The 230,686-nt window shown below is 64.7% G+C and carries 195 protein-coding genes and 4 pseudogenes (1 of these 199 running past the window's edge); 100 read left to right on the top strand and 99 right to left on the bottom strand.

The features are described 5' to 3' along the window. Nucleotides 1-131: 131 nt before the first annotated feature. Nucleotides 132-1,361 (bottom strand): CaiB/BaiF CoA transferase family protein, encoded by a 1,230-nt coding sequence (locus AC1Q5S_RS01290; protein WP_060983757.1) that lies wholly within the window; start codon nt 1,359-1,361, stop codon nt 132-134. A gap of 94 nt (nt 1,362-1,455) precedes the next feature. Here AC1Q5S_RS01290 and AC1Q5S_RS01285 point away from each other — a divergent pair, with 94 nt between their 5' ends. Genes AC1Q5S_RS01285 through AC1Q5S_RS01275 form a run of 3 tightly spaced genes read left to right on the top strand, consistent with a single transcriptional unit; the run spans nt 1,456 to nt 4,599 of the window. Next, nucleotides 1,456-2,382 carry an IclR family transcriptional regulator gene (locus AC1Q5S_RS01285; RefSeq protein ID WP_492238230.1) on the top strand — a complete coding sequence of 309 codons (927 nt, stop codon included), beginning with the start codon at nt 1,456-1,458 and terminating at the stop codon, nt 2,380-2,382. A gap of 47 nt (nt 2,383-2,429) precedes the next feature. Beyond that, nucleotides 2,430-3,191, top strand: a complete 762-nt coding sequence (locus AC1Q5S_RS01280) for an enoyl-CoA hydratase-related protein (RefSeq protein ID WP_060983756.1) — start codon at nt 2,430-2,432, stop codon at nt 3,189-3,191. Between the two features lies 1 nt (nt 3,192). Beyond that, nucleotides 3,193-4,599, top strand: coding sequence for an MmgE/PrpD family protein (locus AC1Q5S_RS01275; protein ID WP_060983755.1), 1,407 nt, complete (start codon nt 3,193-3,195; stop codon nt 4,597-4,599). A 105-nt stretch (nt 4,600-4,704) separates the two neighbouring features. Here AC1Q5S_RS01275 and AC1Q5S_RS01270 read toward each other — a convergent pair whose 3' ends face one another. From AC1Q5S_RS01270 to AC1Q5S_RS01165, 22 genes are all read right to left on the bottom strand, one after another. Continuing rightward, on the bottom strand, nt 4,705-5,502 hold the full coding sequence (locus AC1Q5S_RS01270) for an alpha/beta fold hydrolase (RefSeq protein WP_066697328.1): 798 nt from the start codon (nt 5,500-5,502) through the stop codon (nt 4,705-4,707). Between the two features lie 170 nt (nt 5,503-5,672). Further along, the gene (locus tag AC1Q5S_RS01265) at nt 5,673-6,905 is read right to left on the bottom strand and encodes an acyl-CoA dehydrogenase family protein (protein WP_066697331.1); all 1,233 of its coding nucleotides are present in this window, start codon (nt 6,903-6,905) and stop codon (nt 5,673-5,675) included. Between the two features lie 16 nt (nt 6,906-6,921). Beyond that, nucleotides 6,922-7,323 carry a Zn-ribbon domain-containing OB-fold protein gene (locus AC1Q5S_RS01260; protein WP_060983768.1) on the bottom strand — a complete coding sequence of 134 codons (402 nt, stop codon included), beginning with the start codon at nt 7,321-7,323 and terminating at the stop codon, nt 6,922-6,924. Between the two features lie 5 nt (nt 7,324-7,328). Beyond that, nucleotides 7,329-8,498, bottom strand: a complete 1,170-nt coding sequence (locus AC1Q5S_RS01255) for an acetyl-CoA acetyltransferase (protein ID WP_060983752.1) — start codon at nt 8,496-8,498, stop codon at nt 7,329-7,331. Between the two features lie 60 nt (nt 8,499-8,558). Further along, nucleotides 8,559-9,044, bottom strand: a complete 486-nt coding sequence (locus tag AC1Q5S_RS01250; protein ID WP_060983751.1) for a MaoC family dehydratase — start codon at nt 9,042-9,044, stop codon at nt 8,559-8,561. A gap of 138 nt (nt 9,045-9,182) precedes the next feature. Further along, on the bottom strand, nt 9,183-10,697 hold the full coding sequence (locus AC1Q5S_RS01245; RefSeq protein ID WP_060983750.1) for an AMP-binding protein: 1,515 nt from the start codon (nt 10,695-10,697) through the stop codon (nt 9,183-9,185). Between the two features lie 14 nt (nt 10,698-10,711). Further along, entirely contained in the window at nt 10,712-11,584 is an 873-nt protein-coding gene (locus AC1Q5S_RS01240; RefSeq protein ID WP_060983767.1) for an alpha/beta fold hydrolase, read from the bottom strand. Between the two features lie 188 nt (nt 11,585-11,772). After that, nucleotides 11,773-12,495: a methanethiol S-methyltransferase gene (mddA, locus tag AC1Q5S_RS01235; RefSeq protein ID WP_060983749.1), complete on the bottom strand. Its 723-nt coding sequence runs from the start codon at nt 12,493-12,495 to the stop codon at nt 11,773-11,775. Nucleotides 12,496-12,570: 75 nt separating this feature from the next. Continuing rightward, entirely contained in the window at nt 12,571-13,272 is a 702-nt protein-coding gene (locus tag AC1Q5S_RS01230; protein ID WP_060983748.1) for a transglutaminase-like domain-containing protein, read from the bottom strand. A gap of 7 nt (nt 13,273-13,279) precedes the next feature. Then, nucleotides 13,280-14,164 (bottom strand): SDR family oxidoreductase, encoded by an 885-nt coding sequence (locus AC1Q5S_RS01225; RefSeq protein ID WP_060983747.1) that lies wholly within the window; start codon nt 14,162-14,164, stop codon nt 13,280-13,282. A gap of 21 nt (nt 14,165-14,185) precedes the next feature. Then, entirely contained in the window at nt 14,186-14,620 is a 435-nt protein-coding gene (locus tag AC1Q5S_RS01220; protein WP_060983746.1) for a PaaI family thioesterase, read from the bottom strand. Next, nucleotides 14,617-15,090 carry a PaaI family thioesterase gene (locus AC1Q5S_RS01215; RefSeq protein ID WP_060983745.1) on the bottom strand — a complete coding sequence of 158 codons (474 nt, stop codon included), beginning with the start codon at nt 15,088-15,090 and terminating at the stop codon, nt 14,617-14,619. Before AC1Q5S_RS01215 ends, AC1Q5S_RS01220 begins: the two co-directional genes overlap by 4 nt. A gap of 17 nt (nt 15,091-15,107) precedes the next feature. After that, on the bottom strand, nt 15,108-16,145 hold the full coding sequence (locus AC1Q5S_RS01210) for an MBL fold metallo-hydrolase (RefSeq protein WP_060983766.1): 1,038 nt from the start codon (nt 16,143-16,145) through the stop codon (nt 15,108-15,110). Between the two features lie 2 nt (nt 16,146-16,147). Next, a complete protein-coding gene (locus AC1Q5S_RS01205; RefSeq protein WP_060983744.1) occupies nt 16,148-17,293 on the bottom strand; it encodes an acyl-CoA dehydrogenase family protein in 1,146 nt (381 codons plus the stop codon). An 11-nt stretch (nt 17,294-17,304) separates the two neighbouring features. Beyond that, complete coding sequence (locus AC1Q5S_RS01200) at nt 17,305-19,314, bottom strand: ATP-binding protein (RefSeq protein WP_067512340.1); 2,010 nt, start codon at nt 19,312-19,314, stop codon at nt 17,305-17,307. Nucleotides 19,315-19,327: 13 nt separating this feature from the next. Next, the gene (locus AC1Q5S_RS01195; RefSeq protein ID WP_060987575.1) at nt 19,328-20,125 is read right to left on the bottom strand and encodes a crotonase/enoyl-CoA hydratase family protein; all 798 of its coding nucleotides are present in this window, start codon (nt 20,123-20,125) and stop codon (nt 19,328-19,330) included. Between the two features lie 25 nt (nt 20,126-20,150). After that, the gene (locus AC1Q5S_RS01190; protein ID WP_060987577.1) at nt 20,151-21,746 is read right to left on the bottom strand and encodes an acyl-CoA carboxylase subunit beta; all 1,596 of its coding nucleotides are present in this window, start codon (nt 21,744-21,746) and stop codon (nt 20,151-20,153) included. Between the two features lie 5 nt (nt 21,747-21,751). Next, the gene (locus tag AC1Q5S_RS01185) at nt 21,752-22,705 is read right to left on the bottom strand and encodes a hydroxymethylglutaryl-CoA lyase (RefSeq protein ID WP_060987574.1); all 954 of its coding nucleotides are present in this window, start codon (nt 22,703-22,705) and stop codon (nt 21,752-21,754) included. Between the two features lie 18 nt (nt 22,706-22,723). Next, nucleotides 22,724-24,721, bottom strand: coding sequence for an acetyl/propionyl/methylcrotonyl-CoA carboxylase subunit alpha (locus tag AC1Q5S_RS01180; protein ID WP_066784170.1), 1,998 nt, complete (start codon nt 24,719-24,721; stop codon nt 22,724-22,726). Nucleotides 24,722-24,796: 75 nt separating this feature from the next. Beyond that, a complete protein-coding gene (locus AC1Q5S_RS01175) occupies nt 24,797-26,404 on the bottom strand; it encodes a carboxyl transferase domain-containing protein (RefSeq protein WP_060986544.1) in 1,608 nt (535 codons plus the stop codon). 34 nt (nt 26,405-26,438) lie between these two features. Then, nucleotides 26,439-27,236 (bottom strand): enoyl-CoA hydratase/isomerase family protein, encoded by a 798-nt coding sequence (locus AC1Q5S_RS01170; RefSeq protein ID WP_060986545.1) that lies wholly within the window; start codon nt 27,234-27,236, stop codon nt 26,439-26,441. Beyond that, nucleotides 27,236-28,405, bottom strand: coding sequence for an acyl-CoA dehydrogenase family protein (locus tag AC1Q5S_RS01165; protein WP_060986546.1), 1,170 nt, complete (start codon nt 28,403-28,405; stop codon nt 27,236-27,238). The genes AC1Q5S_RS01170 and AC1Q5S_RS01165 overlap by 1 nt, the downstream gene beginning before the upstream one ends. Before the next feature lie 154 nt (nt 28,406-28,559). On the opposite strand from AC1Q5S_RS01165, the gene AC1Q5S_RS01160 reads away from it, so the two are divergent. The 36 genes from AC1Q5S_RS01160 (at nt 28,560) to AC1Q5S_RS00985 (ending at nt 66,640) form a co-directional block, all read left to right on the top strand. Further along, nucleotides 28,560-30,611 carry an NADPH-dependent 2,4-dienoyl-CoA reductase gene (locus AC1Q5S_RS01160; protein WP_060986570.1) on the top strand — a complete coding sequence of 684 codons (2,052 nt, stop codon included), beginning with the start codon at nt 28,560-28,562 and terminating at the stop codon, nt 30,609-30,611. 19 nt (nt 30,612-30,630) lie between these two features. Further along, nucleotides 30,631-31,797 (top strand): acyl-CoA dehydrogenase family protein, encoded by a 1,167-nt coding sequence (locus tag AC1Q5S_RS01155; RefSeq protein ID WP_060986547.1) that lies wholly within the window; start codon nt 30,631-30,633, stop codon nt 31,795-31,797. Nucleotides 31,798-31,893: 96 nt separating this feature from the next. Next, nucleotides 31,894-33,060 carry an acyl-CoA dehydrogenase family protein gene (locus AC1Q5S_RS01150; RefSeq protein WP_060986548.1) on the top strand — a complete coding sequence of 389 codons (1,167 nt, stop codon included), beginning with the start codon at nt 31,894-31,896 and terminating at the stop codon, nt 33,058-33,060. Further along, entirely contained in the window at nt 33,057-34,229 is a 1,173-nt protein-coding gene (locus AC1Q5S_RS01145; protein ID WP_060986549.1) for an acyl-CoA dehydrogenase family protein, read from the top strand. Before AC1Q5S_RS01150 ends, AC1Q5S_RS01145 begins: the two co-directional genes overlap by 4 nt. Further along, complete coding sequence (locus AC1Q5S_RS01140) at nt 34,229-34,639, top strand: OB-fold domain-containing protein (protein WP_060986571.1); 411 nt, start codon at nt 34,229-34,231, stop codon at nt 34,637-34,639. Before AC1Q5S_RS01145 ends, AC1Q5S_RS01140 begins: the two co-directional genes overlap by 1 nt. Nucleotides 34,640-34,642: 3 nt before the next feature. Further along, complete coding sequence (locus AC1Q5S_RS01135) at nt 34,643-35,800, top strand: thiolase family protein (protein ID WP_060986550.1); 1,158 nt, start codon at nt 34,643-34,645, stop codon at nt 35,798-35,800. 46 nt (nt 35,801-35,846) lie between these two features. Then, the gene (locus AC1Q5S_RS01130; protein ID WP_066697103.1) at nt 35,847-36,752 is read left to right on the top strand and encodes an SDR family oxidoreductase; all 906 of its coding nucleotides are present in this window, start codon (nt 35,847-35,849) and stop codon (nt 36,750-36,752) included. Between the two features lie 13 nt (nt 36,753-36,765). After that, nucleotides 36,766-37,623: a MaoC/PaaZ C-terminal domain-containing protein gene (locus AC1Q5S_RS01125; RefSeq protein WP_060986551.1), complete on the top strand. Its 858-nt coding sequence runs from the start codon at nt 36,766-36,768 to the stop codon at nt 37,621-37,623. Nucleotides 37,624-37,668: 45 nt separating this feature from the next. Then, nucleotides 37,669-38,472 carry an enoyl-CoA hydratase/isomerase family protein gene (locus AC1Q5S_RS01120; RefSeq protein WP_060986552.1) on the top strand — a complete coding sequence of 268 codons (804 nt, stop codon included), beginning with the start codon at nt 37,669-37,671 and terminating at the stop codon, nt 38,470-38,472. Between the two features lie 125 nt (nt 38,473-38,597). After that, nucleotides 38,598-39,764 carry an acyl-CoA dehydrogenase family protein gene (locus AC1Q5S_RS01115; RefSeq protein WP_060986553.1) on the top strand — a complete coding sequence of 389 codons (1,167 nt, stop codon included), beginning with the start codon at nt 38,598-38,600 and terminating at the stop codon, nt 39,762-39,764. A 21-nt stretch (nt 39,765-39,785) separates the two neighbouring features. After that, nucleotides 39,786-41,003 carry a CaiB/BaiF CoA transferase family protein gene (locus AC1Q5S_RS01110; protein WP_060986554.1) on the top strand — a complete coding sequence of 406 codons (1,218 nt, stop codon included), beginning with the start codon at nt 39,786-39,788 and terminating at the stop codon, nt 41,001-41,003. Between the two features lie 220 nt (nt 41,004-41,223). Continuing rightward, nucleotides 41,224-41,991, top strand: coding sequence for an ABC transporter ATP-binding protein (locus AC1Q5S_RS01105; RefSeq protein WP_066788337.1), 768 nt, complete (start codon nt 41,224-41,226; stop codon nt 41,989-41,991). Further along, nucleotides 41,978-43,906, top strand: coding sequence for an AMP-dependent synthetase/ligase (locus AC1Q5S_RS01100; RefSeq protein WP_060986797.1), 1,929 nt, complete (start codon nt 41,978-41,980; stop codon nt 43,904-43,906). The genes AC1Q5S_RS01105 and AC1Q5S_RS01100 overlap by 14 nt, the downstream gene beginning before the upstream one ends. 3 nt (nt 43,907-43,909) lie before the next feature. After that, nucleotides 43,910-44,797, top strand: a complete 888-nt coding sequence (locus AC1Q5S_RS01095) for a branched-chain amino acid ABC transporter permease (protein WP_060986796.1) — start codon at nt 43,910-43,912, stop codon at nt 44,795-44,797. A gap of 3 nt (nt 44,798-44,800) precedes the next feature. Beyond that, nucleotides 44,801-45,874, top strand: a complete 1,074-nt coding sequence (locus AC1Q5S_RS01090; protein ID WP_060986795.1) for a branched-chain amino acid ABC transporter permease — start codon at nt 44,801-44,803, stop codon at nt 45,872-45,874. Nucleotides 45,875-45,884: 10 nt separating this feature from the next. Continuing rightward, a complete protein-coding gene (locus AC1Q5S_RS01085; protein WP_060986794.1) occupies nt 45,885-46,691 on the top strand; it encodes an ABC transporter ATP-binding protein in 807 nt (268 codons plus the stop codon). A 76-nt stretch (nt 46,692-46,767) separates the two neighbouring features. Continuing rightward, nucleotides 46,768-48,012: an ABC transporter substrate-binding protein gene (locus tag AC1Q5S_RS01080; RefSeq protein ID WP_060986793.1), complete on the top strand. Its 1,245-nt coding sequence runs from the start codon at nt 46,768-46,770 to the stop codon at nt 48,010-48,012. 367 nt (nt 48,013-48,379) lie between these two features. After that, nucleotides 48,380-49,177 carry an SDR family NAD(P)-dependent oxidoreductase gene (locus AC1Q5S_RS01075; RefSeq protein ID WP_060986792.1) on the top strand — a complete coding sequence of 266 codons (798 nt, stop codon included), beginning with the start codon at nt 48,380-48,382 and terminating at the stop codon, nt 49,175-49,177. Nucleotides 49,178-49,225: 48 nt separating this feature from the next. Continuing rightward, nucleotides 49,226-50,017, top strand: coding sequence for a 2-ketocyclohexanecarboxyl-CoA hydrolase (gene badI / locus AC1Q5S_RS01070; protein WP_060986791.1), 792 nt, complete (start codon nt 49,226-49,228; stop codon nt 50,015-50,017). Nucleotides 50,018-50,122: 105 nt separating this feature from the next. After that, nucleotides 50,123-50,755, top strand: a complete 633-nt coding sequence (locus AC1Q5S_RS01065; protein ID WP_060986790.1) for a TetR/AcrR family transcriptional regulator — start codon at nt 50,123-50,125, stop codon at nt 50,753-50,755. Between the two features lie 168 nt (nt 50,756-50,923). After that, nucleotides 50,924-51,433, top strand: coding sequence for a MaoC family dehydratase (locus tag AC1Q5S_RS01060; RefSeq protein ID WP_060986789.1), 510 nt, complete (start codon nt 50,924-50,926; stop codon nt 51,431-51,433). Between the two features lie 59 nt (nt 51,434-51,492). Beyond that, on the top strand, nt 51,493-53,178 hold the full coding sequence (locus AC1Q5S_RS01055; RefSeq protein WP_060986788.1) for an electron transfer flavoprotein-ubiquinone oxidoreductase: 1,686 nt from the start codon (nt 51,493-51,495) through the stop codon (nt 53,176-53,178). Between the two features lie 350 nt (nt 53,179-53,528). After that, the gene (locus AC1Q5S_RS01050; RefSeq protein WP_060986787.1) at nt 53,529-54,320 is read left to right on the top strand and encodes an ABC transporter ATP-binding protein; all 792 of its coding nucleotides are present in this window, start codon (nt 53,529-53,531) and stop codon (nt 54,318-54,320) included. Between the two features lie 8 nt (nt 54,321-54,328). Further along, nucleotides 54,329-55,111, top strand: a complete 783-nt coding sequence (locus AC1Q5S_RS01045; RefSeq protein WP_060986786.1) for an ABC transporter ATP-binding protein — start codon at nt 54,329-54,331, stop codon at nt 55,109-55,111. Next, nucleotides 55,108-56,976 (top strand): AMP-dependent synthetase/ligase, encoded by a 1,869-nt coding sequence (locus AC1Q5S_RS01040; protein WP_060986785.1) that lies wholly within the window; start codon nt 55,108-55,110, stop codon nt 56,974-56,976. Before AC1Q5S_RS01045 ends, AC1Q5S_RS01040 begins: the two co-directional genes overlap by 4 nt. Then, a complete protein-coding gene (locus tag AC1Q5S_RS01035; RefSeq protein WP_060986784.1) occupies nt 56,976-57,848 on the top strand; it encodes a branched-chain amino acid ABC transporter permease in 873 nt (290 codons plus the stop codon). Before AC1Q5S_RS01040 ends, AC1Q5S_RS01035 begins: the two co-directional genes overlap by 1 nt. Further along, entirely contained in the window at nt 57,848-58,894 is a 1,047-nt protein-coding gene (locus AC1Q5S_RS01030; RefSeq protein ID WP_060986783.1) for a branched-chain amino acid ABC transporter permease, read from the top strand. Before AC1Q5S_RS01035 ends, AC1Q5S_RS01030 begins: the two co-directional genes overlap by 1 nt. A 52-nt stretch (nt 58,895-58,946) precedes the next feature. After that, complete coding sequence (locus tag AC1Q5S_RS01025) at nt 58,947-59,141, top strand: hypothetical protein (RefSeq protein WP_133156843.1); 195 nt, start codon at nt 58,947-58,949, stop codon at nt 59,139-59,141. After that, a complete protein-coding gene (locus AC1Q5S_RS01020) occupies nt 59,138-59,572 on the top strand; it encodes a hypothetical protein (RefSeq protein WP_066786160.1) in 435 nt (144 codons plus the stop codon). The genes AC1Q5S_RS01025 and AC1Q5S_RS01020 overlap by 4 nt, the downstream gene beginning before the upstream one ends. Before the next feature lie 41 nt (nt 59,573-59,613). After that, complete coding sequence (locus tag AC1Q5S_RS01015; protein ID WP_060986781.1) at nt 59,614-60,819, top strand: ABC transporter substrate-binding protein; 1,206 nt, start codon at nt 59,614-59,616, stop codon at nt 60,817-60,819. A 29-nt stretch (nt 60,820-60,848) separates the two neighbouring features. After that, nucleotides 60,849-62,327, top strand: a complete 1,479-nt coding sequence (locus tag AC1Q5S_RS01010) for an acetyl-CoA carboxylase biotin carboxylase subunit (RefSeq protein WP_060986780.1) — start codon at nt 60,849-60,851, stop codon at nt 62,325-62,327. 2 nt (nt 62,328-62,329) lie between these two features. After that, nucleotides 62,330-62,827 carry an acyl-CoA carboxylase biotin carboxyl carrier protein subunit gene (locus AC1Q5S_RS01005; RefSeq protein WP_060986779.1) on the top strand — a complete coding sequence of 166 codons (498 nt, stop codon included), beginning with the start codon at nt 62,330-62,332 and terminating at the stop codon, nt 62,825-62,827. A 24-nt stretch (nt 62,828-62,851) separates the two neighbouring features. Further along, the gene (locus AC1Q5S_RS01000) at nt 62,852-64,450 is read left to right on the top strand and encodes an acyl-CoA carboxylase subunit beta (RefSeq protein WP_060986778.1); all 1,599 of its coding nucleotides are present in this window, start codon (nt 62,852-62,854) and stop codon (nt 64,448-64,450) included. Nucleotides 64,451-64,461: 11 nt separating this feature from the next. Further along, nucleotides 64,462-65,325 carry an SDR family oxidoreductase gene (locus AC1Q5S_RS00995; protein ID WP_060986777.1) on the top strand — a complete coding sequence of 288 codons (864 nt, stop codon included), beginning with the start codon at nt 64,462-64,464 and terminating at the stop codon, nt 65,323-65,325. Next, entirely contained in the window at nt 65,322-66,200 is an 879-nt protein-coding gene (locus AC1Q5S_RS00990) for an SDR family oxidoreductase (RefSeq protein WP_060986776.1), read from the top strand. The genes AC1Q5S_RS00995 and AC1Q5S_RS00990 overlap by 4 nt, the downstream gene beginning before the upstream one ends. After that, nucleotides 66,197-66,640: a PaaI family thioesterase gene (locus tag AC1Q5S_RS00985; RefSeq protein WP_060986775.1), complete on the top strand. Its 444-nt coding sequence runs from the start codon at nt 66,197-66,199 to the stop codon at nt 66,638-66,640. Before AC1Q5S_RS00990 ends, AC1Q5S_RS00985 begins: the two co-directional genes overlap by 4 nt. A gap of 290 nt (nt 66,641-66,930) precedes the next feature. Here the strand turns inward: AC1Q5S_RS00985 and AC1Q5S_RS00980 are convergent, their stop codons facing one another. The 11 genes from AC1Q5S_RS00980 to AC1Q5S_RS00930 form a co-directional block, all read right to left on the bottom strand. After that, nucleotides 66,931-67,683, bottom strand: a complete 753-nt coding sequence (locus AC1Q5S_RS00980; protein WP_060986774.1) for a glucose 1-dehydrogenase — start codon at nt 67,681-67,683, stop codon at nt 66,931-66,933. Between the two features lie 32 nt (nt 67,684-67,715). Continuing rightward, a complete protein-coding gene (locus AC1Q5S_RS00975) occupies nt 67,716-67,889 on the bottom strand; it encodes a hypothetical protein (RefSeq protein ID WP_156445181.1) in 174 nt (57 codons plus the stop codon). Nucleotides 67,890-68,013: 124 nt separating this feature from the next. Beyond that, nucleotides 68,014-70,194, bottom strand: a complete 2,181-nt coding sequence (locus tag AC1Q5S_RS00970; protein ID WP_066786158.1) for a c-type cytochrome — start codon at nt 70,192-70,194, stop codon at nt 68,014-68,016. Further along, on the bottom strand, nt 70,195-70,581 hold the full coding sequence (locus tag AC1Q5S_RS00965; RefSeq protein ID WP_210436170.1) for a copper resistance CopC family protein: 387 nt from the start codon (nt 70,579-70,581) through the stop codon (nt 70,195-70,197). Further along, the gene (locus AC1Q5S_RS00960) at nt 70,578-71,048 is read right to left on the bottom strand and encodes a DUF2147 domain-containing protein (RefSeq protein ID WP_060984655.1); all 471 of its coding nucleotides are present in this window, start codon (nt 71,046-71,048) and stop codon (nt 70,578-70,580) included. Before AC1Q5S_RS00960 ends, AC1Q5S_RS00965 begins: the two co-directional genes overlap by 4 nt. Nucleotides 71,049-71,149: 101 nt before the next feature. Next, nucleotides 71,150-71,644 carry a hypothetical protein gene (locus tag AC1Q5S_RS00955; RefSeq protein ID WP_060984654.1) on the bottom strand — a complete coding sequence of 165 codons (495 nt, stop codon included), beginning with the start codon at nt 71,642-71,644 and terminating at the stop codon, nt 71,150-71,152. A gap of 186 nt (nt 71,645-71,830) precedes the next feature. After that, on the bottom strand, nt 71,831-73,879 hold the full coding sequence (locus AC1Q5S_RS00950) for a PQQ-dependent dehydrogenase, methanol/ethanol family (RefSeq protein WP_243721779.1): 2,049 nt from the start codon (nt 73,877-73,879) through the stop codon (nt 71,831-71,833). A 178-nt stretch (nt 73,880-74,057) separates the two neighbouring features. Beyond that, complete coding sequence (locus AC1Q5S_RS00945) at nt 74,058-74,570, bottom strand: hypothetical protein (protein ID WP_133156845.1); 513 nt, start codon at nt 74,568-74,570, stop codon at nt 74,058-74,060. 80 nt (nt 74,571-74,650) lie between these two features. Then, nucleotides 74,651-75,898 carry a bacterial ammonia monooxygenase, subunit AmoB gene (gene amoB, locus AC1Q5S_RS00940; protein ID WP_492238229.1) on the bottom strand — a complete coding sequence of 416 codons (1,248 nt, stop codon included), beginning with the start codon at nt 75,896-75,898 and terminating at the stop codon, nt 74,651-74,653. Between the two features lie 14 nt (nt 75,899-75,912). Beyond that, nucleotides 75,913-76,659, bottom strand: coding sequence for a methane monooxygenase/ammonia monooxygenase subunit A (locus AC1Q5S_RS00935; protein WP_060984650.1), 747 nt, complete (start codon nt 76,657-76,659; stop codon nt 75,913-75,915). Between the two features lie 143 nt (nt 76,660-76,802). Then, nucleotides 76,803-77,732: a methane monooxygenase/ammonia monooxygenase subunit C gene (locus tag AC1Q5S_RS00930; protein ID WP_165961701.1), complete on the bottom strand. Its 930-nt coding sequence runs from the start codon at nt 77,730-77,732 to the stop codon at nt 76,803-76,805. 54 nt (nt 77,733-77,786) lie between these two features. On the opposite strand from AC1Q5S_RS00930, the gene AC1Q5S_RS00925 reads away from it, so the two are divergent. The 5 genes from AC1Q5S_RS00925 (at nt 77,787) to AC1Q5S_RS00905 (ending at nt 85,746) form a co-directional block, all read left to right on the top strand. Further along, nucleotides 77,787-79,238 carry an aldehyde dehydrogenase family protein gene (locus tag AC1Q5S_RS00925; RefSeq protein WP_082753188.1) on the top strand — a complete coding sequence of 484 codons (1,452 nt, stop codon included), beginning with the start codon at nt 77,787-77,789 and terminating at the stop codon, nt 79,236-79,238. 63 nt (nt 79,239-79,301) lie between these two features. Next, nucleotides 79,302-80,885: a GMC family oxidoreductase gene (locus AC1Q5S_RS00920; RefSeq protein ID WP_060984647.1), complete on the top strand. Its 1,584-nt coding sequence runs from the start codon at nt 79,302-79,304 to the stop codon at nt 80,883-80,885. Nucleotides 80,886-81,039: 154 nt separating this feature from the next. Further along, nucleotides 81,040-82,680: a 3-(methylthio)propionyl-CoA ligase gene (locus AC1Q5S_RS00915; protein WP_060984646.1), complete on the top strand. Its 1,641-nt coding sequence runs from the start codon at nt 81,040-81,042 to the stop codon at nt 82,678-82,680. Between the two features lie 82 nt (nt 82,681-82,762). Further along, on the top strand, nt 82,763-83,419 hold the full coding sequence (locus AC1Q5S_RS00910; RefSeq protein WP_082753187.1) for an OmpW/AlkL family protein: 657 nt from the start codon (nt 82,763-82,765) through the stop codon (nt 83,417-83,419). Between the two features lie 275 nt (nt 83,420-83,694). Further along, a complete protein-coding gene (locus tag AC1Q5S_RS00905) occupies nt 83,695-85,746 on the top strand; it encodes a TonB-dependent receptor family protein (RefSeq protein ID WP_066786152.1) in 2,052 nt (683 codons plus the stop codon). Nucleotides 85,747-85,999: 253 nt separating this feature from the next. On the opposite strand, the pseudogene AC1Q5S_RS00900 reads toward AC1Q5S_RS00905, so the two are convergent. The 7 genes and pseudogenes from AC1Q5S_RS00900 to AC1Q5S_RS00870 form a co-directional block, all read right to left on the bottom strand. Continuing rightward, a pseudogene (locus AC1Q5S_RS00900) lies at nt 86,000-86,326 on the bottom strand (transposase); the annotation flags it as partial. A 71-nt stretch (nt 86,327-86,397) separates the two neighbouring features. Continuing rightward, on the bottom strand, nt 86,398-87,891 hold the full coding sequence (locus tag AC1Q5S_RS00895; RefSeq protein ID WP_082753186.1) for a methyl-accepting chemotaxis protein: 1,494 nt from the start codon (nt 87,889-87,891) through the stop codon (nt 86,398-86,400). A gap of 94 nt (nt 87,892-87,985) precedes the next feature. Then, nucleotides 87,986-90,532 (bottom strand): LuxR C-terminal-related transcriptional regulator, encoded by a 2,547-nt coding sequence (locus AC1Q5S_RS00890; RefSeq protein ID WP_066786146.1) that lies wholly within the window; start codon nt 90,530-90,532, stop codon nt 87,986-87,988. Nucleotides 90,533-90,713: 181 nt separating this feature from the next. Then, nucleotides 90,714-91,133, bottom strand: a complete 420-nt coding sequence (locus AC1Q5S_RS00885) for a Zn-ribbon domain-containing OB-fold protein (protein ID WP_082753185.1) — start codon at nt 91,131-91,133, stop codon at nt 90,714-90,716. Further along, a complete protein-coding gene (locus tag AC1Q5S_RS00880) occupies nt 91,130-92,341 on the bottom strand; it encodes a thiolase C-terminal domain-containing protein (RefSeq protein ID WP_060984642.1) in 1,212 nt (403 codons plus the stop codon). The genes AC1Q5S_RS00885 and AC1Q5S_RS00880 overlap by 4 nt, the downstream gene beginning before the upstream one ends. Next, complete coding sequence (locus AC1Q5S_RS00875) at nt 92,338-93,891, bottom strand: class I adenylate-forming enzyme family protein (RefSeq protein ID WP_492238228.1); 1,554 nt, start codon at nt 93,889-93,891, stop codon at nt 92,338-92,340. Before AC1Q5S_RS00875 ends, AC1Q5S_RS00880 begins: the two co-directional genes overlap by 4 nt. A 174-nt stretch (nt 93,892-94,065) precedes the next feature. Beyond that, nucleotides 94,066-94,737: a nitroreductase gene (locus tag AC1Q5S_RS00870; protein WP_060984640.1), complete on the bottom strand. Its 672-nt coding sequence runs from the start codon at nt 94,735-94,737 to the stop codon at nt 94,066-94,068. A 95-nt stretch (nt 94,738-94,832) separates the two neighbouring features. Here AC1Q5S_RS00870 and AC1Q5S_RS00865 point away from each other — a divergent pair, with 95 nt between their 5' ends. Continuing rightward, complete coding sequence (locus AC1Q5S_RS00865; RefSeq protein WP_060984639.1) at nt 94,833-96,800, top strand: AMP-binding protein; 1,968 nt, start codon at nt 94,833-94,835, stop codon at nt 96,798-96,800. Between the two features lie 27 nt (nt 96,801-96,827). Here AC1Q5S_RS00865 and AC1Q5S_RS00860 read toward each other — a convergent pair whose 3' ends face one another. The 12 genes from AC1Q5S_RS00860 to AC1Q5S_RS00805 all read right to left on the bottom strand — a co-directional run bounded on the left by AC1Q5S_RS00860 (nt 96,828) and on the right by AC1Q5S_RS00805 (nt 106,812). Then, nucleotides 96,828-97,997 (bottom strand): acyl-CoA dehydrogenase family protein, encoded by a 1,170-nt coding sequence (locus AC1Q5S_RS00860; protein WP_207959149.1) that lies wholly within the window; start codon nt 97,995-97,997, stop codon nt 96,828-96,830. Beyond that, complete coding sequence (locus AC1Q5S_RS00855; RefSeq protein ID WP_060984637.1) at nt 97,997-99,418, bottom strand: MmgE/PrpD family protein; 1,422 nt, start codon at nt 99,416-99,418, stop codon at nt 97,997-97,999. The genes AC1Q5S_RS00860 and AC1Q5S_RS00855 overlap by 1 nt, the downstream gene beginning before the upstream one ends. A gap of 28 nt (nt 99,419-99,446) precedes the next feature. Continuing rightward, on the bottom strand, nt 99,447-100,097 hold the full coding sequence (gene can / locus AC1Q5S_RS00850; protein WP_060984656.1) for a carbonate dehydratase: 651 nt from the start codon (nt 100,095-100,097) through the stop codon (nt 99,447-99,449). Between the two features lie 20 nt (nt 100,098-100,117). Then, nucleotides 100,118-100,906, bottom strand: coding sequence for an enoyl-CoA hydratase/isomerase family protein (locus AC1Q5S_RS00845; protein WP_060984636.1), 789 nt, complete (start codon nt 100,904-100,906; stop codon nt 100,118-100,120). Nucleotides 100,907-101,001: 95 nt separating this feature from the next. After that, a complete protein-coding gene (locus AC1Q5S_RS00840; RefSeq protein WP_171455896.1) occupies nt 101,002-101,139 on the bottom strand; it encodes a biotin/lipoyl-containing protein in 138 nt (45 codons plus the stop codon). Beyond that, a complete protein-coding gene (locus tag AC1Q5S_RS00835) occupies nt 101,126-102,268 on the bottom strand; it encodes an acyl-CoA dehydrogenase family protein (protein ID WP_060984635.1) in 1,143 nt (380 codons plus the stop codon). Before AC1Q5S_RS00835 ends, AC1Q5S_RS00840 begins: the two co-directional genes overlap by 14 nt. A 10-nt stretch (nt 102,269-102,278) precedes the next feature. Then, a complete protein-coding gene (locus tag AC1Q5S_RS00830; protein ID WP_060984634.1) occupies nt 102,279-103,460 on the bottom strand; it encodes an acyl-CoA dehydrogenase family protein in 1,182 nt (393 codons plus the stop codon). Nucleotides 103,461-103,491: 31 nt separating this feature from the next. Next, a complete protein-coding gene (locus tag AC1Q5S_RS00825; protein ID WP_066786140.1) occupies nt 103,492-104,319 on the bottom strand; it encodes an SDR family NAD(P)-dependent oxidoreductase in 828 nt (275 codons plus the stop codon). A gap of 62 nt (nt 104,320-104,381) precedes the next feature. Then, nucleotides 104,382-104,798 (bottom strand): MaoC family dehydratase, encoded by a 417-nt coding sequence (locus tag AC1Q5S_RS00820; protein WP_060985456.1) that lies wholly within the window; start codon nt 104,796-104,798, stop codon nt 104,382-104,384. Nucleotides 104,799-104,808: 10 nt separating this feature from the next. Then, complete coding sequence (locus tag AC1Q5S_RS00815) at nt 104,809-105,252, bottom strand: MaoC family dehydratase N-terminal domain-containing protein (protein ID WP_060985455.1); 444 nt, start codon at nt 105,250-105,252, stop codon at nt 104,809-104,811. A gap of 34 nt (nt 105,253-105,286) precedes the next feature. Further along, the gene (locus tag AC1Q5S_RS00810) at nt 105,287-106,471 is read right to left on the bottom strand and encodes a lipid-transfer protein (protein ID WP_060985454.1); all 1,185 of its coding nucleotides are present in this window, start codon (nt 106,469-106,471) and stop codon (nt 105,287-105,289) included. Nucleotides 106,472-106,578: 107 nt separating this feature from the next. Continuing rightward, nucleotides 106,579-106,812, bottom strand: coding sequence for an AMP-binding enzyme (locus AC1Q5S_RS00805; RefSeq protein WP_060985453.1), 234 nt, complete (start codon nt 106,810-106,812; stop codon nt 106,579-106,581). A 371-nt stretch (nt 106,813-107,183) separates the two neighbouring features. On the opposite strand from AC1Q5S_RS00805, the gene AC1Q5S_RS00800 reads away from it, so the two are divergent. The 11 genes from AC1Q5S_RS00800 (at nt 107,184) to AC1Q5S_RS00750 (ending at nt 119,772) form a co-directional block, all read left to right on the top strand. Then, nucleotides 107,184-108,362 (top strand): acyl-CoA dehydrogenase family protein, encoded by a 1,179-nt coding sequence (locus AC1Q5S_RS00800; RefSeq protein WP_060985452.1) that lies wholly within the window; start codon nt 107,184-107,186, stop codon nt 108,360-108,362. Between the two features lie 61 nt (nt 108,363-108,423). Further along, entirely contained in the window at nt 108,424-109,224 is an 801-nt protein-coding gene (locus AC1Q5S_RS00795) for an enoyl-CoA hydratase/isomerase family protein (RefSeq protein ID WP_060985451.1), read from the top strand. A 27-nt stretch (nt 109,225-109,251) separates the two neighbouring features. After that, complete coding sequence (locus AC1Q5S_RS00790) at nt 109,252-110,499, top strand: thiolase family protein (RefSeq protein ID WP_060985450.1); 1,248 nt, start codon at nt 109,252-109,254, stop codon at nt 110,497-110,499. 46 nt (nt 110,500-110,545) lie between these two features. Continuing rightward, entirely contained in the window at nt 110,546-111,706 is a 1,161-nt protein-coding gene (locus AC1Q5S_RS00785; protein WP_082753266.1) for an acyl-CoA dehydrogenase family protein, read from the top strand. A 3-nt stretch (nt 111,707-111,709) separates the two neighbouring features. After that, the gene (locus AC1Q5S_RS00780; RefSeq protein WP_060985448.1) at nt 111,710-112,519 is read left to right on the top strand and encodes an ABC transporter ATP-binding protein; all 810 of its coding nucleotides are present in this window, start codon (nt 111,710-111,712) and stop codon (nt 112,517-112,519) included. Then, nucleotides 112,516-114,528: an AMP-dependent synthetase/ligase gene (locus AC1Q5S_RS00775; protein ID WP_296335096.1), complete on the top strand. Its 2,013-nt coding sequence runs from the start codon at nt 112,516-112,518 to the stop codon at nt 114,526-114,528. Before AC1Q5S_RS00780 ends, AC1Q5S_RS00775 begins: the two co-directional genes overlap by 4 nt. Further along, entirely contained in the window at nt 114,525-115,412 is an 888-nt protein-coding gene (locus AC1Q5S_RS00770) for a branched-chain amino acid ABC transporter permease (protein WP_207959151.1), read from the top strand. The genes AC1Q5S_RS00775 and AC1Q5S_RS00770 overlap by 4 nt, the downstream gene beginning before the upstream one ends. 3 nt (nt 115,413-115,415) lie before the next feature. Further along, complete coding sequence (locus AC1Q5S_RS00765) at nt 115,416-116,468, top strand: branched-chain amino acid ABC transporter permease (protein WP_060985447.1); 1,053 nt, start codon at nt 115,416-115,418, stop codon at nt 116,466-116,468. 66 nt (nt 116,469-116,534) lie between these two features. After that, nucleotides 116,535-117,764 (top strand): ABC transporter substrate-binding protein, encoded by a 1,230-nt coding sequence (locus tag AC1Q5S_RS00760; protein WP_060985446.1) that lies wholly within the window; start codon nt 116,535-116,537, stop codon nt 117,762-117,764. Further along, nucleotides 117,758-118,612, top strand: coding sequence for an ABC transporter ATP-binding protein (locus AC1Q5S_RS00755; protein WP_133156855.1), 855 nt, complete (start codon nt 117,758-117,760; stop codon nt 118,610-118,612). Before AC1Q5S_RS00760 ends, AC1Q5S_RS00755 begins: the two co-directional genes overlap by 7 nt. A 47-nt stretch (nt 118,613-118,659) precedes the next feature. After that, complete coding sequence (locus AC1Q5S_RS00750; protein ID WP_060985444.1) at nt 118,660-119,772, top strand: CaiB/BaiF CoA transferase family protein; 1,113 nt, start codon at nt 118,660-118,662, stop codon at nt 119,770-119,772. A 39-nt stretch (nt 119,773-119,811) separates the two neighbouring features. On the opposite strand, the gene AC1Q5S_RS00745 is transcribed toward AC1Q5S_RS00750, so the two are convergent. After that, nucleotides 119,812-121,212 carry an IS701 family transposase gene (locus AC1Q5S_RS00745; RefSeq protein WP_060985443.1) on the bottom strand — a complete coding sequence of 467 codons (1,401 nt, stop codon included), beginning with the start codon at nt 121,210-121,212 and terminating at the stop codon, nt 119,812-119,814. 331 nt (nt 121,213-121,543) lie between these two features. Here AC1Q5S_RS00745 and AC1Q5S_RS00740 point away from each other — a divergent pair. Beyond that, nucleotides 121,544-121,906: pseudogene (locus AC1Q5S_RS00740) on the top strand (IS110 family transposase); the annotation flags it as partial. 152 nt (nt 121,907-122,058) lie between these two features. Here the strand turns inward: AC1Q5S_RS00740 and istB are convergent. Then, nucleotides 122,059-122,796 carry an IS21-like element helper ATPase IstB gene (gene istB, locus AC1Q5S_RS00735; RefSeq protein ID WP_060985442.1) on the bottom strand — a complete coding sequence of 246 codons (738 nt, stop codon included), beginning with the start codon at nt 122,794-122,796 and terminating at the stop codon, nt 122,059-122,061. A 26-nt stretch (nt 122,797-122,822) separates the two neighbouring features. Further along, nucleotides 122,823-123,356, bottom strand: a pseudogene (locus AC1Q5S_RS00730) (Mu transposase domain-containing protein); the annotation flags it as partial. Between the two features lie 162 nt (nt 123,357-123,518). Between AC1Q5S_RS00730 and AC1Q5S_RS00725 the strand changes: the two are divergent. Genes AC1Q5S_RS00725 through AC1Q5S_RS00715 form a run of 3 tightly spaced genes read left to right on the top strand, consistent with a single transcriptional unit; the run spans nt 123,519 to nt 126,699 of the window. Further along, nucleotides 123,519-124,763, top strand: a complete 1,245-nt coding sequence (locus AC1Q5S_RS00725; RefSeq protein WP_060985441.1) for a tyrosine-type recombinase/integrase — start codon at nt 123,519-123,521, stop codon at nt 124,761-124,763. Then, nucleotides 124,760-125,698 carry a tyrosine-type recombinase/integrase gene (locus AC1Q5S_RS00720; RefSeq protein ID WP_060985440.1) on the top strand — a complete coding sequence of 313 codons (939 nt, stop codon included), beginning with the start codon at nt 124,760-124,762 and terminating at the stop codon, nt 125,696-125,698. The genes AC1Q5S_RS00725 and AC1Q5S_RS00720 overlap by 4 nt, the downstream gene beginning before the upstream one ends. Continuing rightward, nucleotides 125,695-126,699, top strand: a complete 1,005-nt coding sequence (locus tag AC1Q5S_RS00715; protein ID WP_060985439.1) for a tyrosine-type recombinase/integrase — start codon at nt 125,695-125,697, stop codon at nt 126,697-126,699. Before AC1Q5S_RS00720 ends, AC1Q5S_RS00715 begins: the two co-directional genes overlap by 4 nt. A gap of 38 nt (nt 126,700-126,737) precedes the next feature. On the opposite strand, the gene istA is transcribed toward AC1Q5S_RS00715, so the two are convergent. Next, on the bottom strand, nt 126,738-127,784 hold the full coding sequence (gene istA / locus AC1Q5S_RS00710; protein WP_424955174.1) for an IS21 family transposase: 1,047 nt from the start codon (nt 127,782-127,784) through the stop codon (nt 126,738-126,740). Nucleotides 127,785-127,916: 132 nt separating this feature from the next. Between istA and AC1Q5S_RS00705 the strand changes: the two genes are divergently transcribed. Then, a complete protein-coding gene (locus AC1Q5S_RS00705; protein WP_431512700.1) occupies nt 127,917-128,975 on the top strand; it encodes an IS110 family RNA-guided transposase in 1,059 nt (352 codons plus the stop codon). Between the two features lie 107 nt (nt 128,976-129,082). On the opposite strand, the gene AC1Q5S_RS00700 is transcribed toward AC1Q5S_RS00705, so the two are convergent. The 8 genes from AC1Q5S_RS00700 to AC1Q5S_RS00665 form a co-directional block, all read right to left on the bottom strand. After that, entirely contained in the window at nt 129,083-130,375 is a 1,293-nt protein-coding gene (locus AC1Q5S_RS00700; protein WP_492238227.1) for a tyrosine-type recombinase/integrase, read from the bottom strand. A 129-nt stretch (nt 130,376-130,504) separates the two neighbouring features. Continuing rightward, the gene (gene rng, locus AC1Q5S_RS00695) at nt 130,505-131,992 is read right to left on the bottom strand and encodes a ribonuclease G (protein ID WP_492238226.1); all 1,488 of its coding nucleotides are present in this window, start codon (nt 131,990-131,992) and stop codon (nt 130,505-130,507) included. 7 nt (nt 131,993-131,999) lie between these two features. After that, nucleotides 132,000-132,614, bottom strand: coding sequence for a Maf family protein (locus AC1Q5S_RS00690; RefSeq protein ID WP_422202666.1), 615 nt, complete (start codon nt 132,612-132,614; stop codon nt 132,000-132,002). A gap of 95 nt (nt 132,615-132,709) precedes the next feature. After that, complete coding sequence (rlmH, locus tag AC1Q5S_RS00685; RefSeq protein ID WP_422202667.1) at nt 132,710-133,177, bottom strand: 23S rRNA (pseudouridine(1915)-N(3))-methyltransferase RlmH; 468 nt, start codon at nt 133,175-133,177, stop codon at nt 132,710-132,712. A 53-nt stretch (nt 133,178-133,230) separates the two neighbouring features. Next, entirely contained in the window at nt 133,231-134,061 is an 831-nt protein-coding gene (rsfS, locus tag AC1Q5S_RS00680; protein WP_492238225.1) for a ribosome silencing factor, read from the bottom strand. Between the two features lie 193 nt (nt 134,062-134,254). Then, nucleotides 134,255-135,226: an oxygen-dependent coproporphyrinogen oxidase gene (gene hemF, locus AC1Q5S_RS00675; protein WP_492238224.1), complete on the bottom strand. Its 972-nt coding sequence runs from the start codon at nt 135,224-135,226 to the stop codon at nt 134,255-134,257. Next, nucleotides 135,226-136,506 (bottom strand): phosphoribosylamine--glycine ligase, encoded by a 1,281-nt coding sequence (purD, locus tag AC1Q5S_RS00670; protein WP_492238223.1) that lies wholly within the window; start codon nt 136,504-136,506, stop codon nt 135,226-135,228. The genes hemF and purD overlap by 1 nt, the downstream gene beginning before the upstream one ends. A 114-nt stretch (nt 136,507-136,620) precedes the next feature. Then, the gene (locus AC1Q5S_RS00665) at nt 136,621-137,340 is read right to left on the bottom strand and encodes a YebC/PmpR family DNA-binding transcriptional regulator (protein WP_422202671.1); all 720 of its coding nucleotides are present in this window, start codon (nt 137,338-137,340) and stop codon (nt 136,621-136,623) included. A 79-nt stretch (nt 137,341-137,419) separates the two neighbouring features. Here AC1Q5S_RS00665 and AC1Q5S_RS00660 point away from each other — a divergent pair, with 79 nt between their 5' ends. The 4 genes from AC1Q5S_RS00660 to upp all read left to right on the top strand — a co-directional run bounded on the left by AC1Q5S_RS00660 (nt 137,420) and on the right by upp (nt 141,755). Continuing rightward, nucleotides 137,420-138,943, top strand: a complete 1,524-nt coding sequence (locus AC1Q5S_RS00660) for a helicase HerA-like domain-containing protein (RefSeq protein WP_422202672.1) — start codon at nt 137,420-137,422, stop codon at nt 138,941-138,943. 157 nt (nt 138,944-139,100) lie between these two features. Further along, nucleotides 139,101-139,943 carry an enoyl-CoA hydratase-related protein gene (locus AC1Q5S_RS00655; protein ID WP_422202673.1) on the top strand — a complete coding sequence of 281 codons (843 nt, stop codon included), beginning with the start codon at nt 139,101-139,103 and terminating at the stop codon, nt 139,941-139,943. A 145-nt stretch (nt 139,944-140,088) separates the two neighbouring features. Next, nucleotides 140,089-141,075, top strand: a complete 987-nt coding sequence (locus AC1Q5S_RS00650; RefSeq protein ID WP_492238222.1) for a threo-3-hydroxy-L-aspartate ammonia-lyase — start codon at nt 140,089-140,091, stop codon at nt 141,073-141,075. 50 nt (nt 141,076-141,125) lie between these two features. Then, the gene (upp, locus tag AC1Q5S_RS00645) at nt 141,126-141,755 is read left to right on the top strand and encodes a uracil phosphoribosyltransferase (RefSeq protein WP_422202675.1); all 630 of its coding nucleotides are present in this window, start codon (nt 141,126-141,128) and stop codon (nt 141,753-141,755) included. A 105-nt stretch (nt 141,756-141,860) separates the two neighbouring features. Here the strand turns inward: upp and AC1Q5S_RS00640 are convergent, their stop codons facing one another. Then, nucleotides 141,861-143,579, bottom strand: coding sequence for a cytochrome D1 domain-containing protein (locus AC1Q5S_RS00640; protein WP_422202676.1), 1,719 nt, complete (start codon nt 143,577-143,579; stop codon nt 141,861-141,863). A gap of 264 nt (nt 143,580-143,843) precedes the next feature. Between AC1Q5S_RS00640 and AC1Q5S_RS00635 the strand changes: the two genes are divergently transcribed. Further along, on the top strand, nt 143,844-146,096 hold the full coding sequence (locus AC1Q5S_RS00635; protein ID WP_492238221.1) for a TonB-dependent hemoglobin/transferrin/lactoferrin family receptor: 2,253 nt from the start codon (nt 143,844-143,846) through the stop codon (nt 146,094-146,096). A gap of 99 nt (nt 146,097-146,195) precedes the next feature. Here AC1Q5S_RS00635 and AC1Q5S_RS00630 read toward each other — a convergent pair whose 3' ends face one another. The 6 genes from AC1Q5S_RS00630 to AC1Q5S_RS00605 all read right to left on the bottom strand — a co-directional run bounded on the left by AC1Q5S_RS00630 (nt 146,196) and on the right by AC1Q5S_RS00605 (nt 151,501). Continuing rightward, nucleotides 146,196-147,362, bottom strand: coding sequence for a GGDEF domain-containing protein (locus AC1Q5S_RS00630; protein ID WP_492238220.1), 1,167 nt, complete (start codon nt 147,360-147,362; stop codon nt 146,196-146,198). 287 nt (nt 147,363-147,649) lie between these two features. Beyond that, nucleotides 147,650-148,936 carry a hypothetical protein gene (locus tag AC1Q5S_RS00625; protein WP_492238219.1) on the bottom strand — a complete coding sequence of 429 codons (1,287 nt, stop codon included), beginning with the start codon at nt 148,934-148,936 and terminating at the stop codon, nt 147,650-147,652. A 166-nt stretch (nt 148,937-149,102) separates the two neighbouring features. Beyond that, entirely contained in the window at nt 149,103-149,852 is a 750-nt protein-coding gene (locus AC1Q5S_RS00620; RefSeq protein WP_492238218.1) for a hypothetical protein, read from the bottom strand. Nucleotides 149,853-149,873: 21 nt separating this feature from the next. Then, a complete protein-coding gene (locus AC1Q5S_RS00615) occupies nt 149,874-150,443 on the bottom strand; it encodes a hypothetical protein (RefSeq protein WP_492238217.1) in 570 nt (189 codons plus the stop codon). Continuing rightward, nucleotides 150,440-150,724, bottom strand: a complete 285-nt coding sequence (locus AC1Q5S_RS00610) for a DnaJ domain-containing protein (RefSeq protein ID WP_492238216.1) — start codon at nt 150,722-150,724, stop codon at nt 150,440-150,442. The genes AC1Q5S_RS00615 and AC1Q5S_RS00610 overlap by 4 nt, the downstream gene beginning before the upstream one ends. A 63-nt stretch (nt 150,725-150,787) precedes the next feature. After that, nucleotides 150,788-151,501: a YebC/PmpR family DNA-binding transcriptional regulator gene (locus tag AC1Q5S_RS00605; RefSeq protein ID WP_092696699.1), complete on the bottom strand. Its 714-nt coding sequence runs from the start codon at nt 151,499-151,501 to the stop codon at nt 150,788-150,790. A gap of 289 nt (nt 151,502-151,790) precedes the next feature. Between AC1Q5S_RS00605 and AC1Q5S_RS00600 the strand changes: the two genes are divergently transcribed. Then, the gene (locus tag AC1Q5S_RS00600; protein ID WP_492238215.1) at nt 151,791-153,020 is read left to right on the top strand and encodes a nucleoside recognition domain-containing protein; all 1,230 of its coding nucleotides are present in this window, start codon (nt 151,791-151,793) and stop codon (nt 153,018-153,020) included. 77 nt (nt 153,021-153,097) lie between these two features. Here AC1Q5S_RS00600 and AC1Q5S_RS00595 read toward each other — a convergent pair whose 3' ends face one another. Both AC1Q5S_RS00595 and sbcB read right to left on the bottom strand, forming a co-directional pair. Further along, a complete protein-coding gene (locus tag AC1Q5S_RS00595; protein WP_492238214.1) occupies nt 153,098-154,339 on the bottom strand; it encodes a cystathionine gamma-synthase family protein in 1,242 nt (413 codons plus the stop codon). A gap of 150 nt (nt 154,340-154,489) precedes the next feature. Beyond that, nucleotides 154,490-155,935 carry an exodeoxyribonuclease I gene (sbcB, locus tag AC1Q5S_RS00590; protein ID WP_492238213.1) on the bottom strand — a complete coding sequence of 482 codons (1,446 nt, stop codon included), beginning with the start codon at nt 155,933-155,935 and terminating at the stop codon, nt 154,490-154,492. Nucleotides 155,936-156,148: 213 nt separating this feature from the next. Between sbcB and AC1Q5S_RS00585 the strand changes: the two genes are divergently transcribed. Beyond that, nucleotides 156,149-157,468, top strand: a complete 1,320-nt coding sequence (locus AC1Q5S_RS00585) for a lytic murein transglycosylase (RefSeq protein WP_303834966.1) — start codon at nt 156,149-156,151, stop codon at nt 157,466-157,468. Nucleotides 157,469-157,596: 128 nt separating this feature from the next. On the opposite strand, the gene clpA is transcribed toward AC1Q5S_RS00585, so the two are convergent. The 3 genes from clpA to dnaE all read right to left on the bottom strand — a co-directional run bounded on the left by clpA (nt 157,597) and on the right by dnaE (nt 164,015). Continuing rightward, complete coding sequence (clpA, locus tag AC1Q5S_RS00580) at nt 157,597-159,945, bottom strand: ATP-dependent Clp protease ATP-binding subunit ClpA (protein ID WP_303834964.1); 2,349 nt, start codon at nt 159,943-159,945, stop codon at nt 157,597-157,599. A gap of 57 nt (nt 159,946-160,002) precedes the next feature. Further along, nucleotides 160,003-160,371 (bottom strand): ATP-dependent Clp protease adapter ClpS, encoded by a 369-nt coding sequence (clpS, locus tag AC1Q5S_RS00575; protein ID WP_092696693.1) that lies wholly within the window; start codon nt 160,369-160,371, stop codon nt 160,003-160,005. Between the two features lie 95 nt (nt 160,372-160,466). Beyond that, on the bottom strand, nt 160,467-164,015 hold the full coding sequence (gene dnaE / locus AC1Q5S_RS00570; RefSeq protein WP_303834963.1) for a DNA polymerase III subunit alpha: 3,549 nt from the start codon (nt 164,013-164,015) through the stop codon (nt 160,467-160,469). A gap of 198 nt (nt 164,016-164,213) precedes the next feature. Between dnaE and AC1Q5S_RS00565 the strand changes: the two genes are divergently transcribed. Further along, complete coding sequence (locus AC1Q5S_RS00565) at nt 164,214-165,011, top strand: outer membrane protein assembly factor BamD (protein ID WP_303834961.1); 798 nt, start codon at nt 164,214-164,216, stop codon at nt 165,009-165,011. On the opposite strand, the gene yoaA is transcribed toward AC1Q5S_RS00565, so the two are convergent. Beyond that, a complete protein-coding gene (gene yoaA / locus AC1Q5S_RS00560) occupies nt 164,974-167,031 on the bottom strand; it encodes a DNA repair helicase YoaA (protein WP_492238212.1) in 2,058 nt (685 codons plus the stop codon). The two genes, AC1Q5S_RS00565 and yoaA, sit on opposite strands and share 38 nt — an antisense overlap. Next, nucleotides 167,031-167,234 (bottom strand): YdcH family protein, encoded by a 204-nt coding sequence (locus tag AC1Q5S_RS00555; protein ID WP_303834957.1) that lies wholly within the window; start codon nt 167,232-167,234, stop codon nt 167,031-167,033. The genes yoaA and AC1Q5S_RS00555 overlap by 1 nt, the downstream gene beginning before the upstream one ends. Nucleotides 167,235-167,354: 120 nt before the next feature. On the opposite strand from AC1Q5S_RS00555, the gene AC1Q5S_RS00550 reads away from it, so the two are divergent. Further along, on the top strand, nt 167,355-168,161 hold the full coding sequence (locus AC1Q5S_RS00550) for a PP2C family protein-serine/threonine phosphatase (RefSeq protein ID WP_303834955.1): 807 nt from the start codon (nt 167,355-167,357) through the stop codon (nt 168,159-168,161). Nucleotides 168,162-168,221: 60 nt separating this feature from the next. On the opposite strand, the gene AC1Q5S_RS00545 is transcribed toward AC1Q5S_RS00550, so the two are convergent. From AC1Q5S_RS00545 to AC1Q5S_RS00525, 5 genes are all read right to left on the bottom strand, one after another. Then, nucleotides 168,222-168,908, bottom strand: coding sequence for a hypothetical protein (locus AC1Q5S_RS00545; protein WP_492238211.1), 687 nt, complete (start codon nt 168,906-168,908; stop codon nt 168,222-168,224). Beyond that, on the bottom strand, nt 168,908-170,005 hold the full coding sequence (gene zapE / locus AC1Q5S_RS00540; RefSeq protein ID WP_303834952.1) for a cell division protein ZapE: 1,098 nt from the start codon (nt 170,003-170,005) through the stop codon (nt 168,908-168,910). Before zapE ends, AC1Q5S_RS00545 begins: the two co-directional genes overlap by 1 nt. 91 nt (nt 170,006-170,096) lie before the next feature. Beyond that, complete coding sequence (gene lpdA / locus AC1Q5S_RS00535; protein ID WP_492238210.1) at nt 170,097-171,527, bottom strand: dihydrolipoyl dehydrogenase; 1,431 nt, start codon at nt 171,525-171,527, stop codon at nt 170,097-170,099. Between the two features lie 90 nt (nt 171,528-171,617). Beyond that, nucleotides 171,618-172,880: a 2-oxoglutarate dehydrogenase complex dihydrolipoyllysine-residue succinyltransferase gene (gene odhB / locus AC1Q5S_RS00530; protein ID WP_492238209.1), complete on the bottom strand. Its 1,263-nt coding sequence runs from the start codon at nt 172,878-172,880 to the stop codon at nt 171,618-171,620. A gap of 47 nt (nt 172,881-172,927) precedes the next feature. Next, nucleotides 172,928-175,804 (bottom strand): 2-oxoglutarate dehydrogenase E1 component, encoded by a 2,877-nt coding sequence (locus AC1Q5S_RS00525; protein ID WP_422202693.1) that lies wholly within the window; start codon nt 175,802-175,804, stop codon nt 172,928-172,930. A gap of 249 nt (nt 175,805-176,053) precedes the next feature. On the opposite strand from AC1Q5S_RS00525, the gene AC1Q5S_RS00520 reads away from it, so the two are divergent. From AC1Q5S_RS00520 to AC1Q5S_RS00465, 12 genes are all read left to right on the top strand, one after another. Next, nucleotides 176,054-177,127, top strand: coding sequence for an AI-2E family transporter (locus tag AC1Q5S_RS00520; RefSeq protein WP_303834946.1), 1,074 nt, complete (start codon nt 176,054-176,056; stop codon nt 177,125-177,127). 386 nt (nt 177,128-177,513) lie between these two features. Then, nucleotides 177,514-177,786, top strand: coding sequence for an oxidative damage protection protein (locus tag AC1Q5S_RS00515; RefSeq protein WP_005799545.1), 273 nt, complete (start codon nt 177,514-177,516; stop codon nt 177,784-177,786). A gap of 113 nt (nt 177,787-177,899) precedes the next feature. Then, a complete protein-coding gene (gene mnmC, locus AC1Q5S_RS00510; RefSeq protein ID WP_492238208.1) occupies nt 177,900-179,822 on the top strand; it encodes a bifunctional tRNA (5-methylaminomethyl-2-thiouridine)(34)-methyltransferase MnmC2/FAD-dependent 5-carboxymethylaminomethyl-2-thiouridine(34) oxidoreductase MnmC1 in 1,923 nt (640 codons plus the stop codon). A 257-nt stretch (nt 179,823-180,079) separates the two neighbouring features. Then, complete coding sequence (locus AC1Q5S_RS00505; protein ID WP_303834938.1) at nt 180,080-180,883, top strand: sulfite exporter TauE/SafE family protein; 804 nt, start codon at nt 180,080-180,082, stop codon at nt 180,881-180,883. Nucleotides 180,884-180,898: 15 nt separating this feature from the next. Next, nucleotides 180,899-182,695 carry a nitrite/sulfite reductase gene (locus AC1Q5S_RS00500; RefSeq protein ID WP_492238207.1) on the top strand — a complete coding sequence of 599 codons (1,797 nt, stop codon included), beginning with the start codon at nt 180,899-180,901 and terminating at the stop codon, nt 182,693-182,695. A 14-nt stretch (nt 182,696-182,709) separates the two neighbouring features. Then, nucleotides 182,710-183,105, top strand: a complete 396-nt coding sequence (locus tag AC1Q5S_RS00495; protein ID WP_303834974.1) for a DUF934 domain-containing protein — start codon at nt 182,710-182,712, stop codon at nt 183,103-183,105. Beyond that, nucleotides 183,102-183,740 carry a phosphoadenosine phosphosulfate reductase domain-containing protein gene (locus AC1Q5S_RS00490; protein WP_303834935.1) on the top strand — a complete coding sequence of 213 codons (639 nt, stop codon included), beginning with the start codon at nt 183,102-183,104 and terminating at the stop codon, nt 183,738-183,740. Before AC1Q5S_RS00495 ends, AC1Q5S_RS00490 begins: the two co-directional genes overlap by 4 nt. Before the next feature lie 18 nt (nt 183,741-183,758). Beyond that, nucleotides 183,759-184,718 (top strand): sulfate adenylyltransferase subunit CysD, encoded by a 960-nt coding sequence (cysD, locus tag AC1Q5S_RS00485; RefSeq protein ID WP_303834934.1) that lies wholly within the window; start codon nt 183,759-183,761, stop codon nt 184,716-184,718. Beyond that, nucleotides 184,718-186,085: a sulfate adenylyltransferase subunit 1 gene (locus AC1Q5S_RS00480; RefSeq protein ID WP_303834932.1), complete on the top strand. Its 1,368-nt coding sequence runs from the start codon at nt 184,718-184,720 to the stop codon at nt 186,083-186,085. The genes cysD and AC1Q5S_RS00480 overlap by 1 nt, the downstream gene beginning before the upstream one ends. 104 nt (nt 186,086-186,189) lie before the next feature. Further along, nucleotides 186,190-186,519: a ferredoxin FdxA gene (gene fdxA, locus AC1Q5S_RS00475; protein WP_026436096.1), complete on the top strand. Its 330-nt coding sequence runs from the start codon at nt 186,190-186,192 to the stop codon at nt 186,517-186,519. Nucleotides 186,520-186,673: 154 nt separating this feature from the next. Beyond that, a complete protein-coding gene (locus AC1Q5S_RS00470; RefSeq protein WP_492238206.1) occupies nt 186,674-187,717 on the top strand; it encodes an NAD(P)/FAD-dependent oxidoreductase in 1,044 nt (347 codons plus the stop codon). Between the two features lie 382 nt (nt 187,718-188,099). Beyond that, entirely contained in the window at nt 188,100-189,386 is a 1,287-nt protein-coding gene (locus AC1Q5S_RS00465; RefSeq protein WP_492238205.1) for a purine-cytosine permease family protein, read from the top strand. 161 nt (nt 189,387-189,547) lie between these two features. Here AC1Q5S_RS00465 and thiD read toward each other — a convergent pair whose 3' ends face one another. Beyond that, nucleotides 189,548-190,402: a bifunctional hydroxymethylpyrimidine kinase/phosphomethylpyrimidine kinase gene (thiD, locus tag AC1Q5S_RS00460; RefSeq protein ID WP_303837709.1), complete on the bottom strand. Its 855-nt coding sequence runs from the start codon at nt 190,400-190,402 to the stop codon at nt 189,548-189,550. 241 nt (nt 190,403-190,643) lie between these two features. Here thiD and AC1Q5S_RS00455 point away from each other — a divergent pair, with 241 nt between their 5' ends. From AC1Q5S_RS00455 to AC1Q5S_RS00440, 4 genes are read left to right on the top strand one after another with little or no spacing between them, the layout of a single operon-like run. Next, nucleotides 190,644-191,753 carry an FAD-dependent oxidoreductase gene (locus AC1Q5S_RS00455; protein ID WP_303837707.1) on the top strand — a complete coding sequence of 370 codons (1,110 nt, stop codon included), beginning with the start codon at nt 190,644-190,646 and terminating at the stop codon, nt 191,751-191,753. Continuing rightward, the gene (thiS, locus tag AC1Q5S_RS00450; RefSeq protein ID WP_422202697.1) at nt 191,750-191,947 is read left to right on the top strand and encodes a sulfur carrier protein ThiS; all 198 of its coding nucleotides are present in this window, start codon (nt 191,750-191,752) and stop codon (nt 191,945-191,947) included. Before AC1Q5S_RS00455 ends, thiS begins: the two co-directional genes overlap by 4 nt. Before the next feature lie 13 nt (nt 191,948-191,960). Further along, nucleotides 191,961-192,770: a thiazole synthase gene (locus AC1Q5S_RS00445; protein WP_422202698.1), complete on the top strand. Its 810-nt coding sequence runs from the start codon at nt 191,961-191,963 to the stop codon at nt 192,768-192,770. Continuing rightward, entirely contained in the window at nt 192,763-193,692 is a 930-nt protein-coding gene (locus tag AC1Q5S_RS00440) for a thiamine phosphate synthase (protein ID WP_422202699.1), read from the top strand. The genes AC1Q5S_RS00445 and AC1Q5S_RS00440 overlap by 8 nt, the downstream gene beginning before the upstream one ends. Nucleotides 193,693-193,787: 95 nt before the next feature. Here the strand turns inward: AC1Q5S_RS00440 and AC1Q5S_RS00435 are convergent, their stop codons facing one another. Then, nucleotides 193,788-195,836 carry a hypothetical protein gene (locus AC1Q5S_RS00435; RefSeq protein WP_492238204.1) on the bottom strand — a complete coding sequence of 683 codons (2,049 nt, stop codon included), beginning with the start codon at nt 195,834-195,836 and terminating at the stop codon, nt 193,788-193,790. Between the two features lie 179 nt (nt 195,837-196,015). On the opposite strand from AC1Q5S_RS00435, the gene AC1Q5S_RS00430 reads away from it, so the two are divergent. The 6 genes from AC1Q5S_RS00430 to AC1Q5S_RS00405 all read left to right on the top strand — a co-directional run bounded on the left by AC1Q5S_RS00430 (nt 196,016) and on the right by AC1Q5S_RS00405 (nt 202,394). Beyond that, nucleotides 196,016-197,539, top strand: a complete 1,524-nt coding sequence (locus AC1Q5S_RS00430; RefSeq protein WP_303837698.1) for a 3-hydroxyacyl-CoA dehydrogenase — start codon at nt 196,016-196,018, stop codon at nt 197,537-197,539. Between the two features lie 19 nt (nt 197,540-197,558). Next, entirely contained in the window at nt 197,559-198,338 is a 780-nt protein-coding gene (locus tag AC1Q5S_RS00425; RefSeq protein ID WP_422202702.1) for an oxepin-CoA hydrolase, alternative type, read from the top strand. 161 nt (nt 198,339-198,499) lie between these two features. Continuing rightward, on the top strand, nt 198,500-199,219 hold the full coding sequence (locus AC1Q5S_RS00420; RefSeq protein ID WP_422202703.1) for a Crp/Fnr family transcriptional regulator: 720 nt from the start codon (nt 198,500-198,502) through the stop codon (nt 199,217-199,219). 24 nt (nt 199,220-199,243) lie between these two features. Further along, on the top strand, nt 199,244-200,329 hold the full coding sequence (locus AC1Q5S_RS00415) for a phosphotransferase (RefSeq protein ID WP_303836791.1): 1,086 nt from the start codon (nt 199,244-199,246) through the stop codon (nt 200,327-200,329). Nucleotides 200,330-200,383: 54 nt separating this feature from the next. Beyond that, complete coding sequence (locus tag AC1Q5S_RS00410) at nt 200,384-201,658, top strand: acyl-CoA dehydrogenase family protein (RefSeq protein ID WP_303836789.1); 1,275 nt, start codon at nt 200,384-200,386, stop codon at nt 201,656-201,658. A 37-nt stretch (nt 201,659-201,695) separates the two neighbouring features. After that, on the top strand, nt 201,696-202,394 hold the full coding sequence (locus AC1Q5S_RS00405) for a hypothetical protein (RefSeq protein WP_492238203.1): 699 nt from the start codon (nt 201,696-201,698) through the stop codon (nt 202,392-202,394). Nucleotides 202,395-202,489: 95 nt separating this feature from the next. Here AC1Q5S_RS00405 and AC1Q5S_RS00400 read toward each other — a convergent pair whose 3' ends face one another. Both AC1Q5S_RS00400 and AC1Q5S_RS00395 read right to left on the bottom strand, forming a co-directional pair. Further along, on the bottom strand, nt 202,490-205,033 hold the full coding sequence (locus tag AC1Q5S_RS00400; protein WP_492238234.1) for a penicillin acylase family protein: 2,544 nt from the start codon (nt 205,031-205,033) through the stop codon (nt 202,490-202,492). A gap of 93 nt (nt 205,034-205,126) precedes the next feature. Continuing rightward, on the bottom strand, nt 205,127-206,056 hold the full coding sequence (locus AC1Q5S_RS00395) for an FHA domain-containing protein (protein WP_492238202.1): 930 nt from the start codon (nt 206,054-206,056) through the stop codon (nt 205,127-205,129). A 263-nt stretch (nt 206,057-206,319) separates the two neighbouring features. On the opposite strand from AC1Q5S_RS00395, the gene AC1Q5S_RS00390 reads away from it, so the two are divergent. Continuing rightward, nucleotides 206,320-206,667, top strand: coding sequence for a hypothetical protein (locus AC1Q5S_RS00390; RefSeq protein WP_303836785.1), 348 nt, complete (start codon nt 206,320-206,322; stop codon nt 206,665-206,667). Between the two features lie 7 nt (nt 206,668-206,674). Here the strand turns inward: AC1Q5S_RS00390 and AC1Q5S_RS00385 are convergent, their stop codons facing one another. From AC1Q5S_RS00385 to AC1Q5S_RS00365, 5 genes are all read right to left on the bottom strand, one after another. After that, nucleotides 206,675-207,652: an LD-carboxypeptidase gene (locus AC1Q5S_RS00385; RefSeq protein ID WP_492238201.1), complete on the bottom strand. Its 978-nt coding sequence runs from the start codon at nt 207,650-207,652 to the stop codon at nt 206,675-206,677. Nucleotides 207,653-207,718: 66 nt separating this feature from the next. Further along, complete coding sequence (gene tadA, locus AC1Q5S_RS00380; RefSeq protein WP_492238200.1) at nt 207,719-209,110, bottom strand: tRNA adenosine(34) deaminase TadA; 1,392 nt, start codon at nt 209,108-209,110, stop codon at nt 207,719-207,721. Between the two features lie 65 nt (nt 209,111-209,175). Continuing rightward, entirely contained in the window at nt 209,176-209,427 is a 252-nt protein-coding gene (locus tag AC1Q5S_RS00375; protein WP_422202706.1) for a hypothetical protein, read from the bottom strand. 1 nt (nt 209,428) lies between these two features. Further along, the gene (locus AC1Q5S_RS00370) at nt 209,429-210,070 is read right to left on the bottom strand and encodes an FMN-binding negative transcriptional regulator (protein ID WP_422202707.1); all 642 of its coding nucleotides are present in this window, start codon (nt 210,068-210,070) and stop codon (nt 209,429-209,431) included. A gap of 76 nt (nt 210,071-210,146) precedes the next feature. Beyond that, entirely contained in the window at nt 210,147-211,298 is a 1,152-nt protein-coding gene (locus tag AC1Q5S_RS00365; RefSeq protein ID WP_303836778.1) for a branched-chain amino acid ABC transporter substrate-binding protein, read from the bottom strand. A 225-nt stretch (nt 211,299-211,523) separates the two neighbouring features. Here AC1Q5S_RS00365 and AC1Q5S_RS00360 point away from each other — a divergent pair, with 225 nt between their 5' ends. The 4 genes from AC1Q5S_RS00360 to AC1Q5S_RS00345 all read left to right on the top strand — a co-directional run bounded on the left by AC1Q5S_RS00360 (nt 211,524) and on the right by AC1Q5S_RS00345 (nt 218,753). Then, on the top strand, nt 211,524-213,527 hold the full coding sequence (locus tag AC1Q5S_RS00360) for a peptidase U32 family protein (RefSeq protein WP_492238199.1): 2,004 nt from the start codon (nt 211,524-211,526) through the stop codon (nt 213,525-213,527). 97 nt (nt 213,528-213,624) lie between these two features. Further along, nucleotides 213,625-214,659, top strand: coding sequence for a sodium:calcium antiporter (locus AC1Q5S_RS00355; protein ID WP_303836774.1), 1,035 nt, complete (start codon nt 213,625-213,627; stop codon nt 214,657-214,659). Then, complete coding sequence (locus AC1Q5S_RS00350) at nt 214,649-217,351, top strand: cation-translocating P-type ATPase (protein WP_303836772.1); 2,703 nt, start codon at nt 214,649-214,651, stop codon at nt 217,349-217,351. Before AC1Q5S_RS00355 ends, AC1Q5S_RS00350 begins: the two co-directional genes overlap by 11 nt. A gap of 118 nt (nt 217,352-217,469) precedes the next feature. Beyond that, on the top strand, nt 217,470-218,753 hold the full coding sequence (locus AC1Q5S_RS00345; RefSeq protein WP_303836770.1) for an O-acetylhomoserine aminocarboxypropyltransferase/cysteine synthase family protein: 1,284 nt from the start codon (nt 217,470-217,472) through the stop codon (nt 218,751-218,753). A gap of 108 nt (nt 218,754-218,861) precedes the next feature. Here AC1Q5S_RS00345 and AC1Q5S_RS00340 read toward each other — a convergent pair whose 3' ends face one another. Then, on the bottom strand, nt 218,862-219,395 hold the full coding sequence (locus AC1Q5S_RS00340) for an anti-sigma factor domain-containing protein (RefSeq protein WP_303836768.1): 534 nt from the start codon (nt 219,393-219,395) through the stop codon (nt 218,862-218,864). 200 nt (nt 219,396-219,595) lie between these two features. On the opposite strand from AC1Q5S_RS00340, the pseudogene AC1Q5S_RS00335 reads away from it, so the two are divergent. Next, a pseudogene (locus AC1Q5S_RS00335) lies at nt 219,596-220,462 on the top strand (NYN domain-containing protein); the annotation flags it as partial. A gap of 352 nt (nt 220,463-220,814) precedes the next feature. Here AC1Q5S_RS00335 and egtB read toward each other — a convergent pair. The 5 genes from egtB to purL form a co-directional block, all read right to left on the bottom strand. After that, nucleotides 220,815-222,062 (bottom strand): ergothioneine biosynthesis protein EgtB, encoded by a 1,248-nt coding sequence (gene egtB, locus AC1Q5S_RS00330; RefSeq protein WP_303833534.1) that lies wholly within the window; start codon nt 222,060-222,062, stop codon nt 220,815-220,817. 26 nt (nt 222,063-222,088) lie between these two features. Beyond that, a complete protein-coding gene (gene egtD / locus AC1Q5S_RS00325; protein ID WP_303833533.1) occupies nt 222,089-223,006 on the bottom strand; it encodes an L-histidine N(alpha)-methyltransferase in 918 nt (305 codons plus the stop codon). Nucleotides 223,007-223,369: 363 nt separating this feature from the next. Continuing rightward, entirely contained in the window at nt 223,370-223,960 is a 591-nt protein-coding gene (locus AC1Q5S_RS00320; protein WP_303833532.1) for an OmpW/AlkL family protein, read from the bottom strand. Between the two features lie 132 nt (nt 223,961-224,092). Beyond that, a complete protein-coding gene (locus tag AC1Q5S_RS00315) occupies nt 224,093-225,085 on the bottom strand; it encodes a DUF808 domain-containing protein (protein ID WP_303833531.1) in 993 nt (330 codons plus the stop codon). A 245-nt stretch (nt 225,086-225,330) separates the two neighbouring features. Further along, nucleotides 225,331-229,338 carry a phosphoribosylformylglycinamidine synthase gene (gene purL / locus AC1Q5S_RS00310; protein ID WP_303833530.1) on the bottom strand — a complete coding sequence of 1,336 codons (4,008 nt, stop codon included), beginning with the start codon at nt 229,336-229,338 and terminating at the stop codon, nt 225,331-225,333. Between the two features lie 202 nt (nt 229,339-229,540). Here purL and map point away from each other — a divergent pair, with 202 nt between their 5' ends. Beyond that, nucleotides 229,541-230,356: a type I methionyl aminopeptidase gene (map, locus tag AC1Q5S_RS00305; protein WP_303833529.1), complete on the top strand. Its 816-nt coding sequence runs from the start codon at nt 229,541-229,543 to the stop codon at nt 230,354-230,356. 72 nt (nt 230,357-230,428) lie between these two features. Next, nucleotides 230,429-230,686, top strand: partial view of a [protein-PII] uridylyltransferase gene (locus AC1Q5S_RS00300; RefSeq protein WP_492238198.1) — the 5' end (the start) only. Its footprint extends 2,334 nt past the window's final position; only the first 258 of its 2,592 coding nucleotides appear in the window; it begins with the start codon at nt 230,429-230,431; the stop codon falls past the right edge of the window.

Genomic DNA, 230,686 nt, shown 5'->3' with positions numbered 1-230,686 from the left:
GGATTCTATCGTTGAAAAAGGAGGGCACAAGAAATTTGCCCCAGGGCTAACCCTTGGGTGATTCGATGCATGGCCCAGCGAAACCCGTAGCAGTCGTTCAAGGCCTGACATCGGCCTTGGCCGCAACGAAGTCAGGGCCCGGTGACGACAGCCGCACCGCTTGCCACCAGCGCCTCGATGTCGCTGGCCGAACAGCCGCTCTCGCGCAGCACGGCGGCGGTGTGCTCGCCCAGACGCGGCGCCGGCACCAGTTCGCCCACGTCGTGACCAACCCAGCGCGCGGGCACGCCGAAGGTGCGCAGGGGGCCTTCGCTCGGATGCTCTACATGGTGGAAGAAGCCGACGGCAGACAGGTGCGGGTCATCGAGCAGGGACTCCATGGTGTTCAGTGGCATGGCGGGCACGTCAATGCGTTCGAACAGCGCCAGCCAGTGCGCCGAGCTGCATTCGCGCAGCGTCTCGCCGAGAAAGCCATACACCTCGTCGATGTGCCGGGTGCGGCTCGCCAGATCGGCGAACCGCGGATCGGCCAGCAGGTCGTCGCGCTCGACGCTGCGCAGAAAACGCTGCCAGTGTCCGTCGTTGTAGACCAGCGCACAGATGTAGCCATCGCTGGTGGCGTACGGCCGCCGCCCCTGCGACAACAGCCTCACATAGCCGCAGCCGCCGCTGGGCGGCTCGAAGGTGTGCCCGTAAAGATGGTCGGAGAGCACGACGCTGGCCATGGTTTCGAACATCGGCACGTCGATGCGGCAGCCCCGCCCGGTTCGCTCGCGCGCGTACAGCGCCATCGCAACGCTGTGCGCGGCGTGCAGCCCCACCATCCGGTCGGCGATGGTCAGCGGCACGTAGCGCGGTTCGGGCAGTCCGGCACGGCGTTGCAGATCGGCGATCCCGACAGCTCCCTGGATCAGGTCGTCGTAGGCCGGCCGGCCCGCGTAGGGGCCGTCCTCGCCATAGCCGTACATGCCGCACCAGACGATGCGCGGGTTCAGCGCCGAGACGCTCTCGAAGTCCAGTCCGAGCCGCTCGATCGATGCCGGTCGCAGGTTGTGGATGAACACATCGGCATCCGCAATCAAACGCCGCATGGCCGCCAGGCCGCCCGGCTGCTTGAGATCGAGCACGACGCTGCGCTTGTTGCGGTTCAGGTGGAGGAACATCGGACCCATGCCAGCGTTGCGGCCGGGGCCGATGTGGCGCGTCGAATCGCCCTCGGGGGATTCGATCTTGATCACGTCCGCACCATGGTCACCGAAAATTTGTGTCGCATACGGCCCCATCAACACTGCGCTAAGGTCGATCACACGCACGCCAGCCAGTGGCCCTGCGGGCGCAGCCTTGTCTTGTTCGTTCGTCATCAGCTCCTCCGATCGATTTGAGGCTTCCTCAGCGTCATGTTGTGAGGAAAACCCGGTTGACGGCTGTGCATCCTACCGATATTCTCATACTTGAATGGGTATTCCGATATCAGAACAAGCAGGGGGCATCAATCCAATGAGCATGTCAATAGCCTCCCAGCGGGAACAAACGGGCGTTGCGCACCGCGACCGCGTGGATCAGACGCCGATGTCGGTGACACGCGTTCTGCAACTGCTGCGGCTGCTGGCCGACCAGCCCGGCGGCCTGGCGCTTGCGCCTTTGTGCGTTTCAATGAATGCGCCGAAGACCAGCGTGCTCTCGCTGTTACGGGGCCTCACGGCCCATGGCTACCTGCAACGCAGCGACGCGGTGTATCGATTGGGCCCCGAATCGTTCTCTCTCGGGGCTTCGCTGTTGTTGGCACGCTCGCTCGACATCGTGGCCATGCCGTTCCTGCGCGAAGCGGCAACGCGATCCGGCGAGACGGCCCTGATCGCCACGATCGACCGCACCGCTGGCCAACTCATCTACAGCCCGATCATCGAGAGCACGAGAACGATTCGATACGCCGTGCCGGCCGGAACGACGCGACCGCTGTTTGCCTCATCCGCCGGTCGCGTACTGCTCGCGTTCCAGGACGAGGCATGGCGCCGCGAATACCTGCAAAACGCCGACCTGCGTGCAATGACCGAGCACTCTGTCACCGACCGAAAGCAACTTGCGCGCATCATCGAACAGGTCCGGGTGGACGGCGTGGCCGTCACGATCGGCGAGGTGGCTCCCGACGTTGCGGGCTTTTCAGCCCCGATCTTCGAACCCGATGGGCGCGTGAACGCGGCGCTGATCGTCGCCGCGCCGCTTGAGCGCGGTCGCGCCGCGGCCGGTGACCTGCAGCGCCTGGTGGTGGAGTTGGCAGCCAATATCTCTCATGCGCTCGGATATCCGCGCGGGACAGGCATTATGAGAGATGGCAGCTCGTCACGTCCGAAAAACGAATCGAATCCGCCGCTTGCGGCATGACGAGGCGGTACAGAAGCGCGCAACGACTTGAAAAGGAGACTGAGCCCATGAACAACGAACTTCTCTACGAGGTGAGCGACGGCATCGCCGTCATCACCATCAACCGCCCAGAGCGCCGCAATGCACTGAGCCGGTCCGTGCGCGAAGGCTTTTTCGAGGTCTGGCGCCGCTTCGAAGCCGACGCCGATGCCCAGGTGGCCATCCTCACCGGAGCCGGCGACAACTTCTGCGCCGGCATGGATCTGGTCGAAGCGGCCGATACCCAACTGCGCATCCCACCGCCGGGCTTCATGGCCGTACTCGGCGACACCGTCGAAGTCACCAAGCCCGTCATCGCCGCGGTGCAGGGCTATGCCTATGCTGGCGGCTGGCTGCTGGCGCAGATGTGCGACCTGTGCGTAGCCGACGAGACCGCCAGGTTCGCCATCACCGAAGCCAAGGTCGGGCGGGGAATGCCGTGGGCTGCGCCGGTCATCCACATGCTTCCGCAGCGCATCCTGATGGAAGTAGCAATGACCGGCGACCCGCTGACGGCGCAGCGCGCCTACGAACTCGGTTACATCAACCGCCTGATGCCCAAGGGACAGGCGCTGCAAGGTGCCAAAGAGCTGGCCGCCAGACTCATGGCCAACGCGCCGCTGACGGTGCGCGCGGCCAAGGAAATGGTCCGCATGTCCACCGAAATGGGGCGGACCGCCGCGCTACGGGCCTCCAATCGCGCGTTCGACGCCGTCTATCTCAGCGAAGACGCGCTTGAGGGTCCGCGTTCGTTCCGCGAAAAGCGCAAGCCCCAGTGGAAGGGCCGTTGAAATGAGCGCTCTCACGGCTACACGCATTCCATCGTCGGCCACAGGCCTCCCCCCCCGCATCACGCAGGAACTGGCCGCGCGCAGCGCCGCCCTGTGTTATACCGATCTGCCCGAGGATGTGCGTCTGCGGGTCTGTCAGTGTCTGCTCGACTGGATCGGGGTGACGCTGGCTGGCGCGTGCGAGCCGCTGGTGCACATGCTTGCCGAAGAGGCGCGCGAGCAAGGCGGCCACGCCCAGGCCACGGTAGTTGGGCATGCCATGGCGACCTCGACCCGGCAGGCGGCATTGATCAACGGCGCTGCCTCGCACGCGCTCGATTACGACGACGTCAACATGGCCTGCACCGGCCATCCCTCGGTAGTCCTGATCCCGGCCTTGCTGGCCTTGGCCGAGTCGCGCGGCGTCAGCGGACGCGACTTCATGACCGCCTTCGCCGCAGGCTACGAAACGATGTGTCTGTTGGGGCTGGCTACCGGCGAGGCACAGTACGCCAAGGGTTTCCACACCACGGCCACGCTCGGTACGATCGGCGCGGCCGCAGCCTGCGCGCGCTTGCTGCAACTCGACGCCGACGACACCGCCACCGCGTTCGGCATCGCCAGCACGATGGCCGCCGGGCTGAAATCCATGTTTGGCACCATGTGCAAGCCCTTGCACGCCGGACGCGCCAGCGCAGACGGTCTGCAAGCGGCTCAGTTAGCCGCACGTGGTTTCACCAGCTGTGCCGATGCGATTGAATGTCCGCAAGGCTTCATGGCAACGCACGGCGGCAACGCATCACTGGAAACGGCCGTGCCCAACGGCGGTTGGCACCTGCGCCACAACCTGTTCAAGTTCCACGCTGCATGCTACGGAACCCATGCCGCCATCGAAGCTGCACGCCGCTTGCGCCTGCAACACGCACTGCGGCCTGAAGATGTCCGCTTCGTGACGGTGCGCGTCGGGGCCGCCAGTGAAGGCGTGTGCAACATCGCAGAGCCGCTCACCGGGCTCGAGGCCAAGTTCAGCCTGCGTCACACGGTGGCAATGGCGCTGGCCGGGGTCGACACCGCTGGCCTGGACAGCTTCAGTGACGACGCAGTGCACGCGCCCGATGTGGTGGCACTGCGCGAGCGCGTGACAGTCGAACTCGCGCCACAATGCCCGGGGCTGACGCTCGGCGAGGTGGTGATCGAGACCCATACCGGCACCATGCTGCGCCAGCGCCACGATAGCGGACGCCCGGCCAAGGACCTGCACGAACAGCAGCAGCGGCTGGAGGACAAGTTCCGTCGTCTGGTCGAGCCGGTGCTCGACGCGTCCGAGCGCGACGCGTTGATCGACATGGTGGCCCGGCTCGACACCCTGACCGATCTCTCGCCGCTTGCAGGCATGCTGGCCCGCCGGGCGTGCGCCCGCCTGCTCTGAAGATACCGCCCGCCAGCGCCCGCATGTCCACAATGGCTTTCAGAAGATAGCTCGGCCAGTCCTGTCCGACGAGCAGGTGCTTTTCCCGTGTCGATCATCGACCCGTCATTGGTTTTTGCTTGGATTGCGCTCGATGCGCCCCAGCAGCCGCTGCAGCATGGCAATCGTCTCGCCGCGCTCGCGCTGCTGAGGGTGGTGGCCCACTGCCGGTAGCGCGGTCACCTCAAGCGGCATCCGTCCGTTCTGGAACAAAGAAACCGCGCTGGGGCGCCAGCCGTATTCATCGTCACTGCCGAACAGCGCCGCCACCGGGCAGCGCACCGCGGCAATCTCGGCACTCATGTCCCATTGCAAGGCGCTTGGGCTGGCCCAGGGCTCGTACCAGCCCCAGAACATGGTATCGGTGTTGTCGCCATGGTGGCGTTTGAGCTTGTCGCGCAGCCCTTCGTGTTCGAAGGCGCGGCGCGCGCCGGACATGGCGTTGACCATGAACTGATCGAGCGCGATGGTCGGTGAGCAGGCGAGCACGCCGCACACCAGTTCGGGATGTGCCGCCGCCGCAAGCACCGACATGGCTCCGCCGTCGCTATGGCCGAACATCAGCGTCTGGCGGATGCCGAAGTGGCACAGCACCTCGCCCAACACGGGGCCGGCTTCCTCGCGCCGGTAACTCGGCTCACGTCCGCCGACCAGACGCTCGGAGCGCCCGTAACCAAAACGGTCGTAGGCCAGCACAGGCCAGCCGCTGGCCTCGGCCAGTGCCTGCGGCAGGTCTTTCCAGGTGGTGATGCAGTCCAGCCCGCCGTGCATCATGACGATGGTCGGGCGTCCGGCACCGATCTCGCCCCAGGTGGCTGCGGCGAGCCGATGGCCGCCCGCGAACAGTTCGTGTTTTTTCATCATGTCAATCGGTCCCTTTGTTGCGCACTGCAGAGGCCCGGCATGCGTTATTGATCCGGCCCTTTGATGTATCAACTTCCGTTCAGGCTGAGCTTGTCGAAGCCCTTCGACAAGCTCAGGGCGAGCGGTTCAAGCTTCACCTGGCCGGATCAATAGTCTGGGCCGGCCACAGCCTACAGGTCAGCCTGTCCGGTCAGCAGTTGGCGCGCGATGGTGCGGCGTTGGATCTCGCCGGTGCCGTCGGGGATGCGCATCACGCGCGCGAAGCGGTAGCCGTCTTCCAGCCGCAGTTCGTTGGTCAGGCCCATGCCGCCGTGGATCTGGATGCTGCGGTCCATGACGCGCCCGAGCATCTCGGTCGAGAACGCCTTGACCATGCTGACCTGCGCGGTCGAGGCCTGGCCGCTGTCGAGGCGCCAGGCGCAGTTCTGGATCATGGCCTTGGCAGCGTAGATGTCCATGGCGCTGTCGGCCAGCATGAACTGGATCGCCTGGTGCTCGGCGATCGGTACGCCGAAGGTCTTGCGCACCTTGGCGTATTCAAGTGCCTGGTCCAGCGCCCATCGCGCCAGCCCCAGGCACGAGGCGGCCATGCCCATGCGCCCGGCATTGACGCCGTCCATCGCCACCGCCAGACCGCGCCCGACTTCGCCGAGCCGGTACTCGTCGCGCACACGCACGCCGTCAAGCACGATCACCCCAGTGTCACCGCCCAAGTGGCCCATGGTGTTGATGACGCGTGGCACGGAAAAGCCGGGCGCGCGCGTGTCAACGAAGAAGCCGGTGACGCCGCCCTTGTGGCGCGCCGCAGCCTCGGGGTCGGTCAGCGCAAACACCATCGCGTAATCGGCGTAAGGCGAGTTGGTGATCCACTGCTTGGTGCCGGTGAGCACCCATTCGTCGCCATCACGCACGGCGCGGGTCTTCATGCCGAACGCGTCCGAACCGGCGTCGGGCTCGCTCAGGCCGAAGCACAGGGTCTTGTCGCCGCTGGCGATGCCGTCGCGGTAGCGGGCAAGCACCTCGGGGTTCAGGTGCCGCAGCACCGGCGATAGGCCATTGGTAAAGGGCGATGGCAGCACGACCGTCTGGGCCAGCGGCTGAGCGGGACCGACGCGGTGGTTGAGGGCCTCCTGCACATGGACCATGGCCTGCGCGCCCAGCCCACCGCCGCCCAGTTTCTCGTCGCCGAACAGGGTGTAAAAGCCGAGTTCGGCCGAGCGCTTGCGCACCTGCTGGCGCAGCGCCAGCACCTCCGGGACGTAGCGGCCGCTGGCGTCGAACAGGGTGCGTTCGCTGCCCAGCAGGTCGTGATGGCGCTCCTGCAGCGGCAGCACTTCACGCTCGACGAAGCGCAACACGGCCTCGGCAATCGCCACGGTGTCGGGATCGAGGGTGAAGTCCATGCGGGCTACCTCGACACTACAACAACCGGAACTTCGGCAGCGTGACCTCGTCGGTTACATCGTCATAGTGAACCGTCACGCGCTGGCCGATGCGCACCGCCTCCACATCGTCGGTGACGATATTGCTCATCATGCGCGCGCCTTCGTCGAGGTCGATCACCGCCACCACATAGGGCGCGTCGGCCTTGAAGGCCGGGCCGGCCGGCCGGCGCGCGATGGTGTAGCTGTAAATGGTGCCCGTGCCGCGAGCATCGACCCAATCGACGGCGTCCGAGTGGCAGTGCGGGCACAAGGCGCGCGGATAGAAATGGTGCTTGCCGCAGTCATGGCATCGCTTGAGGGTAAGACGGTGTTGTTTCAGGGCGTCCCAATAGGGGCGGCTCTCGCCATCGATGACGGGCAGGGGTTTGTCGTACATGGTGTTCACTGCGTAGAGAGGATGCAAGTGGCACCGCTGGAGAGCGTGCCGCCGGTGCCGTGGACCAGCGCGGTCACGGCGTCCTGAATCTGGCGCGGGCCGCATTCGCCACGCAGCTGGCGCACCGCTTCGATCAGCAGGAAGATGCCATACATGCCGGGGTGCGCGTAGGACAGTCCGCCGCCGTTGGTGTTGAGAGGAAACGCCCCGCCCGGCGCGGTGCGCTGGTTGGACACAAAGGCGCCCCCCTCGCCACGCTGGCAAAAGCCCAGGGCTTCGAGCGTCAGCAGCACGGTGATGGTGAACGAGTCGTAGACCTCGACCACGTCGATGGCATCGTGCCCGATGCCGGCCATGGCGAAGGCGTCGCGGCCGGCCACCTCGGCGGCCGTCAGGCGCGCCAGATCCGGCATGGCGGCAATGGTCCAGTGCGTGTGCGATTCGCCGTAGCCGCGCACGTACACCGGTTTGCGCCCGAGCGCCTTGGCGTGCTCTGCCGTGGTCATGACGACCGCGCCACCGCCATCGGTCACCAGGCAGGCGTCGAGCAGGTGCAGTGGGTCGGAGATCATCGGGCTTTTCAGCACGTCGTCGATCGACATCGGATCGCGCATCGTCGCGGCCGGGTTGAGCTGGGCCCATTTGCGCGTGGCCACGGCAATCTCGGCCAGTTGCTCCGACGTGGTGCCGTACTCGTGCATGTGGCGCATCGCCGCCATCGCGTAGCCGCCCACGGGTGTCGGCATGCCCCAGGGCGTTTCGTACTGCATGGTCAGCACCGAAGGCCGACCGGCCAGGTTGCGACTCATCTCGCTGCGCTGCAGGCTGCCGTAGGTGATCAGCGCCACCTCACAGCGGCCGGCCTCGATGGCGGTGGCGGCGTGCGCCACATGGGCCTCGAAAGCCGAGCCGCCGATGTTGGTGCCATCGACGAAGCGCGGGGTGATGCCCAGATACTCCGACAGCGTCACGGTAGGCAACTGGCCCGGACCGGGAACGCCCCACAGGCCGGCGGTCAGCAAACCATCGACCTCGCGCATGGGAATGCCGGCATCCTTGAGCGCATCGCGCGCGACCAGCGCCTGAACCTGCAAGACCGACATCGGCGTGAGGGCCTTGCCGTCCTTCAGCGGCAAGTCGGCGACGCCGACGATCACTGCTTCTCGTTTTTTCATTGTGCTATTACTCCTTGGCTGGACTGTGGGTTGCCTTGCATGTGTAGCGCGCTGACTTGTTCAGGTCAGCGACTTTGGGTTGGCCTGAGGCAGAAAGGTAATGGTTTCGGTGAAGTCAGCGATGGTCTCGCCACGCTGATTGATCACCAGGTGCTGCAACTCCATCAGGGTATAGCCGCGCGAGGTCTTGGGGAGCAGTCGGGCCTCCCCTTCGACATGAATGGTGTCGCCTGGAAACAGCGCACCACGCAGGCGCGCCTGCACACCGGTCATGCCACCGAAAGGGCCCACCTCGCGACCTTCCAGCACCTGCATGATGATGCCTGGCACATAGGTAGCCAGCAGCCCCATGCCGAGCGAGATGACCATGGGGCCAGGCGCGAAACGGCTGCGATGTGATCCGGTCATGTTCTCCCGGATGTATTCCATGTCGATAAAAAATGGTTCATGCAATCCCACCACATTGACGAAGGTGACGATGTCCGTTTCGGTGATGGTTCGGCAGTGGGTCTTGAACCGAAGTTCTTCGGCGCGCTCAGTGTTCATGCAATGATCCTGGAAACGGCCGTTGAACGCGCTTGGCCAGTGCCGCGGCGTTCTTTGCTGGCCCCGAATTCAATGCCATCACCGGGGCCAGACGCTGAGCGTCAACGGCGGCTTGATCACACCAGGCTGACATGACCGTCAAGCCCCGCCGTGCGCGGACTTGACGGCCGCGCGGTCGATGCTATCGGCACTTGCCTTGGGCAGTTCCGATACAAACACCACATGCTTGGGTTTTTTGTAGCGCGCGATGCGACCGCCCACAAACTCGATCAATTCTTCAGCACTCAAAGTGTGCCCCGCTTTCAGCACACAGACGGCCTTGACCGCCTCGCCCCACTGAACGTCGGGCACACCGAACACCACCGCCTGCGCCAGCGCCGGGTGTTCAAGAATGGCCCGCTCGACTTCAGCTGGATAGACGTTCTCGCCGCCCGGCTTGATCAACTCCTTGGCCGGTGAGCGCCCGCTGTACCAGAGGTAGCCATCGGCATCGATGCGCCCCATGTCGCCGGTATGGTGCCAGCCCTTGCGCAACGTGAAGGCGTTGTCTTCGTTGCGGCCCCAGTAGCCCAGAAACACCATCGGGCCGCGCACCACGATCTCGCCGGTGGCGCCGATTGGCAGCGGGCGGTCCAGATCATCCAGCACCGCGACCGTGTTCAACAGGGTGGGACGACCGGCACTGCCGGGGCGCTCGTCAAAGGGCGCCTGGGTGACCGAGCCCGAGGTCTCGGTCTGGCCGTAGGCACTCCAGAAAGTCGCGCGGGGACAGCTCGTGCGCAGGCGCGCGATGGTTTCGGGCGCATCGATCCCCGACACCACGCGCAGGTTTGCGAGTTGCGAGCCCTGGGCCGCGGCAGCGTCCAGCAGTGCGCCGAGCATGGGCGGAAAGGTGCCGATCAGGCTGCCACCGTCCTCGTCGATATGTTTGACCAGGCTGGGCGGATCAAAACGTGTCAGCAGCAGCGTCGCCCCGCCCGCCTGCTGCGTGGCCAGCATGAAGCCGATGGCGGCGACGTGAAACAGCGGCAAGACCCCCAAATTGATATCCTGCGGCATCAGGTGCCAGGCCAGTTGCGTCTGCATGCCAGCAGCGAGCAGGCCGCCATGCGAGAGCAGTGCGCCGCGCGGCCTCCCACCCACGGCAGCGGTGTGGATGATGACGAACCCGCTGTCGTCGGCCACGTCTGGCAGCTCCGCCGCTGGCGCATGGGGCTCCAGATACAGCGTGCCGATGGATTGCCACGGGGCCTGTGCCGCGCCCAGCGTGTAGCGCAGCGTGTCGTCCAGGCCCTGTTGCGGCAGCAGTGCCTTGAATTCGTCGGCCACGATCAGTACACGGGGTGACACATCCTCGATGACATGGGCCACTTCTTCGGCCGACAGCCGCCAGTTGATCGGCACCACCATCGCGCCCAGATGCGCGCTGGCACCGAACAAATCGGCGTATTCCAGGCAGTTGGGGGCCAGTATCGCCAGCCGGTCACCCGCACGCACGCCAGCCGCGGCCAAACCGGCCGCCAGCCGCGCCGTGCGCTCGGCGTACTGGGCGTGCGTTACCCGCTGATCGCCAAACAAAAAAGCCGTTTTCGATGCGTGCAAGCGCGCGTTGCGCGCGATCAGATCGTGCAGCGTAAAAGATCGCAAACTCATGGCATGCTCCTGGTTCAGTTTCCACCCGCCGGGGCGTGCGTCGGCGGCATCACTTCGTGCAGAAAATCCACCACACTGGCGGCGAAGGCGTCATTGGCATCTCCGGCGATCATGTGGCCAGCACCCTTCAGGTCGACAAAGCGCGCCCGCGGCAGGGTTTGCACCAGGGCACGCGCATCTTCTTCGGATATGACGTCGCTGCGCTGACCACGCAGCAGCAGCGTGGGCGCCTGCAGCCCGCGCAAGGCCCGCTCATAGCCGTCCGGGTCGCGGCGGTGATTGTGGTTGGCTTCGCTCATCAGGCGTGGGTCCCAATGCCACACCCAGCGGCCTTGCGCATTGAGGCGCAGGTTTTTCTTCAGCCCCTCGATGGGGCCTTCCATGGGGCGGCCACGGTAGGCTGCAATATGCAGCGCGGCCTCTTCGAGTGTTGCGAATCCATCGGGCTGCGCCCGCATGAAACGCACGATGCGCTCGACACCGGCTTCTTCCATGCGCGGCGCAATGTCCACCAGCACCAGCGCGTTGATCGGTGGCGCGTCGGCGCGACCGACCGCGGCCATGCTGATGAGGCCGCCGAGGGATGCCCCCACCACGGCCAGCGGCGTCCCCAGTTCGCGCCAGATGCGGCACATGCGCTCGGCCAGGACCTCAATCCGGTAATCGCCATCGGTCGCCCAGGCACTGTCACCATGCCCCGGCAGATCCAGGGCGACCGTACGCCAGCCAGCATCGCCAAGGGTCTGCGCGGCGCGGCCCCAGGCATGGCGCGTTTGCCCCCCGCCGTGCAGCAGCAACACCGTCGGCGCACCCACCGGCCCATAAACGTCGGCGACAAGAACGCCACCGTCCAAGCCGGAGAACTCTCGTCGCTCGAAAATATTCATGCAAGAACCTTCCGTGGCCGAACGCTGCCAACCTGCAGCGAAGTCTTCCATGGATGAAATCTCATCGGGGAAGGCATGAAAGATCGCAGATTCATGTTTTTAAGGCTCCGGGGTTACGGACCAAGGCGTCTTGCTTCCTGGTCCCGATACGCAGACGACATCACCTACTGGTCATTTGCTGGTCATCGTTAATAGACGCCTGGAACGATCTTCCTGGTGCGCTTTTGGTAGTCAACATAGTCCCTCCCCAAGGCTTTCTGGAGTCCTTTTTCCTCGAAGTGGATGCCGACCAGAACGTACAAGGACATTCCGATCGAAAACACCAGGTGGCTCACGCTCATGACAGGCGCGGCCCAGAAGGCAATCAGGATTCCCAGCATCATCGGATGGCGAATTGACCGGTAGAAAAGTCGCTCGGTAAACCTCAGGTCGGTGTAAGTCCGCCGGACGTAGTGCAGCCAGACCTGGCGCAGACCGAAGAGATCAAAATGGTCGGTCAGGAAGGTGGAGATGAAAATCAATAGCCATCCCAGCGCAAAGAGCGCCCATACGGCTGCGCGCGCCGCCGGATTTTCCACGGACCACACCGTGCCTTCGATAGGTCGCCACCAGAACATCAGCAACGCCAGCACGATGGCGGAGGTCAGCACGTAAGTCGCGCGTTCAATGGTGTGCGGAATCACGCGCGCCATGAAAGACTTGAAGCCGGCTCGCGCCATCACGCTGTGCTGAATGCCGAACAACAGCATCACCCCGATGTCGATCAGCAGGGCCTTGCTGAAACCGGCCGACGCCGGATGGCTGACGGATTGGGGCACGAACACATCACCGACAAAGCCCATGAAATAGACAAACACAAGGAGGAAAGCCAGATAACTGGCCGCCCCATAAATCAGGAATAAAACTCTCATGTGCCTGGCTCTATTCACAGCAAGGTTATTAAAAATTCGTTGCCGTTCAGCGGACTTCATCCTCGGGGTCCGATGTCAGGCACCCGGCCGGACATCGGATTCGAAATCGGCGCGGACGCCCAGCTTCCGCCCCCAGTCGGGAAACGAGGGATAGGCCTCGCGCCACGCGGCGATCAGATCGCCGCGCGGCAGATCGACATAGGCGCCACGGTCATGCACATACTCCATGTGACGCCGGCCGCTGGCGTCGAATTCATGAAAAACCGAATCGGCGCTGCCGTCGAACTCCAGCGGCCGAATGCCGGCTTTCTCGCACAGGGAGCGGTTGAAGGCGGGCGTGGCCTTGATCCATTGGCCATCGAGCCACAGCTCGGTGTAGCCGTGAAAGACGAACAGATCGGTGCCCATCATGTCGTACAGCCTCTGGCTGGTCAGATGGTTGCGCACGTCGGCAAAGCCGAGCCGCGATGGCACGCCCAACACGCGTGCAGCGGCGGCAAGCAGCGCCGCCTTGGGCACGCAGAAACCGCGGCCCGCCGCTATCACATGGCTGGCCTTGAGGCCGTCGATGCTGGTGTCGAAGTGGTAGGGGTCATAGAGAAACTCGTCGCGCACGGCATAGTAGAGCTTGAGCGCGATGTCATGCGGCGTCGTCGCGGCGCCGGCAACCCGGCGCGCGAACGATATCACCGCGGGATGGTCGCTGTCGACATAACGGCCAGGCGCGAGACAGTTCGACAGGTCGTTCGCATTCGTGGTTTGTGCCGGCGTGTTCATGTCCCGATCATCCCTGCGCATCTTCGCCCAGACACTTGGGTGCCTGCGACAGCGTAAAACCGTTGAATGCCTTTGAGCGCTCGTGCGCTATCAGCTTCCAGGTCGGTCTGGCATTGGGCACGCCGCCATCGACCCGAATGCATGAGCCGGTGATGAAGGCCGCCGCCTCGCTCAGCAGGAACACGATCGCCGCCGACACCTCGGACTCGGTGCCATAGCGCTGCAGCGGCACCTTGGTCTTCAGGCTGCGCAGCTCGGCCTGCATCTCGGCGCTGTAAGTGTCAAAGCCGCTGCTGGCCACCCAGCCCGGCGCCACGGCATTGACGCGCACACCCGACTGCGACCATTCGCAGGCTGCCGTCTCGGTGAAAGACAGCATGCCCGCGCGCGCCGCGCCGCTGTGCGCCATGGTCGGCATGCCCCCCCAGATGTCGGCGATGATGTTGACGATGGCGCCGCCGTTGGCCTCCATGCTTTGCACATAGACTTCACGCGCGACCAGGAAGCCGCCGGTCAGGTTGTTGCGCACCACCGCGTCCCAGCCCTTGAGCGTGATGTCGCGCACCGGCTGCGGGTACTGGCCGCCGGCGTTGTTGACCAGTCCGTTGATGACGCCATGGCGTGCGATCACCTCGGCGACCATGGCTTTCACGCCGGCTTCGTCGCGAATATCGCAGGGATGGATGCTGGCCTGGCCGCCCGCGGCGGTGATCTCGGCCTGCACCTGCTCGAGCTTCTCGACGCGGCGCCCGACCAGCGCGACGGCCGCGCCCAGATTCGCCAGCTCATGGGCGGTGCAGCGGCCAATGCCGCTGCCGCCGCCGGTGACGATCACCGTCTGGCCAGCGAAGAGTCCCGGACGGAATACGGATTGATAGACCGATTGATTCATGGGTGCATTTCCTTGATGGTTTCATGCGTCAAGCATGAAGTTGCAATGGCCGAGTGCGATCGGCTTGTCGGGACTCGACTGCCAGGCCTCGATGCGCAGGTTGGCCACGCGCCGTCCCAGCTTGACCATCACGACATTGGCAAAGGTGTCGCGCGGCTGACCGGTACGCAGGTAGTCAATGTTGAAGTCGATCGTCTTCGGCAGGGTCTTCGTATCCATTTTCCAAAGCAGATAGAACAAGCCAGCACATTCCAGAAAACCACCGGTTGCGCCGCCGTGCAAGGCGGGCAGAACAGGGTTGCCAATCAGCTTTTTCTCGAAAGGCAGGATGCAGGTGAACTCGTCACCCTTGATGTCGATGCGCAGATCCAGGAAGTTGGCGTACGGAATGGATTGCACCATCGGGCCCAAATCACCGGACGCCCTGCAGCTTGTCAAGAGGTCGGCAAACTTCATCGGGGACGCTCCTCGTTTTGAATCACAGTGGATCCGCTGGTGAACATGTAGATACCTACCGCGGTGGCGATCGGATCGTCCGGTGACTCGTGGTAGGCGCAGCCGCGGACGAAGGCCAGATCCGGCGTCAGCTTGTAGCAGACCGCGCCGCCCAGCACCGCTTTATCGGGGGTGGCTGGCCTGAGGTAGTCAATACGCAGATCCAGCGTAGCCATCGGCCGAAACTGAGGCATCTTCACAAAGATCGAGAACCCGAAGGCAGCATCCAGCAAGGCGGTGATGACGCCACCGTGCAGCACCCGCGTGTTCGGGTCGCCAACCAGGCCGTCCTTGTAGTCCACCTTCAGCACACACCAGTCCGGCCGCACGGAGTGTGGCAACAGCCCGAGCTCCCGGTTGTACGGGGACACGTCCGCAAACTTCCGCCAGCGCTGGGCGAATTCCTCTTCAGGACTCATCGTTTCTGCCATCAAAAAATTCCTCTCATTCAAATTTGAACCGTCGGCTGATCTGACCGCTGGATGGGTGCCCAGCGCAGCACGCCAGCGTCTTCGCTGGACCTGACATGACCGTCACTTTCGAGCCACAGCAGATGCGCCAGCGTCTCTCCCATCGCCAGGAACCTGTGCAGTGCCTCGGACTGTTTTCCGTAACTCGCTTCGCCAAGCTCCACGGCACTCATGCCTTCACGCAAGCCTTCCTTGAAGCGCCGCAGCGCCCGCTGGTGGTGCGCCACCAGCCCGTGCGCGCGCGCTTCACCTGCGTGGTAAGCATGGTGATGCGCCGGCAACACATGTTCGATGGGCAAGCCCGCGATCGCCCGCAAGCTGTCGATGTAGCGTGGCAGCGGATGGGTCTCGCCGTACGGCCAGACCCCGACATTGGGCGTGATGCGCTCAAGCAGCTGGTCCCCGGTGAGCAGCAGTTTCAAGGCTGGCTCGTACAAGCAGATTTGCGCGATGCTGTGGCCGCCCAGCACCAGCACGTCAAAACCGAAGTCGCCAATTTGCAGCCGCTGCCCGTTTTCCAGACTGCTGCCGGGCGGGGGTTCGTCGCAACCCAGGTTTTCATGCAACACGCCACTGACGATCTCCTCGGCCTCGCCCAGTGACAAGCCGTGACGCAGCATGAAGTCGATGCCCTGGCGGCGTGAGGTTTCATCCAGCATGCGGGTTGCACGCGCCACCTCGCGTTCCTCGGGACGCATCAGGATCTTCGCTCCGGTGCTCTGCTCCAGCCACGCGGCCAGCCCGAGGTGGTCGGGGTGGTGGTGCGAGACGATGATGCGCGTCAGGCCACCCACCAGCGGCCCCGCCAGGGCACGCAGCCACAAGGCCCGCGCCGCTTCGCAGTCGGCGCCGGTATCGAACAGGCACCAGCCTTCACCGTCGCGAATCAGGTAGATGTTGACGTGGTCGATGCCGTAGTCCACCGGCAGGGTGAACATCAGGATGCCGGGCAGGATTTCCTTGAGCGGCAGCTCGACCGGCAAGTCCATGGCTGGGGTGGGGGACGAGGTGCTCATGATCACAGGCGTTTGGCCACTTCTTCGAGCATCACTTCGGTGGCGCCGCCGCCGATGGCCTGGACACGGGCGTCGCGCACCATGCGCTCGATTGCGGCCTCGCGCATATAGCCGAAGCCGCCATGGAACTGCTGGCAGTCATAGACCACGTCGTTGAGCAGCTCGCCGCACAGCGCCTTGACCATCGACACTTCCTTGACGCATTCGCGCCCCTGTGCGTCCAGCCAGGCGGCGTGGTAGACCAATTGGCGCGCGGCCTCGACCTGCGCCGCACGCATGGCCAGGCGCTGGCGGATCGCCTGCTTGTCCCACAGTGTGGCGCCGAAGGCTTTGCGCTCGCGCACGTAGGCCAGCGTCAGCTCGATCGCGCGCGCGGCCTCGCCCATCATCTGCGCGCCCAGCACCATGCGCTCGTTCTGGAAGTTGCGCATGATCTGGTAGAAGCCCTTGTTCTCCTCGCCCAGCAGGTTGGCCGCCGGCACGCGGCAGTTCTCGAACACCAGCTCGGCGGTGTCGCTGCACAGCCAGCCGCTCTTGTTGAGTGCGCGGCCGACGCGAAAACCCGGCGTGCCCTTCTCGACGATGAAGATCGAGATGCCGCGCGAGCCCTTGGCCGTCGGGTCGGTCTTGGCGGCGACGAAATACACGTCGCCATGCACGCCGTTGGTGATGAACATCTTGCTGCCGTTGATGACCCAGTGGTCGCCGTCGCGCAGCGCGCGGGTGCGTATGCCGGCCACGTCGGAGCCGGCATCGGGCTCGGTCACCGCCACGGCGCAGATCTTCTCGCCGCGGATGATGGGCGGCAGGTAGCGCTGCAACTGCTCGGGCGTGCCGAAGTTGGCCAGGTGCGGCGAGGCCATGTCGGTATGCACCATCACCGTCACCGCGAAACCGCCGAAACTCGAACGCCCCAGTTCTTCAGCCAGGATCGCGCTGTACACCGTGTCGAGGTTCGAACCCCCGTAGGTCTCGGCGTAGCGCACGCCCAGGTAGCCAAGCTCCCCCATTTGGCGCAGCACCGCGCGCGGCACCATGCCGCTGTCTTCCCAGGATGCCGCCTGTGGCACCACCTCCTGCTCGACGAAGCGGCGCAGGTTGTCGCGGAACTGCCGGTGTTGCTCATCAAAGTAGATCGGTTCGTTCATTTCGTTTTTCCTCAGTTGTCCTCAATGTCCATGACCACCAGCACATCGCCACCGCGCACCGCATCGCCGCTGCGGCAGCGCAGCTCGCTGACCCGGCCCGCGGCGGGCGCGCTGATCGTGTGCACCATCTTCATGGCTTCCATTTGCACCAGCGTATCGCCCGCATTCACCGTCATGCCCACGCTGGCTTGCACTTGCGTCACCAGGCCGGGCATGGGCGCGAGCAGGCGGCTGCCACCCCGCTCGTCCGCGGCCGCCGCGCCGGTGAGCGCGCGCTGCCAGCGGTCGAGCCGGCGCCAGGTGCGCGTGCGGCCGGCGCCGGCCAGCCACAGACGTTCGCCCTCGCTGGCGTGCCGTTCCAGCGCCACCGTGAAGCGGGTCGTCACGCCCTTGTGCCGCAATTCCAGGGTGTCTGCGACCAGCGTCGCCGCAACCACCCGTTCCAGCTCGCCGACGCGTACGCGCCAGCCTTCGCCCTGCGGCGACACGCTGGCCTCGTGCACGCAGCGCTGCCCGTCTTCGAGCAGCACCCGCGTGCCGCCAGCGCCGCTGCCGGGCACGCGCCAGGTCCCGAGCGATTGCCAGGCCGAGCGCCCGGCCGCAGCTGCCTGCGTGGCCAGCACGCCGTGCAGCGCGGCAGCGGCGATGGCCAGCCCGTCGTCTTCGCGCGGCTGCCAGCCTGCGGGGAAAGCACGCGCGATGTAGTGCGTACTGAGCCTTTGCGCAAAGTGCTCGTGGCGCAGCAGATCGGCCAGGAAACCGAGGTTGCTGTGCACGCCGAGCAGCACCGTGTCGTCCAGTGCGGTGGCGAGCCGTCGCGCGGCGGTCGGCCGGTCATCGGCATGGGCAATCACCTTGAGCAGCATCGAGTCGTAATACGGGGTGACCCGGCTGCCGGTGCGCACACCGCTGTCAACCCGCACGCCCTCGCCGCGCGGCTCGCGGTAGCCGACCACGGTGCCGATCTCGGGCGCGAAATCGGCCGCTGGATTTTCCGCGCATACGCGCACCTCGATCGCGCAGCCGCGCTGCGACAGCGCTGACTGACTGAAGCCGAGCGCTTCACCGGCGGCCACCCGCAACTGCCATTCGACCAGATCGATGCCGCAGGTCAGCTCGGTCACCGGGTGCTCGACCTGCAGCCGGGTGTTCATTTCCAGAAAGAATGTGTCGCCGCTGCGGCTGTCATGAATGAATTCGATGGTGCCGGTGCTGTCGTAGCCGATGGCACGCCCCATCGTCAGCGCGTGGGCAAACAGGGCCTCGCGCACCGCCGGCGACAGGTGCGGCGCCGGCGCTTCCTCGATCACTTTCTGGTGCTTGCGCTGGATCGAGCATTCGCGCTCGAACAGGTGCACCAAATGCCCGTGCTGGTCGCCCAGCAACTGCACTTCGAGGTGGCGCGGCTCGTCCAGGTAGCGCTCCAGCAGCACACGGTCATCACCGAACGACGCCTGGGCCTCGCGCCGCACGGTGTCCAGCGCGGCCGTGAATTCACCCGCGCTGCGCACCACCCGCATGCCCTTGCCGCCGCCCCCGGCCGAGGCCTTGATCAGCACCGGATAGCCCACATCAGCCGCCGCCGCCTGCAAGACCGCGCTGTCCTGATCGTCAGCGTGGTAGCCCGGCACCACCGGCACGCCGTGTTCCATCGCAATGCGTTTGGATTCGATCTTCGACCCCATGCGCCGGATCGCCTCGCGCGAGGGGCCGACGAAAATGAGCCCGGCCGCTTCGCAGGCATCGATCAGGGCCAGGCTTTCCGACAGGAAGCCGTAGCCTGGATGGATGGCTTGCGCACCGGCGGCACGCGCCGCGGCCACGATCGCCGCGGCATCCAGGTAGCTGCGCGCGGCCTCAGGCGGGCCAATGCGCACGGCGGTATCACACTGGGCCACGTGCAGCGCTTCGCGGTCAGCGTCGGCGTACACCGCCACGGTTCGCAAGCCCATGCGGCGCGCGGTGCGTGCGATGCGGCAGGCAATCTCGCCGCGGTTGGCAATCAGCAGCGTGTCAAACATAGTCATTTTGACCTCAGACCTGCCGCCACGCAGGCAGGCGCTTGCCGAAGAAGGCGGCGATGCCTTCGCGCCCTTCTTCGGTTTCCCAGGCATCGGCCAGCTTGTCGGCGGCGTAGATCATGTTGGTGTCCAGGTCATGCGAATGCACGTAGGCGATCAGCTTCTTGGTGGCCGCCACCGCGCCGGGCGCGCACTGCAGCAGGTCGGCGAGTTCGCGCTCGATGGCGGCGTCGAGCTGGTCCGCCGCCACCACCTCGGACAGCAGGCCCAGGCGCTGCGCCTCGGCCGCCCCCATGCGGCGCGCCGTCAGGAAGGTGCGCCGTGCGTTGGCCTCGCCCATGCGCGCCACCACATAGGGCGCGATGTTGGCCGGCAGCAGGCCCAGGCGGACCTCGGTCAGCGAATAGACGCCGGTATCGACCGCGATGGCCATGTCGCACACCGAGATCATGCCGACGCCGCCGCCATAGGCGGGGCCGTTGATGCGGCCGATGACTGGCATCGGCAGGTCATTCAGTGCCCGCAGCATCAGCGCCAGATCGCCGCTTTCGCTGACGCGCTCGGCCCGGCTCTTCGTCATGTTGTCCTGCATCCAGCCGAGGTCGCCGCCCGCGCAAAAGGTCTTGCCGGCGCCGGTGAGCACCAGCGCGCGCACGCCCTCGGCGGCGCCCAGCCATTCGACCGCACGGCGCAGCTCGCCGATCAGGGTGGCGTTCAGCGCGTTGTGGGTGTCGGGGCGGTTCAGCGTGAGGCGGGCCACGCCGCGCGCATCGACGGCAAGTTGCAGGGTTTCGTAGACGGGTGTGTTCATGGGACAGGTCTCTGGATGGACAGGGTTACATGCGATAGACAGGGGTGGCGGTGTCCGGCAGCGCACGGCGCGCCGCCAGCGCCAGCGCCAGGCCGAGCACATCGCGCGAGGCCGAAGGCTCGATCAGGCCGTCGTCCCACAGCCGGGATGTGGCGTAATAGGGGTCGCTCTGGCGCGCGTATTGCTCACGCACCTGGCGTTCGGTCTCGGCCAATCGGGCCTCGTCGGCCGGGCCGCGCAGATTGGAGCGCGCCAGCTCGACCATCACATTGCTGGCGATGTCGGCGCTCATGGTCGCCACCCGGGCGCTGGGCCAGGCGAACAGGAATTCGGGCTCGAAACCGCGGCCGCACATGCCGTAGTTGCCCGCGCCATAAGAGCCGCCGACGACCAGCGTCAGCTTGGGCACGCGGGCGCAGGCCATGGCATAGACCATCTTGGCGCTGTGCTTGGCGATGCCGCCGCGCTCGGCCTCGGTGCCCACCATGAAGCCGGGAATGTTTTGCAAAAACAGCAGCGGCACGCCACGCTGGTTGGCCAGCTCGATGAAGTGCGCGCCCTTCAGGGCCGACTCGGCCAGCAGCGCGCCGTTGTTGGCCAGAACGGCCACGGGCTGGCCGTGGATCGCGCCGAAGCCGGTCACCAGCGTCTCGCCCCACAGCGGCTTGAACTCATGGAAGGCACTGCCATCGAGCAGCCGCGCAATGATCTCGCGCGCGTCGTAGGGCTGCTTGGGATCAGCCGGCACGATGCCGTCGAGTTCGCCCGGATCGTAGCGTGGCGGGCTGGGCAACAGCGGCGGCGCCAGCGCGGGCTCGGGCGGCAGGCTGGCCACGATCTGGCGCAGCATCGCCAGCGCCTGGTGCTCGTCCTCGGCCAGATGGTCGCTGACGCCGGAGACGCGGCTATGCATCTCGGCGCCACCGAGGGTTTCGCCATCGGCCACTTCGTTGATCGCAATCTTGACGATGGACGGGCCGCCGAGGTGGATGCGCGCATTGCCACGCACCATCACCACCTCGTCGGACAGCGCCGGAATGTAGGCCCCGCCCGCGGTGCAGCCGCCAAACACGGCCGAAATCTGCGGCAGACCGGCCTGCGACATGCGGCACTGGCGGTGAAAACTGTTGCCGAAGTGGTCCTTGTCAGGGAACACGCGGTCCTGCTCCGGCAGGAAGGCGCCGCCGCAGTCCACGAGGTACAGGCAGGGTAGCCGCAGGCGCTCGGCGATGTCCTGCGCCCGGATATGTTTTTTGACGGTTTCATGGAAGAACGAGCCGCCTTTGACCGTGGCATCATTGGCGATGAGCATGCAGGGCCGACCGGCCACCATGCCGACGCCGGTGACGATGCCCGCGCCCGGCACCTCGTTGCCATACTGGCCCCAGGCCGCCAGCGGCGAGAGCTCCAGGAAGGCGCTGCCATCATCAACGAGAAAGTCGATGCGCTCGCGCACCAGCAGCTTGCCGCGCTCGCGGTGGCGCCGGATGTGCGCGTCGCGCCCGCCGCTCGCCACCGCGGCCAGACGCGCACGCAGCGTCTCGGCCTGTGATCGGCCCTGCCCCAGCGCCTGGGCGTAGGCATCGCCGCGGGTATCGATACGGCTTTCGATCTGAGTCATCTGCGTCATCCCTTCATTGCAGCGAGCGAGCCACTGTGCATCACATGGCCCGACAATGCCCGGCCAATGATGCGCTCGGCCAGCCGAGCCGCCTCAATCAGCACCTCCAGGTCGATGCCGGTCTCAATACCGAGTTCCTGGCACATGAACACCATGTCCTCGGTGCAAATATTGCCCGCCGCGCCGCCATGCTTGTGGCCGGCGAACGGGCAACCGCCCAGACCGGCGACCGAACTGTCGAACAGCCGGACACCCATCTGCAAGGCCGCATAGACGTTGGCGCCGCCGACGCCGCGCGTGTCGTGCAGGTGCAGCCCGATGCGTGCATCGGGCACGATCTCGCGTACCGCCCCGATGCGACGCTTGATCTCCTCGGGATGGGCCCATCCCATGGTATCGGCCAGGTAAACCGCTGGCAGCGGCACGCTCCGGTCGGCGCAGGCATCAAGCAGCCAGCGTATCTGGTCGGTGACGGACGACAGCGGCACGGCACCCCCGAGATTGCAGCCAAAAGCCGTGATCACGTAGGCCTTTTCCACCGGAATGCCCAGGGCGATGTAGCGATCCAGCCAGCCGAGCTGGCGTTCGCGCATCTCGGCCACGCTGCAGTTGTTGTTGCGCTGCGAAAACGGCTCCGTGGTGTAGAACATCAGCCTGCCGTCCAGGTCCACCTGCTCGCAGGCACGCGCACGCTCGAAGCCGTTGTCGTTGAGCCAGAGCGCCGTGTAGCGGGTGCCTGGGCGCTTGACGATGGCGGCGAACAGCTCGGCGGCATCGGCCATCTGCGGCACCGCGCGCGGGCTGACAAAGGAAGCCACCTGGATGTGCTTCAAGCCCGAGGCCGCCAAAGCATCAATCAACGCGGCGCGATCGCCCAGCGGATAGGTCCGCGGCTCCATCTGGAAGCCCTCGCGCGGCCCCTCCTCATGGAACTCGACCGAGGCGGGCAAGTCACTCATCGCCGCCATCTCCTTCGATCAGACCGGACGGACTTCGGCCAGCACCTGGTGGCGCTCGACCATGTCGCCAACCCGGCAGCGCAGGCTGCTCAGGCTGCCTTCGAACGGCGCCGTGACGTGCAGCTCCATCTTCATCGATTCGAGCACGATCACGGTCTGGCCGATGGCGACCGAATCGCCAACCGCCGCCTTGACCGCGACCACCTTGCCCATCATCGGTGCGCCCAATTGCCCGCTGGAGGCGGCGTCACCGGCGGCGCCTCCCAGATAGGGTTCCGCGGTGAACACGCTGCTGCCCAGCGCGCTGGAGAGCTCGACCTGCTGCGCATCGCCCTGGATGGTCAGCTCCAGCGCCCGCCCGCCGCACTGCAACAGGCGGCGCCCACCCGGGATCGGCGACAGCGCGGCCTGCGTCACCTCGTCGCCGATGGCCAGGGTGCAGGCGCCATCGGCGGCGCGAGCGGAAAACCGGACCGGCCACTCTGCCGCGCCCGCCTTCAACACCAGGGCCGCCTGGGGCGCGGCCTGAATCGGCCCACTGCTCAGGCGCCAGCCGGTGAAACCGTCCCACAGGGTCCAGCAGCCCAGCGCGGGCGACTCCGCGCGCCGCTGCGCCAGCCAGTACAGCGCGGCCGCCGCCAGGTGCTCCACCGGCACGGCCGCGGGCGCGACCACGCCCCGCTGCGCATGACGCTCGTCAATCAGGCGGGTATGGAAACTGGCGTCGCGGGTTTCCGGCCATTCGAGCAGTTCATGCAGAAACCGCAGGTTGGTCACCAGCCCGATGACCGTGCTCTCGCGCAATCCAGCCACCAATGCCCGACGGGCCGACTCGCGGTCGGGGCCATGGGCGATGAGCTTGGCGATCATCGAGTCGTAGTGCGGCGAGATCTCGTCTCCGCTGTCCACCCCCGACTCGATGCGCACGCCCGAGCGCGAAAAATCGACGACATCGAGCCGACCCATGGCCGGCAGGAAACCGGCGTCGGCATCTTCCGCGCACAGCCGCGCCTCGAAGGCGTGCCCCCGGCACACCACATCGGCTTGCGCCAGCGGCAAGCACCCGGTGTCGGCAATGCGCAGCTGCAGCGCCACCAGGTCAAGCCCGGTGACTTCTTCGGTCACCGGGTGCTCGACCTGCAAGCGCGGGTTGACTTCCAGGAAGTAGTGCGCGTCACCGGCAACAACGAACTCCACGGTACCCAGGCCGCGGTAGTTCACGCCGGCGGCCAGCTTCACCGCATCGGCCAGTATGGCCTCGCGCAGACGCGGGCCGAGGCCGGCCGAGGGCGCTTCCTCGATCACTTTTTGATGGCGGCGCTGCAAAGTGCACTCGCGCTCGAACAGGTGGATGGCATGGCCCTGGCCGTCACCGGCGACCTGCACTTCAAGATGGCGCACCTGCGGCAGGTAGCGTTCGACGATCAGTTCGCCATTGCCGAAGGCTTTTTCGGCCTCGCGCATGGCGCTCTCGATGCGTGCCTCCAGCCCCTCCAGCGTCTCGACCACCGCCATGCCGCGGCCGCCTCCGCCGGCCACCGCCTTGAGCAGCACCGGCAGCGTCATGCCGCGCACCAGGCGCGACACCTCGGCCGGGTCGCTCATGCCGCCTTCACTGCCGGGGATGACCGGCACGCCGAGCCGGGCCGCCTCGCGCTTGGCGCTGGCCTTGCCGCCCACGCGCTCCATGGTGTCGGCCCGGGGGCCGATGAAGGTCAGGCCAGCCGCTTCGAGCGCGCGCACGAAGTCCGCGTTCTCGGAGACGAAGCCGTAGCCCGGATGCACGGCGTCGGCGCCGACGCGCCTGGCCGCCGCGATGATGGCGTCGATGTTGAGGTAACTCTCGCTGGGCGCGGCGCCCCCGATCTCGACCGATTCCCCGATCTCGCGCACATGGCGGGCAAACCGGTCAGCGCTGGAATGCACCGTGGCCACGGACAGGCCGAGCTTGCGGCAAGTACGGGCAATGCGGCAGGCGATCTCGCCTCGGTTCGCAATGAGGATTTTCTTAAGCATGCCCAAGGCCTCCAGAGCGGCGAAGGAAGTTGGCCAACAAGACGGTGTGGATGCGTTGCATGGTTGGCGTCCTGGTTAGAAGCGAAAAACGCCGAACGGCGTCGGTTTGGCGGCGGTGCGCGAAGCGAGGTCGAGCAACAGCCCCATGGCATCGCGCGTTTCCACCGGATCAAGAATGCCATCGACCCACAGGTTGGAAGAGAAGTTGGTGGCGGGCTGGAAGTCTTCGTAAATCTTGCGCACCGGCACCTTGAAGGCTTCTTCCTCCTCGGGCGTCCATTCGCGGCCCTCGGTCTTGTTGATCTGCTTGCGCACCAGCGCCAGCACGGTGGCGGCCTGATCCGGGCCCATGATGGCCGCGCGGCCGGTCGGCCAGGCGAACATCGCGGTCGGATTGAACGGGCGGCCACACATGGCCAGGTAGCCAGCGCCGTAAGAGGCACCCATGATGATGGTGTACTTGGGCACGTTGGCCGAGGCCATGGCCGTGATCATCTTGGCTCCGGCCTTGGCGATGCCGGCCTGCTCGGCGGCGCGCCCGACCATGAAACCGGTCACGTCGGCCATGAACAGCAGCGGGATGTCGCGCTGGCAGCACAAATCAATAAAGTGCGCCGCCTTCATCGCGCTCTCCGGGAACAGCACGCCCTGGTTGGCGAGGATGCCAATCTCGTGGCCGTGGATACGGGCAAAACCGGTCAACAGGGTGTCGCCGTACATCGGCTTGAATTCCTGGAACCGGCTGTCATCGACGAAGCGCGCCAGAATCTCGCGCGTGTCGGTCGGAATCTTGGTGTCGCGGCTGATGATGCCGTAAATCTCACGCGGATCGAACCGCGGCGGCACCGAGGGCTGACGCGTCCAACGCGGTTGGGCTTGCTCGCCCAGATCGCGCACGATCTCACGCGTGATGGCCAGCGCGTGGCGGTCATCTTCGGCGATATGGTCGGTGACGCCGCTGACGCTGCAATGCATCCTGGCCCCCCCCAGCGACTCGGCATCCACCGTCTCGCCGGTGGCGGCAAACGTCAACTCGGGGCCACCGAGGTACATATAGCCCTGCTCCTTGACAATCACCACCTCGTCGCACAACGCCGGAATATAGGCGCCACCCGCCGTGCAGGGCCCCATCACGACGGCAATCTGCTGGATACCCTCGGCCGACATGCGGACCTGGTTGTTGAAGATGCTGCCGAACTGTCCGACATCGGGAAAGATGTTGGCCATCTCCGGCAGAAACGCCCCGCCGCTGTCAACCAGCGTGATGCAGGGCAGGCGGTGCTGCCAGGCAATCTGCTGCGCCCGCACGTGCTTCTTGCAGGTCATGCCGTAGTAGGTGCCGCCCTTCACGGTGGCGTCGTTGGCGATGATCATGCACGCACGGCCCTGCACCAGGCCAATGCCGGTGATGATGCTGGCGCCGGGCGGCACGCCGTCGTACAGGCCTTCACCGGCCAGCATGCCGACTTCCAGGAAGGGTGAACCCGGATCGAGCAGCACTTCGACCCGATGGCGCGGCAGGATCTTGTTGCGCGCCAGATGTTTTTCCCGCGCTTTCAGAGGCCCCCCGGCAAGCGCCAGTTGGCGACGGCTCTGCAGATTCGCAATCACGGCCTCGTAGGCTTCGCGATTGAGTCGAAATTCGTCGTCCGAAGTCGACACACGTGAGGAGAGGATGGTCATTTGCGTTCTCGCACCAATTCGAAAGGGAAAGTCATCAGGACTTGAACACCGGCGTGCGGCGCGCCTCGAACGCCGCCAGACCTTCACTCACATCGTCATCGAGCAAGGCGGCGCTGGCCAGATCCTCCTCGAGCTGGAGACCGGCCTCCGATGAACCCTCCATGCCCTGACGGGCGAGGCGCTTCATGGTGGCGATGCCGATCCGGCTGCGCGTGGCGAGTTGGGTGCAGTAGGCGAGCGCCGCTTCACCCAGTTGTTCGGGTTCGACCACATAGTTGACCAGCCCCCATTGCTCGGCCGTGCCGGCATCGATCCAGCGCGCCGAAAAAAACAGGTCCAGGCCGCGCCGCAGGCCGACGATGCGCGGCATGCGCTGACTACCGCCCCAGCCCGGAATCAGGCCGAACTGGGCATGCTGGTCGCCAAAGCGCGCGTCCTTGGCTGCAAAAATGATGTCGCAGGCCAGCATCAGTTCGCTGCCGCCCGCCAGGGTCAGGCCCTGACAGGCCGCCACCACCGGCAGATCGCTGCGCTCCAGGCGCTTGAGCACGCCATGGCCATAAGCGATGAAATGCTTGAGCCTGGCGGGATCGCCGCGCAAGGACTTCACCTCGTCCAGGTCGGCACCGGTGCAGAAATGCTTGCCCTGCGCCCGGATCAGGATGGCGCGCACGCCGGAGCCGGGCCGCTCGAATTCATCAAGAGCAGCCTCGATGCCCTCATGCACGGACATCGACAGGCAATTGAATTTTTCGGGACGGGCCAGCTCGATGATGCCGACCGCGCCGCTGCGGCTGACCACCACGGGAGATGCCTGATTCTCGGTTTGCATTATTTGCTCTCCTTGGCGTATTGCACGGCAGCGCGGCCCACACGCTCGCGGGCGATGATCAGCTTCATGATTTGCGCCGTGCCGTCGCCGATTTCCAGACCCATCACATCACGCATGCGCTGCTGGTGCGGCAGATCCATCGACCAGCCATAGTGGCCAAAGGTCAGGAGGCACTGATGGATGGCGTCAAACGAGGTCTTGGGGGCCATCCACTTGACCATGGCGGCTTCCGCGGTGTGCGCTTGACCCGCGTCGCGCAAGGCCAGGCCGTGGTAACAGAGCTGGCGGCAAGCGGAAATCAGTGTCTCGAATTCGACAATCGGAAAGCTCACGCCCTGGTACTGCGCCAACGGTGCGCCGAAGGTCTGGCGTTCCTTCACGTATTCCCAGGTTTCGTCGATCGAGGCCTGCGCCGCCGCCAAGCACTGCAGGGCGATCAGGATGCGACTGAAGTCAAAGCCCTGCATCACCTGCGTGAAGCCCTTGCCTTCCGCCCCCAGCCGGTTCTCGACCGGCACCCGCACGTCGTCGAAGAACACCGAGCCGCGGCCGATGATTTTGCTGCCGACGTCGTTGAAGCGGGTGCGCTGCACGCCTTTCTGGTTCAAATCCACCAGCAAGGCCGTGATACCGCGCGCGCCATCCTCTGGCTTGCCGGTGCGCGCGAACAGCACCATGGCATCGGCCTGGTCGGCAAAGGTGATGGAGGTCTTCTCACCCGAGAGGATGTACTCGTCGCCAACGCGGCGCGCCTTGAGCTGCAGGTTGGCGGCATCCGAGCCGCCCCGCGGCTCGGTCAGACCCAGGGCGACGATGGCCTCGCCCGCCACGATCCGGCTGTTCCAGGTGCGCGCCAGCTCGGGGGACGCATTGGCATGGATGATGGCGCCCATCAGCGAGCTCAGCAACTGCATATAGCTCACGTTGAAGTCGCCATAGGCGATTTCCTCGGTAATGATGCCCGCCGTGACGCCACTCAGGCCCAGGCCACCATACTCCTCGGACAAATCGACACCGATCAGGCCGAGGGACCCCATTTCCCTGAACAGCGCCCGGTCAATCCCCGGCTGCGACTCGCGCTTTTGGTAATCGGGCCTGAGCTTCTCGCGTGCAAAGCGGCGCGCCACGTCACGCAACGCAATTTGATCGTCATCAAAAATCATGGTCATATCTCCTGTTTGACTGCCGCTGAAACGACTGCCGCCTGCGCCCAACAGCAGCCAGAAACAAAAAAATGAAGAGAACCCCGATTGCAAAACGCGGTGCTTCCTTGTTACTATAGCACCGAACAGGCGTTAGTTAGATGTGCAGGAGTTCTTTTACATGACCCACCGTCCCGCAGTCCCCTTTTCAAGACTGCTGTCTCCACTGAAGGTCGGTGCGCATGTTCTTCGGAACCGGGCGCTGATGGGCTCCATGCACACGCGACTGGAGTCGCTGGATCGGCCGATAGAGCGCCTGTCCCTGTTCTATGCGGAGCGGGCGCGCGGTGGCGTCGGCCTGATCGTCACCGGCGGCTATGCGCCCTGCCAGGATGGCCTGCTGGATGAAACCGGCCCCCTGCTCGTCACGCCGGAGCAGGCCGATGCGCTCAAACCCATTCCCCAGGCGGTGCATGCCGAAGGCGGCAAGATCATTCTGCAAATCCTGCATACCGGCCGCTACGCCAAGGTCGCACGGCCGGTCGGCGCCTCCGGCATTCCGTCCCCGATCAATCCGCGCGGGCCCCGAGCCTTGAGCACGGCCGAAGTCTGGCAAACGATCGCCGACTTCGTGCGCTGCGCCGAACTCGCCCAGCGCGCCGGCTTTGACGGCGTCGAGATCATGGGCTCGGAAGGCTACCTGCTCAACCAGTTCACCGTCACGCGCACCAACGACCGCAGCGACGAATTCGGCGGCAGCATGGAAAATCGCCACCGCCTGCCGGTGGAGATCGTGCGTCGCGTGCGCGAACAGGTGGGACCGCAGTTTTTGCTGATGTACCGTGTGTCGGCACTGGATCTGGTCGAAGGCGGCGCCCCGGCGGACGAAATCGCCCAACTCGCCCAGGCCGTACAGGGCGCCGGCGCCGACATCCTCAACACCGGCATCGGCTGGCACGAAGCGCGCATACCCACCATTGCCTACGTGGTGCCACGCGCCGCCTGGCGCTTCGCGGCGGCCCGGGTCAAAAAGGCCGTATCGATTCCGGTCATCACCTCCAACCGCATCAACACGCCCGCGCTGGCCGAAGAGATTCTTGCCAGCGGCGATGCCGACATGGTCTCGATGGCGCGCCCCTTCCTGGCCGACGCCGACTTCATCGCCAAGGCGGCGCAGGGTCGCGCCGATGAGATCAACACCTGCATCGCCTGCAACCAGGCCTGTCTCGACTACATCTTCACCGACCGGCCCGCCACCTGCCTGGTCAACCCCCGCGCTGGCCGCGAACTCGAATTCTCGCGGCTGCCGCCACGGGCGGCGCAACGCAAGGTGGCGGTGGTCGGCGCCGGCGCGGCCGGGCTGGCCTGCGCGCTGAGCACCGCCGCTCGCGGACACGCGGTCACCCTGTTCGAGGCCGCGCCAGAGATCGGCGGCCAGTTGAACCTGGCTCGGGCCGTGCCGGGCAAGCAGGAGTTCAATGAACTGTTGCGCTACTTTCAACAGGGTGTGGCACGGCATGGCGTCAGGCTCAAACTTGGCAGCCGGGTTGAGGCCCAAGCGCTCGCCAAGGCCCCGTACGACCGCATCGTGATCGCCACCGGCGTGCGCCCGCGCCTGCCGCAGATCCCGGGTATCGAGCATCCGAAAGTCGTGGCTTATGCCGACCTGCTGTCGGGCCGGGTGCAGGCGGGCCGCCGGGTCGCGGTGATTGGCGCCGGGGGGATCGGTTTCGACGTGGCGGCATTCCTGCTGCACGAAGAACAGGCCGGGGACGCCAGCGCGCCGCAGGCGGTCGACCGGTTTCACGCTGAATGGGGTGTCGATACCTCACCCTCAGCTGCGGGTGGCCTCAAACCGATGCTGCCCGTGACATCGCCACGCGAGGTCACCCTGTTGCAGCGCAAACCGGAAAAACCCGGGCGCAGCCTGGGCATGACCACGGGCTGGGCGCTCAAGGCCGAACTGGCACGACGCGGCCTGCGCATGCTGTCGGGCTGCAGCTATGAGCGCATCGACGACGCCGGACTGCACCTGAGCATCCAGGGGCAGCCGCAAACGCTCGATGTGGACACCATCGTCATTTGCGCCGGCCAGGACAGCGAGAACACGCTGGCCACCGAATTGCGCGCGCTCGGCCTGGCGCCCGAGATCATCGGCGGTGCGGCGGTTGCCGCCGAACTGGACGCCTTGCGTGCCATTGACCAGGGCACACGCCTCGGCCTGGCCATCTGAACTCACCAAAAACACCCCCATGGATTTCGCACCCCACCCAGAACATGAATCGATTCGCGATGCGATCGTCAAAATCTGCGCCCGCTTCGACGACGCTTACTGGCTCGAACGCGACCGGCTGGGCGGTTTTCCGCATGAGCTGCACCGCGCCCTGGCCGAGGGGGGCTGGCTCGGCATTTGCCTGCCGCAGGAATACGGCGGCGGCGGACTGGGCATCACTGAAGCCACCGTGATGATGCAGGCCATTTCACAGTCGGGTGCCGGGCTGTCCGGCGCATCGGCGGTGCACATGAATATTTTCGGCCTGCAGCCGGTGGCCGTGTTCGGCAACGAGGAACAGAAACGCCGCATGCTGCCGCCGCTGATCGCGGGCCGGGAAAAGGCCTGCTTCGCCGTCACCGAGCCTGACACCGGCCTGAACACCACCCGATTGAAAACCCGCGCTGATCGGGTGGGCGACCACTATGTGTTGTCCGGCCAGAAGGTCTGGATTTCAACCGCCCAGGTGGCCGAGAAGATGCTGATCCTCGCACGCACCACTGCGGCCGAAGACTGCAAGAAGCCGAGCTTCGGCCTGAGCCTGTTCTACACCGACCTCGACCGCCGTTTTGTAGAGGTGCGGGAGATCGAGAAGATGGGGCGCAAGGCGGTCGATTCGAACCAGGTCTTCATCGACGGCCTGCGGGTGCCGGTGGAGGACCGCATCGGGGAAGAGGGCCGCGGCTTCGAATACATCCTGCACGGCATGAACCCCGAGCGGGTGCTGATCGCGGGCGAGGCGATCGGCCTGGGCCGCGCGGCGCTGCAGGTGGCCGTCAAGTACGCCGGCGAACGCGTGGTCTTTGATCGGCCGATCGGGCAAAACCAGTCGATCCAGCATCCGCTGGCGCAATCGTGGATGGAACTGGAAGCAGCCGAGATGATGACGATGCGCGCGGCATGGAAATACGACAACAACCTGCCCTGCGGCGCCGACGCCAATGCGGCCAAGTACATGGCAGCCGAGGCCGGCTTCAATGCCTGCCAGCGCGCCATGGCCACACTCGGCGGTTTCGGTTACGCCAAGGAGTACCACGTCGAGCGCTACCTGCGCGAGATGATGATTCCGCGCATCGCGCCGATCAGCCCGCAGCTCATCCTGTGCTTCATCGCCGAGAAGGTGCTGGGCCTGCCCAAATCCTATTGACGCTCACGCTTTGACACTCACTGCGGAACTCGCCGCCGACATTCCTGCGGCATCCAGCGTCACCCTCTTTTCACCCATGACATCCCCCACCCCATCATGACCACCCCTCCCGACAGCGAACGCGCCGACCAACTCAACATGCTGCGCGAGAGTGCGCTCGGTTTCGCCACCAAAGAGTCGCCTCTGCACCGCGCACGCGCCCTGCGCCACCAGGCACCCGGCTACGACCGCCGTTTCTGGAACGCACTGGCCGAGCAGGGCTGGACCGGGCTGCTGGTGCCCGAATCACTGGGCGGCTACGAACAGGGCTTCGCCGAGATGGCCGAGGTGGCCGCCGCCCTGGCCGCTCAGGTCGCGCCCGAACCGGTGGTGCCGGTGCTGGTCTTCGCCGGCCGGCTGCTGGCGCATGCGGGCGCCACCGAACTGGCGACACGCCTGCTGACCGAACTCGCCGAGGGGCGCACCCTGCCTGCCGTGGCCTGGCAGGAGCAGGTCACCGGCGCGCAAGACCCTCTCGACCAGGCGGCCACCCGGCTGGAGCGCGCGGGCGATGGCCTGATGCTGAGCGGTGGCAAACGCCATGTGCGCCCTGGCGCCGGCGCCGACGGCTACATCGTCAGTGCCAGCGGAGCGAACGGTCTGGCCCTGGTCTGGGTGCCGGCCAATGCCTCCGGCCTCACCCTGTCGAGCCAGCCGCTGGCCGACGGCAGCTATGCGGCGCAGCTCGACTTCAACAGCGTTCGCCTGCCTGCCGGACACCTGCTGGCCGAAGGACCGGCCGCCGTGGCCGCCCTCGCCCGCGCCTATGACGAAACCCTGGTGCTGAGCAGTGTCGAACTGCTGGCCCTGGTGCGCGGCATGCTGGCCATGACGCTGGACTACCTGCGCACGCGCGTCCAGTTCGGCAAGCCGATCGGCAGCTTCCAGTCGCTGCAGCACCGCGCCGTCGACCTTCTGATCCAGCAGGAACTGACCGCCAGCGTGGTATCGCAGGCCGTCGCCCTGCTTGACGACCCGCAGGCCGACGCCACGGCACGCTCGGCCATGGCCAGCCGCGTCAAGGCGCGCGCGTCGGACGCCGGGCTGCAAGTGGCACGCGAAGCGGTGCAACTGCACGGCGCCATCGGCGTCACCGACGAATACGACCTGGGACTGTATCTGCAACGCGCCCTGGTGCTTGCCGCCTGGCTGGGCAACGGCACGCTCCAGCGCCGCCGCTACGCCGACCTCACCCGCAACGCCACCGAGCAGGAACACGCATGAACAAGCCCTCGACCACCACCGGCACCGACTGGAACGCGCTCGACAACAGCAGCTTTCGCGTCACCGTGCGCGAATTCTTTGAAACCCGCTACCCCAAGGACTTGCGCTATCCCAAACGGCGGCTGCGCTGGGCCGAAATCAGGGACTGGTATCTGACGCTCTCCCAAAAGGGCTGGGTCGCCCCGAGCTGGCCCAGCTCCTATGGCGGCATGGGGCTGAGCCCCGAAAAGCTCATCATCTTCATCGAGGAGCAGGAGCGCTGGGGCGTTGGGCGCGCGCCCGACATGGGCATCACCATGGTCGGCCCGCTGCTGATCCACCACGGCAACGACACGCAACGCGCCTACTATCTGCCCAAGATCCTGGCCGGCGAGCACATCTGGTGCCAGGGTTATTCGGAGCCGAATTCTGGCTCCGACCTGGCCAGCCTGCGCACCGAGGCGGTGGCCGACGGCGAGCACTTCATCGTCAACGGGCAAAAGACCTGGACCACGCTGGCACAGGACGCCACCCACATCTTCCTGCTGGTGCGCACCGACAAGCAGGCCAAGAAGCAGCAAGGCATCAGCTTCCTGCTGGCCGACATGAAAACGCCTGGCATCAGCGTGCGCCCGATCCGCAACATCGCGGGCAGCGAGGACTTCTGCGAGATCTTCCTGGAAAACGTGCGCGTGCCGCGCGCCAACATCGTCGGCGAGCTGAACAAGGGCTGGACCATCGCCAAGGCGCTGCTCGGCTTCGAGCGCATCTTCCTGGGCAGCCCCAAGCAAAGCCAGTACGCGCTGGCGCGGGTGCAGGAAGCCGCTCAGCGCCTAGGCCTGTTTCAAGACACCGGCTTTGTGGACCGTTACACCAAGCTGGCCCTTGATGTGGCCGACCTGGGCGCGCTCTACGGCCGCTTCATCGAGCAGGTCAAACGCGGTGAAACGCTGGGACCCGATGTCTCGATGCTCAAGCTGTTCGCCACCGAAACCTACTCGCGGCTGGCCGATCTGCTGGTTGACATCGCCGGCTCGAGCGGTGGCATGCCTGGCGACATCGCCCTGCCCGGCGGCAAGACCGACGTGCTGACCACCTTCTACAACGCCAGGCCCGCCACCATCTATGGCGGCAGCAACGAGGTGCAGCGCAACATCCTGGCCGCCAGCGTGCTGCAGCTGCCGTCATGATGACGCACAGCGCCAGCCAGCCCTTCGCCGGCCCCGGCCCGGACGCGCAATTCGCGGCCGCGCTGGCGCAGGGCCGCTTTCAGATCCAGCACTGCGCCGCCTGCGGCCAGCATGTCTTTTATCCGCGCGCGCTGTGCCCGCATTGCGGCTCGGCGCGGCTTGGCTGGGTCAACGCCAGCGGGGCCGCTCAGGTCTATTCCAGCACCACGGTGCGGCGCAAGGCCGAGGCCGGCGGCGACTACAACGTCGCGCTGGTGGACCTGGCCGAGGGGCCGCGGCTGATGTCGCGCGTCGATGGCGTGCCACCCGAGCAGGTGCGCATCGGCATGGCCGTGCAGGCGCGCGTGATCGATGATCCGGCCCAAGGCAAACTGCTGGTCTTCGTGGCGGCGGCGCGGGGCGAAGGTTAACCAATGAACGCCATTTCACCCCTGCGCGGCTGCGCCGCCATCGTCGGCGCCAGCCTGGGCGGCGTACCCATGGCGCCCGGCCGCAGCGCGCTCGAAATCCTGGGCGAGGCGGTACACGGCGCGCTGGCCGACGCCGGCTTGAAACTATCCGATGTCGATGGCCTGTTCACAGGCTCGTCCTACCACTTCCTGGCCGGCCTGTCGGTGGCGGAATATCTCGGCGTCAAGCCCAAATTCTGCGAAGCCACCATGGTCGGCGGCTCGTCTTACGTCGGCCACCTGCTCACCGCCGCGATGGCCTTGCACACCGGCCAGTGCGAGGTGGCGCTGATCTGCTATGGGAGCAACCAGGGCTCGGGTTTCGGCAAGCTCAAGTCGATGGCCGAGACGCCTTTGTACGAGGCGCCCTACGCGCCACGCTACCCGATCTCCAGCTACGCCCTGGCCGCCGCGCGCCACATGCACCAGTACGGCACCACACGCGAAGACCTGGCCCACATCGCGGTCGCGGCGCGACGATGGGCGCAACTCAATCCGCTGGCCCATGCGCGCGATCCGCTCAGCATCGAACAGGTGCTGGCCGCGCGCATGGTCAGCGATCCGCTGTCGGTGCTCGATTGCTGCCTGGTCACCGACGGTGGCGGCGCCCTGGTGCTTGTGAAGCGCGAGCGGGCGCGCGACTTTCCCAAGCCGCCGGTCTATGTGCTGGGCGCGGCCGCGGCGACCTGGCACCGCCAGATCGCCTCCATGCCCGACCTGACCGTCACCGCCGCCGCCGAGTCGGGGCCGCGCGCCTTCGCCCTGGCCGGCCTGTCGCCCAAGGATGTGGACGTGCTGGAGCTGTACGACGCGTTCACCATCAACACGCTGCTGTTTCTCGAAGACCTGGGCTTTTGCGCCAAGGGCGAAGGCGGCGCTTTTGTGCGCGACGGACGCATCGCGCCGGGCGGCGTGTTGCCGGTCAACACCAATGGCGGCGGTCTGTCGTGCTGCCACCCTGGCATGTACGGCATGTTCCTGCTGATCGAGGCGGTGCAGCAACTGCGCGGCGAGGCCGGAGCGCGGCAGGTGCGCGGCGCCGAGGTGGCGCTGTGCCATGGCAACGGGGGCGTTCTTTCTAGCCAGGTGACGGCCCTGCTGGGCACGGCCGCCACCGTCTGATTTCTTTACATCTACAACCAGGAGTCATTTCATGAACAAAGGCATCATGCTGCAAGACAAGGTGGCGGTCGTCACCGGCGCGGGGCGGGGCATCGGCCGCGACATCGCGCTGCTGATGGCGGCGCAAGGCGCCAGGGTGGTGGTCAACGACATCGGCGCCTCGGTCGGGGGCGTGGGCAATGACGCCAGCCCGGGCCAGCAGGTGGTCGACGAGATCAAGGCCGCCGGCGGCCAGGCGGTGCTCAGCACCGACAGCGTCTCGGATTGGGCTGCGGCCAACCGCATCATCGAGTGCGCGGCCGACACCTTCGGCCGCATCGATGTCGTCGTCAATAACGCCGGCATCCTGCGCGACCGGCTGTTCTTCAACATGTCGATCGAGGAATGGCACGCCGTGATCGACGTGCACCTGCACGGCAGCTTCTACGTCTCGCGCGCCGCGGCGCCGCACTTCAAGACCCAGCAGTCCGGCGCCTATGTGCACATGACCTCGACCTCCGGTCTGCTGGGCAACCTCGGCCAGGCCAACTACGCCGCCGCCAAACTCGGTGTCGCGGCGCTGTCGCGCTCGATCGCCTTCGACATGCAGCGCTACAACGTGCGCTCCAACTGCATCTCGCCCTTCGCATGGAGCCGCATGATCGGCTCCATGCCGACCGAGACGCCCGAGCAGCAGGCACGGGTCGAGAAGCTGAAGAAAATGGATACGGCGAAGATCGCGCCGATGGTGGCCTTCCTGGCCAGCGACGCCGCGCACGAGGTCACCGGCCAGATCTTCGCGGTGCGCGGCAACGAAATCTTCCTGATGAGCCAGCCCCGCCCGGCACGCGGCATGCACACCGCCGAGGGCTGGACGCCCGAGACCATCGCCGAGCGCGTGCTGCCGTCGATGAAGCCCAGCTTCACGCCGCTGGAGAACTCGTCCGTCGTGTTCTCGTGGGATCCGGTCTGAGCGAGCCAACAGCATGGCGATCAACTACGACAAACTCATGGCGTGGCCGTTCGAGGACGTGCGCCACCGCTACACCCAGCGCGACACCATGCTCTACGCCTTGGGCATCGGCCTGGGCGCCGATCCGACCGACGAAGCCGAATTGCGCTTCGTCTACGAGAAGAACCTGGTCGCGCTGCCGACCCTGCCGGTGGTGCTGGGCTATCCCGGCATGTGGCTCAAGGACCCCGCCACCGGCATCGACTGGGTGCGCCTGGTGCATGGCGAACAGGGCCTGCGCCTGCACCGGCCCGTGCCCCCCGAAGGCGAGGTGATCGGGCGCACGCGCGTCACGGGCATCGTCGACAAGGGCCCCGGCAAAGGCGCGCTGATCTACACCGAGCGCACGGTACTTGACGCCAACAGCGGCGAACTGCTGGCGACACTGACATCAACCACCTTCTGCCGCGCCGATGGCGGTTTCGGCGGCCCGGCCGGACCGGTGAAGGCGGTGCACGAACTGCCGGAACGCGCAAGCGACCATGGCGTCGATTTCGCCACCCAGCCGCGCGCCGCACTGGTTTATCGCCTCTCGGGCGACTACAACCCCCTGCATGCCGAACCCGCGGTGGCGCGCGCGGCCGGCTTCGAGCGGCCCATTTTGCACGGTCTGGCCACCTACGGCATCGCTGGCTGGGCCATCACCCAAAGCGTGTGCGATGGTGACCCGGCCGCCGTGCAATCGATCGATGTGCGTTTTTCAGCGCCGGTTTATCCCGGTGAGACGATCCGCACCGAGATCTGGATCGAGGGCAAGGTCGTGTCGTTTCGCGCCCGGGCCGTCGAACGCGACATTGTCGTGCTCAACAACGGGCGCGCCGAGTTGCGCTGAGCGTCCATTGCCTTTCCTTTTATTCTTCTTTTTCAAGGACCCAAGATGAACTACGCTGACTTCCAATTTCTGAAATTCGACCACAAGCCCAACGGCGTGCTGCTGATCACCATCAACCGCCCCGAGGTCATGAACGCCACCAATGGCCGCCTGCACTGGGAGCTGACCAAGATCTGGGGCGTCGTCAACGACGACGCCAAGACCAAGGTGGCGGTGATCACCGGCGCGGGCGACCAGGCCTTCTCGGCCGGCGGCGACCTGGAATGGGTGGCCAACATGGTCGGCAACCCCAAGGAGATCGCCAACACCATGACCGAGGCCTCGGACGTGGTCTACAACATGATGGCCTGCGACAAGCCCATCATCTCGGCCATCAACGGCGTGGCCGTCGGCGCCGGCCTGGCGGTGGCCTTCCTGGCCGACATCAGCATCATGGCCGAGGAGGCCAAGATCACTGACGGCCACGTCAAGATCGGTGTCGCCGCCGGCGACCACGCCGCGATCCTGTGGCCGCTGCTGTGCGGCATGGCCAAGGCCAAGTACTACCTGATGACGGCCGAGTTCGTCGGCGGCAAGGAAGCCGAGCGCATCGGCCTGGTGAGCCTGTGCGTGCCGCGCGCCGAACTGATGGACAAGGCCATGGCCGTGGCCAACAAGCTGGCCGCGGGCAGCCAGCAGGCGATCCGCCTGACCAAGCGCTCGCTGAACGGCTGGATGAACGTCGCGCGCCCGATCTTCGAGAGCTCGCTGGCGATGGAGATGCTGTGCTTCCTGGGCGAGGACGCCAAGGAAGGCGTGGCCTCGGTGCGCGAGAAGCGCGCGCCCAAGTTCCCCTCCGCCAACAGCTGAGCACGAACCCTATCCAGATCATCAACCTCGCACCCGCACGGGTGGGGCGAGGTTGCAACCAGCGCGCCTGAACTCATCCGCGGCGCATGGCGCTTGCCGCGATCAACACATCGAGAGGAATGAATATGGACTTCACACTGACCCAGGAACAGCGAATGATTTACGAGTACGGCGACCGTATCTCGAAGCAGTTCGACCACAACTACTGGCGCGGCTACGCCGAAAAGAATGAGAGGCCGACCGAGCTGTACCAGCAGATCACCAGCGACGGCTTTCTCGGCATCATGGTGCCCGAGGCTTATGGCGGCGCCGGCCAGGGCATGACCGAGATGCTGCTGTTCATGGAAGGGCTGGCGAACAACGGCATCCCGCTGCTCAACCTGGTGGTCGGCCCGACCATGACCATGGGTTTGCTGGCCAAGCACGCCAGCGAGGACATGAAGCGCCGGTTTCTGCCTGGCGGCTGTACCGGCGAAATCAAGTTCTGCTTCGCCATCACCGAGCCCAACGCCGGCTCCAACTCGATCGAAATCACCAGCATCGCCAAGTCCGACGGCAAGGGCGGCTTCAAGCTCAACGGCCAGAAGGTCTTCATCACCGATGCGAACTGCGCCGACTACGTGATGGTCGTCACCCGCACCACGGCGCGCGCCGAGGTGAAGAAAAAGACCGACGGCTTCACCATCTTCATGGTCGACATGAAGAAAAAAGGCATCAGCAAAACGCTGATTCCGGTCGCCTTCCCGGTGCCGGAGACGCAGTGGCAACTGTTCTTCGACAACGTTGAACTGACCGAGGCCGATGTGCTGGGCGAAGTCGGCAAGGGCTTCAACATCCTGTTCGACACGCTGAACCCGGAACGCATCATCCTGTCGGGCCTGTGTACCGGCGTCGGACGTTTCGCCTTGAAAAAGGCCGTGGCCTATGCCAACGACCGCAAGGTCTTCAACAACACCCCCATCGGCGCCCACCAGGGCGTGCAGCACCCGCTGGCGATCGCCCGCAGCGAGATCGAAATGGCCTCGCTGATGGCGCTCAAGGCGGCCTGGGCCTTCGACCAGAACCTGCCCGCCGGCGAGTACGCCAACATCGCCAAGTACGCCGGTGCCGAAGCCGGCATTCACGCCGTGGACGCCGCGATCCAGACCCACGGCGGCAACGGTTTCACCAAGGAATACGGCATCTACGACCTGTACGGCCTGGTGCGCTTGCTGCGCACGGCGCCGCTGAACCGCGAGATGGTGCTGAACTACATCGGCGAGCACGTGATGGGCCTGCCGCGCTCGTACTGATCCGCATCCATATCCATGAACATGAGCACGAGTTCTCCCCTCCCCGTCTTCGGCGCGCTGGCCGGCCTGAAGGTCATCGACCTGTCACGCGTGCTCGGCGGGCCGTACTGCGGCCAGATCCTCGCCGACCACGGGGCAAACGTCATCAAGGTGGAGCCGCCCGCCGGCGACGAGACCCGCGCCTGGGGCCCCCCCTTCACCGACGATGGCACGGCCGCCTACTACCTCGGTGTCAACCGGAACAAGCGCGACATCGTGATCGACCTGTCGCGCGCCGAGGGACGCGAGATCGTTCTGAAAATGCTCGCGGACGCGGACGTGCTGATCGAGAATTTCAAGATCGGAACCCTCGAGCGCTGGGGCATCGGCTATGAGCAGGCGCTGCGCGAGCGCTTCCCGCGCCTGATCCATTGCCGCGTCAGCGGTTTTGGCGCCGATGGGCCGCTGGGTGGCGCCCCGGGCTACGACGCCGTGGCCCAGGCCCTGGGCGGCCTGATGAGCGTCAACGGCTCCCCGGATACCGGCCCGATGCGGGTCGGGGTGCCGGTGGTGGACCTCACCACCGGTCTGTCCGCCGTCATCGGCGTGCTGCTGGCGGTGGTCGAGCGCCAGCGCTCCGGGCGTGGGCAATTCGTCGAAGCCACGCTGTACGACACGGCCGTGTCGCTGCTGCACCCGCAAAGTGCAAACTGGTTGCTGTCGGGCAAGGCGCCGCAGCTCAGCGGCAACGCGCACTCCAACATCGTGCCCTACGACAAATTCCGGACCCGCACCTGCGAGGTGTTCCTGGGCATCGGCAACAACGGCCAGTGGAAAAAGCTGTGCGACTTCCTCGGACGCCCGGAGATGGCCAGCGAGCCGCGTTTCGCCACCAACGCCGACCGCTTTGGCAACCGCGACGCGCTGCGCGCCCTGCTGGAGGAGCACCTGCTCCAGGTCGATGGCGAGTTGCTGTGCCATCAATTGCTGGCAGCCGGCGTTCCGGCCGGCGCGGTGCACGCCATCCCCCAGGTATTGTCCGACCCGCACACCCTGCACCGGGACATGGTGGTGCAAGTCGAGGGGGTGCGGGGCATTGGCATTCCGGTCAAACTGTCTCGCACCCCGGGGCGGACCCACAGCGCACCGCCCCACTTCGGCCAGCACACGCGTGAGCTGCTCGCCGAGCATGGCTACGGCGACGCCACCATCGAAGCCCTGATCGCGCGGGGAACAGTGACGCAACACGTTCCCGCTTGAGTCAATCCTGCCGATGCAAGGGTAAGCCCTACATGTCTAACTAATGTTAGACATTACAGTTGCAAATCTTTTATGCAACACAGAAAGTCGGCGATCTGCGCACAGGCAGACGGTCACCCGTGAAATGTCATAGGCACCTACAGTGATCAACACCATCAGTACCAGTAACACGGCGAAAGAGCATGGGCCGACGCCAGCCAGCCAACGGGCAGGGGTACCCGTGCTCGAATGCCTCGATGTGGAGCGGCGCTTCGGCGGCCTGGTGGCCGTGACCGGCGTCGACATGCACATCCGGCGCGGCGAGATCTTCGGCCTCGTGGGCCCGAACGGCAGCGGCAAGACCACCATGACCAACGCCATCACCGGCTTCTTCCCGCCTCAAAAAGGGCAGATTCTGCTCAATGGCGAGGACATCACCGGCCTGGCGCCGCACAAGGTGGCGCGCCGGGGCGTGGCCCGCACCTTCCAGAACCTGGCCCTGTTCAACGGCATGACGGTGCTGGACAACATCTTGCTGGGCCGCCACGTGCACATGAAGCCCAGCGTGCTGCGCACCGCCCTCTACCCCTGGCTGAGCCGGCCCGAGGAGATCGCCCACCGCGAGGTGGTGGAGGAAGTGATCGACTTCATGCAACTGGAGAACGTGCGCGACGAGCCGGTGGACGCCATCCCGCTGGGTCTGAAAAAACGGGTGGAGCTGGCGCGCGCCCTGGTGGCCGAACCCAGCTTCCTGGTGCTGGACGAACCCATGGCCGGCATGAACCAGGAAGAAAAAGAGTACATGGCGCGCTTCATCCTCGATGCGCGCGAAGAGCGCGGCGTGACTGTGATGCTGATCGAGCACCACATGGACATCATCACCGGCATCTGCGACCGCATGATGGTGCTGAGCTACGGCGAGGTGATCGACACCGGGATTCCGAAAGACGTGATCGCCGATCCGCGTGTGATCAAGGCCTATCTGGGAGGTGCTCATGCCGTCCAGTGAACGCAACAGCAGCACCTGGGACCTGAACCCGCGCACCACCCTGCCCCGCCTGCTGGCGGCCAACGCCCAGGCCCTGCCCACGGGGGTGGCCTTGCGCGAAAAGGACCGGGGCATCTGGCAAGAGACGACCTGGCAGCAGGCCCATGAGAGAACCCTGCGCTGCGCCGCCGGCCTGCAGGCCCTGGGTCTGGTCAAGGGCCAAGCGGTGCTGATCCTGGGCGACAACCGGCCTCACCTCTACCTGGGCATGCTGGCCGTGGGCATGCTGGGTGGCTACGCCACGCCGGTCTACCCCGACGCCACGCCCGAGGAAATCATGCACGTGGTCAACAGCGTGCAGGTGCACTACGTGCTGGCCGAGGACCAGGAGCAGGTGGACAAGGCACTGGACCTGCGCGAGCGGGGCGCGCCGCTGGAGCACATCGTCTACGACAACCCGCGCGGCCTCTCGAAATACACGGCACCTGGCCTGGTGTCGTGGCAGGCGTTGCTGGAACAAGGCGCCGCACGGCTGCAGGCCGACGCGACGCTGGCCGGCACCCTGAGCGCCCTGGCCCAGCCCGACGACCCGGCCGTGCTCATCCACTCCTCCGGCACCACCGGCAAGCCCAAGGGTGTGGCACTGTCGCACTTCAATGTGCTCTCGGGCGTGGCCAACGCCTTCCAGGCCCAGTCCTTCGATTTCGGCGAGAGCATCCTGGCCTACCTGCCCATGGCCTGGGTGGGCGACTTCGCCATCACCCTGGGCGCCGGTGTCGGCCTGCACTTCACCATCAACATCCCGGAGCGGCCCGAGACGGTGCTGCACAACTTGCGAGAGATCGCGCCCACCTTTTACCTGGCCGCACCCCGCAGCTGGGACAACATGCTGACCCAGGTGCAGGTGCGCATGGAGGACACGACGTGGCTGAAAAAGAAGCTCTACGACTTCTTCATGGCCCATGCCATCTCGTCGGAAAAACGCAAGCTGGCGGGCGAAACTCCGACCACACTGCAGCGCTTGCTGCGCCCACTGGGCGAGTGGCTGGTGACCGGCCCCATCAAGGACCAGCTCGGCATGAGCCGCCTGCGCAACGCCTTCACAGGTGGCGAGGCGATTGGCGAGGACACCTTTGTGTTCTACCGTGCGCTGGGCGTGCGCCTGCGCCAGCTCTACGGCCAGACGGAAAGCAGCGCCTTCAACGCCATGCAGGCCCCCAACGAGGTGCGGCTGCACACCGTGGGCCGGCCATTGCCCGGCGTGGAAGTGAAGATCAGCGACAGCGGCGAGATCCTGATCCGCTCGGGCAGCGTGTTCAGCGGCTACCACCAGAATGAAAAGGCAACCGCCGAAACCCTGGCCGATGGCTGGCTGCACACGGGCGATGCCGGCTACCTGGAGCCCGATGGTCAACTGGTGGTGCTGGGTCGGCTGTCCGAGGTGGTCTATACCGCCAAGAACGAACGCTACATCCCCAACTACATCGAGAACCGACTCAAATTCAGCCCCTTCGTCAAGGACGTGGCGGTGCTGGGCAAGGGGCGCGACACATTGGCTGCCATCGTCTGCATCGACAAGGAGCCTGTGGGCCACTGGGCTGAGGTGCGGGGCATCTCCTACATCTCCTACGCCGACCTGTCGCAAAAGCCCGAGGTCATCGACTTGCTCACCCAAGCCGTGCGCCACGTCAACGAAACCCTGCCCGATGGTCTCAAGCTGCGCCACTTCGTGAGCCTGCACAAGGAATTCGATGCCGACGACGGCGAGATCACCCGCACCCGCAAGCTGCGCCGCAACGTGGTGGAGGAACGCTACGCGCCCATCATCGAAGCCATCTACGGTGGCCAGAAGCAGGTGACGATGCGTGCCCAAATCACCTACGAGACAGGCGAGATCGGGGTGACCGAACGCCTGCTGACCGTGAAGGAAATCTGAGCCATGGATCTGATGTATCTCCTCGAACTCGCGGTCAACGGCGGCCTGGCCGGCCTGATGTACGCGTTGGTGGCCATGGGCATCGTGCTCATCTACAAGTCGTCCTCGGTGCCCAACCTGGCACAAGGCGGTCTGACCATGCTGGGCGCCTACATGGTGCTCGCTTTTGCCAACGGCGCTGGCCTGCCCATGTGGCTGGCCATCCCGGCGGCCATGGCCACCATGTTCCTCGCGGGCATGGGCATCGAGCGCGTGGCGCTGCGCCGCCTGGCCGGTCGGCCCATCGTCATGATTCTCATGATGACGCTGGGCATCGACATCTTCATCCGCGCAACCACCATGACCATCTGGGGTGGCAGCGGCCGGCCGTTGCAGATCGGCATCAGCGATGCGCCGCTGTTCCTGGGCCCGCTGCTGCTCAACCGCGCCTACGTGGTGGGTGCGGTGGTCTCGCTGGTGTTGTTCGTGGCCTTCATGCTGTTCTTCCGCACGCGCCGCGGCGTGGTGCTGCGCGCCATCGCTGACGACTACACCGCCTCCTGGTCGGTGGGCATCTCGGTGGAGCGCGGCGTGGCACTGTCCTGGGCGCTGTCCTCGGTGGTGGCGACCACGGCTGGCGTGCTGTGGGGGTCGGTGCAGACGGTGGACCAAACCCTGGCCATGCTGCTGCTCAAGGGCATCACGGTGGCCGTGCTGGGCGGCTTGGACAGCCTGGGCGGCGCCATCCTGGCCGGGCTGCTGCTGGGCATCCTGGAAAGTGTGGCCTCGGGCGTGCTCGACCCCCTGCTGGGAGGCGGCACCCGCGAACTGGTGGTGGCGGCCGTGCTGATTCTCACCATCATGATCCGTCCCCACGGTCTGTTCGGCCGCCACGACATCGAAAGGATTTGAACGATGCTGTACCGTCAAGCAGGCATTTTTCACACCCACTACGCCAGCGACCGGGGGCTGTTCCCCATCCCCTTCGAGCGCAAGGCCATCATCGCGATTTTGCTGATCGCCCTGGCCGCACCCTGGCTGTTCAGCTCCCTGGTGCTGACCAGCTACCTCAAGCCCTGGCTGATCTGGACCGCCGCGGTGCTGGGGCTCAACCTCATCCTGGGCTGGGCCGGGCAGTTCCACTTCGGCTACGCGGCCATCATGGGCATTGGTGCCTATGCCTCGGTGCACGCAACCCGCAACGGCGTGCCCTGGGAGTTCGCTGTCATCCTGGGCGGCATCACAGCGGCCGTGGTGGGCGTGGTGTTTGCCTTTGCGGCGCTGCGCGTCAAGGGCCTGTACCTGGCGCTGTCCACGCTGGCCATGCAGTTCGTGATGGACTGGGTGATCTCGCACGTGCCAGCCATCAGCGGCGGCGTGTCGGCCACGCTGCAATCGCCGCCCATGAAGCTGCTGGGCCAGGCCGTCACGTCCGAGGCGGGCATCTACTACGTGGTGCTGGCCTGGGTGATCTTTGTCACGGTGTTCATGCTCAACCTTCGCCGCACCGCGCTGGGCCGCGCCCTGGTGGCTGTGCGCGAGAAAGACTTTGCCGCAGCGGTGATTGGGGTGCAGAGCTTCTACTTCAAGCTGGTGGCCTTCGCCACTTCGGCCTTCATCGGCGGCGTCAGCGGCGCGATGCTGATCTTCGGCTTCTACAAAGCGGTCACCCCGGAGCAGTTCGCGGTCAACGTTTCCATCGAGCTGCTGGCCATGGTCATCGTCGGCGGCCTGGGCAGCATCATCGGCAGCTTCTTCGGCACCGCCTTCATCCTGTTGCTGCCGGGGCAGATGAACAGCTTCATCGCCTGGGGCGCCAAGCTCTTTGGCTTGGACATCGGTGTCGAGACCCTGGCGCACATCCCGCACATGGTCTACGGTGCCACCATCATCGCGGTGCTGCTCATCGAGCCCATGGGACTGGGCAAGATGTACGGCAACGTGCGCAACTACCTGCTGGTCTGGCCCTTTGGCTACGCACGCAAGTGAGGCGAGTACCATGAACAACGACTACCCCATCCTCTCGCTCAACAACATCGAGGTCATCTACGACAAGGTGGCCCTGGCCATCAAGGGCGTGTCGGTCGAGGTGCCGCAAGGCGGCATGGTGGCCCTGCTGGGCGCCAACGGCGCCGGCAAGAGCACCACGCTCAAGTCCATCAGCGGCTTGTTGCAGCCCGAGCGCGGCGAGGTCACGCGCGGCGACATCCGCTTCATGGGGCAGGACATCGCCGGCTTGGCGCCACAGGCTCGGGTCAAACTGGGCATCGTGCAGGTGCTCGAAGGTCGGCGCGTGTTCGAACACCTCACCCCCGACGAGAACCTCGTGGCCGCCTCTGCGGTGGTAGGCGGTTCGCGCACCGAGATGCATCGCAACCGGGACATGGTGTATGCCTACTTCCCGCGCCTGCACCAGCGCCGCACCGCGCAGTCGGGCTTTCTGTCGGGCGGCGAGCAGCAGATGCTGGCCATCGGCCGTGCGCTGATGACCCGGCCCAAACTGCTGATGCTGGACGAGCCCAGCCTGGGCCTGGCGCCTTTCCTCGTGGCCGAAATCTTCGACATCGTCAAACGCATCAACCAGCAGGAAGGCCTGTCCGTGCTGCTGGTGGAGCAGAACGCCATCGCCGCGCTGGAGGTGGTCTCGCACGGCTACCTGCTGGAGAACGGCCGCATCGTGATGCATGACAGCGCCGAGGCCATGAAGAAAAACCCTGACATCCAGGAGTTCTACCTGGGTGGCGCCGAGGGCAAGAATTTCCACGACATCAAGCACTACAGCCGGCGCAAGCGCTGGCTGAGCTGAAGCCAACCATGGTCCCGGGCATGCGCGTACTTGGTGCCTTACGGACGATCACTCCACCGTACGCAGGAGACATTCGATGAAACGAGCTTTGCTATCCACACTCTCTGGTGTTGCCCTGCTGCTGGGTGCGTCTGCCGCATCGGCGCAGCAGGCGCCGGTCAAGTTCGGCCTGTGCTACGACCTGAGCAAGGCCTATACATTCGTAACGCCGCAGATCGTGCAGGCCGCCAAGGACTACGCCGATATCCTGAACGCCAAGGGAGGCCTGGAAGGCAGCCCCATCGAGATCATCGTCCAGGACCACGGCAACGAGCCACAGCGCGGCATCGAGTGCTACGAGAAACTCAAGCGCGAAGGCGTGATGGTCTTCGACACACTGTCCACCCCGGTCTCGCGCGCCGTGCTGCCGCGCGCCATGGCCGACGGCAACATCATGCTGCAGTCCTTCGTCGGTCGGGGTGACGCCATCGACGGTGACGTGTTCAAGTGGATCTTCCCCATCGGCCCGACCTACTGGGGCCAGATGGCCAACAACATCCAGTTCATCAAGAACCAGCACAAGGGCAACCTCAAGGGCGTGAAGATCGGCTTCATCTACCCTGACTACGCCTTTGGCCAGGAGCCCATCCCCATCCTCAAAACCCTGGCCGAGAAGGAGGGCTTCGAGCTCAACCTCTTCCCCAACCCCATGCCCGGACGCGACCAGGCCGCCGTGTGGACACAGATCCGCCGCTTCAACCCCGACTGGGTCATCACCTGGAACCTGTCGGCCATGCACGTGGTGGCCGCACGCGAGATGAAGCGCAACGGCATCCCCATGGACAAGCTGATCAGCGTGAACTGGATCAACGAAGTGGACATCGCCAACATCGGCGCGGCCGAAGCCAAAGGCATGAAACGCGGCACCAATGTCGTCGGCGGTCAAGACCACGCGCTGATCAAGCAGATCGTGGCCGACCTGTACGACAAGGGCAAGGGCAATGGCGACCGCAAGAACCTGCAGGACGTGTACTACAACACCGGCCTGGCCATATTCTCGGTGGCGTTTGAAGGCGTACGCAATGGCCTGAAGTCGGGTCGCCCGCTGACCCCGGCCAAGATCAAGACCGGCCTGGAGAATCTGCGCAACTTCGACGCCAACGACCTGATCGCGCCAGTCACCGTGACCGCAAAGGATCACGGCGGCGGCGGCAAGACCCGCATCGATATGTGGGACGGTGCCAAGTGGGTGCCGCAGTCCGACTGGATCTCGGCCTACAACGATGTGGTGTGGGAAGTGATCAAGAAGGAATCGGCTGAGTTCGCCAAGACGAACAAGTGATCTAGATCGCTGGCTGTCCCGGCACGGGGCAGCCCGTGGTCATTCGGCGAGCTCTCGCCGTCGCCCTCAGCAACCCCGGGCAGCCCACGTTGTACTCACCTCCATCGGGCCGTTCAAGCCGCCGCAGGGGTTGCTGGGGACGGATTACTGCCGGATCGAGGTTGAACAACCCATTGAGACTTCGAAGCTGGAAGCCAATCCAGACCCTTCAACTTGCAGCCGATCGCCCACAAGGCGGCGGGTTGCCGTGTCCAGCACACAGGAATCACCTGAAACACTAAAAAATCAAACACCAGTTTGTCTAACTATCGTTAGACAGCTACACTATGGCCAAATCAATGTTGCGCCGAACGCGCGAGGAGTAAATATGGATCTCGATCTCAAGGGCAAATCAATCATCGTCACCGGGGGTGGCTCCAACATCGGACGGGGCATCGTGCTGGCGTTCGCCGTTGAGGGCGCGAATATCACCATCGGCGACATCGACACCGAACAAGCGCAAAAAACGGCCGACTTCGCCATGCAGATGGGCGCGGCTTCCACCCAGGTAGTGAAGACCGACGTCACGCAACTTGACCAAGTGCAGGCCATGTTCAAGACCGCTGTGGACAAGTTCGGCGGCGTTGATGTGCTGGTGAACAACGTGGGCTGGGACCAGCTGATGTTCTTTACGCAAACGACGCCCGAGTTCTGGCAAAAGGTGATCCAGATCAACTATGTGGGGGTACTGAACTGCACCAAGACAGCGCTGGAAGTGATGATTCCGCGCAACGCCGGCGCCATCGTCTCGATCAGCTCCGATGCCAGCCGTCAGGGCGAGCCGCGCGAAGCGGTCTATGGCGGCGTCAAGGCGGCGATCAACAGCTTCATGAAAACAGTGGCCAAGGAAAACGGTCGTTACGGCATCCGCTGCAATGTGGTCTGTCCCGGCGTGACGATCCCAAGCACCTCGGACGAAGTGGGCGGGAGCAGCATGTGGGTCGACGCCGGCAGCATGTTCACGCCCGAGCAACTCGAAAAAGTCACCAAGTCACTGCCGCTGCGCAAGGTAGGCCGTCCGCAGGATATCGCCAATGCCGTTGCCTTCCTTTCGTCGAGCAAGGTCGCCGGACACGTGACCGGGCAAGTCCTCTCCGTCTCCGGTGGCTACAGCATGATCGGCTGAACGGCTTGCGGAATTTGCCAACCGACAACTTAACCCAGAAAACTCAAGATGATTTTCGAAGACATCCTGTACGAAGAGCGTGACTCGACCGCCTACATCTCCATCAACCGGCCGCAGGTGATGAATGCATTTCGGGGCCGTACCATGGATGAACTGCTCCATGCCATCCTGAAGGCTGGCTGGGACAAAAAAATTGCCTCAATCGTCCTTTCAGGTACGGGGGACCGCGCATTCTGTACTGGCGGCGACCAGTCGGCGCACGCAGGCCAATACGACGGACGCGGCACGATCGGCTTGCCGGTCGAAGAAGTACACAGCGCCATCCGCGACGTGCCCAAGCCGGTGATCGCCCGCGTACAGGGCTACGCGATCGGGGGCGGCAACGTGCTGGCCACCCTGTGCGACATGACCATCGCATCCGAGAAAGCCGTGTTCGGCCAGGTTGGCCCGAAGGTCGGCTCGGTCGATCCCGGTTGGGGAACAGCGTATCTTGCACATGTCGTCGGCGAGAAAAAGGCGCGCGAAATCTGGTATCTGTGCCGACGCTACACAGCACAGGAAGCGTTGGCGATGGGCCTGTGCAACACCGTCGTACCGCACGAGCAGCTCGATGCCGAAGTCGCACGCTGGTGCAAGGAGATCGTTGACAAGAGCCCGACCGCCCTGGCCATCGCCAAACGCTCATTCAACGCTTCCACCGAGCACATTCGGGGCATTGGCAGTCTCGGCCTCCAGGCGCTGAGCCTGTACTATGACACTGCGGAGTCCAAAGAAGGCGTACGCGCCTTCCTGGAGAAACGCCAGCCAGACTTCCGGCAATGGACTGGTGACAGCAAATGAGCCAGAACAGACACCTCAGGCAGGCAGCACGCAAGGCAGGCAGCGTGTAAGTGCGCGGGAACACGCCTGCTAAACTCGGTCTGTTCAGCCTAACTAACAACCGAAATGACCATCAAACCACGTTCTGATGTCGCCTCCAGCAGCGCCGAAGCCGCCGACACCCGCGAGCGCATACTACTCGAAGCAGCGCGACTGCTCCGGCACCATGGGTATGCCGCCACCACCCTGCGAGAGATTGCCGATGCTGCCGGCGTCAAAGCCGGCAGCATCTATTACCACTTCGAATCGAAGGAGGAGATCCTCGGCGAAGTCTTGGACAAGGGTATTACGATCGTCGCTGATGCGGTTCGCACCCGTATCGAGGCGCTGCCGGCGAACGCAAGCTGGCGTGACCGCATCGCGGCAGGCATCGAAGGCCACCTGTGGGGAATGCTCCACTATGGCGACTTCACGTCGGCCAACATTCGCGTCTATGGGCAAATACCTACCAGCGCAAAGAATCACCACAAGATAGTCCGCCGGGCTTATGCGGACTACTGGGACCGTCTGTTCGAATCGGCACTGGCCAGCGGCGAGTTGCGTCAAGACACCGGCCTGGCCATGATTCGACTTTTCGTGATCGGCGCGTTGAACTGGACCGTGGAGTGGTACAACCCCCAGCGCGGTTCATTCCAGGACTTCGCGCGCCAAATCACAGCGATCGTGTTCGATGGAATCCTCACCCATGACAAGGTATGACATGACAAGCCATTTCGGGCGGGCATTGCCGTCCGCTTCGGTAGATCGAGCGGCACACCCGAGCCTGACAGCAACCGTCAGCGTGCCGCCCGCGGTGGTGCCGCGTGGCTTGTTGCTCCGTTGCGTCAAGGGACTCTCGGTCCGTGCAGCCTGCAACAGGAGTGGGGCATGACGGTGAAGGAAGGCTGGCGCGGCCGGTTCTATGAAGACTTCGAAGTGGACGACGAGTATCGACATGCCCTCGGGCGCACCCTCACCCAGCAGGACAACATCTGGTTCACGCTGCTGACGCAAAACACGGCAGCTCTGCACTTCGATGCCCACTACGCGGCCCAGACGGAGTTCGGTCGACCCCTCGTCAACTCCTGTCTCACGCTGGCCCTCGTGACCGGCCAGACGGTGAGCGATGTCTCGCAGAACGTCATGGCCAACCTCGGGTGGGATGAAGTCCGTCTGCCTCATCCGGTGTTCGAAGGCGACACGATCTACTCGCGCTCCACAGTGCTTGACAAGCGCGAGTCGCGGTCGCGCACCAACGTCGGCGTGGTGACGGTGCGTACCGAGGGCTACAACCAGGACGGCACCATTGTCTGCACGTTCAAGCGCACGGTATTGGTTTACAAGCGAAACAGCGCACCACGCACCGCTCCGCCATTGCCGGTCGGCAGCGGCCCCTGAACCGCCGTTTTCAACAACTTGGGCCCCACAAGGCCCCAAACTTTTCAGATTCTTTCCGTATGACGCCATCCTCCCTGATCGAGCAATACGGCCCCCGTGAAACGATGGAATACGACGTGGTCGTGGTCGGCGGCGGCCCAGGCGGGCTGGCTACCGCCATCCGGCTGAAACAGCTCGCCGCCGACAAGGGCACGGAACTCTCGGTGGTGGTGCTCGAAAAAGGCTCCGAGCCCGGCGCGCACATTTTGAGCGGCGCGCTGATGGACCCCCGTGCGATCACCGAGCTGTTTCCCACCTGGAAAAAGCTGGGCGCGCCCTTGACGCAGCCGGTCACCGGCGACGAGATGCTGTTTCTCAGCCAAACCGGCAAGCTCGGCACACCGCAATTCTTGATTCCCAAAAGCCTGCACAACGAGGGCAACTACGTCATCAGCCTGGGCAATGTGGTGCGCTGGCTGGGTCAGCAGGCCGAAGCGCTGGGGGTCGAAATCTTCCCGGGCTTTTCCGCTGCAGAAGTGCTTTACAACGAGGACGGCTCGGTCAAAGGTGTGGCCACCGGCAACTTGGGTATTGGCAAGGACGGCCAGCCCAGCGACAGTTTTCAGCTTGGCATGGAACTGCACGGCAAGTACACAATTTTTGCCGAAGGCTCACGCGGCCACCTGGGCCGACAACTGATTGAAAAATTCAAACTCGATGCCGGCAAGGACCCGCAGACTTACGCACTCGGCATCAAGGAACTCTGGGAGATTGACCCGACCAAGGCAAAACCGGGCCACGTTGTGCATTCTCTGGGCTGGCCCATGGACAACCAGACTTACGGCGGTGGCTTTCTGTATCACCTCGAAGGCAACAAGGTCACGCTGGGCTTCATCACCGGCCTGGAGTACAGCAATCCGTGGTTGAGCCCGTTTGATGAGATGCAGCGCTGGAAAACGCATCCCGCGATTCGCCAGTACCTCGAAGGCGGCAAACGTATCAGCTATGGCGCCCGCGCCATCACCTGCGGTGGCCTGATGAGCCTGCCCAAAACCGTGTTCCCCGGCGGTGCACTGGTGGGCTGCGAAGCGGGCTTTCTCAACTTTGCGCGCATCAAGGGCAGCCACGCCGCCATGAAAACCGGCATGCTTGCGGCGGAAGCGGCGTATGCAGCGGTGACGGGTGGCCGCCAACACGATGAACTCACTGCCTACCCCGAAGCTTTTAAAAAGAGCTGGCTGTTTGAAGAACTGGATGCTTCGCGCAACACCAAGCAGTGGATGAAGAAAGGCCTGTACCTGTCATCCATCATGAACGGCATCGAGTTGTGGCTGCTGCCCAAACTCGGTTTCAAAGCGCCGCCCTGGACTGTTCACAACCGCGTGCCCGACCATGCCAAGCTCAAACCCGCGGCCCAGTGCCGGCAAATCGTCTATCCCAAGCCCGACAACAAAATCAGCTTTGACCGCCTGAGTTCGGTGTTTGTCTCCAATACCAACCACGAAGAGCAGCAACCCGCACACCTGACCCTCAAGGACGCCAGTGTGCCGGTTAGCGTCAACCTGGCCACCTATGCCGGGCCGGAGTCGCGCTACTGCCCTGCCGGCGTCTATGAGTTTGTCAAAAACCCGGACGATACCGATCGCCTGCAGATCAATGCGCAGAACTGCGTACATTGCAAGACCTGCGACATCAAGGACCCGAAGCAAAACATCGTCTGGGTCACGCCAGAAGGCGGCGGCGGGCCGAATTACAGCGCCATGTAGCCGATCAATAACGAACCGCCGGCAGGGGCCCTGGGAAAGAGTCTTTGATCACAACCGGTGGCTCGTTACCAGTTCAGGGATTTCCCTAGTTGAGCAGATACCTAACTACCGTTAGATTTAAGGCATCGACAGGGGGCAATGCGTGTCTTACCTGACAAGGAAATACAAGACAGGCATCCACCCTGCCCCGACGCAGCCCACACAGGAAAAACCTTGCAAAGACTCACTGCGCCTTCGACCTATGCCCTAGACGCCAAAGGCAATGACCGCGACCGTTGCCCCGGCCCGGAGGGGTGGAGGGGCGGCTCGATGCCCACTCCCCCGCAGCGTGGCGCACGGAGCAAACTGCCATGCTGAATCTCACGAATGTTCAGATCGTTTACGACAACACCATCGAAGCGGTAAGAGAAGCGTCGTTGTCGGTCGGCAAGGGCAGCATCGTCGCGCTGTTGGGTTCCAACGGGGCAGGCAAATCGACCACGCTCAAAGGCATTTGCGGCGTGCTTTACCCGGAAGATGGCGAAATCAAGGGCGGCCAGATCATCTTCGAAGGTCGTCCACTTGCCGGGTTGCCGCCGGACGAGATTGTGCGCACGGGTGCGGTGATGGTGCCCGAGGGGCGCCGCCTTTTCGACCAGTTGACGGTCGAGGAAAACCTCGTGATGGGTGGCTACACGCGAAGCCGGGCCGACGCCAAACGCCAGATCGACATGGTGTACAGCCTGTTCCCGCGACTGGTGAACAAACGCACCACGGTGTCGGGCTATCTTTCGGGCGGCGAGCAGCAGATGGTAGCCATCGGTCGCGCCCTTATGTCGGCCCCGAAGCTACTGATGCTCGACGAGCCGACGCTCGGCCTTGCACCTCAAATCACAGAAGAGATATTCGAGATCGTCGCCCGCCTCTGCCGTCAGGACGGCATGGGCATTCTCCTGGTAGAGCAGAACGCGCAGATGGCACTGGCCATCGCCGACTACGGTTACATCATGGAAAATGGCCGCGTAGTGCTTGATGGCCCGGCAGACAAGATGCTGCGCAATGAAGACGTGCGCGAGTTCTACCTGGGCTTCGGCGAGGGCGGATCGCGCAAGAACATGCGCGACGTCAAACACTACAAGCGGCGCAAACGCTGGCTGTCCTGAGAAGCATCATGAACGACGATTTGCTGAGGGTCGAAACCCTGTCCAAGCGCTTCGGCGGCGTCGAGGCCGTGGCCGGCGTCAGCTTTCACGTCAAGCGCGGCGAGATCTATTCGCTGATCGGCCCCAACGGGGCCGGCAAGACGACAACGTTCAACATGATCAGCAGTGTGGTCAAGCCCAGCAGCGGCACGGTGCATTTCGACGGCCACGACATCACGGGTGTGCCCGCGCATCGTCTGGCCGCCATCGGCATCGGCCGAACTTTCCAGAACCTGGCAGTATTCAAGCATGCCAGCGTGGTGGACAACCTTCTGGTAGGTCGCCATTGCCACATGGCCACGAATGTGCTGGATGCCTCTTGGTTCTTCGGGCGGGCGCGGCGCGAGGAAATGGAGCACCGCCGCAAGGTCGAGGAGATCATCGATTTTCTGGAAATCGAGGAGGTCCGCAACATGCCGGTGGGCACCTTGTCCTACGGGCTTCAAAAGCGGGTCGAACTCGGGCGCGCACTGGCCACGCAACCCAAGCTGCTGCTGCTGGACGAAATGGTGTCGGGAATGAACAGCGAAGAAACCGAAGACATTGCCCGCTTCGTGCTCGACATCCGCGACGAGCTCGGGATCTCGGTGCTGATGGTCGAGCATGACATGGGCATCGTGATGGACATCTCCGACCGTATCTGTGTGCTCAACTTCGGGCGCAAGATCGGCGAAGGCACGCCCGCCGAGATATCGGCCAACCCGGCGGTGATCGACGCCTACCTGGGCAGCAAAACAAAGGAGGCTGCGTGATCTACGCCCTGGACGCCAAGCTGCGCGACGGCAACGCCACCCTCCCCCAACTCTTGCAGCATTGGGCGCAGAGCACTCCGGATTCGCTGGCCTTTCGAGAAAAGGACTACGGCATCTGGAACCGGATGACCTGGCAGCACTATTTCGAAACGGCGCGCCGCTTCGCCCTGGGACTGAAGTCCCTGGGCTTCGACAAGGGCGACCGGCTGGCCATCGCCAGCGAGGACAGCCCGGAGTGGATGTTCGCCGACCTGGCCACGCAGGCCATCGGCGGCGTGGTGGTGGGGATCTATCCCACCAATCCGTGGCCGGAACTACAGTACATCGTGCATCACTCGAACAGCAAGTTCGTGGTCTGCGGCGACCAGGAGCAGGTGGACAAGGTGCTCGATGCGATGGACAAGCACGCGACCGGTTTGCCCGATGTGGTAAAGATCATCTGCGCCGACATGAAAGGCATGCGCGGCTACAAGCTCGACAAGCTGATGTCGTTCGAGGATGTACTCGAACTCGGCGACCAGTACTTTGCATCGTCGCCCGAGAACGCGAGAGCATTTGATCGTGCCATTGAGCAAACCCAGCCCGACGACACATGCATGCTCGTCTACACCTCGGGAACCACCGGACCCCCAAAGGGCGCAATGCTCTCACACCGCAACCTGATCGTCACGGTGGACAAGCTCAAGACCCATTTCAGGCTGGACCGTCACAACTACGAGGTGGTGTGCTACCTGCCGCTGTGCCACGTGGCGGAACGCGCCTTCTCGACCGTTTTGCACCTGCTCACTGGCGGCGTGGTCAACTACGCCGAATCGATCGACACCGTCGCCGTCAATTTGCGCGAGATTGCGCCCACGGTGTTTCTGGGCGTGCCGCGCATCTGGGAGAAATTGCAGCAAGGCATTCTGATCCGCATGCAGGACGCCTCGCGCTTTCAACGCTGGGCCTTCTCGCGCTGCATGGCGGCCGGACAGCGGCTGTTCGAGCGCGTCGAGGCACGAGGAGGACGGCGCTCACTCTCCGACCGGCTGCAGTTCTTCCTGCTCTGGCTGGTGATGTTTCGCAACCTGCAAAAGTTCATCGGTCTGGACCGCATGCGCTGCGGGTTCTGCGGCGGCGCCAGCGTCTCGCCCGAAGTGCTGAAGTTTTTCCGCGTCCTCGGTCTTCCGGTGTTCCAGGTGTACGGCATGACCGAGTCCGGGGGGGTGGTCTTCTTCCAGCATGAAAAAGCGGCCAGGCTGGGCGCCACCGGACTGCCGATCGACAGCCTGAACTGGAAGATCGCCGACGACGGCGAGCTGATCGTCAAGCACCCCGCCGTGTTCAAGGGCTATCTCCACGACGATGGCGCCACCGCCAAGACCGTGGTCGATGGCTGGCTGCACACCGGCGACATCGTGGCACTCGCCGACAACGGCGAACTGATGATCCTCGACCGCAAGAAGGCCATCATCATCACCAGCGGGGGAAAGAACATCGCCCCGTCCGAAATCGAGAACGCACTCAAGGACAGCCTGTACGTGCGCGAAGCCATCATTCTGGGCGACGGCCGCCATTTTCTGTCCGCGCTGATCCAGATCGACTACGAAACGGTGGGCAAGTGGGCACAGGAGCGCAAGCTGGCCTACACCACCTACAAGAGCCTGGCCTTGCTGCCCGAGGTGCGCGAGCTGATCGACGAAGACGTCAAGCGCGTCAACAAACTGTTTGCGCGAGTCGAAAATATCCGCAAGTTCCTGATCCTGGAAAAGGAACTCGACCACGATGACGGTGAACTCACCGCCACCCAGAAAGTGCGCCGCAACGTGATCGAAAAGACTTTTTCTCGCGAGATCGCGATCATTTACGGCGGGGGAACTGCCTGATGGACTATTTTCTTCAGCTGCTCATTTCCGGTATGGCCGTCGGTCTGATCTATGGCTTCATCGGCATGGGCTTTGCGATGATCTACCGCGCCACCGGCGTGGTGAACTTCGCCCAGGGCGAGATGATGATGCTGGTGTCCTACATCGCATTCACCCTGGCGGGCACCTTGCACTTTGGCTTCTGGCCGATGCTCGCGGCAACGGTGGCGATCTCGGTACTGATCGGTCTGGTGGTCGAGGTTTTGCTGATCCGGCCCATGCTCGGCCAGCCGGTCTTTTCGACGGTGATGGTGACCATCGGGCTGGCCGTGATTCTGCGCTCGGTAGTCGTGCTCATCTGGGGCGCCGACCCGATGCCGCTGAATACAGGCCTGTCCACCGAAGTCATCAGGATCGGGCCGGCCGGTCTGTACCCGGCACAACTCTACGCCTTGGGACTCATGGCCGCGGTGCTGGTCGGTCTTTGGGCCTTCTTCCGCTATTCACGGGTCGGCATCGCGATGCGCGCGACCGCCAACCTGCAGACCGCGGCGCTGCTGATGGGGATCAATGTCAAGCGCATTTTCGCGCTGTCGTGGGCCCTGTCGGCCGGTCTCGCCGCCATTGCCGGTGTGCTGATCGGCGTCATCTACGACGTCAATCCCGGCATGTGGACAACGGGTCTGCGCAGCTTTCCGGCGGTGATTCTCGGCGGACTGGACTCGGTGTTCGGTGCCGCGCTGGGTGGCGTTCTGATCGGCGTCGTCGAAAACCTGTCCGAAGGTTACATTGGCCGCGGCATGAAAGAAATCGCCGGTTTTGTCCTTATTCTCGTCGTCCTCATGGTCAGACCCTACGGCCTGTTCGGCAAACCTGATATCGAGCGTGTCTGATGCGTAGCGGAAATTTCAAGCAAAACTATCGGGAACTGCTGGCACTGACCGACTCGGTCGCTGTCGTCTTCTGGTCATGTGTGCTGGTGGCGTTCCTGCTCGCGGCGCCGCTGGTGTTGCCCACGTACTACGTATCTGTGCTGCTGCTGCTCCTGATCACGGCGGTGGGGGTGCTGGGCCTCAATCTGCTGACCGGCACCACCGGGCTGATCTCGCTCGGGCACTCCGGGTTTCTGGCGGTCGGCGCCTACACGGCCGGCATCGTGGCCAGCAAGCTGGGTTGGTCAATGCCGCCGGCCATATTGGCCGGCGGCGTGAGCGCAGCCATCGCGGGCGTCATCGTGGGCATACCGTCGCTGCGGCTCAAGGGCCTGTACCTGGCCATTACGACAATGGCCTTCGCCGTGATCATCAACCATCTGATTCTCAATGGCGGCACCCTCACGGGTGGGTCGGAAGGCCTGACGGTCCCGCAGCCCTCCTTGTTCGGCCACCCACTTGGCGCCGAGCGCGGTTACTACTACGTGGTTCTCGCATTCCTGGTGGTGTTCACCTTCATTACCCTGAACATCCTGCGCAGTCGCATCGGCCGGGCTTTCCTGGCCATTCGAGAGCATGACATCGCCGCCAAGGCGATGGGCGTCAACCTGATCCGCTACAAGTTGCTGGCGTTCATGATCAGCGCCTTCTACACGGGAATCGCCGGCGGACTGCTGGCGTTTTACACACGCTACCTGAATGTCGACAGCTTCAGCCTGCTGATATCGATCGAGGCACTCTCGATGCTCATCGTCGGTGGACTCGGCACGGTGGCCGGAGCCTTGCTCGGCACTGCTTTTATCGTCTTGCTGAATGAAGGACTGGGTTTTGTGTTCGGCATGATCGGCGCCAGCTTCGGCGGGTCGGGCTCCACTGCCGCCTACGAAATCAAAGGCGTGATATACGGGCTCGCGATCGTGCTGTTCCTGCGCTTTGAACCCGACGGGTTGGTGGGACGCTGGCGCGACATCAAGCACTACTGGACCAACTGGCCCTTCCGCTTCTAAGCACCGCGGCGGGGGACGACCGCCGCTGCTGATGCTCAAAAGGAAACCTGAGATGCGAAAAATCCACACGTTGGCCATCCGCTATTCCCTTGGTAGCGCTCATGCAGCCGATCCAGTTGTGACCAGCGAAAAAGTGCTTGGTGTGGTGATTCCGCTCAGAGGACCGCAGAGCATCATCGGCAATCCGCCGCTCCAGACGCTGTTCAATATCGGTGTGACCTATTCCACGAGGTCGCTGCGAGCATGAAACATCTGGTGATTTCTCAAGAACTGCAGAGCACCAAGTTTGGACTGGTCTGCCAGAAGGATAGTCTCGGCACTGAGCTCCAATGTGAACACGCCCAAGCCGTGAAGGAACAGTGCATCGGCAGGCGAGCCGCACAGCCCCACAAGCACTTGAGCGCGGACGAATTAAAGCCATTGATTCGATACCCGCAGACCCAACATGTCGGCGCGCAACTCGTGGAAGCGACCCTGGTCGCCTGTGGCAACAACCCGTCGCGGGCCTGCGTGGTCGAGAAGTTGCGGCAAACGAAAAATTTCAACCGCGACGGGATCATGGCGCCGCTCACGTTTGGACCCAATATCCACCAGTCCGGCACGCGCCCCATCCTGCTGAAGGCTAACGTGACCACTGGCAAGTTCGAACGTGCATTCGATTTTCTCGTCGAGCAATGAGCTCCATCCACGTCTCACCCATTGATAGAGGAGTACCTTTCATGATTCAAAAACTCAACAGACTCGCGGTCGCCAGCCTGATCGGCATTGCGGTCGGCCTTGCCGCAACACCGGTAGCAGCGGAGCCTGGCGTGACCGACACCAAGATCGTTCTCGGCTCGGTGACGCCCGTCAGCGGCCCGCCAAGCCTGCTGGGCAAGGCCCATATGCTCGCCTTGAGGGTGTGGGAACAAGACGTTAACGCTCGCGGAGGCATCAACGGCCGCAAGGTGGATATCCGCCAGGACGACGACGGCTACGTGCCACAGCGCGCCTTGCAAGGCGTCAAGAAACTGGTCGAGGTCGAGAACATCTTCGGGCTCGTCGGCACCTCGGGGTCGGCGATGTTGCAGGCGATGCTTCCCTACATCAACGAGCAGCAGATCCCGACGATCAACGCCATGGCGGTGGCGGCAGCGCATTTCACGCCACCCAACAAGACCGTGTTCGTGGTCGGGCCCACCTATTGCCAGGAGGTCAGCACCGCGATGAAGTCCATGGTGACGAGCAGGAAGCTGCAGAAGGAGAAGTTCGCGATCGTCTACCAGGACGACGAGTTCGGCAGCGACGTGCGTTGTGGCTACCAGAAGGCCGTCAAGGAACTCGGACTCAACAGCGTGTCCGATATCTCCTTCAAACGCGGCACCAAGGATTTCTCGGCCGAGATGCTCAGCCTGAAGCAGGCCGGAGCGACCTTCCTCTTGTCGGGTGGCGTGGTGGCCGAGCACTCCATGCTGATGAAGGAAGCTGCCAAAAACCAGATGCCGCTGACCATTCTGGCGGTGCACTCGGCCCATCTGACCCCGGTGCAGGCGCTCGCCGGCGCCGCGGGAGATGGCTACTTCGTCGCCGACTACGTGCCGCCTCTGACAGACCTGTCTGTCCCGGGGATGGCCAAGTTCATGGGACTGGCCCAGAAGTACCTTTCATCAGACGAGCTGAAATCGCTCAACCGCTACTCGATCACGGCCTACGTTGGCGCGCTGTTGATGGAAGATGCCATCAAACGCTGTGGCAAGGCATTGACGCGCGCCTGCGTGGTCGACAAGCTCGAAGCGACAAAAAACTTCAGCACCGATGGCCTGGCATCACCGATCAGCTTCGCGCCCGGAGTTCGCCACTCGCCAAGCAGTATTCTGGTATTGCGCTCAGATGCCAAGAACGCCCGATTCGAGCGTGCATCCGAGCCCCTGCCGGTGCTTGACTGATACCTGCGTCGCCATTGACCTGTCCTCATATGCCGGTATTCCAAAAAGTTCTGATCGCCAACCGGGGGGAAATCGCGCTGCGGATTCACCGCAGTCTGAAGGCCATGGGGCTTTCCACCGTGGTTGCTCACCATGCGGTGGATGCCGGTAGTCCGGCTGTACTCGAAGCCGACCAGGCCGTCGAGCTGCACGGTGCGACGCCGGTGGCAGCCTACCTCGACATCGCCCAAATCGTCGAAGCTTGCCGCAGCACGGGGGCGCAGGCGGTACACCCCGGCTACGGCTTCTTGTCCGAGAACGCGGATTTTGCCCGTGCTCTGATGCAGGCAGGCATCGTGTTCATCGGGCCGCGTGCCGACACCATTGAGCTGATGGGTGACAAGGTGCGTGCCCGCAACTTTGTGGCCGAACGCGGATTTCCCGTCGCGCCTGGCGCGATCGAGGACGAGGACCCGGCGACTTTTCTCGAACGCGCCCGCCAAGTGGGCTCTCCGCTGCTGATCAAGCCTTCGGCAGGTGGTGGCGGCAAGGGCATGCGCATCGTGCGCGACCTGGCCCAGCTCGAGGCCGAGGTTGCCACCGCGCGCCGCGAGGGCGAGCGCTACTTTGGCGACGGCCGCCTGTTCGTCGAACGCTACGTCGAGCGCCCGCGCCACATCGAGGTGCAGGTGCTGGGCGATGAATCCGGCCAGGTTGTCCACCTGTGGGAGCGCGAATGTTCGGTGCAGCGGCGCTTCCAGAAGATCATCGAGGAAACCCCCTCGCCCGCGCTGACCGGCAAGCAGCGGCTCGATATCTGCGAGGCTGCGGCGGGCATTGCCCGCGCATGCGGCTACCGCGGCGCCGGCACGGTTGAATTCATCTATGGCGCCGGTGGCGAGTTCTATTTTCTGGAGATGAACACGCGGTTGCAGGTCGAGCACCCGGTGACCGAGATGGTCACGGGCATCGACCTGGTGCGCGAGCAGGTGCGGGTGGCGCGCGGCGAGCCACTGGCCTTCGCCCAGTCCGATATCGCGCAGCAAGGCCATGCCATTGAGTGCCGGCTCTATGCCGAGGACGCGGCGCATGACTTCCGCCCGGCCATCGGCAAAATCCTGCGCTGGCAAGCGCCTGCGGGGCCTGGCGTGCGCGTCGACTCAGGCGTGCGCGAAGGCCAGGCCGTGACCGCCGCCTTTGACCCGATGATCGCCAAAATCATCTGCCACGGCGCCACGCGCGACGAGGCCATCGCGCGTTCAGTGCACGCGCTGCAGGACACCGTGCTGTTGGGCCTGACCACCAATGCGCGCTACCTGACCCGTGTTCTGCTGCACCCCGAATTCATGGAAGGCCGAGCCGACACCGGCATGCTGACGCGCTGCGCCGACGAGCTGCGCGCCCCACCTCAGAGCGAGGCCGACACCGACATGGCCATCGTCGCGGCCGTGCTGTCTGATCGCGAGTTGCTGCGCTCGGTGCGCAGCGTGCCCTCGATGCATGCCGCAATGGGTGCCTGGAGGAATTGACGATGCGCCGACGCTACCTGATAGACGGACAAACCCATGACGTTGTGGTAACCCGCAGCATCCATGGAGGATTTTCCATTGTGCGAGACGGTCGTCGCATTGACGCGCGCGCCGAAGGACTGCCCGACGGCCGCCAGCGCTTCCACATCGACGGACAGGAACACGCTGTCTGGGTCGCTTGCAGTGAAAAGTCGGCTTTCTTGCACAGCAACCTCAGCGGCGCCATCGAGATCGAGACGGTGGACGCCGCGGGTGGTGCCGGACAAGCCCGCACCGGCGCGTCCGACACACTGGTCGCACCGATGCCCGGGACCGTCATCGCCGTCCAGGTGTGCGAGGGCGACATGGTGAACGCCGGCCAGCCGCTGATGGTGATCGAGAGCATGAAGCTCGAAACCACGCTGTTCGCGCCCCGCGAGGCGCGCATACAGGCCGTGCATTTTGGCGTTGGCGCCACCTTCGGCCTCAAGGCAATTTTGTTGACGCTGGCCGACGCCTGAGCCCCAACACGTTTGACTCACACCATGAAACGTATCGAATCCCGCATCGACACTTCGTCCCCGGCGTACCGTGGCAACTACAAGGCAATGACAGCCATTGTCGCGAAGTACCGTGAGCGCATGCAGATCACCCGCCACCAGCGCCCGGCGCACGAGATCAAGCGTGTGCGCGATCAGGGCAAGCTGCTGGTGCGCGAGCGCCTGGATCTGCTGCTCGACCCCGGCACGCCCTTCCTCGAATTCTCGGCCCTGGCTGCCTGCGATGACTACAACGGCGAGGTCCCGGGCGCCAACGTCGTCACCGGCCTGGGTGTGGTCAGTGGCCGTGAAGTGCTGATCCACGCCGACGACTCCAGCGTCAAGGGCGGCGTCTGGTACACCCTGACGCCGCGCAAGCTCAGCCGCCTGCTCGACATCGCGCTGGAAAACCATTTGCCGGTGATCCACCTGTGCGACAGCGGCGGCGCCTTTCTCGAAGAACTCTCGGGCGTGTACATCGAGGGCGGCAAGGTTTTCCGCAACCAGTGCCTGCTGTCGAAAGCCAACGTACCGCAGGTCGCCATCGTTTTCGGCCACTGCACGGCCGGCGGCGCCTACATTCCGGCGCTGTGCGACTACAGCATCATCGTGCGTGGCACCGGCGGGGTGTTCCTGGGCGGCCCGCCGCTGGTCAAGGCTGCCACCGGCGAGGAGCACACCGCTGACGAGATCGGCGGCTGCGACCTGCACACCCAGGTTTCAGGCACGGTGGACTATCCAGCCGACAGCGAAGCGCATGCGTTTGAAATCTGCCGCGAGATCGTGGCCCAGTTCAAGCCGCCGACGCGCAGCTTCCTGCCCGAGCGCGAGCCCGAGGCGCCCTACTACGACCCGGACGAAATCCATGGCATCGTTTCGCCCGACCATAAGGTTCAGTTCGATCAGCGCGAGCTCATTGCCCGCATCGTTGATGGCAGCCGTTTCCACGAATACCAGCCGGCCTACGGCACCACGCTGATCTGTGGCTACGCCTACATCTGGGGCTACCGCGTGGGCATCCTGGCCAACAACGGCGTGCTGTTCAGCGACAGCTCCAAGAAAGCGGCGCACTTCATCTCGCTGTGCAACCAGAACCGCACGCCACTGCTGTTTCTCCAAAACACCACCGGCTACATGATAGGCCGCAGCTACGAAATGGAAGGCATCACCAAGGACGGCGCAAAAATGCTGATGGCCCAGGCTGGCAGTGAGGTACCCAAGTTCACGGTCATCACCAGCGCCGCCTTCGGCGCCGGCTACTACGGCATGTGCGGCCGTGCCTGGGACCCGCGCATGCTCTGGGCCTGGCCCAACGTGCATATGGGCGTGATGGGGCCAGAGCAGGCGGCAAACACCCTGGCCGACGTAAAAATCGCACAGTTGCGGCGCAAGGGGAACGAACCCGACGCGGATGAAATGAAGGCACTGCGGCAACGGGTCTACGAAAAGGCGGAGCGCGAGTCCAACGCCTATTTCGGCACCTCGCGCCTGTGGGACGATGGACTGTTGGCGCCAGTCGATACCCGCAATGCGCTGGGCATGGCCCTGTCAGCGGCAGCGCACGCGCCCATCGCCGATCCGCGCTACGGTATCTTCCGTTTCTAAAGGCGCGCCCCATGACCGAACCCACTCCCTTCGGATTCGACGACGAGGCCCTCGCCGCCCGTCCCACCGTCTACCAGCCAAGACTCTTCGCCGGGCAGGTGGCCATCGTCAGCGGCGCTGGCAGCGGCATCGGCAAGGCGATTGCCTTCCTCTACGCACGGCTCGGTGCCCGGCTCGTGATCTGCGGTCGAGACCCGGCCAAACTCGAATCCTGCGCCGAGTGGTTGCGCCGGCTGGGCAGCCCCGACGTTCTGGTGCAAGTCACCAACATTCGCGAGCCCGAGCAGGTCGAACAGTTGATCGACGTTGTCTGGCGGCACTTTGGCCGCGTTGACGTACTGGTCAACAATGCCGGCGGGCAGTTTCCGCAGCGGGCGCTGGACTACAGCGTCAAGGGCTGGAAAGCGGTGATCGACACCAACCTCAACGGCACCTGGTACATGATGCAGGCACTGGCCCGCCGCTGGCGGGACACCGGCACCCAGGGCAACATCGTCAACATCGTCGCCACCTTCCAGCGCGGCATGCCGGGCGTGGCCCACACCTGCGCCGCGCGCGCCGCGGTCACCTACCTGTCCAAGACGGTCGCGGTGGAGTGGGCGCAATACGGCATCCGGGTCAACTGCATCGCACCAGGCGCGATTGCCAGCACGGGCTTCCGGCAGTATTCACCCGAGGCGGTGAAAGCCTTCGCCGGAGCCAACCCGATGAAGCATGTCGGCGACGTGCAGGACGTCGCCGAAGCCGTGGTGTACCTCAGCGCGCCCAGCGGCAAGTTCATCACGGGCGAGCTGCTCACGGTGGATGGCGGCGGTGTGCTCTGGGGCGAGGCCTGGACCATCGCCAAACCCGACTACTTCAAGGTGAGCACATGAATTCGGCCGCCACACAACACCCCAGGTTCGGCCCGGGCGACGAAGCCCTGGCCGCGTTGCCCACGGTTTACCGCGACGACCTTTTCGCCGGCAAGGTGGTGCTGGTATCGGGCGCCGGCAGCGGCATCGGCAAGGCCATCGCCTTCCTGTTTGCGCGACTTGGCGCCACGGTTGCCCTTTGCGGGCGCAAGGCCGACAAGCTTGAGGACTGCGCCGAAAAACTGCGGGCGCTTTCGGGCCGCGAGGTGTTCATCTACCCCATGACGATCCGCGACCCCGAGCAGGTGGACGCCCTGCTGGCCGCGGTCTGGGAGCGTTTCGGTGGCATCGACGTGCTGGTCAACAATGCTGGCGGCCAGTTCGCCGCCCATGCGATGGACTTCACCGTCAAAGGCTGGAACGCCGTGATCGACACCAACCTGAACGGCACCTGGTACATGATGCAAGGTGCGGCCAAGCGTTGGGTGGAGCAGGGTCGGCCCGGCAACATCGTCAACATCACCGCCGCCATCGACCGCGGCCTCACAGGCATGGCGCACACCACCGCTTCGCGCGCCGGCGTGATCGCGCTGTCGCGCACGCTGGCCATCGAGTGGGCCGAACACGGCATCCGCCTCAACTGCATCGGCGCCGGAGCCATCGAAAGCAACGGCTTCAACAATTACCGGGAAGAAAACGTTGCCACCTTTTATTCCTGCAACCCGATGAAACGCGCCGGCGACGTGCAGGACATCGCCGAAGCGGTGGTGTACCTGGCGGGGCCATCCGGCAAATTCATCACCGGCGAGGTGCTCAATGTCGAGGGCGGAATGCTGTTGTGGGGTGAGTTCTGGCCTGCCGGCAAGCCGGACTATTTCAAAGTGGAACCCACTTGAGCGCGCAAGACCCTTCTGCGCCGGCAAGTTACTTCCACGGGCCGTTTCAGCAGCTCGTGGGATACGACATCCTGCACAACGAGCGCGGCCTGTATTTCCAGCTGCCGATCCGGCGCGACCACCTCAACCCCCACGGCGTGCTGCACGGCGGCGTGCCCTTGACTTTACTCGATGCGGTCGGGGGCAGATCGCTGATTGACCGGCCCATCCCTGGCAGCGGCCAGCTTATACAGTCGTCCGTGACGGTCACGCTCACCGTGGATTTCATGCGTGCGGTCAACGCGGGGATTCTATTTGCATCGGCAACGCCAGACCACATCGGCAAGACACTGGCCTACGTCTCCGTGAAAGTAACGCTCGATGCACTCGACGGTGACATCGTTTCGCGCGGCATCGGCACCTACCGCATCTATACCAAGTCGCTGGTCAAAAGCATCTGATCGGTGACGCCCTCGCCCAGCACCTGGCCGGGCCCCGGCGGCGGGAGTTCGACTTCGATCATTTCCAGGGGCGACTCTGCGCATAAGGCGCGGGAGCGCCGGTGCGCATCAGAAGGCAGTACGAACTTTCTTTCAGCCAATCCCGTCATGAAAAGCCGTTGATTGGCCGCTCCCTGAATTTGGGTGCCTCCCTTGGTTGGAAATTCTGTTGCTTGTGCAAGAACGCCGACCGCAGGGAACCGGCCGACGCCCCGAAGGTTTCCGCCAGCAAGGTTTGCGGTTGGAGGGGATTAGTTGGCGGTGTACCCGCCATCGACCACCAGTTCCGCGCCGTGCACAAAGGACGATTCGTCGGACGCGAGGAAGAGCACCGCCTGCGACACCTCGATCGGCTTGGCGGGACGTTTGAGCAGCGTCGGCCCGAGAACGGCCGCACGCATCTCCGGGGTGGACAGCAGATCCTTCGTCATGGCCGTCTCGATCACACCCGGATGCACCGAGTTGACGCGGATGTTGAAGGGCGCCAGGTCCACCGCGCAGGACTTGGTGAACAGGCGGACCGCCCCCTTCGAGGCCTCATAAGCACTGGCGCTGGGGGCGCCGACCAGGCCGTAAATCGACGAGATGTTGATGATGTTGCCCCCACCGTTCCTTTGCATGGCCGGGATCACGGCGCGCGTGCCGATGAAGACGCCGCGCACGTTGACGTCGAAGATGCGATCCCACTCCTCGCTGGTGGTGTCCTGCACGGGCTTGAGGATCAGGATGCCGGCATTGTTGATCAGGACGTCGATGCGGCCCGCGCGTTCGACGATCCGGCTCACCGCGGCGTTCCAGTCCGCTTCCTTCGTGACGTTGAGCGAAATGAAATCGGCCTTGCCGCCATTTTTTCGAATACCGTCCACCGTGGCCTGGCCTTTGGCCGCATCCATGTCGGCAACAAACACCCAGGCACCCTGCGAGGCGAGCAATTCGCAGTGCGACTGCCCCATGCCCATGGCGCCGCCGGTGACGAGAATGACTTTGTCCTGTACACGTTTCATGATCTCTACTTGGTTGATATGGCGAAAATGCCTTACTGCAACTTGAAACCCTGGTAGCCCTGGTTCTTGACCTCGCTGAGCCGATGCCGGTAGGCACCGAGACCGGCCATGTAGAAGTACACGGTGGTGGTCTTGCCGGGGATGTCCGCGGTCAGCTCGCCCGGAATCCACAGCGGCAATTGTTCTGATGTGATCAATTCGCTCATTGGTTCCCTCGCTTCGGTTGCGACAGCTACTTACTGTCTCACCTTTGTGAATCTTGCCTTTGGTCATGCATCAGCCTCCGGCACCCGGACGCCGTGGCGCTCGGGTGGCGTCGCGCGACACCGCTCAATGCACATGCTCATCAGGCGGCGGCAGGATCGCCGGCTCGCGGTGGATCTGTTCGATCTGGCGCTGCAGGAACTGCAGGTCGCGCCACGCGTCATTTTGCTCCTCGCCATCTTGCGGCAGCCAGCGCGCACGCACATAGCCGAAGCGGTCGATCAGCAGCTCCATGTGCGGCGGGACCTCCCCCAGCACGGTCTTGCCGGCGTTGCCCAGCGTGCGCCTGAACAACAAGTAGGCAGCCGCTGCCTCCTGCGCCCCGTCCGTCACCAGCGGAAACGGCAACCGAACGGACGGCGGCTTCGTTCCCGGCAGCGCGATGGACAGCACCTCCGTGTCGCGCGCTCTTAGCTGAGGATAAGCACTCGCCAGTTTGCCGAGGCGCTGCTCCGAAAAGGGCAAGGAGTAAAAAACCAGCAACACGGCCTTGTTCTCCCTCTCTTCATTGAGCAGCGGCGTGGGGTTGGACTGGCAGATCCCCGACTCCCGCGACACAGCCTTGCTCTCCTTGTTCTCCCGGTAAGTCTTGAGCGAACCCGTTTGCTCGAACTGATCCACGAAGTCGAAGTCGGGTGGGCCGAGCCAGGGCTGGCCGGGCACGATCTGTGGCGTCAGGATGCGGGCCTGAAACCCGGCGGAGAAGGCGCGCAGGAAGTTCACGACGTCCCAGCGCTGCTCGGGCGTCATCTCCTGGGCGAAGCCGGGCATGGCGGTTTGCGGCTTGCCGTGGGTCAGCCACCAGAACAGGTCGCCGGCCGTGTGCAGCGCTGTATGCGGCTCGGTGAGGTCCACAGGCTTGGCGGGCAGGCGGGCCGCCAGCGGCCCGTCCCCCTTGCCTCCCGCACCGTGGCAGCTGATGCAGTGCCGGGAGAACAGCGCCGCACCGCGCGCCACCGACACCGCGTTGTAGCTGATATCGGTGCGCCGGTAGGTGTCGGGGTAGGCAGGCACCGACAGCGTGTGCAGCCCAAAGACCAGCCCCGCGACAGTTGCCAGCGCGGCAGCCCCCAGACGGATACGGCGCCCCCCCGGGGTCACATTGCCGCCAGCGCCCGACCAGGCGGTATGCCACAGCACGGCCAGCCCCCCGAGCGCCAGCAGTGCGGCCCCCGCGACCTTGAGCGCCACCCCCTTCTGGCCCCAGTTGGCCGCGATCGACAAGCGAAACGGCAGCGGCCAGACCATCTGGTCATGGGCCGCGGGCAGCGTGCCAGTCAGCCCGGCCGCAAAAACAAGGATCAGCATCACGATGCCGAGCTCAACCCTGAGCAGACCAGCCACCGCGCGCCACACGCCGCCCTGCCCGTGCGCGCCGCTGCCCAGGCGGGGCATCCAGACCCAGCGAATCCGCGCCGCCAACAGCAGCACCAGCGCCAGCAGCACCAGCTTGGCCAGCACCTGCAGGCCGAACGGGGTGCTCAGCAAGGGCGCGAAGCTGCGTTCGATCACCGTCATCAGGCCGCCCAAGAGGTCATCGCTGCGGGCCGGCCAACGCGTGGGTGCGCCAAACTGCAAATAGGTGATGAGCAGGCCGGAGGCAACGATCAGGGCCACACAAATGGTGGCCAGCAGCGAGAAGCGGCGCAGCAGCAAGGCAAACATCGGGCGCCAAAGGGGATCGTGTCCGCTGGCCGCCAGGTACACGCCGTAGGCCAGTGCCGGCAGCGCGCCGGCCCAGGCGCCTGCTGCCAGCAGGTGCAGCGCATGGCCGGTTCCTGCCAGCCAGACCGGCTCGGTCGCGGCACCGTGCCCGGAAAATGCGGCGCTCGCATTCATCGCCACCGCCAGGCCCAGCAGCGCCACCGTGACGGCCCGCTCACCGAACCGGGTGAACAGGGGTTCGCGTGCGAGCAAGAGCAGCAGCATGAGCAAGGCGATGGCCTGCCGCACCTGCCAGACCGCGCCGTAGCGGGTCCGCTCCAGCAGCCGCAGCCATTCGGCCCCTTCAAAGACGGCTTCGCCGCGGCCGCTGACCGAGGCCGCCTGCAGCATCAGCAGACCGACAGCGGCGACCAGCGACAGGGCCAACAACCAGGGCGCGACCGCCATGACAACACGTCGCCAACGTGTGGCCGCCGGGCTGGTGTGATCTGCAGGAGCCAGCAGCAGCAGCGCAAAGCCGCCGAGCAGCACCACGCCGCTGGTCAGCTGCAGCCAGCGCAGCATGGTGCCGAGCCATTCCATCTACTTGCCGGCGCCGCCGCTCTCGACGCTGAAGGTATAGCCATAGTCGACGGTGTGGCCATCGACCGAGAGCACCCGGTATTTCACGGTATAGGCACCCGGCACGAGCACGGGCAAGGGCAGGACCAGCAGTTTGGGGTCGTCCTTGTCCACCTGGGCCTTCGACGTTGCGACCGGACCGGCGCCGTCCCTGATCACGCTGATCGTTGCGTACGCGGGCTCCAGCCGCTCGTTGAACCACAGCCGCACCTGCGGCGGCGGCTTCGATAGCGTGGCTCGGCGCGCCGGCTCCGACTTGACCAGCGCCGCATGCGCCCAGGCTGCGCTGGTGCCGGCCAGGGCCAGCACCGCGACGAGACACGAAGCCATCTCGCGCCGGGCGTTCACTCTGCGCGCACCCAGGTTTGCGAGCGCCCTAGCATTGGCACACCGATATAGCCTCGAACCTCGAGCTTCTTGCCCCCGTCGGCGGGCCGCAGACGCAGCCGGTAGGTCGCCCCGTTCTCTGGGTCGAGCACCTCTCCGCCGTCCCACAGCGTGACATCCTCGGCATTGCGCTTGATGCCGCGAATAATCATCATCCCGACCACCGCTTTGTCCTTGCGCTCATCGGTGCATTTCGCGCAGACGGTCGCCGCCATCGGGTCTAGCAGCTTTTCTATGGTGCCACTGATCACGCCAGCCGATTCGCTGATGCGGATCAATGTCTTTACGGTCTTGCCGTCGTCGTCAATCGTCTTCCAGAGCCCGACGGGTGTGTCCTGCGCAAAAGCAGGAACGGCTACCCAAGCAAGTAAAGCGATAGCGAGTGCGCTTTTCAATGTTTTTTCGATTTCCATGAGGTTTTCTTTCATTGTGGGTAATCGGGAAACGACTCCATTGGCCGACGGCGCTATTGCTTTGCTGACTATTTGCACCCGTATCCATTGATCTCAGGGACGATCTGACTGTATGTTTATGGCTTGACCTTGCCCCGATTCGGAACGACCACCACACTTACCTTCTGTACCGATGATTCGATGGTCTTGTGGGATGCATCGGACCAGTACACGCTGATGACGTGCGCGCCCGCTTCGAGCGGCAGGTCAAAAACGTAGCGGTAGCGGTTCTTGCCCACGCGCGCGAGTTCCCTCATCGTCGGCATCAGCGAGGTGCCATCGATGTCAACGTGCAGGTGAACGCCAACGGTCTTGGCGCCCATCGTCATCTGCTCCAGATCGGCGCCGGTCTCGAATTCGACCTTGATGTCGGGGCCGAGCTGCGCCCCGGCAAGCGGCGACACGATGCGCAGCGATGGCAAGGCCTTCACGTCCAGCGCCTCGCCTTTGCGGACACTCCCACTGGCGCCATGGCCATGGTGCGCGTGCTCTCCCGCCACGGCCACCGTTGCGCCCAGCGCCCCGATCAGGGCAGCGAGACAGACCTTGCGAACACCCAGCTTCGATTTCATCGTTGACTCCTTGTATTCTGACCAAGCATGGCAAGCGACCGGGCACGAAAGCTCTGCAAGAACCGTCGGCCCGTCATCCGCTGCGCGCATGCAAGCCTGCACAGCGACTTCCGCTCCTCGGCGGTGCGTGCGCTGACGCACTCGCACTCGCACATGGACACCCGTGGCATTCCTTCGCGCCAACGGTCATTTCTGGGGACGTATCGCGTCTGCCGTTCCCTGGATGAAGGCCTTGATCTTCTCCACCTCGTCCGCGCTCAGTTTGCCCGTGAAGTCAGGCATGCCCCGGCTCATGGCCGGACCCTTGAAGACGAACTTGTCCAGGTTCTCGATATAGGCGGCCCCGATGTAGCCCAGGTTGGGAATGCTGCCGCCGCGGTCAACACCCGGCACGCCGTGGCAAAGCACGCAATTGCTGACATACAGCGCGGTGCCGGCCGGCACCTGGGCCGGGTCGTATTTCACGCCAGCCACCAGCTCTTCCATGCGGTACTTCACGAACTCGGGCATCGGCGCCTTGCCGCCGACCGCGAAGGTATACACCGTGCCCGGTCCCTGCCGGTCGGTGGCGCGTCTGTCCAATCCATATGAGCCGCCCCAGCCTACCGCAATCGACACATACTGCTTGCCGTCCACCAGGTAGGTGGATGGCGCAGCCACCACGCCGGTTCCGGTGGGTGATTCCCAGAGCTTCTCGCCGTTGCGCGCGTTGAAGGCAATGAAGCGGCCGTCGGCCGTGCCTTGGAACACCAGATCGCCCGCGGTGGTCAGCGTGCCGCCGTTCCACGGCGACACATGCTCCTGCGTCCAGGCAGCCTTCTGCTGCACCGGATCCCAGGCGATCAGCCTGCCGAACGGGGCACTCTTGGGTGGCTCGACGTTGGCAAATGTCGCTATGTTCCAGCCCGTGTTGCTTTGCGGTTCGCCCGGACGCACGCCGTTGAACGTCCAGTCCTTGTTGTCCATCAGCGTGAGCGGCACACTCTGCGCCGGCAAGTAGGCCAGCCCGGTCTGCGGGTTGAATGACATCGAATGCCAGTTGTGTGCACCTAAGGCGCTGGGAATGATCTCGCGCGGCCGGTCAGCCACGCGCGCAATGGGCGTTTCGATCGGGCGTCCGTCCTTGTCATAGCCGCTGGCCCAGTTCACGTCAACGAAATTCTTCGCCGAGATGAACTTGCCGTTGGTGCGGTCGATCACGAAGAAGAAGCCGTTCTTCGGCGCATGCAGGATCACCTTGCGCGGCTTGCCGTCAATCTTCAGATCGGCCAGGATCATCGGCTGGGTCGAAGTGAAATCCCAGTTGTCGCCCGGGGTCTGCTGGTAGTGCCAGACGTACTTGCCGGTGTCGGGGTCGAGCGCGACGATGGATGCGAGATAAAGGTTGTCGCCGCCCGCGGGGCTGCGTTTGCTGCGGGCCCAGGGCGAGCCGTTGCCGGTGCCCACATACATCAGGTTGAGCTCGGGGTCGAAGGTCAGGGTGTCCCAGGCGGTGCCGCCACCCCCGGCTTCCCAGTACTTGCCACTGGGATCCCAGGTCTTGGCCGCCTTGGCCATGGACTCATCCTCGAACGGCTTGCTCGGATCGCCCGGTACCGTGAACCAGCGCCATTTCTGGTCACCGGTCTTGGCATCGTAGGCGGTGATGTAGCCGCGCACGCCGTATTCGGCACCACCGTTGCCAATGATGACTTTGCCCTTGAACACGCGCGGCGCACCAGTGATGGTGTAGCTGAACTTGCGATCAATGATGGTGTCTTTTTCCCAGACCTTTTTGCCGCTCGCCGCATCGAGCGCGATCAGGCGGCCGTCGAACGAACCGACATAGACCTTGCCTTCATACAGGGCGACGCCACGGTTGACCACATCGCAGCATCCTTTGTAGCCGATCTCGCGCGGCACCTTGGGATCAAAGGTCCAGATGCGCTTGCCGGTGCGCACATCGATCGCATGAACAATGCTCCACGAGGCGCTGACATACATGATGCCGTCCACCACCAGCGGTGTGGCCTCAACGCCGCGCGTCGATTCGAGGTTGTACGACCAGACCAGTCCCATGTCTTTTACGTTGGCGGTATTGATCTGGTTCAGGCGCGAGAAGCGGGTCTCGGCATAGTCCAGGCCGTAGCTGGGCCAGTCGTTGGTGCGCGCCTCGTTGGCGCGGATGAATGCGCCATCGACCTTCTTGGTCACGGCTGCAATGTGCGCCTTCGAGCCCTTCGCCGCCTCGGCCATGGCAGCCGGCGCTGCCATGGCGAGCAGCGAAACCACTGCGAACATCACGGCGATTGCGGGTCGTTTGGCGGCTTTCCCTTGACGGACGCCACCCACCGTATCGAAGCCATGCTTCATTGTGTCTCCTTTTTTCATGCTGTCTCCTTTTTGGTTTTGAGTCTTGAGGTATGTCCGTGATTCAGGTTCTGCGCCGCGGTCTGGTGAACCGGTACAGGAGCAGCGCCACGCCCATCAAGACCAGCGGAAATGGCAGGTACTTCCAATAATTGCGCACTCCGACCCGAAACGGAAACACCGAATGTTCGGTCTTTCCGGTGGCCGGGTCGGTCGCGCTGAGCAGTCCGATATACCATCCAGCTGCGCTGAAGCGGTGATCCAGCGTGACGGTGCCGCGCGGATAGGTCTTGGCCGGCAGCGCCACGACGGTCTCTGCCGCAATACGGCCCGCGTCACCGAGATCCTCGTAGCGCGCCATGGCCTCTTTCCCGCTGGCATCACGAAGTATCCGGAACTCCACCACGCGTTCGCGCAATGCGGGCTGGATGAAGTCAATCACCATCACCGCACGCCCGACCTCGGGAATGTCCTCGCAGAACTCCTGACTGGCCCGATGCTCGGGCTGGTAGCCGGCAAAATGGGCGTCAGCCGTCCTGCTATTGCCGACACGCAAGACGCACTTGTCGTCCTCCATGCCGACCCCGCCATGAGCCCAAGCGGATGCCGCGGCCACTGCAAGCAGCGCGGAACCCAGTATTCGGATCAAGCGCATCCTCAGTACCCCCCGAACAAGGGGATCATCGGCCCGCTGATTTCAACCGGATAGCGGCGCCCCTTGGCATCAAAGAAGAACAGCATGCCGGCCACCACCGCATCCGGGGACGAAATCATGGTCGTCATGCGCTGCGTCTCCCACATCGCGTCGTCGGCATAGATCACGATCTGCTGTGTTTTACCCGGCTGAATCGGCCCGCCTTCCACGCGCAGCGCGTCGGATGCCACCAGATCGTCCGCATCTCTGGGCTTGACCTGCTGCACCGCTGCATTGATGAAGCGCAGCCCCCCGGATGCAAACTCGCCGATGCTCAAGGGACTGCTCCCGTGATTGGTCACGGTGAGCGCAATGCGAAAGCTTCGTCCAGGGATGCGGTAGCGGGCATCATCCATGCGCACCATCACCGGCGAGGGCTCGCGCTCCAGGACGGCCGTGTCGACCTTGCCGGTCTGCAACGGCGTCGTGATCGGCCAGCGCTCGTTGGCATAGATGTATCCACCAACGATGAGCATCAGCGTGACCAGCAGGACCCCCAGCGCCACCATGCGATCGCGCGCGGTAATCATGTCGTCGGCATTCTCGCCCAGCGCGCTGACCCGCCGGAACCTCGGCATGATCAAGGGTATCTTGGTCAGCCAATAGCCAAACCAGAGCAAACCAAGCGCAATCCACGCCACCGACCAGCCAACGGAATGAGCGAAGCCGTAGGTCTCGAGGTCAAGCTCTTGCCCAAGCAGCGTCTTGATGCTGTTCTGGAAGTCCGCCTGGGTACCCCCGACCTCGACCCACAGGCCGGGCCCGATCATGGGACCGGCGTCCTTGACGTTGACGATCGGATGCAGGTGGTAGCGCCCCGGTGTGCGCGCCTTCAGCGTGACCACGAAATCGTAACGCTCGCCCCGCTTGAACGTTGTGCTGCGGATGCCGGGCGTTCCGTTGATGCGCGTCTCCAGCCGAACGAAGGATGGCCCGGGTACACCGATATTGAGAAAGGCCGAGCCATCCTCGATGGAGGCAACGTGATGGGGCCAGGATTCGGACGGAATGAATCTGCCTTTGACCACCAATATCTCGTTGACGTCGAGCTTGGCCGTCGAAAACTCGAGATCAAACCAATGCACGGTGCGCATGCGCAAGGCCGGCTGCTGGGCTTTTTCGCCATGGGCGTATGCCAACTGTGCCGAGAACGCAACCCCTACCACAATCAGCGTCTGAATGACTGCAAACAATTTTGTTATGAATTTCATGATTGTCCCTCGAATTAGACGACTTTCTGCAACCACTTGAGCCTGAAGGCGAGGGAGCCCACCCAGACCCAGAACCAGTACGCCATGACTGTCAAAAAGGCCGCAAACACCGCCGTCAGCGGCGTCACCGCATCACCGAACGTCCTCAAGGTGCTCTCCTCGATGATGCGCACGTATTCCGGCATGGCGGTGCGGATGTACTCGAAGCCCATCACGTCCGCCACGGTCATCAAGGTGCCCTGCATCTCGACGGGAACCATGTACGGCGCAAACAAGGGCCAGTTCAGCGGCCAGAGCAGCAAACCGGAAAGAAAACCCGCGAAGATTCCTGTGAAAAAGAAACTGCGCGTGAGCAGCAAGATGCAATCGATCATCAGACCAATGGCAATATGGGTGGACGGAACCACAAAATTCATCGGAAAACCGGCAAATTCATGGAAATTCAGGTAGCGGCTCACCCACGCCATCAGCGTGAATGCAAGAATGCTCAACGTGCCGCCCAGCGGCAGCCGCACCAAACGCCAGAAGGCATAGCCAAACACGGCAGGGAGCGTGACCATCACCAACGGTGTTATCAGTGGCCAATAGCGCCGGTCCCTCCAGTCCATCCAAAAATCCCAGTCGCCCACAAGCAAAGAAAACTGGAAGCTGAAAATAGCACCCAAAAGGACAACGAGCAGCGGAATGACCACCCAATCCACCTGAGCATCCACGCGCGCCAATTCCTGCGGGCTATCGATGGCTGATGTCGAAATAGACATGAAAAACTTTCAAAAACAAATATATGCAAAGGGGAAAATGCTCACCCCACAACAATCAAGCCGTGGAGCGAGCACACATGAAACCCGCGATCGGAGGGCCTGGACACCCCCCTTTGAATCAATCGGGCGCCATCAATCCTTTATCAACGGGCCGCCAGGAGATCATCCTCAGCGGAAGCCGTCAGCCTCGTAAGTTCAGCCACCCGGGCAAGGATTTGCAAGAGCAGCCCGCCCGCAGCGAATGCAGACCAGCCCAGCAACACAAAGCCCCAGTGAATCGGCGCGGCGAACAGCTCCTCGGCATAGAAGAAAGTGTGCCCCCATTCATTGAAGCCAACGTTGGGCATGATCATGAAAGCGCCGGTCACAATGATCGCGAACGGCACGGAGACGCGCTTGCCAAAGAGAGGAATCCGCGTATGGGCATAGGCAAACGAAATGAAGCCCCAGAAAATCAGCACCGGCACACAGAAATAGAAGAGACCGATGTGAGTGGGCGTGAAATCGGTATCCCGGATCGTGACCTGATGCCAAGCCGCATCCGCCTCCGTGTAGATCGAACCTGTCACGTAAAAGAGTATCCCGAATCCCAATAACTGAGCCATCAACACAAACAAGCGGCGCAACTCTTCGCGCGGCCCGATTTGCGAAAAATCACGCACACGGGTATGCCAGAGGTAGGCGAGAGATCCCGTGCCCACAGTGATGATCAGCAACAACTGCCCATACAGGAGTCGCATCCAATAGGCTTGAAACTCAGGGCTGAAATAATCAAGGCCATAGGTAAAGGCACTGGCCTCCGAGTAGATCCGGTAACCAGTGAACACCACCACGGCACTGAGAATAGCAATAAAGAACTTGGCCCACGGTGCCCCAAGCCTGCCTTGAGCAGCACCCGCCTTCTGAATCGAACTTGTTTTCATCGTCATGTCTCCTGTTGTGCGAAGTAAAAACTGACCATCGCCGGTCCGCATGGCGCGAACTACTTCGCGAACGACTTTGCGCCACCGTCCTGAAAATGGTAGATCGAAGTCTGCGGCGCCACACCTAACTTTCGTTAGGGTGTTTTTCATGGCGCATCTCCATAGACTCGGTCCACACATGAATCGACATAAAGGAGACAAAAAATGTCAGTGACTTCCGCAGCAATGCGTCTTGTAGGCCCCGCCGATCACGTCGGCCAGCCGGAACTAGAGCGCATCTTTGCTGCACAACGCGAGACGGCATTGCGACTTCGCAGGTCAACCGCCGCGCAGCGACTCGACAAGATCGAACGCCTTAAGCGGGCCGTTCTGGCGCGCCAAACCGACATCCAGCGCGCCGGCGCCATGGATTTTGGCAAGCCAGCCGCCGAGGTCGACCTGACCGAGATCCTGCCGGTTGTGGCCGAGGCCAACGACGCACGCCGCCATCTGCGCCGCTGGATGAAGGCGAAGAAGGTTCTGCCAACCCTGCTGATGTTCGGCACCTCGAGCTACGTGCAGTGCGAACCAAAAGGCCGTTGCCTGATCATCTCGCCCTGGAACTATCCGGTCAACCTGACCTTCGGACCGCTGATCTCGGCCATCGCCGCCGGCAACACGGTGATTCTCAAGCCCTCGGAGATGACGCCGCACCTGACGGCGCTCATGGCCGAAATCGTGCGCGAGGTGTTTCCCGAAGACGAGGTGGCGCTGTTCCAGGGCGATGCTTCGGTCTCGCAGGCGCTGCTGGACCTGCCGTTCGACCACATCTTCTTCACCGGCTCACCAGCGATCGGCCGGGTGGTGATGGCGGCGGCGGCCAAGCACCTGACCAGCGTGACGCTGGAGCTGGGCGGCAAGAGTCCGACCATCGTCGATGCCACGGCGGACCTGAAGGCCGCGGCGGCCAACCTGATGTGGTCCAAGTGCACCAACAGTGGCCAGACCTGCATCGCCCCGGACCACGTCTATGTCCACGAATCGGTCAAGGAAACCTTTGTCCAGCACTGCCGTGACGCCTTGGCCAAGGCCTACGGCGAGGGCGACGCAACGCGCAACAGTCCGAACCTGGCGCGGATCGTCAATCCGCGCCACACGCAACGCCTGATCGATCTGATGGACGACTCCGTGCAAAAGGGCGCCCGCGTGCTCGTGGGCGGGCAACACCAGGCCGATCAGAAATTCATTGCACCGTCGCTGATCGACCAGGTCAGCCCCGACGCGAAGATCATGCAAGAGGAAATTTTCGGCCCCTTGCTGCCCGTGATCGCGTACCGTGACCTCGACGAGGTCATCGGCAAAATCAACGCCCAGCCCAAGCCGCTCGCGCTGTACATCTGGACCAAGGATGGCAAGCTTGCCGACAAGGTGCTGCGCGAGACGAGCTCGGGCGGCGCCTGCGTCAACCACAGCGTCGTGCAGTTCCTGCACGGCCGTTTGCCCTTCGGCGGTGTCAACAACTCCGGCCTGGGCAGCGCACACGGGCTCTACGGGTTCAAGGCCTTCAGCCATGAGCGCGCGATCGTCAAGACCTGGCTGTTGCTGGCATCGACCTTCTACCCGCCCTACACCCATCTGTCGCAGCGGCTGATCAACTGGACGCTGCGTCTGGTCTGAGGGTCTCGGTTGCACGGAGGTAGCCCGTGCCACTCTATTTTTATAAATCTCCTGGGACAAGTTTTGAAATTCGATTACATCATCGTAGGCGCCGGGTCGGCCGGCTGTGTGCTGGCAAACCGTTTGAGCGCGGACCCGTCGAACCGCGTTTGCCTGCTCGAGGCGGGGCGGTCCGATGACTCCTCGCTGATCCGCACGCCCATGGGCCTCGTGGGCTTGCTCTCGACCCGCAAGTACAACTGGTATTTTGACACCGAGCCGCAAGCCGAACTCGGGGGCCGTCGCCTGTACTGGCCGCGGGGCAAAACAGTCGGCGGCAGTAGTTCGATCAATGCCATGGTCTACATGCGCGGACACCAGGCTGATTACGACGAATGGGCGGCGGCGGGAAATGCCGGCTGGGCCTACAAGGATCTGCTGCCGATCTTCATGGAACACGAGCACAACGAACGCGGCGCCTCGGCGCATCATGCAACCAATGGACTGCTGAATGTCGCGGATGTGCGCTCGCCAAACCCCCTGTCGCACCTGTTCGTTGAAGCCGCCGTTCAAACTGGCATTACACGCAACATGGACTTCAACGGCGCCCAACAGGAGGGGGCCGGGCCGCACCAGGTAACCCAAAAGAACGGGGAGCGCTGGAGCAGCGCGCGGGCCTTCCTGCACCCTGTCATGGACCGGCCGAACCTGACGGTGCTGACAGGCGCCCATGTCACGCGCATCCTCTTCTCGGGCCGACAGGCCGTGGGGGTCGAGATCGAGCGCAAGGGCGAGCGCCAAAGCATAGAAGCCGAGCGTGAAATCGTTCTGAGCGGCGGTGCGATCAATTCGCCCCAGTTGCTGCTGCTGTCCGGCGTCGGTCCGAAGCAGGATTTGGCACGGCACGGCATCGGCCTCGTGGCCGATCTGCAGGGCGTGGGCCAGAACCTGCAGGACCATCTCGATGTCACGGTGATGATCCGCGACCGCAGCAAGCAAGCCGTTGGCGTGGCGCCCGGCTTTCTGCCAAGAGCGGTTGCCGGTCTCTGGCAATACTGGCGCAAGCGCGAAGGCTTCCTGTCCAGCAATGTGGCCGAGACCGGCGGCTTCGCCAAGCTCTCGCCGCAATCGGAGTTGCCGGAAGTGCAGTTCCACTTCCTGCCGACCTATCTGCGCAACCACGGCCGGAACCTCGCTCCCGGCTACGGGGCCACCTTGCACATGTGCCAGTTGCGACCAAAGAGCCGAGGCTTTATTGGCCTGAAAAACGCCGACCCGCTGGCCGCGCCGATGATCCAGCCCAACTACCTGAGCCATGCCGACGATTGGGACGAGATGTTGCGCGGCCTGAAGCTTGCGCGGCGCATCTTTGAGGCGGACGCCTTTCGCCCGGTGAACGGCGGCGAGGTAGCCCCGGGCGTCGGCGTGTCCAGCAACGAAGATTTGCGGGCCTACATCCGCCGCTCCGCGGAAACCATTTATCACCCCGTGGGCAGCTGCAAAATGGGGCGCGACGGGATGGCCGTGGTCGACGATCAGTTGCGGGTGCACGGGCTGTCGGGACTGCGTGTTGCCGATGCGTCGATCATGCCGACGATCATCGGCGGCAACACCAACGCCCCCTGCATGGTGATCGGCGAAAAGTGCGCGCGGGCCATCTTGCGCTAGCCACAACCGCACACCATTGCGTGCGCAAACAAGCGCCTCCCTCACCCCACAAACCATGGGTGTGAGTTCCCTCCGCGAGGCACCACGGTGCCTACGAACGCACTGGCCGGCCACCGGCCAGGCCAGCTTTAACAACGACACTTCTGGAGATTTCATGAACGGACAAATGATGAGCGGCCCCCTGCTCATTTCCTCACTCATCACCCATGCGGCACGCCATAGTGGCGATGTGCCCATCGTTTCGCGCCGGATCGAAGGTGACATCCACCGCACCACGTATTCACAATTGCACGACCGCGCGCGCCAGATGGCCCACGCGCTCGGCGGGCTCGGCGTACAAGCGGGGCAGCGCGTCGCCACGCTGGCCTGGAACGGCTACCGGCACCTGGAACTGTACTTCGCCGTATCCGGCAGTGGTGCGGTGCTGCATACCCTCAACCCGCGCCTGCACCCGGACCAATTGCTGTACATCCTCGACCATGCCGAGGATCAGGTGTTGTTCTTTGACCTGACCTTCCTGCCCCTGGTTGAAGCCGTGGCGGGGCGCTGCAAGACGGTGCGCCACTTCGTCGCAATGATCGACAAAGACAAGATGCCTGCGAGCAAGCTGCCCAATCTGCTGTGCTACGAAGACCTCATCGCGGCGCAAAAGCCTGACTTCGTATGGCCCACCTTCGACGAAAATACCGCCTCGTCGCTGTGCTACACGTCCGGCACCACGGGCAACCCCAAGGGCGTGCTCTACAGCCACCGCTCGACGATGCTGCACACTTACGCATCGGTCATGCCAGACGCGATCGGCATCTCGTCACGCGACTGCGTGTTGCCGGTCGTACCGATGTTCCACGTCAACGCCTGGGGACTGCCCTACAGCTGCGCGATGGTCGGCGCGAAACTGGTGCTACCGGGGCCGGCGCTGGACGGCAAGTCGCTGCACGAGCTGATTGCCACCGAGCAGGTGTCCTTTGCGGCCGGAGTGCCCACCATCTGGCTGGGCATGCTCCAGTACGTCGAGCAAAATTCGCTCAGTCTCGCCCCCCTGCAGCGCACCATTATCGGCGGCTCGGCGGTGCCACCGAGCATGATGCGGTCTTTTGAAGACGGCTATGGCATCGAGGTCATCCACGCGTGGGGGATGACGGAGATGTCGCCGCTGGGCACGGTGTGCCGGCTGCGCCAGAAACACCTGGCCGACCCGCTGGATGTGCAGCATGCGCGGCTCGAGAAACAAGGCAAGGCGGTGTTCGGCGTGGACATGCGCATCGTCGATCCGCAGGGCGCTGACGTCGCGTGGGATGGCAAGTCGCAGGGCGATCTGCTGGTGCGCGGCCCCTGGGTGGTCCAAAGCTACTTCGGCCCTGATGGCGCCCAACCGCTGGTCAGCGATGAGACGGGCGCGCAGTGGTTCCCCACCGGCGACGTGGCCACGATAGACGCCGACGGCTACATGCAAATCACCGATCGCAGCAAGGACGTGATCAAGTCCGGCGGTGAGTGGATCGGCTCGATCGACCTGGAAAACGTCGCCATGGCGCACCCGGCGGTGGCGATGGCTGCGGCCATTGCTATTCCTCACCCGAAGTGGGATGAACGGCCCTTGCTGGTGGTGGTGCGCAAGCCGGGTACGGAAGTCACGCGCGAAGAATTGATCGAGCACTACAAAGGCAAGGTCGCCTCCTGGTGGGTGCCTGACGATGTGGTGTTCGTGGACGCCATTCCGATCGGCGCGACCGGCAAGATGCTGAAGAACAAGCTGCGCGAGCAGTTCAAAGACCATCGGTTGCCGGGGGTCTAAAAGGTTTGCGGCCCATGAAAACCACGCCGCAAAAAGCAAGCCCGGCGATTTGCCGGGCCCACATCAACGCAATGGAGACAAAATGAAAAAATCGAATATTCGGCGATTGGCCAGCTTGACTGTATTGTGCGCAATCACAGGCGGTGCTGCTGCACAGGAATCGCCATGGTTTGTACGCATGGGTGCCACATCGGTTCAACACCAGTCGGATGCAGATATTGCTGTTGGGGGGGGGGCAGTGCCCGGATCTGGTTTAAACCTGAGCGACGCCTCGGCCCTCACCGCCGAGTTTGGGTACTGGCTCACGCCATCGGTGGCCTTGCGAGGGCTGGTGGGTTTTCCGCTGCTGAAGACTCGTGCCGAAGGTCGCGGGACGCTGGCGCCTGTTGGCGAGTTGGGAAAGATCACTTATGCGCCTTTGGTGGTTACAGCGACTTACAGCTTTGACCTGGGGTCTGTCAAGCCTTACGTCGGTGCTGGAATTGGCTATGTCGGTATAACGGATACGAAAGACGGTGCACTGAAGAACCTGAAAGTGGACAGCGGGTTTGGTAGTGTGCTTCAGGTGGGCGTCGACATCCCCATCGACAAGACGTGGGGCGTGTTCCTCGACTACCGTAAGTTGTACTGGAAGACCAAAGCGACCGGAACGGTTCCCGCATTTGGAGGCGCACCCGCACAGGTTGATTTGAATCCGTCTCCATCCGCAGTGACCATCGGTGTATCCATGCGGTTTTAATGGCTCACCTTTGGCCTCGCGTCGTGTGTAGCAAACTGCGGGCACGCAATGTGTGGTCAAAGGTATTGACATCCCAGTCCATGCTGTGCCGCCCCTCATGCCACTGACAGGAGGGATTCTTATGACAGGACTGACGCGTCATCACCCATTGTTTGTTCCAGCGTATTGCCGTTTTCAATTCCGCCACCCCGACTTCTGCCAAACAATTTGTCAAGGAATAATACATGCGTCCAGCAGGTGAGAAAAGTAGGAGGACTTTGTCCGCCAAAACAGCCTTGACCCTGGCCGTGACCTCACTGTTTTATCCATGTGTCGATGCGCAGACGCTGGCGGACGTCGTGGTGACCGCCTCACGGGCTCAACAACGCAGTTTTGATGCGCCGGCCGCCATTCAGTCAATTGATCGCGACACGATTCAAAACGCCGGGCCTCAGGTCAATCTATCAGAATCGCTCAACCGGGTCCCAGGTTTGACGATCCTGAACCGGCAGAACTATGCGCAGGATCTGCAGCTGTCCATCCGTGGTTTTGGCGCACGCTCGACCTTCGGCATCCGGGGCATCCGTTTGCTGGTCGATGGCATTCCGGCCACCACGCCGGATGGCCAGGGCCAGGGATCGTCGATCAGCTTGACCTCCACCGAGCGTATTGAAGTGTTGCGCGGACCGCTGGCGCAAATGTATGGCAATTCAGCGGGCGGTGTGATCCAGGCGTTTACCCGGGATGCCCCCGAGCAAGCGGAAGTGGGGGCACAGTATTACCTGGGGTCCTTCGGCATGCAGCGCTCCGACTGGCAATACGCGGGACGTGCTGGCGACTACGGCCTTGTGGTCGACTACAGCACGTTTGACACCCAGGGCTACCGCGACAACAGCAAGACCGAGCGCAAGCAGTTCAACGGAAAGTTGAGTTTCAATGCCAGCGAAAAGACGCATGTGAATGTGGTTTTCAACCAGTTTGACATGCCCCTTGCCCAGGATCCTTTGGGCCTCACCGCCGCTCAGTTAGCCGCAAACCCGGCGCAGGCGGGGAATAATGCGGTCAGCCGACGAACCCGCAAAACGGTGCTGCAAAACCAGCTCGGCAGCTCGCTGGTGCACACCATTGATACAGAGCGGGCCGTGACTGCGCGTCTCTATTACGGCACCCGGGACAATCTTCAGTACCAGACACTGGGTGCAACCGGAGCATGGGTGGGGCTGAATCGACACTACTATGGCGCCGGCCTGCAGTACAACGCCCAGTCCAAACTAGGCGGCATACCGGTGCGGTGGGTCGCGGGGTATGAGTTTGATCGCTCCCAAGAGAAGCGTCAGGGCGGCGTTGCGGCACTGGGCGAAAAAGCGTCCACCACACGCAACGAAGACAATCGTGCCGAAAACAATGATGTTTTCATCCAAGCGAGCGCCCTGGTCTCGGACAAAGTATCGATGGTGGCAGGCCTGCGACACAGCACGGTCCGTTTGAGCAGCGCTGACAATTACCTCAGCGATGGCAACGGATCTGGTTCGGTCAGCTACCAGGCTGCCAGCCCGGTGCTGGGGTTGACCTACCATGCGTCCGATGACCTGAATCTGTACGCCAATTACGGCAAGGGGTTCGAGGGTCCCACGCTGGCTGAAGTCGCCTACAGTGGCGGGGGAACACCTGCATTCAATACCGCCATCAACGCGTCAAGCAGTCAGCATTACGAACTGGGGATCAAGTGGGCACCAAGTTCTCGGTTACGTCTTGATTTCACCCTGTTCCAGATCAACTCGGATGATGAAATCGTGGTCGCCAGAAGTAGCGGTGGTAACACCTCTTTCAAAAATGCACCGGGAACACGGCGAACAGGATGGGAACTTACGGGCAGCACCCAGCTAGCAGCCAATTGGCAAGCGACGTTGGCCGCAACCCAGATTGACGCGACCTTCTCACAGGCCTTTACCAGTGGCACGTCCGGCATAGCTTCCGGTAATCGTATCCCCGGCATCCCAAAGCATTTCATTTTCTCCGAGTTGCTGTGGTCGAGCCAGTCCCTGGACGGTGCAAAGAGGTTACCCAAGCCAGGCAGTCAGGTCGGCATCGAGTTCACGCAAGCCGGCCGACTGTATGCAAACGATACCAATACGGCGTCTGCCGATGGTTACGCTACCTTGAATTTGAAAGCAAGTCACGCCTGGGCAGTGGGTGCTGGCAGTCTGACGGTCTATGGCCGGATCGACAACCTCACCGATGCGCGTTACGTGGGGTCGGTCATTGTCAACCAGGCTTTGTCTCAGTTCTATGAACCGGCACCCGGAAGAACTTGGACACTGGGACTTCGTCTGATCTTGCCGCTTTGAATTGGTCGTGCTGGCCTGGGGTGAGGACTATGCGTATTGGCCTTGTGGGAGGTCGTGCTGTTGCGACCGTGGACAAGTCATTGAATACTGGCTTCATCTGCGTCCAGCCCAAGCCTTCGCTCAATCTTTTGTTGGTCCTGCATCGGTGGCAACGTTCAGAAATATCGGTCAAATCGTCTGCCACGATAATACGGTTGCGTCCGGCCGAGTTGGCCCGATACCTTGCCTGATCGGCTGCCTCACCCGCAACTTCCTTTTTTCCCCGATCGGTCGGATTGCGGCCGAGCGCTTCTTGCGCCAGGGGTGCCTTGAACATGGCTGCGTCAATGCTCTGCCAACGCCACGCGATACCTTGCACCTGGTCGTACTCAGTCAGCCCGGCTTTCCAGATGGCCTCGAAGGCGCCCGCTCTCTCCCATTCAAGAAATCGCTTGCGGACTGCGCTGGCACTGCCAAATCGCTCCTGGGGCAACGCTTTCCATTGACAACCCGTTCTCAGCACATACACGATGGCCTCGAACACCAGCCGCGCTGGCTTGGGTGGGCGACCAGCGCCGGGCTTGCGCACATACGCTTTGTCGGTAGGGCGCTCACGCACAGGCTCCGTTTCGTCGTATAAAAGTCTTTTGTCGCACCCCATGCCGACCGGTTTCAGGCAAGCAAGCCCCCAGACGTCAGCTTGAAGACCGCAACCGTTTGCACCAGCTCCTGCGCCTGCGATTTGAGGCTGGAAGCCGCTGCGGCCATCTCCTCCACCAGCGCCGCATTTTGCTGCGTCGCCTGGTCCATTTGCATCACGGCCTCGCCCACCTGCGCAACGCCTGCGGCCTGCTCGTTGCTGGCCGCACTGATTTCACCCATGAGGTCGGTGACCCGCTTGATGGCGCTGACTACCTTGGTCATGGTGGCACCTGCCTGGTCCACCAGCACCGCACCCTGTTCCACACGCTCCACACTGGCATTGATCAGGGATTTGATTTCCTTGGCGGCTTCGGCACTGCGTCCGGCCAGACTGCGCACCTCGCTGGCCACCACGGCAAAACCACGGCCCTGCTCACCGGCGCGCGCGGCTTCCACTGCCGCGTTCAAAGCCAGGATATTGGTCTGGAAGGCAATACCCTCAATCACGTTGATGATGTCAGCCATCTTCGTGGAGCCGTCGCTGATGCCTTTCATAGTTTCCACCACCTGGGCCACGACCTCACCCCCCTCCGTGGCAACGCTGGAGGCACTCATGGCCAACTGGTTCGCCTGGCGGGCGCCGTCTGCATTCTGCTTGACGGTGGCACTGAGCTCTTCCATGGAGGCCGCGGTTTCTTCCAGTGCACTGGCCTGGCTTTCGGTGCGGGCCGATAGATCGTGGTTGCCCGATGCAATCTCGGCGCTGGCAGTGGAAACGCCTTCGGCGCCCTGGCGCACGCTGGACACTGTCTTGACCAGGCTGGTCTGCATCTGCTCAAGGCTGATCATCAAGCGGCCGACCTCATCATTCGAACGCGCCACGATGCCCCCCGAAAGATCTCCTTGGGCAATGCGGCTCGCCACACCCACCGCATCCTCCAGCGGCCCGAGAACCGCCTTGCGCAGACCCCAGAAGATGGCCAGCAGCACCAAGCCCCCCAGCAAGTTGATGGTGAACACAACCGTCTGAACAAAGCTTACCGCCTCAGCTACCAGCGGGGCGAAAAGGTCGGAGTTGCGCTGTACGATCACCATTTCGGGTTGCAACCGCTCGACCAGCGCCGGGCTCACGGAGAGGCCGGGTTCGGCCTCGATGATCTTTCGCATGCGCTCCAGATCGTCGATGTCTTGGTGCGGCAAGTTGATGATGTCACCGAAACCGACCAGGCGGAACAGCCCCTGCTCGATCTTGAACAACTCGACATCAATCTGCGCGGCAATCCACTGCCCACGCCCAATCAAATTGAGCAGAACGTCCTTGTCGAGCGCAGGCGCCGATCCACCGGAGGTAACCCTTTGCATTGCGTGGGTCATCTGCATGACGGCCTCAAGGTGGTCCCGCTCAAGGTGGTGAAACCGCGCGGCCTTGCTAAGGTAGCGTCCGCCCAGCATCACCAGCACAGACACCACGAGTACGGCTATCAAACCAAAGCGAAATCTCTGGCGCAGGGTCAATCGGGACATTTAACAACTCCTGAAACTGAAAAGGATTTCCACACAAGTCCTGTCCAGCAATATCGGCTATCAAGGCACTTTTCTCAAACCCGTGAGACTCTCGTCAAACGAGCAGCCAGGCCCGGCTACGGGCTTCCCGCAAAGCGGCGGTGCGGTTTTTGACACCCAGTTTCGCGTACAGGTTGTGCAGGTGCCACTTGACTGTGCCCTCGGTCAACATAAGCCGCCCCGCCACTTCGCTGTTGGACAGGCCATCAGCCAACAGGCGCAGGATTTGCAGTTCGCGCTCGGTCGGCCGCTCCTGGTCGGTGTGTACCGCAGCCTGGCGCGCAATAGCGGAACCCGTGGCAGACAGCAGCGTGCGCGCGTACAAAAGCGCGGGGGTTGGGCTCTGCGGCTTGTCGACCACTCGGCGCAGGAGGCTCTCTAATTCGGCACCCTCGTCAAGGTACAGACGCACGTAGCCGTTCGAGGCAGCAATGCGCAGGCTTTCCATCAACGCACTGTGGGCCTCGTCCACGTTCCCCGTCCGGTCGAGCGCCAGTGATCGCAGCATCAGCAATTCGGCCAGCTTGTGCTGCTGGTGACTGCGCCATGCCCGCCCAATGCCGGAATCGACCCATTGCAAGGCAAGTTCTGGCCGGCCCTGTGCGAGATCGAGCCGTGCCCAGAGTCGCTCAGCTTTGTCGCGGTGAAGGCTGGTGTGCGGCGCTTGCGGTAGCAGGCCGTGTTCGACCGCCATGCGCCGTGCAGCCTCGGCATCTCCGGCCCGCACGAGCAGGAGGGCGCGTTCGGCCACCATCGTCAACCGCAGACGCGCGAAGCCGCGCGCCAGCCCGACCCGCTCACCCTCGGCTGCCACGTCGAGTGCACCCGAGATGTCGCCCCGCGCCGCTTGCAGACGTGACGCCGCCACATAACCCGCAACCATCGCATCCACGATGCCCTGGTGCGGCAGCAGCGGCAAGGCCGCTTCTGCTTCCACCATCGCGCCCGCGCAATCGTTGCGTTCATAGAGCAGCAAGGCGCGGATCGCGCGCAGCATGGCCACCAGTCCGGTGGCCCCAGGCACAAAAGCTGGTGCTTCGGTCAGCGCCGAGGAAGCGTCTGCCAGGGCATCCCTATGCCGCCCTGCCTTGAGCAGTGAGGCGGCCGATACCACTCGCACCCACATCAGCCCGTAAGGCGAAGGAATGGCATCGAATTTAACTTGCGCCTCGCGCAAGGACTGGGCGGCTTCGGCAAAGCGTCCATTGCATTTGTGCGCATAGGCCAGAACCGTCTGCGCGGCACCGTGGTCGAAGGGGTCCGAGTCCGGCGGCGGTCCAGCCAGCCACTGGCGCACAAAAACTTCGGCATCCGCCGCGTCATCACGCAGGGCTGCGAGCACACCCCGCTGGAGAACCGTTGTGCCCAGGGTCGTGAGTGCGACGGCCGAGCACGTCTTGCCGCAGGCGCGCTCGATTCGCGCCAGCCACGACGCCGCTTCGGCATAACGGCGCAGAAATATGAGCGCCCACGCCGCATACAACATCAATTCGCTATCCAGCTCGGCGCTGCGTGACTCCACTTGCGTGAGCATGTCCATGAACGTTTCGTGCCGGCCCTCGCCTTTCACCAGCTGACGTGCACAACCGGTCAGATAGGACGATGCAAGCATCGCGTCGTTCCCCTCCAGTGCTGTGCGGATGGCCCGGTAACCCTCGCCACGGGTATGCCACCATTGGGCACAACGCGAACGCAACGCTGACGCGCCAGAGCCCGCCGCGTCAATCAATCGCGTCAGCGCCCGCTCAGCCACCAGTGCATGCAAAGCGTAGAACGGTTCACCTGCCACGAGTCCTCGACGCTGCACGATGCCCAGCCGTTCCCCCTCGGCGATCGCCTCCGCACCCTCGGGCGCATCGAGCGCGGCCAGCAGCGCCATTGTGAAGTCGCCAACAGCGGCCATCACGAACAGCGCCTGCTGGCGGGCCGGCGCCATGCCCAGAAAGAAGCTTTCATAGACAAAGCTGTCCATCAGCATGTTGCTGCTTTCGGCGGACTCCTGCAAACCGCCACGACTGGCTATCGCAAGCCGAACCAGTGTCGGCCAACCCTCGGTGATGCCGAGGATGCTGTCTATCTCGTCGTCCTGCGCCGACAAGCCGCAACGGCGCGCCAACTCTCGAACGTCCTGCGCGTCGAACCTCAGATCGCGCTCCGTCACCCAGCGCACCAGCCCGCGCGAGGTCATGGTGGTCAGATCGAGTTCCATCCCGTCCCGGCCGCAAACCACGAAGCGCACATGGTCAGGCGCAGCGACCAGCAGACGGCTCAGGATGAAAGCACTCTTGCTGCCGCGCAGCGCATGCACATCGTCGAAGAACAGCACCACGGGCCGGGGGCGTTCGCCAAGAGCCTGCAACAACTCCATCAGGCCGCTCTCGACCGCTGCCGCCGCGTCGGGAGCGGTCATCGCGAGGGGCTCCGACGGACCTCCGACGGCCTTCAGCAAGGAGTGCACGAAGAAAACGGGATCGCGCCAGGAAGCGTCGAGCCCGACCCACAGGGGGTCGGCGTCGTCTTTGCAAGCGCGAAACCATCCTCCCGCCAGCGTCGTCTTGCCATAACCGGCTGGCGCAAAGACAGCGACGATTCGATCGCTCATGGACAAAGGCAGAAGTGCGCGCCGCGTCACCGTGGCCGATGTATCGCCTGGCGGCACCCACTCACTCGCCGTCTGAGACAACGACGACGCCGGAGCGGCGAGAGGGGAAACGCAAGATGTCATTTTGGGATGGGTTATTTCATGGCGGCGCGAAAATGATGACCCTGCAGTATTCTTGCGATCAGACCGCCCGGAATCGCGGCAGTGCCATGCCGCCCCCGGCGGGCTCGCAGACCAACTCGACTGCCATGTCGAAACCCACAAGCGATGGGTCGGCGCCGGCAAAGGAGCTGATCATCCGCGGTCCTTCTTCGAGTTCGACCAGGATCACGGCATAGGGCGTATCCTGCTTGAAGGCCGGCCCGGGCGCCCGGTGAACGACGCTAAAGGAGTGCACTTTGCCGCGGCCGCTTGCGGCACGGTGCTCCAGGCGCTCGCTGCCGCACGCGCGGCAGATGGCCTGCTGGTAGTACTGCACGTGGCCGCACGCCTGGCAGTGTTGCAACAGCAATTTGCCCTCGTTGATGCCCTTCCAAAAAGTTTGCGAATCCGCATCCGGCATGGGCAGCGGCTTGATGTGGGCGTCTTGGGGATTGATCACAGCGTCGCCTCCGTTCCCAAAATAGTCGTCGCGTTGGTTGCGAAGCCTGCCCCCAGGCTGTGTACCAGTCCGAGTTCGGCACCCGCCACCTGGCGTTCGCCGCAGCGTCCGCGCAACTGGTTGATGACCTCGTAAAAGTGGAACAGGGAGCCCGGCATGCCCGAGTGCGCGAACGACAGCAGGCCGCCGTGCGTGTTGCATGGAATGGCACCGCCGTAGGTCATCTGACCATCATCGACAAAAGGCCCGCCCTCGCCCTTGGCACAGAACCCAAGGTCCTCCAGCATCATGATCACCGTGCCGGTGAAGCAGTCATAGACCCCGGCCACGTCAATGTCCTTGGGTCCGCAGCCGGCCATGGCATAGGCTTTGGCACTCGACTGCACCGCGCCGGTGGCAGTGAGCGAGGGCATCAAGAAGATGTGCTCGTGCGTGTAGCATTCGCCGCCACCCAGGATGTAGACCGGCTTGGCAATGCCCAAGGCCTTGGCACGCTCGGCCGAAGTGACGATGAAAGCCGCACCGCCGTCCGAGATCAGCGAGCAGTCCAGCTTGTGATAGGGGGTTGTCACCATGCCGGAATTGAGCACGTCGTCAACGGTGAGTGGGTCGGTCATCTGCGCCCCCGGCGTGCGGCGTGCGTGTTCACGGTGGATCACCGCCACCTTGGCCAGCTGCTCGGAGGTGGTGCCGAATTCCTTCATGTGCCGGTGCGCGGTCATGGCGAAGGTGTTGGCCACGGGAATGCCGAATGGCATCTCGTATTGCTGGTCCCGGCTTTCGGTCATCGAGCGCAAGGCGAGGTCGGGCGACAGGCCGGTCAGCAGGCTGTCTCCACCGACCACCAGCACGGTTTCGGCCAGGCCGCCGGCAATCGCGGCGGCGGCGATATTGAACATCGTCGCCGCCGTGGCGCCCGAGACCTGCAGCGTGTTGGAGAATGTGGGCTGGATGCCGAGGTACTCGCTGAAGGCGACGCTGAAACGATGGAACGGCGAGGCGAAGGCAGCGCTTGACAGCACGCCGTCCACCTCGTGCTTGCCGATGCCGGCGTCGGCCAGCGCCTTGCCCGCCGCATCAGCCGCCAGCGCGAGTGCGCTCTTGCCCGGCACGCGCCCGACCGCCGAAAGACCGGCGCCGATGATCGCGGTCTGGCCGCGAAGCGTCTGTCTCGATGACGAGGAAGACGATGGTTTGAAACTTGTCATGGTGATTCAGAATGGGGACGATCTGAGGCTGCGGGGACGCGCAAATGCTGGCGCAATTGCGCCTTGAGGATTTTGCCCACCGGATTGCGCGGAATCACGTCGATCAGCTCCATGCGCTCAGGCAGCTTGTAGGTCGCCACGCCGATCTGCTTCAGGTGCGCGACGATGTCTTCCAGCGTCGGTGGCCGCGCCTTGTCCTTGGGCACGACCATGATGCAGGTCTTCTCTCCCATGATGTCGTCGGGCACAGCCACCGCCGCCACCTCTTGCACGCCAGGGTGGGTCAGCACCAGATTCTCCACCTCGGCAGCGCTGATATTGAAGCCGCCGCGGATGATGATGTCTTTCTTGCGGTCAAAAAAGCCAATGTGGCGCTCGTCACGCACGATGAAGAAATCGCCGGTACGAAAGAAGCCGTCCGGAGTGAACGAATTCGGCGCAAGGTCGGGCCGTCGGTAGTAGCCGGCAAATACGTTCGGCCCGCGGTAGACCAATTCGCCTACCTGGCCCGGCTGCGTGCACTCCCGGTCTTGCTCGTCGAGCAGCTTGGCCTGCACGCCTTCCATATTGGACGGCCATTCGAGCCCTGGCTTGCCCCACCAGGGGAAATGGTCCGAGCGCATGGCGAAGTCCGGCACGTCAACCGGTCCGCCGACCAGGCCAGTGCCCTCGGTCTGCCCCCACAGGTTGCAGATTTCGATGTTCCAGCGCCGTTTGAACTCTTCCATGCTCCAGCGCGACGGCGGTGCCGAGCCGGTGGCGATCGAGCGGATCGACGAGAGGTCAAGCTGGTCGACGTTGGGCAGCTTCAGAATCATGTTCAGAATCGCTGGCACCAGAATCGTGAACTGAACGCGCTCCGTGAGTATCTGCTTGAGAAACAGTTCCACATTGAGCGGATGGTGCAACAACAGCGTGCCGCGCGCCGCCAGCCAGCTCAGCCAGGCCACAGCGCCAGTCATGTTGACCATCGGTGCCGGTGCCAGCACACGGTCGCCCTCCTGGATGCCCGCCGTGTTGGGCAGCAGCCGCATCTGGTAGAGCCAGTTGTTATGCGACATCGGGCAGCCCTTGGCATACGATTCGGTGCCCGAGGACCAGCACAGGCTGAAGATATCGTTGGGGCCGATACTGATCGCGTCCAGCAACGCCTTGTCCGGCGCCTGCGCGGACATGGCAGTGATGTCTTCGAGCGCCAATGCATCGCAGCCCAGCTTGTCAGCCATGGCGATGTGATTGAAGCCCTTGAAATCCTTCACGCCGATGTACAGTCGTGCCCGACTGGCATCAAAAACGTTGCGCAACTCGGTTTCGCGCCACTGCATCGCCACGGGCGACAGCACGCCGCCGGCACGGGAAACAGCAAAGTACAGCGCAATCAACTCCCAGACGTTGGGCAGCTGCGCGACCACAACATCGTCTTTTTTAACCCCCCGGCGGACCAACCCGGTGGCAATTGCATCGACGGCGTGGCCGAACTCGCGCCAGCTCACCGAGGTGGCGGGCGTGCCGATCAGCGCCTCGCGGTCGGGGGTGTCGACGATGGCCACCCGTTCAGGGACATGGGCCACGTGTGCCGCGACGACATCGAGCAGCGTTCGGTCGCCCCACAATCCGTCAGACGTGTAGCGTTCAATCGTGGCAGAGCTATGCAGAATCATGTTGCGGGTCTCCCAAAAAAAGCAAGCAACCCAGGGCGATCGACTTCGATCACGCCCTGAGGATCAAAAGCCATGGAAGCTGGCGAAGGCATCCACCTCGGCACGTTCGGTAATGAAGGCATTCTCCGGGGCCGACAGGTCTTCGTGACCCAGGGCGATGCCGCAGGCCAGGATTTCGTGGTCACCGATCGGCAACTGGGTGCGCGCCACCTTGTGGAACCAGGCAAACGCCGCCTGCGCACAGGTGTGCAGGCCTTGGGCGCGCGCGGCGATAAGGATGTTCTCGATGAACATCCCCAGGTCCATGAAGCTGCCGGTGTTCAGGCGGCGGTCCAGCGTGACGATCAGCCCGACCGGCGCGTCGAAGAAAAGGTAGTTGCGCAGCATCTGGCGCTCGCGCGCCGCCATATCGTCGCGGCCGATGCCCAGGCTGGCATACAGGCCGAAGCCGCAGCGACGCCGGCGCTCCAGATACGGCTCAACCCAGGTCGTGGGGTAATAGGCGTACTCGGGCAGGTGGCGGTCGGCTTCGTGGGTGGCCGCATGAACGATGGCATCGCACAAGCGCTGCCGCGCCTCGCCCGCCACCGCATAAACCCTCCACGGCTGCACATTGTTGCCACTCGGCGCCCGCGCCGCCACGTCCAGTATGTGATGCACGACCGAGGTGGGAATGGGCGTGGGCAGAAAACGCCTGACTGATTTTCGGCTGCGGATCGCTTCGTCGACATGCATGGGAATACACCGCCCTTCTGACAAGCCAAATAAAGGAAAAAATTCATACGGGTACCACACTGGACTCCAGCGCGGCCTTCAGTGTATATTGTGTCATGATTTCTAACAAACAACCGTTCGACTGGGTGCCAACCCCGGACCTGATGGCGCAATCGAACCTCACCGCCTTCCTGCGCAAGGTTGGCGAATCCAGCTTCGAGAACTTGAGCGCGCGTGCCGATGCCGATCCGGCATGGCTTATGGAAGAGGTGTTCGACTTCTGCGACATGCGCTTCTACAAGCCCTACACCCAGATGCTCGACACCTCGCGCGGCATCGAATGGGCGCGCTGGTGTGCAGGCGGCACGACCAACATCGTCTTGAATTGTCTGGACCGGCACCGCGGCACGCCGGTGTGGGAGCAGACCTTCCTGGTCTGGGAGGGAGAAGACCCGAAAGACCGCAGGAGCCTGAGCTACCGCGAGTTCGATGCCGAGGTTTGCCGCCTGGCAGGGGCGATGGCGTCGCTCGGCATAGGGCGCGGCGACCGGGTCGGTCTGTTCATGCCCAACCTGCCAGAGACCTTCATCGCGTTTTTCGCGGTGCTGAAAATGGGGGCGGTCCTGATGCCCCTGTTTTCAGGCTTCGGGCCGCAGCCGATCATCTCGCGCTTGAACGACGGCGAAGCCAAAGCCGTGCTGACGGTCGATGGCACCTGGCGGCGCGGCAGCCCAGGGGCCATGAAGCCGGTGCTCGACGAAGCGCTGGCCGAAGCGCCAAGCGTGCAGCACGTGCTGGTGCTGCGCCACTTGGGCGAAGCACTCGCCTGCCCGATGACACCCGGACGCGACCACGACTGGGCCACGCTGGTGGCCAAGCAACCCGCCGACCGCCCGACCGCCGAAATGGAGGCCGAGGCACCCGCCGTGCTGCTCTACACCTCCGGCACCACCGGCAAACCCAAGGGCTGCGTCTGGACGCATGTCAGCTTCCTTGGCTCGATGGTCACGCGCGACATGCACATCTGCGCCGATTTCAAGGCCAGCGACCGCTTCTTCTTCATGAGCGACATGGGCTGGATGGTGGGCGCCATGTGCGCCTGCATTCCGAGCTACTTTGGCGGCAGCCTGCTGGTGGCCGAAGGCACGCCCGATTACCCCGACACCGGGCGGTTCTGGCGCCTGCTGCAGGACCACAAGGTCAGCTATGTCGGGGTGGCGCCGACGCTGATCCGGGGGCTGATGCGCCATGGCAACGAGGACGTCGAGCGCTACGACCTGTCGTCCCTGCGCGTCACCTGCTCAGGCGGCGAGGCCTGGACCGAGGCGCCGTGGCGCTGGTTCTTCGAGCACGTCTGCAAAACAAAGCTTCCGTTCCTGAACATCGTGGGCGGCACCGAGGTCGGCGGTTGTAATTTCACCGGCACCCTGCACCATCCTCTGCGTCCTGGCTCGTTTGGCGCGCGCGGACTCGGTGCGGGCGTTAACATCGTGAACGAAAGCGGCCAGCCGGTCGGCCCCGGGCAGGTCGGCGAACTGGTGCTGCGCAATCCCAACATCGGTTTTACCAAAAGCCTGTGGCGCGACGACGAGCGTTACCTCGACAGCTACTGGCGTACCCTCCCCGGCCTGTGGGTGCATGGCGATTTCGCCATGCGTGACGCAGACGGTCTGTTCTACATCCTCGGCCGCAGCGACGACACGATCAAGGTCTCGGGCAAGCGCACCGGCCCGTCGGAAATCGAAACGCTGCTCACCGGCACCGGCAAGGTCTCGGAGGCCGCGGTGGTCGGCGTGCCCGACGAGATCAAGGGCTCGGCCATCGTCTGCGTCTGCGTGCCGATGCCCGGCGTGGCGGCGGGAGCGGCGCTGCAAGCCGAACTGTCGGGGGCCGTGGTCGCAGGCATGGGCACGTCTTACCGCCCGCGTCAGGTGCTGCTGGTCAGCGACCTGCCGAAGACGCGCAACATGAAGATCATGCGCCGCGTCGTGCGTGCCGTGTACCGGGGCGAGAGCCCGGGTGACCTGTCCTCGCTGGTCAACCCGGAGACCGTGGCCGAACTGCAAAACAAACTGGCGGAGTGAGGCTCCGATCGCTCAGCAGGCGAAGGCTCAAATGGGGTCCCGCTCCACCAGTTGGCGGGCAATGATCAGGCGCTGCAGTTCGTTGGTGCCCTCGCCAATGCACAGCAGCGGCGCATCGCGGTAATAGCGCTCGACGTTCATCTCTTTCGAATAACCATAGGCACCGTGAATCCGCAGTGCTTCCATGGCGTTTTCGACCGCCGCCTCGCTGGCGAACAGCTTGGCCATACCGGCTTCCATGTCGCAGCGCTGGCCAACGTCATAAGCACGCGCGGCCTGTTCAACCAGCAGCCGCGCCGCCTCGGCCCGGGTCGCCATGTCAGCCAACTTGAGCGCAATCGCCTGGTGATCGCAGATCGGCTTGCCAAAGGTGCGCCGCAGTTGCGCATAGGCAACCGATTCCTCCAGGCAGGCGCGCGCCACACCCACGCCGCGTGCTGCCACATTGATGCGCCCGAGCTCGAGCCCGCTCATCACCTGCTTGAAGCCCTGCCCTTCCACACCGCCCACCAGATTTTCGGCCGGCACGCGGAAGTTTTCGAACACCAGCTCGGCGCTGTCAATGCCCTTGTAGCCGAGCTTTTCCAGCTTGCGGGTGGAGGTGAAGCCCGGGCCTTTCTCGCAGATGAACAGGCTCATGCCACGATGCCGTGGCTGCGCCTGGGGGTCGGTCTTGACCAGTACGGCAAAGGCCTGTCCATGGATGCCGTTGGAGATCCATGTCTTGGTGCCGTTGATGACGTAGTGATCACCGTCGCGGCGCGCCACCGTGCGCACCGCCTGCAGATCGGTGCCACAATCGGGTTCGGTCAGTGCCAGCCCGCCGCGCAGCTCGCCGCTGGCAAAGATCGGCAGAAAACGCTGGCGTTGCGCCTCGGTGCCGTTGCGCTGCACGCAAGCGGCCATGATGAGATGCGAATTGATGATGCCGGACACCGACATCCAGACCCGCGCGATGCGCTCCACAACCTTGGCATAGGTGCTGGCCGACAGGCCCAGGCCGCCGTATTCCTCCCGGATGATGCAGCCAAACAGGCCCATCTCGCGCATCCCGGCGACAATGCCGGCCGGCCACTCGTCGGCATGTTCGAGCCGCTGCGCCACCGGCTTGAGCTCCCTCTCTACGAAGCGCTCGACGGCATCGAGCACCAAACTTTCTTTTTCAGCATCAAAGGCCATGGGCTGGCTGGTGGTCATCAGGGGGCTCCGGAGGTGTTGGACTGGGTCAGGGTGCGCGCCAAGGTGGCTGCGTCTTTGATCCGGTCAGCCGCCAGCACGGCGTCGCGCCAGCGCAGCGCTTGATCGCGTGGCAGCGCCAGCAGCGCATTGCGCATGAATTTGATCTCGATGTCAGCGCCCGTGATGGGTCGACCCGGCGCGCCACGGTGCGCTGACTCACGCCAGCGCAGTTCGCGCCCGTCGTGCGTGCGCACGCGCAGTTCACCCGAAAAGAAGGCCGGGTAATCGGCTTCGGGGTCGGCCACGTGCTCGATGCGGTCAGCCAGCGCCTGCACCCGTGGGTCGCTCAGGTTGACAGCATCCAGTTCGGTCAGCCCCAATTCCCCGCGCAGCAGGGCCAGCGCGACAAGGTGGTGGATGCTGAACTGCGATTCATAGACATTGGCCGGGCGGCGCTTGGCCGCAACTGGCTCGCACACCACCGGGTGCACCCCTTGCGGCAGGAGCACCTGCACCGACGCCACCTCCTCGGCACGCAGACCGGCGGCCCGCAGCGCCAACGCGGCGTCGATGCTGGCGTGCGTGAAGTGGCAGGTCGGATACAGCTTGACGGCGACATCGAGCACTTCCCAGCGCTCGCCCAGGCCGCGCGTGCACTGCGACAGGTCGGCCTGCAGGCCGCGTGCGGCAAGGTGGCTGGCGTACAGGCCAAAACGCCCTTCATAAGGCTGTGAAGGGCCGCGAAACCCGGCACCGGCCAGCGCCGTGGCTGTCAGTCCGCAGACACCGGCCCAGCCCGGGTGCATGCGCTTGGTCCAGGCGCCGTCGCTCAGGAATTCCATGCTGCCAGAAGCCATGGACAACACCACACCTTGCGCGTGTTCAAGTCCGATCCGGTCCAGCCCCATCAACTTGCCCGCCGCCAGCGTGCAACCAAAAGCCCCCACCAACCCGGTCGGATGAAAGCCAACGTCGTGGAAGCCGCCCCGGGCCGCTGCACCCAGGCGAGCTGCGACCTCGATCGCCAGCACGTAGGCAGCGATCATCTCAGCGCCCGTGGCATGCCGCTGCGCCGCCAGGCCCAACGCCAGCGGAAAGGCGCTGGCGCTGGGGTGCGTGATCGCGCCGGGGTGAGTATCATCAAAGTCCAGTCCATGCACCAGGATGCCATTCATCAACACCGCGTCACGCAACAGCAATGGCGCAAAGGCGCCCATGACGGCGCTATCGCCCGCGCCGCCCAAGGCCTGCAGGCCGCGGTAGGCGCAGTGCGCGAAATCCTGCTGTGACGACGCCAGTGCGATGCCCAGTGCGTCGAGCATCAGCAGCTTGGCCCGTTCGACCACGGCCGCCGGCAGCATGCCGGGCTCGAGGTCATGCGCGAACGAAGCCAACTGCGCGGCAATGCTGGGCGCGGCGTTAGGGGTGTTATGAATCATTTTCAATGCGCCTCGCTCGCGTCAAGTTTCACGGCAGACACAGCGCGGCCAGTGACTGGAGGTAACGATCTTGCCCATCCTGCGCACCGTTGACACTGACACCAACCCGTCGAAGCAAGCCGTCGCGCAGGCCATAGACCAGCCCATGCACCTCGACTTGTTGTCCGCGCTCCCAAGCGCGGCGCAGGATGGTGGTGCGGCACACATTGCTGACCTGCTCGATCACGTTCATCTCGCAAAGCCGGGCGGCGCGCTCGTCGGCACAGGAAATGCCGTCCAGCCGATCGGCATGCTTGCGCGCCACGTCTTCCAGATGACGCAGCCAGTTGTCGGCCAGGCCGGTTCGGCGCTGTTCGACCACTGCCTGCACGCCGCCGCAACCGTAGTGCCCGACCACCAGCACATGCTCGACCTTGAGCACCTCGACCGCGTACTGCAGCACCGTCAGGCAGTTCAGGTCGGAGTGCACCACCAGGTTGCCGACGTTGCGGTGCACGAACACCTCGCCCGGCTGCAAGCCCACGATTTCGTTGGCCGGCACCCGGCTGTCGGAGCAGCCGATCCACAGGTAGCGTGGCATCTGCTGTTGCGCCAGCCGCTCGAAGTACTGCGGGTCCTGGGCAGCGCAGCGCGCCGACCAGACACGGTTGTTCTCGAACAAAGGGGTCAGACTGGACATGGCCTCTCCCCCGTGCGACTTCAGCGCCCCTTCCACACCGGCTTTCGCTTTTCGGCAAAGGCGCGCGGGCCCTCCTGCGCGTCTTCGCTGGCGTAGGCGGCGCGGTAGATGTTGTGCGCCAACGCCATGCCGGCGTCGCAGCCCGCGCTCATGGCCGTCAGGATCGACTCCTTGCCGGCCATCACCGACAGCGGCGCGTTGTCGCGGATGCGCTCGGCCAGCGCGCTGGCGCGGGCGCGTACCGCATCCGGCGTGTCTTCGAGGTAGTTGATGAAACCCAGCCCATGGAAAGTCTCGATCGGATACAGGTCGCCGGTCAGCACCATCTCCATCAGCATCGGCTGCGGCAGCATCCACAGCAGAGGAATCGCCCACGGGCTGCCGCGCCCGGCGATACGCGTTTCGGTGATGCCGACTTGCGTGCCCTTCAGGCCGACGCGCAGATCCGAGTTCAGGCTCAGCATCATGCCGCCGGCAATCAGGTGGCCGGTCATCGCGGCGATGATCGGCTTGGCCACGCGGCGCTGGCGGCCGTGGAACGGATCCTTCATCTTGGTCAGGATGTCAACGCCCTCTTCCTTCTTGACGCGCGACGCCTCGCGCAGGTCGAGCCCGGCGCAGAAGGTGCCGCAATCGGCCGAAGTCAGGATGGCGACGCGCACGTTTTTATCGGCATCGACTTCGCCCCACAGGTCGTGCAGCCGGTTGGCAGCGGCCGGTGACAGCGCGTTGCGCATCTCGGGCCGGTTGATCTTCACCGTGGCAATGCCGTCGCGCACCTCGTACAGAACCGTTTCTGCTTCATTCATGTCTTGGTCTCCTGGTACAAATCTCTTGCGATCAACTTGTTCGCCATTCATTCGCCGGCGTTTTCGGATTCGACCACCGCCACGACCAGGCCGCGCTAGACCATCTCCCCGGCCTGCACCGACAGCGAGCGCACCACGCCGTCGTGATCGGCGTTGATGCACATCTCCATCTTCATCGACTCCACGTCGCCGTCTCGCAACCGGTCGCCCATCACGCCATCAAGTTGCCGCACGCAGCGCCGCAAAACGCTGCAGGTGGTGGTCGGAGCTGCCGAACAGGTTGCAAAAGAGGGTGAGGCGGCGAAAGTAATGACCGATGTCCAACTCCTCGGTCATGCCCACCCCGCCGTGCAACTGCACCGCCTGCTGGGCGACGAAACGCGCTCGCTCGCCAATGGCCGCCTTGGCGGCCGACACGGTACGCGAACGGACCGCCGCATCGAGATGCTCGGCATGCAAGGCCGCCATCAACACCAGGGAGCGGGTGGCTTCGACGGCGGCAAACATATCGACCAGCCGGTGCTGGATGACCTGGAAGCTGGCAATCGGCACGTCAAATTGTTTGCGCGTGCTGACGTACTCGCCGGTTTTTCGCAGCAGCGCGCCCATCGCGCCAAGGGCATCGGCGCAGGCGGCAACAATGCCAAGATCGATCAAGTGCTCCAGCAGCGCCAGGCCTTCGCCTTCGGTGCCGAGCAGCGCGCCCTCGCCGAGCACGACATCGTCGAGCCGGAGATCGCCGGCCCGGCTGCCGTCGTAGACCTTGTAACCCGCCACCTGCACCCCCGGCGTCCTGGCCCCGACCAGAAACAAGCTGATACCCCGGCGCTCATTGACCGCGCCCGATGTCCTGGCCACGACGACGAAGCCGTCAGCCCAGGGCGCGCCCAGCACGCCGCTCTTGCGGCCCGACAGCACCCAGCCACCGCCCTTGGCCGTGGCGCGGGTCTGGACATGGGCGAGGTCGTGACGCGCATCGACCTCGGTGTGCGCCAAGCTGAGAATGAGCTCGCCCGATGCCAGCCCTGGCAGCCACGTCGAGCGCTGCGCCGGGTTGCCTGCGCGCGCCACCGCCTGCGCACCGAGCACCGTGCTGGCGAGATAGGGTTCTACCGCCAGCGCCGCACCCAAGGCCTCGGCGACCTGGATCGTCTCGACAATGCCTCCGCCGAAACCGCCGTCCGCTTCGGGCAGCGCCACGCCCAGCCAGCCGAACTCGCCGAATCGCCGCCAGTGCTCGCGGCTCATGCCAGGCTCGGATGCGGCGATTTTGTTGCGGGCATCGAAACCGTACTCGGCGCGCAAAAATTTCTGCGCCGCGTCACGCAGCATCGTTTGTTCTTCAGACAAATCAAAGTTCATGGGGTTTCCTTTAGCGTGCGCCGCCGGCCAGAAGCATCTTGGCCAGTACGTTCTTCTGCACCTCGTCGCTGCCACCGTAGATGGTGGCAGCGCGTGAGAAGCAGTAGCGCGGCATCGCATGCGCGTAGCGCCCGTGGCCCCACTCGCCGCCCTCGTGCCAGGGCCACGCCATCTCGGCGGCGATTTCCACGTCCAGCTCGGACAAGGTCTGTTGCACCGCCGTGCCCATGGTCTTGAGCAGTGAGGATTCCGGCCCCGGCGCCTTGCCTGCGGCAGTGGCCGCGAGCACGCGGAAATTGGTGTATTCAAGCGCCATCAGTTCAATCTCGGCACGCGCCAGCTTGAGGCGCATCGCGCCATCCTCGGCCAGCGGTCGGCCGCCCGAGCGGCGCTCACCCGCTGCGGCGTACAGATTGGCCAGATGCGCCTTGCAGTCGGCCACGCCGGCGATGCTGGTGCGTTCGTGCGTCAGCAGGTACTTGGCAATGTCCCAGCCCTGGCCCTCACGGCCAACCAGGTTTTTCCTGGGCACGCGAACGTCGGTGAGGAACACCTGGTTGAGGTGATGCTCGCCGTCGATCGAGACGATGGGCTTGACCTCGATGCCAGCACGGTCCATCTCGATCAGCAGGAAGGAAATCCCTTCCTGCTTTTTCCCGGTGCTGGAGGTGCGCACCAGGCAGAACATGTGGGTGGCCCAGTGTGCGTAGGTGGTCCAGATTTTCGAACCGTTGAGGATGTAGTCGTCGCCATCGGCCACGGCCGTGGTCTTCAAGCTGGCCAAATCCGAGCCTGCGCCCGGCTCGGAATAGCCCTGGCACCACCAGTCTTCACAGCGACGGATGCGCGGCAGGTACTGCGCCTTTTGCTCAGGCGTTCCAAAGGCGACCAGCACCGGCCCGAGCATGATCACCCCCATCGACAGGCCGACCGGCGCGCTGGCCGCCGCGCGTTCAAGGTCAAAGATATAGCGCTGCGTTGGCGTCCAGCCCGGCCCGCCGTGCTCCTTGGGCCAGCCGGTGACCAGCCAGCCCTGCGTGTCGAGCCGGCGCTGCCATTGAACGATGTCGTCCTTTTGCAGCATCTCCCCGGTGACGGTCTTGCGCTTGAGCTCGGCTGGCGTGTGGGCCTTGAACCAGGCGCGAACCTCTTGCTGGAACGCCCTGTCTTCCGGACTGAAATCAATGTCCATCGTGTGCCTTTGTGCGCTGGTGGTATGCGTTTCAGATCGAGATGCCGCCGCCGCAAATCAGGGTCTGGCCGCTGACGTAGTTCGATTCGGGAATGCACAGCAGATAGACCGATCCGGCCGCTTCCTCGGGCGTACCGCCGCGACCCAGCGGAATGGTGCGCTCCATCATTTCCAGCAGATCAGGATTGACACCGACCTTGATCTTGTGGCCTTCGACGTCAATCGAGGCATCGCCGGCGGCCGAAGCTTCGGTCAGCCGCGTCTTGATCATGCCAAAAGCGACGGCATTGACGTTGACCTTGTAGCGCCCCCACTCCTTGGACAGCGCCTTGGTCAGACCGATGATGCCGGCCTTGCCGGCCGAGTAATTGGCCTGGCCGGCATTGCCGCCGGTGCCGGCGATGGACGAGATGTTGACCACCTTGCGGAACACCTCCTGCCCTGCTTCGGCTTCCTTGCGCGAAGCGGCACGAATGAACTCCGCGGCCGCGCGCAGAATCTTGAACGGCGCGGTCAGGTGCACATCAATGATCGCGTTCCATTGCTCGTCGGTCATCTTCTGGACCACGTTGTCCCAGGTGTAGCCGGCGTTGTTGATGATGATGTCCAGGCCGCCGAAGTTGTCGATCGCGGTCTTGACGAAGCGATCAGCGAAACCGTCGGCGGTGACGCTGCCTACGCAGGCCACGGCGGTGCCGCCAGCGGCCTTGATGTCGGCCAGCGTCTGCTCGGCCGGCGCTGCGTCGAGGTCATTGATCACGACCTTGGCACCTTCGCTGGCGAGCTTCATGGCGATGGCGCGCCCAATGCCGCGACCCGATCCGGAGACGATCGCGACTTTGCCTTCGAGTTTTTTCATGGTGTGTGTCCTTGCTTGTGATTGAAAAGAAATATGTAAGGCGGGCCGCCCGTCAGCGGCCCTCAGTTCAGGGCCACCAGAGCCTCGCCCGCCAGCGTGATTTCACCCGTGGCCTTGGCCGCGCTGATTTGAACGCGCACGCAGGGGCGACCGGCGTGCTCGAGCTTTTCGACCACCTTGCCGCTGCAGCGCACGCGGTCACCCAGGTGGGTCATGGCCGCAAAGCGAACGCCATAGCTGAGAATCTGGCGCTGCGGCACCCATTCGGTGAGCGCGCGCCCGAGATAGGCCATCGACAGCATGCCTTGCGCAAACACGTCCTTCATGCCCGCGCCGCGCGCGAAGTCGATGTCGATGTGGATCGGGTTGTGGTCGCCCGAGGCGCCGGCGAACAAGGCCAGGGTGGTGCGGCTGATGGGTGGCAACTCCAGCACGGGCATGTCATCGCCGACCTGGATCATTTTTGTTTGAGCGTTCATGGCTATTCCTTCAGGCGTGGCGCACGACGATCACCGAGTGCAAGTCGGCGACATGCTCGCCGAGCTGATTGGTGACCTTCGTGTCGTTGACGACAAACTCGAGTGCGCCGTCCTTCTTGTCGTAGATGTCGGCGACCCGGGTCTGGAAGCGCAGCGTGTCGCCAGCGCACACCGGGGCGTGGTAGTCGAAGCGCTGCTCGCCGTGCAAGACCTCGCGCAGATCGATCTTGAGGGTGTCGAGCAACTTCATCAGCACGCCCGAATCGCTCTCGGCACCAAAGATGAAGGTCGGCGGCGCAACGACGTTGCGGTAACCGGCGGCCTTGGCGCTGGCCTCGTCGAGGCAAATCGGATCAGCGCTACCGATCACCTCGGCGAAGAAGCGAATGCGCCCCTTCTCCACATCCCACAGCGTAGGCGGCACCTCGTACCCGATGAATTTTTTGTCAATCATGGGATTCAAGCTCCTGGCTTTTTTGTGTTTGCGCTCAAGCGGCCTGGTAGAGCGTGACGACGCAAGCGCCGCCCAGTCCGAGGTTGTGCTGCAAGGCCACGCGCGCGCCCTCGACCTGGCGTTGGTCCGCCGTGCCGCGCAGTTGGTGGGTCAGCTCAAAACATTGCGCCAGGCCGGTGGCACCCAGCGGATGGCCCTTGGATAACAGTCCTCCCGACGGATTGGTGACGACCTTGCCGCCATAGGTGTTGTCGCCGTCCAGCACGAACTTCTCCGCGCCCCCCACCGGACACAGGCCCAGGGCCTCGTATGTCAGCAGTTCATTCTGTGCGAAGCAGTCGTGCAGCTCGACCACATCCACGTCGTCCGGACCGATGCCGGCTTGCGCATAGACCTTTTGCGCCGCATCGCGCGCCATGTCGAAGCCGACCAGGCGCATCATGTCGTGCGATTCGAAGGTGCTGGGGAAGTCCGTGCTCATCGACTGGGCGCGGATGGAGACGCGGGTGTCTAGCCCGTGCTTCCTGGCGAAGGCTTCGGAGCAGATCACCGCGGCGGCGGCGCCGCAGGTCGGCGGGCACGCCATCAAGCGCGTCATCACGCCGGGCCAGACGGCTGGTGCGCTCATCACGTCGTCAACGCTGACTTCCTTGCGGAACAGCGCGAGCGGGTTGTTGGCGGCATGGCGGCTGGCCTTGGCGCGGATGTGGGCGAAGGTGTCCAGGCGCGTGCCGTATTTGTCCATGTGCGCCTTGCCCGCACCGCCAAAGTAACGAATGGCCAGCGGGATTTCCGGGTGACCCACCAGTTCGGCGGTGGCGCGGTCGAATGCTTCAAAGGGCGTGGGCCTGTCCTCGAACTGAGCCTTGATGGCGCCTGCGGCCATCTGCTCAAAGCCCAGCGCCAGCACGCAATCGACCGCACCGCTTTCAACCGCCTGGCGCGCCAGGAACAGCGCGGTCGAACCGGTGGAGCAGTTGTTGTTGACGTTGACAATCGGTATGCCGCTCATGCCCACTGGATACAGCGCGCGCTGGCCGCAGGTGGAATCACCATACACGTAGCCGACATAGGCCTGCTGGATCATGGGGTACTCGACTCGCGCGTCGGCCAGGGCCTGGCGCACGGCCTTCTCTCCCATCACGTGATAGGGCTCACTGGCACCCGGTTTGGTGAACGGGACCATGCCGACGCCGGCGACGATGACTTTATGACCCATGACTCTCTAACTCCTCAAGTTGAAGCGTCGGCTGACGCTGATGAATGGTCGCGCCGCATGCGGCGTGACCGGATGCTTGCCAAAGCGGCAGCGCCGAACCACCGGGATCACAGGCTTGCCCATTGGCGCTCGATCTCGTGGCGCTGTATCTTGCCGGTGCTGCTGCGCGGAAACGCGGCGGCATCGACAAACCGAATGTCCTTGGGCACCTTGTAGCCGGCCAGTTGCGCACGGCACCACTGCAGCAGGGCCTGCGCGTCCGTGGCGGCTCCGGGCTTGAGCGCGACGAAGGCCACGGGTACTTCGCCCCAGCGCTCGTCGCGGCGAAGCTGTTGAGGCAAGGCGCACGCAGTGCGTCATTTCAGCTACGGCCAGTACGCAGGCAAATCGACTCACGCACCGGTAAATCGTTCGGTAGCCCAGCACTCCCCGTGCATCCTCAACAGCCGTCGATTCGGCACGGACGGCCGCCTGCTTGCGCAGCAGGTCGGCCACGGTCAAAGAAAACGCGCCGATTCCGTCTCCCATGGATACAGCCTCCAGTTCTGGCACCCCAAGTGAATGTTCACACCACATTCTATCTAACGCTTGACAGATTTGCAACGCCCCAGTAAATTTGCATCGACTTAAAAAGGTCTCGTCGGCGCCAGTCCGATCTCGCGCGCGTCGTGACGCATTGACCCACAACCCAAACACCGATTGGCACCCCCACATGGTCACCCCCCGCAGTTTCGTTCTCTCCGCCGACGACCGCGCCGTGCTCGATGCCGCGGACAAGTTCGCCCGCAATGAGTTTGTGCCGCTCGCGCGTCGCATGGACGACGAGGAATGGTGGCCGCCGGATATTTTTCAGAGAATCGGCGCGGCCGGCTTCATGGGCGTCACCGTGCCCGCCGAGCATGGCGGCGCCGGCATGGACCTGTTCAGTTCGGGTTTGATCTGCCAGGCCTTCGCGCGCTGGAACCCTGCCCTCGCGCTGTCGTGGGCGGCGCACGACAACCTGTGCGTCAACAACATCTACCGCAACGCCAGTGAAGCGCAGCGCCGCCAATACCTGCCCGGCCTGTGCGACGGCAGCAAGATCGGCGCGCTCGGCCTGACCGAACCTGGCGCCGGCTCGGATGCACTGGGCGCCATGCGCACCAGCGCACGCCGTGTGGGCGACCACTACATCCTCAACGGCACCAAGATTTACATCACCAACGGCCCGGTGGCCGATGTGCTGCTGGTCTACGCCAAGACCGCCCCGGAACTCGGCGCCAAGGGCATCTCGGCCTTCATCGTCGAAAAAGACTTCCCCGGCTTCAAGGTGGCGCAAAAACTGGTCAAGATGGGCTTTCGCGGCAGCCAGACCGGCGAGCTGGTATTCGACGACTGCCGCGTGCCGGCGGCCAACCTGGTTGGCAAGGAAAACGAAGGCGTCAAAATCGTCATGAGCGGACTCGACCTGGAGCGCGCGCTGGTGGCAGCGCTGTGCGTCGGCATCTGTGAACGCGCGCTCGAATTGAGCGTCGAATACGCTAGGACGCGCGTGCAGTTCGGCAAACCTATCGGCAGCTTCCAGATGGTGCAGGCCATGCTGGCCGAGATGTACACCGAAACCGAGGCGATGAAAACCCTCGTCTGGCGCACACTGGCCGAGGTCAATGACCTCGAGATCGGCGGCGGCGGACGCGGCGAAGCCCACAAGCTCACTGCAGCCTCCATTCTCTTTGCTGGCGAGGCCTGCAACCGGGTGCTCAACAAGGCCATGCAAGTCCATGGCGGGGGCGGTTACATCTGGGAGTCCGAGATCAACCGGCTGTTCCGTTGCATCAAGATCCTCGAGATCGGCGCCGGAACATCCGAGGTGCGCAAATTGATCATCGCAGAGGAGCTGCTGAAAGGCTGAATCCGCTTGCGGACCGCGGCACGATGCTGGCCGAGGCCACGCAACAACACGAAGGAGACACATGGAAGCGACCCCGACGATCCGCTACGAGCAGCGCGGCGCCACCGCCTGGATCACCCTTGACCGGCCCGACGCGATGAATGCCTTGTCGGGCCCGATGTGCACCGAGCTGCTGGAGGCCATCGGGCGCATCGAGCGCGACCCCGGCATTCGCGTCATCGTGCTCACCGGAGCAGGCCGTGCCTTTTGTGCCGGGGCCGACCTCAAGGGCGTTTTTGAGGACGCGGGCGGTTCGCCTGGGCCGATCGACCCGATGACAGATTTTCTCGACCAGGTTGGCGCGATGATGGAACGGCTGCGCATGTGCCCCAAGCCCACCATTGCGGCATTGAATGGCCTGACCCTGGCCGGTGGCCTGGAACTGGCGATGGCCTGCGATCTGATCATCGCCGCCGACAGTGCCCGCATCGGCGACGCCCACGCCAATTTCGGCGTCTTCCCCGGCGCCGGCGGCGCCGCGATCCTGCCGCGCCGAATTGGCGCCACCGCCGCGAAATACCTGCTCTTCACCGGCGACACCCTGCCGGCGAAGGAACTGGTGCCACTCGGCCTCGTGAACCGCGTCGTTCCCGACGCCGATCTGGGGAGCGAGGTGGAGAAACTGGCCGCGCGCATCGCCAGCAAGAGTCCGCTCGTCATCCGCCGCATGAAGCAGACGGTCGCCGACGGGCTGGAGCAGCCACAGGCTTCGGCGCTGCGGCTGGAGCGGGTGGTGCTCGACGCGCATCGCCATTCGCACGACATCCGCGAAGGCCTCGCGGCCTTCGTCGGCAAACGCACGCCCGATTTCAAAGGCTACTGAACCGAACGCTGCACAAGAATTCCCACGATGAGCCACACGCACCCAACCGTCTACATTGCCGGCGTCGGCATGACACCGACCGGCAAATTCCTCGATCGCGGCATCAAGCAACTCACCGCCGCTGCGGTGCACGCGGCGCTGACCGACGCCGGGTTCGCCACCAGCGATATCCAGTCGGCGTACTTTTCCAACGCAACCCAGGGTGTGCTGGAAGGCCAGAGCATGATCCGCGGCCAGATTGCGTTGCGTTCCATGGGCTTCGAATCCATCCCGATCTTCAACATTGAGAACGCCTGCGCCAGTGGCAGCTCGGCCTTCAGCCTGGCGGTGCAGTATGTGCGCTCCGGCGCGGGAGAGATCGCGCTGGCAGTGGGTGCCGAGAAGATGTTTTGCACCGACAAGGCCAAAATGTTCAGCGTCTTCGACGGCGCCTGGGACGTGGCAACGGTCGAGGAGAACAAACGCAATCTGCTGCAAATGGGGCACGGCGTGGAGCCGCCTGAAGGGTCGATGTCGAAGGCGCCATACAGCCTGTTCATGGACATTTACGCCGCCTTTGGACGCTTTCACATGCGCGAGTTCGGCACCACGCAGCGGCAAATCGCTGCGGTGTCGGCGAAGAACCACGGCCATTCCGTACACAACCCGCTGGCACAATACCGCAACGCCTACACCATCGAAGAGGTACTGGCCGCGCCGCCCATCACCTACCCGCTCACGCTACCGATGTGCGCGCCGATCAGCGACGGTGCAGCCGCGGCGATCGTCTGCTCGGAGGCGGCGCTGGCGCGGATGGCCGACCGCAGGCGTGCCATCAAGGTGCTGGCCTCCGTGGTGGCCACGGGCACCAACCGGCGACCCGAAGACGTGGGCCAGCACATCACCGCCAGGGCGTCCAAGCTCGCCTACAAACTCGCCGGCATCGGCCCGCAGGACATCTCGCTGGCCGAGGTTCACGATGCCACCGCCATCGGCGAAATCGTGCAGAGCGAAAACCTGGGCTTCTGCGCGTTCGGCGAAGGCGGATGGCTCGCCGAGAGCGGCGGCACCACGATTGGCGGGCGCATCCCCATCAACACCTCGGGTGGACTGGAGTCCAAAGGGCACCCGATCGGCGCTACCGGTCTGGGCCAGTTGCACGAACTGGTCACCCAACTGCGTGGCGAAGCCGGGGCCCGCCAGGTGCAGGGCGCACGGCTCGCCATCGCCGAAAACGGCGGCGGCCTGTTCGGCCTCGAAGAGGCGGTCTGCGCCATCACCATTCTCGGCCGCTGAGGCTTGCCTGCTGCGCCGTCAACCTTGACCTGAAGAGATGTCCTCCATGAACTTCCTGCCCACCGAAGAGCAGCGCATGGCCGTCGAAGGCTTCACACGCTTCCTCGAAAACGAACTGCGCCCGATCGTCGAACGCTACCAGCCCGACAAGCTGATTGAAAAAGAGCTGATGCTCGAAATTTTCCAGAAAATGCTGCCCTACGGCATGGGCGGCAATGGCATCATCGCCGAGCAATACGGCGGCATGGGGATGCCCTGGCTCACCTATGCGCTGATGTACGAGCAGCTCGCGCGCATCTCCGGCGACGTGGCGATCTCGCTGCTGATTCAGCAGCTCGGCGCCTATTCACTGGAGGTGTGCACCAACACCGCCATGCGCGAGAAGTACCTGCCGCGCATGGTGCGCGCCGAAATCATCGCCTGCAGCGGCATCAGCGAGCCCGGTGTCGGCTCCAACGTGGCTGAAGTCACCTGCCGGGCCCAGCGTGACGGCGACCACTACATCGTTACCGGTGAGAAAACCTGGATCTCGAACGGGCACTACTCCGACTTTTGCATGGTCATCGTGCGCACGTCGAGCGAAGGCTCTGGCGCCCTGTCGATGATCCTGGTCGACCGCGCCGAACACGGCTACGAAAGCCGCAACATCGACAAGCTCGGTCTCAACAGCACCTCGACCGCACAGCTCTTCTTCGACGGCGTTCGCGTACCGGCAGCCAATATGATGATCGAGCCAGGCTCCGGCCTCAAGAACACGATGGTGCTGTTCGAGAAAGCGCGTCCCATGGTCGGCCTTACCTCGGTGGGAATCGCACAGGCGGCGCTTGACAAGGCGGTGTCCTATTCGAAGGAGCGTCGCCAGCATGGCAAGCCGATCGGCGGCCACCAGTTGATCCAGGGGATGTTGGCCGAAGCCGCCACCGAACTCGATGCCGCACGGTTACTGGTCTACCGCGCCTTCAACCTGATCGACCACGGTGTGCGCAGCGAGGTGCAAAGCGCCATGGCCAAATGGTACGCCACCGAGATGGCTGTCAACGTCACGTCGAAAGCCGTGCAGATTCATGGTGGCAACGGCATTACCAAGGACTTTGGGGTGGAACTGTTGTTCCGAAACGCCCGCATGATGCCCATCCCCGACGGCACGACCGAGATCCAGAAGCTCATCATTGGCCGCACCCTGACCGGCATCAATGCTTTCTCCTGACCCATGGCCTCCCTTTCCTCCCCCTCCTCAATCGCCCGGGCCAGTGAAGTTCCGGTGCTCCAGGCCCGGAACGTCACGCTGCGATTCGGCGGCGTGACGGCCCTGGCTGACGTCGGCATCGAAGTCCGTGACAACGAGCTGCTGGCCATCATCGGCCCCAACGGCGCCGGCAAGAGTTCGCTGATGAACGTGCTGAGCGGTTTTTACCAGCCGCAACAGGGCGATGTGCACTACCGCGCGCACGACATCAAGGGCCGCGCGGTGCACGAAATCGCGCGCGACGGCGTGGTGCGCACTTTTCAGGGCACCCATTTGTTCTCCAACATGAGCGTGCTCGACAACATCCTGGTCGGCCGCTACTGCAAGATGCGCTCGAGTCTGGCGCAGGCATTTCTCTATTTCCCCTGGACCCAGCGTGAAGAAACCCTGCACCGGGAAGCGGCCGAGGAAATCATCGACTTCCTCGAAATCGAAAACATCCGCCACCAGCCGGTGGGCGCACTCGGCTACGGTCTTCGCAAGCGCGTCGACCTGGGCCGTGCATTGGCGATGGACCCCAAGGTGCTGCTGATGGATGAACCGATGGCCGGCATGAACACCGAAGAAAAGGAAGACCTTGCACGCTTCATCATCGATGTGCGTGAGGCCAAGCGCATCCCGGTGGTGCTGGTCGAGCACGACATGGGGGTGGTCATGGATCTGGCCGACCGTGTAGCGGTACTAGACTTCGGCCGCAAGATCGCCGACGGCACGCCGGCGCAGGTGCAAGCCGACCCGGCCGTGATTCAGGCCTACCTGGGAGCAGCGGCATGAACCGCCGGGCCGCTCCCAAGGCGAATACCGCGGCGCACAGCGCGAAGGGCAATTCAGTGAGCGCGCACCATCCCACCCCGGCATCCGCACTCACCCTGCCACAGAAGTTGCTCGCCCACACCCAGGAACATCCGCAGCGACTGGCGCAGCGCGTCAAGCGCAAAGGCGTGTGGCGCTGCTATACGTGGTCCGACGTGTTTGAGCGCACGCGCAGCATGGCGCTTGGCGCAGCAGCGCAGGGCCTGCAGCGCGGCGAAACCGCGATCGTGATCGGCGAGAACGAACCCGAGCATTACTGGGCTCTGTTTGCAGCCCAGTCACTGGGCGCCAAAACCGTGTCGGTCTACCCCGACGCCACCGTCGACGAACTGCATTACCTCTGCGAGGACGCGCAGGCCCGCTTCATCTTCGCGCAGGATCAGGAGCAGGTCGACAAGGCGCTCGCGCTGCTGGAGCGGCTGCCCGACATCCGGGGCATCGCTTACTGGGACAACTCGGGCATGTGGTCGTACCGGCATCCGCTGCTGCAATCCTTCGATGCCTTGACCGACGAAGGGCGGCGCCAGCACGAGCGGCAACCGCAGCGCTTCGAACGCGAAATCGCCGCCGGCCACCCTGACGATCTGGCACTGCTGACCTACACCTCCGGCACCACCAGCAAGCCCAAGGGCGTGATGATCAGTCACCGCTGGCTGATGGACAACGCGTTGCGCATGAGCAGCGCGCTTCCGATCAAGCCCGGCATGGAGTACCTGTCCTACACGCCGCTGGCCTGGATCACCGAGCAATTGCTGGGCGTGACACTCGGGCTGACCATGCCGCTGGTGGTCAGCTTCCCGGAAGGTCCTGACCAGGTCTTGCCCAATCTGCGCGAACTCGCGCCGCACATCGTGCTGTTCGGCCCGCGCCAGTGGGAGAACATCGCCGCCACCATCGAGGCGCGCATGCTCGCCGCGAACTGGATTGCGCGCGGCATCTACCGCTGGGGCATACGCATCGGCCACGACGTGCATGTTGCGCGGCTCGAGGGGCGGACGGCACCGTGGCTGTCGCGGCTGCTGCTGCCGCTGGCCGAAGCGCTGGTGCTTCATCCGCTGCGCGACCAGTTTGGCTTTATTCGCGGCAAGGTCGCCGTTTCTGGCGGCACCGCCATGGCGCCCGACGTGTTCCGGCTGTTTCACGCCATGGGCGTGCCACTGCGCAACATCTACGGCTGTTCCGAATTCGGCCTGATTGCCGGCCACCGCGGCGAGCGTTACGACCTCGAAACCGTGGGCCCGCTGCTCGATGTGGATCCTGCCTTCGGCGCACCGCTGGAATCGCGCATCCAGGATAACGGCGAGCTGCTCCTGCGCGGCGGCACCGGCTTTCTCGGCTACTGGGGCAAACCCGAGAAGGCCGCCGCCATCCAGCGCGACGGCTGGTACGTCAGCGGTGACGCTGTGCGCAAGACCGGTTGCGGTGAACTGGTGTACCTGGACCGGCTGGAGCACTTGGTCCAACTCGCCAGCGGCCATCTGTATCCGCCGCAGTTTATCGAGACGCGCCTGCGCTTTTCGCCCTTCATCAAGGACGTGATGGTGCTGGGCGACGCCACCCGGCCCTGGGTTGGCGCACTGATCAACATCGACATGGCAGTAACCAGCCGCTGGGCCGAGGAGCGGCGCATCGCCTTCTCCACCTTCACCGATCTGTCGCAGCGACCCGAAGTGCGGCAACTGGTGCAGGGCGAAATCCGCCGCATCAACAAACTGCTGCCCGAAGGCTCGCGCGTGGTGCGTTTCGCCAATTTTCCGAAGGAACTCGACCCCGACGAAGGTGAACTCACGCGCACGCGCAAGCTGCGCCGCGAGTTTCTTGAGGTGCGCTATCGGGCGCTGATTGACGGCCTGTATGCAGGCGCCGCCGACATCGCCTGCGAAATCGCCGTGACCTATCAGGACGGCCGCCAGGGCGTGCTGCGGGCAACCGTAGTGGCCACCGACATCGACCAGACGCTCACACCATGATCATCGAATTCATCAACTACACAATCAACGGCGCGCTGCTCGGCCTGCTGTACTCGCTGGTCGCCATGGGCTTTGTGGTCATCTACCGCGCCAGCAAGGTCTTCAACATGGCGATCGGCGAGATGATCGTGCTGGGTGCCTTCCTGCTGTGGTGGGCGATCCAGTCGCGCGGCATGCATCCGGTGCTGGGCATCGCCGTCGCGCTGGGCATTTCGGTGCTGATCGGGCTGGCGATTGAACGGCTGCTGTTCAGGCGCCTGATCGGCGAATCGGTGTTCTCGATGATCATGGTCACCATCGGGCTGCTGATCCTGATGCGAGGACTGGTGCTGGTGATCTGGGGCCCGCAGGAGCGTCAGTTCCCCGCCATCTTTCCCCTGGCGCCCATCATCTTGGGCGAGATGATCATCCCGCGCTCGCTCGCCATCGGTGGCCTCATCGCGGTGCTGGCGGCGGTGGCGCTGCACTGGTTCTTCAACCGCAGCCGCACCGGGCTGGCCATGTCGGCAGTGGCCGAAGACCACCAAATCGCGCTGGCCATGGGCATCAGCGTGCGCCGCTCCATCGCCTTCGCCTGGGCGCTGGGCGGGGTGCTGTCGGTCATCACCTCGATGGTCTACCTGAGCGGCAAGTCGCTGACCGTCCTGTCCTCCGAGATCGGCTTCGCCGCCCTGCCGGTGGCGCTGCTGGCCGGGCTCGAATCCATCGGCGGCCTGCTGTTGGCCGGCATCATCGTCGGGGTCGTGCAGGGGCTGACGGCCGCCTACATCGACCCGCTGATCGGCGGCAACGCCGCCGCCGTCGTCCCCTATATCTTCATGCTGGTGGTGCTGGTGGTCCGTCCGACCGGCATGTTCGGCTGGAAACGCATTGAAAGAGTCTGACCCATGGATCCCTCCGGCATTTTTTCCACCAGTTATGCACGTGACCGCGCGCTGATCCGCACGCGTGCCCAGTGGGTCGCGCTGGCCCTGTTCATCGGCATTCTGCTGATCTACCCTTGGTTCGCCTCGGCGCGCCTGGTAGCAATAGCCAACCTGATGCTGGTCACCTCCATCGTGGTGGTCGGCCTGCAGATCACCACCGGCTACGCCGGGCAGATCAACCTGGGCCAGGCTGCCTTCATGGGGGTCGGTGCCTACGCCGCCAGCGTGATCGAGGTCAAGGCCGGGCTGCCGTTCTGGGTGGCGGTGCCGGTGGGAGGGCTGGTCGCAGCGCTGGCCGGCTGGCTGTTTGGCTTGACGGCGGCGCGCATCAAGGGCTTTTACCTTGCGCTGACCACCATCGCGGCCCAGTTCATCTTCCACTTCATGGTGCTGAATCTGCCCTCGGACTGGCTCGGCGGCGTCAATGGTTTCAGTCTGCAGCCGGCTCAGGTGGGCGCCTACGTGTTCAACACCGACCGCTCCCTGTACTACCTGTTTCTGGTCGTCACCCTGGTGATGGTATTCGGCGCTTTCGGCATCCTGCGCAGCCGCCACGGGCGCGCCTTCGTCGCCGTGCGCGACGACGATGTGGCTGCCGGCATGATGGGCGTAGACGTGGCTGGCGCCAAATCGCGCGCCTTTGTGCTGGGCGCCTTCTACGCCGGCATTGGCGGCGCCCTTTGGGCCTACCAGGTGCGTTATGTTTCGGTCGATCAGTTCACGCTGTTCAACTCGATCTGGTTCATTGCCATGATGATCGTCGGCGGGCTCGGCTCACTCGTCGGGGCGCTGATCGGCACCGTGCTCATCCGGGGCGTGCAGGAGACCATTACCAGTCTGGGGCCCGATCTGGTCGAGCGCATCCCCAGCCTGAGCAGCGATCTGATCTTCGCCAGCATGAATGTGTTTCTCGGGCTCATCATCACGCTGTTCCTGCTGCTGGAACCGAAAGGCCTGATGCACCGCTGGAACATCCTGAAAGCCAACTATCGGCTCTGGCCGTTTCATCACTGAACCCGTTCACCACGGCGAGTCTCAGTGCCTTTTTACCTTCACCACCACCACTGCCCGGAGACAACCATGCAACGCAACACCTTTCTCAAACTCACAACCGTTCTGGCAACCGGCCTGCTGCTGAACGCGCCGGCCCACGCGCAGACGACAACGATCAACGTCGCCGCCATTGCCGACTTCGCCGGCCCCTACGCCAGCGTCATGCCCCAGATGCAGGGTGGGCGACTCGCCGTGATCGAGTGGTGGAACAAGGAAGTCGGCAGCAAGCTCAATGTACAGATCGCCGTCAAAACGTTTGACACGCGCTACGACGTGGCGCAAACCGCCAGCCTCTGGCCCGGCATCAAGGCCGAACTCAAACCGGTGCTCGTGCTTGGCCTTGGCGGCCCGGATGCTGCTGCGCTGCAGCAGCGCCTGCCGGATGACAAGGTACCCATGCTCATGGGCACCGCCGCCTACGGCTTCGGCTGGAAGCCCGACCAATGGGTTCTGAACCTGCGCCCCACCTACCCCCATGAAGCGGCCGGTTTCCTGGAATGGTTCCGCGCCACCAAACTCCAGGACAAGCGTCCCGTCAAGGTGGCAATCATCACCTCCGAAGCCACACCCGCCTATGCCGACATGGCCAAGGGCCTGCAAAGCTACACCAAGGCCAACCCCGACAAGGCCACCTTCGTCGAGGCCATCTGGACCGAGGTGCAACCGACCGACCTGACACTGCCGGTGCGCCGCCTGGTCAACGCCGGCACCGACGTGATCGTGATCCAGACCAACACCGCCCAGGCCGTGGCCGCCAAACGGGCGTTACAGGCACTGGGTAAAAACGTTCCGATCATGCTGTCGCTGCACAACGGGGTAGTGGGTTCGTCCAAGGCACTTGGCGACCCGAACGGCTTTGCCGACGATTTCGAAGTGGGCGCCATCGCCGATGCCACCGAAGACGACACGGCCGCGCGCAAGTTCTACCGCATGTTGCAGGAAAAGCACGGACTGAAATCGGGCTGGAATGCAATGACCATCATGGGTCTGGGCCAAAGCATTGTGGCCGTGCGCGCGATCGAGGCCACCCTCAAGGCCAAGGGCGCAGGCAAAGTCACCGGCGAAGCCGTGCGTGAGACGCTGCTGGCCAGCCAGTTCACCAGCAACGATCTGATGGGTGTGCTGCCGGGCATGGACTTCAGCAACGACGCCCCCTTCCCGACCGGCACCTCAAAGGTCAACATTGCCACGATGAAGGATGGCAAGGTGGTCCGGGCGGCTGGCGATGTGACCGTGCCCATGGTGAATAAATGGTGAGTACAACCCTTGCTGGCGCACCGGATCAAGGTGCCGCGTCCCATGCCCCCCCGGCGGTGCTGACGCTTTCCAACGTCGAGGTGCTGTATGCCGAGGTGATCCTGGCGCTCAAGGGCGTGTCCATGCAGATTCCCGAAGGCGGCTGCGTTGCGCTGCTGGGCGCCAACGGCGCTGGCAAGAGCACCACGCTCAAGGCCATCTCCGGCGTCATCGACTCGGAAGACGGCCGCGTCTCCGGGGGGGCGATCACCTTCGACGGGAGGCCGATTCAGGGGCACGACCCGGCGACGGTGGTGCGCAGCGGTCTGGTCCATGTCATGGAAGGCCGACGTGTGCTGCAACACATGACGGTCGAGCAAAACCTGATCATCGGCGGCCACATGTTCCCCTCGACGCAGGCCATGCGCCGGGCGATGGACAGCGTCTACCAGGCGATTCCGCGCCTGGCCGAACTGCGCAAGCGTACCGCCGGCTACCTTTCGGGCGGCGAGCAGCAAATGCTTGTGATCGGGCGCGCGATCATGGCCGAGCCGAAACTCATGCTGATCGACGAGCCCTCGCTCGGCTTGGCGCCGCGCATGGTCGAGGACGTCTTCGCCGTGCTGCATCACCTGCGTGAGCAGGGACTGTCGCTCCTGATCGTCGAGCAGAACACCCGCGTGGTCCTCGAGATTGCCGACTACGGTTATGTGATGGAAAGCGGTCGCATCGTGCTTGAAGGCCAGGCCCAGGCGTTGCGCGACAACGAGGACGTACGCGAGTTCTATCTCGGACTGGACCGCGAGGGGGAGCGAAAGAGCTTTCGCGAGGTCAAGCACTACAAGCGGCGAAAGCGCTGGCTGGGGTAACTGACGGCTGGCCTGTGGCTTAAATTCGGTTTCAGGAGTAACGACAAATGAGTGGTCCCCTGCAAGGGTTGAAAGTGATCGAGTTCGGCGGCATCGGCCCCGGACCGTTCTGCGCGATGATGCTGTCCGACATGGGTGCCGACGTGATCCGACTGGACCGCAAGGCCGACAAGGGCAAGGACCGCGGGCAAGGGGCCTTCCTGGCCAGTGGCCGGCGCAGCGTGCTGCACCGCGGACGCCGATCGCTGGCGGTCGACCTGAAGTCGCCCGAGGACGTACAGCGGGTCCTGGCGCTGGTTGATGGCGCGGACGCCATCATCGAGGGCTTCCGCCCGGGCGTGATGGAGCGGCTGGGTCTGGGTCCGGATGCGCTGCTCGCGCGCAACCCGCGCCTGGTGTACGGGCGCATGACCGGCTGGGGCCAGGACGGGCCGCTCGCACAGGCTGCGGGCCATGACATCAACTACATCGCCCTATCGGGCGCGCTCAGCATGATCGGACGCGCAGAAGGTGGGCCGGCGGCACCGCCGGCCATGGTCGGCGACCTTGGCGGCGGTGGCATGATGCTCGCGTTCGGCATCGTTTGCGCCTTGCTCGAAGCGCGCACCTCCGGCCAGGGCCAGGTGGTTGATGCCGCGATCACCGACGGTGCGGCCCTGCTCACCTCGATCGTCTGCGACCTAAAAGCCCTGGGACTTTGGAAAAACGAACGGCAGGCCAACCTTCTGGACGGTGGCTCGCATTTCTACGACACGTACGAGTGCGCGGATGGAAAGTGGATCTCGATTGCCTCGCTGGAGCCGCAGTTCTATTCGCTGCTCCTGGACAAGCTCGGCATCAGCGACCCCAAATTTCAACGGCAACGCGACCCGGCAGCCTGGCCGGCGCTCAAGCGCCAGATCACCGACATCTTCCGCAATCAACCGAGCGCGCACTGGTGTGCCTTGCTAGAAGGGACCGACGTCTGCTTTGCACCGGTGCTGACGCTGGAAGAGGCAGCCCGCCATCCGCACAACGCGGCTCGCGAAACTTTCTTTGAGCGAGACGGCGTCCTGCAGCCTTCGCCGGCCCCGCGATTTAGCCGAACGGCTCCGGATCGACCGCCACCCGCGCCGTTTATCGGGGAACACGACGACACCGAGGCCACTGGCGCGACCTGATGCGATTGGCGATCTCGATCTAGGACTGAGCTAATCTTACTATGTCACAAGAGTAGCCTTGTGCTTACCCTGCCGCAGCAGGGGCACCGCCCCAAACGAGCGATCAGCTGATAGCTCAGCCGATAACGCAGCGTCGTGATCGAGATCATCACGTGGCGCTGCGCGCGCAGGGCTGCCGCGGGGGACGTAATCCTCGGGAAGGGCAGGCATCTGGCGTTCGAGGAAGTTTTTTTTGCCGCCGACAGGCTTGTCGGCGACGAGGCGTTCTGCCATCAGGAATCCGTAGGCCGCGATGCTCAAGGCGGCATGGTGGTGAAACCCCCGCCAGCCTCGCCCTTCGTAGTGCCCGAGGCCGAAGTCCTGTTTCAAATCCTGATAGTTGCGCTCGATGCGCCAGCGCTGGTGGGCGACGCCGACGAGTTCGTCGAGGGTGACGTCCTCGGATAGCGTGGACAGGAAATACTTGCTCGGCTCAGCCTCATGGGCCGGCCACTCGATGAGCAGCCATTGCTCGGGACGCAGGCGCGCCTTGCCGACATTGCCGCCCGCATGGCGCACCCGCACGGCCGCGAAGCGGCCGTTCAGCGGTGCATTGGTTCCCTCGCGCCAAGTAACGCTCCGGAATGCCTGGGCTGGCAGTGACATCGCCAATGCTTTGACGCTGATGGGCTGCAAGGCGGCAGTGCGCCGAGGCACCACAGGTGGGCGGCCCCGGCCGCTGTACGCCGCCAGCGGCTGCAGCCCGGGTGGCCAGACTACGATGGCCGAGGTGATGCCAACCGCATAGAGCAGGCCCATGTCGCTGAGCGCCTGGCGAAAGGCGTTGTCCACACCGTAGCCGGCATCAGCCAGCACGCAGTGGTGCGGCGCGCCCTCCTCGAGCAGCGCGCGTAGTTGCTGCAGCGCGATCTGCGTCTTCGTGGCGAAGCGCACCTCCTCGGGCACGCCGGCCTTGGCACGGCGTTCAGGATCGGCCGCCCAGTCCTCGGGCAGATACAACTGCCAAGCCACGGGCAGGCTGCCCTGATTGCTTGCAAGCGAGATGCTCACGGCCACCTGGCAGTTGTCCTGCTTGCCCAGCACCCCGCAGTACTGACGAGTGACACCGACCGAGTGGCGACCCTTCTTCGGGAATCCAGTGTCGTCGATGATCCACCAGCCGCCCTCACTGAAGTCCATCTTGGGCATCACCCACTGGCACGCGCGACGCAGCATCTGGGTGTCCGACCACTCGGCCTTGGCCACGAAGTGATGCAACGCCTGGTGCCGAGCGCTGGCGTGCATCGGATCCACACGTGCGGCCATGGGCTCCACGCTCTTGCGAGCCAACGGCAGCATCAAGCCGGTGCAGTAGCCACGAAGGCCCGCGTGTCGGTCTGCATGCCCCAGGCCTTTGCTCAGGTGCTCCAGGTAGTGATCGAAGCGCTCGGCTGCATTCATCGATCCTCCGCCACGAAGTCGAGAAGATCGCATTATGCCATTTATGACACAGTAAGACTAAGTAATCGGCCCGCCCGCGCCGCAAATCGTTCCGAAGAAACACCTGGCGTTGGCGCGCGCAATGTGAGAAGGTGGAACGCAGCACCGGCGAAGGCCGACACAGCAATGGTACACATTGCCCGCGACTGAGCTTGGTCATGGGCTGCGTCATCGACATTGGTGAGCCTGTGCCAGGCCTCTTCGGTCTGGCGCAGGCATCCCGTTTGAGAGAGTGATCAAGACGACGTACCCGAGCCGGTGTCACGTTCCACTTCTCATGATGGAGGATGCCATGGCACAACACAAGCGGCCCACCACACAGGCGGCCATCTCTCTGACCCACCCCAACGCCGCCGGTATCGACATCGGCAGCGCCGCGCACTTCGTAGCCGTGCCACCGGACCGCGACGACGAGCCCGTGCGCGAGTTCGCCAGCTTCACCGCCGACCTGCACCGCCTGGCCGACTGGCTCGACGCCTGCGGCGTGGACACCTTGGCCATGGAGTCCACCGGGGTCTACTGGATTCCTCTGTACGAACTGCTCGAATCGCGCGGCTTGACGGTGTTGCTGGTCAACGCGCGCCACGTCAAGAACGTCTCGGGCCGCAAGAGCGATGTGCTGGACTGCCAGTGGCTGCAGCAGCTCATGAGCTTTTGCGCATTCCACTGATGGCGGACAGTGATTCCATTCCCATCGCGGACAGCGTTCCATGCGATGGCGGACACCTTGCGCGGATGTCCTGAGTGACGCCCAAATCGTAGCCGAAGTGTCCGCCATCAGCGTGGAATGGCGTTTGGGCGGGATGGTCAGGCGGCCTTGGCCAGCTTTCTCATCGACTCGCCTTTGAGACCTATCTTGTGCGAGCCGTGCACGATGCGGTCCAGGATGGCATCGGCCAGCGTGGGCTCATCCAGCCAGGCGTGCCAGGCCGTCACCGGCAACTGGCTGGTGATGTGCGTCGAGCGTGAGCCCACCCGGTCGTCCAGCAGTTCAAGCAAGTCGTTTCGCTCATGCGCGGCAATCGGTGCAATGCCAAAGTCGTCCAGGATGAGCAGGTCCAGCCGCGCCAGTTGCGCCAGCCGTTTGCCAAAGCTGCCGTCCCCATGGGCCACATGCAGCTCCTCCAGCAGGCGCGGCGCGCGAGCATAGAGAACAGAGAACCCCAGGCGCGCCGCCTGCTGCCCAAGCGCGCAAGCAAGCCACGTCTTGCCGCAACCGGTGGCGCCGGTGAGCAGCACATTGTGACCATGGCGCAGCCAGTCGCCGCCGGCCAGGCTGGTGATGACCTCCCGGCTCAGGCCCCGACTGCCCCGCCAGTCGATGTCCTCCAGGCACGCGCCGGAGACCTTCAGGCGGGCGGCTTTCAACAGGCGTTCCAGGCGTTTGCTGTCACGCCAGTCCACCTCACGCTGCACCAGCAGGGCCAGGCGTTGTTCAAAGGGCAGCTCGCTGGCGGTGATGTGGATGGCGGCATCGTTCAGGGCGGCCACCATGCCGTCCAGGCGCAGTGCTCGTAGTTGGTTGAGGGTGTGTTCGTTGAGCATGCTTGTTCTTTCTCTATTTCCGTGTCTCAGTGGTAGTAGCCCGGCCCGCGCACGTTCTCGTGCAGCGGCAAGCTGACCTGCATGGGGATGGGGGTGTCCAGCGGACGCTGGTCCAGGCCACAACTCAGGATGGAGGCGACGCTCTTGTAGGACGGCGAGCGAATTGACTGCGCCCGTGCACAGGCCGCCTCCAGCCGTTCTGCCCCGTACTCACGCCCCAGGCGCATGAGGCCCAGGCAGGAGCGGTAGCCCTGCTCGGGGTGCGCTCGGTGCTCCATCTGCCAGCGCACCACGGCGGCGGTGGCAGCACCTATTCGTTCGCCCCAGGCGATGAGCTTGGCCGGCGTCCACTGCAGGTGCGCCCGGTGCGAGGCCGGCATGTGCTCAGGCGTGGTGGTGTGAGCGCCTTTGCGCCCATTGAGCGCGTGGGCGGCCACCCGCTTGTTGCCGTGCAGGACTTCGACGGTGGCGTCCGTGATGCGCAGCTCCACCGTCTGACCCACCAGGGCGTGGGGCACCGAGTAGTAGTGGCCATCGAGCTCGACGTGGTAGTCGATGTTTTCTGTGGTCGACCACAGAAAACATCTTGTGTGGCGTTGCCAGTTCTGTGGTCTTGACGCCGTACAGCGGCCTGTAGCGCGGGCGTGGCCGTCACGATGGCCACAGAACTTCTGGCACGAGCAGCATGGGTCCTCCATCCACTGTTCCAGAAGGGGTCACCTATGTTCGACGAGTTGTTCAAGCGCACCGCCGCCGTTGTGCGCCATACCGCAGCACCGCTCCTTGTGGAGCGACTCCTGTACCTGGAGCATCTGCGCGACGTCGGGTCCGCACACAAGACGTTGATCCGATACGCGGACGGCATGCTGTGCATTGGGGAGATGCTGCGGTGGACGTTGCCGAATCCGATCACGACAGAGCAAGTCGAAGCAGCGGTGGATCGATGGATCACCCGCCGACACAGCCGCAAGATCCCCGGACATGCGACCAAGATTGCCTTGCGGTGCACCGCGCGGGGCTGGTTTCGCTTCCTTGGACTCCTGCAGGCGAACGTTGACAACCATCCGGGCAGTGAACAGATCGAAGCCTACGCGCGCTTCATGCTCGAGGAGCGCAACCTCTCTCCGGTCACAGTTCGTGCCCGCTGCGGGCACGCCGCAGAGTTCCTTCGGCTACTCGCAGAACAGGGACGCGACGTGGTCGGGTTCGGCTGGCGCGACGTGGATCAGATCCTGGTCTTCAAAGGCCGCCAGGAAGGCCTGACCCGCTCCTCCATGCAGACGTACACCTATGACTTGCGCAACTTCGTCCGCTTTCTCGAAGATCGCCATCATTGCCTGCCCGGCCTGGCCGCAGCGATTCGACCGGGGCGCGTTTACCAAGGTGAGCAACTTCCCATGGGTCCGTCCTGGGATGTGGTCTGCCGCCTGCTGGACGCGATGCAGGGAGAGACCGACAGCGTGGTCCGTGATCGCGCCATCATGATGCTTTTCGCTCTGTACGGTCTGCGCGCGTCCGAAGTCCAGCGGCTGTCGTTGGATGACTTCGATTGGGAGAACGCCATCATTCGGGTCCATCGCTCCAAACAGTGCGCGCGTGTCGAGTGTTATCCGCTGGCGCACCCTACAGCGCAGGCGCTTGCCACGTACATACGGTCCGTCCGACCGAAGACAGATCGGCGCGAAGTCTTCCTGCAGATGCGCGCGCCATACCTGCCATTGAGCACGAGTGCATTGTGGCAAGTGGTCAGCCGGCGCCTGAGGCCGATGGATCCTGGTCTCAGACACCATGGTCCCCATGCGTTGCGACACGCCTGCGCGACCCGCCTGCTGGCGCGCGGGATGAGCATGAAGGAGATCGGGGACTTCCTCGGCCACCGCCATCCTTCCACCACTGCGGTGTACGCGAAGGTCGACCTCCATGGCCTGCGCCGTGTCGCAGACGTCGATCTGAGGAGATTCCTGTGAAGCTCGCCGACGCCCAAGCTCTGTACATCCAACAGCTCCAAGCCCGTGGCTGTGCCGGCACCAGCATCGCTGGTGTGCTGCGCATGTTCGCCAAGTCGATTGGTGGCGAACGCGAGTTGGAGACGATCCTGACCTCCGAGGTGAGAACCTTTCTCGACGGAACCCGACCACTGACACGGTACTGGCACCGCAAGCATTCGGCCTTGCTGGGCTTCTTTCGCTTCGCCTTCGTCCGGTCCATGGTGGCGCACATGCCGCTGCCTATGCACACCCCGCGGTGTCGCCAGGTCTTTCGGCCTTACATCTACACCGATGACGATGTCGCTCGGTTGATCGGCGCCATCGACTCCCTTCGGACATCGCGCATCGAACGGTACAGTCTTCGCACCTTGCTTGTGCTCTTGCTGGGAACCGGATTGAGGCTCAGCGAAGCGCTGCATCTGACCCTGGCCGATGTCGATCTGGAGCAGAACCTGCTGATCGTGCGCGAGAGCAAGTTCTACAAGACGCGCTTGGTCCCGATCGGACCTGATCTGGTTCGAATCTTGTGCACTTATGTCGATGCGCTGCACCCATCGCGCGGCGCCGATCCGGCCTCGCCGCTGCTCGTGTGCAGAGACGGCGAACCACTCACAGGAAGCGGCACACGCCGGGCGTTCGCCAGGCTTCGGTCCATGACTGGTCTGCGGCGCAACGACGACCTGCCCAATCTGCCTCGGCTGCACGACTTTCGGGCGAGCTTTGCCGTTCGCCGATTGACGGCCTGGTACAGGGAGGGTGCCGATGTCCAGAAGCTGCTGCCGCTGCTGTCGACGTATCTCGGCCACGTCAGCATCGCAGCCACCCAGGTCTATTTGCCGTTGACGCCGGAGTTGCTCGTCGAGGCCTCTGCGCGGTTCGAGCGCTACGCGACGCTGCAGGGCGATCAGCCATGAACACCGCGAACCAACTCGGCCCCTGGGTCAAACGCTTCCTGGCGGAGTACTTGGTGACCGTCAGAACAGTGGCCAGAAGCACCCAGCTCAGCTACCGGGACACGCTGGCCAAGCTTCTTCGCTTCGCAGCTCGCGCGACGCACAAACGTGTGGACCAGCTGAGCGTGGATGATCTCAGTCGCGAGATGCTCACCGCGTTCTTGCCGTCGACGACGACTACCAAGGGCGTCGGTGCGAGGACCATCAATCAACGGCTGGCCGCGTTGCACATGTTCGCGCGTTTCGTGGGTGAGTACGGGCCGGAACACCTGCAATGGTCCGCAAGCGTGCTTGCGATCCCTTTCAGGAAGTTTGCCAGCCCTCAGATCGCGTACCTGGAGAAGCCGGAGATGGATGCCCTGCTGGCCGCGGCAGATGCGCACACGCCCCAGGGCATGCGTGACCATGCCTTGCTTCTGTTCCTCTACAACACGGGCGCTCGCGCTGACGAGGCAGCGCACGTCAAGATCGGGAGCGTGCAGCTTGCGCAGTCTGACGGGGCGCGCAATGCGTTCGTCTCACTGCATGGCAAAGGCGGCAAGATCAGGCTCTGCCCGCTGTGGCCCCAAACGGCCCGTGAACTGGCCTCCTTGATCGCGGGGCGCCCGTCCACCGAGCCGGTGTTCCTCAACCGTTGCGGCCGACCGATGACACGGTTTGGTGTCCATGACTTGGTGGCGCGATATGCGCGCCGGATTTCGGAGAAGTTTCCTGCCATCAAGGCCAAACGCGTCAGCCCTCACACCATCCGGCACACTACAGCGACCTACCTGCTGCGTGCCGGCGTCGACATCAACACCATCCGCGCATGGCTGGGGCATGTCTCGCTGAGTACGACAAACATCTACGCGCAGATCGATCTGGAAGTGAAGTCTCGCGCAGTGGCCCAGTTGGAGCCCTCGGGCAAGGCAACCCGGCGACGAATCGAACCCGACTTGATGCAGTTCCTGCGCTCGCTGTAGCCCAAAGTTCTGTGGCCATCAAGGCAGCTACGCCCGCGCTACAGGCCGCTGTACGGCGTCAAGGCCACAGAACTGGCAACGCCACACAAGATGTTGACCCGGGCACTCTTGAACCGTGCAATCGCCATGCGCGTGACCGGCAGTGGGCGCAGGACTGGCCGGTCGAGCTCGGCAAAAGCGCTGGCCCGGTTACCGGGCAGCTTCTTGAACGGGCGCTGATTCAAGTCGGCCAGCAAGGCGGCAATCGCCCGGTTGAGCGCGGCCAGGCCGAAGAAGGTCTGGTGGCGCAGCCTCGCCAGAATCCAGCGCTCGACCACCTGCACGCCCACCTCCACCTTGGGCTTGTCGCGTGGCTTGGCTGGGCGCGCGGGCATGACGGGCAGGCCGTAATGGGCGGAGAGTTCTTCGAGCAGGCGGTGCGAGGTCGGCTCGTAGCGGTCAGGACGGGCCATCAAGGCACGCGGCTGGTCGGGCACCAGCAAGCGGGGCACGCCGCCGATGAACTCCAGCGCAGCCATGATGCCGGCCACCCAGTCGGTGGCTTTCTGGCTGGCGGTGGCGCACGCATAGGTGTAGTTCGAGGCGCCCAGCACCGCCACAAATATCTGGGCCTGCGTTATCTCGCCGGTGCTGGCGTCCACGATGGGCACTGTCTGACCGGCGTAGTCCACAAAGAGCTTGTCGCCGGCCTCATGGGTCTGGCGCATGGAGCGCTTCAATCGCCGGGACCAGGCTTGGTACTTCTCGCAGAAGGCGCTGTACTTGTAGGCCTGACCGGCGTGCTGCTGTTGATATTCCTCCCACAGCAGTTGCAGTGTGACGCCGGGGCGGCGCAGCTCAATGTGAATGCGGGCGCAGTCGGGCTCGAGGTGGCGCGACGCGCGGGGCACCGGTGGCTTGTAGAGCCGGGCCTGGAGTTCTTCGTCGCTCAAGGTCTGGGCCAGCGCCCAGTCCACGTCGGCCACGCGCGCGTAGCTGGCGATTTCGCTGACAGTGGATTTGGAGATGCCGAGAGCGGCGCCGATTTGGCGGGTGCTCAAGGCACCGCCGTGCAGCAGTTGCAGTGTGTGTCGTATCTTGCTCATGGTGACCCTGGGTGTGGGCATCGCTGGTTCCGGTCAAAAAACCGGGCAGCGTATGCCGCGTTCGGGTCACTCAGAACACCCCTCAGGTGTCCGCCATCAGTTTGGAATGCTGTCCGCCTTCACCGTGGAACGGTGTCCGCCATCCCGCTGGAACACTGTCCGCCATCAGCGTGGAATCGTGTCCGCCATGGCGTGGAATACGCAAGCTTTGGCCTGCTGCGCGGCGCCTTCCGCCCGGCTGAGCAGGTTTGCGTGCTGCGCTGTCTCTCCCGCCAACGCGCCATGCTGCTGCGCAGCCAGGGCCGCTTCGTGCAGCACATGCAAAAGGCCCTGACGCAGATGAACATCCAGCTGGCCAACGTCATCGCAGACGTGGCCGGCGAGAGCGGCCAGAAGATCCTGCACGCCATCGTCGCCGGTGAGCGCGATGGGCAGGCCCTGGCCAAGCTCAGGAACGCGCGCATCCGCGCCAGCGAGGAACAGATCGCCAGGAGCCTGCAAGGTAGCTGGCGCGCCGAGCACCTCTTTGCCTTGAGGCAGGCGCTGGACGCGTTTGACTTCTGTGGCACCCAGCTGACCGAGTGCGACGCGCAGATTCAGGCGCAGTTGCAGGCCCTGCATGTGCGAGAGGACGAACCGGCTCAAGGCAAGAAGCGCGGGCGCGCCCGCAATGCCCCGAAGTTCGATCTGCGCACCCAGCTCTTCCAGATGTGCGGCGTGGACCTCACGCGCATCGACGGCATCGATGTGATCACCGCGCTGGTGGTGGTCTCCGAGGTGGGCGCGGACATGGGCAAGTTCCCCAGCGACAAACACTTCGCCTCCTGGCTGGGCCTGTGTCCGGGCACCAAGATCACCGGAGGCAAGGTCATGAGCGGCAAGACCAAGCGCTGCGCCAACCGTGCGGCCCAAGCGCTGCGTCTGGCGGCAGCGGTCTTGCGCTCGAGCCACTCGGCGCCGGGGGCTTATTACCGGCGTATGTGCGCACGCATGGACAAGCCCAAGGCCGTGACAGCAGCGGCACACAAGCTGGCCCGACTGATCTACGCCATGCTCACCCACGGTCAGGAATACACCGACCGAGGGCAGGACTACTTCGAGGAGCGCTACCGCCAACGGGTCTTGCACAACCTCGCCCAGAAGGCCAAGGCCATGGGCATGCAGCTCGTCCCTTCCGACAACCCCGCTTGAAAACACCAGGAAAATCAATCAGCTATCTGGTGTTTCTTGAGAGGTCCCTCTCTTCTTCGCTGACGCTGCAGCATAAGTGCAGCCACGAAGCCGACCGGCAAACTGCTCTACACAATCAACTCCAGTTCCTTGACAACGCTCCCATCTCCCGCCTCGCAGTCCATCAGGAACTGCATCCAGGTCAGCAGCGCCTGCCGACGCTCCGGGTAGTAGGTGTGCTGGTCGTAGATGCCCTCCACGCCCGTGAGCTTGTGGTTCAGGCACATCTCGGAGATATCTCTGGGAACACCGAGTGCGCGCATGTGGGACTTCATCGTGCTGCGCAGGTCATGCGGCGTGAAGCGGCGCACTTGGGGCTTGTACTGCTTGATCCAGTAGTCGATCGACTCGCGCACGGTGTCCTTGCTCAGATGGGTGTCGCCTCCGTTTCGCTCAGTACGGCTGTGCGCCCTCGCCGGCAAAACATAGGCCGACCGGAAGGCGAACGTACGCAGTTCCTTGAACCAATCGATGAGCTCCGGGGCGAGCGGCACATCCATGGCCGGCCCGGTTTTGCTCGCGGGAATGTGCCAACGGGCCTCGTCGAGATGCACGTCCTTCCACTTGGCCGTGAAGAGTTCTGCTCCTCGCACGCCCGTTGCCAGCAGGATGCGGATTGCGAGTGTGTTTGGTCGGCGCATCGGCGCGTTAAGCAGCAGGTGCAGTTCCTCGCGGGTCAGCATCAAGCGTTTGCGAACCGGTGGTCTGGGGCCCAGCAGAGCACTGATCATGATGCCCACACAGGGGTTGGCGTTGACGAGGCGCTTGCCGCAGGCATGGGTGAACAGGCACTTGGCCGTGATGTGCAGGAGGCTCGACTCACCCCAGGTGAGCTTGCTGTCGTCGATCAGTGCCACGATGTCGCTGGACTCGACTTCACGCACGCTGAGCGAGCCAAACCGGTTTTCGATGCGCTTGAGGTGGCGTGAGTAGCAGACCCGTGTGCTCTTGGCCAACGTGACGAGTACCTTCTGGCGATAGTCCTGGATCAGTTGACGGACCGTCCAGTCCTTCGCCAATGCTGCCTTGGCCTTGATCCGCTCGGCCATCGGGTTCTTGCCTTGTGCGATCTCGGCCCGCTTGACCAGGGCCATCGTCCGCGCTTCGGACAGACCGATGGCCGGATAGGGCCCAAGGGTCATCTCGGGTCGTCGTGTGCCGTGTCGGTATCGCAGTACCCACGCCGCATTGCCTGCGGCCGACAACGTGAAGATCAGCCCCCCGCCGTCGCTCATCGATAGCGGCTTGCCCGCTTTGATCCATTGCCTGAGCTGTAGGTCAGAAAGCAGCCCGCCTTTGCTTGCCATGTTCGTTCTCCTAGTGCCGACGGGCTTGGCCGGATCGTCCGGCTGGTCACCCATCAGGTCACCCAATTTTGTTGAAACAGGGTGGCACTCCGTGACACTAAAAGACAGCTTACCTACCGAAAACTCCTTACAGAACAATCACTTATACATGGCAACTGAAACGGAGTGGCACCCCGTGAGTCGTCAAAGCAGGACGATGTCGTACTGCTCTTGTCCCATGGCATTCTCAGCTTGCAGTGAGATTGGTTTGCCAATGAAATCGCTCAAACCCGCGAGATGCTGGCTCTCTTCATCCAGAAAAAGCTCAACAACCCGCGGCGACGCCACTACGCGAAACTCCCGCGGGTTGAATTGGCGAGCCTCGCGCAGAATTTCGCGCAGTATGTCGTAGCAAACGCTGCGTGCGGTTTTCACCTGACCGGCCCCCCTGCAGACGCTGCAAGGTTCGCACAGCATGTGTGCGAGCGATTCACGGGTGCGCTTGCGCGTCATCTCCACCAGGCCCAATTGAGAAAAGCCGCCCGACATGGTTTTGACCCGGTCGCGCGCAAGCTGTTTCTTGTACTCTGAAAGAACGGCCTCCTGATGGTCCTCACGGACCATATCAATGAAATCCACGATGATGATGCCGCCCAGGTTGCGCAGGCGCAGCTGGCGCGCAATGGCCTGCGCGGCTTCCAGGTTGGTCTTGAAGATGGTGTCGTCGAAATTGCGCGCGCCCACATAGCCACCGGTATTCACATCAATGGTGGTGAGCGCCTCGGTCTGGTCCACGATAAGGTAGCCGCCCGACTTCAGATCCACACGACGGCCCAGGGCCTTGGCCACCTCTTCGTCAATGGCGTACAGGTCGAAGATGGGCCGTTCACCCTTGTAGTGCTGGAGCTTGCCGGCGGCTGCGGGCATGAATTCCTGTCCGAACGCCCGCAGGCGCTGGAACTGCTCCATCGAATCGAGCCGGATGGTCTGCGTGTGGTCGCCCACCAGGTCACGCAGCACGCGCTGCAGCAGATCCAGGTCCTGGTGCAGCAGCGACATGGCGGGCAACTTGAGCGATGCTTCCTTGATGCGCGCCCAGGTCTTGCGCAGATAGGCAATGTCCTCGGCCAGCTCTGCGTCGGTGGAGTCCTCGCCATTGGTGCGCAGGATGAAGCCGCCGCCACCGCCTGTGGACTTATCACCCACCAGCGCCTGCAGGCGCGCGCGCAGCGCATCGCGCTCGGCAGGCGGAATCTTCTGCGACACGCCCACATGGTCGTCCTGTGGCAGAAACACCAGCAGGCGGCCCGCAATGCTGATCTGCGTGGACAGGCGTGCGCCCTTGGTGCCGATGGGGTCCTTGATGACCTGCACCATGAGCGCCTGGCCTTCGAACACCTGCTTTTCGATCGGCACCTGCGGCTCGCTCTTGCGCGCAAACGCAGGCGGCTCACCATCCGGCTGGCGCTGCCACACGTCAGCCACATGCAAAAAGGCCGCGCGTTCCAGCCCGATGTCGATGAAGGCCGACTGCATGCCCGGCAGCACGCGCGAGACCTTGCCCAGGTAGACATTGCCCACCAGGCCCCGCTCCAGCGTGCGCTCGATGTGCAGCTCCTGCACGGCGCCGTGCTCCACCACGGCCACGCGCGTTTCCTGGGGGGACCAGTTGATCAGAATGTCTTGTTGCATGTTGTTCTCAGATGGCAAACCCGGCGGCACGCAGCAGTTGCGCCGTTTCGTACATGGGCAGGCCCATGATGCCCGAATAACTGCCTGCCAGGTGCTCCACATACGCCGCCGCCCGGCCCTGGATACCATACGCCCCTGCCTTGCCCAGCGGCTCGCCGGTGGCCACGTAGGCGTCGATCTGCGCGGGCGTCATCGCGGCAAAGGTGACGCGCGAAACGGACAGGGCCGTAAGGCGCCTGGGGCCGACTTGCAGCGCCACGGCGGTGAGCACGCGGTGCTCGTGGCCGGCCAGCTCGGCCAGCATGCGCGCTGCATGCAAAGCGTCGTCTGGCTTGCCGTAGATGGTGCGGCCCAGCGCCACGGTGGTGTCGGAGCAAAGAATGGGCGCATCGGGCAACCCCCGGCGCGCCCGCCGCGCCACGGCAGCGTCGAGCTTGAGCCCTGTGACACGCTCCACATAAGCCGTCGGTGCTTCGCCGGACAGCACCATTTCCATGGCCTCGGCGTCTTCGGGCTCGTCGCCGTCCACGTTGGGTAGCAGCAGTTCATGGCGCACACCCAGCTGTTCAAGCAGCTGGCGCCGGCGTGGGCTCTGGGAGGCAAGGTAGATGAAGTCGGGCATGAACAGATTTATAGAAAAACCGGCCACAACGCTTATTCATCAAGCGCTAGCAGCTATCAAAAATAGAGTGAACGATCCAAACCGTGGTCCCGATCTCATTCGCGGTGGTACGGGTGCCCGGCATTCACCGACCAGGCGCGGTACAGCTGCTCTATCAGCAGCACGCGCACCATGGCGTGGGGCAAGGTCAGGTCGGACAGGCGGATGCGCTCATGCGCCCCCTGGCGAAAGGCCGGGTCCAGCCCGTCGGGGCCGCCGATGACCAGGGCCACGTCGTCTCCGCCCAGCTGCCAGCCCCTCAGGCGCTCGGCCAGCGCCTTGGTGGTGAGGTTGGTGCCACGCTCGTCCAGCGCCACCACGCGTGTGCCACGGGGGATGGCGGCTTCGATGCGCTCGCGCTCGGCGGCGTAGAGCGTCTCCAGCGTCTTGGAGCCACGGGGTTCTGTCTTGACGGCTTTGAGTTCGATTTTGAGCTCTGGCGGAAACCGCTTGGCGTAGTCGTCATAAGCGGTTTGCGCCCAGTCGGGCACGCGCTGGCCCACGGCCACGATCAGCAGCTTCATGGCAGGTCAGGCGCTGTGCGCAAACAGGGAATGCAGGCGGGCCGAAGCGCCCATCACTTGCGGCCCGGTGCCCTCTTGGCTGCGGGCTTGGTGGCGGATCCAGCGCGCGCCGCTGTGGGCTTGGCACTGGTCTTGGCCGCGGCAGCGGTCTTGCTGCGTGGGGCAGATGGCTTCACCACCACAGTTTTGATCGGGGCTTTGGTGGCTGCAGGCTTCTTGGCAGCAGTCGTCGGCTTTGCAGGCGCCTTGGCTGGTGCAGCCTTGGCAGCGCTGCTGCTCTTTGCGGGAGCCTTGGTTATGGCTTTGGCAGGTGCTTTTGCTGCGGTCTTTGCTGCGGTCTTGGCGACGGCCTTGACCGTGGCCTTGCCCGACCGGGCGGCTACCGTGGAGGCCGCTGCCTTCTTGGCGGGCGACTTGCCAGCGGCCTTCGCGTCCGACTTGGCAGTCTTCTGGGCCGACTTCTTTTCGGCAAGCTGCGTGGCGGCGCTGGAAACGGGCTTGGCCGCGCCGAGCTTCAGGCGCACGGGCGTGTCGCCCCACAGCTCTTCCAGGCGGTAGTACTGGCGGATGGCGGGCTGCATGATGTGCGCCACGGCGGCGCCGCAGTCCACGATGATCCATTCGCCGTTGTCTTCGCCTTCGATGCGCGGCTTGGAGAAACCGGCTTCCTTGACCGCATCGCGCACGCTGGCGGCGAGGGCCTTGGTCTGGCGGTTGGAGGTGCCCGATGCCACGATCACCCGTTCAAACAGCGGCGAGAGATGCTCGGTGTTGAAGACCTGGATGTCTTGCGCCTTGACGTCCTCCAGGCCATCGACGATGGCGCGCTGGAGTTTGGTGACGTCTTTTTTGGCGGCGGTTTCCGATTTGGTGGAGGTGGTCATCAGGCGGTGATTAGAGAGGAAATGGAATCAATATAGCGTGCAACGCAGCGTACAGCCAGCGGGCTGCGCCTTGGGTGTGGCGCTGGTGTTGTGCTCGGGCGCTGCGGCAGTTTGAGGTGTTTTTGGCCTCTGGCGCTGGTGTCAAAAGCGCAGGCAGCTATTGAAATTATAGCTTTTACGCTTTTCGCGGCTTTCAGGGTGCGGTGGCAGCACCACGGCCCAGCCAGTCGCGCCGCACCAGAAAGCGCCGCGTGAGGTCGGCTTCGGCCGAATCGGCAGCGTCCGAGCGCTGGTACGACCAGGCCACCAGCGGCGGCATGGACAGCAGGATGGACTCGGTGCGCCCACCCGACTGCAGGCCAAAGTGCGTGCCCCGGTCCCAGACCAGATTGAACTCGACATAGCGGCCCCGGCGATAGAGCTGGAAGTCGCGCTCGCGCTCGCCAAACGGCAAGTTCTGGCGCCTTTCCACGATGGGCAGGTAGGCGCCAAGGAAGGCATCACCCACCGACTGTGTCATCGCCAGGCTTTGCTCGAAGCCCAGTTCCGCAAAATCGTCATAGAACACCCCGCCCACGCCACGCTGTTCATTGCGGTGCTTGAGATAGAAATATTCGTCGCACCACTGCTTGAAGCGCGGGTACTTGTCGCCGCCAAAGGGACTGAGCGCATCGCGGCAGGTACGGTGAAAGTGCACCGCGTCTTCCTCGAAGCCGTAGTACGGAGTCAGGTCCATGCCACCGCCAAACCAGCAGGTCGGCGCCTGCCCTGGATGCCCGGCCGCGATCATGCGCACATTCATGTGCACCGTGGGCACATACGGATTGCGCGGGTGGAACACCAGCGACACGCCCATGGCCTCGAACGGCGCTCCCGCCAGTTCGGGCCGGTGCTGCGTGGCCGAAGGCGGCAGCTGCGGACCACGCACATGGCTGAAGCCGCAGCCCGCACGCTCGAACACGCGGCCGCCTTCCAGGATCTTGGTGATGCCATCGCCCTGCAGCGGCTCGCCGGGCGGCTTGCGCCAGGCGTCGGCCAGAAAGCGGGCACCGCCCTCGCCTTCCACGGTCTCCAGTGCCTCGGTGATGCGCGCCTGCAGGCCCACCAGGTAGGCACGCACGCGGGTCACCGTGTCGGCGGGGTTCAAGGTCTGAGCGTCTGCCATCAGCTTTTCAGGGCGCGAAAGCCAATGTCGTGGCGGTATTGCGCACCGTCAAAGTGAATGCCGCGCGCCACGTCATAGGCACGCTGCTGCGCTTGCTTGACGCTGTCGGCCAGAACCGTCACGCACAGCACACGGCCGCCCGTGACGCTGACCACGCCGTCTTTCAGCTGCGTGCCCGCATGGAACACCACCGCATCGTCCGCCTCGGCGGGCAGACCGGTGATGGCATCGCCCTTGCGCGGATTCTCTGGGTAGCCATGGGCAGCCATCACCACGCCCAGTGCGGTGCGACGGTCCCATTGCAGTTCCATCTGGTCGAGCTTGCCGTCGGCCGCAACGGCCATTACGTCGCAAAAATCGCTCTTGAGGCGCATGAGGATGGGTTGCGTTTCCGGGTCGCCCATGCGGCAGTTGAACTCCAGCGTCTTGGGGTGGCCCTTGGCGTCGATCATCAGGCCCGCATACAGGAAGCCGGTATACGGAATGCCATCCTTTTCCATGCCCCGGATGGTGGGCAGGATGATCTCGCGCATGGCACGGGCATGCACGTCGGCCGTGACCACGGGTGCGGGCGAATACGCGCCCATGCCGCCGGTGTTGGGGCCTTCGTCACCGTCTTTCAGGCGCTTGTGGTCCTGGCTGGTGGCCAGCGCCAGCACGTTCTTGCCGTCGCACAGCACGATGAAGCTGGCTTCCTCTCCTTCGAGGAACTCCTCGATCACCACGCGCGCGCCACCTTCGTTGTGCGCCACACCATATTTGTTGTCCACCAGCATGAAGTCCACGGCGTCGTGGGCCTCCTGGAGCGTCATGGCCACCACCACGCCCTTGCCGGCCGCCAGGCCGTCGGCCTTGATGACGATGGGCGCGCCCAGGCGGTCCACAAAGGCGTGGGCTGCTGCGGGGTCGGTGAAGGTGTCGTAATCGGCCGTGGGAATGCCGTGGCGGCGCATGAAGGCCTTGGAAAACGCCTTGGAGCTTTCGAGCTGCGCGGCGGCCTTGGTGGGCCCGAAGATGCGCAGGCCGTGGGCACGGAACTCATCGACCACGCCTGCGGCCAGCGGGGCCTCGGGGCCCACTACCGTGAGCCCGATCTTCTCGGCCTGGGCCCAGGCACGCAGTTCGCGCACGTCGGAGATCGCTACGTTTTCGAGCTTGGGGTTCAGGGCCGTGCCGCCATTGCCGGGCGCCACAACCACCTTGGTCACCTTGGGGGACTGGCTCAGTTTCCACGCCATCGCGTGTTCACGGCCGCCGCCACCAATCACAAGTACTTTCATAGGAGCCTTTGGTGAACCCCGGCGCGCAGCGCTCGACCGCTGGGCGGAGTTCGGGGAATATCAGTGGGGAAACAGGTCAGTGCAAGAAAAAAATGGCGGGAACGCAGCGCTGCTTCATAAAGCAGCGTTGTGGTAAACCTCCTGGGTATCGTCCAGGTCTTCCAGTACATCCAGCAGCTTTTGCATGCGGGCAGCATCGTCGCCCGTCAGTTCGATGGTGTTTTCGGGCCGCATCGTCACGCCAGCCACTTCGGGGATCAGGCCTGCGGCCTCCAGCGCATTTTTCACGGCTTCAAAGTCGGCCGGGGCGGTCAACACCTCCACCGCGCCGTCGTCGTCGGTCACCACGTCGTCGGCGCCCGCCTCCAGCGCCACCTCCATCACCTTGTCTTCACTCGTACCAGGGGCAAAAATCAGCTGGCCACAGTGCTTGAACTGGAACACCACCGAGCCTTCGGTGCCCATGTTGCCACCGTGTTTGCTGAACGCGTGCCGCACTTCGGCCACGGTGCGCACGCGGTTGTCGGTCATGGTGTCGATCATGATGGCCGCGCCACCAATGCCATAGCCTTCGTAGCGGATTTCCTCGTAGGTCAGGCCTTCGGCGTTGCCCGTGGCCTTGTCGATGTTGTATTTGATACGGTCGGCGGGCATGTTGGCCGCCTTGGCCTTGTCCACAGCCAGGCGCAAACGGGGGTTGGCAGACAGGTCGCCGCCACCGGCGCGGGCAGCCACAGTGATTTCACGAATGATGCGGGTCCAGATCTTGCCGCGTTTTTCATCCTGGCGCCCCTTGCGGTGCTGGATATTCGCCCATTTGCTGTGTCCTGCCACGGGAAGTCCTTTGGTATTGATTTAATCTAGTGGCCGCGATTTTACTTTTGCCCGCCACCGATCTTCGAGGAAACCCTAAATGGCCGAACCCCTGCTGATTGCCAAACATGGCACGATTGAATGCCACCTGCTGCCCGGCCTGGCCAACCGCCATGGGCTCATCACCGGCGCCACCGGCACCGGCAAGACCGTGACCCTGCAGACCCTGGCCGAGAATTTCTCGCGCATCGGCGTGCCGGTGTTCATGGCCGACGTGAAGGGCGACCTCACCGGCGCTAGCCAGAGCGGCAAGATCGGCGACAAGCTGGCCGCCACCCTGAAGGATCGCGGGCTGGAACTGCCCACCTCACAGTCCTGCCCCACCACGCTGTGGGACGTGTTTGGCGAACAGGGCCACCCAGTGCGCGCCACGGTGTCCGACATGGGCCCGCTGCTGCTGGGACGCATGCTCAACCTCAACGAGACGCAGCTGGGCGTGCTCAACCTGGTCTTCAAGATCGCCGACGACAACGGCCTGCTGCTGCTGGACCTGAAGGACCTGCGCGCCATGCTGCAGTACGTGGGCGACAACGCCAAGGAGTTCACCACCGAATACGGCAACGTGAGCGCCGCCAGCGTGGGCGCTATCCAGCGCGGCCTGCTGCAGATCGAATCCCAGGGCGGCGACCAGTTCTTCGGTGAGCCCATGCTCAACATCCAGGACTTCATGCAGACGGTGGACGGCCACGGCGTGGTCAACATCCTGGCGGCCGACAAGCTCATGAACTCGCCGCGCCTGTATGCCACCTTCCTGCTGTGGATGCTGTCCGAGCTGTTCGAGCAACTGCCCGAGATCGGCGACCCCGAGCAGCCCAAGCTGGTGTTCTTCTTCGACGAGGCCCACCTGCTGTTCAACGAAGCGCCCAAGGTGCTCATCGAGCGCATCGAGCTGGTGGTGCGCCTGGTGCGCTCCAAGGGCGTGGGCGTGTATTTCGTCACCCAGAATCCGCTGGACATCCCCGACAGCGTGCTGGCCCAGTTGGGCAACCGCGTGCAGCATGCGCTGCGCGCTTTCACCCCGCGCGACCAGAAGGCCGTGAAGGCCACGGCCACCACCATGCGCCAAAAACCGGGCCTCGACATCGAAACCGCCATCACCGAGCTGGCCGTGGGCGAGGCGCTGGTGAGCTTTCTGGATGCCAAAGGCCGCCCCAGCGTGACCGAACGCGTGTTTGTGCTGCCGCCCGGCAGCCAGCTCGGCCCCATCACGCCGCAGCAGCGCCAGGCGTTGATGGCCAGCTCGCTGGTAGCCGGGGTGTACGACAAGGTGGTGGACCGCGAATCGGCCTACGAAAAACTCAAGGGCCGCGCCGAGGAGGCCGCAGCGCAGGCGCCCAATGGCAATGGCAAGAGCGCCGGTGGGGCACCCGCCGAAGAAGGCGGCGGTCTGATGGGCGGGCTCAACGAAGTGCTGTTTGGCAGCACGGGGCCGCGCGGCGGTAGGCGCGACGGTCTGGCCCAGACCATGGCCAAGTCGGCTGTTCGCACCATGGGCACCTCGCTGGGCAGGGAGATCCTGCGTGGCGTGCTGGGCGGCATCTTCGGAGGCGGCAAGCGGCGTTGATGCGACAGGTGGCCTGGGCGCTGCGGCGCTCTGGCTCAGCACATTACTCCTGTTTTCATAGCTTCCAGCGTTTGCGCACAAGCGCCAGAGGCATATCTCATGGGAAGTCACCCACGCGACGGTGCGCAGCAGCGCCGCAGGCCTACATTCCACGTCCATGAACCCCCTCACCTGTTTTTCCCTGAGCACCACCGACCACGTGGCCCATCTGGTACTGAACAGACCAGAGGCCATGAACACCATGCACCCTACCTTCTGGCGCGAGCTCGATGGGGTGCTGACCCAGTTGCACCAGGCGGGCGAGGCGCGGGCGCTGGTCATCAGCAGCACCGGCAAGCATTTCAGCGCGGGCATGGCGCTCGAAACCTTCGGCGGCGCCATTGCCATGGACGACCAGAGCCCCGAGGGCCGCGCCGCCATCTTCGACCTGCTCACCGACATGCAGGCCACCTTCACCCGCATCGAGAGCCTGCGCATCCCCGTGATCATGGCCATCCACGGCGGCTGCATCGGCGGTGCGGTGGACATGGTCACGGCGGGCTGCATCCGCTACGCCACGCAGGATGCGTTCTTCTGCATCCAGGAGATCAACATCGGCATGGTGGCCGACGTGGGTACGCTGCAGCGCCTGCCCAAGCTGATCCCGCTGGGCGTGGTCAAGGAGCTGGCCTACACGGGCCGCCGCCTGGGCGCGCAAAAAGCCCTGGCTTACGGCCTGGTCAACGAAGTGTTCGACACGCCGGACGCCATGCTGGCCGCCGCCCTGCAATGCGCACGCGAGATCGCCAGCAAGCCCCCCGTGGCCATCTGGGGCACCAAGCAGGCGGTGAACTATGCCCGCGACCATTCCGTGGAGGACAGCCTGCGCCAGATGGGCTGGCTGCAGGGCGCCATCTGGAGCAACCAGCATGTGCGCGAATCGGTCACGGCCATGAAGCAAAAGCGGGCGGGCGACTTCCCGGCGCTGGCCCCGCTGCAGCGCTTCAGCGAACAGGGTTGAGCCCAGATTCATCAAAATAGATAGCTACCAGCGCTTACGGGACAAGCGCTGTAAAGCTTTTTTGCTTGAAACGGCATCGCAACGGGCTATGATGCGGCAGCGTGGTTGCCGCTTCCCAGCGCCGCGCCTGCCCAAGGATGCCGCCATGACCCAGACACCCGTTTCCGTGCCCATGTCTGTGCCCACCTACGCCGACGTGGCCGATGCAGCGCATCGCCTGCATGGCATGGCGCACCGCACGCCAGTGCTGCGCTCCACCACCGCCGATGAGCGGCTGGGCGCGCAGCTGTTCTTCAAGTGCGAAAACCTGCAGCGCACGGGCGCCTTCAAGTTTCGTGGGGCCTTCAACACCCTGGCCCAGTTCACCGATGCGCAGCGCAAGGGCGGTGTGCTGGCTTTCTCGGCCGGCAACCATGCCCAGGCCATCGCCATTTCGGCCCGGCTGCTGGACATGCCCGCCGTGATCGTCATGCCCGAAGATGCCCCCGCCGCCAAGATGGCCGCCACGCGCAGGTATGGCGCGCAGGTCATCACCTACAACCGCTACACCGAAGACCGCGAGGCCATCAGCTGGAGCTTGGCGCAGGAGCGCGGCATGACGCTGGTGCCGCCCTATGACCACCCGCACGTCATCGCGGGCCAGGGCACCGCCGCCAAGGAGCTGCTGGAAGAAGTGCCCCACCTCGACTACCTCTTCGTCTGCGTGGGTGGTGGCGGCCTGCTGGCGGGCAGCCTGCTGGCCGCCGAGGCACTGGCGCCGCACTGCCGCGTGGTGGGCGTGGAGCCCGAGACGGGCAACGACGGGCAACAGTCCTACCGCGCGGGCCATATCGTGCGGATCGCCACGCCGCATACCATTGCCGACGGTGCGCAAACCCAGGCGCTGGGCCAGCGCACCTTCCCCATCATCCAGCGCCTGGCAGATGACATGGTCACCGCCACCGACGAACAACTGGTGCAGGCCCTGCGTTTTTTTGCCGAACGCATGAAGATCGTGGTCGAACCCACCGGCGCCCTCGCCTTTGCCGGCGCGGGAAACGGCAGCGTGGACGTGCGCGGCGCCCGGGTGGGAATCGTGATCAGCGGCGGCAACGTGGACATGGCGCGCTATGCCCGCTTTCTGGCAGACTGACTCTGCACCACCCATCACCCACAAAACCACAATCACAAGGTCTTTCGCCCATGAGCACCGTCACCGTCATCACCCACCCCCTGGTCCAGCACAAGCTCACGCTGATGCGCAAGAAGGAAGCCAGCACCAACAGCTTTCGCCGCCTGCTGGGCGAGCTGTCCACGCTGATGGCCTATGAAGTCACGCGCGACATGCCGCTGCAGGACGTGCAGATCGAAACCCCCCTGGAGACCATGACCGGCAAGGTCATCGATGGCAAGAAGCTGGTGCTGGTGTCCATCCTGCGCGCCGGCAACGGCTTTCTGGACGGCATGCTCAACGTGGTGCCCGGTGCCCGCGTGGGCCACATCGGCCTGTACCGCGACCCGGCCACACTGCAGCCCGTGGAGTACTACTTCAAGATGCCGTCCGAGATGGAAGAACGCGACATCATCGTGGTCGACCCCATGCTGGCCACCGGCAACTCGGCCGCTGCCGCCGTGGAACGCCTGAAGAAGCTCAACCCCCGTTCGATCAAGTTCGTGTGCCTGCTGGCCGCGCCCGAAGGCATTGCCACGCTGCAAAAAGCCCACCCCGACGTGCAGATCTTCACCGCCGCCATCGACCGAGAACTGAGCGACCATGGCTACATCCTGCCCGGCCTGGGTGATGCGGGTGACCGCATTTTTGGCACCAAATAGTCCACTAACTCCATAAAAAAACCGCCGGCAGGAAATGCTCCTGCCGGCGGTTTTTGTTGTGACCACCGCCACGGAGCCCAGCGGCTCCGCGGTGGCGCTTTCACGTCAGTACACGTCGTGCTGCGTGTTGTTGACGTTGAAGTGGCCGGTCGGCGTGATCAGGCGTGGGTCCTTGATGACCTTCTTGAGTTTGAGCGTCTTGTCGTCCACCACCACCATGGCACTGATCTTGTCCTTGGCACTCCACACCGAGAACCAGACTTCATCGCCGGCCTTGTTGAATTCAGGTTGCACGACGCGCTTGGCGCCATCGTCCTTGATGTCGGCCCACTCGGCGATCGGCAGCGTGACATAGCCCTTGTCCAGGTTCTTGATGTCGTACACCACCACCGATTGCGAGATCTTCGGATCGGGGTTCAGAGGTGCATCCGAATACAGGTGGTTGGACTTGGGGTGGCTCTTGATGAACAAAGCGCCGCCGCCAGGACCCTTGAGCTTGGCCACTTCCTTGAAGGCATATTGCTTGTACTTCTTGGGGTCGGTACCGATCAGCGAGATCGTTTCGTCGCCCAGGTGGCCGGTAGCCCATACGGGACCGTATTTCGGGTGGTTGAAGTTCGCACCACGGCCGGGGTGGGGAATCTTGCCCACATCGACAATGGCCGCAAGCTTGCTGTCCTTGAGGTCGAACACCGAAATCTTGTTGCTGTTGTTGGCAGCCACCATGAAGTAGCGCTTGGTGGAGTCCAGGCCGCCATCATGCAGGAAAGGTGCCGAACCAATTTCAGTCAACTTCAGTGCGTTCAGGTCGGAGTAGTCCACCATCAGGGTCTTGCCGGTTTCCTTGACGTTCACGACAAACTCGGGCTTGAAGTGGCTGCCCACGATGGAGGCCACGCGCGGCTCGGGGTGGTATTCCTGCGTGCCCACCACGTTGCCACGGGTGGAGACGATCTTCAGGGGTTCCAGCGTGTCGCCATCCATGATGACAAACTGCGGTGGCCAGTAGGTGCCGGCAATCGCGTACTTGTCTTCGAAGCCCTTGAACTTGCTGCTCTCGACCGAACGCGCTTCCAGGCCGGTGCGAATTTCGGCCACCGTGTCGGGCTTTTCCATCCACAAATCGATCATGTTGACCTTGGCGTCACGACCGATCACGAACAGGTAGCGGCCCGAAGCCGACATGCGCGAGATATGCACCGCGTAGCCGGTCTTGATGATGCTGATGATTTCCTTGGTGTCACCATCGATCAGTGCGATCTCGCCCGCATCGCGCAGCGTGGTCGAGAAGATGTTCGTGATGTTGTAGTTGTTCATCTTCTTCTTCGGACGCTGCTCCGGAGGAATGACGATCTTCCACGTTTTCTTCATGTCCGCCAGGCCGTACTCTGGTGGGACTGGAGGGTCCTGCTGGACGTAGCGTGCCATCAGGTCCACGTCGGCCTCGGTCATCTCGCCCGAGGTCTGCCAGTTGGGCATGCCGGCGGGTGAACCGTAAGCGATGAACACCTTCAGGTAGTCCGTGCCCTTGGGCAGCGTGACGTCGGGCGTCAGTGGCTTGCCGGTGGCACCCTTGCGCAGCACGCCGTGGCAGCCAGCGCAACGTTCAAAGTAGATCTGGCGGGCCCGGTCGAACTCGGCCTGCGTCATCTTGGGCGCTTTGGGATTCGAGCTTTGGTACATGGCCACATCGGCCAGAGGTGAAGTACCTGCCTGGTAATTCACCTCGGGGGCCGATGCGCCCTCCTTGTGTTGTGCCGCAGCGGCCAGTGCCAGAGTGGACAGTGCCAGGGCCGCAAGGCGCGCCAGCTTTCGGGTTGTCATGGAAACTCCTTTTTTTTCACAGCCCATACGCTCATTCCATCCTGCAGGATCGCCCGCCGAGGGCTGCGACGATATGGTTTCGGCAGACATGGCGGCCATTCTTCGACGGGTGTCCCGGGCCCACTTTGATGCGTGTCAAACAACCATTTAACTTGCATCATTCACACCGAGACACACCAATAATTCGACAACGGATACAAGAAACCAACACCCATGAAACCGCATCTTTCCCCCCCTCCCCCGGTTTCGCGTCAAAGCCACACCGTGGGCACCCTTCACGCCCTGGCGCTGGCCACTTTCGCGGCCTGCCTGCCCGGCGGGGTTGTGCACGCCCAGGCGGTACCGGCAATGGGGGAGGTCGTGGTCAGCGGCTCGCGCAGCGAGCAGCTCAGCGACGAGCTGCCCCTGTCGATCGATGTGATCGACGCGCGCACCTTGAGCGACCAGCAAAGCCGCGACGTGCGCGAAGCCCTGCGCGACCTGCCCAACATGTCCGTCAAGCACCCTTTGCCACGCACCACGGTGGGCGGAGCCAACACGGTGGGCACCGGCCGCGATGGCAATGTGGGCCTGAACATCCGCGGCCTGGGCGGCAACCGCGTGCTGATGCTGGTGGACGGCATTCGCATCCCCCGCAGCTATGCCTTTCGCACCACCACGTTCGACCGCGAATACCTGTCCATGGAACTGCTCAAGCGCATCGAAGTGGTGCGCGGGCCGGCATCGGCGCTCTATGGTTCGGATGGCATGGCTGGCCTGGTCAATTTCATCACCCACGAGCCGGCAGATTTTCTGACCAACGCCCAAGGCGAGCCGCCCCAGCAGCTGGGCGGGCGCATCTCCTCGGGCTGGAGCGGCGATGACAATGGCCGTGCGCTGGCCGCCACGGTTGCGGGCACCGCCAGCGACACCGTGCAATGGCTCATCACCGCCAACGCCCGCCGCTCGCACGCCATGGACAACATGGGCACCCGTGACACCTCCGACACCAGCCGCACCACACCCAATCCGCAGCACAACGAAAACAACGCCGTGCTGGCCAAGGTGGTGGTGCGCCCCTCGGCCGCGCAGCGCCATGTACTGACCCTGGAACATGTGGAAAAGCAGGCCGATGTGAACCTGCTGTCCAGCCGTGCACCCCTGCCGTTGACGGGCAGTGCAGCCACCATCGCCGGCGCCGTACGGGACGAAAACTCCAGCCGCACCATGGAGCGCAGCCGCTTGACCTGGGATGGCCGCTACACCCTGGGGGCCGACTGGGTCGACCAGTTGCAGACGGTGCTGGCGGTGCAGCACGCCAGCTCCCGCCAGGTGGGCACCAGCGTGCGCAACACCCTGCCCTTGCGCGTTCGCGACAACTCGTACACCGAGCACACCTGGCAGGCAGGCCTGCAGGCCGAAAAAACACTGCGCTCACCCGGCGGCTGGGCGCACAGGCTCACCTACGGCATTGACCACATCCGCAGCGACATCCGCAACGTCTATACCGGCCTGGCCCCCCTGCCACCGGAGGTGTTTCCCCTCAAGCGCTTTCCGGACACCCGCGAAACCAGCAGCGCGGTGTACATACAGGCCGAATCCGTGATCGACCAATGGAGCATCACACCCGGGCTGCGCTGGGACCACTTTGCGCTCGACGTGACCAGCCAGGGCGGGTTTTACCCGCCTGCAGCCCAGCCGGGCCAGTCGCTCTCGGGTTCGGCGCTGTCGCCCAAGTTCGGGGTGCTGTACCGCGCCACCGCACAGTGGAGCGTTTTCGGCCAATATGCCGCGGGGTTCCGCGCGCCCGATGCAGCGCAGATCAATGGCTACTATGAAAACGCTGCCGAGCAGGTCACCATCATCCCCAACCCAGACCTGAAACCCGAAAAAAGCCGGGGCGTGGAGCTGGGAGTGCGCGGCCGGTTCGACCGGTTCAAGCTCGACGCCACCGTGTTTGCCAACCACTACTCCCACCTCATCCTGGACACCGTGCTCATCCGCGGCACGGGCACGGCTGCAGACCCGCGCGTGTTCCAGACCCTCAATACCGAGCGGGCCCGCATCACGGGCATCGAGGTGAAAGGCCTCTACGACTGGGGTCCGATGGCGGGCGGGCGCGTCAGCACCCCCTTCAGCTGGGGGCGCGCCAAGGGCGTGAACCGTGCCACCGGTGCACCGCTGAACTCCATCGATCCCCAGCAGATCAGCCTGGGCGTGCTTTACGACACGGCCGCCTGGGGCCTGCGCGCCGACCTGCGCTACCACGGCGCCAAAAAGGCCAGCGACATCGACAGTGCCTCGGCCGTCAAGGCACCCAACACCCAGTTCACCATCGGGCAGGCCACCACGCTCGACCTGTCGTCGCAGTGGCGTCTGCGCAAGGATCTGCGGCTCAACGTTGCCGTGCACAACCTCACGAACCGCAAATACTGGCTCTGGCCCGACGTGTACGGCCTGGCAGCCGCCAGCACCGTGAACGACGCCTACACCCAGCCTGGCCGCAGCCTGCACGCCTCGCTGGTCATGGACTTCTGAAGCATCCAGGGTGCACAGAGCGCCCGCCCCAAGGCACCAGCCATCCCGGTCATGGCGCCCTGGCCAGCGTTGCCCATCCGTGATCAACTCGCGCTGCGCTCAAAGAGCCAGTACCTCCACCCTGTTGCGCCCATGCTCCTTGGCCAGGTACATGGCCTCGTCTGCGCGCTGCAAAAGGGCGTCTGACGAATCGCCGGGCAGGTAATGCGTAGCTCCGATGCTCACCGTCAAGCCAATGGGGCCACGGTCGGTGAGCACAGGCTGGCTGGCCACCATGGCACGCAGGCGCTCGGCCACGACACGGGTGCCCTCGCTGTCGGCATTGGGCAGAAAAATGGCGAACTCCTCGCCACCCAGCCGCCCCATCACGTCCTCATTGCGCAGGCAACCGGTGGCCAGGCGGACAAAGTGGCGCAGCACGTCGTCGCCACTTTTGTGCCCCCAGGTGTCGTTGATCTTTTTGAAATGGTCCAGATCCATCGCCAGCACGGAAAGACCGGACGGCGTGCGCTGTGCGCTGCTGATGGCCTTGTCCAGCAGCGTGAGGAACGCACGCCGGTTGAACACATTGGTCAGCGGGTCCATCTCGGCCAGGTGGCGCAACTCGCTGGTAGTGTATTCATTGGTGAGCATCAGCGTGCCAAATGCCATCATCACCAAGGCCAAAGTGGCTTCCAGCACCACGAACTGCGACAGCAGCGCCACCATGTTGACGCCAGCACCCCCTTCGGGCGTGGCCAGCCTGAACAGCAGCGGACGCAAGAACAGAAAAAGCCCATGCAGGCCCGCAAAGAGGGCCAACAGATAGCGTGCCGGCACATTGCGAAAGCCACCCCGCGCCAGGGTGTGGGCGGTCAGCAAAAAGCACACGCCAGCAACCGATCCCGCCAGCGCAAACCGGATTCCCATGTGTGGCTGCACCACCGTGAAATACGCCGCCAGCGCCATCACGGCAGCGATGGCCGTCACCGCATACCCAGGCGGCAAGGGGCGCCGCCCCATGTAGGCACGGCTTCCCAGAAGGTAGAGGTAGGCGGCCACGGAGATGAACGCCTGCGCCAGCACCACTGACAGCACCACTGACAGCACCTCTGGCGCGTGGACGCGCACCAGCAAAATGGCGCAAAACACCGACGCACTCAGAAAAGACAGTGTCCACAGCCGCAAGCCTGGAATGCCCTTGTTGAAGTGCCACACGGCATAAAGCACCGTGGTGACCAGCACCGCGAGGATGCCTGCGACGATAACGAGCGTGGGACTGTGCACGGAGGATGGGAAGGGCGGAGGGCTGTGCGCGAAACGGCCTGAGGAATCCACCGTGTGTTGCGGGCCGGCGGGAAAAGCACGCCAGAAAATGCGTATGCAATTGTATGCACACCCCGATGGCTCAGCAGATGCGCATGAACGCTACGTGCCCGAGCAGGTTGCGCCCATGTGCGCCATCAAGGCGCACCGCACCGCCATGGCGCGGGCCATGGTGTGCATGGGCCACACGCACCACAACAGGTGCCAGCCCCCGTCAAGCGCCCGGATCGCTCCGGCAGCACGCCGCGTCACCCCGCCACATGGCACTCGCGGCGCAGCAAGGCCAGCGCGTCGTGCATCTGGTAATCCATGTCGCTGCCCAGCGTTTTGGCCGATTCCTGCACAAAGCTGTTCCACAGGCCGATGTAGTCCGCCTGGTACGCGCCCGGCGCATGGCTGCGAATGAACGCGGTGGCCAGCTCGGGCTGCAGGCCGTTCTTGCGGATCTTGCGCACCAGGCTGGCAGCGGTTTTTTCGGTCAGCAAGGTCTTTGGGGGGGCGCCTGCGGCCAGGCACAGGAACAGCGTCAGCAGCGAATGCTCGTCTTCGTTGCCCTGGGTGGTCTTCATCCATGTCTTGCTGGCAGGCTGGGGCGGCTCGCTGCCCTCTTGCAGCGCATCCAGGCTGCGGTGGTACTGGTCCACCTCGGCGAGCGGGTCGTCCAGCAGAAAATAGCGGGCGCGAAATACGCTGGTGGGGCGCAGCAGAGCGCGCAGCGGCGCAGCCGAATCGAGCAGTTTGGGCAGGTCGGCCAGCACGGCGGCGCATTGCGCCTGCATCACCGCGCGCAGATCCGCAGGCACGCCAGCGGGCAGCCGCAGCTGCGTGGGTGCTGCCAGCTTTTTCTTGCGCAACGCCGTCACCCGTTTCTCCAGGGCCACGGCGTTGGGCCACTCACCCAGGTGCATGGCTTTGGGTGCCAGGGCCTGCATGAGCAGGCCGGTGCGGATGACGGCCTCGGCATCGGCACCGGTGGCTTCCAGCTCGTCGGTATCCAGGTCGTATTGCTCGGCCAGCCACTGGGCGGCACCGATGGCGCTGGCAATCTGGCTGCGGCGGGCCAGCTCGGCCCGGTAATCGGCATGGCTGCGCAGCGACCACAGCGCCAGCAGCGGCGTTTGGGCATCGGCATAACCGGCCATGCCGAAATTGCTGCTCTCGGGCAGGGCGATCAGGCGCTTGAGCATGTCGGAGCCGCCCTTGGAGCGCGACAGGAACGAGTGGTCGCGCAGCGAGATGGCGGCTTGGGTCAGATCACCGCCCGTGCTTTCCAGCAAATACAGACTGATGAGGTTGACCATGCGGTCACGGGCCTTTTCCAGCTCGGGCCGCAGAAACTCGCTGCCGAAATAGCGGGCGATCTGCACCATGCCTTTGGGCGCATCGGTGCAAATGGCATCGAGCCGGGCGGCATCCAGGATGCCGTGCTGCACGCCATGCACCAGCGCTTTTTCAAAGAACGGGCGGGCGTCGTGCAGTTGCAGAGCATGGGTTGCGGCAGGCAGATCAGTGTGTGGTGTGTCAGGCAATGTCATTCAGCTTTCCATCGCGCTGCGCGTCGTCGCGGCGTCACGAAACTGGCACGGACCAGGCCAGGGCCGCCGCGCAAGGGCCGCCCCGCCGCGCTGGCGGCGTCCCCCTTCCCGCCTCGCAGAGCGAGGCGGGAAGGGGGAAGGCGCAAAGCGCCTCAGGGGTTGTTATCTATATAGCGGATTCTTCGTCGGACGTGCGCGCTGCGGGGGTGGCCTTGCCGCGGTCGGTGTCGCTGGTCTCGAACTTGCCGTCGTCTTCCTCGGCCGGCTCGTCGCCCTCTTCCAGGCCCATGTCATGGGCACGGGCCTTGGCGCGCAGCACCAGCAGGGTTTCGATGAAGAGATCGCGGCATTCATAGCGCAGCAGCCAGGCCAGCTGCATCCAGTCGCGGTCGGCCACTTCGTCCTGGTCGATGCGGGGCTGCACGTAGCCGGAAGCCAGCAGTTCGTCATCGGTCAGGGTGAGCCCGTAATCTTCGGTGGCGTCGAAGGTGCCGGTGCGGGCAAAGGCCTCGATGCGGCTCCATTTTTCGGCAAAGTAGTTGGCCAGGGCCTCGGCGCCGCCTTCCAGGTCGCCAATGGAGGTCAAGAACTCCACGGGGTCGGCATCGTCCCGAAAGATGACGGCGTTGACCATGTTGCGCAGGTGCGTGTGGGTGAGGTCCTTGTATTGCTTTTCCAGCACCATGGCGCGCGCAAACTGCTCGGGTGTGACCAGCAGGTTGACGACGGACGCCTTGGAGTCGTCGTACTCGCGCATCACGGCCAGCACGTCTTTCGGTGCCAGCTGGTCCAGCACGACCATCAGGGCGTTGTCGCCTTCGGTGTCGGCCAGCTCGGCCAGCGCCGATTCGGCACCCACGATGTCGCCCGCGGCAATCAGGCTGGTGGTTTTGGTGATGAGGGCCAGGTGGTTCATGGGCAGGAAATCTCGGTCTTGTCAGTCTTTGCGATCAAAGCCGGCCTCGGCCAGCCAGTGGGCGCTGGCCTCTTCGCGGGTGCGGCTGTTGTGCGGGTCGGCGGCATCGTCGGCGCTCAGGGCGTTGTAGTCATCGTCGTGCTCGGCGGCCTCTTCGTCGCCATCGTGCTCGGCCTCGCCCTGCGCCGGTACCGGGGCCAGGCGCGCATGCTGGTGCAGATACTCCAGCCCCGCCGCCACGACCATGAAGGCCGGGCCACCGGGCTCGCGCAGCACGGTTTGAGCCAGGCTGGCGGCCCAGGGTTCCAGCGCAACGGCGCCCGTCAGCGTGCCCCACTCGGGCAGCTTGTCCGCCCCCTGGCCGAGCACATGCTCCATCACCGCAGGCTTGGCAAAACGGAAACCCTGGTGAAAGACCACCGCCACCATCTCGGGGGCCAGCGCCATCATCTTCACCAGGAAGCCGATCTCGGAACGCTTTTCGGCCAGCCGCCTGCGCAGCACGTCCTTGCCCTCCGAATCCGAAACCAGGTCATCCAGCTCGGCCTGGTAGGCCGAACGCAAGTCATAAAAGTAAGGGGAAAGTTTCACGACGGAAGAATGCTCTTGAAATAGGTTTGCCAGATCTCTTGTGCGGTCTGCAGCGGGTCGTCCAGCAGGTTGCGGCGGCGGTTGTCGTCGTAGGCCTGGCGGGCCTCGTCGTCAGCCAGCACCTCGTAGGCCTTTTGCACGGCCTGGAAGCGCTGCGCGGCACCGGGTGCGTCGTTCCTGTCGGGGTGATAGAACGACGCCTTCTGGCGAAAAGCCTTCTTGATGTCGGACAACGACGCGTTGGCGCCCAGCCCGAGGGCTGCGTAATGGTCAGCGGTCATGGAATGGTTGCCCAAAAAAGCACAAACCCAGCGCGGGCCGGGGTAACGGCCAGCCCCGGGCGATCAGCTGCCCAGGCTCACAAAGACGTTCTGCACGTCGTCGTTGGCGTCAATGGCGGCCAGAAAGCTTTCCACCTCTTCCAGCTGCTCCGGCGTCAGGTTGGCGGGGTTCACCGGGTTCTTGGGCTTGTAGCCCAGCTTGGCCGACAACACTGTGAAGCCGTGCGCCGGCAGTGCACGGCTGACCAGGTCGAGTTCAGCGGGGTCGGTCCAGAAGGTGGTCGTGCCAGCCTCGTCGCCCGCTTCGCAGTCTTGCGCACCCGCCTCGATGGCGGCTTCTTCGGGGTCGGCACCGGCAACCGCGGGCTCGGCTTCGATCATGCCAACATGGTCGAAGTCCCAGGCCACCGAACCCGATGTGCCCAGCTGGCCCTTGCGAAACAGCACGCGCATTTCGGGCGCCGTGCGTTTCACGTTGTCGGTCAGGCACTCGACCATCACGGCCACCTGGTGCGGGGCGTAGCCTTCGTAGATCACATGCTCGAAGTGAACGGCCTCACTGCCAATGCCGGCGCCCTTCTTGATGGCGCGCTCCAGCGTGTCCTTGGGCATCGAGACCTTGCGGGCCTGCTCGACCACGAGGCGCAGGCGCGAGTTGCCGGCCGGGTCGGCCCCGCCGCGCGCAGCCACCATGATTTCCTTGGCCAGCTTGCCAAACAGCTTGCCTCTGGCATCTGCGACTTGTGCCTTACCTTTTGCTTTCCACTGGGCGCCCATGGCGGATGTTCCTTGGTGTTGTGGCGCTCGATGAACCGGTTCAATGGATCCATGGCGCCTGGTTTTTGTCGTGGGGCGAATGCGCGCTGGTTTTTTTCAACCAAAACCGGGCACGCAACCGAACCCTGTAGGGTACCACCCGGCGATTTGCCCTGTCCGTTGCGCGTTTGCAGGCAAAAATGCGGGTTAACCTCTCCATGGCCGGGTTCGCCACCCAGGTGGGCGTGGCGATCAGGACGGCTGCGGGCCGGCCGCCCAACACATTTCGGTCCACACGGAGTTTTTTCCCTTGCTCAACATCCTCTGGCTGGGTTTTTTTGTCACCGCGGCAGTGGCCGCCCTGGCCCAATGGCTGGTCGGCGGCCATGCCCAGATTTTTGCGGCCATGGTCGAGGCCCTGTTTGCCATGGCCAGGCTGTCGGTCGAGGTGATGGTGCTGCTGTTTGGCACGCTCACCCTGTGGCTGGGTTTTTTGCGCATTGCCGAGAAGGCCGGCATCGTCAACGCCATGGCGCGCTGGCTGGCGCCGCTGTTTGCGCGGCTGATGCCCGGCGTGCCGCGCGGCCACCCGGCCCTGGGCCTGATGACACTGAACTTTGCCGCCAACGCGCTGGGGCTGGACAACGCCGCCACGCCCATGGGACTGAAAGCCATGCGCGCGCTGCAGGAGCTGAACCCGCAGCCCGACACCGCCACCAATGCGCAAATCCTGTTCCTGGTGCTCAATGCCTCGTCGCTCACGCTGCTGCCGGTGACCATCTTCATGTACCGCATGCAGCAGGGCGCGCCCGACCCGACACTGGTGTTCCTGCCCATCCTGCTGGCCACGTCGGCGTCCACCCTGGTGGGGCTCGTCAGCGTGGCCGTGGTGCAGCGCCTGCCGCTGTTCAGTCCGGTGGTGCTGGCCTACCTGCTGCCGCTGGCGCTGGGGCTGGCCGGCTTCATGGCGCTGCTGGCCACGCTGTCGGCGGCAGCCCTGGCGCAGCTGTCCTCACTGCTGGGCAACCTCACGCTGTTTGCCCTGGTCGTGCTCTTTGTGGTGGTGGGCGCCTGGCGCAAGGTGGCGGTCTATGAAGCCTTCATCGAAGGCGCCCGTGAGGGCTTCGAGGTGGCCAAGGGCCTGCTGCCCTACCTGGTGGCCATGCTCTGCGCGGTGGGGGTGTTCCGCGCCTCGGGTGCCCTCGCCTATGTGCTCGACGCCATCCGCTGGTGCGTCCAGGTGCTGGGCATGGATGCGCGCTTCGTCGATGCCCTGCCCACGGCGCTGGTCAAGCCATTTTCGGGCAGCGCGGCGCGCGCCATGCTCATCGAAACCATGCAGAGCCAGGGTGTGGACAGCTTCGCCGCGCTGGTGGCCGCCACCATCCAGGGCAGCACCGAAACCACGTTTTATGTGCTGGCGGTGTACTTCGGGGCGGTGGGCATCCAGCGCGCTCGCCATGCGGTGGCCTGCGCGCTGCTGGCTGAGCTGGCAGGGGTGATAGCAGCGATTGGGGTGTGCTACCGGTTTTTTGGTTGAATTTCAAGCCAAATTGGCTGCCAGCGCTTACAGATCAAGTGCCATCAGCGATTCATTCAAGAGCACATCACCTGCTTTCAGGCCAGCGCCTGCGCAAAGTCGGCCAGCAGGTCCTGCAACTCCTCCAGGCCCACCGACAGGCGGATCATGCTGTCGCCAATGCCCATGGCGGCCCGCACCTCGGGGCCCGCTTCCCAGAAGATGGTATGGGCGACCGGGATGATGAGCGTGCGCGTGTCCGCCAGGCCCGTGGCCTTGACGGGCAGCTGCAGGCGGTTGCACAGGGGCAGGCACTGGGTGGGGTCGCGCAGTTCAAACGACAGCAGCCACGAGCCCGCCTTCAGGTGCTTTTTGGCCTGGGCATGCTGCGGGTGTGACGCCAGCATCGGGTAATGCACCCGCGCCACGGCCGGGTGCTGCTCCAGCCACTGGGCCAGCGCCAATGCGGTGGCACTGGTGCGGTCCATGCGCAGCGCCAGCGTCTCGGCGCCCAGCGCCATCTGGTGCGCGGCATGGGATGACAAGGTGCCGCCCATGTCGCGCAGGCCCTTCTTGCGCAGCTGCTGCAGGCCCCAGCCCTTGGCATCGCCCTTGCGGTAGGCCGGAAAGATGTTGGGGTAGCGGCCCCAGTCGAAAACGCCGGTGTCGATCACGGTGCCGCCCAGCGCGTCGCCCTGCCCACCGATGCTTTTGGTGAGCGAATGCACCACCAGGCCCGCCCCCACCGTGCCCGGACGGAACAGGTACGGCGAGGCCACGGTGTTGTCCACCACGTACAGCAGGCCGCGCTCCTGGCACAGCGCGCCGATGCCTTCCAGGTCGGGCATCTGGGTGCCGGGGTTGGCGATGGTCTCGACAAACACCATGCGCGTGTGCGGCCGCATGGCGGCAGCCACCTGGGCGGCGTCCGTGGCATCCACCGTGGTCACCTCGATGCCCAGGTCGGCCAGGGTGCCGAACACGCTGTTGGTGTTGCCAAACACGAACTTGCTGGCCACCAGATGGTCACCCGCCTTGAGCAGCGTGAGAAAAATGGCGCAAATGCCCGCCATGCCGGAAGCAAAGACGATGCTGCCCTGGCCCTGCTCCATCTGCGTCAGCTTGGCCTCCAGCGCGGCCGTGGTGGGGGTGCCCTGGCGGGCGTAGTTGAAGCCGCCCTTGGCGGTGCCCTGGAACACGGCGATCAGGTCCTCGACCTGCTCGAACCCGTACTGCACCGAGGTGTGGATGGGCTGGTGGATGGCGCCATGCGCGGCACCGCCCAGCCGGTCGGCATGCACGATCTGGGTGGTGAACTGGTGGTTGTGGGGTGTCGTCATAAAAATCTGCGGCTATTTCTACTGGTCTACGTGCAAGGCACGGCGATAGACACTGGCACGCCCTGATACCAGCGCACCCGTGGAACTGGCTCCGCCAGGCCACCGGGTGCGTCCCCCCTCGGGGGGGAAGGCGCGCAGCGACTCAGGGGGCTATCTCTCCGGCGCGATGTGCTCGGCGTAATCGTACAAGGCGCCCAGGATCTCCTGGGTGCGGTCGTCGTCGGCGGTCTCCGAGATCTGGTCGATTTCGGTGAACAACTGCTCCACGGTGCGCGCCCCGCCCGCCCCGTCAAACAGGCAGGCGGCGCGGTGCGCCTCCCAGCGCTCGACCTCTTCGGGCGACAGGGTGCCGGGGAAGTTGCGGGCCCGGTAGCGCCACACCAGCTCGGCCAGGCGCGGGTCGTCAAAGCCGGTGCGCGCGGCGGCCAGTTTCGCGCCACTCAGTGTGCGCAGATCGTTCAGGTGGCGGCGGTCGCTGTTGCCGACGAATCCACCATACAGGTCCTGGTCCACATCGGGGGCGGGCTCGGCCGGGCGGGCAAACACGGCCGGCCAGATGCCGCTCATGTCCGGCAGGGCCCGCGCCATGTCGGCATGCTGCGCGGCCTGGGCCAGGTCCATGCCCCAGCGCTGCGCCAGCGCGGGCGTGAGCGTGTTCACATTGCCCACCACCATGGGCGACTTGTTCAGGTGGATGGTCTTGATGGGCAGGCGCGTGGTGCCTTCCGGCAGATCGGCCGCCCGGGAGAACAGGCGCAGCCGGATCTCGTCGGCGCCCAGCGTCGCCAGCGCACGCGGGTCGTGGGCCAGGTCCCAGGCAATCAGCTCGTTCTTGTTGGTAGGGTGGCTGGCCAGCGGCCACATCACCGCCAGGCAACCGCGCTCGGCCGGAAACATGCCCGAGACATGCAAAAAAGGCCGCGCCGTGAGCGCCGTGGCGGGCAGGCGCAACTCGGCGGCCACGCGCTCCTTTTTGTGCAGCGACAGGGCAAAGTCAAACAGCCTGGGGTTGTGCTGGCGAATGAGCCGCGCCAGCGCGATGGTGGCGCGCACATCGGACAGCGCATCGTGCGCGGCCTCGTGCAGCAGGCCGTTGGCCTTGGAAAGATGCTCCAGCTTGAAGCTCGGTGTGCCGTCTTCCTTGCGGGGCCACTGGATGCCGTCGGGGCGCAACGCATACGTCATGCGCACCACATCGAGCAGGTCCCAGCGGCCGCACTGGTTCTGCCACTCGCGCGCATAGGGGTCGATGAGGTTGCGCCAGAACATGAAGCGCGTGATCTCGTCGTCGAAGCGGATGGTGTTGTAGCCCACGCCGATGGTGCCCGGCTGCGCGAATTCGGCCTCGATGCGGTCGGCGAATTCATGCTCGGGCACGCCTTTTTCGAGGCACAGCTGGGGTGTGATGCCGGTGATGAGGCAGGACTGCGGATCGGGCAGGTAGTCGTTGGCCGGCTGGCAATAGAGCATCAGCGGCGCGCCGATCTCGTTGAGCTCGGCGTCGGTGCGGATGGCCGCAAACTGCGCCGGCCGGTCGCGCCGGGTGTTCGCACCGAAGGTTTCGTAGTCGTGCCAGAGAAAGGTGTGGGAGGCCATGGTCGGTGGACAAACAAAGGCTGAAAAAGAGTGCGCAGGGGCATCACAAGCGCCAAATTCCAACTGTAACCGGGATTTGTGACTTTTTGACCTACAGCGCTTGCACATCAAGCACTGACAGCTATCAAAATAATAGTAAACACGCCAACCAGACCCTTCGGGCATGCCACGCGTGCAGCAAGACACGGGCGCTGCCGCACGGGACAATGGCGCATGCACCGTATCCAAGCACCTCCCTCTTTCCTGCCGCATTGCCCGGCCCTGGCATCCACGTTACGGCCTGCCGCACTGGTTGCGGCCCTGGCCCTCGCAGGTTGCACCTCCGCGCCAATGCCCCCCAGCCAGCCCCTCACGGCAAGCACCACGTTGCCAGCGGCCGCCAGCGCCGGCACCCCAGCCGATGCAGAGCACGCCGCAGGCTTTGCCGCCTGGCGCGCCGCGTTTTCTGCGCAGGCCCTTGCGGCCGGCATCCGGGCCGGCACCGTGCGCGACGTGCTGGGCAACGCGCAATGGCAACCCCGCGTGGTGGAGCTGGACCGTGCCCAGCCCGAATTCACCCGCACGCCCTGGGCCTACCTCGAAAAAGCCGTCTCGGCGCAGCGCATCGCGCAGGGCAAGGCCCAGCTGGCCGAGCACCACGCAGCGCTGGAGCCAGCGGCCGGCCGCTACGGCGTGCCCGCCACGGTGATCACCGCCATCTGGGGCATGGAGAGCAACTACGGCAGCAACTTTGGCAGCTTCCACACCGTGGATGCGCTGGCCACGCTGGCCTACGATGGCCGGCGCCGCGCCTGGGCACAGGTCGAACTGCTGGCGGCCCTGCGCATCGTGGACCAGGGCGACATCACCGCCGAGCGCATGGTGGGCTCCTGGGCTGGCGCCATGGGCCACACCCAGTTCCTGCCCTCGGTGTTCCTGGCCTACGCCGTGGATGCCGATGGCGATGGGCACCGCGACATCTGGGGCAGCATCCCCGATGTGGCGGCCTCCACGGCCCACTTTCTGTCCCGCTCCGGCTGGCAGGCCCACGAGCCCTGGGGTGCCGAAGTGCGGCTCCCGCCAGCGTTCGACCATGCCCGGGCGGATCTGTCGGTGCAGCAAACCACCGCGCAATGGGAGGCCGAGGGCATACAAGCGCTCGACGGCCAGAGGCTGCCGGCCCTGGACGCGGCCTCCATCGTGGCTCCGGCGGGTGCCCGCGGTCCGGCATTTCTGGTGGGGGCCAATTTCCGGACCATCCTGCGGTACAACAACTCGATCCACTACGCGCTCGCGGTGGCGCTGCTGTCGCAACAGATCGGCGGCGGCGCAGCGGTCGCGGGCGCCTGGCCCCGCGATCTGGAGCCGCTGTCGCGCGCGCAGACACAGGCACTGCAGGAGGCACTGAACCAAAGGGGGTTTGCTGCCGGCACCTCGGACGGCGTGATGGGCCCCGCCACCCGCGCAGGGCTGCGGGCCTTCCAGCGCAGCATCGGCACGGCGCAGGACGGCTACCCCACCGTGGAACTGCTGCAACGCCTGCAGGCCCCCTGAATGGCAAGGGTGCCACAGTGCACTCTGCGGTCCACACCGGGCGCCACGTAAAAAAGCCCACGGCAGACACCGTGGGCTTTTTTGCGGGCGGCAGCGACCGCGCCGGCGGGCGCAGCCACTGCACTGCGTCAATCCGCCGTGGCTTCCTCGGGTTCGGCGGGTTCGGACTTGGCCGAGCGCTCTTTCTTAGGCAGCGGCTGGATGTCCAGCAGCACCTCGGACGTTTCCACGCCCTTGTCATCGGTCTTGAGCTCGATGTCCACCGTGAGACGCCCGCCTTCGGTCAGGCGGCCAAACAGCAGTTCGTCGGCCAGCGCCCGGCGGATGGTGTCCTGGATCAGGCGCTGCATCGGGCGTGCGCCCATCAGCGGGTCGAAGCCCTTCTTGGCCAGGTGCTTGCGCAGCTGGTCGGTGAAGGTGACCTCGACCTTCTTCTCGGCCAGTTGCGTCTCCAGCTGCAGCAGAAACTTGTCCACCACGCGCAGGATGATCTGCTCGTCAAGCGCCTTGAAGTTGACGATGGCATCCAGCCGGTTGCGGAACTCGGGCGTGAACAGGCGCTTGATGTCGCCCATCTCGTCGCCCGCCTGGCGCGGGTTGGTGAAGCCTATGGTCGCCTTGTTCATGGTCTCGGCGCCCGCGTTGGTGGTCATGATGATGAGCACGTTGCGGAAGTCGGCCTTGCGGCCGTTGTTGTCCGTCAGCGTGCCATGGTCCATGACCTGCAGCAGCACGTTGAAGATGTCCGGGTGCGCCTTCTCGATCTCGTCGAGCAGCAGCACCGCGTGCGGCTTCTTGGTGATGGCCTCGGTGAGCAGGCCACCCTGGTCAAAGCCCACGTAGCCCGGAGGCGCACCGATCAGGCGGCTCACGGCGTGGCGCTCCATGTACTCCGACATGTCGAAGCGGATCAGCTCGATGCCCATGATGTAGGCGAGCTGCTTGGCCGCCTCGGTCTTGCCGACGCCGGTGGGACCGCTGAACAGGAACGAGCCAATCGGCTTGTCGCCCTTGCCCAGGCCCGAGCGCGCCATCTTCACGGAGCTGGCGAGCACTTCAAGCGCCTTGTCCTGGCCGAACACCACGCTCTTGAGGTCGCGCTCCAGCGTCTGGAGCTTGCCGCGGTCGTCGTTGGACACGTTGGCGGGCGGAATGCGCGCAATCTTGGCCACGATCTCTTCGATCTCGGCCTTGCCGATGGTCTTCTTGCGCTTGCTGGGCACCAGGATGCGCTGGGCAGCGCCGGCTTCGTCGATCACGTCGATCGCCTTGTCGGGCAGGTGGCGGTCGTTGATGTACTTGGCGCTCAACTCGGCCGCAGCCTGCAGGGCGGCCGCCGCGTATTTCACGCTGTGGTGTTCTTCGAAGCGCGACTTGAGACCCTTGAGGATGTCGATGGTCTCGGCCACGGTGGGCTCGACCACGTCCACCTTCTGGAAACGGCGCGACAGTGCCGCGTCTTTTTCGAAGATGCCACGGTATTCCGTGAAGGTGGTCGCACCGATGCACTTGAGCTGGCCGCTGGAGAGCGCCGGCTTGAGCAGGTTGGATGCATCGAGCGTGCCACCCGACGCCGCGCCGGCACCAATCAGGGTGTGAATCTCGTCAATGAACAGAATCGCGTTGGGCTTGTCCTTGAGCGACTTGAGCACGCCCTTGAGGCGCTGCTCGAAATCACCGCGGTACTTGGTACCCGCCAGCAGCGCGCCCATGTCCAGCGAGTACACCGTGGCCTCTGCCAGGATCTCGGGCACGTCGTTCTGCGTGATGCGCCAGGCCAGGCCCTCGGCAATCGCGGTCTTGCCCACGCCCGCCTCGCCCACCAGCAGCGGGTTGTTCTTGCGGCGGCGGCACAGGATCTGGATCGTGCGCTCCACCTCGTAGTGCCGGCCAATCAGCGGGTCGATCTTGCCGTCCTTGGCGAGCTGGTTCAGGTTCTGGGTGAACTGCTCCAGCGGCGATGCTTTCTCGTTGCGTTCGGAGCTGCCACCCTCTTCCCCCTCGGCCTGGTTCTCGGCCTTGGCGGGCTCTGGCGGCTCGCCCTTCTTGATGCCATGGGCGATGAAGTTGACCACATCGAGGCGCGTCACGCCCTGCTGGTGCAGGTAATACACCGCATGCGAATCCTTTTCTCCGAAGATGGCCACGAGCACGTTGGCACCCGTCACCTCTTTCTTGCCGTTCCCCGTGGATTGCACGTGCATGATGGCACGCTGGATCACCCGCTGGAAGCCCAGCGTGGGTTGGGTGTCCACCTCGTCAGACCCTGCGACCTGCGGCGTGTTGTCTTTGATGAAATTCGACAGCGATGAACGCAGATCATCGATGTTGGCCGAACATGCGCGCAGCACCTCCGCTGCGCTGGGATTGTCGAGCAGTGCAAGCAACAGATGCTCCACGGTGATGAACTCGTGGCGCTGCTGGCGGGCCTCAACAAAGGCCATGTGCAAGCTGACTTCCAGTTCCTGGGCAATCATGTGAACTCCTTTGTGCTTGCGTGGAAGGGATAACTTTAGATCGGGATGAGAAACCCGTTATTCAACAGGCTCACTCACACATTGCAGGGGGTGGCCGGCCTTGAGCGCGGCCTCCAGCACCTGGTCCACCTTGGTGGCGGCCACATCGCGGGAATACACGCCGCACACGCCTTTGCCGTCGAGGTGGATCTTCAGCATGATCTGGGTGGCCTGTTCGCGGTCTTTGCTGAAAAACTCCTGCAGCACCACGATCACGAACTCCATGGGCGTGTAGTCGTCATTGAGCATGACCACCTGGTACATATGGGGCGGCTGGGTCTTTTGCGCGCGTCTTTCGAGCACGACCGAACCGCCATCATCCTGTGCTGGCCGGGTGGAGGGCAGCGCGGTGGGGGGAGAAGGTGGTTTTGTTGCCATGAAATTCATTCTAGCGATGCATTCGTTGCACTGCAGCCGGTGTCATCTGAGGACGATTGCGGTTTTTACAACCGCCGGCGCATGCACGCCGCCCCATCCAGGGGTCACTCATAGATCACCGTGGCCGAGCCGGTTCCCACCCCTGCGCTCCAGGCCGCCAGCGCGGCATCGGTAGGGTAAAAGCGGCTGGCGTCACCCAATTGGAGTTCGGCCACCGCGGCCCCCTGCTCTGCCACGCAGCGCACCCCCATGCGCACGCGCAGCCCGTGCAGCAGATCGCCCTGCTCCGACTCCTCCCGGCGTGGAGGGAACTCCCGCACCAGACCTGGTACGTCAGGGGATTTATCACCCACCACGACATGCAGGTATTTGCCAAACCGGGCGCGCGCTCCGGCCATGTCCCACACCTGCTGCACCTTCACCCGCAGCCCGCCACTGAAGTGGTCGAGCTGCAGGCGGCCCATCATCACCACGAACTCATCTTCCTTGAGCTGGTTACGGTAGGTGTTGAGCAAGGCCTCGTCGGCAGAGGCCTCCAGCACGCCGGATTTGTCATCGAGGCGGAACAGACCCAGCTTGCCCCGCTGGCCGTTGATCACCCTGAAGTCACTGACGATGCCGGCCAAAACCTGGGGCTCGCGGCTGTCCAGCAATTCATCGATCTGCGTGCGCACGAAACGGCGCACCTCCTGCGCCACCTCGTCAAACAGGTGGCCCGACAGGTAGAAGCCGACCGCCGTTTTCTCCTGGGTGAGTCGCTCCTTGATGCCCCAGGGCACTGCGTCGACCAGATCGGGCTCCTGCGTGCTCGATCCGTGGGCGTCTTCGCCCATCATGTCAAAGAGCCCACCCTGGTTCACGTTGGCCAGCGTGGCCGCGGCAAAGTCAAAAGCCCGGTCGATCGAAGCGACCAGCGCGGCACGGTTGAGATGGAGCGCATCAAACGCCCCTGCCTTGATGAGCGCCTCGACCGTGCGCTTGTTCAGGCGTGCCCGGTCTACCCGTACGCAAAAATCGAACAGGCTCTTGAAGGGGCCGGTGGTGGAGCCCTGCGGCCCCTCGCCCCGTCCCTCACGGGCGGCGACGATGGCCTCGATGGCCTGCTGCCCCGTTCCCTTGACGGCACCCAGGCCGTAACGGATCACCTTGTCGGTCACAGGCTCGAACCGGTACACGCCCCGGTTCACGTCTGGGGGTTCGAAGGTCATCCCGAAGTTCTTGACCGCATCCTCGAACAGCACCTTGAGCTTGTCGGTGTCGTCCATTTCCACGGTCATGTTGGCGCAGAAGAACTCCGCCGTGTAGTGCACCTTGAGCCAGCCCGTGTGGTAGGCCAGCAGCGAGTAGGCGGCGGCGTGCGACTTGTTGAAGCCATAGCCCGCGAACTTCTCCATCAGGTCGAAAACCTCGTCCGCCTTCTCCTGGCTGATGCTCTTTTCGGCAGCGCCCTTGCGAAAGATGGCGCGGTGTTCGGCCATCTCCTCCGCTTTTTTCTTGCCCATCGCACGGCGCAGCATGTCGGCGCCGCCCAGGCTGTAGCCGCCCAGTACCTGGGCGGTCTGCATCACCTGCTCCTGGTACACCATGATCCCGTAGGTCTCTGCCAGCACGGGCTCCACCAGCGGGTGCGGGTACTCCACCACCTCCTTGCCGTGCTTGCGGTTCACGAAGCTGGGTATCAGGTCCATGGGACCAGGGCGGTACAGGGCATTCAGGGCGATCAAATCCTCCAGACGGCTGGGTCGCGCCTCTTTGAGCATGCCCTGCATGCCGCGGCTTTCAAACTGGAAAACGGCCTCGGTCTTGCCATCGGAGAACAGCCGGTAGGTAGGACCATCGTCCAGCGGAATGGTTTCGAAAGCGAAGTTCTCCTGGCCCTTGTGGCGCTGGATGATGAACTCGCGCGCGATCTCCAGGATGGTGAGCGTGGCCAGGCCCAGAAAGTCGAACTTCACGAGGCCGATGGCCTCCACATCGTCCTTGTCGTACTGGCTCACGGCCGATTCGCTGCCCGGTTGCTGGTACAGCGGGCAAAAATCGGTGAGCTTGCCCGGCGCGATCAGCACACCCCCGGCGTGCATGCCGATATTGCGCGTCATGCCTTCGAGCTTCTGCGCCATCTCGATGATGGTCTTGACGTCGTCCTCCTTGCGCACCCGCTCGTAGAGCAGGGGCTCCAGCTCCAGCGCGTAGTTGTTCTTGTCCCCCTCCTTCTTGGTCTCGGGCGGGTATTGCAGGGTGTAGGACTGCCCCGGCTTGTTGGGCACCAGCTTGGAAATACCGTCACAAAAGGTGTAGCTCATGTCCATCACCCGGCCCACGTCGCGGATGGCGGCCTTGGCGGCCATGGTGCCGAAAGTGGCAATCTGGCTGACGGCATCCTTGCCGTATTTGTCCTTCACATAGTCGATCACGCGGTCGCGGTTCGCCTGGCAAAAGTCAATGTCGAAGTCGGGCATGGACACCCGCTCCGGGTTCAGGAAACGCTCGAACAGCAGGTTGTATTCCAGCGGGTCCAGATCGGTGATCTTGAGTGCGTAGGCCACCAGCGACCCCGCGCCGGAACCCCGGCCCGGCCCCACGGGACAGCCGTGCGTCTTGGCCCATTGAATGAAGTCCCCCACAATCAGAAAGTAGCCGGGAAACCCCATTTTGAGAATGGTGTTGAGCTCGAACTCCAGCCGCTCCACATAGCGGGGTCGCTGCCCATTGCGCCGGGTCTCGTCGGGAAAAAGAAGCCGAAGGCGCTCCTCCAGCCCCTCGAAGGACACATGGCGAAAGTAGTCCTCCACCGACAGCACCTGCCCATTCACGGGGGGAATGGGAAAATTGGGGAGCTGGGGCTTTCCCAGCACCAGGGTGATGTTGCAACGACGGGCAATCTCCACCGAATTGGCCAGCGCGGCGGGCAGGTCCTCAAACAGCGCCTGCATCTGCGCCGACGACTTGAAATACTGCTCGCGCGTGAACTTGCGCACCCGACGCTGGTTGCCCAGGATCTCGCCCTCGGCAATGCACACCCGCGCCTCATGGGCCTCGTAATCGTCCGCAGTGGCGAACTGCACGGGATGCGTGGCCACCACAGGCAGATGCAGCCGTGCCGCCAGCTGCACAGCCGCCACCACATGGGCCTCGTCGTCGGCACGGCCGGCCCGTTGCAACTCCACGTAGAAACGGTGGGGAAAGATGCCCGCCAGCCGCAACGCCAGACGCGCCGCCCCGGCGTCATCGCCTTTCATGAGGGCCTGCCCCACCGCTCCTGCCTGGGCGCCCGAGATCGCGATCAGCCCTTCGCCCAGTTCCTCCAGCCACTCCCAGGTGCAGACGGCGTGGGTTTTGGACACATTGCGGGTCCAGGCGCGTGCCAGCAATTCGGACAGATTCAGATAGCCCTGGCGCCCCTGCACCAGCACCAGCATGCGCGACGGCGCTGCACCCGCCTCGCCTTCCAGAAAGATTTCAGCGCCCAGAATCGGCTTGACGCCTTTGCCGCGCATCTCCTTGTAGAACTTGATGGCGCCAAAAAGGTTGTTGAGGTCGGTGATGGCCAATGCAGGCTGGCCATCCTTGGCCGCTGCCTTGGCCAGGTCATCGATGCGATTGGTGCCGTCAACGACGGAAAATTCGGTGTGCAGGCGCAGGTGTACAAACATGGGCTCCATTGTAGGAAGCCCACCTGGCCCGGCTCGTGCAATAGCCGTTTCAGGCAAACGGGACCCGGCAGGCACCGTCGGTACAATGCCGGTGTCGGTTGAGATTGCGCCGCGGGCCAAGCCGTACCATGCCGGTGCGACCGCCGGTGCAGCGCCTCACGGGACACACGTTCACTTTTTGTCTGAAAGCTGCCTGCAATGCTGCGTGCCCCCCTGCCTTTTATCACTGCCCTGCTGACCGCCGGCTTGCTCGCGGGCTGTTCAAGCACTCCGGAAGACAAGACAGCGGGCTGGAGCCCCAACCGCATTTACTCGGAAGCCAAGGACGAGTTGAGCGGCGGCGCTTTCGACAAGGCCGTGCCCCTGCTTGAAAAACTGGAGGGCCGTGCGGCAGGTACGCCCCTGGCCCAGCAGGCCCAGCTGGACAAAGCCTATGCGCAGTACAAGGGCGGTGAAAAGGCGCAGGCCATCGCCACGCTGGACCGCTTCATGAAGTTGCACCCCGCAAGTCCTGCGCTCGATTACGCGCTGTACCTCAAAGGCCTGGTCAACTTCAACGACAACCTGGGTCTTTTTTCATGGATCTCCCAGCAGGATCTCTCCGAACGCGACCAGAAAGCCGCAAAGGATTCCTTCGAGTCGTTCAGCGAACTGGCGACACGGTTCCCTGATTCGCGCTACGCAAAAGACGCTCGCCAGCGCATGACCTACATCGTCAATTCGCTGGCCCAGTATGAAGTCCACGTTGCCCGCTACTACTTCCAGCGCGGTGCCTATGTGGCGGCCATCGGCCGCGCCCAGGCTGCACTGGCCGACTACCAGGGTGTTCCCGCACTTGAAGAAGCCCTGTACATCCTGATCCAGTCCTACGATGCACTGGGAATGACCCAGCTGCGTGATGATGCCCGCCGGGTCATGCAAGCCTCCTACCCCCAGGGCGCTTACGCCACGGGTACCGTCACGACCAGGTCCAATCCGTGGTGGAAGTTCTGGTAAGCGCATCCAGCGCGGCCTCCAATCCCTCTGGGTTTTCAAGAACGCGCATGGGCGGCAGCGCGCGCATCAGCCGTTTGCCATAGCCCATGGTGGCCAACCGCGTGTCGCACACGACCAGCACACCGCGGTCTGATTCCCTCCGGATCAACCGCCCTGCGCCTTGCTTGAGCGCAACAGCCGCCTCGGGCACGGCAACCATCTGAAACGGGCGACCGCCAGCGGCTTTGATGCGCTGGCTGCGTGCCTCTATCAGCGGGTCGCCAGGGGGTGGAAAAGGCAGCTTGTCGATGACCACCAGCTGCAAGGCATCGCCAGGCACATCAAAGCCCTCCCAGAAGGAGGCCGAAGCCACCAGCACGCAACCCCGCCCGCCGCCAGAGGCGCCCTCGCGAAAGCGCTGCATGAGTTGGCGCTTGGGCCGGTCGCCCTGCACCAGCACCTCCGGCCCTTCCAGGGTGCTGAAACGGGCCTGCAACGCATCACCGATGGCGCGCAGGGCCTTGAGCGTCGTGGTCAGAACCAGCGTGCGCCCACCAAGGCGGCTGGCAGCCGCTCCAGCCAGCCCGGCCACTGCCAGGCCATGGCCGGGATCAGACGGCTCTGGCAACTGCCGGGGCACATACAGCGCCGCCTGGGATGCATAGTCGAACGGGCTGTCAACACGCAGTATTTCAGCGTTCGGCAGGCCACAGCGCTCGGTGAACCATGTCAGCCCGGCATCGTCCCCCAGGGTGGCGGACGTGAAAATCCAGGCCCGGCCCGCATGCTGCGCGGGGGCCGGCCATCCGTCGCCGTCATCTTTTGCGGCGTCGGATTCAGCGGGCGCAACAAGCACGCGGGTTTGCATCGTCTGCGCGATATCCAGCGGCGACTCCACCAGCCGCAGCTGGCCGCCCACGTCCAGCCAGCGCACGGCGTCCGGACTGCAGGGCGCTGCAAACCGCCCCAGGCGCGCCAACAGTTCCGAGCCACGCTCATACAGCCGGACGAGATCAGGGGACACCTCGCTCAAAGGGTCCAGCGCTTCCATCGCTTGCGCGCACGCCGATGCCATGCCCCGAAGGGCCGCATGCCAGCCTGCAGGCGTGACGGTTTCGGGCACTTCGCCAGTCCAGCGCAGCTTGGCGCCGGGCCCCCTCGGTCCCACGGCAATACGCAGATCGCCACACGCCCGCTCCAGGTGTGCCGCCAGGGTGCTCCAGTCCGCAAGGCCGCGGACGTGCTGCAAACCTGTCGCCAGCAGATCACGGGAATAATCCAACCATTGCCCTGTGGACAGGTGCGTGCCGAGAAACTGCACACCGATTTCATTGATCTGGTGTGCCTCATCCAACACCACGACCCGCACAGTCGGCAGCAACTCGGCCATACCCGACTCCCGCACGGCCACGTCGGCAAAGAACAGGTGGTGGTTGATCACCACCACATCGGCGGCCAGCGCTTCACGCCGGGCGATGTGCACATGGCACTGGCGAAAGCGAGAGCACGCCACGCCCAGACAGTTTTCACGGGTGGAGGTGATCAGCGCGATGACGGGCGATCGCTCGTCAAGACCTGGCAATTCCGCCAGATCACCCGAGCGCGTGCTGTGCGACCAGACCTCCACCTTCGCCAGCACCCGCTGCACGTTGCGATCGTGCAGCGCGGTGTCCTGCCGTGCCTGTTCCATGCGGTGCAGGCACAGGTAACTCCCCCGCCCCTTGAGCAGTGCCGTGCGTACCGGCAAGCCCAATGCAGAGACCAGCTGAGGCAGGTCCCGGGCAAAAAGCTGGTCCTGCAAGGCCTTGGTGGCCGTGGAAAGCAACACCCGCTCGCCACTGAGCAGCGCCGGAACCAGGTAGGCAAAGGTCTTGCCAACGCCCGTGCCGGCTTCGACCACCAGGGCGCCACCGAGCTCGATGGTTCTGGCCACCGCATCCGCCATGCGTATCTGCCCCGCGCGCGCGCGGTAGTGGCCCTCCGTTCGCGACAGCACCCCTTCGGGTTGGAATGCCGCATGCACTGCGTCCGCAAGACCCATCACGCAGGTTCTTGGGGCTGGAGCGCACGCTCCAGGCGGTCGATTGCATCGCGCAATGCGAGGCGGCGCTTCTTCAGGCGCCTGAGCGAAAACTCGTCAGGCGCCGCCTCCCGCGCGCCGTGGTCGATGCGGGCGTCCAGATCGGCATGGGCGATGCGCAGATCTATCAGTTGGCGGGGCAAGGAGTGGTGGTTCGATTTCAAGGCGGTGGCGGCGCCATGCGCCCATGGGCATGGCAAAAATGCCACACGCGAGCGGATAATACGCGCTCCGACACGCCTCACCGATGGGTATTTGCGCCGCCGCCCCCCACAATCACCAGCATGACCAAAGCGTTCCGCCTCATCGCATCGACCGGCATCCACAAGGGTGACCGTGAATACCAGCAAGACCAGGTGGCCCTGATCTCGCACGACCGCTACAACGGATGCGTGCTCGGTGTGATTGCCGATGGCATGGGCGGGCGCAGTGGCGGGCGCAAGGCCTCCGACCAGGTGATGATGACGGCACGCCAGCTGTTCGAACGGTACTCGCCGGAAACCGACGACCCCGCCGCCATGCTCAAGAACATGGTGGAAGAGGCCCACATCGTCATCCGCCTCACGGCCATTTCATCCGAGCAGGAACCGCACAGCACGATCGCGGCTTTCCTGATCAACCCCCGCGGGGACTGCCACTGGGTCCATGCAGGCGATTCGCGCATCTACCACTTCGAGGGGGCCAGGCTGACCTTTCGCTCGAGTGACCACTCGTATGTTCAGGCCCTGGTCGATCGCGGCGAGTTGACCGAAGCCGAAGCCAACATCCACCCGCACTCCAACATTCTGGTGGGCTGCCTGGGCACCGAAAGCGACCCGCCCATCACCACCCACACCATCCAGCAATTGCGGCCGGGCGATGTCCTGCTCGCCTGCAGCGATGGCGTGTGGCACTATTTTTCCCCCACCGAACTGGCCTCGGTGGTGGATTCGCTGTCGCCGCGCGAGGCCACCGAATTCCTGATCGACAAGGCGCGCTCCCGCGCACGCGGCGGCGGCGACAACCTGTCGCTGGTCATTGTGAAGATCGAGACCCTGGTCGAAGAAAGGAAGATCGGACGACTGGTCCCACTGTCCGCCGGAAACGCCTGAAGCGCACAGCGCCCAAGCGCACGCACCTGGCGCGTGCAAGCCATCAGCGCCCCACCACGCTCAGGGCTGAGCGGACGGAAGCCCTGAAGAGGCGGGCAAGGGTGCAGCCGGCTTGCGCCCTGCGGCGGCTGCTTCGGCCTGCATTTTCTGCAGTCGTTCGCGCCGCTCCTGCGCCGATTTCACATTTTCAGCATGGCGCGCGCGCGCGGCGGCCGCGCGTTCAGCGCTTTGCGTGGCGCGCTGTTCCTTGCCGGCAGCATGGGACTCCTGGCGGCTGCGCTGCTGCTGCGCCCTGTGTTGCGCCTCGCGTTGGTGCTGCGTGCGCAAATCTTCCACACCGGTGGCCGGACGCCCCGCCCCACGGGCCGCACCCTGGGGTTGCGAGCGGTCCGGCGCCACGCGCTGCTTTTCTTCAATCGAACGCAGCCGCTCTGCGGCCTTTTCCTTGCGCTCCGCGTCGTTGAGCTGCAACTCGCGCGCGCGCAATGGAAGCTCGGCATTGCGCGCCTCGGTCCGCGCGTCGCGCAGGCAGTCTTCCACCGCAAACCGGCGATAGCACGCGGCCTCCTGACGCTTGCGGATCGCCATGATGGCTTGGCGCTCCTGGAGGATTCGGTCGCGCTCGGCCTGCCGCTGCGCCTGCTCGGCACTGTGGCGGCCTTGCGGCGGCGCAGATGCCGACGGTTGCGCCATGGCAGGCCCAGCCATCACACACACCACACCCCAGATTGCCCAAGCGCTTTTCATTACGTCAGTCCCGTGTCAACAGTGCGGCGATCAAGCGCCAGAAACTCCTTGGACTGCATCTCGTGGAGCCGAGACACCGTGCGCGGAAACTCGTGGGCCAGCGGCCCATCGGTGTAGAGCTGTTCTGGCGGCACGGCGGCCGACAAAATGAGTTTGACCCGCCGGTCATACAGCACGTCCACCAGCCAGGTAAAGCGCCGCGCAGGCGACGCCATGTTGACCGGCATGTAGGGCACATCCGACAGCAACACCGTGTGGAATTGCGTGGCGATCTCCAGGTAATCGTTCTGCGAGCGGGGGCCTCCACACAGCGTCCTGAAGTCAAACCACACCACGCCCCCCGCCTTGCGCCGCGCCAGGATCTCGCGCGCCTCAATGTGCAGCACCGGGTCTTCGTCATGCACTTCGGCCAGCTGATCGAAGGCAGCGTTCATCTCGGCATCTGCCTGCGGGCCCAGGGGCGTGTGATAGAGCTTCACCTGCTCCAGCGTGCGGCGCCGGTAGTCGGTGCCGTTGTCCACGTTCACCACCTCCAGCTTTGCGTTCAGCAGTGCAATGGCCGGCAGGATGCGGTCGCGGTGCAAGCCATCGGGATAAAGCCCATCGGGCTTGAAGTTGGAGGTGGTGACGAAGCCTACCCCGTTGTCAAACAGCGCCGCCAGCAAGCGGTGCAGGATCATCGCATCGGTGATGTCGGCAACGTGAAACTCATCAAAGCAGATCAGCTTGTAGCGCTTGGCGATACGCCGGCCCAGCACATCCAGCGGGTTCTGCGTGCCCTGCAGGGCCGCCAGCTCGCGGTGCACCTCGCGCATGAACTCGTGAAAATGCAGGCGCACCTTGCGCTTGAGCGGCACGGCATTGAAAAAGCAATCCATGAGAAAGCTCTTGCCACGCCCCACCCCGCCATACATGTAAACGCCACGCGGAACCTCGGGGTGGTTGACGATCTTCTTGAGGGCGTTGGAGCGGCGCGACTTGTAGGCAGCCCAGTCGCGGGCGCAACGCTGCAAGGCGTCCACCGCGCGCAATTGCGCCGGGTCGCTCTGAAAGCCTTTCGCGGCAAGTTCTGCGAGATAGGTCTGTTTGACAGTCACGTTGAAATTGCCCAGCAACTATGCAGCTATAAAATAAATAGCTGCTAGCGCTTTATAAACAAGCGCTAGCAGCCGATTCGACGCAAAACAATCAGAAGTTCAGCGTGCGCTTGTCCACCGCCAGGGCGGCTTCCTTGGTGGCTTCGCTCAAGGACGGGTGCGCGTGGCAGATGCGGGCAATATCTTCCGCACTGGCCTTGAACTCCATGGCCACCACCGCCTCGGAGATCAGTTCGCTGACCTGTGGGCCAACCATGTGCACACCCAGGATTTCGTCCGTGGTGGCATCGGCCAGGAACTTGACCATGCCCGTCGTGTCGCCCAGCGCGCGTGCGCGGCCATTGGCCAGGAACGGGAAGGTGCCGGCCTTGTACTTCACGCCATCGGCCTTGAGCTGCTGCTCGGTGCGGCCCACCCAGGCGATCTCGGGGCTGGTGTAGATCACCCAGGGGATGGTGTTGAAGTTGACATGGCCGTGCTGGCCCGCCATGCGCTCGGCCACGGCCACGCCTTCTTCTTCGGCCTTGTGCGCCAGCATGGGGCCGCGCACCACGTCGCCCACGGCCCACACGCCCGGCAGGTTGGTCTTGCAGTCGCCGTCCACAGCGATGGCGCCGCGCTCGTCGAGCTGCAGGCCCACGGCTTCGGCATTCAGGCCAATGGTGTTGGGAACGCGGCCAATCGAGATGATGAGCTTGTCCGCATCGAGGGTCTGGGCTTCACCCTTGCTGTTGGTGTAGGCGATGCTGACGCCCTTCTTGCTGTTCTTGATCTCGCCGACTTTCACGCCGAGCTCGATCTTGAGCCCCTGCTTGTCAAAAGCCTTCTTGGCTTCCTTGGCGATCTGTTCGTCCACGGCACCCAGGAAGGTGGGCAGACCTTCCAGCACCGTCACTTCCGCACCCAGGCGGCGCCAGACCGAACCCATCTCCAGGCCGATCACGCCCGAACCGATCAGGGCCAGCTTCTTGGGCACCGCGCCAATGCGCAGCGCACCGTCGTTGGAGAGGATATTCACTTCATCAAATTCCGCGCCGGGCAACGCACGGGCGTTGGAGCCGGTGGCAACGATGACCTGCTTGCCCACCAGGATCTCTTCGGCAGCGCCGGCCACCTTGATCTCGTAGCCGCCGCCCTCGGCAGCCTTCACGAACGAGCCACGGCCGTGGAAGAAGCTGACCTTGTTCTTCTTGAACAGGTACAGGATGCCATCGTTGTTCTGCTTGACCACGCTGTCCTTGCGGGCCACCATCTTGGCCACGTCCATCTTCACGCCGGTGGCGGTGATGCCGTGGTCGGCAAAGTGCTTGTTGGCATGCTCGAAATGCTCGGACGACTGCAGCAGCGCCTTCGAGGGGATACAGCCCACATTGGTGCAGGTGCCGCCGGGGGCCGGGCCGCCCGCAGCGTTCTTCCATTCGTCGATGCAGGCCACGTTCATGCCCAGCTGCGCTGCACGGATGGCAGCGATGTAGCCACCGGGGCCGCCGCCGATCACGACGACGTCAAATTGTTTGCTCATGAAAAATCTCACTCAGTCAGTGGGTGAAAGACCCACCGGCGGGCCGGACCGCAAAACGGTCCGCGCAGGTGGGTCGATGCATTGCAGTGCTTAGATGTCGAACAGCAGGCGCGACGGATCTTCCAGCGCATCCTTCATGGCCACCAGGCCCAGCACGGCTTCACGGCCGTCGATGATGCGGTGGTCATACGACATCGCCAGGTAGTTCATCGGGCGCACCACGACCTGGCCGTTTTCGACCATGGCGCGGTCCTTGGTGGCATGCACGCCCAGGATGGCCGACTGCGGCGGGTTGATGATGGGGGTGGACATCATCGAGCCGAAGGTGCCGCCATTGGAGATGGAGAACGTGCCGCCGGTCATTTCCTCGATGCCCAGCTTGCCTTCGCCCGCCTTCTTGCCGAATTCGGCGATCTTCTTCTCAATGTCGGCAAAGCTCATCTGGTCGGCGTTGCGCAGGATGGGTACCACCAGGCCACGGGGCGAGCCCACGGCGATACCGATGTCGAAGTAACCGTGGTACACGATGTCATTGCCATCCACCGACGCGTTCAGCACCGGGTACTTCTTGAGCGCATGCACGGCGGCCTTCACGAAGAACGACATGAAGCCCAGCTTGGTGCCGTGTTCCTTGGTGAACGCGTCCTGGAACTTCTTGCGCAGCTCCATCACGGGCGCCATGTTGACTTCGTTGAACGTGGTCAGGATGGCATTGGTGGACTGCGACTGCAGCAGACGCTCGGCCACGCGGGCGCGCAGGCGGCTCATGGGCACGCGCTGCTCGGGGCGGTCGCCCAGGTTCAGCGTGGACGAAGGTGCCGCCACCGGCGCCAGCGCCTTGGTGGGAACGCCCGTGGGGATCACGGCGGCCGTCGACTTCACGCCACTGGCCACGGCGGCCAGCACGTCGCCCTTGGTCACGCGGCCATCCTTGCCCGTGCCCGCCACGGCGCCCACCGACAGGTTGTTGTCGGCCAGCAGCTTGGCGGCGGCAGGCATGGCCACATCGGCCTTCGAACCACCGGTCGCCGCAGCTGCCACGGCCACTGCGGCGGCAGGTGCCGCTGCCGCCGCAGGCGCTGCTGCAGCAGGTGCGGCTGCCCCGGCCTTGCCTTCGGTGTCGATCCTGGCGATCAGCTGTTCGGCCACCACGGTGGCGCCGTCGCCCTGGACGATTTCCGCCAGCACGCCGGCAGCCGGTGCGGGGACTTCCAGCACGACCTTGTCGGTTTCGATCTCGATCAGGATCTCGTCCACGGCCACGGCCTCGCCGGCCTTCTTCTTCCAGGTCAGCATGGTGGCCTCGGCCACGGATTCGGACAGTTGCGGTACTTTGACTTCTACGATAGCCATATCAGTTCTTTCGGAATGGGTTTTGTTCTGGAGAGGGGTTGCCGGCCTTACTTGGTCAGGACAAAACCCTTGAGCTTGGCAAACGCGCCTTCGACCAGCGCCTTTTGCTGTTCCTGGTGCAGGTGCGAATAACCCACGGCCGGCGAAGCGGACGCTGCGCGGCCCGAGTAGCCCAGCTTCTGGCCATCGAGCATGTTCTCGTGGATGTTGTGCTGGATGAAGAACCAGGCGCCTTGGTTCTGCGGCTCGTCCTGGCACCAGACGATGTCGGTGGCGTTCGGATACCTCTTGAGCGCAGCAGCAAAGGCCTTGTGCGGGAACGGGTACAGCTGCTCGATACGGATGATCGCCACATCGGTCACTTCGTTCTCGGTGCGCTTCTTCACCAGGTCGTAGTACACCTTGCCAGAGCAGGCGATCACGCGCTTGACCTTGTCGGCCTTCTTGTCGATGGCATCGTTCTGCTCGGGGATCACCGTCTGGAAGCTGCCCTTGGTGAATTCGGACAGGGGCGAGGTGGCATCCTTGTTGCGCAGCAGGGACTTGGGCGTCATGATGACCAGCGGCTTGCGCAGGTCACGCACCATCTGGCGGCGCAGCACATGGAAGATCTGGCTGGCCGTGGTGGGCTGCACGATCTGCATGTTGGCGTCGGCGGCCAGCTGCATGAAGCGCTCCAGGCGTGCCGAGCTGTGCTCGGGGCCCTGGCCTTCATAGCCATGCGGCAGCATCAGCGTCAGCCCGTTGGCGCGGCCCCACTTGACCTCGCCCGAGGCGATGAACTGGTCGATCACCACCTGCGCGCCATTGGCGAAGTCGCCGAATTGCGCTTCCCAGATGACGAGCGTGTTGGGGTCGGAACCGGCGTAGCCATACTCGAAGCCCAGCACGGCTTCTTCGGACAGGATGGAATCGATCACGACGAACGGCGCCTGGTTCTCGGCCACGTTCTGCAGGGGCACATAGGTGCCGGTGTCCCACTTCTCGCGGTTCTGGTCGTGGATCACGGCGTGGCGGTGCGTGAAGGTGCCACGGCCCGAGTCCTCGCCCGACAGGCGCACCGGGTAGCCGCTGGCCACCAACGAGGCAAAGGCCATGCTCTCGCCCATGCCCCAGTCCACGTTGACCTCGCCACGGCCCATGGCGGCGCGGTCGTCGTACACCTTCTTGACCAGCTGGTGCGGCGCCACGCTGTCCGGAATGGTGGTGAGCTTTTCGGCCAGCCGCTTCCATTCGGTCAGCGGAATCGCGGTGTCGCCGGCGTCGGTCCACTTCTTGCCCACGAAGGGCGACCAATCCACCGCGTACTTGCTCTTGAAGTTGGTCAGAACCGGGTCGACCGTGTGTTTGCCGGCATCCATGGCGGCGCGGTAGGCCTTGACCATGTCGTCGCCCAGCGTGGCACCCATGCCCTGGGCGGCCAGCTTGTCGGCATACAGCTTGCGCGTGCCGGGGTGCTGGGCAATTTTCTTGTACATCAGCGGCTGGGTCAGTGCAGGGGTGTCCTGCTCGTTGTGGCCCAGCTTGCGAAAGCAGGTGATGTCCACCACCACGTCCTGGCGGAACTCCATGCGGAACTCCAGCGCCAGCTGGGTGGCCAGCACCACGGCTTCGGGGTCGTCACCGTTCACGTGCAATACGGGGGCCTCGACCATCTTGACGATGTCGGTGCAATACACGGTCGAGCGCATGTCGCGCGGGTCGGACGTGGTGAAACCGATCTGGTTGTTGATGATGATGTGCACCGTGCCGCCGGTGGTGTAGCCACGGGTCTGGGCCAGCGCCAGGGTTTCCTGGTTCACGCCCTGGCCGCCGAAGGCCGAGTCACCGTGCACCAGCACGGGCAGCACCTGGCTGCCCTGGGGGTCGGCGCGGCGGTCCATGCGGGCGCGCACCGAGCCCTCGACCACGGGATTGACGATCTCCAGGTGCGAGGGGTTGAAGGCCAGCGAGAGGTGCACCGGGCCGCCGGACGTGGTCACGTCCGAGCTGAAGCCCTGGTGGTACTTGACGTCGCCGCTGGGCAGGTCTTCCGGCGCCGTGTGGTCGAACTCGGCGAACAGGTCGGCCGGCATCTTGCCCAGCGAGTTCACCAGCACGTTCAGGCGACCGCGGTGGGCCATGCCGATCACGATTTCCTGCACGCCCTTGGCGCCGGCCGACTGGATCAGCTCGTCCATGGCGGCGATGAAGCTCTCGCCGCCTTCGAGCGAGAAGCGCTTCTGCCCAACGTACTTGGTGTGCAGGAAGCGTTCCAGCCCTTCGGCAGCCGTGAGGCGATCGAGGATGTGGCGTTTGCGGTCGGCGTTGAACTGGGGCTTGCTGCGGATGCCTTCCAGCTTTTGCTGCCACCAGCGCTTTTGCGCCTGGTTGGTGGTGTACATGTACTCGGCGCCGATGGTGCCGCAGTAGGTTTCATGCAGCGCGTTGAGCAGCTCGCGCAGCGGCATCTTGTCCTTGCCGAAGAAGGTGTTGCTCGTGTCGAACACCGTTTCCTGGTCGGCATCACTGAAGCCGTAGAACGACGGCTCCAGTTCGGGAATGGCGGGACGCTCGGTGCGCTTCAAGGGGTCCAGGTCGGCCCAGCGCTGGCCCACGTTGCGGTAGGCGGCAATCAGCTGCTGCACGGCGGTGCGCTTGCGGCCCATTTCGGCGTCGGCACTGGCCACCACCACCTTGGTGCCACCCTGCTTTGCACGCTCGGCAAAGGCGTTGATCACGGGCAGGTGGGGAACGTCGCGGGCGTTGGAGCCGTCCACGGCCGGCACATGCTGCAGCGCATCAAAATACTCGCGCCACGTGTCGGGCACGCTGCCGGGGTTGGCAAGGTAGTTTTCGTACATCTCTTCGACATAGGGCGCATTGCCGCCGAAGAGGTAGGTATTGCCTTGGTAGGCTTGATAGACGGATGTCGTATCGCTCATATTCCGCTGACCTCCGCTTCCCTTGGGGAAGCATTAGCTGGTTGAGAAACCTTCCGCGACACGGCTGGACCGATTGGCGGATGCGACTGTGGCTGGGGAAGGGCCTTTGGTACGGGGCGTATTGTGCCACCGAACCACCAACCGGTCCTGCCAAGAATCCGGGATTTATCCCGCCCCCGGGGCCGGCGCGCCAGGCGGGCATCATTCACTCGCGTACAGTGCGGGCATTCCATCTGCCAGCCGACGCCCATGCCATCCCCCCCCTTTGAGAACCGCGTGTTCCTGATTCTCCTGACCCTGGTCACGCTCGCCTTCGGGGCCATTCTGTGGCAATTTCATGGCGCCGTTTTCTGGGGGGTGGTGCTGGCGATCCTGTTTGCCCCCCTGCATCGCCGGCTGTTGCGGCGCATGCCCCGCAGCCCCAACCTGGCAGCCCTTGCCACCTTGTCGCTGTGTTTGGTGGTCGTCATCTTGCCCATGACCCTGATCACCGTGACCCTGGTCCAGGAAGCCACGGGCATCTACGACCGCCTCAAATCAGGTCAGCTGAACTTTGGCCAGTACCTGCAGCAGATCCTGGCCGCGATGCCCGCCTGGGCCACCGGCCTCCTGGAGCGTTTCAACCTCACGACCCTGGCCGAATTGCAGGAAAAACTGTCGTCCGTGGCGGTGCAGGCCAGCCAGTTCTTTGCGACCCAGGCGCTCAGCGTAGGGCAGAACACCCTGGAATTCGTGGTGGGCTTTGGCGTGATGCTGTACCTGCTGTTCTTTCTGCTGCGCGATGGCGCGGCGCTGGCCACGCGCATCAGCCACGCCATGCCGCTCGGCACCGAGCACAAGCACCAGCTGGCCCACAAGTTCACCACCGTGATCCGGGCCACCGTGAAGGGGAACATCGTGGTGGCAGCGTCGCAAGGGGCGCTGGGCGGCCTGATTTTCTGGATTCTGGGCATCCAGGCCCCCGTGCTCTGGGGCGTGGCCATGGCCTTTTTGTCGCTGCTGCCCGCCGTGGGCGCAGGACTGGTCTGGGGGCCCGTGGCCTTGTATTTCCTGGCCACTGGCGCCGTGGCGCAGGGCATGGTGCTGGTCCTCTATGGAGTGGGGGTGATCGGCCTGGTGGACAACATCCTGCGCCCAATTTTGGTGGGCAAGGACACCAAGATGCCCGACTATGTGGTGCTGATCTCCACGCTGGGCGGCATGGCCCTGTTCGGGCTGACCGGGTTTGTCATCGGCCCCGCGATTGCCGCCCTGTTCATGGCCAGCTGGGATCTGTTCGCCCCCCCGCGTCCGCCGGCCAGTCCGCCGGATTCGAAGCGCTGAGCCCAGCCGGCAAAAAACTACATATTGAATAGCTTCCTGTGCCTGCCGCAGTTGTCCATCACCCGGTGCACATCCGCCCCTTATTTCCGCGCATAGATTTGGTCGAAGCCCGCGTTGTCGGCATTGAGCAGCGTCACAGACTGTGCAAACGACGGCGATGCCGTCAGGGCCAAACCACCCGCCAGGGCGGCAGCGAAGGGAAACTTGATAAAGTTGCGGTGAAAGTTCAGGGAAGGCCTCTTGTCGGGAATGGGTTGCGGTGCGAAACACCGATGCAACGCATTCCGAAAGGCCCTCTTCAAAACTGAAACAACCAAGATTTCAGTTTTTTATATCCAAAACATCTTAGCGAGCACTGTGTGCTCACCCCACCACAAGGAAACCCCATGGCACGCACCGTTCAATGCATCAAGCTCGGCAAGGAAGCCGAAGGCCTCGACTTCCCGCCCTACCCCGGTGAACTGGGCAAGCGCATCTGGGAGAACGTCAGCAAGCAGGCCTGGGCCGACTGGATCAAGCACCAGACCATGCTGGTGAATGAAAACCGCCTGAACCTGGCCGACGCCCGCGCCCGCCAATACCTGGCCCGCCAGATGGAGAACCATTTCTTTGGCGGCGGCGCAGACGCCGCGGCGGGCTATGTTCCGCCCAGCGCGTAACGGAGTGCAGCGCTGCAAAAGTGGTTTGACTTTCAACAGTCATCAGGTGACGGTCCGGGTCAGGCCTCGGCCTGCGCGCCACCAGGCTCCTGCGTCTTTTTTCACACCGTCCCATGTCCGAACCCATTGACTGGCTACCGGACGGCACCCCGTTCAGCCCCCGCTTCAGCGACCGGTACCACAGTGAAAACGGTGGGCTGGACCAGGCGCACCAGGTTTTCCTGCACGGCTGCGGGCTACCGGCGGCCTGGGCCGGGCAGGCCCAGTGGCGCATTCTCGAAACCGGGTTCGGCTTTGGGCTGAATTTTCTGGTCACCTGGGCTGCATGGCGGGCCGATGCGCAGCGTCCCCGCCTGCTGCACTTCATCTCGACGGAGGCCTGGCCCGTCGGTGCCGCAGATCTGCTGCGTGCTGCCTCGGCCCATCCGGCACTTGCGCCCTTGGCCCAGGAACTGCACGACCAGTTCTGGGGACTGTTGCCCGGCGTACACCGCCTCACGTTTGACGGCGGGCGCGTGCTGCTCACGCTGTGCATCGGTGACGCGCAAACGGTGCTGCGCCAGCAGGAATGGACCGTGGATTCGGTCTATCTGGACGGATTCAGCCCCCAGCGCAATCCGGATCTCTGGAACCTGCATACGCTCAAGGCCGTGGCGCGCTGTTGCCGCCGGGGCACGCGCCTGGCCACCTGGACCATTGCGCGCTCGGTGCGCGACGCCCTCACGCAATGCGGCTTCAATGCAGAGAAGGTGCCGGGCGTGCCGCCCAAGCGCGACAACCTGCAAGCCACCTTCGATCCACAGTGGGAGCCGCGCACTTCGCGCACCGCCCCTGCCCACCCCGTGCACACGGCACCGGCCCGCTGCATGGTGATTGGCGCAGGCCTGGCAGGCGCCGCCACGGCAGCCAGCCTGGCGCGGCGCGGCTGGCAGGTGCAGGTGCTGGACATGGGGGATGCACCGGCGGCGGGGGCCTCCGGACTGCCGGTGGGCCTGTTCGCCCCCCATCTGTCACCGGACGACAACGTTTTTTCGCGCGTGTCGCGCAGTGGCGTGCGCGCCATGCTGCAGCAGTCGAAGGCGCTGTTGCAGCAGGGCGTGGACTGGAATCCTTGCGGCGTGCTGGAACGCCGGCCCGAGCGGAACCTGGGTCTGCCCGAAGGCTGGCAACAAGGCCCGGGTGCCGACTGGAGCCAGACAGCCAGTGCGCCCATTCTGCAAGCCGCCGGCCTGGCGCAAGACACCCCCGCCTGCTGGCATGCGAAAGCGGGCTGGGTGCAACCCGCGCGCCTGGTCCGCGCATTGTTGGCGCAGCCCGGCATCGAGTGGCGCCCCGGTACGCCGGTAGCGCGCCTACAGCGCAACCCGGGGACAGACGGCTCCGCCACCGGGCAGTGGCAGGCACTGGATGAACACGGCCACGCCATTGCCAAGGCTGAATGCGTGGTGCTGGCTGCAGGCCCTGCCTGCAATGCGTTGCTCGCGGCTTCGTCGGCGCCCGCCCTTGCGCTGCAGTCCGTGCGTGGCCAGTTGTCGTGGGGATTGCAAGACGCGGGTGCTACTGCCCTGCCCCCTTTTCCGGTCAACGGAAATGGCGGCCTGGTCGCCCATGTTCCGCGAGAGGTGGGCCTTGCCTGGCACATGGGCTCCACCTTTGAACGGGATGTGGACACCTTGCCGCTGACTCCCGCAGAAGCGGCTTCGGCCCATGCCACCAACTGGCGGCGCCTGCAGGAATTGCTGCCCGGCGCAGCGCCCACGCTGCAGGCGGCGTTTGCCGGCACATCGCCCTCGGATGCCGCAGCCGTGCGCGCCTGGGCCAGCGTGCGCTGCACCTCGACCGACCGCCTGCCCATCGTTGGCCCCGTCGATACCCAGTCCCTGCCCGGCCTGTGGGTGTGCACCGCCATGGGCGCGCGCGGGCTCACCCGGGCCGTGCTGTGCGGCGAGCTGCTGGCCGCGCTGTTGAATGCAGAGCCGCTGCCGCTGGATGCGCGCCTGGCACGCGCCATGGGCACGGAGCGGCTGGAGAAGTGAACAGGGTGCTGCGCGCCTCCGCACAACCACCAGGGGCCAGGAGCCAGGAGCAGACCAGCCCTTCAAGCGCCGTCAAGCCCGCACAGGCAGGGCGGCCCATGCACGGAGGCTGCTGGCCCGGGCCGGAGAGAAAACAAGGCCCGCAGCGGCATCAAACCCTCGCAAACCGCACCACAGCTTGTGCATAAGCTTATTCGCATAAGGGCAGCACAAAACAATCGTTTGTTTTCATAAGCTGCGCCTCTACAGTCGCAGCCATGCATGATTTCGCGTTTGTTTTTGCGGGCTTTGCCGTCGGGCTCATCGTGGGCCTGACCGGTGTGGGCGGCGGCTCGCTGATGACGCCCGTGCTGATCTTCTTCTTTGGCGTGAAACCCCACCTGGCCATTGGCACCGACCTGCTGTTCGCGGCTTTCACCAAGATGGGTGGCACCGTGAGCATGGCCCGCCAGCGCCTGGTGCCCTGGCGCGTGGTGGGCCTGCTGTGCGCAGGCAGCATTCCGGCGGCACTGGCGGCGCTGTGGCTGCTGCACCGCATGGGGCCGGCCACGGCGCAGGCGCAGCACCTCATGACCAGCACGCTGGGCATTGCCCTGCTGCTCACGGCCGCCGCCACCGCCTACAAGGTGTTGGTGTTCTCGGCCCAGCGCCAGGCGGCCGAACTGGCTGCCCGCCGCGCCAACGCAGCCAATGCCGCAAAGCCCCGCCACTGGAGCCTGCCGGTGCTGCTGGGCGCCGTCATCGGCACGCTGGTCACCTTCACTTCGGTGGGCGCCGGCGCCATCGGCGTCACCGTGCTGCTGCTGGTGTTTCCGCACCTGCCGCTGCCGCGTATCATCGCCGCCGACATCGCCTACGCCGTGCCGCTCACGCTGGTGGCGGGCCTGGGCCATGCGTCGCTGGGCTCGGTGGACTGGCCCCTGCTGCTGCAGTTGCTGGCCGGCTCGCTGCCCGGCATCTGGCTGGGCTCACGCCTGGTTTCACGCACCCCCGAGCGCCTCATCCGCTCGGCCCTTTCCGTGCTGCTCGCCTGGGCGGGCGCCAAACTCGTTTTGATTTAAGAGACTCGTTGCCCCATGTACCAATACACCCCATTCGACAAGCAATTCGTCAAACTGCGCGCCGAGCAGTTCCGCGACCAGATCGAACGCTGGCAGCGCGGTGAACTGACCGACGAGCAGCTTTTGCCGCTGCGCCTGCAAAACGGCTGGTACATCCAGCGCTACGCGCCCATGGCGCGCATTGCCGTGCCCTACGGCGAAATCAGCAGCACGCAGTTGCGCACGCTGGCCCACATCGCGCGCGAGTACGACCAACCCGCGCCGGAGCTGCTGGCGCATGCCCAGGCCACGCAAGACGCGTTGCAGGACGCGCAGCCCGGCACCACGCTGCCCGCAGCGCCGTTGCGCTATGGCTATGGGCACTTCACCACGCGCACCAACGTGCAGTTCAACTGGATTCCCATCACCCGCGCCGCCGATGTGATGGACCTGCTGGCCAGCGTGAGCATGCACGGCATCCAGACCAGCGGCAACGACATCCGCAACATCACCTGCGACGCGCTCGAAGGCATCGCCGAGGACAGCATCGTCGATACCCGCCCGTTTGCCGAAATCACGCGCCAGTGGAGCTCGCTGCACCCCGAGTTCAGCTACCTGCCGCGCAAGTTCAAGATCGCCTTCAATGGCGCCGAGGAAGACCGCGCCGCCACCGGCTGGTACGACATCGGCCTGCAGGCGCGCCGCGCCGACGACGGCAGCATGGGGTTCACGGTGAAAGTGGGCGGCGGCATGGGCCGCACGCCCATCATCGGCAGCGTGGTGCGCGAATTCCTCCCCTGGGACCAGTTGCTCAACTACATCGAAGCCGTGGTGCGCACCTACAACAGCTACGGCCGCCGCGACAACAAGTGGAAGGCGCGCATCAAGATCCTCGTCAAGAGCGAAGGCCAGAATTTCATCGACGCGGTGGAGAAGGAATACAGGGACATCGTGGAACTCGATGGCGCGCCCCACACCATCACGCAGGTCGAACTCGACCGGGTGACCGCCAATTTCGTGGTGCCCGCACTGCAAGCCGCGAACCTGCCGTCCAAGGTCAACACGCAGGGCCAGCTGTACCAGCGCTGGCTGCAGCAAAACGTGCGCGGCCACCGGCTGCCGGGCCTGAAAACCGTCACCCTGTCGTTCAAGCGCCCTGGCTTTGCCACCGGCGACGCCGACGCCACCACGCTGGAAGCCCTGGCGCAGCTGGCCGAGCAGTTCAGCGCCGCCGAGGCGCGCCTGACGCACGAGCAGAACCTGATGCTGCCCTGGGTGCATGAAAGCGACCTGCCCGCGCTGTACGACGCGGCACGCGCGCTGGGCCTGGCGCAGCCCAACATCGGCCTGCTCACCGACATGATCATTTGCCCCGGCGGCGACTTCTGCTCGCTGGCCAATGCACGCTCGCTGCACATCGGCGCGGCCGTCACCGAGCGCTACCAGGACCTGGACGAGCTGTTCGACCTCGGCCCCATCGACCTGCACATGAGCGGCTGCATCAACTCCTGCGGCCACCACCACAGCGGCCACATCGGCATTCTGGGTGTCGACAAGGACGGCAAGGAGTGGTACCAGATCACGCTCGGCGGCTCCGACGGCACCACGCTGTCCGGCCCCGCGATTGGCGGCAAGGTCGTCGGCCCTTCGTTCACGGCCGCCGAAGTGCCCGACGTGATCGAGACCCTGCTCGCCACCTTCCGCGCGCTGCGCAAGCCGGGCGAGCTGTTCATCGACGCGCTGCGCCGCATAGGCCACGAGCCCTTCAAGCAGGCCGCCAACGCCGCGCGCCACCCCAAGGCCGACCAGGAAGCCCTGGCAGAACAAGACTGAGAGCGATGATGACCATGAAAATAATAGCTGCTGGTGCTTTATCTACAGGCGCTGAGGCCGAAAAAACCTTGCAAATCACCAACGATGCCGATCTGGCCGAACTGGTGGCCAGCGGTGCCCTCGAAGGCGTGCAGCGCATCGAGCTGCAGTTCCCCAAGTTCACCGACGGCCGCGCCTACAGCCAGGCCTTGCTGCTGCGCCGGCGCTACCGCTTCGCGGGCGACATCCGCGCCACGGGCGATGTGCTGATCGACCAGCTGGTGCACATGCACCGCAGTGGTTTCAGCAGCGCCGTGCTGGCCGAGGGGGTGGACGCCGCTGCGGCCGAGCGCCAGTTCGCGCGTTTTGGCGGTTTCTACCAGGGCGATGTGAACGAGCCGCGCCCCCTGTTTGCACGGGAGGCGGCATGAGCGCTTCCGGGAACAGCAGCATCGACCTCGCGCAGGTCAACGCCACATTCGGCCACGACGCCCCCGGCCTGGTGGCATGGGCGCTGGGCCTGGGCCAGTCTTCCATCGTCACCACCAACTTCCGCCCGTTCGAGGCGGTGATCCTGCACCTCGTCACGCGCGTGCAGCCCGATGTGCCGGTGGTCTGGATGGACAACGGCTACAACACCGAAGCCACCTACCGCTTTGCCGACGAAGTGACGAAGCAGTTGGGTCTGAACCTGCAGATCTACCTGCCGCGCCGCTCGCGTGCGCACCGCGAGGCAGTCGATGGTGCCACGCCCGCGCTCGACGACCCGCGCCACGCCGCCTTCACCGAAGAAGTGAAGCTCGAACCTTTCACCCGCGCCCTGCGCGAGACGGCGCCCAGGGTGTGGTTCACCGCGCTGCGCGCCACCGACACCGCCGTGCGCGCGCAGATGGAGCCGGTGAGCATCAATCCGGACGGGCTCATCAAGGTGGCGCCGCTGCTGCACTGGTCGTCCAGGGACCTGCACGAATACTGCGTGAAGCACGGCCTGCCCAACAACTTCGATTACGTGGACCCGACCAAGGGTGAAGACAACCGCGAGTGCGGCCTGCACATTGCCCACTGACCCGCCACGGAGCCGACCATGAACGCCCGCACCGACGCTGCGCTGCTGCAGAAGAACGAAAACAGCCCCATGAGCTACCACCTCAACAACTCGCATCTCGACGCCCTGGAAGAAGAAACCATCTTCATCCTGCGCGAAGTCGCCGCCGCCTTCGAGCGCCCCACCCTGCTGTTCTCGGGCGGCAAGGATTCGCTGGTCATGCTCAAGTGCGCCGAAAAAGCCTTTGGCGCGGGCCGCATCCCCTACCCGCTGCTCATGATCGACACGGGCCACAACTTCCCCGAGGTCACGGACTTCCGCGACTTCCGCGCGAAGGAACTGGGCGCCGACCTTATCGTGCGCAGCGTCGAGGATTCGATGGCACGCGGCACCGTGCGCCTGGCCCACCCCGGCGAATCGCGCAACGTGCACCAGTCCGTCACGCTGCTCGAAGCGATTGAGGAATTCCGCTTCGACGCGCTGATCGGCGGCGCCCGCCGCGACGAGGAAAAGGCCCGCGCCAAGGAACGCATCTTCAGCCACCGCGACAGCTTCGGCCAGTGGCAGCCCAAGGCCCAGCGCCCCGAGCTGTGGACGCTGTTCAACACGCGCTTGCAGCCCAATGAACACTTCCGCGTGTTCCCCATCAGCAACTGGACCGAGCTGGACGTGTGGCAGTACATCGACCGCGAGCAGATCGGCCTGCCCAGCATCTACTACACCCACAAGCGTCCGGTGGTGGACCGCAAGGGCCTGCTGATGCCCGTGACCGAGCTGACGCTGCCGCGCGACGGCGAAGTGGTGGAGACGCGCGACGTGCGCTTTCGCACGGTGGGCGACATCACCTGCACCGCACCGGTGGAGAGCACCGCCGCCACCCCGGCCGAGATCGTCATCGAGACCCTGGCCGCCGACGTGAGCGAGCGCGGTGCCACACGCATGGACGACAAGACCTCCGACGCCTCGATGGAAAAGCGCAAGAAAGACGGGTATTTCTGATGACTACGCATTTGATAGCTGATACCGCTGTAGCGGCAGGCGCCGCAGCCAAAAACGACCACATTTCCGCGCTGAAGTTCATCACCTGCGGCAGCGTGGACGACGGCAAGAGCACACTGATCGGCCGCCTGCTGGTGGACAGCAAGGCCGTGCTGCAGGACCACCTGGCCGGCGTGCAACGCCAGGGCGAGACCGACCTGGCCCTGCTGACCGACGGCCTGAGCGCCGAGCGCGAACAGGGCATCACCATCGACGTGGCCTACCGCTATTTCGCCACCGAGGAGCGCAAGTTCATCATCGGCGATGCGCCGGGCCATGAACAGTACACGCGCAACATGGTCACGGCCGCCAGCAGCGCCGACGCCGCCGTGGTGCTGGTGGACGCCACCAAGCTCGACTGGCAGAACCCGCAGCTCGCCCTGCTGCCGCAGACGCGCCGCCACAGCCTGCTGGTGCACCTGCTGCGCGTGCACTCGCTGGTGTTCGCCGTGAACAAGCTCGACGCTGTGGAAGATCCTGCCACCGCCTGGCGCCACATCAGCGCCGCGCTGGCGCAGTTTGCCCAGGACGCCGGTATCTCCGTGCGCGCCACGGTGCCCGTCTCGGCCCTCAAGGGCTGGAACGTCGTCGATACCCAACCCGGCTGGTGCGGCTACGCAGGCCCGAGCCTGCTGCAAATTCTGGAGCTGCTGCCCAACACCCCGGCCGACACCGGCCTGCCGCTGGCCTTCCCGGTGCAATGGGTGGAGAAGTTCTCGTCCTCGTCCGACACCAGCCAGGGCCGCCGCGTGTTCTGGGGCCGCGTGGCTGCGGGCCATGTGAAGCCTGGCACGCCGGTGCAGATATTCCCCAGCGGCCAGCTGGCCACGGTGGTCCAGGTGCTCGACCACGCGCGCCGCCCCATGGGCGTGGATGCCGGCCAGAGCGCAGGCATCGTGCTCGACCGGGAGGTGGACGTGTCGCGCGGCGACTGGATTCTGGCTACACCCACGACGGCGGCGGCTCAGGCCGACGATGACTTTGGCGACACCCCCGCCGCCATGCCCGCATGGCCCGCCAGCCGCGAGCTGCGCACGACCGTGGCCTGGATGGACGACGAACCCCTGGTGGCGGGGCGCGTCTACTGGGCACTGCACGGCCACCGCTGGGTCAAGGCCAAGGTGAAAGCCGTGGTGCACAAGCGCAACATCAACACGCTGGCCGAAGAGCCCAGCACGCAGCTGGACCCCAATGCCATCGGCCATGTCCAGCTCGTGCTGCAAGAGGCCATTCCGGCCGCTGCGTTCGGCAAAGCCCGCGTCCTGGGATCGCTGATCCTGGTGGACACGGCCAGCCACAAAACTGCCGGCGCCGTCCTGGTCAATTGATATGTCTCCATGTCCTGAATCCACACTGATTTCAGGGCACCTTCAATCTCGTCGGTGAAAGCTTTTAAAATCGAGGGTTTCCACCGACCCACACAACTCCTGCCATGACCCACGTCGTTTCCGAAAACTGCATCAAGTGCAAGTACACCGATTGTGTGGACGTGTGCCCCGTGGACTGCTTCCGCGAAGGCCCGAACATGCTCGTCATCGACCCCGACGAGTGCATCGACTGCGCCGTGTGCATCCCCGAGTGCCCGGCCAACGCCATCTTTGCCGAAGAGGACCTGCCGGCCGACCAGATCGCCTTCATCAAGCTCAACGCCGACCTGGCCTTTGCCGACGGCTGGAAGAGCATCACCAAGCGCAAGCCCGCCCTGCCCGATGCTGACGAGTGGAACGGCAAGCCCGGCAAGGTCAAGGACCTGGTGAAATAATGCCCACCCCCCCGTGGCGCTGCGCGCCTTCCCCCTTCTCTCGCGCTGCGTGCGGCAAGGGGAGCGCAGCCAATGCGGCGGGGCGGCCCTTGCACGGCAGCCCGGGTCTGGGCGGGGCCCGTTGCATGCGCTCTCTGGTTCATTGAGTTCGGAAATGCCCAGCACCAGCACCGACGCCATCGTCATCGGCGCTGGGCCCGTTGGGCTTTTCCAGGTGTTCCAGCTCGGCCTGCAGGGCCTGCGGGCCCATGTCATCGACGCACTGCCCCACCCCGGCGGCCAGTGCGCCGAGCTGTACGGCGACAAACCCCTCTATGACATTCCTGGCATCCAGGCCTGCACCGGACACGAACTGGTGCAGCGCCTGCGCGCGCAGATCGAGCCCTTCGCTCCCACCTTCCACCTCGGCCAGCAGGTGAGCACGTTGCAGGCGCAGCCGGAGGGCGGTTTTCTTGTGGGCACCGCGCAAGGCACACAGCTGCAGGCCCGCGCCGTGTTCATCGCCACCGGCGTGGGAGCCTTCGTGCCGCGCACGCTCAAGCTGCCCGGCCTGGAGGCCTACGAGGGTGGCCAGCTGCGCTACCGCATCGATGAAGACACCCACCTCGCCGGCCAACGCGTGGTGGTGCACGGTGGCGACGAACCCGCCGTGCAGCAGGCCATTGCCTGCGCCACCGCCCCCGAGGCCCTGCGGCCGGCCCGCACCACGCTGCAGCACCGCCGCGACGTGTTCGACGCCCCGCCCGCCCTGCTGGAACAACTGCAGGCCCTGCGCGCGGCAGGCCGCATCGAGGTCGCCATCGGCGTGGCCAGCGGCATTGTGGAAGCACAAGGGCGCCTTGCTGCGCTGGAGCTGACCCCCCCCGAGGGCACGCCACTGCGCCTGCCCCTGGACCTGCTGCTCGTGCGCCTGGGCCTGGTGCCGCGCCTGGGGCCGATTGCCGAATGGGGCCTGCAGCTGGAGCGCAAGCAGCTCGTGGTGGACCCCGCCACCTTCGCCACCAGCGCGCCCGGCATCCACGCCGTGGGCGACGCCATCACCTACCCCGGCAAGCGCAAGCTCATCCTGAGCGGCTTCCACGAAGCCACCCTCGCCGCCTTCGGCGCGGCCGAGTGGCTGGCAGGGCACAAGCTGCCGCTTGAATACACCACGAGCAGCGTGAGGTTGCAGAAGCTGCTCGGGGTCGCCGGGGACTGACTGCGCGGATTTTGCTGTTGCAGTGGAAGCCCGGCTGGATTTCCCAAGCCCCGCAGAAACAGAGGATTTCCCCGCTGGGGTCGGCAATGATTGCCAACGGTCTTGCAACTGGTCTGGACCTTGAGGGCATGATCGACCTTGCCCCTGTATCGCTGTGGATGGCGGACATCACCGCCCGCAAGAAAGCCGCGGCGTATCTGGAATACCTGGGCAGGTACGATCAGGGATGCCCCCGCGCCGATAGCCGAGTGCAGGCTGAGAGAGCATCCTTTCGAACCGGATTGAGATCATCCCCGCGCAGGGAAGCCCGTCCGCCATGCCACGCCCAGCCGGGCGTGGCCGGAATCTTCCTTGCACCATACCGCACTGCCAAGGAATCCGCATGAGCCCCCGCACCGCATCCACCAACGAGGCGCTGGCCCCTGTCGCCAGCGCCCAGCGCGTCTTCCACTGGCACGACCACGCCTCGCTGTGGTTCAGCCTGGGTGTGGGCCTGCTGGTGATGCAGGTGGGCGCCTACCTGGTGCCCGCGCTGGGCACCCAGGAAGCGTTGATTGCCATCGTCGCCGGCTCCCTGGTGGGCGCAGGGTTGCTGGGCTGGGTGGCCCAACTGGGCTGCGACAGCGGGCTGGCCAGCGCGGGGCTGATGCATGCGGTGTATGGCCGCGCCTTCGCTCGGTTGCCCATCGTGCTGAATACCGTGCAGCTGATTGGCTGGGGCACGTTCGAGCTGGTGGTGATGCGCGATGCCACGGTGGCCATTGGCCGGCAAACAGGGGCGTTCGGGGGTGGCATGGTGGGCGTGCACTGGCCCGTGCTGGCCACGCTGCTGTGGGGCGGCATGGTGATCCTGCTCATCAGCGGCTCGATGGTGCAACTGGTGCGCAAGGTGATTGCGCGCGTGGCGCTGCCGCAGGTGGTGCTGTCGCTGCTCTGGCTGAGCTGGCAGTTCCTGTCGCTGGCGCAGGCCCAGGGTTTTGATCCGCTGTGGAGCCGCAAGGGCGAAGGCGGCATGGGCGTGCTGCCCGCATTGGATCTGGTGATCGCCATGCCGATCTCGTGGCTGCCGCTGGTGGCCGACTATGCGCGCCACGGTCGCCACGGCGGTGCGGCGCTGCGCGGCACCTGGGCGGGCTATGCGCTGGCCAACATGTGGTGCTACGCGCTGGGCGTGCTGGTGGCGCTGACGCTGCCCAGCCAGGATCTGGTGACCGCGCTGCTGCTGGCGCAGGGCGGTCTGATCGCACTGTCGCTGATTTTGATCGACGAGGTGGACAACGCCTATGGCGATGCGTATTCGGGCGCCATCTCGGCCCACAGCCTGCTGCCGCGCTGGAGCGTGCGCCAGTGGGGCGTGGTGGTGGCCGCAGCCTGCACGCTGCTGGCGCTGGTGTTGCCCATGCACAGCCTGGAGCCGTTTTTGCTGCTGCTCAGCTCGGTGTTCGTGCCGCTGTTCGGTGTGATTCTGGGGCGGCTGGCTTGGGGTGCCGATGCCGGGGCGCTGCTGGCAGCGGCCCGCCCGGTCAACGCGGTGCCCGTGGTGCTGTGGCTGCTGGGTGTGGCGGTTTATCACTTGGCGCCAAAAGTGCTGCCAGGGCTGGGGGCGGCCTTGCCGGCGCTGGTGTTCAGCCTCTTGCTGGCCTGGGTGACACGTCCACGGCGGGCCTGATGCAAAAAAGTGCGTCCCCACCCGGAGGATGCTGGCGGTGTCGGCCTTTTCCACCCCCTGGGCCATCTGCGCGCCAACCCGTGAACGCTCGCGTTTTGATCGCTATCAGCGCTTGCCTATAAAGCACTGGAGCCATGAAACACCTCCTATACAGCCATCAATCAAACCCGCAACACCACCTGCGCCACCGGCGCATAGCCGTGGTTCAGCGGCCCGTGGCCCTGACCGGTGTGCACGTCGGCGCCGGCCGCAATGGCGCCCAGGATGTAGGTGCGGGCCTTTTCCACGGCCTGCGGCAGGGCATACCCCTGCGCCAAAAACGCAGCCATGGCGGACGACAGCGTGCAGCCCGTGCCGTGGCCGTTGTGCGTGGCAATGCGGGCGCTTTCGAGGCGCTTGCGCTGGCCCGCCTGCGTGGCCAGCAGGTCCACCACACGCTCGCCCTTCAGGTGCCCGCCCTTGAGCAGCACGGCGGGCGTGCCCAGGCCCAGCAGATCCTGGGCAGCGTCTTCGAGGGCGTCAATGCCGTCGATCGCGCGGCCCAGCAGCAGGGCCGCTTCGTCGAGGTTGGGCGTGACCACCTCCGCCAGCGGAAACAGCTCGTTCACCAGCACCTGCACGGTCTCGCTGGCGATCAGCCGGTCACCGCTGGTGGCCACCATGACCGGGTCGAGCACCACATGGGGAAGGCGGTGGGTGCGGATGGCCTGCGCCACCACGCGCACCACCTCGGGCGACGCCAGCATGCCGATCTTGACCGCATCCACGCCGATGTCCTGCGCCACGGCATCGATCTGGGCGCGCAGCATGTCAGGCGGTACCCCATGGATACCCGCCACGCCCAGCGTGTTCTGCGCGGTGATGGCGGTGATGGCGGTCATGCCGTAGCAGCCCAGGGCGCTGAACGTCTTGAGGTCGGCCTGGATGCCCGCGCCACCACCACTGTCGGAGCCGGCAATGGACAGCACGCGCACGTAGCGCGGCTGCGGGGAAGTGGAACGGGATGGAATGGTCATGGCAAAAATTATGACCTATGCGCCAGGTCAATCCGGGGCACAAAGGGATATGCTGTAATGACTGCCTACGGACGAAACAGGGGTGTCCCGCCAGCGTGGCGCGCGACTGAGAAAGACCCTGGAGCCACTCAACAGCCGCTTCGGCGCTGGGCTCCGCTACCCGATCCAGATCATGCTGGCGTGGGGAGTTTCCAGCAACGGCACAGCCCCGTTTTGTCCTCCTGTTGCTACAGAAGGACGCATGAACCCCCAACCTTCCTCCATTGTCATTCTGGGTGCCGGCCTGATGGGCCGGCTTCTGGCCGTTGAACTGGCCCGCCAGGGCCACACCGTCGAGGTTTTCGACAGCGGTGGCCCGGCTGCCGAACATGCCGCCGCACCCATTGCTGCCGCCATGCTGGCGCCACTGGCCGAATCCGCGGTGACCGAACCGGGCGTGGTGCGCATGGGGCAATACTCGCTCCCGCGCTGGCGCGAAATGCTGGCAGCGCTGACGCAGCCGGTGTTCTTTCAGCAGGAAGGCACGCTGATCGTCTGGCACCGCCAGGACGCCGCCGAGGCCCAGCGGCTGCAGCGCCTGCTGCAGACCACCCAGGCCACCATTCCCGAACTGCCCGCGATGCAGGTGCTCGACAGTGCTGGCGTGGCCGCGGCCGAGCCCACCCTGGCGCACCGCTTCATGCAGGGGCTGTACCTGCCCGGTGAAGGCCAGCTGGACAATCGCCAGCTGCTGGCCACGCTGGTGCATGAGATGGGCCGCCTGGGGGTTCGCTGCCACTGGCACACGCCCCGCGATCCGGGTGAATTCTCTCCGGGCACCCCCGGACAGGCCGACTGGCTGATCGACTGCCGGGGTCTGGGCGCGCGAGGCCAGTGGCCTGCCCTGCGCGGTGTGCGCGGAGAGGTGGTGCGCGTGCACGCGCCCGAGGTCACGTTGCGGCGGCCCACGCGCGTGGTGCACCCGCGCTACCCCATCTACATCGCACCCAAGGAAGACCATATCTTTGTGATCGGTGCGACCGAAATCGAATCGGAAGACCTTTCACCGGCCAGCGTGCGGTCCACGCTCGAACTGCTGAGCGCGGCCTATGCCGTGCACACGGGGTTTGCCGAAGCCCGCATCGTGGAGATCGCCACCCAGTGCCGGCCCACATTGCCCGACAATCTGCCGGCCGTTCGCCGGCCGCGCCCAAGGGTGCTGGAAGTCAACGGCTTGTACCGCCATGGTTTCATGATTGCCCCGGCCATGCTCGATGTGGTGCTGGAGCTCATGGCCACCGGCCAGTCACCCCTGGCCTCCCGTTTCAACCTTGCCTTGCCCACCGGAGACGACCAGTGCGCGGCCCCATGAAAATCCTGATCAACCAGACACCCCACGAGCTGCCGGACGGTGCCACAGTGGCCGACGCCATCACCGCCGTGGCGGCGCGCCCACCGTTTGCCGTCGCGGTCAACACCGTCTTCGTGCCCAACACCCGCTATGCCGAACAAATGCTGCTGGCGGGTGACCGGGTGGAAATCATCTCTCCTGTGACGGGTGGCTGACACCCCGCTTGCCATGACCTCATCCCATTCCGACGACGCCCTGGTTCTTTACGGCCGGTCTTTCAGCAGCCGGCTGCTGCTGGGCACGGCCCGCTACCCATCTCCGGCCATACTGGAGGCCGCAGTACAGCGTGCGCGCCCGGCCATGCTCACCGCATCGCTGCGCCGCCAGGGCAGCCATGGCGCCGAGGCGGGCAACAGCTTCTGGGAGCTGCTGCGCCGCCTCAACGTGCCCATCCTGCCCAATACCGCCGGCTGCCACAGCGTGCAGGAGGCCATCGCCACATCGCACATGGCCCGCGAGGTGTTCGGCACCCCGTGGATCAAGCTGGAGCTGATCGGCGACGACTACACGCTGCAGCCCGACACGCTCAACCTGGTGGAAGCGGCCGCGCAGCTCATCAAGGACGGTTTTCAGGTGCTGCCCTACTGCACCGAAGACCTGGTCCTGTGCCAGCGCCTGGTGGACGTGGGCTGCCAGGCCGTGATGCCCTGGGCCGCCCCCATTGGCACCGGGCGCGGGCCCGTCAACCCCTATGCGCTCCAGCTGCTGCGCGAGCGCCTGGATGTGCCGCTGCTGGTGGACGCGGGTCTGGGCCTGCCCTCGCATGCCTGCCAGGTCATGGAATGGGGTTACGACGGCGTGCTGCTCAACACCGCAGTGGCATTGGCGCAAGACCCCGTGACCATGGCCGGCGCTTTTGCCGATGCGGTGCAGGCCGGCCGGGCCGCGCGCCGTGCTGGCGCCATGGCCGCCCAGGACACCGCCCAGGCCAGCACCCCGGTGCTGGGCACCCCTTTCTGGCACCACGCCCATGAGTGACATCGCCACCCTGCGGCAGGACATCCTGCAGCACCATGCCGCTGCGTTTCCCGGTTTTCCGGCGCCGTCCACGCCCGCCCCCACATCGCCAGATCCGGTGTACCAGGCGGCACTGCAGGCCAGCAGTGCCCTGGGATTCATCGCGCACGATGCCGAATGCATTGCCCACGCCTGGCGGGCACGCACCGAGCGCACAGGCCATTTCGCCCCGACGCCATGGCCGGACGAACCACCGGACTTTGGCCTGCAGCCCCTGCCCCGGGCGCTGTGTTTCACGGCGTGTCCCCGGCAGCTGGGGCTTTATGCGGTACTGCCCGACGCGCAATGGGTAGGCCGCATGGCCCGGGCCGGCGTACCCACGGTGCAATTGCGCTACAAATCCAGCGATCCCGCCGCCGTGGCGCGCGAGGTGGCCGCCGCCGTGCAGGCCGTGCAGGGCACGCAGGCGCTGCTGTTCATCAACGACCATTGGCGCCAGGCCATCGAGGCCGGCGCCTATGGCGTCCACCTCGGGCAGGAAGACCTCGATGCACTGCAGCCCGCTGAGCTGCAAGCCTTGCAGGCATCGGGTCTGCGGCTGGGCGTCAGCACGCACGGTTACGCCGAAATGCTGCGCGCCGATGCCGTGGGTCCCAGCTATATCGCCATGGGGGCGGTCTTCCCCACCACGCTCAAGAAAATGGCCACGGTGCCCCAAGGCCTGGGCCGGCTGGCGGCCTATGCGCGCCTCATGCGGGGCTATCCATTGGTGGCCATTGGCGGCATTGGCGCCGATCAGTTTGGCGAAGTGCTGGGCACCGGTGTGGGCTCCATCGCCGTGGTGCGCGCTCTCGTCAATGCACCCGACCCTGAAGATGCCGCGCGCCAGTTGATGGCACGCCTGGCCGCCGTGCACAGCCCCGCAGCAGGGGCCGCCCGATAGATGGAGATTGGCGGGGCATGGTGGCTGCACCGTGTCGGCAGATTGCGGTGAACGGAAATTTCCACCGGCCGGGCTACACACTGCCCGGCCCGAGATCACACTTTGGGATCGGTTTTGCGCTGTTCGAGTTCGAGACGCAATTCCATCAGGTCGTTGGCCATGCCAAAGCCAACGGGCTGGCCCGGACGCGGCGCAGCAGTGACCGGAACAGGTGGCAGGTCGCTCAGCGTGAGCTGCGGAGGATCGGACAGATCCAGGTCCAGCGCCAGTTTCGGCGCAACCAGGCCTGCGCTGGGCGGCGAGGCGGTCTTGCCGGGCAATCCTGCCGCTGGTGCATGCTGGCCAAAATCAAATTCGAGGCCGGCGGCGAGCGAATCCAGAGGCAGATCGACCGCAGGAGCCGGGGATTGGCCAGTGGCAGGCACTGGCGCCACATGGTCCAGCGGCGATGCAAGCGGCGTGGTGCGCAAACGCGGAGGTGGTGCTCCGCGCGCACTTGCCGGAGTGGTCTGGGCAATGGCCAGCAGCAGCAGCAGATCGTCAAACGCAGCCAGATCAAACGGGGCCACTGCGGCACTGCCATCACGCCGGAAAAGAAACTTCTCGAGCAACCGCACCACGGACGACGAAGTCCACTCGGCCTCGATGGCGGCCAGTGCATCGAGGTAATCCTCCAGGGTTCTGCCCTTGTGGCTGAACGCTGAAAACGCGGGAACCTGCACATTGAAATGGCGACTGAACTGTTCGCGCAAGCGGGAAAAATCATCCGATCGGCCCAGCTTGTGGTACATCCACAGGAGCTCCTGGTAGGCCGAAGGCGAGGTTTCCTGATGGTCGGCGATGTAACGCCTCATCACCTCCACGGCCTGCTCGTGCTCCCCCACGGAGACAAAAAATTCGGCCTGTTGCTGGATGTCAAAAAGCTCTTCGGGGTTGACGAGATGCGGGGAACTCGCGCGGTGGAAACCCGCCGCTGCGGCCGGCGCCCGCGTCGGTGCATGCTCCGGCGTGGCGGGTGCGGGTGTCTCGCTGGAACTGAAGGGCTCCGCTTCCGAAGGCAGGATATAGGTATCTTCGCCAAACGGGGAAGATTCTTCGGGCGCCCAGGTGTCATGAGGGTGCGGCCTCAGGCCATGGGGATCGTGCGCACCGGCATCGCCGTCCTTGGCGCTCAACGCCACCGAATCGCGCCAGGCGTGCATGGCCAGCTGGGCATCGCGGCGCGCCCGGGCCCAGACCCAGGCCAGCAAGCCCGAAACCAACACCAGCAAGGCCAGCAGCGCGTGAACAACGCCTGCAGGAAAGCGCTGGCTCTCGATCAATGCCAGCCGCTGCTGCAACTCCGCCACCGAAGTGCGCTCGGCGGTCGATTTCGCACGCAATACCGCCATTTCGGCCTCCAGCGCGCGGACACGTTCGTCGTCTCGCGGCACCGCTTCCGGCGTGTTCAGTGCCTTCCAGGCGACCGCTGCTTCTTGCCGTTGCGATGCCGAAGCCTGGGCTGGCACGGCCCCCATGTCGGCCGAAGGCCGCAGGGCAACCGATGGTTCGGCCAAAGCATCCAACGGCTCCATGACCAGACGCGAGCGCTCCGGCGCGACAGCCTTGGCAGTGCGCGCTTCGTTTTCAGTTGCTTTGGGCGCAACCACCCGGGGGGGGCGCGGTGGCGCAATGCGGGCTGCTGGCTTGGCGGCCGGGGGTTTGGGAGGTGCAGCAGCCGCAGCCTCACCCTGTTCTCTGGGTTCGACCGGCGCTTGCGCACGGCGGCGCACGGCAGGCGGCGACACGGTGCGGTCTGCGCCTGCGCCGGAATCACGGGCTACGGCTGCGGGAGCCGACGCCAGCTGGTCAATGTTCACGATGCGACCCGGCACATGCGCCGCAGGCGGATCGGCCAGAAAAGTGTAAGCACGGGTGACATTGCCCGAGCACCCCACCGACACCGTCACCGTGACGACAGGCTCGTTCACCGAACCTGCTACCTGCACACGCACCGCTGGCGAGCGCCCCGGCGAGTCCGCCAGGAAGGTTACCCGGATTTTGTTGTCGGCGACAGCGGAGTCACCAAATGCCACGTCGGCCGTGATACAGGACGAGGCCAGATCCGCACCTGCATCGGGCTGCACATCGAAGGCGAGATCCACCGGAGCACCGAGGATGACAGATCCCCGGCTTTGCCCCAGTGAGATGGCAGTTGCACCACTGGCAACCAACCAACACCCGAGTCCGAAAATTAATTTACGTAATTTCACAGAAGTTTCTTTTTTTGGCATGGTTATTTTTGCACACAAGTGCACAGAAACGCCAACGTCATAATGCCGCCATGCAAAATCAGTTTTCCACCATAGGCATCGTCGGTGCCGGAGCCATGGGCCGGGGCATAGCACAGATGGCAGCCCAGGCCGGCAGCCGGGTTCTCTTGCTGGACATGCAGCCGGATGCCGCAGAGTCGGCCCGCCAAAGCATTCAGGCCCAATGGCAACGCCTGCTGGAAAAAGGGCGCATTTCCAGTGAGCAGATGGCCCACTGGGCCAGCCAACTGCAGCCCGTGGCCGCCGCCACCGATCTGGCTTCTTGCGACCTGGTGATCGAAGCCATCGTGGAACGGCTGGATGCCAAGCAGGCACTCTTCACCCAGCTGGAAGCCGTGGTGGGGCCGCAGGCCGTGCTGGCCACCAATACTTCTTCTCTCGCGGTAACCGCCATCGGCGCAGCGTTGCAACGGCCCGAGCGGTTGGCAGGTTTTCACTTCTTCAACCCCGTGCCCTTGATGAAGGTGGTGGAAGTGATCGGCGGGCTGAAGACTGCCCCTGCAGTTTGCGAGGCGCTGGCCCACTACGCGCGCCAGATGGGGCACACACCGGTGCAGGCGCAGGACACCCCGGGCTTCATCGTCAACCATGCCGGACGCGGATTCGGCACCGAGGCCTTGCGCATCGTCAGCGAGGGCGTGGCCGATTTCGCCACCATCGACCGCATTCTGCGCGACCAGGCGGGTTTCAAGCTGGGGCCCTTCGAGCTCATGGACCTGACAGCGCTGGATGTGTCCCACCCGGTCATGGAATCCATCTACCACCAGTATTACGAAGAACCGCGGTTTCGCCCCAGCGTCATCACAGCGCAGCGCCTGGCGGGCGGAATGCTCGGCAGGAAAGTGGGCGAAGGGTTCTATCGCTACGACAACGGCGCCGCGCAGATTCCCGCCGAACCAGCCGTACCCCATGTGACCAGCATTCCGCCGGTCTGGGTGTCGCCGCGCGCCGCCCGGCGCGCCGAGCTTTACCAGCTGCTCAAGGACCTGGGCGCCTCCATCGAAACGGGCGCCTCGCCCTCGCAAACAGCCATCTCTCTGGTGGCTCCGCTGGGTTTCGACATCACCACCGTGGCCGTTGTGGAGCGCCTGGATCCTGCCCGCACCATCGGCATCGACATGCTGATCGACGACGCAGCAACGCGGCGGCGGGTGCTCGCCACCAACCCGGCCACGCGCGTGGACATTCGCGACGCAGCCCACACCCTCTTTGCCCGCGACGGCAAGGCCGTCAGCGTGATCCGCGACAGTGGTGGCTTCGTCACCCAGCGCGTGGTGGCCACCATCGTGAACATTGCCAGCGACATCTGTCAGCAGCAAATCTGCAGCCCGCGCGACCTGGAAACCGCTGTCACGCTGGGACTCGGCTATCCCCTCGGGCCGCTGGCCATGGGCGACCGCTGGGGCCCCACCAACATCCTTGAAGTGCTGTTCAACATGCAAACGGTGTATGGCGACCCACGGTATCGCCCCAGCCCCTGGTTGCGCCGGCGAGGGGCCATCGGCCTGAGCCTGGCACACGTTGAAGAGCATTAACCCCCGTCTGCAAAATCCCATGCCCGCACAACTTCAAGCCGCCCGCGAGGGCCAGACCCTGGTTCTGACACTCCGCAACCCGGAGTTGCGCAACGCCATCGACCCGGTCATGTATGCCGCAGGCATTGAGGCACTCAACGTCGCGGAAAGCAGCACCGAAGTGCGCAGCGTCATCATCACAGGGGCGGACGGCATGTTCTGCTCGGGTGGCAACCTGCGGCACCTGCAAGCCAGTCGGCAGGCCGACCCGCAGGGGCAGGTGCAGGGCATCGAAGGCCTGCACAGCTGGATCGAGACCATTCGCGCCTTTCCCAAGCCCGTCATTGCAGCGGTCGAAGGCGCAGCGGCAGGTGCCGGCTTCTCGCTGGCACTGGCGTGCGACCTGGTGGTGGCAGCCCGCAATGCGGTGTTCGTGATGGCCTACAGCAACGTAGCCCTCTCGCCCGATGGAGGCGCCAGCTGGAGCCTGGCGCAGGCATTGCCGCGCCAGCTGGCCACCGAAATCCTCATGTGCGGCGACCGCATTGCGGCAGAACGCCTGCACGCCCTGGGCGTCGTCAACCGCTTGGCCGAGCCGGGCAGCGCCCTGGCGACGGCGCTGGCGCTGGCCGATCAGCTCAACGCACGGGCGCCCAACGTGCTGTCCAGCATCAAGGAACTGGCGGCCGAGGCGCCCCACAACACGCTCTGCACGCACCTGACCAGCGAACGTGACCACTTTGTAAAGAACCTGCACCATGCCAACGCAGGTGCCGGTATCGCGGCATTTCTGGAAAAACGCACGCCGAGATACGAATAGCCGCCCGATTCTTCGCCCATCCACGCCCCCCGGCGCCCCACAAGGCTTCGGGGGGTTTTGCTTTCTGCGAAGGCCGCAGACACGCAGGTGACACCCCTGACGGCAGGCGTCCGTCCCTCACGCGACAATGATCCGGTTTCCAGTCACACACAAGACAGGCCATGGACGACCCGATTCTTACCATTGATGAACGTGAAGCGATCAACTCCGGTCGCTGGTTTTCTTCTCTTTCACCCTCCCTTCGCCACGACATCCTCCGATGTGCATACGTCAAACGCTTCAAGGACGGCGGCCTCATAGCCGCCCGGGGCGACCCACCCGAGGACTGGATTGCCTGCGCGCGCGGTGCAGTGCGGGTGAGTTCCACCTCCATCTCGGGCAAGCAGATCACGCTGACCTATGTGGAGCCGGGCATCTGGTTTGGCGATGTGGCGATCTTCGACGGCGATCGGCGCACGCACGATGCCTATGCGCACGGCGACACCACGATCCTGTGTGTGGCCAAGGCCGACTTCAAGAAAATTCTTGCGGCGCACACCGAATTCTCCGAAGCCATGCTGCGCCTGCATGCGCGGCGCATCCGGCAACTCTACGGTCTGGTGGAAGACCTCAACACCCTGCCCCTTCGCGCGCGGCTGGCCAAGCAACTGGTGCACCTGGTGCGCAGCTACGGCATTCCCAGCCTGTCGGATGGCAGCGAGATGCGCATCGGACTGCAACTGGCGCAGGAAGAGCTCGCGCAGCTGCTGGGCGCATCGCGCCAGCGGGTGAACCAGGAACTCAAGGCCATGGAACGCGAGGACGCGATCCGCATAGAGCCGGGTGGTCTGGTGGTGCGCGATCGCGCTGCGCTCATGCGCATTGCCGAAACCGACAACTGAAGCACAACCAACACCTCGCCATCCATGAGCAACTTTGACCATTTTGTTGGCACCCGGCCCGTTTCCGACCAGCACGCGTTCGACATCGCCGCGCTGAGCGCCTGGCTTGCGCAGAACATGGAGGGCTTTGCCGGCCCCCTGACCGTGGAGATGTTCAAGGGCGGGCAGTCCAACCCCACCTACAAGCTCAACACGCCCACCACCAGCTATGTGATGCGGGCCAAGCCCGGCCCCGTGGCCAAGCTGCTGCCCTCGGCCCATGCCATCGAACGCGAGTTTGCGGTGATGCGCGGCCTGCATGGCACCGACGTACCCGTGCCGCGCATGCATGTGCTGTGCGAAGACGAATCAGTGATCGGCCGCGCCTTTTATGTGATGGAGTGCATGCAGGGCCGTGTGCTGTGGGACCAGTCCCTGCCCGGCATGTCGCAAGCCGAACGCGGCGCCATCTACAACGAGATGAACCGCGTGATCGCGGCGCTGCACACCGTGCAGTTTGCCGACCGGGGCCTGGCCGGCTATGGCAAGCCCGGCAACTACTTCGAACGCCAGATCGGCCGCTGGAGCAAGCAGTACGTGGCCTCCATCACGCAGCCCATTGCCGAAATGGACAAGCTCATGGAATGGCTGCCCGCAAACATGCCCGCCAGCGCGCGGGATGCAAGCAAGGTTTCCATCGTGCATGGCGACTACCGCCTGGACAACCTGATGTTCCATCCCACCGAGCCGCGCGTGATCGCCGTGCTGGACTGGGAACTGTCCACGCTGGGCCACCCGCTGGCCGACTTCAGCTACCACTGCATGGGCTGGCACATCCCGGCGGCAATGGGCCGCGGCATTGCGGGGCAAGACCTTGCCGCCCTGGGGATTCCCAGCGAAGACAGCTACATCCGCCTGTACTGCGAGCGCACCGGCATCACCACGCCCGAGGCGCTGCGTGCCGACTGGAACTTCTACATGGCCTACAACATGTTCCGCATCGCGGCCATCCTGCAAGGAATTGCCAAGCGCGTGGAGGCAGGCACCGCCTCCAACGCACAGGCCAAGGCCTCGGGCGACACGGCGCGGCCGATGGCCGAGCTGGCCTGGTCGTTCGCACAGCGGGGCTGACAACGCAACAAGGGCACAGGCGCCGCCCCACGATTACCAAAGGAGAAGAACCCCATGGACTTTGACTACTCGCCCAAAACCAAGGAACTGCAGGCCAGGCTGCTCCAGTTCATGGACGACCACATCTACCCGGCGGAAGCCGCCTACGCCGCCGAGCTGGCCGCCAACACGGCCGCCGGCAAGCGCTGGAGCGCCCTCCAGACCATCGAGAACCTCAAGCCCAAGGCCCAGGCCGCCGGTTTGTGGAACCTGTTCCTTCCCGTGGACAGCGCGGCAGCGTCGGGCTACGAGGGTGCCGGCCTGACCAACCAGGAATATGCCCCCCTGGCCGAAATCATGGGCCGCGTGCAATGGGCCAGCGAGGTGTTCAACTGCTCGGCGCCCGACACCGGCAACATGGAAACCATCGCGCGCTATGGCGACGAAGCCAACAAGGCCCGCTGGCTCAAGCCGCTGCTCGAAGGCAAGATCCGCTCGGCCTTCGCGATGACGGAACCCGAGGTGGCATCGAGCGATGCCACCAACATCCAGACCCGCATCGAGCGCCAGGGCGATGAATACGTCATCAACGGCCGCAAGTGGTGGATCTCGGGTGCCGCTGATCCGCGCTGCGCCGTGTTCGTGACCATGGGCAAGACCGACCCCGAAGCCCCCAAGCATTCACAGCAAAGCATGGTACTGGTGCCCGCCGACACCCAGGGCATCACCATCATCCGCCCGCTCAACGTCTTCGGCTACGACGATGCGCCGCACGGCCATGTCGAGATGACCTTCGACAACGTGCGCGTGCCGGTCAGCAACATCTTGCTGGGCGAAGGCCGGGGCTTCGAGATCGCCCAGGGGCGCCTGGGCCCCGGGCGCATCCACCACTGCATGCGCCTGATTGGCCTGGCCGAACGCGCACTGGAGCTGATGTGCAAGCGCGCCAGCTCCCGCACCGCCTTTGGCAAGACCGTGGCCCAGCAGACCGTGACACAGGAGCGCATTGCCGAAGCCCGCTGCAAGATCGACATGGCGCGCCTGCTCACGCTCAAGGCCGCCTGGCTGATGGACACCGCTGGCAACAAGGTCGCACGCACCGAGATCGCCATGATCAAGGTGGTGGCGCCCAGCATGGCCTGCCAGGTGATCGACTGGGCCATGCAGGTGCACGGCGGCGGCGGCATGTGCGACGACTTCCCGTTGGCCTATGCCTACGCCGGTGCGCGCACGCTGCGCTTTGCCGACGGCCCCGACGAAGTGCACCGCAACGCCATCGCCAAATGGGAGCTGGGCAAGTACGCCGCGCCCCGGCACGAGGTGCAGCCCCCCGCCACGCGCGGCTGCTGAGCACCAGCGCGGGCCCAACCGCTACGATGGGGGCACTGTGCCCCTTTTCTGCACCACCCCGTCCCTGCGCCGCCGCTCCGTGCTGTGCGGCCTGGGCTCGGCGCTGGCCGCTGCGGCATGGCCTGTGGCCCAGGCGGCGCCAGCCGACCTTCGTGCGGACGAAAAGCCTGCCAAGGGCGCCTGGCCAGCCTCCGGCACCAGCCAGAATGCGCGCCAGCTGGTACGCTGGATCGACGGCACAGGGGACAACCAGGGCCTGCCGTTTGCCGTGGTGGACAAGCTGGCTGCCCGCATCCACATCTTTTCCGCGCAGGCACTATGGCTGGGCACGGCTCCCGTGCTGCTGGGCGCGGCGCGCGGCGACCATTCGGTGCCCGGCATCGGCCAGCGCCCGCTGGCCCAGATCCGGCCCGAGGAGCGCACCACCCCTGCCGGCCGTTTTGTGACCGAGCCCGGCCGCAACCTGCGCGGCGAAGACATTGTCTGGATCGACTACGACGCCGCCGTTTCGCTGCACCGCGTGCGCAGCGTCAGCTCCGCCGAGCGGCGCCTGCAGCGCCTGGCCAGCCGTGGTGTGCAGGACAAACGCATCAGCTACGGCTGCATCAACACGCCCGAGGTGTTCTACGACCAGTGGATTGCCCCCTTGTTCGGGCACTCCAGCGGCGTAATCTACGTACTGCCTGACACGGAACCATTTGCTTCCATATTCATCGCGGCCAGCGCTTACCCATAAAGCGCTGGCCGCATGATTCCCTCACATGTTGAGTGCTGCCGCACGGGTCAGCCTTGCCGGATTCGCAGCCAAAGACTTCGGGGCTCAACAGACCCCTATGGCGCAGGAACCAGCCGCAGGTCGTGCCGCATGTGCGCGGGCTCGCGCTGCAAGTGGCGGTAATCCGCCTGCACCCAGGTGGCGCGCATGTCGCGGTAGCGCGGCGAGAACACCAGCCCGCTCTGGCCCGTCTGGTAGATGAACCGGGACTGCTCCAGATCGGCCAGGTCATACACCGCCCGCAGCGAAGCCGCATGGCGGTTCACAAAGGGATTTTTGGCGTCGCCCGCGTTGTACTGGCCCACGTTCACCGTGTAGGCATCACCGGGCGAAGGCACGCTCACATCAAAGTACGGCGCCAGCAGGGCCACGTTACCCAAAGGCCTGTGGCTGCTGAGCGCGGGGTGGGCGTCGCCCCAGCGCCACCGGGCCGGGTCGGCGCCGTGGGCGGCCTGCAGGCGATCGAGCGCGCGCGCCAGCGCGGCGCTTGACTGGTCGGCACACGACAGGGGCTGGCACCACCAGGCATCGTTGCGCTCCAGAATGCCCTCCAGGGCAGCACGGTAGTCACGTTTGCCATAGGTGGCTTTGAAACGGTTGTCGCCCACACGGGGAGCGATCACACCCCGCACCAGCTCATCTGCCCAGGCCGAAAACACCAGCGGCGCAGCCCGGCTGGCGTCCATCACCCCGTCAAAATCACGCAGCAAGGCCTGCACGGCGGGCGCCAGCGGGTGCTGCGTCGCAGCCTTGCGCAGATGGGGCAGCAGCCGCTGCGTGGCCAGCGACAAGGCATCCGCCTGAATCGCCTGCATGCCGGCCGCATCATGCCGGGGGGTGGCCGCTATCAGCTGAGCAATACGGTCATGGCGGTAGGGCAAGACCCAGTCTTGCGTGAGGTAGTGCGGATAGCCGGGCGCGGTAATGCGCTGGTTGGCAGTGGCCACCCAGCCGCTGCGGCCATCATCCTCGGGCGTTTGGGCAGAAGGCAGCCAGCCTTGCCAGTCGTAGCGCGCATCCCAGCCGGGCGACGGCGCGATGCCACGAATATCGTTGTCGGCATGGCGCACGGGCACCTTGCCCATGGCCTTGAAGCGGATGTTCCCCTGCACATCGGCGGCCACCACGCTCTGCATGGGCGAGTGGTAGGGCTCCAGCGCCTGGAACAGTGCGTCCACCGACTGCGCCTGGTTGCTCTGCAGGCCGGCGAGCACCGTCTGGTTGTCGGCATCGAGCGCGCTCCAGCGCAGCGCGAGCACGTATTTGCGCAAGTCCAGCACCTCGGCATGCGACTTTTGCACGTCGCTCAGCACCGGGCCATGGCGGGTGGCGCGCAGCGGCAGCACGACATCCGGTTGCCCCTTGACGCGAATGGTTTCCGTGCGCAGCGTAAAAGGCCGCCAGCCATCGGGCGTGCGGTATTGGGCAGGGTCGGCGGGGTTGATCTGCTCCAGGTACAAGTCCTGCACATCGGGGCCGGTGTTGGTGAACCCCCAGGCCACGCTGCCGGTGCGCCCCAGCACCACAAAGGGCAGCCCTGGCAAGGTGGCACCGACAGCGTCGATCGCACCGATGGGGGTGCCATCTGCAGCCGCACCCGCCGGTGCCTGCAGCCGCGCGAAATACCAGATGGCCGGCGCACTCAGGCCCAGGTGCGGGTCGTTGGCCAGCAGGGGTTTGCCACTGACCGTGCGCGAGCCCGCCAGCACCCAGTTGTTGCTGCCCTTGCCTTCGGATGTGCCCGCATTGCGCGTGAGGTCCTGCGCCCAGGCCAGCATGCCCTGGCTGATCTCGTGCGAAAACACGCCCCCCGCGGCCTCTTGCGGCCCGGCGCCCGTCGCCACGGGCTTTTCACCCCCGCTGTCTGCGGGCGCAGAAGGCGCCTGCGCATCCCGGTAGATGCCCAGTTGCCGGTACAGCGATGCCAGATCGGCAGATGCAGCGGGTGGCTCGCCCGGATAGGGCGGCATCAACTGCCACAGGCGCCCGGTGTCCAGCGTTCTGGCCACGGACAGGCGGGCAAACTCGTTGCCCCAGTTACCGCCCAGGTCCAGCGCCATCATCAACGCCCAGGCCACGCTGTCCTCGGGCTCCCAGACCGCGCCGGTGGTACCGCCGGGCTTCACCCCCAGCACATGGAACTCGGGCGGCAATGCCTGCGGCAGGTTTTGGTGGAATGCATGAATGCCCTGGCTGTAAGCCTGCAACGCATCGCGGGCGTGGGCGGGCAGCCCGGCATATTGCTTGCGTGCATGGCCCATGATGTCGAGCGCGCGCATGAGCTTGTCGGTCTCCAGCGTGGCGGGCCCGAAGACTTCGGAAAGCTCGCCGTGCATCACGCGGCGGTTGAATTCCAGTTGCCAGGTGCGCTCTTGCGCATGCACGTAACCCATGGCGAACCACGCATCCTGCGCAGACTGCGCGCGGATGTGCGTGACATCGGCAGCGTCGCGCTGCACGCGGACCCCCTCGCGCAACCCGTTCAGCACGATGCGCCCGTCCAGCGCCGGAAAAGCACGCTGCACATACAGGGTGACGCCGGCCCCCGCCAGCAAGGCCGCTGCCACCCCTGCGACGATTGCACGCTGTAACCACACCATGGTGCCTGTCTCCTCGATCTTGTGGTGAAAATGGGGCGCGTCGTCCAGTGCGGCGCAGCCGATCCTGGCGCCCCTGGCGAGGCACATGCCTGCTCAACCCAGGTGGGCGTTGCCTCCGGCCACATGGAATTTGATGATGGGTGCACTCGAATTAGCGAACGCCCCCCCCAGGGCCATCTCGCCGATGCCATGCAGGATGCAGGCATCGCGGCGCAACTGCACGGGAACATCGCTGCCATCAAAGCGCACCCAGGTGCCAAAGCTGCTCATATCGGTCAGTACAAAGCCGCTGTTGTGCCAGTCGATGCGCGCATGCAGGCGCGAGACGCGCGGGTCGTTGATGCACAACCGGGCATCGGTGGAGCGGCCAATCTGCACGGGCACGTCGGTCGAGGCAAAAGACCGGTCGATCCCGTGCCACGAAAACTGGATCTGCCCCAGGATCGAGTCCACGGGCGCGAAGTGGCTGGCCAGCGTGGCCTGCATGGTCAGCGAGTCTGGTTCTTCGTTCTCGCGCCACTCAACCTGGTAGAGCATCAGCATCTCGGCCTTGCCGCGGATTTCCATCATTCCCAGCTTGCGGTACCACACCGAGGGCGCGGCACCCGACAGCAGCACCGCGGCCTCCGTGGCCCATATCTCGGCGGGCCCGGCGCGCTCGCACAGGCGGGAGGCGACGTTCACGGCATCGCCGTAGCAATCGCCCTCCACATCCACCACCTCTCCGCTGGCCACGCCCACCCGGATGCCCATGTACAGCGGATGGGGCCAGCGGCTCACCCGCTCCTGGTGTCCGCGCAACATGGCCGCCGCAGCGGCAACAGCACTGGCTGCGTCACCAAAAATGGCCAGGACACCGTCTCCCAAGTATTTGACGATGCGCCCATGATGGGCCTCTGTCGTGCCGCCGATCCAGTGGGTGACCTGGGTGACGACCTCGGTGGCACGCTCATTGCCCAGGGTTTCATACAACGACGCGCTGCCTGAGATATCCGCAAACACAACCGTCGAAAACACACTCATGGACACAAGCCTTTCATTGCCAATGCTTGGAGCAGTCTAGTGCATGCCACTCGCCAGCGCACGCTCTAAATGGCATAGCACCTGTCTCATACACGCAAACGGCCCACCTCCGATCGTCGCGCTGGCTCCCACGTCGGTGAATTGAAATAAAAGGGCGCAGTCTGTTGTCTTTATACAAAAAAAGGAGCACGCCCCTTGCGCGCCGTCTCGCTCCCGCGTAACTTGACCTGACCTGCCACTCTCAGACATTCCTGCAATTCTTCATGCGCTGGAACAAGCCCAATCTTCGCAGCAGCCTGCACGGCCTTCTGGGCCGCGATGCTCCAGCATCGACAGCCTGGGTGCGCAACCAGGACCTCGAAGATATCCGGTACGCAATGATCCAGTGCCTGGCGGGACTCAGTGGCAGTGACGTCGCCCGCCTGAACATGCGGCTGCGCTACGCAGGCGACATAGAGGCGCTGTGGTACCTGCGCAGCGATTTGCTCGCCGTGCTCACTCCACTGCGGGGCGAGGCACTTGCCCATGCCACGCTGGCCCAATTGACACTGCTGTTTCAAGGGCAGCTTCCCCGCGCGCTGGGCGGGGCACCCAAGCCCACCCACCTTTGACCGGCCCTCAGTGCTGGTGTCCCCAGTACAGCAGCGCATCGCGGTCTTCCACCGACAGCGACACCTTGGCCCCTACTGGCAACACCACCTTGGTCTGCACATGCCCGAAAGGCAGGTTGGTGAGCACGGGCGCCTTGATCTGGCTGCGCAGCCAGTCCACCACCGATTGCAGCTTGAAGCCCTTGTCGTGGGGCGCCAGCTTGTAGTTGGTGAACTGGCCCAGCACCACCGCCTTTTGCTGCGCCAGGATGCCCGCATGCAGCAGTTGTGTGAGCATGCGCTCGATGCGGTAGGGGTGCTCGCCCACGTCCTCCACGAACAGGATGCCGCCACGCACCACAGGCAGGTAGGGCGTGCCCACCAGGCCGGTGAGCACGGCCAGATTGCCCCCCCAGAGCGTTGCGTTTTTCACATACAGGTCCGGCACTGCGGGCTGGCCGTCGGGCTGCGGTTTTTCTCGCGCCATGCGCCAGCCCGCACCCTCGCCGTGGCCCGTGAGCAGATCGTCGAAGCAGGCCAGCATGATGTCGTCGGGCTCACCCTCGACGCCAAAATCACTGAGCAGACCGGGGCCGGCCCAGGTCACGGCACCGGTCTGCGCCAGCACGGCTGTCTGGAACGCCGTGAAATCACTCAGGCCTACGAATTTCATGCCAGCGTCTATGGCCTTGGCCACCGCCTTGTAGCGGATGCCCGGCAGGATGCGCGTCAGGCCATAAGACCCTCGCGTGATGAGCGCCACATCGGCGCCACTGGCCGCCGCGCGGTGGATGGCGGCCAGGCGCGTGGCATCGTCGCCGGCAAAGCGGGTGTGCACGGCCTGGGCGTCGGAGTCCACTTCCACCTCATGGCCCATGGCTTTCAGGCGTGCAATGCCCCGCTGGAAGGCGGCCTTGTCGCGGATGGAGCCGGCGGGCGAGTAGATGTAGATGTGCTGGGGGCCGTGGTCGTGCGCGCAATGCGACGGGTCGTGGTGGTGGGGCAAAGCGTTCAGGCCAACAAGCGGCCTGCTCCGTAAGAAGGGGGGTGCACCGCCTAAAGGGTGATGCCATCAGGAAGAGAAGTATTCCACAGCCTGCGCAGCAAGGGCCTGGCCGTGCTCGGGCACGAAGTGCCCTGCCTGCGGCAGCACGATGGGCGGCGGGCAGCCACGGATGCCGCGCTGCAGCGCCTGCACGACGGGCAAACCGAAAACGGGGTCTTGCGCGCCCGCCACCGCCAGGCTGCGGCCCTGCCAGTCGTGCTGCCAGAAGCTTCGCGCTGCCCGGGAAGCGTCAGCACCCTCTGCATCGGGCTGATCCGGCACCCGCATGGAAAATGCGCGCAGCGCGGCCCGGTAGCCGCGGTCGGGAAACGGCGCATCGTAGGCCGCACATTCACCCTGCCGCAGATGCGGATTGCCGCGCGCCAGCAGGCGCCCCACGCCGAACAAAGGCTTTTGGGCGCACAGCGCGCGCCACTGCACCAGGCCCGGTGGCAGTGGTGCATCGCCCGTGGCCAGCCAGGTGTTCATGGCCAGCAGGCCCGCAAAACGCCCGGGCATGGCCATGGGCAAGGTCAGGCCCAGCATGCCGCCCCCGCCCTGCACCACCAGCACGATGTTGTGCAGATCAAGACGGTCGATCAGTTCCAGCAGCACCTGGCGGTGCCATGCGAAATGGTGAAAACCATCCTTCTTGGGTTTGTCGCTCTTGCCAAAACCGATCAGGTCAGGCGCCACCACGCGATCGCCCGCCGCCAGAAACACGGGTAGCATGTGGCGGTAGAGATAGCTCCAGGCCGGGTCGCCATGCAGGCACAGCCAGGTGTGCGGTGCCTGCACGGGCCCCTCGTCCAGGTAGTGCATGCGCAACCCCGCGAGGCTGGGCAGGTCGCTGAGGTAATGCGGCGCCCAGGGGTAATCGGGCAGATGGGCAAAGGCCGCTTCGGGCGTGCGCAAGGCATCGTCGCGCAGCGGATGCTGCGCCAGCGCCTCGGCGCGCTGCTGGGCGCGCCGGCGGCGAAAGAACGCGCTCAGCAGCGCGCCGCACTCGTGCGCCAGCACCCCGCCCTGCACCTGCGTTTGGTGGTTGATGGCCGCATGCCCGAAGAGGTTGAGCACCGAACCCGCAGCGCCGGTCTTGGGGTCTGTGGCCCCAAACACCACGCGCGACACGCGCGCATGCAGCATGGCGCCGCTGCACATGGCGCAGGGTTCCAGCGTGACGTAGAGCGTGCAGCCATCGAGCCGGTAGTTGCCCAGCAGCTGTGCCGCGGCCCGCAGCGCCACGATTTCGGCATGCGCGGTGGGGTCGTGCCCCTGCACCGGGGCGTTGCGGCCCGTGGCAATCACCTGGCCATCCTTCACCACGACAGCCCCTACCGGCACCTCGCCCGCCAGTGCAGCGGCCTGCGCTTGGGCCAGTGCCTGGCGCATCCAGTGCTCGTCTTGTTGCAACTGCATTGCTATATAAGTAATAGCTGCTAGCGCTTTATGAGTATGCGCTGCAGGCCATTTTTATTCAAATATTACCTGGAATCGTCGGGCATGGGCCGGGCCTGCTGCATGAGCCCTTCCACCTGCTGCCTGACCTGTTGCTGCACCTGCTGGCTTTGCGCGCGCACCGTGCCTGCAGGCGCCGGGGCGGCTGCACCGCCGGGTTCTGCCGGCAGTTGCAGCGACGGCACCGGCGTGCGCGTGGCCGCCAGCTGCTTCTTGGCCAGCACCCCCACTATGGCCAGCGCCACCACCAAGCCCACCCATCCAAAAACAGCACGCATCTCAGACCTCCGGGTTGTGCGCGGATCCGGGCACCATGCCCAGCCGCTCCATCCATTGCGCCAGCGCCCGGGCATCGGCATTGCCTTGCCGGTACTGCGCGTACAGGGCGGCGTGGGATTCGTGCCGGTGCTGGTTGAGCTTGAGCTTGCACTGCAGATCCAGCACTTCGAGCTCGAATGCCACGATGCCCGCCAGCATCTTGTGGGCGAATTCCTCGCCCAGGGCGCGCCACTGCGCGGCATAGGACGGCTCATGGTCACCAATCAGCTGCTTGAGCAGCGCATCCTTGGCGGCGGGCTCCTCGACCAGGGTCGCCTGTACGCGGCAGTGCACGGCCAGGTAGTTCCATGTGGGCACCCGGGCCAGATCCGGGTACACCGAGGGCGAAAGATAGGCCTGCGGCCCCAAGAAGGTGACCAGGGCCTGGGGCCTCGCCTGCAGGTAGCGCCAGTGCGGGTTGGGCCGGGCGCAATGGCCCAGCAGCACCAGGGCATCACCGCGCTGCTGCACATGCAGCGGCAAATGAGTGGCGAAGGGAAAACCTTCGTTGTCATTGGAAATCAGGCTGGCCAGCGGGTGCGCGCGCATCAGTGCGCGGGCATGGGCCGGGTCGTGCGAATGGAACTGGGGCGGCAGGTACATGGGGCCTCACTGTAGTGGCAAACCCCCCGGAAAGCACCGGGGAGCCCCGGCACGTCCCGTGCACGTCAACCGCGCGTCAGTTCAGCGGCACGCGGCTGCCATCCTTGTAGGTGTAGAGCGTGACGGCAGGCGCGGCCAGTTCACCCTTGGCAATGAAGCTGATGTTGGCCGTCACGCCCTTGTACTGGGTCTTGCTCAGGAAAGGGCCGTACACCACGGGGTCCACCGAGTTGGCGCGCTTCATGGCATCCACCAGCACCATGGCGGCGTCGTAGGCGTAGGGGCTGTAGATCTGGAACTGGCCGGGGAACTTGGCGTCGTAGCGTTTCTTCCAGTCGCTGCCGCCCTGCATCTTGTCCACCGATGCGCCGCCGGTGGCGCAGGTCACGTTCTTCACGGAACGCGACTTGCCGGCCAGCTCGGGCAGCTTGGGCGTGCACAGGGCGTCACCACCAAAATATTTCACATCGCCCAGGCCCAGTTGCTCCATCTGGCGCAGCATGGGGCCCGCTTGCGCATCCAGGCCACCGTAGAAGATGCCATCGGGCTTCTTGTTCTTGATGGCCGTGAGAATGGCCATGAAGTCGGTGGCCTTGTCGTTGGTGAACTCCTCGCCCACCACCTTCAGGCCTTTTTGCAGGGCCGTGGCCTTGAACACCGAGGCCACGCCCTGGCCATAGGCCGTGCGGTCGTCAATGATGGCCACGGTCTTGAGCTTGAGGCTGTCTGCCGCAAACAGGGCCAGCGCGGCGCCCAGGGCGTTGTCGTTGGCGATGAGGCGGAAGGACGTCTTGTAGCCGGGCTTGGTCAGATCAGGGTTGGAAGCCGATGCCGTGATGTGCGGCAGGTCGCATTTGTGGTAGACCGACGAAGCGGGAATGGATGTGCCCGACTGCAGGTGGCCCACCACACCGGCCACCTTCTGGTCGCACAGCTTTTGCGCCACGGCGGTGGCCTGGCGGGGGTCGCCGGCGTCGTCCTCGGCGGCGATCACGAACTGGATCTTCTTGCCACCAATGACCAGGTTCTGCGTGTTCAGGTCGTCCACGGCCATGCGCACGCCGTTTTCGGTGTCTTTGCCGATGTGGGCAATGCCGCCGGAAACCGGGCCGGCATGGCCGATCTTGACGGTTTGCACCTCTTGGGCCAGCGTGGCGCCACAGGCCACAGCCAGGGCGGCGGCGGCCGTCCATTGCAGGGAAAAACGCAGGCGGAAAGCAGACAGCATGGCTCAATCTCCATCAAATATAAGAAGTACGCAGCCTTCAAGGGTGCGAAAAACCCCGCATCCTACGCCCGCGCCCAGCCACAGGCAGTCCATTAGCAATAGAGCATGAATTTTTCATGCTTATTAATTTCACTAATGAAAAAGGTACACCTCCCTCCATCCGAGCAGCACCCACGGATGCGCGGAAACACCACGCCCAGCAGCCAGCGCTGGGATAATCGCCCCATGTCCTTGCTGCCCCACCAGATCGAGTTGCTCTCCCCCGCCCGCGATGCAGCCATCGGCATCGAGGCCGTCAACCACGGCGCCGATGCCGTGTACATCGGCGGCCCCGCCTTTGGCGCCCGGGCCGGTGCGGGCAACGACCTCCGCGATCTGGAGCGCCTGATCGCGCACGCCCACCGCTTCAACAGCCGCATCTTCATCACGCTCAACACCATCCTGCGCGACGACGAGCTCGAAGCCGCCCGCCAGATGGCCTGGCAGGTCTACAACGCCGGGGCCGATGCGCTCATCATCCAGGACATGGGGCTGCTCGAAATCGACCTGCCGCCCATCCAGCTGCACGCCAGCACCCAGACCGACATCCGCACGCCCGAAAAAGCGCGTTTTCTGCAGGACGCGGGCCTGTCGCAACTGGTGCTGGCGCGCGAGCTGACCGTGCAGCAGATCGCCGCGGTGCACAAGGCCCTGGGCCCGGTGGATGCGCCGGGCCGCGCCCACATCGAGTTCTTCATCCACGGCGCGCTGTGCGTGGCCTACAGCGGCCAGTGCAACATCAGCCACGCCCAAACCGGGCGCAGCGCCAACCGGGGCGACTGCAGCCAGGCCTGCCGCCTGCCCTACCAGGTGACCGATGCCCAGGGCCGCTTCATCGCGCACGACAAGCATGTGCTGTCAATGAAGGACAACAACCAGAGCGACAACCTGCGCGCCCTGATCGACGCGGGGGTGCGCAGCTTCAAGATCGAGGGGCGCTACAAAGACATGGGCTATGTGAAGAACATCACCGCCCACTACCGCACGCTCATCGACGCCATCCTGGAGGAGCGCGAGGCCTCGGGCCATCCGCTGGCGCGCTCATCGAGCGGGCGCACCCGGTTCACCTTCACGCCCGATCCGCTGCAGAACTTCAACCGCGAGTTCACCGACTACTTCGTGACCGGCCGCAAGGACGACATCGGCGCCTTCGACAGCCCCAAGAACCCCGGCCAGGCGATTGGCTGGGTGACCAAGCTCGGCCCCGACTTTGTGGAGCTGGAGGTGAGCGACCCCGCCACCGTGCTGCACAACGGCGACGGCCTGTGCTACCACGACCTGCACAAGGCGCTGATCGGCATGGCCATCAACCGGGCCGAGCCGGTGTCGGCCCGCAGCGTCGGCCAGTGGCGCGTTTACCCCAAGGACCCGATGGAGGGATTCAAGGATCTGCGCAAGGGCACCGAGGTCAACCGCAACCGCGACATGGACTGGGTGCGCACGCTGGAGAAAAAGTCCAGCGACCGGCGCATCGGCCTGTGGGTGCAACTGGCCGAAACACCCGAGGGCTTGACCCTCACGCTCACCGACGAAGACGGCTACACCGGCAACGCGCGCGTGGCACACGCACACCAGAGCGCCACCGATACCGCCAAGGCCGAGGCATCGCTGCGCGAGCAGCTCGGTCGCTTTGGCGCCAGCATTTTTGTGGTGAACGACATTGCGCTGCAGCTCTCGCAGCCCTGGTTCGTGCCCGCCTCGGCGCTCAACGCCCTGCGCCGCGAAGCACTGGAGCATCTGGAAGCAGCGCGCGCCAAGGGCTTTGTGCGCCTGCCGCGCGCCACACCGGCCGAGCCGCCAGCGCCCTACCCCGACGACACGCTGAGCTTTCTGGGCAACGTGTTCAACCACAAGGCGCACGACTTCTATGTACGCCATGGCGTGAAGGTGATCGACGCGGCCTACGAGGCGCATGAGGAAGAAGGCGAAGTCAGCCTCATGATCACCAAGCATTGCGTGCGCTTCTCGATGAGCCTGTGCCCCAAGCAGGCCAAGGGCATCACGGGCGTGCAGGGCACCATCAAGGCCGAACCCCTGATGTTGATCAATGGCAAGGAGAAGCTGACCTTGCGCTTTGACTGCAAGCCCTGTGAAATGCATGTGATGGGCCGCATGAAGCGCCATGTGCTGCAGCAGACGAGCGAATCCCCCGTCAAGTTCTACACCACCCGCCCCCAGCGCCCCGCCTGACTCTGCGGGGGACTGGGCACCAGGATGCAAAGCCCGTGACCCAGCGATTTTCCATCACGGCAGCCACGCCCATCGCCCCTCGCCAGGGCGTGACCCCATGAGTGCGCCCGTCTGGGCCTGGCTGCAATTCATTGCCTGCGCGGCGCTCATCGGCGCAGCGGGTTTCCAGCTCTCCCGCTACGGAGATGCCATTGCGCGACATACCGGGCTGTCCGGGAGCTGGATCGGGTTGACGCTGGTGGCCAGCGTCACCTCGCTGCCCGAACTGGCCACGGGCATCACCAGCGTGACCATTGCCCAGGCCCCCAACCTGGCCGTTGGCAATGCGCTGGGCAGTTGCGTGCTGAACCTGGTTTTCCTTGTGTGGATCGATCTCATCTACCGCCGCGCACCCGTCTGGAGCCAGGCAAGCAAAGGCCATGTGCTGGCGGCCGCCTTTGGTGTGGTACTGCTGGGCTTTTTGCTCATGGGCCTGCTCATCGGCCAACTGGGCCCTCATGCGGACTCCCCGGGCGCATCCCGGGCATCGGTCTGGGGCGTGGGGCTGATGACGCCCGTGATGCTCATGCTGTACCTTATCGCCATGCGCACCCTGTTTGCCTACGAGTGCTCGCATCCCGACACATCCGCCGCAGCAGATACCCCTCCCTCACTGCCACTGCGCCACGCCCTGGTGCGCTTCGTCCTGGCCGCATCGGTGGTGGTGGGCGCCGGCCTGTGGCTGCCCTTCGCCGCCGTGGAACTGGCCAACACCATGGGCTGGAATCGCAGTTTCGTGGGCAGCCTGTTCGTGGCCATGGCCACCACGCTGCCGGAACTGGCGGTCACGCTGTCGGCACTGCGACTGGGCGCTCTGGACATGGCCATTGGGAACCTGCTGGGCAGCAACCTGTTCAACGTGACCATTGTTGCCGTGGATGACTTTTTCTACCGGCCCGGCGTGCTGCTGTCAGATGTCTCGCTGGTCCATGCGGTTACCGCCGGTTCAGCCATCGTGATGACCGGGCTTGCACTGGTAGGGCTGTTCTTTCGCCCGCGCGACCGGGTGTTGCGCGCCGTGGGCGCTGTCAGCCTCGGCTTGGCGGCCGTCTATCTTCTCAACACCTACGTGGTCTTCCTTCATGGCGCCTGAAACCAGTCTCCCGTCCGGCATTCCGCCGCCAGCCAATGCCCACCTGCGTGACGCCCAGGAACTCGCCCAGGTGTACCGCGTCAACCCCCACACCGGCCTGCACGATGACGAGGCCACGCAGCGCGCCATGCAGCACGGTGCCAACGAATTGCAGGACCACGCGCAGCGCAGCCCCCTGGCGCTGCTGGCCGACCAGTTCAAGGACTTCATGGTGCTCGTGCTGCTGGCCGCGGCAGTGGTCTCCGGCGTGATCGGGGACCTTACCGACACGCTGGTCATCCTGGTCATCGTGGTGCTCAACGCCATCATCGGCTTCGTGCAGGCCTGGCGCGCCGACCAGGCCATGGCGGCACTGCGCCAGCTGGCAGCGGCGCACGCCACCGTGCTGCGCAACGGCGCGATCCAGGTGGTTCCCGCCACGGTGCTGGTGCCGGGCGACATCGTGCTGCTGGAAGCGGGCAACCAGATACCGGCCGACCTGCGCCTGATCGAGATCGCGCAGCTGCAGGTGGATGAATCGGCCCTCACCGGCGAATCGGTCACCGTCGCCAAGCAGACCGAGGCCCTGGCCGCGCAGGACGTAGGCGCCCTGGGCGACCGCACCAACATGGCCTTCAAGGGCACTACCGCCACCCACGGCCGGGCGCGCGGGCTGGTGGTGGCCACCGGCATGCACACCGAGCTGGGCAAGGTCGCCAAGCTGCTCGACACCGACGACCGCAGCACCCCGCTGCAGCTGCGCCTGGCCGCGTTTGGCAAGCGGCTGGCCATTGGCGTGCTGGGCATCTGCCTGGTGATCTTCGTGGTGGGGGTGCTGCGCGGCGAGGCCCCGCTGCTCATGGCTCTTACCGCCATCAGCCTGGCCGTGGCCGCCATCCCCGAGGCCATGCCCGCCGTGGTCACCGTGCTGCTGGCGCTGGGCGCGCGCCGCATGGTGGCCGTCAATGCACTGGTGCGGCGCCTGCCCTCGGTCGAGACCCTGGGATCGGTCACCACCATCTGCTCGGACAAGACCGGCACGCTCACGCAAAACCGCATGCACGCCGAGCTGCTGCTGGCCCACGGCACGCGCTGGGTGCCCGGCGACCCCCTGCCAGGCCCGGCCCACGCCGAGGCCCTGCGCGCCGCCGCGCTGTGCAACGACGCCACGCGCCAGGCCACGGGCGACGACCACCCCACCGGCACCCACTGGCAGGGCGACCCCACCGAGACCGCGCTGGTGCTGGCCGCGCACGCGGGTGGGCTGGACAAGGCCCAGCTCGACACCGCCTGGCCGCGCGTGCAGGAGCAGCCCTTTGACTCCGACCGCAAGCGCATGACGTCGTTCCATCGGGACAGCCAGGGGTTCGTGGCCTACACCAAAGGCGCCCCCGAATCGGTGCTGCCCTGCTGCGCCACCCACTGGACGCCCGACGGCACCGCCGCGCTGCACAGCGACACGGTGCTGGCCACCGCCAACCAGTTGGCCGCCCAGGGCCTGCGCGTGCTGGCCCTGGCGCGCCGCCACCATGCGCGCCTGCCGGACACCAACGACATCGACGCCGTGGAAAGCCAGCTGGAGCTGCTGGGCCTGATCGCCCTCATCGACCCGCCGCGCCCCGAAGCCCAGGCCGCCGTGCGCGACTGCATCAGCGCAGGCATCACGCCCGTCATGATCACGGGCGACCACCCCGCCACCGCACGGGCCATTGCGCACCGGCTGGGCATCGTGCCAAGCGCCGACGCGCCCGTGCTCACCGGCGCCGACCTGGCCCAGCTGGACGACGCGGCCCTGCGCGCGCGGATCGAGCAGGTGCATGTGTATGCCCGCGTGGACCCGGCGCAAAAGATCCGCATCGTCGAGGCATTGCAGGCCCAGGGCCATTTCGTGGCCATGACGGGCGATGGCGTGAACGATGCCCCGGCCTTGAAGCGCGCCGACATCGGTGTGTCCATGGGCAAGGGCGGCACCGACGTGGCGCGCGAGGCCAGCAGCCTGGTGCTGCTGGACGACAACTTCGCCACCATCGTGGCGGCGGTGAAGGAAGGCCGGCGCATCTACGACAACATCCGCAAGTTCGTGCGCTATGCCATGACCGGCAACTCCGGCGAGATCTGGACCATCTTTCTCGCGCCCCTGCTGCTGCTGCCCATTCCGCTGCTGCCCATCCACATCCTGTGGGTCAACCTGGTGACCGACGGCCTGCCCGGCCTGGCCCTGGCGGCCGAACCCGCCGAGCGCGGCATCATGCAGCGCCCGCCCCGCCCGCCGAATGAGAGCCTGTTCGCCCAGGGCATGTGGCAGCACATCCTGGGCATGGGCCTGCTGATCGCCGGCCTGTGCCTGGCCGTGCAGGCCTGGGCCCTGCACACCGGCCATGCGCACTGGCAGACCATGGTGTTCACCGTGCTCACGCTGGCGCAGATGGCCCATGTGATGGCCATCCGCTCCGAAAGCGAGCCGCTGTGGCGCCTGGGGCTGGCCAGCAACCGGCCCCTGCTCTATGCCGTGCTGCTCACGTTCCTGCTGCAGATGGCCACCATCTACGTGCCGTTGCTCAACCCCATCTTCCGGACCGAACCGCTGAGCCTGGGCGAACTGGGCATCTGCGTGGCCGCGGCCCTGGTGGTGTATGGCGTGGTCGAGCTGGAAAAGGCCTGGCGGCGCCAGCGCAAGGCCGGCGGCAGCGCCGTGGACGACCCCACTCCATAGCCCCATAAGCACATAGCGAACGATTCGATGGGTGCCGGCAGCGGCCGGTGCAAGAATGCGTGCTGGCGCCGCGACTTTGCGCGCCATCGACAACCTTCAACGACAGAGAGACCGTCCCATGCACATCGAAACCCTGGCCGTCCACGCCGGCTACCAGCCCGACCCCACCACCAAGTCTGCCGCCGTGCCGCTGTACCAGACCGTGGCCTATGCGTTCGACAGCGCCCAGCATGGCGCCGACCTGTTCGATCTGAAGGTGCCGGGCAACATCTACACGCGCATCATGAACCCGACCACCGACGTGCTGGAGCAGCGCGTGGCAGCGCTCGAAGGCGGCGTGGCCGCGCTGGCCGTGGCCTCGGGCATGGCGGCCATCACGGCGGCCATCCAGACCATCGCCGAGACAGGCGACAACATCGTCTCGGCCAGCACGCTGTATGGCGGCACCTACAACCTGTTTGCCCACACCTTCCCGCAGCAGGGCATCGAGGTGCGCTTCGCCGACCCGCGCGACCCGGCCAGCTTTGCCAAGCTGATCGACGCACGCACCAAGGCCGTGTTCTGCGAATCCATCGGCAACCCGCTGGGCAACGTGACCGACATCGCCGCGCTGGCCCAGGTGGCGCACGACCACGGCGTGCCGCTGATCGTGGACAACACCGTGCCCAGCCCCTACCTGTGCCGCCCCATCGAACACGGCGCCGACATCGTGGTGCACGCGCTCACCAAGTACATGAACGGCCACGGCAACAGCATCGGCGGCATCATCGTGGACAGCGGCAAGTTTCCATGGGCCGAGCACAAGGAGCGCTTCAAGCGCCTGAACGAGCCCGACGTGAGCTACCACGGCGTGGTCTACACCGAGGCGCTGGGCGCCGCCGCCTTCATCGGCCGCGCGCGCGTGGTGCCGCTGCGCAACATGGGCGCGGCCCTTTCGCCGTTCAACGCCTGGCTCACGCTGCAGGGCATCGAAACCCTGCCGCTGCGCATGGACCGCATCTGCGACAACACGCTGGCGCTGGCGAAATTCCTGCAAAGCCACCCCAAGGTGGAATGGGTGCGCTACGCGGGCCTTCCCGACCACGCCGACCACGCCGTGGCGCAGCGCCAGATGGGCGGGCGCGCCTCGGGCATCCTGAGCTTTGGCCTGAAGGCCAGTGACGCAGACCCGCGCGCGGCAGGCGCCCGCTTCCTCGATGCGCTGGGCCTGTTCACGCGCCTGGTCAACATTGGCGATGCCAAGTCGCTGGCCACGCACCCGGCCTCCACCACGCACCGCCAGCTCAACCCCGCAGAGCTGGCCAAGGCGGGGGTGAGCGAGAACATGGTGCGCCTGTCGGTGGGCATCGAACACATCCACGACCTGCAGGCCGACCTGGTGCAGGCGCTCGACAAAGTCTGAGGCAGCACCCACCGCGCGGATCGCACTGCGCGGTGGGCGAACAATTGAACCATTTCAGGCTATGGCGCTTATGCAAAAGCGCCATTAGCTATATTTCAATAGCAAATCTCAGAGGGCTTTCTTGACCAGCGCGCCCTTGAACAGATACGGCAAGCGGGGCCCGCGTTCTTCGGCGACTCCGCCCTTGTCTTCCACGCTGATGGCCAGCTCCCGCACCCCCGCCAGCGCGGCGGTGGCAGTGGGCAGTTGCAGTGTTTTGTAGGCACTGGTGACCACGCCCAGCGAACGCGGGGGCTTGTCGCCCTCCAGGGCCCACAGCTGCATGCTGTCGTCGCGCCCCTCGCGCACTTCGTTCAGGCGCTGCAATTGCAGCACGCTGCCCTGCACGTCGGCAGTGACCAGCAAGGCCGGCAGCTGTTTATCGTCGAGCAGCACTGACAGGTACTGCACCTGGGCCACCGCGCTCACCTTGGCCTGCAGGTGCGCAATCTGGGCCTTGAGCTGTTCGAGCATGCTCGCGCTGGCCGCCCAGGCGATCAGCGCAACCACCATCAGGAAAATGGCCAGCGCCCGCCACCACGCGCTGACGCCACGGCAGGCGGGCGTGGAGGAAGTCGGTGCGGTGGTCGGGGTATCGGGCATGTCGGAATTCTTGGGTGCAGCAAAGAGGGGCAGTATGCCCGCGCCCACCGCTCTGCCCGGCCCATGCCGAAGCCGAAGCCGAAGCCGAAGCCGAAGCCGAAGCCGAAGCCGAAGCCGAAGCCGAAGCCGAAGCCGAAGCCATTCACGGTGTGCCGCAGTTTCCGTGTGATGATCCGGCCAGCAACGTTCACGGAAAAACCATGGCATCCCCCACCGACAACATCAGCATGGCACTGTTTTGCGACTTCGAGAATGTCGCACTGGGAGTGCGCGACGCCAAATACGACAAGTTCGACATCAAGCCGGTGCTCGAACGCCTGCTGCTCAAGGGCTCCATCGTGGTCAAGAAGGCCTATTGCGACTGGGATCGCTACAAGGGCTTCAAGGCCACGATGCACGAGGCCAATTTCGAGCTGATCGAAATCCCCCATGTCCGCCAGTCGGGCAAAAACTCGGCCGACATCCGCCTCGTGGTGGACGCGCTCGACCTGTGCTACACCAAGTCGCACGTCAACACCTTCGTGATCATCAGCGGTGATTCGGATTTTTCTCCGCTGGTCTCCAAGCTGCGCGAAAACGCCAAGCAGGTCATTGGCGTGGGCGTCAAGCAGTCCACCTCGGACCTGCTGATCGCCAACTGCGACGAGTTCATTTTTTACGACGACCTGGTGCGCGAGAGCCAGCGCGCACAGGCGCGGCGCCAGCCGTCCGATGCGGCGCCCGTGGCCCGGCGCTCGCCCGAGGAAGAGCGCCACCGCAAGGAAGCGCAGGAGGCGCGCCGCACCCAGGGCATCGAGCTGGCCGTGGAGACCTTCGATGCCCTGCTCTCCGTGCGGGGCGACAGCGGCAAGATCTGGGCGTCCGTGCTCAAGGAAGCCATCAAGCGCCGCAAACCCGATTTCAGCGAAAGCTATTACGGTTTCCGGGCCTTTGGCAACCTGCTGGAAGAAGCCCAGCAGCGCGGCCTGCTGGAGTTTGGCCGCGACGAAAAATCGGGCGCCTACGTGTTTCGCAGCACGGGCAACACCAGCGCCGCCCCGGCGCGGCCCGACGCGACGGCAGAGCGGCCGCTGACCAGCTATTTCCGGCAGCCAGCACCTGCCGCAGCGCCGCCTGCCGAAGTGGCAGAGCCCGCACCGCCAGCTGCCCCTGCGCGCGGCCGTGGCCGCGCCCGCAAAGCGGCAGCGCCCACCGCCAAAGCAGCCGCAGAACCCACCGCAACCGCGGCTCCCGAAGCACAGGCGGTGCCGCAAGTGCCTTCCAGCGCATTGCCGCAGGCCACAGCGGAAAATGATCCACCGAAACCCCAAAAGGCCCCTGCCCGGCCCCGCCGACCGCGCAAGCCGCCCGAAGGCAGCACCACCCCGTAATGCGGGTCGGAGCCGCAGCTTGCGGCCACAGCGCCCCGTCACGCGCGCCTCAGCCCATGTCCCTGGCCAGCCGCACGCCCGCAAACTGCCAGCGCGCCGTGGCCGGGAAAAAATTGCGGTAGCTGGCGCGCGCGTGGCCTGGCGGTGTGGCGCACGAGCTGCCGCGCAGCACATACTGGTTCACCATGAACTTGCCGTTGTATTCGCCCACCGCACCTTCTGCCGCCCGAAAACCGGGGTATGGCGCATAGCTTGACTGCGTCCACTGCCACGCCGCGCCCACCAGCTGCTCCAGGCCTGTGCCCCGGGCTGTGCGGGGGTGCAGCAGCTCGCCTGGGGCCTCGCTGGCAGCCGCGTCTGCGAACACCGGTGCCGCGGCATGCTCCCATTCGGCCTCGGTGGGCAGGCGGGCACCCGCCCAGCGCGCATAGGCGTCGGCCTCGAAATACGACAGGTGCACCACAGGCTGCGCACCCTGCAACGGCCGCAGCCCGGCCAAGGTGAACTCGTGCCAGGTGGAACCGTCGCGCTGCCAGTACAGGGGCTGCTCCAGCCCCTGGGCCGCGCGCCAGTCCCAGCCTTCGGCCAGCCAGTGGGCGGGGTCGCCATAGCCGCCATCGTCCACAAACGCTGCAAACTCGGCATTGGTGACCAGGCGCGATGCCAGTGCGTATGGCTGCAGATACACCGGGTGGCGCGGGCTCTCGTTGTCAAACGCAAAGCTGCCGCCCGCATGGCCAATCTCGGCCAGCCCGCCGGCCCACGGATGCCAGACCAGCGGCGGTGCGGCCGCGCCGTCAACGGCCACGGACTGCACCGGGCGGTAGGCCGGGTGCATCGGGTTGCACGACAGCAGGTGCTTGATGTCGGTCACCAGCAGCTCCTGGTGCTGCTGCTCGTGCTGCAGGCCCAGCTCCACCAGCGCGCACAGGGCCGCGTCGTGCACCAGCGTGGGCAACAGGTGCTGCATGCGCGCATCCACATCGGCCCGGTACGCCAGCACCTCGGCCATCGGAGGGCGTGTGAGCAGGCCGCGCTGGGGCCGCGGGTGCCGGGCGCCCACACCGTTGTAGTACGAGTTGAACAAGACCCGGAATGCGGGTTCAAACGGCGCAAAACCGCTCTCGTGCGCCTCCAGCACAAAGGTTTCAAAAAACCAGGTGGTGTGGGCCAGATGCCATTTGGCCGGACTGGCGTCGGGCATGGACTGGGCGGTGCAGTCTTCGGGCGACAGGGGCTGCACCAGGCGGGTGGTGTGGCGGCGCACTTCGGTGTAGCGGGAAATCAAGGGATGCATGGCCAGACAGCGCTCCATCAGAGGGTTCAGGGGCGGGCATGCACCACGGCAAACCAGCCCTGATCATCGGTCCATGCCTGCGCACGCGAAAAACCCGCCTGGGCCAGCAGGGCGGTGAACACCGCAAGGGGGTATTTGTAGCTGTTTTCGGTATGGATGCGCTCGCCGGCCCCAAAGCAGCGCTCGCCGCCCGGCCAGCGCACGCGAATCGGATCGAGGGCCTCCAGGTGCATCTCGATACGCGACGCCTCGCGGTTGAAGAAGGCGCGGTGGGCCCACTGCTCTTCCACAAAGTCACTGCCGATCAGGCGGTTCAGGTGCGTGAGCACGTTGCGGTTGAAGGCCGCCGTGACCCCTGCGGCGTCGTCATAGGCGGCTTCGAGCACCGCCACCTCCTTGGGCAGATCGATGCCGATGAGCAAGCCGCCGTCGCTGTCCACCAGCGCGCGCATGTGGCAGAGCAGTTCAAGCGCATGGGGCGGATCAAAGTTGCCGATGGAAGAGCCCGGATAGAACACCAGGCGCCCCGCCCGGGGAATGTCGGCGGGCAGCACAAGGCCCTGGGTCATGTCGCCGCCCACCGCCCGCGCGTCAAGCCCCGGCATGTCGGCGCGCAGGCGCTGCACGGCCTCTTGCAAGAAATCGACCGAAATATCCACCCCCACAAAACAGGCGGGGCGCACCTGGCGGCACAGCACGCGGGCCTTCTCGCAGCTGCCGGCGCCCAGCTCGATCACCGTGCGCACGGGGCCCAGCTGTTGGGCCATGTCGGCGGCATGGGCCTGCATCAGGGCATTTTCGGTGCGCGTGGGATAGTACTCAGGCAGGCGGGTGATGGCCTCGAACAGCAGCGAGCCGCGCTGGTCGTAGAAATATTTGGGGGAGATGCGCGCGGGGCGCTGGTTCAGGCCTTCGGTGATATCGCTAGGGTGGGTGGGGTGCATGGCGGTGGGCGTCGGGCATCGGGGTGTGAACGATGCCACAGGCTACTCCCACTGCGTTCATCGCAGGTGACAGCCTGCAACGACAGGCCACGCAGGAATGCACCCACACGCAAGCGTACCGGCCAGCCTTTCCATGACAAGGCCCGATGCAATTTCATGGATTCTTGGCTGTAGCGCAATCCCACAAGCACCAACAGCTATTATTTATATAGCACTCAACCATCAGAATCCAAAGCCAACCGGCTCCTGCATCGTTGATGGCCGGCGAAAATCGCTCCCTCAAGAAAAAGGCCGGCGCAGGCGCCAGCCCTTTTCACCTGGGAGTCAGGTGATGCCAGGCGCCGCGCAGGCAGCGCCTTCGCATCAGAAGCGCCAGCCGAGACCCACGCCCACCAGCACGGGATCGACCTTGAAGGTGCCTGCCTTGGCGCCGCCAGCGAACACATCGGTCTTGATGTAGACCTTCTTCACGTCGAAGTTCAGCGACAGGTTCTTGGTGAGCGGAATGTCCACGCCCACTTGCAGGGCGCCGCCCCAGCTGTTGCGATCGATGTCCACGCCAGCAGGCAGGTTCAGGCTGGAAAAGCGCGTGTAGTTGACACCGGCGCCCACATAGGGCTTGAAGCCGGGGGCATCAAAGTGGTACTGCAGCAGCAGCGAAGGTGGCAGGTGCTTGAGGGTGCCAATGTTGGTGCCGTTGGAACGCACGTCGTGCTTCTGGGGCACCGTGAGGACCAGCTCGGCGGCCACGTTCTTGTTGAAAAAGTACGTGATGTCGACTTCAGGAATCGTCTTGTTGTTGACCGACAGGCCCAGCCCCGTGCTGTCCTTGTTGGCGCTGTCCAGATGAACGGCGCGCACGCGCACCAGCCAAGGGCTTTCGGCCTGCTGCGCAAAGGCAGCGCCAGAGGTCAATGCACACAGAACGGCGACAGCCAGCAGATTTTTTTTCATACAGAACTCGATGCGGTTGAACGGGGACGACCCCCGTACCGCAATTGAGCCTGTTAGCAAAATGGTCAACCTTGCCTCAGGTCAAAATCCTGGTAGTTACCCTGAGCGTGGTGCGGCACACGCACCCCGGCATCAAGGGGCTGCTGCAGCGCCCTTGCGCAGCCGGTTCACCAGGGTGAAGCCCGCCACCACCAGGCCGCCCGCCACGATGCCGATCACGGCATTGAGCAGGTTGGGAACCAGCACCGCCCACAGACCGCCCACAGGCCAAAGCGCCGCCGCCGCACCCACGCCCTCCACGGCGTGGTGCAGCGCTGGAACCCCGTGCACCAGAATGCCGCCGCCGACCAGAAACATGGCCGCCGTGCCCGCCACCGAGAGCGCCTTCATCAACCAGGGCGCGGCGCGCACAATGCCCGCCCCCAGCGCACGGGCCGCCGCGCCGGGCTTGTGGTGGAGCCACAGCCCCAGATCGTCGAGCTTGACGATGCCCGCCACAAGGCCGTAAACGCCCACCGTCATGACCAGCGCGATGCCGGCCAGCACCGCCACCTGTTGCGCGAAAGGTGTACCAGCCACCGTGCCCAGGGTGATGGCGATGATTTCGGCCGACAGGATGAAATCGGTGCGCACGGCCCCCTTGATCTTGTTCTTTTCAAAAGCCACCAGGTCCACGGCCAGGTTGGCGTTGGCCTGGGCATGGCTTTCGTGCGTGGCCTCGTCCTGCTGGGGGCTGTGCAAAAACTTGTGTGCCAGCTTCTCAAACCCTTCAAAGCACAGAAATGCGCCGCCCACCATGAGCAGCGGTGTCACCGCCCAAGGCGCAAAGGCACTGATCAGCAGCGCCGCCGGCACCAGAATCGCCTTGTTCACCAGCGAGCCCTTGGCCACGGCCCAGACCACGGGAATCTCGCGCTCGGCGCGCACGCCGGCGACCTGCTGGGCATTGAGCGCCAGATCGTCGCCCAGCACGCCCGCCGTCTTTTGCGCCGCCACCTTGGTCATGACCGACACGTCATCGGCCATGGCGGCGCTCTTCTTCGCAGCGACCTTGGTCATGAGGGCCACATCGTCAAGGACGGTAGCGATGTCGTCCAACAAGGCGAGAAGGCTGCCAGCGGCCATGGGAGGTCCTTGGAATGGTGAAAAGCGCCGACTATAGCAACACGCCAAGACGATCCCGCACACCAGACCAGACCCCATGACAAACGGGACCGAAGCCCCGTTGAAAGTCATCTTCGTGCATAGAAACACGGCCCGGCTGTTTCAGCCTTCACGGCGCCCAAGCGCCCTCCCCACCGTTTGAAAGCGTGCGGCCCAGATGCCAGAACCGCCACGCAAGGGCCGCCGCGCTGGCGGTGCCCCCTGCTCTACCCCACCCACTTGCGCCCATTGCGCCAGATGCGCATCCAGCCGCTGTACTGCGCCTGGTCCTCGCTGGTCCAGCTCATCTGCACGTTGCGGAACACGCGCTCCGGGTGCGGCATCATGGCCGTGAAGCGTCCGTCCGCCGTGGTCACGGCCGTCAGGCCGCCCGCGCTGCCGTTGGGGTTGAAGGGGTACTGCTCGGTCGCGCGGCCGTGGTTGTCCACGTAGCGCATGGCGGCAATGGCCTTGTCGGCATTGCCCCGGTACTTGAAGTTGGCATAGCCCTCTCCGTGCGCCACGGCAATCGGCAGGCGGCTGCCCGCCATGCCTTGCAGGAACAGGCTGGGCGATTCCAGCACTTCCACCAACGACAGGCGGGCCTCGAAGCGCTCGCTCTGGTTGGTGGTGAAGCGCGGCCAGTCCTGCGCGCCGGGGATGATGTCGGCCAGCTCGGCAAACATCTGGCAGCCATTGCACACGCCCAGGCCGAACGTATCGGTGCGGCCGAAGAAGCCCTGGAACTGCGCGGCCAGCACGGGGTTGAAGGTGATCGAGCGCGCCCAGCCAATACCGGCGCCCAGCGTGTCGCCATAGCTGAAGCCACCGCAAGCCACCACGCCCTTGAAGTCTTCAAGCTTGACGCGGCCGGTTTGCAGGTCGGTCATGTGCACGTCGAATGCCTCGAAGCCCGCCTCGGTGAAGGCATAGGCCATTTCCACATGCGAGTTCACGCCCTGCTCGCGCAGGATGGCGACCTTGGGGCGGGCCAGATTCAGGTACGGCGCGGCCACGTTGTCGGCGGCATCGAACGTGAGGTGCACATGCAGGCCGGGGTCGGTGGGTTCGCCCGCCGCGGCGTGCTCGGCATCGGCGTTGGCGGGGTTGTCGCGCTGCTGGCAGATCTTCCAGCTCACCGCATCCCACACCTGGTGCAGGTCGGCCAGCGGCGCGCTGAACACGGCCTTGGCGTCACGCCAGACCTGCAGCGCGCCCTTGCCCGCATCGATGCGGGACGATGCCGGGCGCGTCTTGCCGACGAAATGGCTGAACCTGGACAGGCCATGCTCGCGCAGCGTCTGCATCACGTCGTTGCGCTCTGCGGTGCGCACCTGCAGCAGCACGCCCAGTTCTTCGTTGAACAGGGCCTTGAGCGTGAGTTCTTCGCGGCGCGCGCTGACCTGCTGCGCCCAGTTCTTGGCGTCGCCGGTTTCCATGCGGCTGTCGCTGATGCCGTCGCCCTCGGTGACCAGCATGTCCACGTTCAGCGCCACGCCCACATGGCCGGCAAAGGCCATTTCTGCAGCCGCCGCCAGCAGACCGCCATCGCTGCGGTCGTGGTAAGCCAGGATCTGGCCCTTGGCGCGCAGCGCGTTCACGGCGTTGACCAGGTTCACCAAATCCTTGGGGTCATCCACATCGGGCACCACGTCACCGCTTTGCTCCAGCGTCTGGCCCAGGATGCTGCCGCCCATGCGGTTCTGGCCCTTGCCCAGATCGATCAGTACCAGCGTGGTGTCATCTTCGGTGGCGTCGAGTTGTGGCGTGAGCGTGCCGCGCACATCGGCAAGCGACGCGAATGCACTCACGATCAGGCTGACCGGTGAGGTGACTTTTTTCTTGTCAGCGCCTTCGGACCATTGCGTGCGCATGGACAGCGAATCCTTGCCCACGGGGATGGAGATTCCCAACGCCGGGCACAGTTCCATGCCCACGGCCTTCACGGTCTCAAACAGCGCGGCGTCTTCGCCGGGCTCGCCGCAAGCGGCCATCCAGTTGGCCGACAGCTTCACGCGCGGCAGCTCGATCGGGGCCGCCAGCAGATTGGTGATGGCCTCGGCCACGGCCATGCGGCCCGATGCCGGCGCGTTGATGGCGGCCAGCGGCGTGCGTTCACCCATGCTCATGGCCTCGCCGGCAAAGCCACGATAGTCGGCCAGTGTGACGGCGCAATCGGCCACGGGCACCTGCCAGGGGCCGACCATCTGGTCGCGGTGGCTGAGGCCACCCACCGTGCGGTCGCCGATGGTGATGAGAAAGCGCTTGGACGCCACCGTGGGGTGGGCCAGCACGTCGATCACGGCCTTTTGCAGCGGCACACCGGTCAGGTCCATGGGGGCGAAGTCACGCGCCACGGTCGTCACATCGCGGTGCATCTTGGGGGGCTTTCCCAGCAGCACGTTCATGGGCATGTCCACGGGCAGCGTCTGGTCTTCGGCCGTGGCGGCGGGGTCGTGCAGCACCAGCTGGCGCTCTTCGGTGGCCGTGCCGATCACCGCAAACGGGCAGCGCTCGCGTTCGCAAAACGCCTGGAACAACGGCAGCGACTCGGGCGCGATGGCCAGCACGTAGCGCTCCTGGCTCTCGTTGCTCCAGATTTCCTTGGGCGCCATGCCCGATTCTTCGAGCTGCACGGCACGCAAATCGAAGCGTGCACCCCGGCCGGCATCGTTGGTCAGTTCGGGGAAAGCGTTCGACAGGCCACCCGCGCCCACGTCGTGAATGGCCAGGATGGGGTTGTCGGTGCCCTGCGCCCAGCAGTGGTTGATGACCTCTTGCGCGCGGCGCTCGATCTCGGGGTTGCCGCGCTGCACGGAGTCGAAGTCCAGCTCGGCCGCGTTGGTGCCGGTGGCCATGGAGCTGGCGGCGCTGCCGCCCATGCCGATGCGCATGCCCGGGCCGCCCAGCTGGATCAGCAGCGAACCAGCGGGGAATTCGATCTTCTGGGTCAGCTCGGCATCGATCACGCCCACACCGCCCGCGATCATGATGGGCTTGTGGTAGCCGCGCTGCACGCCAGCGACTTCCTGCTCGTATTCGCGGAAGTAGCCCGCCAGGTTGGGGCGGCCAAACTCGTTGTTGAACGCCGCGCCGCCCAGAGGGCCTTCGACCATGATCTGCAGCGGACTGGCAATGTGCTCGGGCTTGCCCACGGTGCTGCCCCACAGCTTGGAGACGGTAAATCCGGTCAAACCGGCCTTGGGCTTGGAGCCGCGGCCGGTAGCGCCTTCGTCGCGGATCTCGCCGCCCGCGCCAGTGGATGCACCGGGGAACGGCGAGATGGCCGTGGGGTGGTTGTGCGTTTCCACCTTCATCAGTACATGCTGGGTGGCGCTACTCTTTTGATAACTATTAGCGCTTGATTCACTGGCGCTTGCGACCATTTTTGCCACAAACCGCTCGACCTGGTGGCCTTCCATGACCGAGGCGTTGTCCGAATACGCGATCACCGTGTGCTGGGGCGCCAGCTGGTGCGTGTTGCGGATCATGCCGAACAGCGATTTGTCCTGCGCCACGCCGTCGATGGTGAACTCGGCGTTGAAGATCTTGTGGCGGCAGTGCTCGCTGTTGGCCTGCGCGAACATCATCAGCTCCACATCGGTGGGGTTGCGCTTCAGGCCCGTGAAAGCGGTGACGAGGTAGTCGATTTCGTCATCGGCCAGCGCCAGGCCAAAGCGGGTGTTGGCGGCTTCCAGCGCAGCGCGGCCACCGGCCAGCACGTCCACATGCTCCATGGGCACGGGTTGCAGCTCGGTGAACAGCGCGGCAGCGGCGCTGCGGTCGGCCACCACCGATTCGGTCATGCGGTCGTGCAGCAAGGCGGCCACCTGGGCCAGCTGCTCGGCACCCAGCTCGGGCGCTTTGCCCAGCAGGCCTGCCTTGAGGCTGACGTGGTATTCGGTAATGCGCTCGACCCGGCGAATGGGCAGGCCGCAATTGCGCGCGATGTCGGTGGCCTTGGAAGCCCAGGGCGAGAGCGTGCCCAGGCGCGGCGTGACGATGAGGACGGTGCCGTCGGCAGGGCCCGCATACGGGTCGCCGTAGGTCAGCAGCGCTGCCAGACGCTCTTTTTCGGAGGGCGTGGGGGCCGCATCGGTAGCGACCAGATGCACGAAACGTGCCGCAATGCCGCTGATCCGGGGGTGGATGGCCTCCAGAGCGGGTTGAAGTTGCTGGGCGCGAAAGGAGCTGAGGGCGTTGCCGCCCGCCAGCGTGGTCATGTGCAAGGTCACGGTAGCGGCCTGTTCGAAATGAGAGGGGATAAGGTGCGACGGGCCTCCCGCGTCACCGGGTTCGGCCACCCCGCAGAGGTGGTCGATGCCCGGCCAGATGACGCAAGGGATGCTTTTGGCGCAGCCCGCCATTTTACCGGGAGCAGCCCACCACCCATGCCCTTGCCCGGCAAGGCTTGAGGGGCGATGGGATAATTGCCGCATGAGCATCACCATCAAAACCGCGGAGGACATCGCCGGCATGCGCCTCGCCTGCCGCTTGGCCTCTGAAGTGCTGGACTACATCGCGCCGCACATCCAACCCGGCATCACCACCAAGGAAATCGACCGCCTGGGCGCCGAATGCATGGCCCAGCAAGGCACCATCTCGGCCACCGTGGGCTACCAGCCACCGGGCTACCCGCCCTATCCCGGCGCACTGTGCACCTCGGTCAACCATGTGGTGTGCCACGGCATCCCCAATGACAAGCCTTTGAAGAAGGGCGACATCGTCAATGTGGACGTCACCGTCATCACCAAGGATGGCTGGTATGGCGACAACAGCCGCATGTACCTGATTGGCGAATGCTCGATTGCCGCCAAACGCCTGTCCGCCCTGACCTACGACGCCATGTGGCTGGGCATCCAGCAGGTGCGGCCGGGCGCGCACCTGGGCGACATCGGCCACGCCATCCAGAAATTTGCCGAAGGGCATGGCTTCTCGGTGGTGCGCGAGTTTTGCGGCCACGGCATCGGCAAGGTGTTCCACGAGGAGCCCCAGGTGCTGCACTACGGCCGCCCCGGCACGCTCGAACAACTCAGGCCCGGCATGGTGTTCACCATCGAACCCATGATCAACGCCGGCCGGCGCGAGATCAAGGAGTTCGGCAACGACGGCTGGACCATCGTCACCAAGGACCACAGCCTGTCGGCCCAGTGGGAGCACACGGTGCTGGTCACCGAGACCGGCTACGAGGTGATGACCTTGTCGGCCGGCTCGCCCCCGCTGCCCGCCTTTGTGACCGCCACGGCCACCTGAGGTGCGCCCGCCGCGAGCACGACTCTTGCTTGCCCAGGTTATGGCCCATCGCTTTCTTCCATTCCCTTGCCCATGACCGAAATCCACGCCCTGCGGGACGCCTACCGCCTCGACAAGGCGGCCCTGCTGGCCAGCATGCAGGCCACCGGCGCCTCGACCCGTGGCATCCGCGTGATGCTGCGCAAGCTCTCCACCCTGGCGGGCGGCTTGCTGCAGGCCTTGTGGCAACGCGCCCAGCTTCCACCAGACCTGGCCCTGGTGGCTGTGGGCGGTTTTGGACGGGACCAGCTTTTTCCCTTTTCCGACGTCGATGTGCTGGTGCTGCTGCCC

It is taken from the genome of Acidovorax sp. GW835-FHT14B10 (assembly GCF_058793725.1).
This window is presented reverse-complemented; position numbering and strand designations above follow the sequence as displayed.

Coding starts and splice junctions, on each gene's coding strand:
- AC1Q5S_RS01290 (WP_060983757.1), bottom strand. CDS start 1,361: ATGACGAACGAACAAGACAAGGCTGCGCCCGCAGGGCCACTGGCTGGC.
- AC1Q5S_RS01285 (WP_492238230.1), top strand. CDS start 1,456: ATGGGTATTCCGATATCAGAACAAGCAGGGGGCATCAATCCAATGAGC.
- AC1Q5S_RS01280 (WP_060983756.1), top strand. CDS start 2,430: ATGAACAACGAACTTCTCTACGAGGTGAGCGACGGCATCGCCGTCATC.
- AC1Q5S_RS01275 (WP_060983755.1), top strand. CDS start 3,193: ATGAGCGCTCTCACGGCTACACGCATTCCATCGTCGGCCACAGGCCTC.
- AC1Q5S_RS01270 (WP_066697328.1), bottom strand. CDS start 5,502: ATGATGAAAAAACACGAACTGTTCGCGGGCGGCCATCGGCTCGCCGCA.
- AC1Q5S_RS01265 (WP_066697331.1), bottom strand. CDS start 6,905: ATGGACTTCACCCTCGATCCCGACACCGTGGCGATTGCCGAGGCCGTG.
- AC1Q5S_RS01260 (WP_060983768.1), bottom strand. CDS start 7,323: ATGTACGACAAACCCCTGCCCGTCATCGATGGCGAGAGCCGCCCCTAT.
- AC1Q5S_RS01255 (WP_060983752.1), bottom strand. CDS start 8,498: ATGAAAAAACGAGAAGCAGTGATCGTCGGCGTCGCCGACTTGCCGCTG.
- AC1Q5S_RS01250 (WP_060983751.1), bottom strand. CDS start 9,044: ATGAACACTGAGCGCGCCGAAGAACTTCGGTTCAAGACCCACTGCCGA.
- AC1Q5S_RS01245 (WP_060983750.1), bottom strand. CDS start 10,697: ATGAGTTTGCGATCTTTTACGCTGCACGATCTGATCGCGCGCAACGCG.
- AC1Q5S_RS01240 (WP_060983767.1), bottom strand. CDS start 11,584: ATGAATATTTTCGAGCGACGAGAGTTCTCCGGCTTGGACGGTGGCGTT.
- mddA (WP_060983749.1), bottom strand. CDS start 12,495: ATGAGAGTTTTATTCCTGATTTATGGGGCGGCCAGTTATCTGGCTTTC.
- AC1Q5S_RS01230 (WP_060983748.1), bottom strand. CDS start 13,272: ATGAACACGCCGGCACAAACCACGAATGCGAACGACCTGTCGAACTGT.
- AC1Q5S_RS01225 (WP_060983747.1), bottom strand. CDS start 14,164: ATGAATCAATCGGTCTATCAATCCGTATTCCGTCCGGGACTCTTCGCT.
- AC1Q5S_RS01220 (WP_060983746.1), bottom strand. CDS start 14,620: ATGAAGTTTGCCGACCTCTTGACAAGCTGCAGGGCGTCCGGTGATTTG.
- AC1Q5S_RS01215 (WP_060983745.1), bottom strand. CDS start 15,090: ATGGCAGAAACGATGAGTCCTGAAGAGGAATTCGCCCAGCGCTGGCGG.
- AC1Q5S_RS01210 (WP_060983766.1), bottom strand. CDS start 16,145: ATGAGCACCTCGTCCCCCACCCCAGCCATGGACTTGCCGGTCGAGCTG.
- AC1Q5S_RS01205 (WP_060983744.1), bottom strand. CDS start 17,293: ATGAACGAACCGATCTACTTTGATGAGCAACACCGGCAGTTCCGCGAC.
- AC1Q5S_RS01200 (WP_067512340.1), bottom strand. CDS start 19,314: ATGTTTGACACGCTGCTGATTGCCAACCGCGGCGAGATTGCCTGCCGC.
- AC1Q5S_RS01195 (WP_060987575.1), bottom strand. CDS start 20,125: ATGAACACACCCGTCTACGAAACCCTGCAACTTGCCGTCGATGCGCGC.
- AC1Q5S_RS01190 (WP_060987577.1), bottom strand. CDS start 21,746: ATGACTCAGATCGAAAGCCGTATCGATACCCGCGGCGATGCCTACGCC.
- AC1Q5S_RS01185 (WP_060987574.1), bottom strand. CDS start 22,705: ATGAGTGACTTGCCCGCCTCGGTCGAGTTCCATGAGGAGGGGCCGCGC.
- AC1Q5S_RS01180 (WP_066784170.1), bottom strand. CDS start 24,721: ATGCTTAAGAAAATCCTCATTGCGAACCGAGGCGAGATCGCCTGCCGC.
- AC1Q5S_RS01175 (WP_060986544.1), bottom strand. CDS start 26,404: ATGACCATCCTCTCCTCACGTGTGTCGACTTCGGACGACGAATTTCGA.
- AC1Q5S_RS01170 (WP_060986545.1), bottom strand. CDS start 27,236: ATGCAAACCGAGAATCAGGCATCTCCCGTGGTGGTCAGCCGCAGCGGC.
- AC1Q5S_RS01165 (WP_060986546.1), bottom strand. CDS start 28,405: ATGACCATGATTTTTGATGACGATCAAATTGCGTTGCGTGACGTGGCG.
- AC1Q5S_RS01160 (WP_060986570.1), top strand. CDS start 28,560: ATGACCCACCGTCCCGCAGTCCCCTTTTCAAGACTGCTGTCTCCACTG.
- AC1Q5S_RS01155 (WP_060986547.1), top strand. CDS start 30,631: ATGGATTTCGCACCCCACCCAGAACATGAATCGATTCGCGATGCGATC.
- AC1Q5S_RS01150 (WP_060986548.1), top strand. CDS start 31,894: ATGACCACCCCTCCCGACAGCGAACGCGCCGACCAACTCAACATGCTG.
- AC1Q5S_RS01145 (WP_060986549.1), top strand. CDS start 33,057: ATGAACAAGCCCTCGACCACCACCGGCACCGACTGGAACGCGCTCGAC.
- AC1Q5S_RS01140 (WP_060986571.1), top strand. CDS start 34,229: ATGACGCACAGCGCCAGCCAGCCCTTCGCCGGCCCCGGCCCGGACGCG.
- AC1Q5S_RS01135 (WP_060986550.1), top strand. CDS start 34,643: ATGAACGCCATTTCACCCCTGCGCGGCTGCGCCGCCATCGTCGGCGCC.
- AC1Q5S_RS01130 (WP_066697103.1), top strand. CDS start 35,847: ATGCTGCAAGACAAGGTGGCGGTCGTCACCGGCGCGGGGCGGGGCATC.
- AC1Q5S_RS01125 (WP_060986551.1), top strand. CDS start 36,766: ATGGCGATCAACTACGACAAACTCATGGCGTGGCCGTTCGAGGACGTG.
- AC1Q5S_RS01120 (WP_060986552.1), top strand. CDS start 37,669: ATGAACTACGCTGACTTCCAATTTCTGAAATTCGACCACAAGCCCAAC.
- AC1Q5S_RS01115 (WP_060986553.1), top strand. CDS start 38,598: ATGGACTTCACACTGACCCAGGAACAGCGAATGATTTACGAGTACGGC.
- AC1Q5S_RS01110 (WP_060986554.1), top strand. CDS start 39,786: ATGAGCACGAGTTCTCCCCTCCCCGTCTTCGGCGCGCTGGCCGGCCTG.
- AC1Q5S_RS01100 (WP_060986797.1), top strand. CDS start 41,978: ATGCCGTCCAGTGAACGCAACAGCAGCACCTGGGACCTGAACCCGCGC.
- AC1Q5S_RS01095 (WP_060986796.1), top strand. CDS start 43,910: ATGGATCTGATGTATCTCCTCGAACTCGCGGTCAACGGCGGCCTGGCC.
- AC1Q5S_RS01090 (WP_060986795.1), top strand. CDS start 44,801: ATGCTGTACCGTCAAGCAGGCATTTTTCACACCCACTACGCCAGCGAC.
- AC1Q5S_RS01085 (WP_060986794.1), top strand. CDS start 45,885: ATGAACAACGACTACCCCATCCTCTCGCTCAACAACATCGAGGTCATC.
- AC1Q5S_RS01080 (WP_060986793.1), top strand. CDS start 46,768: ATGAAACGAGCTTTGCTATCCACACTCTCTGGTGTTGCCCTGCTGCTG.
- AC1Q5S_RS01075 (WP_060986792.1), top strand. CDS start 48,380: ATGGATCTCGATCTCAAGGGCAAATCAATCATCGTCACCGGGGGTGGC.
- badI (WP_060986791.1), top strand. CDS start 49,226: ATGATTTTCGAAGACATCCTGTACGAAGAGCGTGACTCGACCGCCTAC.
- AC1Q5S_RS01065 (WP_060986790.1), top strand. CDS start 50,123: ATGACCATCAAACCACGTTCTGATGTCGCCTCCAGCAGCGCCGAAGCC.
- AC1Q5S_RS01060 (WP_060986789.1), top strand. CDS start 50,924: ATGACGGTGAAGGAAGGCTGGCGCGGCCGGTTCTATGAAGACTTCGAA.
- AC1Q5S_RS01055 (WP_060986788.1), top strand. CDS start 51,493: ATGACGCCATCCTCCCTGATCGAGCAATACGGCCCCCGTGAAACGATG.
- AC1Q5S_RS01050 (WP_060986787.1), top strand. CDS start 53,529: ATGCTGAATCTCACGAATGTTCAGATCGTTTACGACAACACCATCGAA.
- AC1Q5S_RS01045 (WP_060986786.1), top strand. CDS start 54,329: ATGAACGACGATTTGCTGAGGGTCGAAACCCTGTCCAAGCGCTTCGGC.
- AC1Q5S_RS01035 (WP_060986784.1), top strand. CDS start 56,976: ATGGACTATTTTCTTCAGCTGCTCATTTCCGGTATGGCCGTCGGTCTG.
- AC1Q5S_RS01030 (WP_060986783.1), top strand. CDS start 57,848: ATGCGTAGCGGAAATTTCAAGCAAAACTATCGGGAACTGCTGGCACTG.
- AC1Q5S_RS01025 (WP_133156843.1), top strand. CDS start 58,947: ATGCGAAAAATCCACACGTTGGCCATCCGCTATTCCCTTGGTAGCGCT.
- AC1Q5S_RS01020 (WP_066786160.1), top strand. CDS start 59,138: ATGAAACATCTGGTGATTTCTCAAGAACTGCAGAGCACCAAGTTTGGA.
- AC1Q5S_RS01015 (WP_060986781.1), top strand. CDS start 59,614: ATGATTCAAAAACTCAACAGACTCGCGGTCGCCAGCCTGATCGGCATT.
- AC1Q5S_RS01010 (WP_060986780.1), top strand. CDS start 60,849: ATGCCGGTATTCCAAAAAGTTCTGATCGCCAACCGGGGGGAAATCGCG.
- AC1Q5S_RS01005 (WP_060986779.1), top strand. CDS start 62,330: ATGCGCCGACGCTACCTGATAGACGGACAAACCCATGACGTTGTGGTA.
- AC1Q5S_RS01000 (WP_060986778.1), top strand. CDS start 62,852: ATGAAACGTATCGAATCCCGCATCGACACTTCGTCCCCGGCGTACCGT.
- AC1Q5S_RS00995 (WP_060986777.1), top strand. CDS start 64,462: ATGACCGAACCCACTCCCTTCGGATTCGACGACGAGGCCCTCGCCGCC.
- AC1Q5S_RS00990 (WP_060986776.1), top strand. CDS start 65,322: ATGAATTCGGCCGCCACACAACACCCCAGGTTCGGCCCGGGCGACGAA.
- AC1Q5S_RS00980 (WP_060986774.1), bottom strand. CDS start 67,683: ATGAAACGTGTACAGGACAAAGTCATTCTCGTCACCGGCGGCGCCATG.
- AC1Q5S_RS00975 (WP_156445181.1), bottom strand. CDS start 67,889: ATGAGCGAATTGATCACATCAGAACAATTGCCGCTGTGGATTCCGGGC.
- AC1Q5S_RS00970 (WP_066786158.1), bottom strand. CDS start 70,194: ATGGAATGGCTCGGCACCATGCTGCGCTGGCTGCAGCTGACCAGCGGC.
- AC1Q5S_RS00960 (WP_060984655.1), bottom strand. CDS start 71,048: ATGAAAGAAAACCTCATGGAAATCGAAAAAACATTGAAAAGCGCACTC.
- AC1Q5S_RS00955 (WP_060984654.1), bottom strand. CDS start 71,644: ATGAAATCGAAGCTGGGTGTTCGCAAGGTCTGTCTCGCTGCCCTGATC.
- AC1Q5S_RS00950 (WP_243721779.1), bottom strand. CDS start 73,879: ATGGCCGAGGCGGCGAAGGGCTCGAAGGCGCACATTGCAGCCGTGACC.
- AC1Q5S_RS00945 (WP_133156845.1), bottom strand. CDS start 74,570: ATGGAGGACGACAAGTGCGTCTTGCGTGTCGGCAATAGCAGGACGGCT.
- amoB (WP_492238229.1), bottom strand. CDS start 75,898: ATGAAATTCATAACAAAATTGTTTGCAGTCATTCAGACGCTGATTGTG.
- AC1Q5S_RS00935 (WP_060984650.1), bottom strand. CDS start 76,659: ATGTCTATTTCGACATCAGCCATCGATAGCCCGCAGGAATTGGCGCGC.
- AC1Q5S_RS00930 (WP_165961701.1), bottom strand. CDS start 77,732: ATGAAAAACACCCTAACGAAAGTTAGGTGTGGCGCCGCAGACTTCGAT.
- AC1Q5S_RS00925 (WP_082753188.1), top strand. CDS start 77,787: ATGTCAGTGACTTCCGCAGCAATGCGTCTTGTAGGCCCCGCCGATCAC.
- AC1Q5S_RS00915 (WP_060984646.1), top strand. CDS start 81,040: ATGAACGGACAAATGATGAGCGGCCCCCTGCTCATTTCCTCACTCATC.
- AC1Q5S_RS00910 (WP_082753187.1), top strand. CDS start 82,763: ATGAAAAAATCGAATATTCGGCGATTGGCCAGCTTGACTGTATTGTGC.
- AC1Q5S_RS00895 (WP_082753186.1), bottom strand. CDS start 87,891: ATGTCCCGATTGACCCTGCGCCAGAGATTTCGCTTTGGTTTGATAGCC.
- AC1Q5S_RS00890 (WP_066786146.1), bottom strand. CDS start 90,532: ATGAGCGATCGAATCGTCGCTGTCTTTGCGCCAGCCGGTTATGGCAAG.
- AC1Q5S_RS00880 (WP_060984642.1), bottom strand. CDS start 92,341: ATGACAAGTTTCAAACCATCGTCTTCCTCGTCATCGAGACAGACGCTT.
- AC1Q5S_RS00870 (WP_060984640.1), bottom strand. CDS start 94,737: ATGCATGTCGACGAAGCGATCCGCAGCCGAAAATCAGTCAGGCGTTTT.
- AC1Q5S_RS00865 (WP_060984639.1), top strand. CDS start 94,833: ATGATTTCTAACAAACAACCGTTCGACTGGGTGCCAACCCCGGACCTG.
- AC1Q5S_RS00860 (WP_207959149.1), bottom strand. CDS start 97,997: ATGACCACCAGCCAGCCCATGGCCTTTGATGCTGAAAAAGAAAGTTTG.
- AC1Q5S_RS00855 (WP_060984637.1), bottom strand. CDS start 99,418: ATGATTCATAACACCCCTAACGCCGCGCCCAGCATTGCCGCGCAGTTG.
- can (WP_060984656.1), bottom strand. CDS start 100,097: ATGTCCAGTCTGACCCCTTTGTTCGAGAACAACCGTGTCTGGTCGGCG.
- AC1Q5S_RS00845 (WP_060984636.1), bottom strand. CDS start 100,906: ATGAATGAAGCAGAAACGGTTCTGTACGAGGTGCGCGACGGCATTGCC.
- AC1Q5S_RS00835 (WP_060984635.1), bottom strand. CDS start 102,268: ATGAACTTTGATTTGTCTGAAGAACAAACGATGCTGCGTGACGCGGCG.
- AC1Q5S_RS00830 (WP_060984634.1), bottom strand. CDS start 103,460: ATGGACATTGATTTCAGTCCGGAAGACAGGGCGTTCCAGCAAGAGGTT.
- AC1Q5S_RS00825 (WP_066786140.1), bottom strand. CDS start 104,319: ATGAAAAAACTCGAAGGCAAAGTCGCGATCGTCTCCGGATCGGGTCGC.
- AC1Q5S_RS00820 (WP_060985456.1), bottom strand. CDS start 104,798: ATGAACGCTCAAACAAAAATGATCCAGGTCGGCGATGACATGCCCGTG.
- AC1Q5S_RS00815 (WP_060985455.1), bottom strand. CDS start 105,252: ATGATTGACAAAAAATTCATCGGGTACGAGGTGCCGCCTACGCTGTGG.
- AC1Q5S_RS00810 (WP_060985454.1), bottom strand. CDS start 106,471: ATGGGTCATAAAGTCATCGTCGCCGGCGTCGGCATGGTCCCGTTCACC.
- AC1Q5S_RS00800 (WP_060985452.1), top strand. CDS start 107,184: ATGGTCACCCCCCGCAGTTTCGTTCTCTCCGCCGACGACCGCGCCGTG.
- AC1Q5S_RS00795 (WP_060985451.1), top strand. CDS start 108,424: ATGGAAGCGACCCCGACGATCCGCTACGAGCAGCGCGGCGCCACCGCC.
- AC1Q5S_RS00790 (WP_060985450.1), top strand. CDS start 109,252: ATGAGCCACACGCACCCAACCGTCTACATTGCCGGCGTCGGCATGACA.
- AC1Q5S_RS00785 (WP_082753266.1), top strand. CDS start 110,546: ATGAACTTCCTGCCCACCGAAGAGCAGCGCATGGCCGTCGAAGGCTTC.
- AC1Q5S_RS00780 (WP_060985448.1), top strand. CDS start 111,710: ATGGCCTCCCTTTCCTCCCCCTCCTCAATCGCCCGGGCCAGTGAAGTT.
- AC1Q5S_RS00775 (WP_296335096.1), top strand. CDS start 112,516: ATGAACCGCCGGGCCGCTCCCAAGGCGAATACCGCGGCGCACAGCGCG.
- AC1Q5S_RS00770 (WP_207959151.1), top strand. CDS start 114,525: ATGATCATCGAATTCATCAACTACACAATCAACGGCGCGCTGCTCGGC.
- AC1Q5S_RS00765 (WP_060985447.1), top strand. CDS start 115,416: ATGGATCCCTCCGGCATTTTTTCCACCAGTTATGCACGTGACCGCGCG.
- AC1Q5S_RS00760 (WP_060985446.1), top strand. CDS start 116,535: ATGCAACGCAACACCTTTCTCAAACTCACAACCGTTCTGGCAACCGGC.
- AC1Q5S_RS00755 (WP_133156855.1), top strand. CDS start 117,758: ATGGTGAGTACAACCCTTGCTGGCGCACCGGATCAAGGTGCCGCGTCC.
- AC1Q5S_RS00750 (WP_060985444.1), top strand. CDS start 118,660: ATGAGTGGTCCCCTGCAAGGGTTGAAAGTGATCGAGTTCGGCGGCATC.
- AC1Q5S_RS00745 (WP_060985443.1), bottom strand. CDS start 121,212: ATGAATGCAGCCGAGCGCTTCGATCACTACCTGGAGCACCTGAGCAAA.
- istB (WP_060985442.1), bottom strand. CDS start 122,796: ATGCTCAACGAACACACCCTCAACCAACTACGAGCACTGCGCCTGGAC.
- AC1Q5S_RS00725 (WP_060985441.1), top strand. CDS start 123,519: ATGTTCGACGAGTTGTTCAAGCGCACCGCCGCCGTTGTGCGCCATACC.
- AC1Q5S_RS00715 (WP_060985439.1), top strand. CDS start 125,695: ATGAACACCGCGAACCAACTCGGCCCCTGGGTCAAACGCTTCCTGGCG.
- istA (WP_424955174.1), bottom strand. CDS start 127,784: ATGAGCAAGATACGACACACACTGCAACTGCTGCACGGCGGTGCCTTG.
- AC1Q5S_RS00700 (WP_492238227.1), bottom strand. CDS start 130,375: ATGGGTGACCAGCCGGACGATCCGGCCAAGCCCGTCGGCACTAGGAGA.
- rng (WP_492238226.1), bottom strand. CDS start 131,992: ATGCAACAAGACATTCTGATCAACTGGTCCCCCCAGGAAACGCGCGTG.
- AC1Q5S_RS00690 (WP_422202666.1), bottom strand. CDS start 132,614: ATGCCCGACTTCATCTACCTTGCCTCCCAGAGCCCACGCCGGCGCCAG.
- rlmH (WP_422202667.1), bottom strand. CDS start 133,177: ATGAAGCTGCTGATCGTGGCCGTGGGCCAGCGCGTGCCCGACTGGGCG.
- rsfS (WP_492238225.1), bottom strand. CDS start 134,061: ATGACCACCTCCACCAAATCGGAAACCGCCGCCAAAAAAGACGTCACC.
- hemF (WP_492238224.1), bottom strand. CDS start 135,226: ATGGCAGACGCTCAGACCTTGAACCCCGCCGACACGGTGACCCGCGTG.
- purD (WP_492238223.1), bottom strand. CDS start 136,506: ATGAAAGTACTTGTGATTGGTGGCGGCGGCCGTGAACACGCGATGGCG.
- AC1Q5S_RS00660 (WP_422202672.1), top strand. CDS start 137,420: ATGGCCGAACCCCTGCTGATTGCCAAACATGGCACGATTGAATGCCAC.
- AC1Q5S_RS00655 (WP_422202673.1), top strand. CDS start 139,101: ATGAACCCCCTCACCTGTTTTTCCCTGAGCACCACCGACCACGTGGCC.
- AC1Q5S_RS00650 (WP_492238222.1), top strand. CDS start 140,089: ATGACCCAGACACCCGTTTCCGTGCCCATGTCTGTGCCCACCTACGCC.
- upp (WP_422202675.1), top strand. CDS start 141,126: ATGAGCACCGTCACCGTCATCACCCACCCCCTGGTCCAGCACAAGCTC.
- AC1Q5S_RS00640 (WP_422202676.1), bottom strand. CDS start 143,579: ATGACAACCCGAAAGCTGGCGCGCCTTGCGGCCCTGGCACTGTCCACT.
- AC1Q5S_RS00625 (WP_492238219.1), bottom strand. CDS start 148,936: ATGACATTGCCTGACACACCACACACTGATCTGCCTGCCGCAACCCAT.
- AC1Q5S_RS00620 (WP_492238218.1), bottom strand. CDS start 149,852: ATGAACCACCTGGCCCTCATCACCAAAACCACCAGCCTGATTGCCGCG.
- AC1Q5S_RS00610 (WP_492238216.1), bottom strand. CDS start 150,724: ATGACCGCTGACCATTACGCAGCCCTCGGGCTGGGCGCCAACGCGTCG.
- AC1Q5S_RS00605 (WP_092696699.1), bottom strand. CDS start 151,501: ATGGGCGCCCAGTGGAAAGCAAAAGGTAAGGCACAAGTCGCAGATGCC.
- AC1Q5S_RS00595 (WP_492238214.1), bottom strand. CDS start 154,339: ATGACGACACCCCACAACCACCAGTTCACCACCCAGATCGTGCATGCC.
- sbcB (WP_492238213.1), bottom strand. CDS start 155,935: ATGGCCTCCCACACCTTTCTCTGGCACGACTACGAAACCTTCGGTGCG.
- AC1Q5S_RS00585 (WP_303834966.1), top strand. CDS start 156,149: ATGCACCGTATCCAAGCACCTCCCTCTTTCCTGCCGCATTGCCCGGCC.
- clpA (WP_303834964.1), bottom strand. CDS start 159,945: ATGATTGCCCAGGAACTGGAAGTCAGCTTGCACATGGCCTTTGTTGAG.
- clpS (WP_092696693.1), bottom strand. CDS start 160,371: ATGAATTTCATGGCAACAAAACCACCTTCTCCCCCCACCGCGCTGCCC.
- dnaE (WP_303834963.1), bottom strand. CDS start 164,015: ATGTTTGTACACCTGCGCCTGCACACCGAATTTTCCGTCGTTGACGGC.
- AC1Q5S_RS00565 (WP_303834961.1), top strand. CDS start 164,214: ATGCTGCGTGCCCCCCTGCCTTTTATCACTGCCCTGCTGACCGCCGGC.
- yoaA (WP_492238212.1), bottom strand. CDS start 167,031: ATGGGTCTTGCGGACGCAGTGCATGCGGCATTCCAACCCGAAGGGGTG.
- AC1Q5S_RS00550 (WP_303834955.1), top strand. CDS start 167,355: ATGACCAAAGCGTTCCGCCTCATCGCATCGACCGGCATCCACAAGGGT.
- AC1Q5S_RS00545 (WP_492238211.1), bottom strand. CDS start 168,908: ATGAAAAGCGCTTGGGCAATCTGGGGTGTGGTGTGTGTGATGGCTGGG.
- lpdA (WP_492238210.1), bottom strand. CDS start 171,527: ATGAGCAAACAATTTGACGTCGTCGTGATCGGCGGCGGCCCCGGTGGC.
- odhB (WP_492238209.1), bottom strand. CDS start 172,880: ATGGCTATCGTAGAAGTCAAAGTACCGCAACTGTCCGAATCCGTGGCC.
- AC1Q5S_RS00525 (WP_422202693.1), bottom strand. CDS start 175,804: ATGAGCGATACGACATCCGTCTATCAAGCCTACCAAGGCAATACCTAC.
- AC1Q5S_RS00520 (WP_303834946.1), top strand. CDS start 176,054: ATGCCATCCCCCCCCTTTGAGAACCGCGTGTTCCTGATTCTCCTGACC.
- AC1Q5S_RS00515 (WP_005799545.1), top strand. CDS start 177,514: ATGGCACGCACCGTTCAATGCATCAAGCTCGGCAAGGAAGCCGAAGGC.
- mnmC (WP_492238208.1), top strand. CDS start 177,900: ATGTCCGAACCCATTGACTGGCTACCGGACGGCACCCCGTTCAGCCCC.
- AC1Q5S_RS00505 (WP_303834938.1), top strand. CDS start 180,080: ATGCATGATTTCGCGTTTGTTTTTGCGGGCTTTGCCGTCGGGCTCATC.
- AC1Q5S_RS00500 (WP_492238207.1), top strand. CDS start 180,899: ATGTACCAATACACCCCATTCGACAAGCAATTCGTCAAACTGCGCGCC.
- AC1Q5S_RS00495 (WP_303834974.1), top strand. CDS start 182,710: ATGAAAATAATAGCTGCTGGTGCTTTATCTACAGGCGCTGAGGCCGAA.
- AC1Q5S_RS00490 (WP_303834935.1), top strand. CDS start 183,102: ATGAGCGCTTCCGGGAACAGCAGCATCGACCTCGCGCAGGTCAACGCC.
- cysD (WP_303834934.1), top strand. CDS start 183,759: ATGAACGCCCGCACCGACGCTGCGCTGCTGCAGAAGAACGAAAACAGC.
- AC1Q5S_RS00480 (WP_303834932.1), top strand. CDS start 184,718: ATGACTACGCATTTGATAGCTGATACCGCTGTAGCGGCAGGCGCCGCA.
- fdxA (WP_026436096.1), top strand. CDS start 186,190: ATGACCCACGTCGTTTCCGAAAACTGCATCAAGTGCAAGTACACCGAT.
- AC1Q5S_RS00470 (WP_492238206.1), top strand. CDS start 186,674: ATGCCCAGCACCAGCACCGACGCCATCGTCATCGGCGCTGGGCCCGTT.
- AC1Q5S_RS00465 (WP_492238205.1), top strand. CDS start 188,100: ATGAGCCCCCGCACCGCATCCACCAACGAGGCGCTGGCCCCTGTCGCC.
- thiD (WP_303837709.1), bottom strand. CDS start 190,402: ATGACCATTCCATCCCGTTCCACTTCCCCGCAGCCGCGCTACGTGCGC.
- AC1Q5S_RS00455 (WP_303837707.1), top strand. CDS start 190,644: ATGAACCCCCAACCTTCCTCCATTGTCATTCTGGGTGCCGGCCTGATG.
- thiS (WP_422202697.1), top strand. CDS start 191,750: ATGAAAATCCTGATCAACCAGACACCCCACGAGCTGCCGGACGGTGCC.
- AC1Q5S_RS00445 (WP_422202698.1), top strand. CDS start 191,961: ATGACCTCATCCCATTCCGACGACGCCCTGGTTCTTTACGGCCGGTCT.
- AC1Q5S_RS00440 (WP_422202699.1), top strand. CDS start 192,763: ATGAGTGACATCGCCACCCTGCGGCAGGACATCCTGCAGCACCATGCC.
- AC1Q5S_RS00430 (WP_303837698.1), top strand. CDS start 196,016: ATGCAAAATCAGTTTTCCACCATAGGCATCGTCGGTGCCGGAGCCATG.
- AC1Q5S_RS00425 (WP_422202702.1), top strand. CDS start 197,559: ATGCCCGCACAACTTCAAGCCGCCCGCGAGGGCCAGACCCTGGTTCTG.
- AC1Q5S_RS00420 (WP_422202703.1), top strand. CDS start 198,500: ATGGACGACCCGATTCTTACCATTGATGAACGTGAAGCGATCAACTCC.
- AC1Q5S_RS00415 (WP_303836791.1), top strand. CDS start 199,244: ATGAGCAACTTTGACCATTTTGTTGGCACCCGGCCCGTTTCCGACCAG.
- AC1Q5S_RS00410 (WP_303836789.1), top strand. CDS start 200,384: ATGGACTTTGACTACTCGCCCAAAACCAAGGAACTGCAGGCCAGGCTG.
- AC1Q5S_RS00400 (WP_492238234.1), bottom strand. CDS start 205,033: ATGGTGTGGTTACAGCGTGCAATCGTCGCAGGGGTGGCAGCGGCCTTG.
- AC1Q5S_RS00395 (WP_492238202.1), bottom strand. CDS start 206,056: ATGAGTGTGTTTTCGACGGTTGTGTTTGCGGATATCTCAGGCAGCGCG.
- AC1Q5S_RS00390 (WP_303836785.1), top strand. CDS start 206,320: ATGCGCTGGAACAAGCCCAATCTTCGCAGCAGCCTGCACGGCCTTCTG.
- tadA (WP_492238200.1), bottom strand. CDS start 209,110: ATGCAGTTGCAACAAGACGAGCACTGGATGCGCCAGGCACTGGCCCAA.
- AC1Q5S_RS00375 (WP_422202706.1), bottom strand. CDS start 209,427: ATGCGTGCTGTTTTTGGATGGGTGGGCTTGGTGGTGGCGCTGGCCATA.
- AC1Q5S_RS00370 (WP_422202707.1), bottom strand. CDS start 210,070: ATGTACCTGCCGCCCCAGTTCCATTCGCACGACCCGGCCCATGCCCGC.
- AC1Q5S_RS00365 (WP_303836778.1), bottom strand. CDS start 211,298: ATGCTGTCTGCTTTCCGCCTGCGTTTTTCCCTGCAATGGACGGCCGCC.
- AC1Q5S_RS00360 (WP_492238199.1), top strand. CDS start 211,524: ATGTCCTTGCTGCCCCACCAGATCGAGTTGCTCTCCCCCGCCCGCGAT.
- AC1Q5S_RS00355 (WP_303836774.1), top strand. CDS start 213,625: ATGAGTGCGCCCGTCTGGGCCTGGCTGCAATTCATTGCCTGCGCGGCG.
- AC1Q5S_RS00350 (WP_303836772.1), top strand. CDS start 214,649: ATGGCGCCTGAAACCAGTCTCCCGTCCGGCATTCCGCCGCCAGCCAAT.
- AC1Q5S_RS00345 (WP_303836770.1), top strand. CDS start 217,470: ATGCACATCGAAACCCTGGCCGTCCACGCCGGCTACCAGCCCGACCCC.
- AC1Q5S_RS00340 (WP_303836768.1), bottom strand. CDS start 219,395: ATGCCCGATACCCCGACCACCGCACCGACTTCCTCCACGCCCGCCTGC.
- egtB (WP_303833534.1), bottom strand. CDS start 222,062: ATGCATCCCTTGATTTCCCGCTACACCGAAGTGCGCCGCCACACCACC.
- egtD (WP_303833533.1), bottom strand. CDS start 223,006: ATGCACCCCACCCACCCTAGCGATATCACCGAAGGCCTGAACCAGCGC.
- AC1Q5S_RS00320 (WP_303833532.1), bottom strand. CDS start 223,960: ATGAAAAAAAATCTGCTGGCTGTCGCCGTTCTGTGTGCATTGACCTCT.
- AC1Q5S_RS00315 (WP_303833531.1), bottom strand. CDS start 225,085: ATGGCCGCTGGCAGCCTTCTCGCCTTGTTGGACGACATCGCTACCGTC.
- map (WP_303833529.1), top strand. CDS start 229,541: ATGAGCATCACCATCAAAACCGCGGAGGACATCGCCGGCATGCGCCTC.